Below are 206,179 nucleotides of genomic sequence, written 5' to 3' on the forward strand. Positions count from 1 at the left end.
ACGACGTGGCCGGCCTCGTGGACGCGCTGGCGGCGCACCTGGCCGGAGCCCCGGCGCCGCGCGTCCTGACCGGCGTCGCCGCGCGGTCCGCCGCGCCCGCCGCCGACCGCACCCCGCAGGAACTGGCGGCGGCCTGGGTGCGCGGCGCGCGGACCGACTGGCCCGCGGGCGGCCCCCGGGTCTCCCTGCCCGGCTACCCGTTCGCCCGGGAACGCTGCTGGCTGCCGGCCGCCGACGCGGTCCGCACGCGGCCCGCCACGGGCGCCGAACTCTCCCGGACCGCCGCGCGGGACACCGAGCCGCACGGCACCGTGCTGCTCTCCACCGACACCCCGGTCATCGCGGGACACCGGGTCCAGGGCCGCTTCCTGCTGCCCGCGGTGGCCCATGTCGACCTGATCGCCCGGGTGTTCAACGACCACGGCCACCCCGTCGAGCGGCTCACGGTCCGCGACCTCACCGCGCTGCGGCCGCTGGACGTGACCGATGGACCGGTGGCCGCGGAGATCCGCTGCGCCCCCGCCGGGCCCGGCCGCTGGCAGGTCACCGTCACCGACGGCGAGCCCTACGCCACGGCCGAGGTCCTGGTGGCCGACGCGCCCGACTTCCCCGCGCGCCTCGACAGCCTCCCGCACGGCACGCCGAGGCCGCTGGCCGAGACCTATCTGAGGGACGGCGACAACGACCAGTACTACAGCGGCGCCGCGCGCGCCGAAGGCCTGGTCCGCACCGACCAGGAGCAGCTGACCGCCGAACTCGCCGCGCCCCAGGGTGACTTCCTGGTGCATCCGGCGCTGCTGCTCGGCGGCGCGGTGGCGGCGGGATCGCTCCTCGACACCGCGGGCCAGGCGTTCCTGCCGCTGCACTTCGCCTCGTTCCGTACGACGGGACCGCTGACGGGTCCGTGCACGGCCCGCGTACGCCGTACCTCGGTGAGCCGGCGCGGCGAGGTCGTCCGGTTCTCCGTGGACTTCTTCGATCCGTCGGGCCGGCAGATCGCCGAGCTGTCCGAGCTGTCCAGCAAGGCGCTGGCGGGCCGGGCGGCACCTACGGCGAGCGCCGAGCGGCCGCTCGAAGGCGCGCCCGCGAACGGCCGTGTGGAGGACTTCCTCCGGAGCCTCATCGCCGATCGTCTCGGCCGTACGCCCCAGTCGATACCGGTGACCGCCGGCTACTACGAACTGGGCCTGGAATCGGTGCAGGTGCTCGGCCTCGTCGAGGCGCTGCGGGACATCGCCGGCCAGGAGCTCGCCCCCACGCTGCTCTTCGAATACACCACGGTCCGCGCTCTGGCGGCGCATCTGGCCGACCGGTTCCCCGGCGCGTTCGAGACGCCGGCAGAGCGCGTCGCGCTGCCGGGCGGCGGCCTCGACGGGCTCAAGCGGGACACCGCCGTGCCGCCCGCCCCCGCACCCGCGGCCCTGACCGCCGAGGAACTCGACCGGCTCATCGCGGGCCGGGTCCTGGCAAGGCTCCGCGATTGCGGTGCCTTCTCCGCGGGCCCTGCCGAGTCCGTGGCCGGTCTCGCGCGGCGCCTGTCCGTCGTGGACAAGTACCGGCGCTGGCTCGACGAAGCCGCCCGGCTGCTCACCGACACGGGCCTGACCCGGCGGGACGGCGACGTCCTCGAACTCACCGCCGGGCGAGCGCCCGTCGACGACACGGAGTGGTCGGCGGTGCGCGAGCGCTTCGCCGCCGACCCGTACTGGACCGCGCAGCTCTCCCTGGTCGGGGAGTGCGTGGACCGGCTGCCCGAGATCCTCTCCGGCGCGGTCCCCGCGACCGACGTGCTGTTCCCCGGCGGCTCCCTGGCCAAGCTCACCGCGGTCTACCAGGGCAACGCCGTCGCCGACCGGCTCAACGACGTGGTCGCGGAGGTGACCGCGACGGCCGTCCGCCGGCGCCTCGCCGAGGACGCTTCGGCCACCGTGCGCATCGCGGAGGTCGGTGCGGGGACCGGCGGCACCACCGCCGTCGTCCTGCCCCACCTCGACGCCCACGCCGACCGCGTGGAGTACTGGTACACCGACTTGTCCCCGGCCTTCCTCGACCAGGCCGAACGCCGCTTCGGACCTGGCCGCGACCACCTGCGCTACGGCCGCTGGGACGTGTCGCGACCCGGCGCGGGCGAGCGTCTCACCGGCGGTGACTGCGACGTCATCGTCGCGACCAACGTCCTGCACGCCACCCAGGACATCCGCCTCGTGCTGCGCAACCTGGCCGCGGCCCTGCGCCCCGGGGGAGTCCTCGTCGTCAACGAGGTCACCCGCAAGTCCGCGGTGCTCACCCTGACCTTCGGCCTGCTCGACGGCTGGTGGCTCTACGACGACGAGGACGTCCGCATCCCCGGCGCGCCGCTCCTCTCCGCACCCCGCTGGCAGGAGGTGCTCGGGGACTGCGGGTACGCCGAGGTGTGGCGGCCCGTCGCCGAACCGGACGCGTTCGGCGAGGTGTTCGTCGCGCAGCGGCGAGCCGCGGACGTCCCCGCGCCCGAAGGGACCCGCCTGCTGGCCAGGGAGTGGCAGCCCGCCGACGTCACCGCGGGCCACCGCCCGACCGCCGTGGCCGTCCTCGGCGCCGGTCCCGACGCACGCCGGCTCGCCGACGCCCTGCCGGGCGCGGAGCTGATCACGTCCGTCGCGGGGCTGCACGACCGGTTCGACGCGCTCGTCGACCTGGGCGGTCTCGCACTCGCCGACTGGCTGCCCGTGGTGCAGCGGATGACCGGCCGCGAGGCGCTGCTGCTCGGCGTCGGCACGGGGGACGCCCGCGCCGGGCTCTACGGCATGCTCCAGAGCGAGTACGGCCGCGTACGGTCCCGCTATCTGGAGGCCGACCCGGCCGACCCGGACCTCGCCGCTCTCGTGGCACGCGAACTGGCCGACGGCGGCGACGACGTCGAGGTCACCTACCGCGCGGGCACACGGCACCGCGCCGTCCTCGCCGAGCTGCCCGCCGCCACCGGCGCCCCGGTCCGCTTCCCGGCCGACGCGCCCCTGCTCATCACCGGCGGCACCCGCGGGATCGGCCTCGCGCTCGCCCGGCACGCCGTCGGCGCGTGGGGAGCCCGCACCCTCGTCCTGACCGGGCGCGAGCAACTGCCGCCGCGCCACGAGTGGGACCGGTACGGCACGGACACGGCCCTGGGGCGCAAGCTCGACGGGCTGCGCGCCCTGGAGCGCGACGGGGTCCGGCTGCGGGTCCTCTCGCTGCCCCTCGGCGAGGACGCCACGGCCGTCCGTACCGCGCTGACCGCGATCCGCGGGGAGTTCGGCCCGATCGGCGGTGTGCTGCACGCCGCGGGGCTCGTGGACCGGGACAACCTCGCCTTCGTCAGCAAGCCGGTCGACGCGGTACGCGCCGTGCTCGCGCCGAAGACGGCCGGGCTCGACGCCCTGGTGGAAGCACTCGCCGAGGACCCGCTGCGGTTCTGCGTGCTGTTCTCCTCGGTCGCCTCGATGGTGCCCGCCGCCGCCGTCGGACAGAGCGACTACGCGATGGCCAACGCACACCTGGACGCCGTCGCGCGCCGCGCGCCGCACGGGCTGCCCCTGGTGAGCGTGGCCTGGCCCAGCTGGCGCGGCGTCGGCATGGGCAGCGAGCGGCCGGGACCCGGCTACCAGGCCACCGGCCTCGGTGAACTCTCCGAGGCCGACGGGCTGCGGCTCCTCGACCACGTCCTGTCCACGGGGGCGGGCCCGGTGGTCCTGCCCGCCGTCGTCGCTCCCGACTGGACGCCGCGGGCGCTGCGCGCGCGCAGGCCGAAGGCGCCGGCACGCGCCGCTGCCGCCGTACCGGCCGCTGTCGTTTCGGAGGCCGTCGTCCCGGACGCCGGCGTTTCGGCGGTCGGCGCGGACGCCGGAAGCGTGGCGAGCAAGGCCGAGGAGTGGCTTCTGGGGCTGCTCGCCGAGCAGTTGGGCTTCGACCGCGCACGGCTCGCGGCCGACGTGTCCATCGCCGACTACGGCACGGACTCGATCATGATGGTGCAGATCCTGCGCAGGGTCGGCGGCGAACTGGGCGTCGAGCTCGACCCGTCGGTCCTCGTGGACCACCCCACGGTGGAGTCCTTCGTCGGCTGGCTCACGTCCCGGCACGGCGAGGAACTGGCCCGGACCTTCGGTACGGAACCGGCGGCCGCGAAGGCCGTGACGGACACGGCGAGCGGGGCGACGGTCCTGGACCCGTCCCCGGCCCTGCCCCCGGTCCCGTCCCCCGCCCCGGCCCAACAGGTCCCCGTAGACGGCCCGTTCGACATCGCCGTCATCGGCATGTCGGGCCGCTTCCCCGGCGCCACGGACCTGGACGCCTACTGGCGGCTGCTCAGCGAGGGGCGCTCGGCCATCGCCCCCGTGCCCGCGCGGCGCTGGGGGCGCGAGACCGGATACCTGGCGGGCCTCGTCGAGCTCGACGGATTCGACCCCGCCCATTTCCACCTCTCCGACGACGACGCCGCCGCGATGGACCCGCAGGCGCTGCTGCTCCTGGAGGAGACACTGTTCGCGTTCTGCGACGCGGGCTACACCCCGGACGAGCTGAAGGGGCGCGAGATCGGCGTCTACGTCGGCGGCCGCACCCGGCACGCCCCGGACGACGCGACCCTCGGCCGCAGCCGCAACCCGGTCGTCGCCATCGGCCAGAACTACCTGGCCGCCAACCTGTCGCACTACTTCGACCTGCGCGGCCCCGGCACGGTCGTCGACACCGCCTGCTCGTCGGCGCTCGTGGCGATGCACCACGCCGTCCAGGCCATGCGCTCCGGTGACGTCGAGGCGGCCGTGGTCGCCGGGATCACCCTGCTCCCCGATGCCGGCGGGCACCGCCTGTTCGACCAGCGCGGGCTGCTCAACACGGAGCCGGAGTTCCACGTCTTCGACCGGCGCGCCCGCGGCTTCACGCCCGCGGAGGGCGTCGGCGTACTCCTGCTCAAGCCGCTCGCGGCGGCCGAGGCCGACGGCGACCGGGTGCACGCGGTGATCAAGGCGGTGGCGGTCAACAACGACGGCAGGACGGCGGGCCCCGCCACGCCCAGTCCGGCCGCGCAGCAGAGCGTCATGGCCCGCGCGCTCGCCAGGTCCGGGGTCGCCGCCGACGACGTCACGTACATCGAGACCAACGCGGCGGGCTCCCAGGTCCCCGATCTGATCGAGCTCAAGGCGATCGCGGCCGTCTACCGGCAGGGCTCCGATGTGCCCTGCTCGCTCGGCTCGGTCAAGCCGAACATCGGGCACCCGCAGTGCGCCGAGGGCATCGCCGGTGTCATCAAGACCGTTCTGATGCTCCGCGAGCGCCGGATCGTTCCCTTCCGCAGTGGTCAACAGCCCCTGGAACACTTCGACTTCGGTGCGGTGCCGCTGCGGTTCGCGCGCGAGTCCGCCCCCTGGCCCGACGCGCCGCTGGTCGCCGCCGTGTCCAGCTTCGCGGACGGCGGCACCAACGCCCATGTGATCCTCGCCGGTTCGGGCGGCGAGACCGACCAGGCCCGGGGGACCCGCGGCACGCGGCAGCCCGTGGCGCGCCCGCGGCTGAAGCGACGCCGCCTGCCGACCGCCCGCACCGAGCGCTTCGCGATCGTCGGCATGGCCGGGCACTACCCCGGCGCGGCGGACCTGGCCGCCTTCTGGGCGAACCTCAAGGAGGGCAGGGACAGCGTGACCGAGGTGCCGGCCGAGCGCTGGGCGTCCGACGAGGGCACCGGATCCCGCTGGGGCGGCTTCCTCGACGACGTCGACCGGTTCGACGCCGACTTCTTCCGGATCTCCCGCCCCGAGGCGGAGATCACCGACCCGCAGGAACGCTGGTTCCTGCGCACCTGCTGGGAGGCGATCGAGGACGCCGGGTACACCCCGGCCACCCTCGCCGAGGCCAAGGGCCCCGACCTGCGGCGCGCGGTCGGCGTGTTCGCCGGAGCCATGCACAAGGACTACACGCTGGTGGCCGCGGAGGCCGCCGCGCCGGTACCGCTCAGCCTCAACCAGGGCCAGATCGCCAACCGGGTCTCCTTCGTCTGCGACTTCCACGGCCCGAGCATGACGGTCGACACCCTCTGCTCGTCCTCGCTCACCGCGCTGCACCTCGCCGTGGAGAGCCTGCGCCGCCGCGAGTGCGAGGTCGCCGTCGCGGGCGGCGTCAACCTCTCCCTGCACCCCGGCAAGTACCGCACCTACGGCCAGGTCGGCATGCACTCGTCGGACGGCCGCTGCCGTTCGTTCGGGGAGGGCGGGGACGGCTACGTCTCGGCGGAGGGCGTCGGTGCGGTGGTCCTCAAGCCGCTCGCCGCCGCCGAGGCCGCGGGCGACCACATCTACGCCGTCGTCGCCGCGACCGCCGTCAACCACGTCGGCGCGGGCAGCGGATTCAGCGTGCCGAGCCCGGTCGGCCAGGCCGCCGTCATCTCCGCCGCGCTCGCGACCGCGGACATCGACGCGCGCTCCATCGGCTACGTGGAGGCACACGGCACCGGCACCTCGCTGGGCGACCCGATCGAGGTGCGGGGCCTGAGCACCGCCTTCGCCAGGGACACCGCCGACACCGGGTTCTGCGCACTGGGCTCCGTGAAGTCCAACGTCGGCCACGCGGAGTCCGCCGCGGGCATCGCGGGCCTCACCAAGGCGGCCCTCCAGCTGCACCACCGCACGCTGGTGCCCTCGCTGCACGCGCGGACCGAGAATCCGCTGCTCGGCCTGGCCGGCACGCCGTTCAGGCTGCAGCGCGAGACCGCCGGGTGGCCCGCGCCGCCGCAGGGCCCTCGACGGGCGGGTCTGAGCTCCTTCGGAGCCACCGGAGCCAATGCGCACATCGTCCTGGAGGAGTACGTCGCGCCCGCCCCGGCGCCGTCGGCGGCCTCCCACGCGCCCTCGGCGCAGCCGGTCCTGGTGCCGCTGTCCGCCCGCACCGACGACCAGCTGCGGCGGAGCGCCGCACGGCTGTGCGACGCGCTCGCCGGGTTCACGGCGGACGGCACCGGGCCCGCGCTGCGCGACATCGCGTACACCTTGCAGGTGGGCCGGGTCGAGTGGCCCGTCCGCGTCGCCTTCGTGGTCCGCGACGCCGCCGAACTGGCCGCGCGGCTCGCGGAGTTCGCGGACCTCGGGGCGCGTCAGGGGCAGGGCTCGACGGAGCTCCACGCCACGGCGCGGCACTGGGCCGACGGCGGCACGGTGGACTGGCGGGCCCGGGTGGGTTCCGCGGGCCCCGGGGCGGAGCGGCCGCGCCGGGTGGCCCTGCCGACGTACCCCTTCGCGGGGGACCGGCACTGGGTTCCCACCGAGGACGACACCGGCCGCGCCGCGGCACGCCAGACGGCGGCTTCGGTTCCGGCGGCTTCCGTCCCGGCGGTCTCTGCTCCGGTCGCTTCCGTCCCAGCTACTCCCGCCCTGACCGCTCCCTCCCCGGCCGCTCCCATCCCACTCGCTCCCGCGCAGGCTCCCGTCGTCCCGCCGCCGGGTCTGCTGGCCGTGCCGCGCTGGGTGGAGGCGGCGCCCGCCCCGGTCCTCGCTCACGGCCGCGTGCCGCGCCGGGTGCTGATCGTCGCCGACAGGCCGGGCTCCGCGCTCGCCGGGGCACTGGCCGAGCACTACCGGCGCGGCGAGGGCGCTCCGGGGCGCGGCGAAGGCACCCCGGTGGTGACTGAGTGCCCGCTCGAAGGCCCCGTCGCCCTCGAAGGTCCTGCCCCCGACCGCGTCCACCTCGTGACCGGCGCGGCCCCGGACGCCGGGGACGGCGCTGCCGGGCCCGAACTCGCCCTGCTCCGCCTGGTCAAGGCCGTCCGGCGGCTCGACCCCGCGGGGACGACCGACCTCTGTGTCAGCACGCAGGACACCCAGTCCGTCGCGGGCGAGCCCAGCGCGGCGCGCGGCGCGGGTCTCGCGGGACTGGCCTACTTCGTGGCCCGTGACTCCCGGCGCTTCGCCGTGCGCAACCTCGACGTGGCGGGTGCCGACCTGCGCACGCCCGAGGACCGCGCGGCGGTCGCTGCCACCGTGGCCGCGGAACCCGCGTCCCCGGCCGGGGACCTCGTGGCGCTGCGCGGCGGCCGCCGCTACCGGCAGGAGGTCCGCCCGGTCGAGCCGTCCGAGGCGGCCCGCCCGGGGCAGCCCGGTATCCGGCCGGGCGGCACGTACGTGGTGGTCGGCGGCAGCGGATTCGTCGGACGCGTCGTCAGCCGCCATCTGATCGACCGGTACGACGCCAAGGTGGTGTGCGTCGGACGCAGGCCGCGGAGCGACGCAGCGGTGCGCGAGGCGCTGTACGGAGACCGCGTCGGCTACGTACAGGGCGATGTCACCGACCCGCGCCAGGCACGGCGGGCGATGGCCGAGGCGAAGGCCCTGCTCGGCGAGGTGCACGGCGTGCTCTTCGCCGGGGCCACCCGGATCACCGGGGCACCCGGCGCGCTCGCCGACCTCGGCGAGGACGAGTTCCGCGCGCACTACGAGGTGAAGGCCGCGGGCGCGCGCCATGTGTACGAGGCCGTGGCGGACGAACCGCTCGACTTCCTCTGCTACTTCTCCTCCGCGCAGGCCTTCTCCTTCGGAGGGGCCGGTACCCACGCCGCGTACGCGGCGGGCATCACCTTCGCCGACGCCTTCGCCCGGTCCGTCGGCCCCGCCGCGGCGTTCCCGGTGGGGATCGTCAACTGGGGCGCCTGGCGCGCCTCGTTCGGCGAGGCCGCCGAGGACTACCCGACGCTCGGCTTCCTGGACGACGACGAGGGCGCCGCCTGCTTCGACACGGCGGTGCGGCTGCTGCGCGCGGACCGGCACCGGCAGGTCATCGGCATGCGCGTCGCGGCACCCGCGGCGGCCCGCCCCGCCGTGCCGGTCCTGGCGGAGCAGGGACCGCGAAAGGACCCGGCGGGCCACGCCGACCGGCGCCCGGAGATCCGGCGACTGCTCGTGGAGCGGCTCGCCAGGACGCTGCGCGTGCCGCAGGGCGACCTGTCGCCGTCGACGGCCTTCGCCGATCTGGGCGTCGACTCGATCACCGGCTCGACGTTCGTCGCGCAGATCGGCGAGGAGCTGGGCGTCGAGCTGAACGCCGCCGCGCTCTACGAGTTCTCCTCCGCCGAGCGGCTGGCCGACCACCTGGTCGAGCTGCTCGGGGAGGCACCGCGGGCGACACCAGAGGCACCAGCAACACCAGAGACACCAGCAACACCAGACGCAACAGGGGCACCCGTGGCGGCCGCACCTGACGACCTGATCGCGACGTTGGAGGCACGCTTCGCGGCCGGAGAGCTCTCCGCCGCGGAAGTGCTCGACCTGCTCGACGCCGAGCTGGCCACGAGGGAGCAACGATGAGCAGCGCAGACTTCCGCGACATCCTCGACGGATACGCGAGGGGCACGGTCGGCTCGGAGCAGGCGCGCGGCCTGCTCGACGCGCGCCGCCAGGACCCGGACCGGCAGGACGACACGGACCGTTCGCGGATGCTGGACATCGCGGTGGTCGGCATGTCCGGGCAGTTCCCGGGCGCCGCGGACGTACGCGAGTTCTGGCACAACCTCACCGAGGGGCGCGTCGGCTACGGCGAGCTGCCCGACCACTACGTCGCCGCGGACGACCCCGGCGGGTACCGCTGGGGCGGCGCGCTGCCCGAACGGGACTGCTTCGACGCGGAGTTCTTCGGCATCCGCCCGCACGAGGCGGACCTGATGAGCCACAACCAGCGGCTGCTGCTCCAGGAGAGCTGGCACGCACTGGAGGACGCCGGGCTCGACCCCACGGCACTGGCCGGATCCCGCACCGGACTGTTCATCGGCGCCGAGCCCACCGGCTACCCGCACGAGTCGTTCACCGGCGCGTCCGACGCGCTGGTGGCGTCCCGCCTCTCGTACTTCCTCGACCTGCGCGGCGCCGCCCTGGTCGTCAACACGGCCTGCTCGTCCTCCCTGGCCGCCGTGCACCTGGCCTGTCAGAGCCTGCGCGCGGGCGAGTCGTCGCTCGCCCTGGTCGGCGGCGTGAACGCGGGCCTCGACGCGCGGGGCCTCGACCTCCTCGTCGAGAGCGGCGCGATGTCGCCCAGCGGACAGTGCCGCACCTTCGACGCCGAGGCGAACGGCACCGTCTACTCCGAGGCCGTGGCCGTCCTCGTGCTCAAGCGGCTGTCCGACGCGGTGGCCGACGGCGACCACATCCACGGCGTGGTGCGCGCCACCGGCATGAACCAGGACGGCGCCAGCAACGGCATCACCGCGCCGAACGGCGCCGCGCAGGAGGAGCTGGTCCTCGACACCTACCGGCGCTTCGGCATCCCCGCCGAGCGCGTCGGCTACGTCGAGGCGCACGGCACGGGGACCGCCCTGGGCGACCCGGTGGAGGCCAACGCGCTGGTGCGGGCCTTCCGGCGGCTGACCGGCGAGCGGGAGTTCTGCGCCATCGGCAGCGCCAAGTCGCACATCGGCCACACCGGCGCCCCGGCGGGCGTCGTCGGGCTGATCAAGGTCCTGCTGTCCATGCGGCACGGCCGGTTCGTCGGCATGCCGACCCTGCGCAGCCTCAACCCCCTGATCGACTTCCGGGACTCGGCGTTCGTGCCCGACGACGCGGCCAGGCCCTGGCAGCGCGCCACTGAACTCCCGCTGATGGCCGCGGTGAACTCGTTCGGGCACAGCGGGACCAACGCCCACGTGGTCGTCGAGCAGTACGTTCCCGCCGTCCCCGTGGCGGACCGTACCGACGACGGCACGCCGCGGATCGTCCCCCTCTCGGCCCGCGGTCCCGAGCGGCTGCGCGCCTACGCGAACGCACTCGCGGAGCACCTGGAGAGCGCCACCGCCGACGCGCCGCCCCGCCCGGCGCCGCGGCCGGCCGACGCCGCGCGGGTCCGCGCGGTGGTGGCGGGCATCCTGGGCGTCGCCGTGGACGAGATCGACCCGGACGAGCGCCTGGACTCCTACGGCGTACGTCCGGAACAGCTCGCCCGCATCGGTGCGGCGCTGGACGCCGAACTCGGTCCGCGCCCGGACGCGGACGCTCTCCACGAGGGCCGTACGGTCCGCGAGTTGGCGCGGCTCGCCGCCGAAGCGGACGACGTCACCGACGGTGACGTCGTCCGCTTCGGCGGGGGAGCGCGCCCTTCGCTCGCCGATGTGGCCCGCACGCTGCAACTGGGCCGGGCGGAACTCCCCGCGCGTGCCGCGCTGATCGTCCGCGACCGGGCCGAACTCCTCGCCGGACTGCGGGCCTTGGCCGCAGGTCAGGAGCTGCCCGAGAACTGCTGGGCGGGCGAGGTCGACGCGCGCGGCGACGTCGCCAGGCTCTTCGGGGACGACGACGAGCTGAGCGAGGCCGTGGGCAAGTGGCTGGAGCGCGGCAAGCTCGCCCGCGCCGCGGAGCTGTGGGTGCGCGGCGGTCCCGTCGAGTGGCGCCGACTGCACGGCGCCGGCACGCCGCACCGGGTGCCGCTGCCGGGTTACCCGTTCGCCAAGACACGCCATGGCATACCGATGACCACGGCCACGGCCACGGCCCCGGCCCCCGCCGCACCCGTGGCCGTGGCGGCTCCCGCGCCCGCGCCCACCGCGCCTGCCGCGCGGCCCGCTGCCGGTCCGCGCCCCGAGCGGCTGGTGCGGGCGGTGGAGGACCGGATCGCCCTGCTGGCCACCGAGCTGATCGGTGGCGCGGAGGGCGGTGCCGAGGTCGACCCCAAGGAGCAGCTGGACCGCTTCGGCATCGACTCGATCACGCGCACCCGGCTGAACCAGCTCCTGAGCGAGGCGTTCCCCGCGGCCTCGCGCACGCTGTTCTTCGAGTTCGCGAAGATCGAGGGGGTGGCCGGACTGCTGGCCGAGAAGTTCCCCGACGCGTGCAGGGCGTTCCTCGGGTGGGACGGCACGGCGGCTCGGGCGGTCCCGGAGGAGCGGGAAAGGGAACCGGAAGCCGAGACCGAAGCCGAAGCCGAGGCCGAAGCCGAGGCCGAGGCTGAAGAAGCCGTTCCGGAGCCTGCGCCCAAGGCCGAAGCCGAAGCCGAGTCCGAAGCCGAACTCGACGAGCTCGAAGGCGCCGTCGCCATCATCGGCATGAGCGGCACCTTCCCGGACGCCCCCGACCAGGACAGCTACTGGCAGCTCCTGATGGAGGGCCGGTCCGCCGTCACCGAGATCCCGCGTCGGCGCTGGGACTGGCGGGAGCACTACGACCCGCGGCCCGAGGGCGAGGACGTGGTGCGCAAGAGCCACTCCAAGTGGGGCGCGTTCCTGGACGGGTTCGACCAGTTCGACCCCGCCCTGTTCCACTTCACCGAGCAGGAGGCGCGCAACACCGACCCGCAGGTACGCCTGTTCCTCCAGGAGTGCTGGAAGGCGCTGGAGGACGCGGGCTACGCCCCCTCCAAGCTGCCCGCCGAAGTGCGCGGCCGCATCGGCGTCTTCGCGGGCGGCGCGAAGCACGGCTTCACCCAGCTCGGCTCCGAGGGCCGTCTAGAGATGCCCCGCACCTCCTTCGGCGACATGGTCAACCGGGTCTCCTTCCAGTTCGACCTGGGCGGTCCGAGCAAGGCGGTGGACACCGCCTGCTCCTCCGCGCACGTCGCCCTGCACGAGGCGGTCGAGAGCCTGCGCTCCGGCCGCTGCGACCTGGCCGTCGCCGGTGCGGTGAACCTCTACCTGCACCCGTCGACGTACGTCGAACTGGCCACCGTCGGACTGCTCTCCGACGGCTCCGACTGCGCGTCGTTCGGCCTGGCGGCCAACGGGATCGTGCCGGGCGAGGGTGTCGGCGCGGTGCTGCTCAAGCCGCTGCGGCAGGCGCTGCGCGACGGCGACCCGGTGCGCGCGGTCATCCGCGGCAGCGCCGTCAACCACAACGGCAGGACCATCGGGTTCACCAGCCCGAGTTCCCAGCGGCAGGCCGAGGTGATCCGGGCCGCGCTGCGGGACGGTCGCGTCGACCCGCGGACGGTCAGCTATGTGGAGGCCACCGCCAACGGCTCGGAGATCGGTGACGCCGTCGAGATGACGGCCCTCACCCAGGCCTACGAGGACAGGACGGGCACCGGCGGACGGTTCCGCATCGGTTCGCTGAAGCCGAACATCGGCCACGGCGAGGCGTCCGCGGGCATGGCGCAGCTGTTCAAGGTCGTCCTCGCCCTCCAGCACCGCACCCTGCCGCCGACCCGGCTGCCCGCCGAGTTCAACCCGGCCATCGACATCGACAGGCTCCCCTTCGAGCTCTCCGGCGCCCCCGTGACGTGGGACCAGGTGACCGTGGACGGCGTGCCCGCGCCGCGCCGCGCGGGCATCACCGGCATCGGCGGGGGCGGCACCAACGCGTACGTCGTGGTCGAGGAGGCTCCCGAGCCCGTGGCCCGCACCCGGGCGGCCACCCGTGGCCCGGTCCTCTTCGTCCTGTCCGCGCACACCGAGGAGCGGCTCGGGGCGTACGCCGACGCATGGCTCGACTTCCTCGGGCAGCGGCCGTCGGCCGGGCTCGCGGACATCGCGTACACCCTCCAGGTCGGGCGCGTGGACCTGCCGCACCGTCTCGCGGTCATCGCCTCGGGCGCCGAGGAGCTGCGCGGGCACCTCACGCGCTGGCGCCGCGGCCGTCCCGCCGATGCGGTGTTCGCGGGAACCGCGGCCCGTACGGACACGGCCGGGCTCGACGCGGCCCTGCGCGAGCGGGACCTCGGCCGGGTGGCCGAGCTGTGGGTGCGCGGCGCGGCGGTCGACTGGGCCGGCCTGTACGGCGAGGACGGGGTGCCCGCGCGCAAGCCGGGGCTGCCGACGTATCCCTTCGAGCGCAAGGTCTGCTGGGTCGACGACACCGCACCCGCACCGGCACGCGTATCCGCACCCTCACCCGCATCCGACGCCGCCCCTGTCTCCGCGCAGCCGACGACAGGGCACCCGCTGCTCACCTCGGTCGTCCAACTCGCGGACGGTGGAAGCGTGTTCAGCGGTGACGTGTCGCTCGGCACGCACCCCTGGATCGCCGACCACGCGGTGTCGGGCACCGTGCTCTTCCCCGGCACGGGCTTCGTGGAGATGGCGCTGCACGCAGGACGGGCGCTGGGCCGCGGGCGGCTCGACGAGCTCACCCTGGAGGCGCCGCTCACCCTCACCGAGCAGGGCGGAGCCCGTCTTCAGCTCGTCGTCGGGGCGCCCGACCCTACGGGCGGCAGGCCCGTTGAGGTGTACTCGCTGCCCGACAACGGAGCCGAAGGGACGGCCCAGGACGGGGAGCGGGCCGGGCCGGCCTGGACGCGGCACGCCGCGGGGCTGCTCACGGTCGCAGAAGCCGATGCCGACGCGGGATTCGACCTCGCGGTGTGGCCGCCGACCGGCGCCGAACCCCTGCCGGTCGACGACTACTACCAGGTGATGGCCGACGCCGGTTACGCCTATGGACCGGCGTTCCGCGGGCTGCGCGCCGTCTGGCGGCGCGGCGACGAGGTGTTCGCCGAGGCCGCGCTCGACGACGCGCCGGACGCGGCGCGCTACGGCGTGCACCCCGCCCTGCTCGACTCGGCCCTGCACGCCATGGGCTTCGGCGGGTTCGTCCGCGACGGCGGCGGACTGCTGCCGTTCTCCTGGTCCGGCATGCGGCTGTTCGGCGGGGGAGCCGCCACGGTGCGGGTGCGCCTCACCGGCGCCGGTTCCGACGCGGTCTCGGCCGCCGTCGCCGACACCGAGGGCAGGCCCCTCGCCGTCCTCGACTCGCTCGTGCTGCGCCCGTTCACCGGGGCGCGGCAGGCCGTCGCGCGGACGGCGCTGCCCGATGAACTCCTGCGCCTGGACTGGACCTCGCTGACCCCGGCCGACGCGCCCGCGGGGACGTGGACCGTGGCGGGCCCCGACGACCTCGGCCTCGCCGAGGCGCTGCGCGGCGCGGGCACGGCTGTCTCCGCGGACGGCGCGGGCGAGACCGCCCTCGTGTCCCTGCACGCGCGGTGTCCTGACGACCTGGCGGCCGCTGTCAGGGCCGCCACCGCACGCGCGCTCGACCTGGTGCGCGGCTGGCTCGCCGACGACACGCAGACCGCGGCGCGCCTGGTGGTCGTGACCCGGCGGGCGGTGTCCGCCCGCACCGGCGAGGACGTCGAGGACCTGGTGCACGCCCCGGTGTGGGGCCTGCTGCGGGCCGCGCAGGCGGAGAACCCCGACCGGCTCCTGCTCGTCGACGTGGACGGGGAAGAGGCATCGGCCGCCGCGCTGCCCGGGGCGGTCGCGGCCGCGACCGCCGCCGCCGAGTCGCAGCTCGTCCTGCGCGGGGGAGAGGCGACGGTGGCCAGGCTCGCCCCGCTGGCGTCGAACGGCGCCCTCGTACCCCCGGCCGACGGCGCCGCCTGGCGCCTGGACACCAGCGGCGCGGGCACCCTGGAGAACCTCGCCCTGCTGCCCTGGCCCGCGGCCGACGCCCCGCTGGCCCCCGGCCAGGTACGCGTCGAGGTGCGTGCCGCGGGGCTCAACTTCCGTGACGTGCTCGGCGCGCTGGGCATGTACCCCGGCGAGCTGACGCTCGGCGCCGAGGGCGCGGGCATCGTCACCGAGGTCGGCGCCGACGTGTCCCACCTCGCCGTCGGCGACCGCGCGATGGGCCTCTTCCCCAGCGGCCTCGGCCCGGTCTGCGTGGCCGACGCCCACACGGTGGTGCGGATGCCCGACGGATGGTCCTTCGAGCAGGCCGCGGCCGTCCCCGTCGCCTTCTCCACCGCCTACTACGGCCTGGTCGACATGGGCGGCCTGAGCTCCGGCGAATCGGTCCTCGTGCACGCCGCCGCGGGCGGCGTCGGCATGGCCGCCGTCCAGCTCGCCGGGCACCTGGGCGCCGAGGTCTTCGCCACCGCGAGCGAGGGCAAGTGGGACGCCGTCCGCGCCCTCGGCGTGCCCGACGACCACCTCGCCTCCTCGCGTGACCTGGACTTCGAGGAGAAGTTCCGCACCGTCACCGAGGGCCGTGGCGTGGACGTCGTGCTCGACTCGCTCGCCAGGGAGTTCGTCGACGCCTCGCTGCGGCTGCTGCCGCGTGGCGGCCGGTTCGTGGAGATGGGCAAGACCGACATCCGCGACGCGGGACAGGTCGCGACCGAGCACTTCGCGGTCCGCTACCGGGCGTTCGACATCGTGGACGCGGGACCGCGGCGGATCGGCGAGATCCTCCACGAGATCGTGGACCTCTTCGCCGGGGGCGTCCTCGACCACCTGCCCCGGCGCACCTGGGACCTGCGGCGCGCACCGGACGCCTTCCGGTACATGAGCCAGGCCCGCCACGTCGGGAAGATCGTCCTGACCGTGCCCCGGCGTCCCGACCCCGCGCACACCGTCCTGATCACCGGCGGCACCGGCACCCTCGGCGGGATGCTCGCCCGGCACCTGGTGACCGAGCGCGGTGCCCGGCACCTGACGCTGCTCAGCAGGCGCGGCCCGGACGCACCGGGGGCGGCCGGCCTGACCGCCGAACTCACCGCGGCCGGTGCCGAGGTGACCGTGGTCGCCTGCGACGTCGCCGACCGCGCGCGTCTCGCGGAGGTCCTCGACGCCATCCCCGCCGCGCACCCGCTCGGCACCGTCGTGCACACCGCGGGGGACCTCGACGACGGGGTCTTCGACGTGCTGACCCCCGAGCGGCTCGCCCGGGTCCTGCGGCCCAAGGCCGAGGGCGCGCTGAACCTGCACGAGCTGACGAAGGACCTGGACCTCGCCGAGTTCGTGCTCTTCTCCGGCGCGGCCGGGGTGCTCGGCAACCCGGGGCAGTCCAACTACGCGGCCGCCAGCTCCTTCCTGGACGCGTTGGCGCAGCACCGCAGGGCGCGGGGGCTGCCGGGGACCTCGCTCGCCTGGGGCTACTGGGAGCAGGCCACCGGTCTGACCAAGCACCTCAGCGAGGGGGACACCGGGCGGATGGCCCGCGGCGGCCTGCTGCCGCTGCCCTCCGCGGACGGGCTCGCGCTGTTCGACGTGGCGCGCGGCGCCGACGAACCGCTCCAGGTGCCGATGCGCCTGGATCTCGCCGCGCTGCGCACCCAGGCCGAGTCCGGTGCGGGACACCCGCTGCACCGGGGCCTCGTCAGGGCCGCGCCCCGGCCGACCGCCGCCGCGCCGGAGAGCGAGGGCCTCGACGGGCTCGCGGACCTCGCGGCGGACGAACAGCTCGCCGCGCTCCTGGAGCTGGTGTGCCGTCAGGTCGGGTCCGTGCTGGTCACCGATCCGGCGACCATCGGGTCCGACACCGGGTTCGTCGAGCTGGGCCTCGACTCCCTGACCGCCGTCGAGCTGCGCAACCGGCTCAACCGCGCCACCGGACTGCGGCTGCCCGTCACCCTGGTCTTCGACCACCCGGCGCCGGGCCCGCTCGCCGGATATCTGCGGCAGCGGCTCGCCAAGGCGCACCAGGAGCAGGGCGTCCGTACGCCGAAGGCGCGGGAGGCAGCCCTGCGGCGGCCTGCGCCGGCCGAGCCGTCCACGACCGGCGGGGCCGCCTCGACGGCGCCGGTGACCCACCCGCTGCTCGTCGACGCCGGGCTCGAACAGCACGGCGCCGTCCTGGAGTTCGGCTGCCGCGGCGGCGAACCGCTGATCGCTCTCGCGGCGGAGCACCCGGATCTCGTCGTGCACGGCGCGACCGGCGACAAGGAGCTGGCCGACGCGGCAGGACGGGAGATCGCCGGGCGCGGCCTGCGGGACCGCGTCGAGGTGTTCCACCGGAGCGGCCCGCTCGACCCGTTCCCCGGCCACTACGACCTGGCGTACGGCATCGGCGCCTGCTACCGCGTCGAGGACAAGCAGTCGCTCTTCGCCCACCTGGACGCGGCGGTCGTGGACGGCGGGCAGCTCCTGCTCGCCGACTACCTGTGCACGCTCAGCGGCGACCTGGTCGACCACGGCGCCGGCCTCAGCGTGCCCACCGCGCGGACCTGGTCCGAGGTGTTCGCACGGAACAGGTTCGTGATCGAGGAGGTCCTCGCGGGCGACGCCGCCGACCCGGAGCCCGACCCCGGCCTCGCCGAGCCGCTGCGGCACGGCTGGATCGCACAACGCACGTTCCGGCTGCGCAAGCTCGCCTCCGCCACCGAGGAGGAACGCCTGCGGACCAACCGGGCACACCTGGCCGAGACCCCCGCGCAGCCGCGCGCCCCGCGGAGCTGAAGGAGAAACAGAGTCCATGTCGCTTCACGTCAAGCAGGTGCTCACGGAGCTCGCGGCCGGTGTCCTCGACGCCGCTCCCGAGCGTGTCGCCCAGGCGTCCTTCCAGGACCTCGGCCTGGACCTGGCCACGACCGTGGCGCTGACCGAAGAGGTCAACGCCCGCTTCGGCACGGCACTTCCGACCGGCGCGGTGACCGAGGCCGGTGATCTCGACCGGCTCGCCGAGCGCGTCGCGGCCCACCTCGACCGGCAGGCACCGCCCGAGGCGATCGCGGTGATCGGGATGCACTGCCGCGCGGCGGGCGCGCGCGACCCCGACGAGCTGTGGCAGGTGATCAGCGCGGGCGAGGACCGCACCACCGAGGTCGACGACCCGGTCGCCCTCTCGCTGCTCGCCGAGCACTTCCCGGACGTCGCGGCGCCCCGCTACGGCGCCATGACCGGCAGCGAGGAGTTCGACCCGGCCTTCTTCCGGATCGCCCCGCGCGAGGCCGCCGCGATGGACGCGGCCCAGCGCGTCCTGCTCGAATCCTGCTACCACGCGCTGGAGGACGCGGGCCAGGACGCCTCGGCCCTGCGCGGCCGCGCCGTCGCCACCGTCGTCGGCAGCACGGGGCTCGCGCCCCAGGCCGAGTACTCCGCGCACGCCCTGATGGGCTCCGACACCAGCATCATGGCGGCCCGCCTCGCCTACCAGCTCGACCTCAGCGGCCCCGCGATGACCGTCGACACGGCCTGCTCGTCCTCGCTCGTCGCCGTCGACATCGCGCGCCGCCTGCTGCTCGACGGCGAGTCGGACCTCGCGCTCGCGGGCGGGGTGTACGTGGCCAACCACCCCGGCACCTTCGTCACGATGGAGGCCCTCGGCACCGTCTCACCGGGCAGGGCCTGCCGCCCCTTCGACGCCGACGCCGACGGCATGCTCGTCGGTGAGGGCGTCGGCGTCCTCGTACTGAAGCGGCTCTCCGACGCGGTCCGCGACAACGACCGGATCCTCGGCGTGATCAGGGGCAGCGGCACCAACCAGGACGGCAGGACCTCCGGCATCACCTCGCCGAGCTCCGCCGCGCAGAGCGGCCTGCTGCGGGACGTCTACCGCCGCAGCGGGGTCGACATGGGCCGGCTGCGCTACATCGAGGCGCACGGCACGGGGACCAGCCTGGGCGACCCGATCGAGGTGCACGGACTGGCCGAGGCGTTCGCCGACTTCACCGAGCGCAAGCAGTTCTGCGCGATCGGTTCGGTCAAGGCCAACATCGGCCACACGATGGGTGCGGCGGGCGTCCTCGGCGCCATCAAGGTGCTGCTGTGCATGCGGCACGGCACGCTTCCGCCCGCCGCCAACTTCCGCACCGAGAACAAGCACGCCGAGTTCGAGGAGAGCCCGGTCTACGTCAGCCGCGAGCCGGCCGACTGGGCCGCCGAAGGGGCGGAGCCGCGGGTCGCGGGCGTGAGTTCCTTCGGCTACAGCGGCACCAACGCCCATGTGATCATCGAGGAGTACGCGGCTCCGGCCGCCCGTGCGCGCTCGGTGCCCCGGCGGCGCCGGATCTTCCCGATCTCGGCCAAGACGACGGACCAACTCCGCCAGAAGGCTGCCGAGTTGGCGGCCCACCTCCGTGCCGCCGATCTTGGCGACGACGCGCTTCTCGACGTCGCGTACACGCTCCAGGTCGGCCGTGAGGCTTTCGCCGAGCGGCTCGCCGTGACCGCCGATTCGACGGCCGAACTCCTGGAGCGCCTGGACGCGTTCGCCGACGGCGCCACCGAGGTGCCCGGCACCCGCCACGGACAGGTCACGGAGCTCCGCCCGGGGGCGCCCGCCGCGACCGGCCGCGACGTCGACGAACTCGCGGCGGCCTGGACGGCGGGCGCCACGGTGGACTGGCCCCGCCTGCACACCGGCAGCGCCCCGCGCCGTATCGCGCTGCCCGGCCACCCCTTCGTACGCGATGTGTTCCCGCACGCCTGGGCGAACGGCACCGCGGCCGGAACCCCCGCCCTGGCGGCGGCCGACGCCCCGGACGCCACGGCCGTGCCCTCCGTCCTCACCGAACTCGACGCCGCCGCGGCGGAGCACCTGCGGTCCGATCCGGCGGCCGGTGACCTGGCGGCGGCGCTGCGCTCCGACGTGATGGTGCGCGAGCTGACCCAGGTCTGCCGCCGGATGCTGTTCGCCTCGCTGCGCCGGATGGACGTCTTCACGACCGCCGGGGAGCGCCACCGGGAGGCCGATCTCGTGCGGCGGCTCGGCGTCGTCGACGAGCACGCGCCGCTCTTCCACGGGCTGCTCGGCGTCCTCACCGACGGCGGCTACCTGCGCGCCGAGGGCGAGGACCTCGTCACCACCGAACTGGTCGCAGAAGCAGCCCAGTTGACGTGGAAGGAGAGCGAACTCGCAGCGCTCAAGGGTGAGGTGACGGCCGACTACCCGGAGATGGACGGATACTTCCACCTCCTGACGATCTGCCTGGAGGACTTCCCCGAGGTGCTCACCGGGCGCAAGAAGGCGCACGAAGTGCTCTTCCCCGGCGGCTCGTTCGACGCCGTGGAGGCCGTCTACCACAGCGACGGCGACACCAACGGCCTGGTCGCCGGGCTCGTCGCGCGCTATGTGCGGGCCCGCCGCGAGCGTGACCCGCAGGCCCCCGTCTCCGTCCTGGAGATCGGCGCGGGCACCGGCGGCACCACCGCGAAGGTGCTGCCCGCGCTCGACGGCGCCGACGGCCTGCTCAGCTACGTCTACACCGACATCTCCCGCGGCTTCACCCAGTACGGGCGCACCCAGTACGGCAAGGACCACCCCTTCGTGACCTTCGCCCCGCTGGACATCGAGTCCGCGCCCACGGCGCAGGGCTTCGAGGCCGGTACCCAGGACGTCGTCCTCGCCTGCAACGTGCTGCACGCGACCAGGAACATCGACGACACCCTGGCCCACGCCCGCCAGCTCCTGCGCCCCGGTGGCGTGCTCATCCTCCTGGAGACCACCCGCGCCCAGGACTTCTTCACCCTCACCTTCGGCCTGATGGGCGGCTGGTGGGCCTACGAGGACGACTGCCGCCTGCCGGGCTCCCCGCTGCTCAGCGTCTCCCTGTGGCGCCAGGCCCTGGAGCGCGGCGGCTTCCGCTCGGTGCGCAGCCTCTCCCCGGCGCCGGTGCGCGAGGACCAGGCGTACCAGGCGCTCGTCATCGCGGAGAAGGAAGGCGCCCTGGAGGGGCCCTTCGCGGGCGCGCTCGGGGACCAGGCGCAGGTTCCCGCGCGGGTTCCGGCACCGGTTCCCGCGCAGGCTCCCGCCGCGGAGGCCGCTGTCGAGGCCACGGACGCCGCGGCGCCCGAAGAGGCGGCGGGCGGCTCGCTCCAGGAACTGGTCGCCGACGCCTGGCGCGAGGTCCTCGGCGTCACCGAGGTCCGCCCGGAGGACGACTTCCAGGAGGTGGGCGGCGACTCGATCCTCGCCACCCAGATCATCTCCCGGCTCAAGAGCGGCTTCCCCATCGAGCTCGACCTCGGCGAGCTGTTCCAGGCCCGCACCCTGGCGGACATGGTGGCGCTGCTCGAAGCCGAACTGATCGAGCGCATCGACGAGTTGCCCGACGACACCATCAGCACCCTGCTTGCGTGAACCGGCGAGAGCCAGGACGCCGTCGACGACACTGAGGAGTTTCCCCGCCATGTCCCGCGAAGATCTCGCCGCCTCGCGCAAGGCGCGACTGTCCCCGCAGAAGCGGGCCCTGCTGGAGAAGCTGAGCGGCGCGGCCCGTGCGTCGGGGAGCACCGGCATTCCGCGCCGCCCGGCCGACGACCGTCCGCCGCTCTCCTACGCCCAGCGCCGGCTGTGGTTCCTCGACCAGATGGTGCCCGAAAGCCCGGCGTACAACGTCCCGATGAGCTTCCGGGTCCGCGGGCCGCTGCGCCGCGACGTCCTGGAGCGGGCCGCCGAGGAAGTGGTGCGCCGGCACGAGTCGCTGCGCACCCGGCTGCCCAGCGAGAACGGCGAACCGTGGCAGGAGATCCTGACCGACGTCCGCGTTCCCATCCGGCTGGTCGACGTCACCGAGGACCCGGCCGGGCTCGACGCGCTGATCTTCGACGAGGGGCGCAGGCCGTTCGACCTGGCCACCGGGCCGCTCCTGCGGATCACCCTCTACCGCGTCGAACCGGAACTGCACGTGGTGCTGCTCAACGCCCACCACGTCGTGGTCGACGGCTGGTCGCTCGGCCTGTTCTGGCAGGAGCTCTTCACCCTGTACGAGGCGTTCGCCGCGGGCAGGCCCTCCCCGCTCGCCGACCTCACCGTGCAGTACGCGGACTTCGCCGTCTGGCAGCGCGAGTACCTCTCCGGTGACCGTCTTGAGAACCAACTCGACTACTGGCGAGGCCAGTTGGGCGACGGTACGGAGAATCTGGAGCTGCCGCTCGACCGGCCGCGGCCGCCCGTCCAGACCTTCGAGGGCGGCGACCTCAGGGACGTCTATCCCGACTCCCTGCGCGGCGCATTGCAGGCCCTGTGCCGTCGCGAGGGCGTCAGCCTGTTCGTCGTGCTCCTCGGCGCGCTGAACGTGCTGCTGCACCGCTACACCGGCCAGCGCGGCATCCCCGTCGGCTCACCGGTGACCAACCGCACCCAGGTCGACATCGAGCCGCTCATCGGCATGTTCGTCAACACCCTCGTCTACAAGACGGACATGTCGGGGGACCCGGACTTCAGCGAGGTGCTGCGCCGGGTGCAGGAGGTCGTCAACGGCGCCCAGCAGCACCAGGAGGTGCCGTTCGAGGTCCTCGTCGACGCGCTGCGGCCCGAGCGGTACCTGTCGCAGAACCCGCTGTTCCAGGTCTGCTTCAACTTCCTGCCCGCCAGGGAGCTCAAGCCCGGCGACGAGCTGGTCATCGAGGCGATCGAAGGCGTCCGGATCGACACCTCAAAGTTCGACCTGTGGATCAGCGTCGTCGACTGCGCCGACGAGCTCCTGGTCGAGGTGGAGTACAACCGCGACGTGTTCGAACCGGACACCGTACGCCGCCTGATGGACTCCTTCCGCGTCGTCCTTGAAGCCGCCGTCGCCCGCCCCGAACTCGCCGCCTCCCGGCTCCCGGTGCTCCCGGAGCCCGCGCGCCGCAGCATCGTCGAGGAGTGGAACGACACCGCCAAGGACTTCGAGGGCGCCGACCGCTGCCTGCACGACCTGATCGCGGACCAGGCCCTGCGCACCCCCGACGCGCCCGCGCTCGTCTTCGGCGGCGAGCGGCTCGACTACGCGGAGCTCGACGCCCGCGCCAACCGGCTCGCCCACTGGCTGCGCCGCCGCGGCGCGGGCCCCGAGACCGCCGTCGCCGTCTGCGCGGAACGCTCCGTCGAACTGGTCGTCGCGCTGCTCGGCGTGCTCAAGTCGGGGGCCGCGTACGTCCCCGTCGACCCGGACCACCCCGCGCGGCGGCGCGCGTTCATGCTGGACGACACGGCTCCCGGGATCGTGCTCACCCAGGAGCACCTGGTGTCCGGAGTGCCCCCGACGGACGCCGAGGTGGTCGCCCTCGACACGCGCTGGGCGGAGATCGCCGAGGAGTCCGACGAGCCGGTCGCGCACGGTGCGGGCCCGGACTCCCTCGCGTACATGATCTACACCTCGGGCTCCACCGGGCAGCCCAAGGGCGTCCTCAACACCCACCGGGGCATCGTCAACCGGCTGCTGTGGATGCAGGACCGCTACCGCCTCGACGGCACCGACCGGGTGCTCCAGAAGACGCCGTTCAGCTTCGACGTCTCCGTGTGGGAGTTCTTCTGGCCGCTGCTGACCGGCGCGACGCTGGTCGTCGCGGGACCCGACGAGCACAAGGACCCGGCGCGGCTCGCCGAGGTGATCCGCGAGGAGCGGATCACCACCGCGCACTTCGTGCCGTCGATGCTGCAGATCTTCCTCGCCCAGGACGGCCTGGCCGCGCACTGCGCGGACCTGCGCCGCGTGGTGTGCAGCGGTGAGGCGCTGCCGTTCGCCCTCCAGGAGCGGTTCTTCGCCCGGCTGCCGGAGACCGAGCTGCACAACCTCTACGGCCCCACGGAGGCGGCCGTCGACGTCACCGCCTGGCAGTGCGTGCCGGGCGACGAGCGGGGCATCGTGCCCATCGGCCGGCCCATCGCCAACACCCGCGTCCTGATCCTCGACGAGCGGCTCAACCCGGTGCCCGTCGGTGTCGTCGGCGAACTGCACATCGGCGGCGTCCAGGTGGCCCGCGGCTACCACAACCGGCCCGAGCTCACCGAGGAGCGGTTCGTCCCCGACCCGTTCGGCGCCCCCGGCGAGCGGCTGTACGCCACGGGTGACCTGGCCAGGCTGCTGCCCGACGGGGTGATCGAGTACCGCGGCCGCGCCGACTTCCAGGTCAAGGTCCGCGGCATCCGCATCGAGCCCGGCGAGGTCGAGGCCGCCCTCACGCAGCACCCGGACGTCCTGGAGGCGGCGGTCGTCACCCGCGACGACGTCCGCGACCCCGACCACAAGCAGCTCGTCGCCTACCTCGTGCCCGGCACGGGGACCGCCGCGAAGACGCCCGACGAGGACCCGATGACCGCGTCGGTCGCCCAGTGGGCGGAGGTGTTCGACCAGGCCTACGCGCAGGACACCGACCCGCGCGACGCGGACTTCAACATCATCAGCTGGAACAGCAGTTACACCGGCGAACCGCTGCCCGCCGACGAGATGCGGGAGTGGGTCGACGGCACCGTCGAGCGCATCCTCGCCCTCAAGCCCCGGCGGGTCCTGGAGATCGGCTGCGGCACCGGCCTGCTGCTCGCCCGCATCGCCCCGCACTGCGAGAGCTACCACGGCACCGACATCTCGGCGGCCGCCCTGGACTTCGTCCGTACGCGACTGGTCGACGAGCGCCCCGAACTCGCGGGCGTCACCCTGTCGCGGCGCGCCGCCGACGAGATCGCCGGAGCCTTCGACGAGCCCTTCGACGTGGTGATCCTCAACTCCGTCGTCCAGTACTTCCCCGACGCCGACTACCTGCGCAGCGTCCTCGGCCAGGCGCTGGACAGCTTGACCGGCGACGGCGCGGTCTTCGTCGGCGACCTGCGCAACCTCGCGCTGCTCGACACCTTCCACACCGACGTCGAGCTGAGCCGCGCCACGGCGAAGCTCCCCGTCGCCCGCCTGCGCGCCCGCATCGCCCGCCAGGCCCGCCAGGAGCAGGAACTGCTCGTGCACCCCGCGTTCTTCACCGCACTCGGCACGGCACGGCCCGACCTGCGCGGCGTCGACGTACAACTGCGCCGGGGACACCACGACAACGAACTGACCCGCTACCGCTACGACGCCGTGCTCCATGTCGCGGAGCCGGCGGGCGACCCGGCCGAGGACCAGGACATCGTGACCCTCGACTGGCCGGACAGCGGGGGACTCGCCGCGGTGCGCCGCCGCCTGGCGGACGAGGAGCCCGAGGCGCTCGCGGTGCTCGGCGTGCCCAACGCCCGCCTGGCCGCCGTCAACGTCAAGCGGGACCAGCTGCGCGACAGGGACGGCGAGGAGATCGTCGGCGCACTCGTCCGCGACGCCGCACCCGACCCCGCCGCCCACCTGGACCCCGAGCAGTGGTGGCGGCTCGGCGAGGACACCGGCCGTACCGTCACCGTCGCCTGGATGCCGGACGCGACCGACGGCAGCTACGCCGTCCTGCTCAGCCGCACCGGCACCCACCGCCTCGCGGACGCCCTGCCGGAGGGGCCGCGCGAGCCGGAGGCCCTGACCAACGACCCCGCCTTCCACCGGGCCGGTGCCGAGCTGGTGCGCGAGCTGTGCCGCCACCTCAAGGACCGCGTGCCGGACTACATGATCCCCGCCGCGTTCCTGCCGCTGCGCGCCCTGCCGGTCGGCGTCAACGGCAAGCTCGACCGTGACGCGCTGCCGCCGGTGCCGGACCACGGCGACGCCGACGGCGCGTCCGCCGCACCCACCACCCCCACCGAACACACCCTCGCCGAGCTGTGGGCGGCGGTCCTCGACCTGGACGACGTGGGCGTGCACACCAACTTCTTCGAGCTCGGCGGCGACTCGATCCACACCATCCACGTCGTCGCCAAGGCCCGGCAGCGCGGCCTTGAGTTCGCACCCCAGCTGATCTTCCGGCACGGCACCGTCGCCGCCCTGGCGGCCGCCCTGGACGAGCGGGCCGCCCAGACCGGCACCACCGCGCCCGAGCGGCCCGAGGCCGCGGGACCCGACGCCGGAGCCGCACTGCGCGCGCTGTCCGACGCACCCGGAGTCGTCGACGTCTACCCGCTCTCCCCGTTCCAGCAGTGGGCGCTCGGCGTCTGGCGGGAGCGCCCCGAACCCGGGCTCTTCCTCGTGCACCGCATGCAGCTCCTGCGTGTCTCCGAGTTCAGCGAGGACGTCTTCGTCGACTGCTTCCGGCAGCTGATCGGCGAACACCCCTTGTTGCGCACCACCTTCGCCTGGGAGGGACTGGCCGAGCCGGTGCAGGTGGTGCACGAGGAGGCCGCACCCGAGACGGCCTTCGCCGACTGGCGCGGCCTGCCCGGCGCCGAGCAGGACGCCCGCCTGGAGACCTACCTCGCCGCCGACCGGGAGCGCGGCGTCGACCTCGGCAGCGCCTCCGGGCTCCGCTACCTGGTCGCGCTGCTCGACGGGGACACCGCGCTGGTCGTGGTGAGCCTCAACTACTTCTGCCTGGACGGGTGGAGCTTCGAGATCGTCACCGACCGGCTTCAGGAGCTGCTCGACGCGGCGGCCACGGGCCGCGCCCCGAGCCCCGCACCCGACAGGCTGCCGTTCAAGGAGTTCGTCGAAGGCGCCCGCGCACTGCCGACGGCGCCCGCCGAGGAGTACTGGCGGCGCGCCCTGAAGGGCCTCACCCGGCCGACCGCCCTCTCCGAAGGACTGCGCCGACAGCTGCCCGAGAGCCCCGCTGAGGACGGCTGCGCCCGCCAGATCATCACCCTGGACCGGGACACCACGCTGGGTCTGCGCCGCCTCTCCCAGCGCGCCCACCTCCCGCTCAACGCGCTGTTCCAGGGCGCCTGGGCGCTGGTGAACGCGGCGTGCGCCGACTCCGACGACGTGGTGCACGGCGTGCTCCTCGCCGGGCGGTCCTCGCCGGTCGCCGACCTCGACGCGCTCTCCACGACGGTGGGCCCCGCCTTCAACATCCTGCCGCTGCGCACCCGACTCGACCGCGGCCGCGCGGCGGGAGACTTCCTCAAGGAGGTCTTCGACGCGCTCGTCGAGCTGGGCGGCCACGAGACCACGCCGCTGGACACCGCGCTCGGCTGGAGCGACCTGCCCGCGGGCACCCTGCCCTGCGAGAGCTACATCGTGTTCCAGAACGTCGGCGTGGACACCATGGAGCGCTCGGGCACCGCGTTCTTCGTCTCCAAGATGGGCTTCCCGCTGCGCCTGGACGTGTTCCCCACCAACGTCGTCACCGTGCACCTCTCCTACCACAGGGACCAGGTCACCGACGCCGGAGCGACCCGGCTGCTGCTCGCCCTGCGGACCGTCCTCGAAGCCCTCCTCGACGGCCTCGGCACGAGCGTCGGCGAGCTCGTCCAAGGCGCCCTCGCGGACCGTCCCGCCCCGCCCGGCCTCGGCGTCTTCCACGAGGGCGGGTTCCGCGTCGCGGACATCCGCGAGCAGCAGGGTGGTGAAGGCGCTTGAGCAGGCCCGTCGTCTTCCAGTTCGCCGGACAGGGCTCGCAGTACAGCCGGATGGGCTGGTCCCTGTACGAGAAGGAGCCGGTGTTCCGCGCCGCGCTCGACCGCCTCGACGCGGCCGCGGCGTCAGAGCTCGGCGAGTCGGTGCTCGCGACCCTGTACGCCCCGGGCCGCGGCCGCGCCGAACCGTTCGACGACATCGAGTTCACCCACCCGGCGATCGTCATGGTCGAACTGGCCCTGGCGGAGACCCTGATCGCGGACGGCATCGAACCGGACCTGCTGATCGGCGCGAGCCTCGGCGAGTTCACCGCGGCCGTCCTCGCGGGCGTGCTCGACGCCGAGGACTGCCTCCGGCTCCTGGTCCGCCAGGCCAGGGCGCTGCGCGACGCACCGCGCGGCGGCATGCTCGCCGTCCTCGACGACGTGGCGCTCCACCAGGACGTCCCGCTGCTGCGCGAACGCACCGAGGTCGCCGCCCGCAACTACCCCGGCCACTTCGTGGTCTCGGGCAGCCACGACGACCTGGTCGCCGCCGAGGAACTGCTGCGGGCCCGCAAGGTGGTGTGCCACCGCGTCCCGGTCCCGTACGCCTTCCACTCGCGTCTGATGGACTCCGGCGAGCCACTGTTCCGGGCCGTCATGGCACGGGCGGAGCTGAAGCCGCCGCGCATTCCCGTCGTGTCCTGCGCCACCGCCGGTGAGGTGGACCGGATCACGGTCGACCATCTGTGGCGGGCCACCAGGCTGCCCATCGAGTACGCGGAGACCCTGGCCGGGCTCGAACGGCGCGGTCCCCACCAGTACCTGGACCTCGGACCCTCGGGCACCCTGCACAACTTCGCGCGGAACGGCCTGCCCGCGGGCTCGCGTTCACGGTCGCTGCCGCTGCTCGGGCCGCTGGGCGACGACGCCCGGTCGCTGGCCGCGGTGCGCGAGGCGGTGGCGCCGCGCGAACGGCGCACGGACCGCACCGCGGCCCCCGCATCCCCCGAGCCCAAGGACGGTGTCATGAAGGTGTACGGATTCCCGGGCCAGGGCAGCCAGGCCAAGGGAATGGGCAAGGACCTCTTCGACGAGTTCCCCGAGCGGACCGCGCTCGCGGACTCGGTGCTCGGCTACTCGATCCGTGAACTGTGCGTCGAGGACCCGCGCCGCGAGCTGAAGCTCACCCAGTTCACCCAGCCCGCGCTCTACGTGGTCGGCGCGCTCACCTGGCTGCGCGAACAGCGCGACAACCCCGAGCCGCCCGACTACCTCGTCGGCCACAGCCTCGGTGAGTACGTGGCGCTGTTCGCCGCCGGGGCCTTCGACTTCGAGACCGGGCTCCGGCTCGTGGCGCGCAGGGGCGAGCTGATGAGCCGGGCCGAGGGCGGCCGGATGGCGGCCGTCCTCGGCCGTGATCTCGCCACGGTGGAACAGGCGCTCGCCGACCACGGCCTGACGGGCCTGGACATCGCGAACCACAACGCGCCCGCGCAGTTCGTCCTGGCGGGCCCCGCCGACCAGATCGACCTGGCCAAGCCGGTGTTCGAGGGAATCGGCGCGCACTACGTGGTGCTGAACGTCAGCGCCCCCTTCCACTCGCGCTATCTGCGCGACACCGCCGAGGAGTTCGGCCGCTACCTGGACGGCTTCGCCCTGCGCGACCCGGAGATCCCCGTCATCGCCAACGCGCACGCCCGGCCGTACGGGCCCGGCGAGGCGAAGCGGCTCCTGGCCCGGCAGATCGCCTCGCCGGTGCGGTGGACCGACACGGTGCGGTACCTGATGGGCAAGGGCGACTTCGTGTTCCAGGAGCTCGGCCCCGGCGCGGTGCTGCGCAAGCTCGTCACGAAGATCAAGGCCGAGGCCGAACCGCTGACGGTGGCGGAGCCCGCGCTTCAGGAACCGGTGCTCCAGGAGCCCGCGCTCCAGGAGCCCGCGCTCCAGGAGCCCGCGCTCCAGGAGCCCGCCATCCGACAGCCCGCCCTCCAGGAACCCGCGGCCCCGGCCAGGCCCACCGCGCTCGGCGCCGACACCTTCCGCGAGCGCTACGGCCTGCGGTACGCCTACCTGGCGGGTTCGATGTACGGCGGGATCTCGGGCGCCGACCTCCTGGCACGCCTCGCCAAGGCAGGCAGCATGGGCTTCTTCGGCACCGGCGGTCTCTCCCTGCCCGAGATCGAGCGGGGCCTCGACGCGGTCCGCGCCGACCTCGGCGCCGACGGGGCGTACGGCGCGAACCTGCTCCACCAGCACGCCGACCCGCAGCGCGAGGCGGCCCTCGTCGACCTCCTGCTGCGCAAGGGCGTACGCACCGTCGAGGCGTCCGGCTTCCTGCGGATCACCCCCGCCCTCGTCAAGTACCGGCTCAGCGGCGGCCTGGTGCTCGCCAAGGTGTCGAGCACCGACATGGCGGCCGCGTTCCTCGCGCCCGCCCCGGGCGCCGTCGTCCGGGGCCTGGTCGACTCCGGCCAGGTCTCCGCGCACGACGCCGCGCGGTACGCGGACCGCCCGCTCGCCGACGACCTGTGCGTCGAGGCCGGCTCCGGCTGGTACGACGCCGTGGGGAGCCTCGCCACCCTGCTGCCCGCCGTGGTCCGCCTCCGCGACGCCGCGGCGGGTCCGGGTCCCCGGGTGCACGTCGGCGCGGCCGGCGGCATCGGCAGCCCGGAGGCCGCAGCCGCCGCGTTCCTGCTCGGCGCGGACTTCCTGCTCACCGGGTCCGTCAACCAGTGCACCCCGGAGGCGGACACCAGCACGGCCGTCAAGGACCTGCTCCAGGAGCTCGACGTGCACGACGTGGCGCTCGCGCCCGCCGCCGAGATGTTCGAACTCGGCGTCCGCGCACAGGTCGTCAAGCGCGGCGTGTTCCTGCCGGCCCGCGCGGGAAGGCTGCACGAGCTGTGGCGGCGCCACGACTCCCTCGACGAGATCGACGCGGCGACCCGCCGGCAGATCGAGGAGAAGTTCCTGCGCGGCCCGCTCGATGCGGCGGGCGCGGGCCGGAGCGCGGCCGACGACCCCAAGCGGCGGATGGCCGATGCCTTCCGTGGCTACCTCGACCGCGGCTTCGCGCTCGCGCGGCGGGGCGAACCGGGCCGGACCGTCGACTACCTCGTCTACTGCGGGCCCGCCATGGGCGCCTTCAACTCCTGGGTGCGCGGCACCGACCTCGAACCGTGGCAGGCGCGCCACGTCGACACGATCGCCGAGCAGCTGATGTCCGAGACCGCCGCACTGCTGCGCCGCCGCGCGGCCGGATTCGCCGCGCTCTGAGCCGAGCAGCAAAGGAAGAGGGAACGACCGTGAGTTCGCACGACGGCACCGAAGTGTCCGGGAACGACATCGCCATCGTCGGTATGGCCGGGCGCTTCCCGGGAGCCGACAGCGTGGCGGAATTCTGGGAGCTGCTGCGCGCGGGCCGCGAGGGCATCTCCCGGTTCGACGACGACGAGCTCGCCGAGGCCGGTGTCCCGGCGGCGCTGCGCTCCGATCCCGCGTACGTGCGGGCGCACGGCGTCCTGCCGGACGTCGACCTCTTCGACACCGGGTTCTTCGAGCTCACGCCCGTCGAGGCGGAGCTCATCGACCCCCAGCAGCGGCTGTTCCTGCAGAGCTGCCACACGGCCCTGGAGGACGCGGGATACGACCCGCGCCGCTTCGACGGGCTGATCAGCGTCTACGGCGGCGCGGCGATCAACACCTACTTGCAGCAGAACGTGCTGCCCCGCATCGACCAGACCGCCACCTCCGACCACTTCAAGGTGATGGTCGGCAACGACAAGGACTTCCTGGCCACCCGCGTCAGTTACAAACTCGACCTGCGCGGCCCGAGTTACAGCGTCCAGACGGCCTGTTCGACCTCCCTGGTCGCCATCCACCTGGCCTGCCAGGGGCTGATCAACGGCGAGTGCGACATGGCGCTCGCGGGCGGCGTGACCGTCAAGTTCCCCCAGACGCGCGGATATCTGTACGAGGAAGGCGCGATCCTCTCCAGCGACGGCCACGTACGCACCTTCGACGCGGACGCCAGCGGCACCGTACTCGGCAACGGCGTCGGGATCGTCGTCCTCAAGCTCCTGGAGGACGCCCTGGCCGACGGGGACACCGTGCACGCGGTGATCAAGGGCACCGCGACCAACAACGACGGCTCCCTGAAGGTGAGTTACGCGGCCCCCGGCAAGGAGGGGCAGGCGGCCGTCGTCGCCGAGGCGCACGCCGTGTCGGGCACGGAACCGGCGAGCGTCACCTACGTCGAGGCGCACGGCACCGCCACCCGCCTCGGCGACCCGGTGGAGGTCTCCGCGCTCACCGACGCGTTCCGGCGCGGCACCGGCGACACCGGCTTCTGCGCCATCGGCTCGCTCAAGTCCAACGTCGGCCACCTCGACGCCGCCGCCGGAGTGGCCGGGGTGATCAAGACCGCGCTGATGCTGCGCCACCGGTCCCTGGTGCCGACCCTGAACTTCGAACGGCCCAACCCGGCCATCGACTTCGCGGCGACCCCGTTCTACGTCAACACCGAGACCAGGCCGTGGACCGGGGAAGGGCCGCTGCGGGCGGGCGTGAGCTCGTTCGGCATCGGCGGCACCAACGCCCACGCGATCCTCGAAGAAGCACCGCGGCCCGAGCCCGTCGAACCTCGCGCGCGCGGCGAGCAGTTGCTCGTCCTGTCCGCCAGGACCGGCACGGCCCTTGACACCCTCACCGACGACCTGGCCGACCACCTCGAACAGCACCCCGACACCGACCTCGCCGACGCCGCGTACACCCTCGCCATGGGCCGTCGGGCCCACCGCCACCGCCGTGCCGTCATCTGCGCCGACCGTGCCGGGGCCGTACGCGCCCTGCGCGAGCGATCCGGGACGGGCTCCACGGGCGACGGTGAACCCGCCGGTGACCAGCGGACGTTCACGCCCGGCGCGGAGCTGACGGGGCGCGCGCTGCTGGACGCCGTGCGCACCGCCTGGCTGGGCGGCGCGGACGTGGACTGGGCGGCGTTCTACGGGGACGAGCGGCGCCGCCGCATCCCCCTGCCCACCTATCCCTTCGAGGGCCGCCGGATCTGGCTCGACCCCGAGGAATCCAAGGACTCCAAGGCCTCCGAGGAAACGGCCCCCGAGAACACGGCCCCCGAGACGCTGCACCCGCTGCTCGGCGCCAACGTCTCCACCCTGGCGGAGCACCGTTACGCCACCGCCCTGACCGGCGACGAGTTCTACATAGCCGAGCACCGCGTCGCGGACGAGGCGATCATGCCCGCCGTCGGCTACCTGGAGATGGCGCGGGCCGCCGGAGCCCTGGCCCTGCCCGACAGCGCGCCGGTCGGCCCGTCCCTCGGCCGGGTCTCCTTCGAGCGCCCGCTGTCCTTCGGCCAGGGGCCGCGGACGGTACACATCCGGCTCATGCCGCACGGCGACGGCGCCAGGTTCGTGATCGACAGCCCGGCAGCCGGTGCCACGGGCGATGTCCCGGACGCGCCCGAGGTCTTCGCCCGCGGTGAACTCACCGCCCCCGCGACGGCCGACGCCCCCGCGCCAGGACCCGTCGACCCGGCGGCCCTCGCCGAGCACTGCCCCGACCGGCTCGCCGCACCCGAGCTCTACGACCTGCTGCGGGACCGCGGGCTCGACTACGGCCCCGCCATGCGGTCCGTGCGCGAACTGCGCCGCGGCGATGGACAGGCACTCGGCGTCCTCGAACTGCCCGAGGCCGCGTCCGCCTCTTCGGCCGACGGCGCCTTCGTCCTGCATCCCTCGCTGCTCGACGGCGCCCTGCACGCGGTGGTCGGCCTGCTCGCCGCCGGTGCGGACGAGGACACCACGTATCTGCCGTTCGCGCTGGGCCAGTTGGAAGTCTTCGCGCCGCTGCCCCGGCACTGCCTCGCCCACGTCACGCTGCCCGCCCACGGCGCGGGGGAGAAGCAGACCAAGCAGACCAAGGCGGACGTCACCGTCCTCGACACCGAGGGCAGAACGCTCGCCCGGCTCCACGACCTGTCCGTACGCACCCTGCGCGGGGCCCGCGAGGAGGCCGGGACCGCCCTGTTCCGCGGCGTCTGGGAACCCGCCGAAGCCGCGGTACCGGCCGCCCAGGGCCCGGCGGGACCGCGCCTCCTGCTCGCGCACGACCCCGCCCGCCGCGCCGAACTGACCGAGGCTCTGCGCGCCGCGGGCGAGAGCGACCCCGACGTGGTCCTGGTGACCCCCGGCAGGCAGTTCACCGCGGTGGACAGCGGGCACTTCACCGTGGACCCGGCCAGCGGGGCCGACTTCACCGCGCTCCTCGACCGCCTGGCCGAGGCGGGGCGGACCCCGGCCGCCGTACTGCACACCTGGTGCGACGCGGGCGATCCTGCCGAGCCCCTGTCGCCCGCGCTGCTCGACCACGGCGTGCGCGCGGTCTTCGCGCTCACCAAGGCCCTCGTCGAACGCCGCGGCGGCCACCGCACGGCCCTGCTGATCGCCCACCGCACCGACGCGTACGGCGCGGGCCCCACCGCGGCCGCGCTCGCGGGCTTCGCCCGCACCGTCGCACTGGAGAACCCGCGCCTGACCCACCGCCTGGTCGGCCTGGACGCCGACGCCAGGAGCCTGCCCACCCTGGTGGCCGAACTCGCCTCCCTCGGCGACGGCGAGACCGAGACGCGGCACAGCGGCGCCGTCCGGAGCGTACGGCGCCACCGGCGCCTCGAAGCCGCTCAAGGGCCCGAGGACGACGCCGTCCTCAAGAGCGGCGGTGCCTGCCTCATCACCGGTGGTGCGGGCCGCATCGGTCTGGCCGTCGCCGAGCACCTCGCGAGCCGCTCGGACGCGCCGCTCGTGCTGATCGGCAGGACCGGTCCCGGCGCGGACGCCGAGCGGCGCGTCGCGGCGCTGCGCGCGGCCGGGCACGACGTCACCTTCCGGCGCGCGGACGTCGCCGACGAGGACGCCCTGCGCACGCTGCTGGACACCGTGCGCGCCGAGCACGGCGCGATCCGCGCGGTGGTGCACGCGGCGGGCACCCTGCACGACTCCTACCTGCTGCACAAGAGCTGGGAGGAGTTCACCGACGTCGTCCGCGCCAAGACGCACGGCACCGTCCACCTCGACCGGCTCACCGCCGACGACCCGCTGGACCTCTTCGTCTGCTTCTCGTCGATCGCCGCCGCCTTCGGCAACGCGGGACAGAGCGACTACGCGTACGCCAACGCGTTCCTCGACGCCTTCGCCGAGCGCCGCGAGGCGCAGGTCGCGGCGGGCCGGCGCGCGGGCCGCACCCTGTCCCTCGCCTGGCCGCTCTGGCTGGACGGCGGGATGCGCCAGGACGAGACCGCGGCGCGGGCCGTGCGGCAGCGCGCGGGCCTGGTCCCGATGCCCACGGCCGCGGGCATCGCGGCCTTCGACGAGGCGTTGCGCGGGCACGGCGGTGCGGTCCTCGTCGGCCACGGCGACCCGGACCGGATCGCGGCGGCCCTCACGCCCACGCCGGTGCGCTCCGTCCCTCTCCCCGCCGGCCCGGCGCCCACGGAAGCGCAGGGACAGGACCTGACCGCGTGGGCGGGGACCTTCCTGCGCGAGCTGCTCGCCGAGCGGACCAAACTCGACCCGGCCGAGCTCGACCTGAAGGTGCCGTTCGACCGGTACGGCATCGACTCGCTGCTCATCACCCAGCTCAACGCCGAGCTGGAACGCCACTTCGAAGGACTGCCCAAGACCCTGTTCTTCGAGTACGCCACCTTGGAGGAGCTGGCGGGCTACTTCGTGTCGGAGCACGCCGCACGCCTGACCGAACTGGCGGGCGCCGCGCAGTCCGCACAGGTCGCACAGTCCGCCGTGGCCGCACCCGCCGCCGTGGTCAGGGAGCCGATGCCGACGCCCGTGGACGCCGGGCCCGCCGCCGCCCCAAGCCCCGACGACGGCGCCGTCGCCGTCATCGGACTCACAGGCCGCTACCCCATGGCCGACGACATCGGCGAGTTCTGGGAGAACCTCGCCGCGGGCCGCGACTGCGTCACGGAGATCCCCGCCGACCGATGGGACCACGACCGGTACTTCGACCCCGACCCGGCGGCCCGCGGCCGCGCCTCCTCCAAGTGGGGCGGCTTCCTGCGCGACGTCGACCGCTTCGACCCGCTGTTCTTCGGCATCTCGCCCCGCGAGGCGGAGCTGATGGACCCGCAGGAGCGCCTCTTCCTCCAGAACGCCTGGCACGTCCTGGAGGACGCCGGCTACCGCAGGGACGAGCTGTCGGGGCGCGCCGTGGGCGTCTTCGTCGGCGTGATGTACGGCGAGTACCAGCTCTACGGCGCGGCCGACGCGGAGCGCGGCGGCATCAGGGTCACCGGCTCCTCGTTCGCCTCGATCGCCAACCGGGTCTCCTACACGCTGGGCCTGAACGGGCCGAGCATCGCCCTGGACACCATGTGCTCGTCGTCCCTGACCGCGATCCACCTGGCCTGCGAGAGCCTGCGCGGCGGGGAGAGCGAGGTCGCCGTCGCGGGCGGCGTGAACCTCTCCCTGCACCCGTACAAGTACGTCTTCCTCAGCCAGGGCAGGTTCGTCTCGGCCGACGGCCGGTGCCGGGCCTTCGGCGCCGGGGGCACCGGCTACGTCCCGGGCGAGGGCGTCGGCGCGGTACTGCTCAAGCCGCTGGCCGCCGCCGAGCGCGACGGCGACCACATCTACGGCGTGATCCGTGGGCACGCCGTCAACCACGGGGGCCGTACGAACGGTTACACCGTGCCCAGCCCGCACGCGCAGGCCGATTCGGTGCGCCGCGCGCTGGCCGGTGCGGGGCTGCGGCCCGCGGACATCGGATACGTGGAGGCGCACGGCACCGGCACCTCGCTCGGCGACCCGATCGAGGTGGCCGGTCTCGCCAAGGCCTTCGGAGCCCCCGACGGGGACAGCGCCCGGTGGCCCATCGGCTCGGTGAAGTCGAACATCGGACACCTCGAATCGGCCGCGGGCATCGCCGGACTCACCAAGGTGCTGCTCCAGTTCAAGCACCGCAGGCTGGTCCCCTCGCTGCACTCCGAGGAGATCAACCCGAACATCGACTTCGAGCGCGCGCCGTTCCGGGTGCAGCGCGAGACGGCCGACTGGCCCGAGCCCGCGGGGGACACCGGCCCGGCGCCCCGCAGGGCGGGACTCAGCTCCTTCGGCGCGGGCGGCTCCAACGCCCACCTGGTCATCGAGGAGTACCGGCAGGGACCCGAGCACACGGAGGAGCCCGTGGCCGGTCAGCGGTTCGCCGGACCGCTGGTCTTCCCGCTCTCCGCGCGCGACGCGGAGCGGCTCGGCGCGTACGCGGGACGCCTCGCCGACTTCGTCGAACGCGACCGCGTACGCGCCATGGACCTCGCCCACACGCTGCAGCACGGCCGTGAGGTGATGGAGCACCGGCTCGCGGTGGTCGCCGACGACGGCGCCGCGCTCGTGCGGGCGCTGCGCGCCTACCGCGACGGCACACCGTGCACGGGCCTCGTGCTGCCCGGCGAGGCCGCCGGGTCCGCGCGGCCGGGGGAGGAAGGCCCGGCCTTCGAACTAGCCGCGCGCTGGACGCGGGACGGCACGGCCGACTGGGACACCCTCGCCCCCGCGCGGGGCGAGCGCCCCCGCCGTGTCCCCGCCCCGCTCTACCCGTTCGCCAGGGAGCGCTACTGGGTCCCAGCGGCGGACCGGGGCCAGGAGCGGCCCGTCGACCGGGAGCGCGAGCAGCGGCCGGGGACGGCGGCGACCGCCCGCCTCCATCCGCTGATCGACGCCAACGAATCCACCGTCGACGAGATCCGCTTCCGCAGGACCTTCCTGCCCGACGAGCCGCTGGTGCGCGACCACACCATCGAAGGCCGGGGCCTGCTGGCCGGTGCGGCCTGCCTGGAGTTGGCGAGGGCCGCGGCCCAGCTGGCCGGGCTCGACGGCGCCCACGCCCTGCGGGACGTGCTGTGGGGCCGCCCCGTGGTGATCGGGGACGAGCCGCGCGACGTCCACGTCAGCCTGGCCCGCACCGCCGACGCCGCGGCCGGACGTGGTGACGACACCGGCGAACTGGCCTTCACCGTCTGGACGTCGGACGCCACGGACCACGCCGACCGCACCTCAGGCAGCGACCGCACCGACCGGACCGTTCACGTACGCGGCACGGTGACCGTCCCGGCCCCGGGCCCGCGCCCCGCCGGGTCCTTCGACCTCGACGCGCTGCGTGCGGACAGCCCCCGGCACCTGGCCGGTGCGGACGTCCAACGCGCCTACCGCGCGGCCCACTTCGCCTACGGGCCCTCCTTCGACGTCATCGAGGAAGTCCACTTCGGCAACGGCGCCGCACTCGTCGCACTCGCCCTGCCCGAGCAGGACACCGGCGTCGCGGAACTCCTGCCCCCCGCGCTGCTCGACGGCGCCCTGCGTGCCTGCCACTGGGCGGACCTGACGTCGCCCGAGGAGGCCGGGAGCCTCGCCGTGCCCTTCAGCCTCGGCACCCTGGAGGTCCGGGCGCCGTACGCCGGGCTGCCCCGCACCTGTTACGCGTACGCCGTCCCCGCTCGCCACACCGACCCGGCAGCGGGGCTGCGGCGGTTCGACGTGCGCGTCCTCGACGAGGCGGGGACCGAGCTGGTCCGCATCGACGACTTCGGCGGCCGCCGCCTCGACGACAACGCTCCCGCACCGGCGCCGGAACCCGCGGGCACGGAAACGCCGTTCTTCTACCAGCAGGTCTGGCAGGACAAGGACCTCGCGCCGGACGCCCCCGCGGCCGCGGACGCGGTGCTCGTCCTCGCGGACGCCGACACGACGGCCGAGGGGCTGGCCGCGCTGTCCGGCGGGCGGCGCGTCATCGACGTACGCACCGCGACGTCCTTCGCGCGCACAGGCCCCGACCGGTACGCCGTCGACCCTTCCAGGGCGGGCGACTTCGAGCGGCTCCTGACGGATCTGGAGCGGGCCGGTGTCCGTTCGCTCGACATCGTCCACCTGTGGGGCGTGACGGCCGATCCCGTCCCGAACGGCGCCGCGGGCGCGGCCGAAGCGGCGGGGGAGGCCCTCGACGCGGCCTTCGCGCGCGGTCTCGGCTCCCTGCGCTCCCTCGTCCTGGCCCTCGACGCGGTCCGCCTCACCGGACGGGTGCGCTGCGCCTACGTCCTGGCCGAGACCGAGTCGGGACCGCGCCCCGACCAGGAGGCCGTGGCGGGCTTCGCGCTCTCCACCTCCGGGGTCCTGCCGCGCCTCGAACTGTTCACCGTGACCTGCGCGGACGGTCTGGCCGACGCCCCCGAACTGCCGGGCCTGCTCGCCGCCGAGCTGGCCCAGGGCGGCCGGCTCGCCGGAGCTGAGGTGCGCCGTTCGACGGCGGGCCGCCAGATCCGCGCCCTGCGCGCGGCCGAGGTGCGGGCCCCCGCGTCCGACGGCACGAACCCGCTCAAGCAGCACGGCACCTACCTGCTCACCGGCGGCACCGGCGGCATCGGCCTGGAGCTGGCCCGTCACCTGGCGTCGGCGTATCAGGCGCGGCTCGTGCTGGTCAGCCGCTCGGCCGAGCGGCCGGCGGCGCGTGCGGCGGCCGGTGAACTCGGCGCGCTCGGCGCCGATGTGCTGCTCGTGGCCGCCGACAGCGCCGACCCGGTGGCCATGCGCGCCGCGGTGACGCGGGCCAAGGAGCGCTTCGGTCACCTCGACGGCGTCTTCCACCTCGCGGGCGCCGCCGACCAGGGCACGGTCCTCGAAGCCGGCCTCGCCCGTTTCACCGAGCTGCTCGCGGCCAAGGCGCACGGAGTCAGGCTGCTCGACGCGTTCACCGCCGACGAACCGCTCGACCTGTTCGTCGTGTTCTCCTCCATCGCCTCGGTCGTCGGCGACTTCGGCACCTGCGCCTACGCCGCGGCCAACCGCTACCTCGACTCCTACGCCGCGCGACGCGACCGCCAGGTGCGTGAGGGGCGCGCATCGGGCCGCACCCTGTCGCTCGCCTGGCCGCTGTGGCGGATCGGCGGCGTGGACGCCCTGATGGGTGAGGAGGAGCGCGCCGGGTACCAACGGCGGACCGGAATGCGGGAGTTCACCGGACCCGAGGGCATGCGGGCGATCGAACTCGCCTGGCGGACCGGGCTCGTCCGGCTGGTGCCCGCCGTCGGCGACCCCCGGGCCGTCGACCTCGCCCTGACGCCTCGCACCGAATCCGCGGCCCGCCCCGCTGCCGGGTCCTCTTCCCCCGCACCCTCCCCGGCTCTGCTCACCCGCATGAAGGATCACGTGCGGGGCCTGCTGTCGGAGGTCCTCGGTCTCGCGCGGGAGCGCATGGACGACCACACCACGCTGGACGCGTACGGACTCGACTCCGTACTGGTCATGGAGTCCAACGAACACCTCGACCGGGACTTCCCCGGCGCCCGCGGCACCCTCCTCTTCGAGTACCGCACGGTGCACGACCTCGCGCAGCACCTCCTGGCCGAACACGCGGACGCGGCACGGCGGTTGTTCCCCGACGAGGCACGGCCGGCCCCGGCCGACCAGGGGCCTGGCCCGACGGTACAGGCGGCTCCGGTGGCTCCGGCGGTCGCCGTCGAGGAGCCTCCGGCCCCGTCCCCGGCCGCCGCCAGACCCCCGCGCGCTCCTTTGGCGGCCGACGACGACATCGCCGTCATCGGCATCAGCGGCCGCTACCCGGGAGCCCGCGACCTGGCGGAGTTCTGGGAGAACCTGCGCCAGGGCAAGGACTCGGTCACCGAGGTGCCCCGTGAACGCTGGGACGCCGACGCCCACTTCGACAGCGACCGGTCGGCGCCCGGCGCCAGCTACGGCAAGTGGGGAGGCTTCCTCTCCGACGTGGCCGCCTTCGACTCGCTCTTCTTCCGGATCCCGCCGTCCCAGGCAAAGTTGATGGACCCTCAGGAGCGCCTGTTCCTGGAGGCCGCCTGGTCGGCGCTGGAGAACGCGGGCTACCCGCCGTCCCGCCTGCCGCGCCCGCGCTACGGCGGCCAAGGGCACGACGTCGGTGTCTTCGCCGGCGTCATGTGGGGCGACTACGCCCAGCTCGCCGCCGACGAGGCGGCCAAGGGCAACCACCACACGGTGCTCGCCAACCGCTCCGCGATAGCCAACCAGGTGTCGTACTTCGGCGACTTCCGAGGCCCGAGCGTGGTGGTGGACACCGCGTGCTCGGCCTCCCTCGTCGCCCTCCACCAGGCCTGCGAGAGCATCCGCGCGGGCGAGTGCCGCTACGCGCTCGCGGGCGGTGTCAACGTCTCCGCGCATCCGCTCAAGTACGCGCACCTCAGCCGCATGCGGATGCTCTCCACCGACGGCCGCTGCCGTTCCTTCGGGGCCGGGGGCAGCGGGTACGTGCCGGGTGAGGGCGTCGGCGCCGTCCTGCTCAAGCGGCTCTCCGACGCGGTCGCGGACGGCGACCACATCCACGCCGTGATCAAGGCGACGGCGGTGAACCACGGCGGCCGTACGGGCGGCTTCACCGTGCCCAACCCGCAGGCGCAGCAGGCCCTCGTCGAGGAGGCACTCGACCGGGCGGGCATCGACCCGGCCACCATCGGCTACGTCGAGGCGCACGGCACGGGCACCTCCCTGGGCGACCCGATCGAGCACACGGGCCTGTGCCAGGCCTTCGCCGGGGCCGTGCCGTCCGCCGGGAGCATCGCGCTCGGCTCGGTGAAGTCCAACATCGGCCACCTGGAGGGGGCCGCGGGCATCGCGGGCATCACCAAGGCCGTACTCCAGCTGTCCCACGGCGAGTTGGTGCCTTCGCTGCACTCCGAGGAGACCAATCCGATCATCGATTTCGCGCGGTCCCCGTTCCGGGTGCAGCGCGAACTCGCCGACTGGCCGCGGCCGGTCGTGGAGCGGGACGGCGAGTGGGTGGAGCAGCCGCGCCGGGCGAGCGTGAGTTCGTTCGGCGCGGGCGGCACCAACGCGCATGTGATCCTGGAGGAGTACCGGGCCCCCGCGGCCCGGCCCGCCGCCCCCGCGGGCGCCCCCGAGCTCCTGGTGCTCTCCGCGCGCGGCCCCGAACGGCTGCGGGCGTACGCGGCCGAGCTCGCCGCCCACCTGCGCCGCGAGCGGCCCGCGCTGGCCGACCTCGGCCACACCCTGCGGATCGGCAGGGAGGCGCTGCCCGAGCGGCTCGCGTTCCTGGCGTCCGACCCGAGCGACGCCGCCGACAAGTTCGCGGCGTTCGCCGAAGGCAACACGGGCCCCTGGGCGATCCTCGGCGACGCCGAACAGCACACCGCGCTCGCGGAGGTGTTCACCGAAGGCGCGGGTCCCGACTTCCTGCGGACCCTGGCCGTCGACGGGGACCTCGCCCGGCTGGCCAGGCTCTGGGTCTCCGGGGCCTTCACCGACTGGTCGGCCCTCGCCCCGGCGCGGCAGGGCATCGACCGTACGGTGCCGCTGCCCGGCTACCCGTTCGAACGGACGCGACACTGGCTGCCGTTGACCGGCGGCACGCCCGCCACGCATGCCGCTGATCTCGTGCACACCGCTGCCCCCGCGCACACCGAACCCGCCGCCGGCGCCACGGATCCGGCGGGCCTGCGCGCCGGTCAGGTCTCCCTCACCCTCGCACCCGCCGACCCGGTCGTACGCGACCACGTCGTCGGAGGCCGTCGCGTGCTGCCCGGCGTGGGCCATCTCGCCCTGATCGCCGGGGCCCTGGACGGCGGAGCGGTGCGCGCCTTCCGTGACGTGCGCTGGCTGTCCCCGGTCCTGGTGCCGGACGGCGGCACCGGGCTCACCCTCGGGCTCGCCCCCGCGCGGGACGCCGGGGGACACGGGGGCACGGCCCTGGACTACCGGCTGACCGGCACCGCCGACGACCGGGTGTACTCGCTCGGCCAGCTGCTCGACGCGGTCCCCGAGCGGCCCGCCGCGCTGGCGACCGACCTGCTCAGGGCGGACTGCCCCCACCAGGTGACGCACGAGGAGCTCTACGCCGCCCTGCGTCGGCGCGGCCTGCCCTACGGCCCCTACTTCCGGCGCGTGGAGCAGGCGTGGACCGGCGAGCGGACCGCGCTCGCCCGGCTGCGCCGCCCGGCGGAACAGCACCGCGCCGGAGCCCGTCCAGGACCGCTCGACCCGGGCACGCTCGACGCGGCACTGCATCCGGTGGCCCTGCTGCTCGCCGACCGGGCGGACGACGGCGCCCGCCCGCTCCTGCCGTTCGCCGCCGACCTGGTCGAACTGCACGCCCCGGTGCCCGACGACGGCTGGTCCTTCGTCCAGGACCTGGGCGCCCACCGGTTCGACGTCACGATCGCCGACGAGACGGGACGCGTCTGCGTACGGATCACCGGCCTGGCACTGCGCGAGCTGAAGGCGGCGCCCGGTATCGACTACCGGCCCCGCTGGGCGGTCGCCCCGCCGCTGCGCACGCCCGACGGCGCACCCGCTCCCCGGACGGTCCTGACCGTCGCCGCCGAGGACGCGGCCCATCTGACGACGACGCTCGAACGGGCCCACCCGGACGCCCGGCACCTGCACTTGGGCATCGGGTCCGGCGGGCTCGGCGACCGGGAGGTGGACCAGGTCCTGGCCCGCTCCCCGGAGATCGACCTGGTGTACTTCCTCGCCACCGGCGGCCCGGACGGGCTCCCGCACGACGGCCGGGAGGTGCGCGAGGCACAGGACCGCGGTGTCGTCTCGCTCTACCGCCTGGTGCGCGGCCTGGACCGGCACGGCCTGCTCGACCGGCCCCTGCGCCTGAAGGTCCTCACCGCCGACGGACTGCCGCTCGGCGAGGCGGACCGGGTGCGCCCCGCGGCCGCGGGACTCATCGGTTTCTGCGAGGCCGCGGCCAAGGAGTACCCGCGCCTGAGCGCGGCGTGCCTGGACGTCCGTGGCGACGAGATCGCCGACGGAGTACGGCAGTTGGTGACCGAACCGGTCCAGGCCAAGGTCGGCCCGGTGTCCCTGCGCGGTGGCGTACGACGTGTCCGTGCCCTGGAGCGCGTGGAGCTGCCCACCGCTCCGACGCGCTTCCGCGACCGCGGCGTGTACCTCGTCATCGGCGGCCTCGGCGTGCTCGGCCGTGACACCGCGGCGCACCTCGCCCGCACCTACCGGGCCCGCCTCGTCCTGATCGGGCGCGGCGCATTGGACGAGCGGCGCCGCGCCGAACTGGCGGCCCTGGAACGGCTGGGCGGCGAGGTCAGGTACGTGCGGTGCGACGCCGCCGACCCGGTGGCGCTGCGCGACGTCATCGACGGGGCCAAGCAGCGCTTCGGCGCGCTGCACGGTGTGATCCACTCCGCGATGGTCCTGGTGGACAAGCCGATCAGGGACCTCGGCGAGACCGAGCTGCGCAGCGCCCTCGACGCCAAGGCCGACACGGTGTGGAGCATGTTCCACGCGCTGCGCGGTGAGGATCTCGACTTCGCGCTGCTCTATTCGTCCGCCGTCACGTTCGAGGGCAACCACGGCCAGGCCGGGTACGCGGCGGGCTGCCATGTCGCCGATGCCTGGGGTCTTGCCGCCGCGCACGCCGCGCTCTACCCGGTGCGGATCGTCAACTGGGGCTACTGGCACGCCGCGGGCGACGCCCACCGGGAGGGCGTCCTGCGCCGTTTCGCCGCCGCGGGCATCCAGCCGATCGGCGCCGACGAGGGCATGGCCGCCGTCGAGCGGATCCTGGCGGGTGACCTGCCGCAGGCCCTGGTGGTCAAGGCCGAGCAGGGGATCCTCGCGGGCCTCGGCGTCGACCCGCACACCGTGCTGCGGCCGCAACCGCCTCAGCGGTCCGTCCCGGCCGCGCTCGCCGCGTACCCGGCGGCGCGCGACGTCCCGGTGGGCGCGGGTGACACCGCGTCCGCTGACACCGAAGAGCTCGCCCGGCGCCTTCTGGCCGCCACGCTGCGGACCATGGGCGTCCTGCGGAGCCCCGGCGAGCGGCACACCCGCGAGGGCCTCCGCACCCGCCTCGGTGTCACCGCGGGGCAGGAGCGGCTGCTCGATCTGCTCGTCGACGTCCTGCTGCGCGGCGGCTACCTCCGCGCGGAGGACGAAGGAGCGAACGGCGAGGGGGACGGTTCGCTGGTCGTCACGGACCGTGTCGAGGACCCGGACGTGGCACGCGCGGCAGCCCAACCCGGCGCGGAAGCCGCAGAGTTGACGCGACGTCACCCCGCGTCCGGCCCGGTGGCCACCTTGCTGCTGCGCTGCCTCGACGCGCTGCCCGACGTCCTGACCGGACGGCGCGGCCACCTGGACGTGCTCTTCCCCGACGGCTCCTTCGACCTCGTGGAGGCCGTCTACGCCGGGGATCCGGTCACCGACCGGTGCAACGCCGACGTCGCGGACACCGTGGCGCGGTACGTGTCGGAGCGGCTGCGCGGCCGCCCCGGGGACCGGATCCGGATCCTCGAAGTGGGCGCGGGCACCGGCGGCACCAGCGAGCGGGTGCTGCGCGGGCTCAAGGCCGCGGGCCACGGTGACCACGTCGAGTACGTGTACACCGACGTCTCGGACGGATTCGTACGGCACGGCCGCAGGCGGTTCGGCGCCGACCACCCCTTCGCCGGCTTCCGCGCGCTGGACATCGAACGCGACCCCCAGGAGCAGGGCTTCGGGACGGGCGAGTACGACCTGGTGCTCGGCACCAACGTGTTCCACGCGACCCGCGGGATCGACCGCACCCTGGCGCACACCAAGCGACTGCTGCGTACGAACGGCGTGCTGGTGGTCAACGAAGGCGTCGAGCTGCGCGACCAGATGTCGCTGATCTTCGGTCTGGCCACCGGCTGGTGGCTCTTCGAGGACGCGGAGTACCGGCTGCCCAGGTCCCCGCTGCTCGGCCTGACCGCCTGGCGCGACGTCCTGGCCCACAACGGCTTCCGCAAGGTCGCGGCGCACGAGGGCACCGGCGGCGGCACGTACCAGTGCGTGCTGGTCGCGGAGAGCGACGGGCTGGTACCGGCGCCCGCGTCCGACGTGACGCCCGCGTCCGACGTGCCGTCCGCGCACGCCCCGGCGCCCGTATCGGGCCCGGCGCCCACGGCGGTGCCCGCTCCCGTGCCCGCGTCTGCGGGAGCGGACCTCGTCCATGCCACGGAGCTCCGGGTCAAGGCGGTCTTCGCCCACGTCCTGGAGATGCCGGAGGAACTCCTCGATCCCAAGGCCACCTTCGAGAACTACGGCATCGACTCGCTGGTGGTCCTGAGTCTCACCAAGGAGCTGGAACAGGAGTACGGGCCGCTGCCCTCGACCCTCCTGTTCGAGCACATCACCATCGAGCGCCTGGCCCGCCACCTCGCCGGCCGGCACGTGTCGGAGGCGGCCCCCGCCGAGCCGGTGATCGCCGAGCCCGCCCCCGCCGAGCCGGCGCCGGCGACAGCGGCAAACGGCATCGAGGAGATCGTCGACGGTCTCTCCGACGCGGAGGTGGACGACCTGCTCCACCAGCTGAGAACCGTTCTTCAGGACCAGGAGGAGCAGCGATGACCACACCGTTCAGCGCCGTACTGATCGGCGAGGAGCCGCTCCTCGCCGAGTGCGGGGAGCACCTGCTGACGCGCGGCCACCGGGTCGCCGCCGTGGTGGCCGAGGCCCCGGCGCTGCGCCGTTGGGCGGCCGGGCACGGCATCGCCGTCGTCGACCCCGGCCGCGGCCTCGCGGAACGGCTGCGTCCGCTGCGGTTCGCGTACCTCTTCAGCATCACCAACCTGCGGATGCTGCCCGACGAGGTGCTCGCGCTGCCCGAGCGCATGCCCGTGAACTTCCACGACGCGCTGCTGCCCCGGCACGCCGGTCTGCACGCCACCAGCTGGGCCGTCCTGGAGGGCGCCACCGAGCACGGCGTGACCTGGCACGTGATGGAGCGCGAGGCGGACACCGGCGACGTGCTGAAGCAGCGGACGGTCCCGGTCGGGCCCGACGACACCGCGTACACGCTCAACCACACCTGCTACGAGGCCGCGGCCGCCTCCTTCGGCGAGCTGGTCGACGAACTGGCCGCGGGCACCGAGACGCGCACCCCGCAGGACCTGACCAGGCGCACCTACCACGGGGCGCACGAAGGCCCGCCCCGCGACGGCCTGTTCTCCTGGCGGCGACCGGCCGGTGAGCTGGCCGCGCTGGTGCGGGCCACCGAGTTCGGTCCGCACCGCAACGCGTTCGGCCTCGCGCTCCTCGCCCTGGACGAGCGGCTGTTCGCGGTGCGCGGCGTGGAGGTCACCGCGTCCCCCTCGACGCGTCCGCCGGGCACCGTGCTGGCCGTCGACGACACGGCCGTGGTCGTCGCCACGGCCGACCTCGACGTACGGCTCACCGAGCTGGTGGACGTGGACGGCGGGGCCAGGCCCGGGGGCGCGGGCGCCGTCCGCCCCGGCGACCGCTTCACCGAGTCCGACGATGCCGCGTGCGAGCGGTGGACGTCCGCGGCCCGTGCCGCGCGCCGTCACGAGGCCCACTGGCTGCGCCGGCTCACCGCGCAGGAACCCCTCGAAGTCCCTTGGCAGGCAGGGGAGTCGGGGGACCCCGAGGACGCTTCGGGCGAAGGCGTGGACGCGGCCCCTGTGTCCCGAGCGGCGGCACGGGCCGAGGCACCCGACCACGTCCGCGCCCTGGACGAGCAGGAGGGCACGGCCTGGCTGCTCGCCGCGCTGCTGCTCTTCCTCGGCCGCATGGCGGGGGAACACGCCGGCGGCTTCGACGTCGGGCTGCGCCCTCCCGCGGCCGGTGGCGGGCCGGGCCCGCTGATGCGCGACGTACCCTTCCGCGCCCCGGAGGTGGTGGTCGGCCGGACGCTCACCGACCTCAAGGAGGCCGTGGCGCGGCAGCTCGCCGAGGTGGCGCGGCGGGGTGCCCCGCTGCGCGGAGTACGGCTGCGCGACCCGCGGCTGCACGAGCGGTCGGCGCTGTCGGGGACCACGCCGCCGATCGTGGTGGACCTGACCGACGGCTACGAGACCGGCCGAGGCACCGGCGCCGACACCGGCCGTGACACCGGCACCGGCCCCGGCACGGAAGCGCCCGCCCTCACCGTCCGCCTGGGACTGCCCGGCGAGCGCGACCGTGCCATCGTCTTCGAGCCGGGCGATCCCCGGATGGGCACCGCCGCCCGCCGACTCGCAGCCCGCTGCGGCCAGTTCCTCCGCACCGCCGCCCAACTGAGCGACGAGGACGCCGGGTTGCTGCCGCTGCTGACCGACGCCGAAAGCCACCAGGTGCTCGAAGCGTGGAACGACACGGCGGCCGACTATCCCCGAGACCGCCGCGTGCACCAGCTCGTCGCCGAGTGGAGCCGCCGCCAACCCGAAGCGCCCGCCGTCCGGTTCGGTGAATCCGTCGTGACGTACGGAGAGCTCGACCAGCGCTCGGCGCGGCTCGCCGACCGTCTCGTCCGGCTCGGGGCCGGTCCCGGCACCGCCGTCGGAGTGTTCCTGCACCGCTCGGCGGACCTGCTCACCGGACTCCTCGCGGTCCTGCGGACGGGCGCGGCGTACGTACCGCTCGACCCGGTCTATCCGCCCGAGCGGCTCCGCCACATGCTCGACGACTCCGGCGCGCTCCTGGTCCTCACCGAGTCCGCCCTGTCCGCCGCGCTGCCGGGGGACTGCCCGTCGCAGGTCGTCGAACTGGACGTGCCGGACGCCGGTCCGCAGGACGTCGAGCCGGCGCGGGGGACGGCGGAGGGCCGTCGGGACCGGGCGTCCGCCGAGGATCCCGCGTACATCATCTACACCTCGGGCTCCACCGGGCTGCCCAAGGGCGTACGCGTGGGCCACCGGGCGCTGACCAACTTCCTCTGCTCCATGGCGAAGGAGCCCGGATTCGCCCGCACGGACACCCTGCTCGCCGTGACCACGGCCTGCTTCGACATCGCGGGCCTGGAGCTGTACCTGCCGCTGGTGACCGGCGGCCAGGTCCTGATCGCTCCGGCGTCGACGGCCGCCGACGGGTTCGAGCTGCGCGAGCTGGTCGAGGCGTGCCGGCCGACCGTCATGCAGGCGACCCCGGTCACCTGGCGCATGCTGATCGAGGCGGGCTGGCGGGGCGGCGACGAGGTGACGGTCCTGTGCGGCGGCGAGGCGCTGCCCGACGACCTGGCCGCCGATCTCGTACGGCGCGCGGGCCGGGTCTGGAACATGTACGGCCCGACCGAGACCACCATCTGGTCCTCGATCGACCGGGTGGTGGCGGGGCGGCCCGTCACCATCGGGCGGCCGCTGGCCAACACCCGGATGTACGTGCTCGACGAGCGGCTCCGCCCCGTGCCGCCCGGCGCGCAGGGCGAGCTGTACATCGGCGGCGACGGCGTGGCCGACGGGTACCACGGGCTGCCCGAGCTCACCGCGGAGAAGTTCCTCGACGACCCCTTCGCCCCCGGCCGCGTCTACCGCACGGGCGACCTCGTGCGGCAGCTGCCCGACGGCCGTCTGGAGTATCTGCGCAGGGTCGACAACCAGGTCAAACTGCACGGCTACCGCATCGAACTCGGTGAGGTGGAGACGGTGCTGCGCGAGCACCCCGCCGTCGCGGAGGCGGCCGTGGCCGTGCGCGACGACGGGCCCGGCGGCGGTCGCCTGGTGGCGTACGTCGTCGCCGCGGGTGCCCGGCTCCCCGCGGTCGCCGAGCTGCGCGACCGGGTGCGGGCGCGGCTGCCCGAGTACATGGTCCCCGGCGCCGTCGTCGTGCTGCCGGAACTGCCCCTGACCCCGAACGGCAAGGTCGACCGCAAGGCCCTGCCCGCGCCCGACGGCGCCGCGGCACACGGACGGGCCGGGACGGCAGGGGAGGCGGTGCCGGAGAGCGCCGTCGAGCGGCGGATCGCCGCGATCTGGCAAAGCGCGCTCGGCCCGGCGGACGTCGGCGTCGACGTCAACTTCTTCGACGCGGGCGGGGACTCGCTGCGGCTGACCCAGGTGGTGGCGCGGCTCAGGGCGGAGCTGAGTCCCGCGTTGAAGCGGCTCGACATGTTCCGTCATCCGACGATCCGGACGATGGCCCGCCATCTCGCCGGCGACGCTGCGGGCACGCCGCCGCCGAAGCGGGAGAGGCCCCAGCAGGGCCGGGGCCGGTCCCTGCTCGGAGCGCGCCGCCGGAGGTCCGGCGCGGAACGTTGAGCCCGGCGGCGGCCGGGCACCCGGCCCGTATTCCGTGGGCGCATTTCGTGGGCACATTTCAAGGAGGCATCGTGGAACCGACCATTGTTCGCTGCAAGATCTGCTCACTCAAGGACGGGCACCCGGGAATCGTTCTCGACGACGAGCGGGTCTGCAATCTGTGCAACCTGGATTTCGCGGGCGATCTCATCGTCAACTACAAGTACACCAACGAGGTGTTCGCCGAATTCCAGGCGGCCGCGCCCAACCCGCGCGGCGAGTTCGACTGCCTCTTCATGTACAGCGGCGGCAAGGACAGCACGTACATGCTGGACAAGTTCGTCAACGAGTACGGCAAGCGCACCCTCGCGTACACCTTCGACGTGCCCTTCGAGAGCACGCACGCGGCGCAGAACATCAAGCTCGCGCAGGAGAAGCTGCCCGCCACCTTCGTGGTGGACGCGGACGACGAGAACATCAAGAAGATGATGCGGGACGTCTTCAACCGGGCGCGCCCGAAGAAGCCCGGCCAGTATCTCGACGAGAAGCTGCCCTGCGTCTCCTGCCGCACCTTCTTCGTGATCCGGGCCATCCTGCACGCCTACCGCGAGCGCATTCCCTACATCGCCCTGTGCGCAGACCCGCAGCAGATCCTCACGATGGAGTCGAACGTACGCGAGGTCGTGCGCGGCTTCTACAAGTCCTTCGGGCCCGACCTCGCGAGCGAGCTGTTCAACGGCGAGATCGAGGAGATCCTGTTCGCCGAGGACGACGAACTCCCCAAAATCGTCTTCCCGTTCATCGCCATGCGGCACGACTACGACCCCGACCGCATGGTCGCCGAGCTCAAGGAGAAGGGGCTTTACGCCTCTTCGCCGATGGAGACGCACTGCACGCTGTTCCCGCTCCTGAACTACTACTCGTTCAAGAACTGGGACTGCATGTTCTACAAGCTGAACGCGTCGAGTTATACCCGGGCGGTGGGCCGCAACAAGGACTACGACCGTTCCACGTTCAGCATCAAGTTCCCGCGCTCCCTCGACCTGCCCGAAGTCGAGGAGAAGCTCAAGCAGGTGGTGCTGGAGATCGCCGCGGGCGAGGGCGACCGCGAGCGGCACCGGGAGGCCCTGGTGGAGCTGTTCAAGCAGATGGACACCACCGACGACGGAGCCAGGTTCATCGCGGAGACGTTCCTGGACATGCGCAAGGTCGCAGCGGACCTCGGTATCAAGGTGGGTTGAGGAGAGAGATGAACGACCAGATACAGCAGGGCACCCAGCAGGAGCAGGCGGGCCGGGGTTCCGAGGTCAGGGACTCGGACATCGCGATCGTCGGTCTCTCCTGCCGGTTCCCGGGCGCCGATACCCCCGACAAGTTCTGGCGCGTACTGAGCGAGGGCCGGGAGACCCTCACCTACTTCTCCGACGAGCAGCTGCGCGAGGCCGGTGTCAGTGAGCAACTCATCGCCGACGACCGCTATGTGAAGGCTGGTCAGATCCTGTCGGACGCCGACAAGTTCGACGCCGGGCTCTTCGGGATCACCCGGGACGAGGCGGAGCTGATCGACCCGCAGCAGCGCCAGTTGCTGGAGTGCGCGTTCGAGGCCCTGGAGGCGGCGGGCTACGACCCGCAGCGCGGCGAGGAGCAGATCGGTGTCTTCGCCGGTGTCGGCATGAACACCTATCTGCTGCACAACCTCGGCGAGCGCTACCGCACCGCGTCGTCCGTGGACCGCTACCGCATGATGATCACGAACGACAAGGACTTCGCGGCCACCCGCACCTCCTACAAGCTGAACCTCCAGGGCCCGAGCATCAGCACCAACACCGCCTGTTCCACCTCGCTGGTCGCCGTCCACCTGGCCTGCCTCAGTCTGCTCTCCGGCGACTGCACGATGGCCCTGGCCGCCGCGGCCCACGTGCAGGCCGACCAGTGGGAGGGCTACCTCCACCACGAGGGCATGATCTTCTCGCCCGACGGCCACTGCCGCGCCTTCGACGCCAAGGCGCAGGGCACCGTGATCGGCAACGGCGTCGGCGTCGTAGCCCTCAAGCGCCTGAGCGACGCGCTCGCGGACGGCGACACCGTGCACGCCGTCATCAAGGGCACCGCGGTGAACAACGACGGCTCCGACAAGACCGGTTACACCGCCCCCAGCGTGCGGGGCCAGGCCGCCGTCGTCGCGGAGGCGCAGCAGATCGCCGACTGCGGCCCGGAGACCATCTCGTACGTGGAGGCGCACGGCACCGCGACGCCGCTCGGCGACCCCATCGAGGTCGCCGCCCTGAACCAGGCGTTCGGCGACGGCCTCGCCCCCGAGTCCTGCGCGATCGGCTCGGTCAAGACCAACGTCGGGCACCTGGACACGGCCGCGGGCATGGCGGGCCTGATCAAGACGGTCCTGATGCTGAGCCACCGCACCCTGGTCCCCAGCCTCTACTTCGACTCGCCCAACCCGGAGATCGACTTCGGGGCCGGACCGTTCTACGTCGCCACCGAGACCAAGGAGTGGCCCGCGGGCTCGACCCCGCGCCGGGCCGGCGTGAGCTCCTTCGGCATCGGCGGTACGAACGCCCACCTCATCTTGGAGGAACCGCCCGCCCAGGACCCCGCTCCCGCGGCCCCGGGACCGCGCCTGCTCGTGCTCTCCGCCCGCACCCCCGAAGCGCTCGACACGACGGCCGCCGCCCTCGCCCGTCAACTGCGCAAGGACCGCGACCTCGACCTGGCCGCGGTCTCCCACACGCTGGCGGTGGGGCGGCGCGTGCACACCTATCGGCGCGCGCTCGTCGCCACCGGCGTGCGCGACGCGGCGCTCGCCCTGGCCCTCGGCGACGACACGCGCCTGCTGACGGGGGACCCCACCGCGGAGAAGCCGGTCCTCGACCTGGCAGGCACCGCGTCTGCCGTCGTGCCGGGACACGCCACGGCGTTGTACGAGGAGGTCCCGGCCTTCCGCGCGCACTTCGACCTGTGCGTCGCCGAGCTCGGCACCCCGGGGGGCGCCGCCGAACTGCTGGACGGCGAGGGCGCCTTGACGGCCTTCGCCGTGCAGTACGCCACGGCGCGGACGCTGGCGGGCTGGGGCGTCAGGACACCGGTCGTCGCCGCGGACCGCACGGGCCTGCCCGACGAGGCCCTGCGACTGCTGGAGCGAGGCGCCGTGCAGCACGCCGCCGCGGCCGGGCGACCGGCCGTGGCGCTGCTGCCGCAGGAGGCGGGGACGGCCGGTCCGGCCTTCCTCCTGGAGGTGCTCGGCCGACTGTGGACCGCGGGGGAGAGCGTCGACTGGGCGGCGTACCACGAGGGCGAGAGCGTGCGGCGGGTGCCGCTGCCCGGCCACCCCTTCGACCGCACGAGGCACTGGATCGAGCCGCACGGCGGCGCCGCGCCCGTCGCCCAGGCCGCGGGCGAGACGCTGCGGGACCGTTTCGAGGGGGTGTCGGACACCGAGAAGGCCGCGCTGATCACGGGATTCATCCGGAAGGAGATCGCCGCGATCATCGGCGCACCGGATCCGCGGACCGTGGACCTGGACGCCAACCTGTTCGACATGGGCCTGGACTCGCTGATCCTCATCGAGGTCATCGCCAATCTCGGCGACGAACTCGCCCACCCGGTGCGCTCGTCGGCGTTCGTCGAGTACCCCACGGTGCGCTCGTTCGTGGCCGACCTGAGCGGTGAGCTGGGCATCAGCTCCGAGGACGCGTCCGCGGCGCCCGCCGCGGCCTCGGACGGCCGGGTCTCGCGCCGCGCCCAGCGGGCGGCTGCCCGCCGCCCGACGGGTTCATGACCGGAGACACCGCCTGGTGAGCCCCCGTGCGGCCGAACGCCCCTTCGGCCGCACGGGGGCTCAGCCGCCCTCTGTGGGGGCGTGGGTTCCGGCCGGGCTCTCGGCGGGGCCGCGAGGCTGTGGACAACTCTTGGCGTGCCCCTGATCGCAGTTATCCACAGGCCCAACCGGAATCCCGTCGTTCGCGGGAGAGTCGGCGCATGACGAATCACAGCGAAGCCATCGGCCCGACCGGCCCCGGCGCCCCGATCGACCAGCCCGTGGTCACCCTGCGCACCCCTGCCGAACTGGCCGACGCCTTGCCGTACTTGCTCGGTTTCAAGCCGGAGAACAGCATCGTGCTCCTCGCCCTGCACGGCGATCGCGGGCGGTTCGGCGGCCGGGTGCGCCTCGGCATTCCCGGGCGCGCGGAGGACTGGGCCAGCGTCGCCGACCAACTGGCCCGGTGCCTGGTGAGCGGGTGCGAGCGAAGGGGCTCGCGGCCCGAAGGCGTCGTCGCCTTCCTCTGCAGGGAACCCGCCGTCGGGGAGTCGGGGCCGCAGGTGGTGGACCACCTGCGGCCCCTGGCGCAACTGCTGCGCACGGCGTGCGGGGGCCTCGACGTCCCCGTGGTCGAGGCCGTGTGCGTCTCGGGCGGCCGCTTCTGGACCTACTGCTGCCCGGACACCCGATGCTGCCCGCCGGAAGGCATCCCCCTGCTCAGGCCCGGCACCTCCGTGCTGGCCGCCGCGGCGACCTACATGGGAGTCCAAGTGAGCACCGAACAGGGCGAGATCAGGGCACGGCTCGCGCCTTGGGAGACCGCCGGGGCCGCGGATCAGGAGCGTGCGCTCGACGCCGCGGGCCTCGCGCTCCTCCCCAAGATGCTGGGCGAGGAGGGGAACGACGTCGCCGTCGGGATCCTCGACCTGGCCCGCCGCGTCATGGCACGCCTCGCGGCCGCGGATCCCGTCGTCGACAGGCTGGCGGCGGACGCCCGGGACGACGAGCTGCTCGCGCACGACGAGGCGGCCGCGCTGATCCTCGGCCTCCAGGTCCGCACGACGCGCGACCGGGCCGCGGCGTGGATGGAAGGCGACACCGGCCCTGCCGCGCTGCGGCTGTGGAGGGCGCTGGCCCGCCGCTGCGTCGGGGCCTATGGCGAGCACGCCGCGGCGCCGATCGCCCTCGCCGGCTGGGTGGCCTGGTCCCTCGGAGACCGCGAGGAGGGGAAATCGGCTCTGGACATGGCGTTGGACGCCGACCCCGGCTACCTCTTCGCCCAGCTTCTGCACCGCGCCTGCGACGAGGACCTCGATCCGGAACCGATCCGATGCCTTCTGCGCGAAGACCGAGAAGTCCGCGAAGACCGAGAGGCCCGAGAGGCCCGAGAAACCCGGGAGGCCCGCGACGACCAGGCGGCCGAGCTGCCGGAGGCCGCTCCGGCCCGTCGACGCCGTCGCCGCTCGCCGCGTCCGGCAGGAGGCGGCGGCCGAGCCGCGGGAGCCGGCAGCTGGCTCTCGAACGGTCCGGGAACAGGGCCGCGCAACCGCCGTCGCACGATCCGGCGCAACGCGAGGAACGGGCGATGAACGCGCCGGTCAGAGAGTGGGTGAGGTGGGCCGCGAGGCTGCTGACCGCAGTGACGCTCATACGAAATTGGCTCCACTTGGCCGCCGCGCCGCCCTGGAGTTGGCGCCATACGGTCGGCTTCTTGCCGTGCGGGCGTGACTTGGGGCGGGGTCGGTCCGTTCACCTGAGTGGCGGTACCCGTGGCCGGGTCACGCCGCCGCACCGCCTCCGACCCTCCGCAGCGCAGACGACGCAGTCGACGCAGACAACGCAGAAGAAGCCGCCCCATGTCTCTTCCCGCCCTGTCTCCTGTCTCCGGCAGAGAGGGTCCCCAACGGTCCGCGCAGACCCTCGGGCGCCCGCCCGGCGCCCCCGCCCCCGCCCCGGTGCGACCCCGTCCCGTGGAGCTCCCGCCCGCCCACGCCGCGCTGATCTGCGTCGCGCTCCCCGCCTTCGCGATCTCCACCGACCAGGGGCAGTTGACGGGCCGTGGACTGGAGGGCTTCTACCGCGCGGGACGCCGCGTCCTGTCCCGCCTCCACGTGAGGGTGGCCGGGCGCGAGCCCGTCGCGGTGCAGGCCCGGATGGTCTCGGCCGACAGCGCCCGTTTCGTGGCGACCGTGCGCCTGCCGACGGACGGCGGCCCGGACCCGGAGATCGTCGTCGAACGGATCCGCCACGCCGACGGTACGGAACGGATCACGCTGCACAGCGCGGCCGGGCGGCATCTGAGGCTCCCTCTTGAGGTGTCATTCGGCACGGATCTGGCCGAGGTGGGCATGGTGGCGTCCGGCAGGGCCGGTCCCGAACTGTCCGCCAGCGTCCACGACTCCGGCATGCGGTGGTCGTCGGCCGACGGCCACTGCGTCGTCACCGCCAGCCCGCCGCCCGAGGACGCGCTGGCCTCGGCGGGGCTGCTGCGCTGGGAGCTGGACCTGCCGCCCGGTGCGACGCGGAGCGTCGAGCTGAGGGCGCGGCCCGACGGCGCCGGGCCCATCAGAGGCGTGGGGCACGGCACGACGCGCTCCGTCGCCGGGGCACGCGCGGTCGGCGACGACTCCCGAGTCCAGCCGCTCCTGCACCGGTCCGTCGAGGACCTGCAAGCCCTGCTGCTGCGCGACTCCGCCTCCCCGACCGACATGTACCCGGCCGCGGGAGCCCCCTGGCGCTGCGGGCTCGCCCCGGCCGAGGCGCTGGTCGCCGCCCGGATGGCGCTGCCGCTCGGAACCCGGATCGCCGCCGGGACGCTGCGCACCCTCGCCCGCAGCCAGCTCGGGGGCCCCGGGCCCCGGGCAGGAATGATCCCGGGTCCGCTCCGGGACGCCGGCCCGCATCTGCCGCCCGGGTGCACGGGGACGGAGGCGACGCTGCTCTTCCCGGTGCTCCTCGCGGAGGCATGGCGCTGGGGACTGGCCGCGCAGGAAGTGGAGGACCTGCTGCCCGCAGCGGAGAAGTGCCTGCGGTGGCTGCGCACCGCGGTCGGCGACGGGGCGTTCCTGCCGGACGCACACCCGGGCGGGCCTGCGCGCTGCGAGGTTCAGGCGTACGCCCATCGGGCGGCCCTGCTGGGCGCCGACCTGCTCGACGCGCACGGCGGGCGCGCGGACACCGCCGCCCTGCGGGAGTGGGCGGCGCGGCTGCGGGCCAGGTTCCGTGCGGAGTTCTGGGTGGAGGACCGTGCGGGCGGTCGCCCCGCCGCGGCCCGGCTGGCAGACGGGCGGCCCGTGTCGCAGCTGACCGCCGGCGCCGCCCACCTCCTGGACACCGGTCTGCTCGGGGCGGGCGCGCAGGCGCCAGGGCTGCTCGACAAGGTCCAGACGGAACAGCTGGCCCGGCTGCTCGGCGGCCCCGCCATGGACTCGGGCTGGGGGCTGCGCAGCCTGGGGGCGAAGGAGGCCGCGTACAACCCGTTCGGGCACCGGGGCGGGGCCGTGCGCGTGCAGGAGACGGCGGTGGCCGTCGCGGGTCTCGCGGCGGCGGGATACGAGAAGGAGGCGACCTCGCTCCTCCAGGGCGTGCTGGCGGCGGCCGAGTCGTTCGGGCATCGGCTGCCGGAGATGTACGCGGGGGAGCAGCGCACGGACGGGGCGACGCCCCTGCCCCATCCCGCCGCCTGCCGCCCTGCCGCCACCGCGGCGGCGGCCGGGGTGCATCTGCTCGTGGGGCTGGCCGGGATCCGTCCCGACGCGCCGACGGGCACGGTGACCTTGCGGCCCGTCCGCAGTGCGCCGTTGGGGGAGCTCGGTCTGACGGGGCTGAGTGTCGCGGGTGGCCCCTTCTCGGTGCGGGTGAGCCGGCTCGGTCTGGCGATGGTCGAGGAGGCAGCCGACGGGCTGCAGTTGGGGGTGTGACCGTGTTGCGATCGGATCGTGGGCCGGGCGTGGAGTGGTCGGCCGTGCGGGGTGGACCGAGCCGGGGAGGGCTTGACCAAGGAGGTGTTTATCGTCAGGCAGACGACTATGATCGCGTCATGTCGCCCTACGACCCGTCGGCCTTCGAGCCCTTCGCTGTCACCGTCGACCTGGTCGTGCTGACCGTGCGCCGTCACGCGCTCTGTGCGCTGGCCGTGCGGCGCGGTGAGCCACCGTTCCAAGGGCGTTGGGCGCTCCCCGGCGGATTCGTACGTCCTGATGAGGACCTGTCGGCCGCGGCCGCGCGTGAACTGATCGAGGAGACCGGCCTCTGCGCCCACGACCCGGGCGCACCGGCCCAGGCCAACGGAGCACATCTCGAACAGCTCGGCACGTACGGCGACCCCAAGCGTGACCCGCGGATGCGCGTGGTCAGCGTCGCCCACCTCGCCCTCGCCCCCGATCTGCCCGCGCCCCGGGCGGGCGGTGACGCGCACAGCGCGCGCTGGGCGCCGGTCGAGGCGCTGCTCAACCAAGGCGGGTACGGCAGGGAGGGCGAACAGGCCGCGCCGCTCGCCTTCGACCACGCGCAGATCCTGGCGGACGGCGTGGAGCGTGCCCGGTCCAAGATCGAGTACTCCTCGCTGGCCACGGCCTTCTGCCCGCCGGAGTTCACCGTCGGCGAGCTGCGACGGGTGTACGAGGCCGTTTGGGGCGTGGTCCTCGACCCGCGCAACTTCCACCGCAAGGTGACGGGCACGCCGGGCTTCCTCGTGCCCACCGGCGGTACGACCACCCGACAGGGCGGCCGCCCCGCCCAGCTCTTCCGTGCGGGCGGCGCGACACTGCTCAACCCGCCGATGCTGCGCCCCGAGGTCTGAGGCCCGCGCTCGCTGTCACCTGCCGATCCTGCCGATCTGCGCGGCTCGGCGGACACCAGTCGCCCACACCCTGCCCGAAAAGCCGGAAATATCGCGTTATCTTGCTGCAGTACCCACGGGGTTCGTCCGTCCCCGATCCGGCGGACGGCTCCCGGCCGCCGAGCGGTCGCACATCCTGCGAGAGAAGCGATGATCCAGGCCATCGGACTGACCAGCAATCCCCGCCAGGAGCTCCCGCCCGCCGTCGACGACGTGTCCTTCGAGGCGCACAGCGGCCGTGTCACGGCGCTGCTCGGCGCCGAGGCCGCCGGCAAGACCACGGCGCTGCGGCTGATGCTCGAACTCCAACAGGGCCGTGGAATCACGTACTTCAGAGGGCGCCCACTCCACCGCATCGCCCATCCCACCCGTGAGGTGGGTGTCCTCCTGGGTGAAGTCCCCGGACACCCGGCCCGCTCGGTCCGCGGGCATCTGCGCATGCTCTGCGCGGCCGGCGGAGTGCCTATCCGGCGTGCCGACGACGTCCTCGAGGTCGTCGGCCTCGTCAGCCTTCGTGACCAGCGTCTCGGCACGCTCTCGCGCGGCATGGACCGTCGCCTCGGCCTGGGCTGCGCGCTGCTCACCGACCCGCACACCCTCGTCCTCGACGGTCCCGCCAACGGGCTCTCGACCCGGGAGAGTGCGTGGCTGCACGGCATTCTGCGGGCCCACGCACGCCAGGGCGGCACCGTCCTGTTCACCACCGACGACCCGAAGGAGGCTGCCCGGACCGCCGATCGCGTCGTCACGCTGGAGGCGGGACGGCTCGTCGCCGATCAGGAGGCCGCCGACTTCGCGCGGACCAGGCTGCGCCCCCGCGTCGCGGTCCGCAGCCCGCACGCGGCCCGGCTGGGCGCACTGCTGGCCAAGGAGGCACGCGCGGGACGCCGCTCCGTGGAGGTGGTCAAGGAAGACGGCAACAGGCTCTCCGTGTACGGCAGCAACTGCGCCGACGTGGGAGAGGCCGCGTACCGGCACGGCATTCTCGTCCACCAACTCGCCGATGAGATCGGCGATGCGGGCCCTTCGCTTCCCGCGGCGGACGAGGTCGCGGGGACGGCCGCAGCGGCGGGCGAGGCCACGGCGCGGCAGGAGGAACCGGCGGGGGGAGCGCCCGACGCCAGGACGCACAACCCGCCCGGCCATCAGGACGACAGTCGAACCGGCGATCGGGCTGCCGGTCGGGCCGTCGGTCGACCCGGCGTCGCCGCCGCCGACGACGACACGGCCACAGAGCCCACCGAGATCCTGCTGACTCCGCTGATCCCCCTCGAAGACGCCGATGGCACCGACCGCGCACACCTCGCCGCGGCCGCGCCCGCTCCGCACGACGCGTTGTCCTCCCTGCCGCCTCCCATCACGGTCCGTCACGGCCGGAGCCCGCTCCGGCCGCTGCGCTACGAGCTGCGGCGCATCCTGGGCGTCGGCAGCGGATATCTCACCGTGGCGGCCGTCCTCGCCGTCTCCGCCCTGCTCGCCGTCTTCCTGGCCAGGGCCGGTCATACGCCGCAGGCGCGCCTCCTCGTCGCATGGCCCGAGGAACTTCCGCTGCCGCCCGCGGCCCTGGGCGCCGGGCTGCTCGGCGCCCTCGCGTTCGGCGACGAGTTCCGCCACCCCGCCCTCGCCGCGGACCGGGGCACCGTCCCGCGCCGCCTGGGGCTGCTCGGCGCCAAGCTGCTCGTCGCCGCCGCCACGGCGCTGCTCCTGTGCCTGCTCACGGTGGTCTCCGACGCCGCGCTGCTCCACCTCGTATACGGAGACGAGCTCACGAAAGTTCCCGCCGACTGGCTTTCGCTGAGCGTGAGTTGGATGGCGCTGGTGACCGGCTGCGCGTGGGCGGGCGTGCTGGCCGCGGGCGTCTTCCGGTCCACCACCGCCGGGCTCGCCGCCGTCCTCGCGGTGCCGATCGTCGTCGTACCGCTCGTACAGAAGGCCTTGGAGGGACCGTCTGTGCGATCGGCGGCGGGGCTTCCGGCGAGGCTGCGCGACCTCGCGCTGGTGCGGTGGCCCTTCGGGGCCGAGCGGTATCTGGCCGGTGGCGTGCGCATGATCGCCCAACCCGTGGGCGGTGCGCTGATGTTGTCGCTGACCGCTCTGCTCTGCGCATATCTGCTCACGGCGATGCGTGGCAGGGTCCGTTGAGGACCGTCCTGCGCCTTCCGTTGCGGTGCTGTGCGCAACTCCCCGGATAACGCCCATTTCTTTCCGATAAGGCGTCAATTGCGGCGAGGTAAGCGATCACCCTTTCGTGTGCTTTTCACCAAAGACCTCAAGGGAGTTGGAGGCCACGCCGACAACTGATCCGTGAGTACCCTTGCGCACACCATGATGACCACCGCCCGCTCCGCCGACTCCGGTCTGGCAGGCCCGGGCGAACTCGACCGATACCCCTTCGCCGAGGCCCCCGGCGGGGATCGCGTCGTCGCCCCCGTCTGGGACGGCGCCGACCAGGACCTGGGGCGGATGGGCCGGCGCACCGCCGGCAGCCGCGGCCGTGGGCTGCACGGCCAACTCGTCCAGCAGCTCGGTCAGATGATCGTTTCGGGCGACCTGGGCGCCGACCGCCCGCTCGTCCCCGAGGAGATCGGCCAGCGCTTCGAGGTCTCCCGCACCGTCGTGCGCGAGTCCCTGCGCGTGCTGGAGGCCAAGGGCCTGGTCAGCGCCCGGCCCAACGTCGGCACGCGCGTGCGTCCCGTCAGTGACTGGAACCTCCTCGACCCGGACATCATCGAGTGGCGGGCCTTCGGGCCGCAGCGCGACGACCAGCGGCGTGAGCTCGGTGAGCTGCGCTGGATGATCGAGCCGCTCGCCGCCCGCCTCGCCGCCGGGCACGGTCGTGAGGAGGTGCAGCAGCGCCTCGCCGACATGGTCGAGATCATGGGGCACGCCCTGGCTCAGGGTGACTCGATCACCTTCTCCCGCGCCGACGCGGAGTTCCACTCGCTGCTCATCCAGCTCGCGGGCAACCGGATGCTGGAACACCTGTCCGGCATCGTCTCGGCCGCCCTCCAGGTCTCGGGAGGACCGATCACGGGCTGTGACCGTCCCACCGAGGCCTCCCTCGTGCACCACTCCCGCATCGTCGACGCCCTCGCGGCGGGCGACGGCTCCGGCGCCGAGGCGGCCATGCGGCAGCTGCTCACCGTCCACCCGGAGGTGGAGCGAGTAGTGCCTGCCCCTCGCGAGCACTGACCGCGCATCCGCGTCGACGGGACCGGCGTGCGTGCACCCGACGGCATCACCGTGCCGTTCCGTACGCCGTCGACGACTCCGTTGCCGCACCGAGTGACGACGGATCCGCGCGGGCTCCCCAGGGGCCCGCGCGGATCCGTCGACGCGATCGACGGTGCCTTACAGGGCGTCGGGGGATCATTCGTGCGGACACATCGGTCGCTTCTGACCGTGTCTAGCCGTTTTTGAGCACTTACGGGGTGTGACTCGGGCCACGTAGATTGGGCGTAACGCTCCTAGGAGCAGCGCGATGACCTAAGAGGTGATAGCCGAGGAGGGAATACAGCGGTCGTTCGCGACGCTGTGCAGCTCCCCGGCCCCGCCCGCGCCGTCGGCCCAATCCCCAGCCGTCGGTCGTCGGCTCCGGTCCACAATGGACGGGGCCGGAAGTCGTTTTCCAACGTTCCGAGAGGTTGTTCGTGTCGGCCAGCACATCCCGTACGCTCCCGCCGGAGATCGCCGAATCCGTCTCTGTCATGGCGCTCATCGAGCGGGGAAAGGCTGATGGGCAGATCGCCGGCGATGACGTGCGTCGTGCCTTCGAAGCTGACCAGATTCCGGCCACTCAGTGGAAGAACGTTCTGCGCAGCCTCAACCAGATCCTCGAGGAAGAGGGTGTGACGCTGATGGTCAGTGCCGCGGAGCCCAAGCGCCCCCGCAAGAGCGTCGCAGCAAAGAGTCCGGCCAAGCGCACCGCGACCAGGACGGTCGCGGCGAAGACCGCCACGGTGAAGCCCACCGCCACCGCCGCCACTGAGGTATCGGCCGCGGACGGCTCCGCCGAGGACGCGCCCGCGAAGAAGGTCGCTGCCAAGAAGACGACGGCCAAGAAGGCCGTCGCGAAGAAGGCCACCGCCAAGAAGGCGACGGCCAAGAAGTCCACTTCCAAGAAGGACTCCGACGAGCTCCTGGACGAAGAGGCCACCGAGGAGGCACCCGCCACCGGCAAGCCCGGTGAGGGCGAGCCCGCCGAGGAGGGCGCCCAGGGCTTCGTGCTCTCCGACGAGGACGAGGACGACGCGCCCGCGCAGCAGGTCGCTGCCGCCGGCGCCACCGCCGACCCGGTCAAGGACTACCTGAAGCAGATCGGCAAGGTCCCCCTCCTCAACGCCGAGCAGGAGGTCGAGCTCGCCAAGCGCATCGAGGCCGGCCTGTTCGCCGAGGACAAGCTCGCCAACGCCGACAAGCTCGCGCCGAAGCTCAAGCGCGAGCTGGAGATCATCGCCGAGGACGGCCGCCGGGCCAAGAACCACCTCCTGGAGGCCAACCTCCGTCTGGTGGTCTCGCTGGCCAAGCGCTACACCGGCCGCGGCATGCTCTTCCTGGACCTGATCCAGGAGGGCAACCTCGGTCTGATCCGCGCGGTCGAGAAGTTCGACTACACCAAGGGCTACAAGTTCTCCACGTACGCCACCTGGTGGATCCGTCAGGCGATCACCCGCGCCATGGCCGACCAGGCCCGCACCATCCGTATCCCGGTGCACATGGTCGAGGTCATCAACAAGCTGGCCCGTGTCCAGCGCCAGATGCTCCAGGACCTGGGCCGTGAGCCCACTCCGGAGGAGCTGGCCAAGGAACTCGACATGACCCCCGAGAAGGTCATCGAGGTCCAGAAGTACGGCCGTGAGCCGATCTCCCTCCACACCCCTCTGGGTGAGGACGGCGACAGCGAGTTCGGTGACCTCATCGAGGACTCCGAAGCGGTCGTGCCCGCCGACGCGGTCAGCTTCACGCTCCTCCAGGAGCAGCTGCACTCGGTCCTGGACACCCTGTCCGAGCGTGAGGCGGGCGTGGTCTCCATGCGCTTCGGTCTCACGGACGGCCAGCCCAAGACCCTCGACGAGATCGGCAAGGTCTACGGAGTGACGCGTGAGCGCATCCGCCAGATCGAGTCGAAGACGATGTCGAAGCTGCGTCACCCGTCGCGCTCGCAGGTGCTGCGCGACTACCTCGACTAGGCGGCGACACCAGCCGGTGCACTCCACAGAAGGCCCGAAGTCTCCAGACATGAGACTTCGGGCCTTCTGTGCGCGGGCGCGCGGTGTGCGGCACTGATTGACTCTGGGGTACGCGATGGCAACCCAGAGTGAGGAGAACGCATGCGTCGTCCCTTCGCCCGAGTGCGGACGGGGGCACTGGCCCTGATGGCCGCGGCGGCCGCGCTGCCATTGGCCTCCCCGGTCCCCGCGGCAGCCGACAGCGTGGTCATCGGGGGCGGTCCGGTCCGGGCCTCCGACAGCCCATGGGCCGTGGCGGTCTCCAGCCGTGACCGGTTCGGGGGTACGCGAGCGGGCCAGTTCTGCGGCGGTGTGGTGATCGGGCGCACGACGGTTCTGACCGCGGCCCACTGCATGAGCGAGGAAGTGCTCGGAGTGCCGCTGAGCAGGGTCGGTGACCTGAAGGTCATCGCAGGCCGCACCGACCTGCGGGCGTCCGACGGACGAGAGATTCCGGTGCGTGACGTCTGGATCAACCCGGAGTACGACAGCTACACGAACTCCGGCGACGTGGCGGCGCTGACCCTCGCCGAGCCGCTGCCCAAGAGCTCCGTGATCCCCGTGGCCGGGCAAGGGGATCCGGCGTACGAGGCGGGCACCGGTGCCGCCGTCTACGGCTGGGGAGACACCACGGGGTCAGGAAATTACGCCCGTACGCTCCACTCGGCGCGCGTCCAGGTGCTCTCCGACGCGGTCTGTGAGCAGGCGTATCCGGGCAGTGCCGACGGAACGTACACGGCCGCGAGCATGGTGTGCGCGGGTGAGCTGGACGGTCGGCGTGATGCCTGCCAGGGAGACAGCGGAGGGCCGTTGGTCGCGCACGGGCGGCTGATCGGGCTGGTGTCCTGGGGCAGCGGCTGCGGGCGGGCCGGGAGTCCCGGCGTCTACACGCGACTCTCGGACGTCGCCAGGGTGATGCGCACGCAGGACTGAGGGTTTCCGGGCCCAGGACGGTCGAGAGGCCGGACCAGGGCGCCCGAGAAGGCGTCCAGGCGCCTGTGTGACGAGAGCGGGCGGCCGCCCCTACCTGTTGGTGGGGGCGGCCGCCCGTTCGCCGGCCTGTGTGCCGGTGCTGGCTCGTCGTGGATGCGAGGTGTCAGCGTTCCTCTTCGGTGGCGCTTTCGGGAACGGCGGTCAGGCGCTCCGTCTCGTCCTGTATTTCAGCGGCGATCTTCTTGAGTTCCGGCTCGAACTTGCGGCCGTGGTGGGCGCAGAAGAGCAGTTCACCGCCGCTCAACAGGACGACGCGCAGGTATGCCTGGGCGCCGCAGCGGTCGCAGCGATCAGCGGCCGTCAGGGGGCTCGCGGGGGTCAGAACAGTAGTCACGTCGCCTCTTCTCTAGCTCGACGAGCTGTCGTACCAGGGTCAACATCCAACCAGGCCGAAAACGTTCCCGCTCGTGGCTTTTCCTCGAAGTTTCTTTTCGAGGAGGTTGTCCGTTGCCGGTTGGCGGCGAATGTGCCGTATTGCGTCTCTTACGTGTCTTACGGTTTCGCGCTGGGTGTACAGGTCGGATCGTCCCCGGCTGGGTTGCCGGTTGTTCATGAGGACGTGCCCGGAGCCTAAATGGTTCATGCCTGGAAGGGAACGTGACGTGCGCTTCACTCCATCGAGGGATCGAACATGCATGCGAGTCTGGACTAGTCTGAGTTGAGACGAGGGTGGCGTAGCAACGGCTCTACCAGGCATCGGTACCCTCTGACGGGCAACCGAAGCCGCGTCCTTACCCCAAAGGACTCCCTTTGAAATTCAGCGAGGAGCGAACCGCGTGACCGCCGAGACGTCCGTGCCGTCCACAGCGTTGCTGACCGGAGCAGACCGGGACGGTTCCAACTACACCGCGCGGCACCTGCTCGTCCTGGAGGGGCTCGAGGCGGTCCGTAAGCGTCCGGGCATGTACATCGGGTCGACGGACAGCCGCGGCCTGATGCACTGCCTCTGGGAGATCATCGACAACTCCGTCGACGAGGCCCTGGGCGGGTACTGCGACCACATCGAGGTCATCCTCCATGACGACGCCTCCGTAGAGGTCCGGGACAATGGACGAGGCATCCCCGTGGATGTCGAGCCCAAGACCGGCCTCTCCGGAGTCGAGGTCGTCATGACCAAGCTGCACGCGGGCGGAAAGTTCGGCGGTGGCTCGTACGCCGCCTCCGGCGGTCTGCACGGCGTGGGCGCCTCCGTGGTGAACGCGCTCTCCGCGCGGCTCGACGTCGAGGTGGACCGCGCCGGGCACACGCACGCGATCAGCTTCCGGCGCGGTGTCCCGGGCGCCTTCGCCAAGCCGGGGCCCGACGCGGCCTTCGACTCGTCGGCCACGCTGAGCAAGGTCAAGAAGATCCCCAAGGCGCGCTCCGGCACGCGCGTGCGCTACTGGGCCGACCGCCAGATCTTCCTCAAGGACGCCAAGCTCTCGCTGGAGCACCTGCACCAGCGGGCCCGCCAGACCGCCTTCCTGGTGCCGGGGCTCACCATCGTCGTACGCGACGAGTTCGGCCTCGGCGAGGGCGGCACGAAGGGTGAGGAATCCTTCCGCTTCGACGGCGGCATCAGCGAGTTCTGCGAGTACCTGGCCCAGGACAAGGCCGTGTGCGACGTCCTCCGCTTGTCCGGACAGGGCACCTTCAAGGAGACCGTGCCCGTCCTCGACGACCACGGCCAGATGACGCCGACCGAGGTCACCCGCGAGCTCGGCGTGGACGTGGCGCTCCGCTGGGGCACCGGGTACGACACGACGGTCAGGTCCTTCGTCAACATCATCGCCACGCCCAAGGGCGGCACCCACGTGAGCGGCTTCGAGCGGTCGCTCACCAAGACGATGAACGAGGTGCTGCGCAGCCAGAAGCTGCTGCGCGTCGCCGAGGACGACATCGTCAAGGACGACGCCATCGAGGGCCTCACGGCCGTGGTCACGGTCCGTCTCGCCGAACCGCAGTTCGAGGGGCAGACCAAGGAGGTGCTCGGCACCTCGGCGGCCAACCGCATCGTCGCCAACGTCATCGCCAAGGAGCTCAAGGCGTTCCTGACCTCCACCAAGCGGGACGCGAAGGCCCAGGCCCGTGCCGTCATGGAGAAGGCCGTCGCCGCGGCTCGTACGCGCATCGCGGCCCGCCAGCACAAGGACGCCCAGCGCCGGAAGACCGCTCTGGAGTCCTCCTCGCTGCCCGCGAAGCTCGCCGACTGCCGCAGCGACGACGTGGAGCGCAGCGAGCTCTTCATCGTCGAGGGGGACTCCGCGCTCGGCACGGCCAAGCTCGCCCGGAACTCCGAGTTCCAGGCACTGCTTCCGATCCGCGGAAAGATCCTCAACGTTCAGAAGGCATCCGTTTCGGACATGCTCAAGAACGCCGAGTGCGGCGCCATCATCCAGGTCATAGGAGCCGGGTCCGGCCGGACCTTCGACATCGACGCGGCGCGCTACGGCAAGATCATCCTGCTCGTCGACGCCGACGTCGACGGCGCGCACATCCGCATCCTGCTGCTGACGCTCTTCCAGCGGTACATGCGGCCCATGGTCGAGGCAGGCCGCGTCTTCGCCGCCGTGCCGCCGCTGCACCGCATCGAGCTCGTCCAGCCGAAGAAGGGCCAGGACAAGTACGTCTACACGTACTCCGACCGCGAGCTGCGCGAGACGCTGCTCGAGTTCCAGCGCAAGGGCGTGCGGTACAAGGACTCGATCCAGCGCTACAAGGGTCTGGGCGAGATGGACGCCGACCAGCTGGCCGAGACGACGATGGACCCGCGGTTCCGCACGCTGCGACGGATCAACATCGGTGAGCTGGACGCCGCGGAGCAGGTCTTCGATCTGCTGATGGGCAACGACGTGGCGCCGCGCAAGGAATTCATCACGAAGTCGGCGGCGACGCTGGACCGGTCGCGCATCGACGCGTGAGGGCGGGCGGAAGCCCCCTCGGATTCGGCCGTTCCGCTCGGATCCGGTCGATTCCCGCAGCTCATACCGTGTGCTCCACCCGTGGGTGGAGCACACGGATCCACCCACGATCCACCCCTGCGCCGATCTCCTGACCAGGCGATTTCCGTAGCGTCGAAGGCGTCGATCCTCCGCGGATCGGCCTCGCTCTTCCTCGTCGTGCGGAGGCTGACATGTCCGGGCTCGCCAATGCTGTGGTGATCTGCGCCGTAGTGGTGCTGGTGGTCGCGCGCCAGTTCAAGGCGCAGCAGATCGGCGCCGACCGGCGCTGGTGGGTGATACCGGCCGTGCTCGTCTTCATGGCCGTGCGCGACCCCGACCTGATCGACCACCATCACCAGGCGTCGTCCGTCGCCCTGCTCGCCGCGGAGCTGCTCGTCGCCCTGGCCATGGGCGTCGGCTGGGCACGGACCTCGCACGTCTGGACCGAGGCCGACGGCACCCAGTGGAGCAAGGGGACCAAGGCCACCGCGCTGGTCTGGGCCGTCGGGATCGGGCTGCGGGTCGGCCTGTTCGGGCTGGGCGTAGCGCTGGACGTGCACCAGGGCGGCCCCGCTCTGATGCTGGCACTGGCGGCCACGCTGCTGGTCCGCAGCGGACTGCTCATGCAGCGGGCCAATGTCGGACGCCGGACGTACGGTGTTGCGGGCGCGGCGTATGAACCCCTGCGGAAGGACCCCGTGTGAGCTGGGACCGATGGACGAGATGGCCCTCTCAGGAGGCGCTCACCCGGGCGGGGATGAGCATCGCCCGGCTGTGGTTCGTCAGGGTCCTGCGCGTGATCATCCTCGGCAGCCTGCTGTGGGAGGCGTTCCGCAAGGACCGCGGCTGGCATCTGGTGGCCGGGGTGGGCCTGGTCGTGGCGGTCGCCTTCCTCGGGCGGGCGTTCTTCCGTGTCTCGTTCGGCCATCGACTGTGGCCTTCGCTGGCGTTGATGGCGCTGCTCCTCGCCTCCGCGCTCCCCGCGGAGCTGGGCGAGTGGCGGGTCCTCGCCCTGGTGCTGTGGTGCGGCTCGGCCGTCTCCGCGCTGGAGCGTCTGCCGCTGGTCGCCGGAGTCCCCTGCGTGTTCGTGGCGATGACCGGATTCGTGGCCTACAACGACGACAGCTGGATCGTCACGTCACTCACCGTCGTGGGTCTGGTGCTGGCGGGGTTCACGCTGCGGCTCGACGCGGAGGCGCGGGGGAGCACCCAGCGGCTGCTGGCGCAGGAGCGGGCGGCGCGTGCCGCCGAGGCGGAGTCGGCCGCGCTCGCCGAGCGGGCCCGCATCGCACGCGAAATCCACGACGTGCTCGCGCACAGCCTCTCCGCGCAGCTCGTCCACCTGGAGGCGGCCCGGCTGCTGATCGAGAAGGACGCGACCAAGCAGCAGATCCTGGACCGTGTGGTGGCGGCGAGGTCCATGGCGCGCGAGGGGCTCGCCGAGACCAGACAGGCGCTCTCCGCGTTGCGCGGGGAGATGACGCCGGTCGAGGACTTCCTGCGCGAGCTGGTCACGACGGACCGCGCGTCGGTCACGGTGACGGGGGAGCAGCGCGCACTGCCGGCCGAGGCGTCCCAGGCGGTGCGCAGGGTGGCGCAGGAGGCATTGACGAACGTGCGCAAGCATGCCCCGGGCGCGAAGGTGCAGGTCTGTCTCGCGTACGGAGAGGGTGAAGTCAGGCTCGACGTGAGGGATTCGGGCGGACCTGCGGGGGAGCTCGCCGCCTCCGGAGCCGGGTACGGTCTGCTGGGAATGCGGGAGCGGGCCGAGCTGCTGGGTGGATCCCTGCACGCAGGGCCGGGCGAGGAGGGCTTCGTGGTGACGCTGAGGGTGCCGGGATGACGGAGAACGACGGTGCCGCAGGGATCGCGGACGACGGGGCGGGAAAGACTGTGGGCGAGGAGAAGGCCGCCGGGGCGAAGCCGCCCGCGCGGGTGATCGTGGTCGACGACCAGACCGTGGTGCGCGAGGGCATCGTGATGCTGCTCGGACTGCTGCCGGGCATCGAGGTGGTGGGCTCCGGCGGCGACGGCGAGGAGGCCGTGCGACTCGTGGCCGAACTCGCGCCGGACGTGGTGCTGATGGACCTGCGCATGCCCCGCTGTGACGGGGCGGAGGCCACGCGGCGCATCCGCGCGGAGTATCCGGGCACGCAGGTCGTCGTGCTCACCACGTATGCCGACGACGAATCGCTGTTCCCCGCGCTGAGGGCGGGCGCGCGGGGCTATCTCACCAAGGACGCCGGTGGGGACGAGATCGTGCGGGCCGTCGAGGACGTGCTCTCGGGGGACGCGGGGCTCTCGCCGAGCATTCAACGGCGGCTCCTGGAGCGGCTGTCGGAGCCCGAACCCACCGTCGCCGCGGAGCCGCCGGACGGGCTCACCGCCCGGGAGACCGAAGTGCTCGTGCTGATCGCGGAGGGGCTGTCGAATCACCAGATCGCCCGAGTCCTGCACGTCTCCACGGCGACGGTGAAGACACACATCAACAATCTCTTCGCGAAGACCGGTCTCAAGGACCGTGCGCAGGCCGTGCGGTACGCCTACCGGCACGGTCTGGCCAAGCCTCCGGGGAGCGTGCGTATCTGAGGACCCTTCACCTAATGGGGTGAAGAGCGCGAAGAGGGGAGTCAGGGATCTTCCCGTTCTGCCCATCCTTGGGCACGCGGCCGAACGAGGGCCGCGGACAAGGAGAGTTCGGTGGAGAAGCACGACGGGACCGATGCCGCGCCGGGTCGGGGCGGTGGGGGACGGGACCGGATCGGTGATCCGAGGGATCCCTGGTACGACGCGCTCGCCTCCGGCTGGGGAGAGTTGGACGGCACGGGGGCACCGGCTTCCGTGGCGCCGTCCTCGGCGGCCGTTGAGCGACCCGCTGCGAGTCCGGCCGACATCTACCTGGAGGTGCAGCGCAGCGAGGCCTTCCAGGAGGTGCGCAGCCGGTACCGGCGGTTCGTGATCCCGGGCTTCGCGCTCTTCTTCACCTGGTACGTCGCGTACGTCGTGACCGCGACGACGGCGCCCGGACTGATGGCGCGGCCCATCACGGGCGCGGTGAACGTGGCGATGGTCGCGGGGCTCGGGCAGTTCCTCACGACGTTCCTGCTGACGTGGGCGTACTCCCGGCATGCGCGGCTGCGCAGGGATCGTGCGGCGCTGGATCTGCGCTGGGCCGTCTTCGAGCAGAAGCGGGAACAGGAACACGAGCGGGAACAGCGGCGGGTGCGGGACGCGGCGCCGGAGCAGGGGGTCGAGCGATGACCGGTGATCACCAGACGCTCGCGCTGCTGCTGTTCGGGGCCTTCGTGGCCGTCACGCTCGCCATCACCACCTGGGTGAGCCGTAACCGGCACGGCTCGGCGGAGGAGTTCTACACGGGCGGGCGGCTTTTCACGCCGATGGAGAATGGTTTTGCCATCGCGGGGGACTACATGTCGGCCGCCTCCTTCCTCGGCATCTCCGGGCTGATCGCGCTCTTCGGGTACGACGGGATGCTCTACTCGGTGGGCTTCCTCGTGGCCTGGCTCGTGGTGTTGTTCCTGGTGGCCGAACTGGTGCGGAACTGCGGGCGGTTCACGCTCGCCGACGTCGTGGCGGCGCGGATGCGGGAGCGGCCGGTGCGGATCGCCGCGGGAACTTCCTCGGTGGCCGTGTCCGTTCTCTATCTGGTGGCGCAGATGGTGGGCGCGGGGTCGCTGGTGGCGCTGCTGCTCGGCGGGACGAGCGGGGCGGCGCAGACCTGGACGGTGATCGGCGTCGGCGCGCTCATGGTGATCTATGTGTCGGTGGGCGGGATGCGGGCCACCACCTGGATCCAGATCGTCAAGGCGGTCCTGCTGATGTGCGGCACGATCGCGCTGACCGTCCTCGTCCTGGTGCGTTTCCACGGGGACTTCGACCAGTTGCTGCGCACCGCCGCCGACCGCAGTGGACAGGGAGACCGGTTCCTCGCGCCCGGCTTGAAGTACGGCGGTGACTGGACCGCGCGGCTGGACTTCATCAGCCTCGGACTCGCGCTCGTGCTCGGCACCGCCGGGCTGCCGCACATCCTCTCGCGCTTCTACACCGTGCCGACCGCGCGGGCCGCCCGGCGCTCGGTGGTCTGGTCGATCGGGCTCATCGGGGGCTTCTACCTGATGACGATCGTGCTGGGTTTCGGTGCGGCCGCGATCGTGGGGTCCGACGCGGTGCGCGGGTCGAACGCCGCGGGGAACACGGCAGTTCCGCTGCTCGCGCTCGATCTGGGCGGCGGCGCGGACTCCACCGGTGGAACGGTTCTGTTCGCGATCGTCGCCGCGATCGCCTTCGCCACGATCCTCGCCGTGGTCGCCGGGATCACGCTCGCCTCCTCGGCGTCCGTGGCCCACGACCTGTATGCCTCCTTGCGGAGGCGGAACGCGAAGCCGCGCGGCGAGGTGGCCGTGGCGCGGGTCGCCGCGGCCGGGATCGGTGTGCTCGCGATCGGGCTCGGGCTGCTCGCCCGCGACCTCAACGTGGCGTTCCTGGTGGGCCTCGCCTTCGCGGTCGCCGCGTCCGCGAACCTGCCGGTGCTGCTCTACTCGCTGTTCTGGCGGAACTTCACCACGCGGGGCGCGGTGTGGTCGGTGTACGGGGGACTGCTGCCCGCGCTCACGCTGGTCGTGCTGTCACCGGTGGTCTCCGGGGGGCCCGACTCGCTCTTCCCCGGCCTGGACTTCCAGTACTTCCCGCTGGAGAACCCCGGTCTCGTCTCCATCCCGCTGGGCTTTCTCGCCGGGTGGCTCGGCACCCTGACCTCGCGGGAGCCCGCGGACGAGGCCAAGCACGCGGAGACCGAGGTGCGCTCGCTCACCGGCGCCGGAGCGGCGTAACGATTCCCTCTCCGGCCCGGCGTTCCTGAGTGGTGGCTGCTTCGGGAGGGCAGCCGGGGCGCCTAGACGCTCGCTGCCCACTCGTAGCGGTGCTCCGGGCGCCCGGTGTCGCCGTACTTGAGGCTCAGCCTGACCCGGCCCGCGCGCTCCAGGAGCTTCAGATAGCGCTGTGCCGTCTGACGGCTCAGCCGGGTGTGGTCCGCCAGCTCCTGGGCGGAGAGCGGCCCCTCAGCGGCCATCAGGGCCCTGCGCACCAGCTCCGCCGTGGTGGGGGAGTGCCCCTTGGGCAGGTCGGGCGCCGTGGTCGCCGAGAGGGCGCCGAAGATCCGGTCGACCTCGGCCTGCTCGGCCTCGCCGCCGCCGTCCAGGGTGCGGCGCAGCGTCGCGTACGCGTCGAGCTTGGCGCGCAGGCCCGCGTAGGAGAACGGCTTGACCAGGTACTGGAGCGCGCCGTGCCGCATCGCTGCCTGCACCGTGGCGACGTCGCGCGCGGCGGTCACCATGATCACGTCGGCCTGGTGGCCGCGCTCACGCAACGTACGTACGACCGAGAGGCCGGTCTCGTCCGGCAGGTAGTGGTCCAGCAGGACCAGGTCCACGGGGACGTCCTCGACGAGCCGGAGCGCCTCGGCGGCGTTGTGCGCCTTCGCGGCCACCCGGAAGCCGGGGATCTTCGCCACGTAGGCGGCGTTGACGTCCGCGACCCGGACGTCGTCGTCCACGACCAGGACCTCGATCATCGTGCTTCCTCCGTGGTGGCGAGCTCGGGCTCGGTGAGCGCTTCGGGCAGGACGACGGTGAACTCGGCGCCGCCCTCGGGTGCCTCGCCGACCCGGGCGCTGCCGCCCTGCCGTTCGGCGAGCCTGCGCACCAGGGCGAGGCCGATGCCGCGCTTGCCGTGTGCCGGGGGCTCCTTGGTGGTCCAGCCCTCGGTGAAGATCGTCTCGCGTTGTCCTGCGGGGACTCCGGGTCCGGTGTCCCGCACCCGTAGGACGACGGCACGGCCCTCGGTGCGCAGAGCGACCTCCACGCGTGCGTGGCGGGTGCCCGCGGCGGCATCGAGTGCGTTGTCGACCAGGTTGCCGACGATCGTGACCAGACCGCCCGGGTCGACGAGCCGGTCCGGGAGCGCGGTGTCACGCGGCACGTCGAGGGCGACGCCGCGCTCCGCGGCGACCGTGGCCTTGCCGACCAGGAGGGCCGCGAGGAGCGGATCACGGATCTTCTCGGTGATCTGCTCGGCGGTCACCCGGTGAGCGCCCGCCACCTCGCCGACGAACTCCGCGGCCTCCTCGTACATCTCCAGTTCGAGCAGGCCGAGGAGGGTGTGCATGCGGTTGGCGTGTTCGTGGTCCTGGGCGCGCAGGGCGTCGATCAGGCCGCGGGTGGAGTCGAGCTCGCGGCCGAGCTGCTCCAGTTCCGTGCGGTCGCGCAGGGTGGCGACGGCGCCTCCGTCGTCGGTGGGCATGCGGTTGGCGATCAGGACGCGCTGACCGCGCACGGTCAGAAGATCGGTGCCGGTGACCCGCCCGGCGAGCACGTCGGTCGTGCGCCCCTCGCCGAGGGCCTCGTCCAGCGGCTGCCCGATGGCCTCGCCGTCGAGGCCCAGGAGGCGCTGCGCCTCGTCGTTGAGCAGCCGGATCCTGCCCTCCCGGTCCAGGGCCACGACGCCCTCGCGGATGCCGTGCAGCATGGCCTCGCGCTCCGCGAGCAGCGCGGAGATGTCCGAGAAGGCGAGGTCACGCGTCTGCTTGTGCACCCTGCGGGAGATCAGATACGCGGCGAGCGCGCCGACCGCGAGCGCCCCGCCCGCGTAGGCGAGCAGCCCGGGGATGGAGTGCACCAGGCGAGCGCGCACGCTGTCGTATTCGATGCCTACGGAGACGGCGCCCACGATGTGTCCCTCGGCGTCCCGCAGTGGCACCTTGCCGCGTGCCGAGCGCCCCAGGGTGCCGTTGTCGATCTCCATGACCTCGTGGCCCGCGAGCGCGTCGCTGGGGTCGGTCGAGACGACCTTGCCGATCTGGGCGCGATCGGTGTGGGACCAGCGCACGCCGTCCTTGTTCATGATCACGACGTACTCGGCGCCGCTGGCCCGCCGGATCCGGTCGGCCGCGGCCTGCACGGGCCCCTCAGGCTCGGCCGTCGTGGAGCCCAGATCCTCGGCGATTCCGGGCTGGGCCGCCGTCGTCTGCGCGATGGCGAGCGCCCGACGCATCGCCTGGTCGTCGAGCTGGTCGCTGAGCGGCGCGAGGAAGAGCCCCGTGGCGAGCACCGCGACCCCGGCGGCGATCGCCAGCTGCATCAGCAGGACCTGCGAGAACACGCGCCGGGGCAGGCCGAGGCGGCGGCGTCGCGCGGGGGAGGTCGGGCTCATGATTACGAACGGTACGGCCGTGGGCGGCCTCCTCCGTAGTGACTGTGGCGGGGATCTCGTGGGGAGCCCGGTGGCGCTCGTGGCAGCCGTCCGCAGCCGCGGTCCTTCGGTCCGGCGGCCCTGCGGCCGCCCACGGCGTCCGGCCCTGCGGCCGCCCACGGCGTCCGGCGCGGCGGACGTCCCCACGGAGCCAGGCAGACGTCTACGGAGACGACCAGACGTCTACGGGAGACAGCCAGACGTCTACGGAGCGAGCGATACGCGCTCCGTCGCCTCGTCCGTGATCTCCCGCACCGCCGTCACGTCCATCCGCGCCGGAGACCCCGGCATGCCGCCGCAGCTCTCCGGGCGGGCCGGAAGGGAGGCTCCCTGGGCGACGAGGACCCGCCAGCGGCGGCCGTCCGCGTGGGCGACGGTCACCTGCCAGCGCGGGGCCGCACCGTCCGTGTGCACGACGCTCAGGGTGCCCGCGGCGGTCTCGCCCGTCGAGGTGCGCACGGCCAGCTCGGCGGCCTGTCCGGGGCGCTCCCAGGCGGAGCTGCCCCGGCACCCTTCGGTGACGACGCGGTCCGCGCGGACCGCCGCGAGGATCTCCTTGACGGCGCTCGCCCCGGTCCTGCCGTACGCGTATCCGTACGGCAGCACGAGCAGCGTGGGCGAGAAGCGGTGGCCGCCCAGGTGAGTGACCTCCCAGGCGCCTTCCTCGCCGAGCGAGGTGAGTTCGGCGGCGAGGGGCCTGCCGAGCAGGGCGCAGCAGCGGTCGCGCTTGCCGTTGGTGCAGACGAGGGCGAGCGGGGCTCCCGTGTGCGGGGTGCCGAACCCGCCGTGCTCGCCGGCGCCGAGGGCGGTGAGGTCCAGGTCCAGCAACTGCCGCGGGTCATCGATCACTTGACCGCGCAGCCAGGTGCGGCCCGGCGCGGTGTGGGCGACGTACACCTGGTGCCGGGTGGGTGCGTGGCAGTCGGCGTGCCTGCCGGGGCGGCGGATGAGCGCGACGCGCACGCCGGTGCCCTCCGCGGCCGCCTCCAGGGCGCGGCCGACCTCCGGATCGAGATGGCTGGAGGTCAGCGCCTTGGCGCCCCAGGGGCCAGGTTGTTCGAGGAGGAGCCATGTCCTGGCGGTGGCGGCGGTCCCCGCGAGCGGCTCGTTCAGGTCCCGCGATGCGGTGGCGCACGTACTCACGCAGGCGAGCCTAACCCGCGCTTCCCCCCCCAGGTCGTTCACGCCTCGTCGAAGGACGACGACGAGGTCGGCAAGGGTTGCGGCGGCCGCGCCCCCACGTACTGGCCGCTGGGGCGCATCCGCAGCGGCCGTTCGTCGTACTCCTCCAGGGCATGGGCGATCCAGCCCGCCGTACGGGCCACCGCGAAGATCGTCTCGCCTGCTTCCGCGGGCATTCCCGAGGAGGCGCTGAGGACGGCGAGGGCGAGGTCGACGTTGGCGTGCAGGTTCGTGTGGCGGGCGGTGGTGGCCACCACGTCGCGGGCCGCGGCCAGGGCGGGGCCGGCCGAAGGAAGCTCCTCCAGGAGGCCGAACAGCGCCTGTGCGCGCGGGTCTTCACCCGGGTAGAGGCGGTGGCCGAGGCCGGGGACGCGGCGTCCCGCGCGCAGCTCGTCGGCGATCACGGGTGTGGCGTTGCCCCGGTCGAGCACGTCGAGGAGCATGCGGTGGGCCATACCGCTCGCCGCGCCGTGCAAGGGGCCCTCCAGGACGCCGAGTCCGGCCGACACCGCCGCGTAGGGGTGGGCGCGCGCGGAGGCGGCGACGCGGACGGCGAGGGTCGAGGCGGCGAGGTCGTGGTCGACCAGCAGCGCGAGGGCGGTGTCCAGGGCGTGCAGGCTGGCCGCGTCGGGCTTGCGGCCCGTCAGCCGCGCCCACAGGCGCCGCGCCAGCGGGCCTTCGTCGCGGTGGCCGGACAGGACCGGCGGGAGCGCGGCGACCAGGGTGGGGATCAAGGAGCGCCCGGTGCCGATGACCGCCTCTTCGGAGAGGTCGAAGCGGAGCGGGTCGGCGGTCGCGGCGGAGATCGCGGCGACCCGCAGCCGGTCCGTCGGACCGCTGTGCTCGGGCAGGGCGTTCACGGCGCGGCGGGCCGTGGCGACGGTCTCCTTGGGGGCGGTGAAGGTGATGCCGGGGCGCAGGGCACCGGTCCACAGCCACTCGGCCACCTCTTCGTAGGAGTGGGTCAGAGCGAGCTGCGCGGCGTCGACGCCGCGGAAGTAGTAGCGGTCCTTGTCGATCAACGTGATCCGGGTGCGTACGGAGAGTTCGTTGGCGGTGGTCGGGGCGGCGGGTTCCCGTCTGTTCCTGCGGGCCAGCGCCTCGACCTCCTTGGCGTCGAAGGTGCTGCCCCGTGAGCCGGCGCCGCGGCTGCTGCTGAGCTGGCCGCGGCTCACGTACGCGTACACGGTCTCGGGCTTCACGCCGAGCAGCTCGGCGGCCTCCTTGGTGCTGAGCCGCCGACCCCCGTGCGGGGTTCCTTGATCCGTCATGGGCGTCACCGTATCCGCATCCTGACGACTGGACTTGCATATTGATTCAATCAATATTGACAGGCATTTAGTCAATCATGGACAGTCAAATCAAGTCCAGGGAGGAAGTCGAGGAAGAACATGCCGATCAATGGTTCCGCCGCCACCCCCGCCGAGCCGGTCGAGGTCCCGCGAGGACTCGCCGGTGTCGTCGTCACCGAGACGGAACTCGGAGACGTCAGGGGGTACGAAGGCTTCTACCACTACCGCCAGTACTCGGCCGTCGAGCTCGCGCAGCGCCGCAGCTTCGAGGACGTATGGCATCTGATGTTCCACGGCGAGCTGCCGGACGCCGACCAGAGCGCCGCCTTCGCCGCGCGGACCGCGCGGCTGCGGCACCTGTCCGACGAGGTGCGTGACGCGCTGCCCGCCATCGCCAGGGCCAGCGTGCTGTCGGGACCGCTCTCCGGGCTGCGCACCGCCCTGTCGCTCTTCGGGGCGTCGAAGGGCTTCCGCCCGGTGTACGACATCGACGACGACCGGCGACGTGAGGACGCCCTGGCCGCGGCCGCGGTGGTGCCGACCCTGCTCACGGCGCTCTACCGGCTCGGGCAGGGCCTCGAACCCGTCGAGCCGCGCGACGATCTGTCGTACGCCGCCAACTACCTGTACATGATGACCGGTTCGGAGCCGGATGCCGCCCGGGGCCGGGCGATCGAGCAGTACTTGATCTCGACCATTGATCACGGCTTCAACGCGTCAACGTTCACGGCGCGGGTCATCACGTCGACCGGTGCGGATGTGGCGGCGTGCCTGGTGGGTGCGGTCGGCGCGCTGTCCGGTCCTCTGCACGGCGGGGCGCCGAGCCGGGCGCTCGACACGCTCGACGCGATCGGCACGCCCGACCGCATCGACGGCTGGATCCGCGAACGGGTGCTCGCGGGCGACCGCATCATGGGCTTCGGACACCCCGTCTACCGCACCGAGGACCCGCGCTCGCGCATGCTGCGGGGCATCGCGGGGCAGTTCGGCGGCGACATGGTGGAGTTCGCGGTCGAGGTGGAGCGGCAGGTGGAGGCGATCCTGGCGGAGCTGAAGCCGGGGCGCGAACTGCACACGAACGTGGAGTTCTACGCGGGCGTCGTCATGGAGCTGTGCGGCCTGCCGCGTGAGATGTTCACGCCGACGTTCGCCGCGGCGCGGGTGGTGGGCTGGAGCGCCAACATCCTGGAACAGGCGCGGGATTCGAAGATCATTCGGCCTGCGGCGCGGTATGTGGGGGAGGCGCCGCCGGTTGCGGTACCTGAGCCCGCCGGCGGCGAGATGGCGTAGTCCGTATCGCCCGCCCTTTACGACTGGCTGGGGGAGCACTGCTCACGAGGGCGCCGGGGGAGTTCCCCGGCGTTCCTCTTCCAGTGCCTCTTCGAACACGCGAAAGACGTGCCCCTCGGCACTATCGGGCGGGAGGCCGCTCTTCGTCGCCCGCGAGGCGTTCCAGTATCTGCGGAATGCCTCGCCCGCCAGCATGTTCCGGGCGTGGACGAGCAGTGTGGCGTCCGAGTACCCGCCCCAACTGTGCATGAGTACCAGATGGTTGAACGTCAGATTCGCAAAGAGGTTCTGGCGGGCCACGGTTGCGCTGTCGCCGGGGAAGTCGTTCCACACCTCTCCGAGTGAGGGGTCCTCCATCGCCATATGGGTCAACTGCATGTGGAGCGAGCGCAGGTCCGCCTCCGACGCTCGGTGCAGCGCGGTGCGCGACGAGGCCAGTTCGGCGCGCTGGAAGGAGAGCTCCTGGCGTTGCATCCGTAGCTCTCGCTGTTGCATCACCAGCGTGACGACGAGGAGCAGCAGCGCCAGCCCGGAGAAGACAGCGCTCACTCCGCCGAAGTAGTCGCCCAGAGCGCTGCGTTCCTGCGCTGTCCGTCTGTCGTCGTTGGCTATCTCCACACCGCGAATGAGCCAGCCGCTGATGACGACGGAAAGGGCGCCCGTGAGGGCGATTCCCGCAGCGATCGCCACGGCCCACACGGCGATGGACGCCGCCGAACGCCCTCTGTCATGACGAGACATCGCTCCCCCGGCAACCTTGCTCGTGAGCTTCTGGGTCCTTGCGTGGAGCCGGGAGAGTAGCGCGGCCGGGGCGCCTCAGGCTTCTGGGATGTCTCCCCTGGCGCGGATCAGTGTCTCCCTGCTGATGACGACGATGCGTTCGTAGTCGGCTCGTGCGGCGTCGGCGGGCAGTTCGCTGTCCAGGAGGTCGGTCCTGTCTGTCCCGATTACTGCGAAGCTGCCGTCGGTGAGTTCGAAAATATCGGGGCAGGTCTGCCCCGTCTGGCTGCCTCGCTCACGCGGAGACGCACCGATGCGGCGCACGATCTTCAAGGTGATCCCGGTCCTTGGGGTCAGTAGAGGGTAAGGCGGGGCCAGGGTAGCTGTTCATTGTTGGAGGTGTTGGCTCGAAGTAGTCCAACTGGCCCTACTCGGACGGAGGTTCGCCGACGACCCACCACTCGTCGGTATCGGCGCTGTCCAGCTCCCGGGTCAGCTGATCCACCATCCGTCCCACCTTGGCCTCATCGGATGACCGGTCCAGGCTCGCGCGATGATGGCGCGTGGCATCCCAGTACTCCCGGAAGATCGGGTTCTGGCACATCACCCGAAGGTGGCCGTAGAGCTCGTGCAGACTTGAGGCTCCGATGCGGTGGGCGTGCAGTGCGTTGATGTACAACGCGTTGGCGAACAGGAACTGTCGCTGCCGCTCGGGGGACACGTTCCCCTCGTAGGTGTCCAGGACCGCCGCCAGCGACGCATCCCCCATCGCCGTGCACAACAGGTCGAAGTGGAGCCTGTGCTGTTCGGTGAGGGCCGCGTTTCTGCGTTGGGCGGCCAGGGCCAGGCGTTCGTGTTCGGCGGCGCGGCGTTCGCGTTCCTCGATGTGCGCCAGTCGGCGCCATCCCTTGCCGCGGAGCAGCAGGAACGTTCCGGTCGCGAACGAGAGTCCTGCCGTCGCGGCCGGACCCACCCCCCGTGTCCAAGATTTCCGTGTGGCCATGTCAACCCCCCGAATAGGCGACCGTCCGCCGGTCGTCGGGATGCGGGTCGACAGGGAGCGGACCGGCGAGCGATGGGCGGTGCGCTTGCCGTCTCCCAGGGTGCCGAGCGGCTCTGATCGGCGGGGAGGCGGAGAGGAGGCGCACGGAAGGAAGCAGTGGTCGCACATCCGGGCGCCGTGCCCAATGTGTGCCCCGCGAGCGCCGCTAACAATCGTTCACTCCGCGACCCCTCTACGCGCACATATCCTGGGGCGGTCTTCAATCGTCGTACGGGATTCGATGAGGTCCGACGAGGCCCGACGAGATCCGGCGCGATTCGTACGAGCGTCGACACGAGAGGCCCACGTGAACAAGCAGCAGATCCCGGTCGTCGTCCTCGCCGGTTTCCTCGGTTCGGGCAAGACGACCCTGCTGAACCATCTGCTGCACCGCAGCGGCGGCACCCGGATCGGGGCGATCGTCAACGACTTCGGCTCGATCGAGATCGACGCCATGTCGGTCGCGGGGCAGCTCGGGGACTCGACCGTCTCGCTCGGCAACGGATGCCTGTGCTGTGCGGTGGACGCGAGCGAGCTCGACGAGTACCTGGAGCGACTCGCCAGGCCCGCCGCGGGGATCGACGTCATCGTCATCGAGGCGAGCGGGCTGGCCGAGCCGCAGGAGCTCGTGAAGATGCTCCTCGCCAGCGAGAATCCGCACATCGTGTACGGCGGGCTCGTCGAGGTCGTCGACGCCGCCGAGTTCGACGCCACCCGAGGGCGCCACCCCGAGGTCGACCGGCATCTGGGCATCGCCGATCTCGTCGTGGTCAACAAGGGCGACCGGGTGGCGGGCGAGGAGCGGGAGCGCGTGCTCGGCGTGGTGCGGGGGCTCGCGGGGCGCGCGTCCGTCGTGGCCGCCTCGTACGGACGCGTCGACGTGGAGCTGTTCTTCGACCGCGCGCCCGTGGGGGAGCGGGTGGGGCAGCTCTCCTTCGACGATCTGCGGGACGATGCCGCCACGGCAGACACGGGTTCCGATGCCGCGGTCGAGTGCGAGGGGGGTCGGGACGGCGCCGACTGTCACTGCGGTCATCACGACCACCTGCACTCCGCCTACGAAAGCCTCTCCTTCACCTCCGAAGTGCCCCTGGGGCCACGCCCCTTGATGGCGCTGCTCGACAGCAGGCCCGCAGGGCTCTACCGCATCAAGGGGTACGTCGACTTCGGCCCCGCCGACCCGATGAACCGGTACGAGGTGCACGCCGTGGGCCGGTTCCTGCGCTTCTACCCCCAGCCCTGGGCTCCTGCGGAACCCCGGCTGACCCAGCTCGTACTCATCGGCTCCGGCGTCGACGTACCGGCCCTGGAGAAGGAGCTCGAGGCCTGTCGCGACTACGCCCCACAGGCCGACGAGCAGGGCATGTGGGGCGTACTGCGGTACGTCCAGGAGGCCGAGGAGACCTCCGCGGCGGAGTAGCGCCGGGGCGGGCGGACTACACCGGCCCCGCCACCGCCGCCACCGGCTTCGCGAGGGAGACGCCCGAGCCGTCACGGCGCGGGTCGACCTCCGGGAGCTCGGCCGGGGTGCCGTTGCGCTGGGCCGCGTGCGGCGGCGTGGGGCCCGCCCAGGCGAAGCTCAGACAGTCCTCGCCCTTCAGGAACCGCTGCACGCGCACACCGCCCGTGGCGCGGCCCTTGCGCGGGTACTGGTCGAACGGCGTGAGCTTCGCCGTCGTCTGCACCGAGTCGTCGAGCGTGCCGCGGGAGCCCGCGACCGTGAAGACGACCGCGTCCACCGCCGGGTCCACCGCGGTGAAGGAGATGACCTTCACGCCGTCGGCGAGCTTGATGCCCGTCATGCCGCCGGCCGGGCGGCCCTGCGGGCGGACCTGGGAGGCCTGGTAGCGCAGCAGCTGGGCGTCGTCCGTGATGAAGACCAGGTCCTCCTCGCCGGTGCGCAGCTCGGCGGCGCCGACGATCCGGTCACCGTCCCTGAGGGTGATGACCTCCAACTCCTCCTTGTTGGACGGATAGTCGGGGACCACCCGCTTGACGACGCCCTGCTCGGTGCCGAGCGCGAGGCCCGGCGACGACTCGTCGAGCGTCATCAGACAGATCAGCTTCTCGTCCCCTTCCAGGGGGAGCAGCTCGGAGACGGGCGCTCCGCCGGAGAGGTTGGGCGCGCCCGCCGTCTCCGGAAGCTGCGGGAGGTCCACCACGGCCAGGCGCAGCAGGCGTCCCTCGGAGGTGACGGCGCCCACCTCGCCGCGGGCCGTCGCGGGCACCGCGGAGACGATCGCGTCGTGCTTGACGCGCTTGGCGTCGCCGTCCGCGAAGGGCTCGCCGTTGGCCGTGCGGGCGAGCAGGCCCGTCGACGACAGGAGCACCCGGCACGGGTCGTCGGCGACCTGAAGGGAGGTCGCCGCCACGGGGGTGCCCGCCGACTCCAGGAGCACCGTGCGCCGGTCGTTGCCGAACTTCTTGGCGACGGCGGCCAGTTCCGCGGAGACCAGCTTGCGCAGCTCGGTGTCCGAGTCGAGGATGCCGGTCAGCTCGTCGATCTCGCCGTTGAGCTTGTCGCGCTCGGACTCCAGCTCGATGCGGTCGAACTTGGTGAGCCGGCGCAGCGGGGTGTCCAGGATGTACTGCGTCTGGATGTCGCTCAGCGAGAAGCGCTCCATCAGGCGCTCCTTGGCCTGCGCGGAGTTGTCGCTGGAGCGGATGAGGCGGATGACCTCGTCGATGTCCAGGAGGGCGACCAGGAGCCCCTCGACCAGGTGCAGCCGGTCGCGCTTCTTGGTGCGGCGGAACTCGCTGCGGCGGCGCACCACGTCGAAGCGGTGGTCGAGATAGACCTCCAGGAGCTCCTTGAGGCCGAGGGTGAGCGGCTGACCGTCCACCAGCGCCACGTTGTTGATGCCGAAGGACTCCTCCATCGGCGTCAGCTTGTAGAGCTGCTCCAGGACGGCCTCGGGGACGAAGCCGTTCTTGATCTCGATGACGAGGCGCAGGCCGTGCGCGCGGTCGGTGAGGTCCTTGACGTCGGCGATGCCCTGGAGCTTCTTCGAGCCGACCAGGTCCTTGATCTTGGAGATCACCTTCTCCGGGCCGACGGTGAACGGCAGTTCGGTGACGACCAGGCCCTTGCGGCGCGCCGTCACGTTCTCCACGGAGACCGTCGCGCGGGTCTTGAAGGTGCCGCGGCCCGATTCGTACGCGTCCTTGATGCCGCTCAGGCCGACGATCCGGCCGCCCGTGGGCAGGTCGGGGCCCGGCACGAACCTCATCAGCGTCTCGAGGTCGGCGCCCGGGTGCTTGATCAGGTGCCGGGCGGCGGCGATGACCTCGCCGAGGTTGTGCGGCGGCATGTTCGTCGCCATGCCGACCGCGATGCCCGACGAGCCGTTGACCAGCAGGTTCGGGTACGCGGCCGGGAGGGTGGTGGGTTCCCTCTCCTGGCCGTCGTAGTTCGGCTCGAAGTCGACCGTGTTCTCGTCGATCGACTCCGTCATCAGGGAGGTGGCGTCGGCCATCTTGCACTCGGTGTACCGCATGGCGGCCGGCGGGTCGTCGTTGCCGAGCGAGCCGAAGTTGCCGTGGCCGTCCACCAGGGGCAGGCGCATCGAGAAGGGCTGGGCCATGCGGACCAGGGCGTCGTAGATCGACGCGTCGCCATGGGGGTGCAGCTTACCCATGACCTCACCCACGACACGGGCACACTTCACATAGCCGCGGTCGGGGCGCAGGCCCATCTCGTTCATCTGGTAGACGATGCGCCGGTGCACCGGCTTCATGCCGTCGCGGGCGTCCGGCAGGGCGCGGGAGTAGATGACCGAATACGCGTACTCGAGGAAGGAGCCCTGCATCTCGTCGACGACGTCGATGTCGAGGATCTTCTCCTCGTACGAGTCGTCGGGCGGCGGGGTCTTCGTGCTGCGGCGGGCCATCGCTGCTGCGGCTCCTTCACCAAGCAAGTGCGGGATCTGACGCCGACCATTGTGGACCGTCCCACTGACAACGCCGACCACGCCCCGTGTTCCGGCGCTGTCACGCGTCGGCCGGGCCCGCTGTCACGCGTCGACTTCAGCCCGCTCCCACGCGTCCGCCACGCCCGCTGTCACGCGTCGACTACGCCGAGGGCGGACCGGGAACTTCCTCAGGTGTCGGCACGCTTGCATACAGTGTCAGGACTGGCAGAACCAGCAATGTTTCAGCGATCGAGGGGACGTACATGCCCATGGGTCACACGGCCACAGCCGAGGCCGGCTCCGGCGGCCTGACAGCGACCGAGCACCGGCTGGCCAACGGCCTGCGCGTGGTGCTCTCCGAGGACCACCTGACCCCGGTCGCCGCGGTCTGCCTCTGGTACGACGTCGGTTCCCGTCACGAGGTCAAGGGGCGAACCGGCCTCGCGCACCTCTTCGAGCACCTCATGTTCCAGGGCTCCGCGCAGGTGCACGGCAACGGCCACTTCGAGCTGGTGCAGGGGGCGGGCGGTTCGCTCAACGGCACCACCAGCTTCGAGCGCACCAACTACTTCGAGACGATGCCGGCCCACCAGCTGGAGCTGGCCCTGTGGCTGGAGGCCGACCGGATGGGCTCGCTGCTCTCCGCGCTCGACGAAGAGTCCATGGAGAACCAGCGCGACGTCGTCAAGAACGAGCGCCGCCAGCGCTACGACAACGTCCCGTACGGCACGGCGTTCGAGAAGCTGACCGCTCTCTCGTACCCGGAGGGCCACCCGTACCACCACACGCCGATCGGCTCTATGGCCGACCTGGACGCGGCCACCCTGGAAGACGCCCGCAACTTCTTCCGTACGTACTACGCGCCCAACAACGCCGTCCTCTCCGTAGTGGGCGACATCGACCCGGAGCAGACGCTCGCCTGGGTCGAGAAGTACTTCGGGTCGATCCCCTCGCACGACGGCAAGCAGCCGCCGCGCGACGGTTCGCTGCCCGAGCGCATCGGCGAGCAGCTGCGCGAGGTCGTCGAGGAAGAGGTCCCGGCCCGCGCCCTGATGGCCGCCTACCGGCTGCCGGAGGACGGCACGCGCGCGTGCGACGCGGCGGACCTGGCGCTCACCGTCCTCGGCAGCGGCGAGTCCTCGCGGCTCTACAACCGCCTGGTGCGCCGTGACCGTACGGCGGTCGCGGCCGGCTTCGGTCTGTTGCGGCTGGCCGGCGCGCCCTCGCTGGGCTGGCTCGACGTGAAGACCTCCGGTGACGTCGAGGTGCCCGTGATCGAGGCGGCCGTCGACGAGGAGCTCGCCCGCTTCGCCGCGGAGGGCCCCACTCCGGAGGAGATGGAGCGCGCCCAGGCGCAGTTGGAGCGCGAGTGGCTCGACCGGCTCGGCACGGTCGCGGGCCGCGCCGACGAACTGTGCAGGTACGCGGTCCTGTTCGGCGACCCGCAGCTCGCCCTGACCGCCGTCGGGCGCGTCCTCGACGTGACCGCCGAGGAGGTCCAGGAGGTCGCCAAGGCCCGCCTGCGCCCCGACAACCGCGCGGTGCTCGTCTACGAGCCGGTGGCCCCCGAGGCCGATGAAGACGGAGCCGACGCGGACGCGTCCGCGGCGGACGCTGACAACGAGGAGGCGGCGAAGTGACCGAGGCCGCAACGATGCAGTTCCACCCGCAGCCCCAGGCGGGCACCGCCAAGCCCTGGGCCTTCCCCGCCCCCGAGCGCGGCACCCTCGCCAACGGCCTCACGGTGCTGCGCTGCCACCGCCCCGGGCAGCAGGTCGTCGCCGTCGAGATCCACCTCGAAGCGCCCCTCGAAGCCGAGCCCGCGGGCCTCGACGGCGTCGCCACCATCATGGCGAGGGCCTTCAACGAGGGCACCGACAAGCACTCCGCCGAGGAGTTCGCCGCCGAGCTCGACCGCTGCGGCGCCACCCTCGACGCGCACGCCGACCACCCGGGCGTACGCGTGTCGCTCGAAGTCCCGGTCTCCCGGCTGCCGAAGGCGCTCGGCCTGCTCGCCGACGCGCTGCGGGCCCCGGCCTTCGCGGACAGCGAGATCGAGCGCCTGGTGGCCAACCGCCTTGACGAGATCCCGCACGAGGCGGCCAACCCGGCCCGCCGCGCCGCCAAGGAGCTCTCCCGGCAGCTGTTCCCGGCGACCGCGCGCATGTCGCGGCCGCGCCAGGGCAGCGAGGAGACGGTCGCCGCCATCGACTCCGCGGCCGTACGCGCCTTCTACGAGAAGCACGTCAGGCCCGCGACGGCCACCCTCGTCGTGGTCGGCGACCTCACGGGCACGGACCTGGACGCCGTCCTCGCGGACACCGTGGGCGCCTGGACGGGCGACACGGCACAGCCCCGCCCGGTGCCCCCGGTGACCGCCGACGACACGGGCCGGGTCGTCATCGTGCACCGCCCCGGAGCGGTGCAGACGCAGCTCCTGATCGGCCGCATCGGCGCCGACCGGCACGACCGCGTCTGGCCCGCCCAGGTGCTCGGCACGTACTGCCTGGGCGGCACCCTCACCTCGCGTCTGGACCGCGTCCTGCGCGAGGAGAAGGGATACACCTACGGCGTACGGGCGTTCGGCCAGGTGCTGCGCTCCGCGCCGGACGGCTCCGGCGCGGCGATGCTCGCGATCAGCGGTTCGGTCGACACGGCGTCCACGGGCCCCGCGCTCGACGACCTCTGGAAGGTGCTGCGCACGCTGGCCGCCGAGGGCCTCACGGACGCCGAGCGGGACGTGGCCGTGCAGAACCTGGTGGGCGTGGCCCCGCTCAAGTACGAGATGGCGGCCTCCGTGGCGGCCACCCTCGCCGACCAGGTCGAGCAGCACCTGCCGGACGACTTCCAGGCGCAGCTGTACCGGCAGCTCGCAGCCACCGGCACCGTGGAGGCCACTGCCGCCGTCGTGAACGCCTTCCCGGAGGACCGTCTGGTGACGGTCCTGGTCGGCGACGCCGAAGAGATCGAGGAGCCCGTCAGGGCGCTCGGGATCGGCGAAGTGACGGTTGTCACGAGCTGACGGACGACCGTCCCGAAGCTCCTGAAGCTGAGGGACGGTCAGGACATAGGGGGACCCCGGCGACCGAAGTGGTCACCGGGGTCCCTATATGTCCGAATTCGTATGGAGGTTGCCTGTCTGCCCTGTGGCGTGCGCTACAAAAAGCTAGTTCTGTTTGTCGATTGAAAGACGGTCCGTTTAGCTTCAATCCGGCTGTCCGTCACGCAGTACGTCGCATCCGCGGCACCGGACAGTCATCGCCGAGTCCCCGCATGGCGCGAGCCAGGGGAGCCGGGGACCCACACGTCCCTTGGGGTGAATCGGGAACCTTGCCGAGAGGTGAGGAACTCGTAGGAGACCTTCCTGCTCCGAACCCGTCAGCTAACCCGGTAGGCGAGAAGGAAGGAAAGGATCAGCCGCTTCATGGCGTTCACCCGTGCCACCGGGAAGCACCGTCGCCCGAGCCGCCTCACGCGTACCACCGCGAACGTAGCTGGCGTCGCCGCGCTCACCACCACCGGTGTCATCGGAGGCCTCGCCGCTCCGGCGCTCGCCGCCGAGGACGCCGCCGTCGAGCACACCGGCCTCACCCAGGCCATCTCCGTGGGTGACTCGCTCGCCGAGAGCGTCGACGCCCAGGCTGCCGCACAGAAGCAGGCCGCCGACGACGCCGCCGCCGCGAAGAAGGCCGAAGAGGCCGCCAAGAAGAAGGCGGCCGAGGAGAAGCGCAAGGCCGAGGCCAAGGCGAAGGCCAAGGCCAAGGAGGAGCGCGAGGCCAAGGAGCGCGCCGCCCGCGAGGCCGAGCGCAAGCGGCTGAACACCTACGTCGCCCCGATCTCCGGCTCGTACGTCTCGACGGGCTACCAGACCGGCGGCGCCATGTGGTCCTCCGGCAGCCACACCGGCATCGACTTCCACGCCGCCTCCGGCACCTCGGTCCACGCGGTCGGCTCCGGCACCGTCGTCGAGGCGGGCTGGGGCGGTGCCTACGGCAACAACGTGGTCATCAAGATGAACGACGGCACGTACACCCAGTACGGCCACATGTCGTCCCTCGGCGTCACCGTCGGCCAGACGGTCACCCCGGGCCAGCAGATAGGCCTCTCGGGCTCCACCGGCAACTCCAGTGGCCCCCACCTCCACTTCGAGGCCCGCACCGGCGCCGACTACGGCTCGGACATGGACCCCATCGCGTACCTGCGCGGGCACGGCGTCAACGTCTGACCCGCCCCCCCCAGCGACGCACCGAAAGCCCCGGCTCACCGAGCCGGGGCTTTCGCCGTTTCCGGGACACCGCCGCGCTTGGCCAAAAGAGATCCATGGATTTCGGTCCGCCGTCGGAAATTCCGGCGCCCTGCAATAGAGTCGAACGGCGAGCGTCAATCGACCGCGTTGCGCGGGGATTAAGGCGGAGGTGGGGTCATGCGCATTCCCGCGCAATCGGTCTGCACGGCCATCCGGGACGACATCGTCTCCGGCGTCCATGAACGGGGCGGCCGCCTCACCGAGGAACTCCTCGCGCGGCGCTACGGAGTCTCCCGCGTTCCCGTGCGCGAGGCGCTGCGCACCCTGGAGGCCGAGGGATTCGTGGTCACCCGCAGGCACGCGGGCGCGTGCGTGGCCGAGCCCACCGAGCGGGAGGCGGCCGATCTCCTGGAGATGCGGGCGCTGCTTGAGCCGCTCGCCGCGGCGCGCGCCGCGCAGCACCGCACCGAGGCGCACCTCAAGGTGCTGCGCGGCCTGGTCAGGCTCGGCCAGGAGCGCGCACGGCGGGACCAGGGGGAGGATCTGCGCTCCCTGGTGGGCTGGTTCCACGAGACGCTCGCCCAGGCGTCCGACGGGCCCGGTCTCGTCGCGCTGCTCGGCCAGCTCCGGCGCAAGATCGACTGGATGTACGCCATGGGGGAGGGGGCCGCCTCCACGGAGTCGTGGTCCGAACGGGCGGCGATCGTCGACGCGGTGGCCCGCGGGGACGCGGAGCGCGCCAGGTCGCTGACCGCGGCGCACGCGGAACGGGTCAGGGGCGCGCACCGGTTGCGCCCCGCGGCGCGGGGCGCAAGCGTGAGGGAAGCGCAACGTGCCGTAAACACGGTGGCGCTCCCGAATTAACACGGACGCCGTATACAGGGAAGAGTCCTTTCGGTCAGGCCTTCTCCAGCTGTTCCGGTGTTCCCGTGTTCCGGTGTTCCCGTGTTCCGGTGTTCCCGTGTTCCGGTGTTCCGGTGTTCTCGAGGCTTATCCCCGTGTGGGCTTATCTCCGTGTGCCCCGCGCGCCCGATGGTTTTCCCCTGAAATACGTCGATGGGGTCACCCGGAATTCCGGGTGACCCCATCGACGTATTTCAGGGAACGTGTCCTAGACCGTCTCCGGAAGCTCCTCGAGGCCCTCGGCGACGAGCTTCGCCAGACGGTCGAGAGCGGCGTCCGCACCCTCGGCGTCCGAGGCGAGCACGATCTCCTCGCCGCCCTGGGCGCCCAGGCCGAGCACCGCGAGCATCGAGGCGGCGTTGACCGGGTCGCCGTCGGCCTTGGCGATCGTCACGGGGACGCCGGCGGCCGTGGCCGCGCGGACGAAGATGGAGGCGGGTCGGGCGTGAAGGCCCTCGGCCCAGCCGACGTTGACGCGGCGCTCAGCCATGTGTTGCTGCCCTTCCAGGTGTCTCACACTTGTCTAGACCAGTGTCTCATGCCGTCACGGGTGCTCTGCCGGACGTACGTCCCGCTCCCGACCGCCTTTCGACCTGTCCTAGCCTGCCCCGGCCCCGGCGGGCGCGCGACCCGTACCCTGGCCCCATGCAGAGCCCGTCGGATCAGCAGGAGCGGCACGACTATCCCGCCCACTGGGAAGCCGATGTGGTGCTGCGCGACGGGGGCACCGCCCGGATCAGGCCCATCACGGCCGAGGACGCGGACCGTCTGGTCAGCTTCTACGAGCAGGTCTCCGACGAGTCGAAGTACTACCGGTTCTTCGCCCCCTACCCCCGCCTCTCCGCCAAGGACGTGCGCCGGTTCACCCACCACGACCAGGTGGACCGGGTGGGGCTCGCGGCGACGGTGGGCGGCGAGTTCATCGCCACCGTGCGCTACGACCGCATCGACGACCGCGGCATGGCCGCCAGCGCGCCCGCGGACGAGGCCGAGGTCGCCTTCCTCGTGCAGGACGCCCACCAGGGCAGGGGAGTGGCCTCCACGCTCCTCGAACACATCGCGGCCGTCGCCAGGGAGCGCGGCATCCGCCGCTTCGCGGCCGAGGTGCTGCCCGCCAACACCAAGATGATCAAGGTGTTCACCGACGCGGGCTACCAGCAGAAGCGCAGCTTCGAGGACGGCGTCGTACGCCTGGAGTTCGACCTGGAGCCGACCGACCGCTCGCTCGCCGTGCAGCGCGCCCGCGAGCACCGTGCCGAGGCGCGGTCCGTGCAGCGGCTCCTGACGCCCCGCTCGGTCGCCGTGGTCGGCGTGGGCCGGACCCCCGGCGGGGTGGGCCGCAGCGTGCTGCGCAACCTCCAGGAGGCCGGATACGCCGGGCGGCTGTACGCGGTGAACGGCGAGTTCGACGACGGCGGCACGATCGACGGGGTGCCCGCCCACCGCTCCGTGCGGGACATCGACCCGGGCGAGCCGGTCGACCTCGCGGTCGTGGCCGTGCCCGCGGAGCGGGTGCCCCAGGTCGTCGCCGAGTGCGGCGAGCGGGGCGTGCAGGGGCTCGTGGTGATCTCCGCCGGCTACGCCGAGAGCGGTGCCGAGGGGCGCGAGCGGCAGCGCGAACTGGTGCGCCAGGCGCGGTCGTACGGCATGCGCATCATCGGACCGAACGCCTTCGGAGTCATCAACACCTCTGAGGAGGTGCGGCTCAACGCCTCGCTCGCGCCCGAGGGGCCGGTGCGCGGCAGGATCGGCCTGTTCACGCAGTCCGGCGCGATCGGCATCGCACTGCTGTCCGGACTGCACCGGCGCGGCGCGGGCCTCTCCACGTTCGTCGGCTCGGGCAACCGCGCGGACGTCTCTGGCAACGATGTCCTCCAGTACTGGTACGAGGACCCGGACACCGACGTCACGCTGATGTACCTGGAGACCATCGGCAACCCCCGCAAGTTCACCCGCCTCGCGCGCCGTTCGGCGACCGCCAAGCCCCTCGTCGTCGTGCAGGGCGCCCGGCACAGCGGCATCGCGCCGACCGGGCACGCGGTGCAGCCCACGCGCCTGCCGCACGCCACCGTCTCCGCGCTGCTGCGCCAGGCGGGCGTCATCCGCGTCGACACGGTCACGGAGATGGTCGACGCGGGGCTGCTCCTCGCGGGCCAGCCGCTGCCCGAGGGCCCCCGCGTGGCCATCCTCGGCAACTCCGAGTCCCTCGGGCTCCTCACCTACGACGCGTGCGTGGCGGACGGGCTGCGGCCGCTCACCCCGCGCGACCTCACGACGGGGGCCACACCGGCCGACTTCCGTGCGGCGCTCGCCCAGGCGCTCTCGGACGACGCGTGCGACGCGGTGATCGTCAACGCGATCCCCTGGGTCAGGGAGGACGGGGGCGCCACCGACCCCGAGACGCTCGCCACGGAGTTGCGCGCCGCGACCGCCGGATGTCCCGCGAAGCCCGTCGCCGTGGTGCACGTCGAACTCGGCGGGCTCGCGTCCGCCCTGGCCGCCGCCACCAGGACCCGGCCGGACGCCACCGTTCCGGTACTCGGCGACGGGGATCACGCCCACCCGTCCCGCCCGCCGGGACAACTGCCCACGACGGACGCGGTCCCTCCGGAGGAGCACCGCATCCCCGCCTACCCCGCCGCCGAGCGCGCCGTACGGGCACTCTCCGAAGCGGTCAAGTACGCGCAGTGGCGGCGCGATGCCGCCGAACCGGGGAAGGTGCACGAGTACGAGGACATCGACGAGAGCGGGGCCGCCGAGCGGATCACCGCACTGCTCGCAGGTGAGGACGACCCCCGGGGCGCCACGCTCGCCCCCGCCGACGCCCACGAGCTGCTCGGGCGCTACGGCATCCCCGTACGCCAGGCCCTGCCCGCGCCCGACCCGGACGCGGCCGCCGAGGCCGCCCGCGCCCTCGGCTATCCCGTCGCCCTGAAGACCACCGCCCCGCACCTGCGCCACCGCGCCGACCTCGGCGGTGTCCGCCTCGACCTCGCGGACGAGGAGCAACTGCGCAGGGCCTACCAGGAGTTGACCGACCTCTTCGGGAAGCCCGCCGAGCTGCGGCCGGTCGTCCAGGGGATGGTCCCGCGCGGCGTCGACACCGTCGTGCGCGCGGTCATCGACCCGGCGGCGGGCGCCGTGCTCTCCTTCGGCCTCGCGGGCGCCGCCTCCGAACTGCTCGGCGACACCGCCCACCGACTCGTCCCCGTCACCGACAGGGAGGCGGGCTCCCTGGTCAGATCCATCCGGACCGCTCCGCTCCTGTTCGGCTGGCGCGGCTCGGCCCCCGTGGACACCCCGGCCCTCGAAGAGCTGCTCCAGCGGGTCTCGCGGCTCGTCGACGACCACCCCGAAGTGGTCGGCGTCTCCCTGGAGCCCGTGGTCGTCGCGCCGCGCGGCCTCTCCGTGCTCGGCGCCTCCGTGCGGCTCGCGCCCCCGCCCGCCCGCGACGATCTCGGGCCGCGCACCCTCCCCGGGTACTGACCGGACCGCCCGAGCGCGCCCGCGGGCCGCCGGGGCCGCCACGGGGCACCGTGCGCCCCGCGCCGGGCCGTAGGATGGAGGGCATGGCAAAGACCGGTACGACGACCCAGGGGCTGCGCGCGGCGATCGAGCGCAGCGGCTACTACCCGGCCCTCGTGGCCGAGGCGGTGGAGGCCGCGATCGGCGGCGAGGCCATCGGGTCGTATCTGGTCCACCAGGAGACCACGTTCGACGCGAACGAAGTGCGTCGGCACGTCACGGTCCTCGTCCTGACCGGCACGCGCTTCATCGTCAGCCACACCGACGAGCAGGCGGCGGACAGCACCTCCCCGACGCCGTACGCGACCACCTCCACCGAGTCGGTCAAGATCGGCCGCATCTCGTCGGTCGTCGTCAGCCGCGTCGTCGCCAACCCCGAGAAGTACGTGCCCGGCGCGCTGCCCCGCGAGGTCGTCCTGACCATCGGCTGGGGCGCCGTCTCCCGCATCGACCTGGAGCCCGCGGCCTGCGGCGACCCCAACTGCGAGGCGGACCACGGCTACACCGGCAGCTCGACCGCCGACGACCTCAGCCTGCGCGTCAGCGAGGCGGGCGACGGCCCGGACGCCGTGCGCCAGACCCTGGCCTTCGCGCAGGCCCTGTCCGAGGCGACCGCGGACACCGCCCGCTGATGTCCCTGCCCGCCTGGGACGACGTACAGCCGCTCGCCCTCGACACCGCCCCCGTGCCCGCGTACGGCACCGGATCGCTCGCCGATCTGCTGCCCACGCTCGTCGCCCACCAGGAAGTGCCCGGCTACGAGGAGCCGGTCATCCCCGAGCTCGCCCCCGCCGACCGGAACTGCGTCTTCCTGATCGACGGTCTCGGCTGGGAGCAGCTCAGGGCCCACCCGGCCGAGGCGCCCTTCCTGACCTCGCTCATCGCCAGCTCGCGCGGCGGCACCGGGCGGCCCATCACCGCAGGCTTCCCCGCCACCACCGCCACCTCGCTCGCCTCGGTCGGCACCGGCCTGCCGCCCGGCGCGCACGGCCTGCCCGGCTACACGGTCCGCAATCCGGCCACTTCGGAGCTGATGAACCAGCTCCGCTGGAACCCCTGGACCGACCCGCACAAGTGGCAGCCGTACCCCACGGTCTTCCAGCAGGCCCACGCGGCGGGCGTGCACACCGCGCAGGTGTCGTCGCCGACCTTCGAGAACACCCCGCTCACCAAGATCGCCCTGAGCGGCGGCTCCTTCCGGGGCAGGCTCTCCGGAGAGGACCGCATGGACCTCGCGGCCGCGCAACTGGCCGCGGGCGACCGCTCCTTGGTCTACACGTACTACGCGGAGGTGGACGGCAAGGGCCACCGCTTCGGCGTGGACTCCGACGCCTGGCGCGGCCAGCTCATGTACGTCGACCGGCTCGTCCAGCGGCTCGCCGAGCAGCTGCCGCCGCGCAGCGCCCTGTACGTCACCGCCGACCACGGCATGATCGACATCCCCTTCGACGACGCCTCGCGCATCGACTTCGACGAGGACTGGGAGCTGCGCGCGGGCGTGGCCCTGCTCGGCGGCGAGGGCCGCGCCCGGCACGTCTACGCGGTGCCCGGCGCCCAGAGCGACGTCCTGACCGTCTGGCGCGAGGTGCTCGGCGAGCAGTTCTGGGTGGCGAGCAGGGACGAGGCGATCGCCGCGGGCTGGTTCGGTCCACACATTGATCAACGTGTGTACGACCGCATCGGGGACATCGTCGCCGCCGCCCACGACGACGTCGCCATCATCGCCACGGAGAAGGAGCCCAAGGAGTCCGCCCTGGTGGGCATGCACGGCTCCATGACCCCCGTCGAGCAGCTCGTGCCGCTCCTCGAAGTACGCTCCTAGCCGTACGTCCCACGGCGCCCTCCCCTTACGCCCGTACCGAAAGGTCCTCAACTCCCCATGCCCGAGCTGGTGTTCTTCTCCGGAACGATGGACTGCGGAAAGAGCACCCTGGCTCTGCAGATCGAGCACAACCGCTCGGCCAGAGGACTCCAGGGGATGATCTTCACGCGGGACGACCGGGCCGGCGAGGGCAAGTTGTCCTCGCGGCTCGGGCTCGTCACCGACGCGATCGAGGCGGCCGACGACTTCGACTTCTACGCCCACCTCGTCGACCACCTCTCCCAGGGCGGCCGCGCGGACTACGTGATCGCGGACGAGGCGCAGTTCCTCGCCCCGGGGCAGATCGACCAGCTCGCCCGCGTCGTCGACGACCTCGGCCTGGACGTCTTCGCCTTCGGCATCACCACGGACTTCCGCTCCAAGCTCTTCCCCGGCTCGCAGCGCCTGGTCGAGCTGGCCGACCGGGTCGAGGTGCTCCAGGTCGAGGCGCTCTGCTGGTGCGGCGCCCGCGCCACGCACAACGCCCGCACCATAGGCGGCGAGATGGTCGTCGAAGGCGCCCAGGTGGTCGTCGGCGACGTCAACCAGCAGCCGGGCGAGGTGGGTTACGAGGTGCTGTGCCGCCGTCACCACCGGCGCAGGACGACCGCGGCGACCGCGCGCGCCGGTGCACTCTCGCCCGACGTGCTGCCGGTCGACGCGGTGGGCGCCCGCCCCTGAGTCAGCCCGCGGGGTGCGAGCGCACGACGGTGAAGACCGCGCCCTCCGGGTCGGCGACCGTCGCCATCCTGCCGTGCGTGCCGACCCTGGCGGGCTTGACGACGTGGCCGCCGAGCTCGACGACCCGGTCCACCGACTCGTCCACGTCGGCGACTTCGAAGTACGTCATCCAGTGCGGGCCCCGGTCGCGCGGCAGCGCCTGGCCCGCGCCGTGCATGGACGCCACGGGACGCCCGTCGACCTGAAGGGTCAGATAGTCGAAGTCGGCCGATACGACCGCTTCCTCGGTGTAGCCGAAGACGGTCTGGTAGAACTTCACGACGCTCGCGGTCTCCCGCGTCACCAGCTCGTTCCAGGCCGGCGTGCCCGGCCGGCCCGCCATCGCCTGGCCCAGGTGGCCCGCTGCCTGCCAGATGCCGAACACCGCTCCCGCCGGATCCGACGCGATGGCCATCCGCCCGGCCTCGCCCGCGTCGATCGGACCCACGCCGACCGTGCCGCCGCAGTGCCGCACCGCCTCGGCCGTCGCGTCCACGTCCTCGCTGGCCAGATAGGGCGTCCAGGCGATGGGCAGATGCCGCTCGGGCGGCAGCTGCCCGATGCCCGCCACCTCGTGGCCGTCGAGCAGCGCCCGCGCATAGGGGCCGAGCTGGTCGGGTCCCGGCCGGAACTCCCAGCCGAAGAGCGCTCCGTAGAACTCCTGGGTAGCGTTCAGGCCATGCGCCATCAGGCTCACCCAGCATGGTGTGCCGGGTGCGTGCCGACCGCTCGTCGCGTCGTCACGCGGAACCTGCCCCAAGGACTCCGACGAGTCCCGTCCAGGGGAGGCTCCGTCCGCCCGTGCCTCGGTCATCGTCAACCTCTCCTCGGCCCTCATGGTGGCCGCTCCGCTTCCGCTTCCGAACGCGCGTACTCTCGCCGCGCGAATGCGCGCCCTCGCAGATGCTCGCACCACCTGTCGCACCGCGCGTCCCGACCGCGCCGCGCTGTCCGGCTTCCCGCGGAGGATGCCCGAAATACGGTTTCTCACCCGTGAACATGTGATTGCGGAGCTGTGTCCATCTGCTGCACAGGGCGTGCGTGTTTCCGTACGCCCCGTGTTCGGGCGACGTCCGGCGGAGCAGGGTAGCCGGACCTTGGCGGCGCGGCCACCCCGTGCGCAAGGATGGGGCCCATGAATGCCATCATCTCCGCATCCGAACTCGCGAGCGACCTGGCGGGCGGGCAGCCGCCGGTCGTCCTCGACGTCCGCTGGCAGCACGAGGGCGCCATGCGCTCCGCGTATCTGGAAGGGCACCTCCCGTCTGCTGTTTTCGTCGACCTGGAGGCCGATGTCACGGGGGAGGCGGGTGCGCGGGGCAGGCATCCGCTGCCGGATCTCGATCACTTCGGCGCCGTGATGCGGGCGGCCGGCGTCTCTCCGGAGCGGGATGTCGTCGTGTACGACACTGGCCAGAACTGGGCGGCCGCACGCCTGTGGTGGATGCTGCGCTGGACGGGTCACACCTCGGTCCGCGTCCTGGACGGCGGCATCGCCCTGTGGACCGGATCCCTGGAGAAGGGCGAGGGCGGCGCCCCGGCCGAGGGCTCCTTCGTGCCCGCGCCGAACGGCACGGACGTCCTCGACGCCGACTCCGCGGCGGCCCTGGCCCGCTCGGGCCTGCTCCTGGACGCCCGCGCGGGCGAGCGCTACCGGGGCGAGGTCGAGCCGATCGACAGCGTCGCGGGGCACATCCCCGGCGCGGTGTCGGCGCCGACCACGGAGAACGTCACCGAGGACGGCCGCTTCAAGCCGGCCGCCGAGCTCGCGGACCGCTTCAAGGCGCTGGGCGCCTCGGGCACGTCGAGCGCTTCGGGCACGTCGGAGATCGGGGTCTACTGCGGATCCGGCGTCTCCGGCGCCCATGAGGTGCTCGCCCTCGCGGTGGCGGGGATTCCGGCCGCGCTGTACGTCGGTTCGTGGTCGGAGTGGTCGGCCGACCCCGAGCGCCCCGTGGCGACGGGCCCCGACCCGCAGTAGTCCGGCGGCCCCGGCCGCACGGAAACGGGCCCCGCACCTGTCCGGTGCGGGGCCCGTTCGGGTCCGTGTTCGCCCGCCCGCGGGCGGGCGGCCGCTACTCCTGCTTCTTGCGGCGCGTGCCGAAGACGATCTCGTCCCAGCTGGGCACCGCGGCGCGGCGCCCGGGTCGTACGCCGTCGGCCTCGGCCTGGCGGTCCGTGGAGCCGACGAGGCGGTCCCGGTGGCTGGCCACCGAGCGGGGCATGAGCACGTCCGCGTACGCGGCACCGGCGCCCGCCGCCGCGGGCGGCTCCTCCGCGTCGGGCTCCTGCTCGGGCTCCTCCTGCGGAGGCAGCTCCGCGGCGGGTGCCGCGGAGGGACGCTCGGGCACGACCATGTCGCCACGGAAGCTGGGCACCGCCTCCAGGAGGCTGGTCAGCGAGTCGCGCTCCTGCTCGGCGACCGCGGCACCCGCACCGGTGCCCTCCTCCGGCGGGTCGGCCGGGGGAGCCGGGATGCTCGGGCGGTCCAGCTGCCGGTCGAGGGCGCGGTCGAGCGGCCGGTCCAGGGGACGGTCCCTGGGCAGCCGGGCGATGCGCGGCACGAACGGGAAGCTGGGCTCGGGCGCGGCGATGTCGTCGGTCTCGCCGATCAGCGAGCGCGCCTCGTCGTCCACGGCCTGGACGAGCCGCCGGGGCGGGTCGTACGTCCAGCTCGCGGAGTGCGGCTCGGTCGCGACGCGGTAGACGAGCAGGACCTCCCAGGTCCCGTCGTCACGGCGCCAGGAGTCCCACTGGACGGTCTCCTTGTCGGCACCGCGCAGGAGCAGGCGCTCCTGGACGGCCTCGCCGAGCTGGGGTCCGGTGTTCTCGCCGGGACGGCGCACGGGGGTCTTCCTGGCACGCTCCGCCATGAACGCGCGCTCGGCGAGCACGGGTCCTTCGAAGCGGCGGACGCGATCGACGGGGATGCCGGCGAGCGAGGCGACTTCCTCCGCGCTGGCACCGGCACGTATCCGCGCCTGGATGTCTCGCGGGCGGAGGTGGCTCTCCACCTCGATCTCGATCTGGCCGAGTCGGGGCCGGTCGCCGCGGACTGCCGCACGCAGCCGCTCATCGATCGGAAGCGTGTACTCCGTGCTGTCCGCAGCCTTCAGCACCAGCCGTGTGCCGTCGTTGCTGACGGCCACGACACGCAGTTCGGGCATGGGGACCTCCCGGGTGGTGCCTGCCGACGTCACGTGCGTCGCTGCTTCCGCTAGTCGAGTGTGGCCTGCCCGGGTGCAGCCTGCCACAACCTTGCCGAGTTGCCCGGCGTGTCGGGCAGGGGCCCTGGATCGCCGTTATGGCACGGTTACCTTTTCGCAACGCTAAGTGACGACGTTCGTCACCCTGTGCAGCGAGCCCCCCACCCGGCGGTCCTGCAAGGCCCCGGGCACCCTGGCGGGAGACCGGACCCAGGGCTCGCAACAGTACTCCATTCGGGCCACGCGGGTGGACCGCCGCGCCGCCGAACTTCTCGTGGGGGAAGGGAGTTGGCGGGCCTCTGCGTTCGGCGGGCCGCACGCACGCGTGGCGCACTTCACGGAAAAGCTGGAAACGGAACTAATCCCTTCGGTCATACGTCCCTTTCTCATGTAGTCGGTAGAGAAAGGTAGGCAAGGGTCGGAGATGCGTGAAAAGCCGGATTCCGGCAAGGAGTCGAAGGACCAGGAGGAGCCGGAGCAGAAGCGGCGCCTCGATCTCAGCGTGCCGCAGGTGGCGGGCAGTGCCATCGCCGCGGTGGTGGCGGCGAAGCTCGCCTCCAACCTCGGCGTCTACGGGACGATCCTCGGCGCCGGTGTCGTGAGCGCGATCGCGACCTGTGGCGGCACCGTCTTCCAGCACTTCTTCAAGCGCACGGGCGAGCAGATACGTGACGTGACGGTCCAGGCCAAGCCGAAGGCGCGCCAGGTTCCCGTGTCCGCCGCGGCGCAGGTGCCCGAGACGTTCAGAACGGCTGCCTACAGGGGGGCGATAGGCACCACGGGTCCGGTGACCACGACGTGGGGCAGACCACAGGCCGACGACAGCGGCGCGGTCGGCGCGGCCGATCCGACGTCCGTCCTGCCCGTCGCGGGCGTTGCCGATCCGACATCCGTACTGCCCGTCGCGGGCGACGCGGATCCCACGGCCATGCTGCCCCTCGCGGACCCGGACGCCGAGCGGACCCAGCTCCTCGGCTCGGTGGACGCGACCCAGCTGGTGCCACGCGACGACGCCACGCGCGTGCTGCGCGTCGACGGACCGGTGCCGGTCCCGCTGCCCGCACCCGAAGCGCCGCTGCCTTCGGAGGAGTTCACCGACGCCACCACGCACCGGACGCAGATCCGCAGCTGGAAGCGGCCGTTGATCGCCGCGGCCGTGGTGTTCGGCGTCACCATGGCGGGGATCACCACGTACGAGCTGGTCACCGACGAGAACTTCAGCGGCAGCGGTACGGGCACGACGCTCAACAACCTCTTCAAGGGGAACAACACCCCTCCGAAGGACGAGCCGTCCACGCCGGGGACCGACCCCTCCGGGCAGCCGTCGGACGACGGCACCTCGGGGTCGGACCACCAGAAGGGCGACGGCGACAGCACACAGGACCCGAACGGCACGGGCGACCAGAACCAGGGCACCGGCGACGGCTCCGGAACCGGCTCCGGTTCCAAGGAGGGCCAGGACAACGGCACTGACACCGGCTCGGACCCCGACAAGGACAAGGACACCGGCTCCGGAGACGACGGTTCGAAGCCGACCCCGACGCCCACGCCGACCCCGACGCCCACTCCGTCGAGCGGCACCGGGGACGGCTCGGGCGGTGAACAGCAGCAAGGAGAGACCCCCAAGCCGTAGGCGGGGTCAGTCGCCGAGGACGCGCCGCAGGTAGTCGTTGCCGAAGAGGCGGTCCGGGTCGAGGCGGTCGCGCAGGTCCGTGAACTCGCCGAAGCGGGGGTACGCCTTGGCGAAGTACGCCGCGTCGCGCGTGTGCACCTTGCCCCAGTGCGGCCGCCCCTCGTGCGCGGTGAAGATCCGCTCGGCGGCGGTGAAGTACGCCTGGTAGGGCGTGCCCTTGTACATGTGGACGGCGATGTACGCGCTCTCCCGGCCCGATGCCGTGGAGAGCGCGATGTCGTCCGCGGGCGCCGTACGGACCTCCACGGGGAAGCTGATCCGCAGGTTCGAGCGCTCCACCATCGCCTTCAGCTCGCGCAGCGTGGCCACCAGGGCCTCGCGCGGAACGGCGTACTCCATCTCCATGAAACGCACCCGGCGCGGGCTGGTGAAGACCTTGTAGGGGATGTCCGTGTAAGTACGGGCGGAGAGCGCCTTGCTGGAGACCTTGGCGATGCCGGGGATCGTCGCGGGCACGGCGCGGCCGAGCGAGTTGACCACCTGGAAGAGGCCGTTGGAGAGCACCTCGTCCTCGATGAAGGCGCTCACCCTGCCGGGCGGGGCCGCGGGGCCCGCGCTGCGGTTGTTGCGCTTGGTGTTGCAGTTGCCGGTGTGCGGGAACCAGTAGAACTCGAAGTGTTCGTTCTCCGTGAAGAGCGCGTCGAATTCGTCGGTGACCTTGTCGAAGGTCATCGGCTCCTCGCGGGCCGTCAGATAGAAGACGGGCTCCACGGCGAAGGTGATCGCGGTGATGACGCCGAGCGCGCCGAGCCCGATGCGGGCGGCCGCGAAGACGTCGGGGTTCTCGTCGGGGGAGCAGGTCAGGACCGTGCCGTCCGCGGTGACCAGCTCAAGTGCCTTGATCTGGGCGGCGATCGACGCCGAGTCACGGCCCGTGCCGTGCGTCCCGGTGCTGACGGCGCCGGAGACGGTCTGCTCCATGATGTCGCCCATGTTCGTGAGCGACAGGCCCTCGCGGGCGAGCGCCGTGTTCAGGCGCTTGAGCGGGGTGCCGGCCTCCACGGTGACCGTGCCCGCCTCGCGGTCGATCCCGCGGATGCCGGTCAGCAGGTCGGGGCGTATCAGGAGGCCGTCGGTCGCGGCGGCCGCGGTGAAGGAGTGCCCCGTACCGACCGGCTTGGCCCTGAGACCGGCCTCCTTGGCCTCGCGCAGGGCCGCGGCGAGCTCGTCCACCGAGGCGGGCGTCGTCTCCCTGACCGGCCGCGCGGTGACGTTGCCCGCCCAGTTACGCCACGTCGCTGTGCTCTTGCCGCTGCTCGTGCCCGTGCGCGTGCTCATGGGTCCCTCCCCGTCGCGGAACCGGCCGCTTCAGCCGGCGATACCCCAGGAAACCGACCGCGACCGCGACGGCCCCGGATATCCCCGGCACCCCGTACCCGGCGTCCGGGCCCGCGGCGTCGATGACCCAGCCGGCCGCGGAGGAGCCGAGCGCGACGCCGACCGCGAGCCCGGTGCTCACCCAGGTCATGCCCTCGGTCAGTTTCGCGCGTGGTACGTGCTCCTCGACGAGGGCCATCGTCGTGATCATCGTCGGCGCGATGGAGAGGCCCGCGACAAAGAGCGCCACGGCCAGCAACGGAAGGTTCCCGACCAGTTGAAGCGGGATCATACTCACGGCCATCGCACAGACACCCAGCAGCCACCGGGGTGCCGGCGCCCCCTTGAAGTGGAGCAGGCCGAAGGCCGCGCCCGCAAGGCATGAACCGAGGGCATAGACCGCGAGCACGAGACTCGCCGCCGACTTGTGGCCCTGGTCCTCCGCGTACGCCACCGTCACCACGTCGATCGACCCGAAGATCGCGCCGGTCGCGACGAACGTGGCGACGAGCACCTGGAGCCCGACGGAGCGCAACGCCGAGCCGCCGGTGTGGTGTTCGCGCGCGTGCGGCACCGGTTCGGTGGCCCGCTGGGACGTCAGCCAGAAGACGCCCACGGCGAGGAACACGCCGGCGAGCAGCGGCCCGGCCTCGGGGAACCAGGCCGTGGACAGACCGATCGAGATGATCGGCCCGAAGATGAAGCAGATCTCGTCCACCACGGACTCGAAGGAGTACGCGGTGTGCAGTTGCGGGGTGTCGCGGTAGAGGACGGCCCAGCGCGACCTGATCATCGAGCCCACGCTCGGCACGCAGCCGACCAGGGCGGCGAAGACGAACAGCGTCCAGTCGGGTGCCTCGAACTTGGCGCAGAGCAGCAGTCCGGCGACCGCGGTCAGGGAGACCAGCGTCGCGGGCCGCAGCACCCGGCGCTGGCCGTGCCGGTCCACGAGGCGGGAGATCTGCGGGCCGATCGCGGCGGCGGACAGCGCGACGGTGGCGGACAGCGCGCCCGCCAGGCCGTACCGGCCGGTGAGCTGGGACACCATCGTCACGATGCCGATGCCCATCATCGACAGCGGCATCCGGCCGAGCAGGCCGGCCGCCGAGAAACCCTTGGTGCCGGGGGCGGCGAATATGGCGCGGTAGGGGCTTGGCACGTGGGACTCCGCTGAGGCGCCGGGGCGGCTCCGCGGCGGGAGGGGCTCCGGTAAGGCGTAAAGATGGCCCATACAGCTTACGGCTCCGACAGGCCGGGGCGCACCGTGATTTTTCGCAGTCAGTGGCGGGTGGCAGGATCGGATACATGTCCGATGCGCTCGATCCCACTCCCTATGACGCCCTGCTGCTGCTCTCGTTCGGCGGCCCGGAGGGCCCCGACGACGTCGTCCCGTTCCTGGAGAACGTGACGCGCGGGCGCGGCATCCCCAAGGAGCGCCTCAAGGAGGTGGGGCAGCACTACTTCCTGTTCGGCGGGGTCAGCCCGATCAACGACCAGAACCGCGCCCTGCTCGACGTCCTGCGCAAGGACTTCGTGGAGCACGGTCTCGACCTGCCGGTCTACTGGGGCAATCGCAACTGGGCGCCGTACCTGACGGACACCCTGCGCGAGATGGTCACCGACGGGCACCGCCGCATCCTGGTCCTCGCCACCAGCGCGTACGCCTCGTACTCGGGGTGCAGGCAGTACCGCGAGAACCTGGCGGACGCGCTCGCCACGCTGCGTGCCGAGGGCCTCGACCTGCCCCGGGTCGACAAGTTGCGGCACTACTTCAACCACCCCGGATTCGTCCGCCCCATGATCGACGGCGTCCTGAAGTCCCTCGCCGACCTCCCCGAGGACGTACGGGAAGGCGCGCACCTGGCCTTCACGACGCACTCGATCCCGGACTCGGCGGCGGACACCTCCGGCCGCGTCGAGGACCACGGCGACGGCGGTGCCTACGTCAAGGAGCACCTGGACGTGGCCCGCCTGATCGCCGACGCGGTCCGCGAGCAGACCGGGGTCGAGCACCCCTGGCGGCTCGTCTACCAGTCGCGCAGCGGCGCCCCGCACGTCCCGTGGCTGGAGCCGGACATCTGCGACCACCTGGAGGAGCGGCACGCCGCGGGGGCGCCCGCGGTGGTGATGGTCCCGATCGGCTTCGTCTCGGACCACATGGAGGTCCTGTACGACCTCGACACCGAGGCCGAGGCCAAGGCGGCGGAGCTGGGGCTCGCGGTGCGCCGCTCCGCGACCGTCGGCGCCGACCCGCGGTTCGCCGCGGCGATCAGGGACATGGTGCTGGAGCGGGCCGCGGCGGAGAGCGGCAGAACCGTCACGCCGTGCGCCCTCGGGGCGCTCGGGGCGAGCCACGACCTGTGCCCGGTGGGCTGCTGCCCGGCCCGCGCACCGAAGCCCGCGGCCGCGGGCGTCGACAGCCCGTACGCGTAAGGACGTTGACGTGACCGACCTCAAGGCAGAACTCCTCGACGTCGCCCTGGAGGCCGCGCGGCGCGCGGGGACCTTCCTGCGCGAAGGACGCCCCGACGACCTGGGCGTGGCCGCCACCAAGTCCAGCGCCGTCGACGTCGTCACCGAGATGGACATCGCCTCCGAGAAGCTCATCACCGACTTCCTCGCCGAGCGCAGGCCGGCCGACGGCGTGCTCGGCGAGGAGGGCGCGAGCTCCGAGGGCAGCAGCGGCATCCAGTGGGTGATCGACCCGATCGACGGCACGGTCAACTATCTGTACGGGCGGCCCGACTGGTCGGTCTCCATCGCCGCCCGCAAGGACGACGAGACGCTCGTCGGCGTCGTGCACGCGCCGATGCGCGGCGAGACGTACCGCGCGGTCCTCGGAGGTGGCGCCTTCGTCGACGACCGCCCCGCGCGCGTGCGGCCCGCGCCGCCGTTCGGCGAGGCCCTCGTCGGCACCGGCTTCGGGTACCTCACCGAGCGCCGCGCGCGCCAGGCCGAGGTGGCCGCGCACCTGATCCCGAAGGTGCGGGACATCCGCCGTGGCGGCTCCGCCGCGATCGACCTGTGCGACGTCGCGGTCGGCCGGCTCGACGCGTACTACGAGCGAGGCCTCAACCCGTGGGACTTCGCGGCCGGTGAGCTCATCGCCCGTGAGGCGGGCGCGCTGACCGGTGGCCGCCCCGGTGCGGCCCTCTCCGGGGAGCTGGCCGTCGCGGCACCGCCCGGCCTCTTCGAGACGCTCCAGGGCCTCCTGGAGGAGCTCGGCGCCTGGCACGACTGAACGGGTGCAGGACCGCATCGGGGCGGCAGGCCCCCGTGCACACACGGAAGGGCCCCGGCATCCCTCGGATGCCGGGGCCCTTCGCGCGCGTGGGTCCAGATGCCGGTCAGGCCTGCAGAGCGCCTACCTCGACTCCGTGCTCGGCGGCCAGGCGGTGGAGATCTTCCAGCTCCGCCTGCTCGACCTCGGCAAGGAAGTCGTCTCCCGTCTCACGGGCCTTCGTGAGGTCGGACTCCGTGGCCTTTATGCGCTGCAGCAGTCCTGCGGTGAAAGCGTCCATGGTTGCGCCCCCTCGGCTGGGTCGTGGGTCGATGGCACGGGGGTGTGCCCTCAAAGAAGGGGCGATCACGTCTCTCGCTGCCTGCGGAAAGCAGTTCGTGGCGTGCCACATACAAAGCGTGATCGCGGGTGTAAAGCCGTCCTCCCCTTGCTCCGTTCCGCAGAAACCTCAACCGCGGCAGAAAATCCCGCATTCCCGGGGCCCGAGGCCGCCTTACAGCCGGTTTATGGCCGAAAGGGGCAGGATGGAGGTCTCACCCCCCGTGACCAGAGACCAGCCCTGCCCGCAGGGCACAGAGGAAGGACAGCGACGTGCGTGTACTCGTCGTCGAGGACGAGCAGCTGCTCGCCGATGCGGTGGCCACCGGACTGCGCCGGGAGGCCATGGCCGTCGACGTCGTGTACGACGGAGCGGCCGCCCTGGAGCGCATCGGGGTCAACGACTACGACGTGGTGGTGCTCGACCGGGATCTCCCGCTCGTGCACGGCGACGACGTCTGCCGCAAGATCGTCGAACTCGGCATGCCGACCCGTGTCCTGATGCTCACCGCGTCGGGCGACGTCAGCGACCGGGTCGAGGGCCTGGAGATCGGCGCCGACGACTACTTGCCCAAGCCCTTCGCGTTCAGCGAGCTCACGGCACGCGTGCGTGCCCTGGGGCGGCGCACCAGCGTGCCGCTGCCGCCCGTCCTGGAGCGCGCGGGCATCAAGCTCGACCCCAACCGCCGCGAGGTCTTCCGCGACGGCAAGGAGATCCAGCTCGCGCCCAAGGAGTTCGCGGTCCTCGAGGTGCTGCTGCGCAGCGAGGGCGCCGTCGTCTCCGCCGAGCAGCTCCTGGAGAAGGCCTGGGACGAGAACACGGACCCGTTCACGAACGTCGTCCGGGTCACCGTCATGACCCTGCGCCGCAAGCTCGGTGAGCCCGCCGTCATCGTGACGGTCCCCGGCTCCGGCTACCGGATCTGATCCGCGGTGGCCGCGTCCCCGGCGCCACCAGCCGCGCCCCCGAAGCCCACGTGGGACCCGAGGAAGGCGGAACCGCCCTTCCCGTGGCTGCGCCCCACCATCCGCATACGCCTGACGCTGCTCTACGGCGGCATGTTCCTGATCGCGGGCATCCTGCTGCTCTCGATCATCTACCTGCTCGCCGCGCAGGCCCTGAACGTGGGCAGTGATCTGCCGTTCAGGATCGAGGGCGGCTCCAAGGTGAGCAGCCAGACCTGTCACAACCTGCCGACCGGGACCCCGATCCCGGCGGACCAGCTGAACTCGTCGCTGAACGACTGCGTCAACCAGATGCGCCAGGACGCGCTGGACAACCTGCTCAGCCGTTCGCTGCTCGCCCTGCTCGGCCTCGCCGTGATCGCCTTCGCGTTCGGGTACGCCATGGCGGGCCGCGTCCTGTCCCCGCTCGGCCGCATCACGCGCACCGCGCGCCGGGTGGCCGGCACGGACCTGACCCGGCGTATCGAACTGGACGGCCCCGACGACGAGTTGAAGGAGCTTTCGGACACCTTCGACGAGATGCTCGACCGGCTGGAGCGCGCCTTCACCGCCCAGCAGCGGTTCGTGGGCAACGCGTCGCACGAGTTGCGCACCCCGCTCGCGATCAACCGCACGCTCCTGGAGGTGCACCTCTCCGATCCGGGTGCGCCCCCCGAGCTCCAGCAGCTCGGCAAGACGCTGCTCGCGACCAACGAGCGCAGTGAGCAGCTCGTGGAGGGCCTGCTGCTGCTCGCCCGCAGCGACAACCAGATCGTGGAGCGCAAGCCGGTCGACCTCGCCGAGGTCGCCAACCGCGCGGTCGACCAGGTGCGGGCCGAGGCGGACGCGAAGGGCGTGGAGATCCGCGGGGAGCGCGGCCTGGCGGTCGTCCAGGGCAACGGCGTCCTCCTGGAGCGCATCGCGCTGAACCTCGTGCAGAACGCCGTCAGGTACAACGTGAAGGACGAGGGCTGGGTCGAGGTGACCACGGAGGCCCAGCACGGCCAGGCGGTCCTCGTGGTGTCGAACACGGGTCCTGTGGTGCCCGCGTACGAGATCGACAACCTCTTCGAGCCGTTCCGGCGGCTGCGGACCGAGCGGACCGGCAGCGACAAGGGCGTGGGACTCGGTCTGTCGATCGCCCGCTCGGTGGCGCGGGCCCACGGAGGCCGTATCATCGCGGAGCCGCGAGAGGGGGGCGGACTCGTGATGCGTGTCACCCTGCCCCTCTGAGATGCTGCCGCTGAGGCGCCCCGATGTTCGCTTTGCGCGGAATTTTCAGGACCCGATCCCGGAGATTTCATGTGTGATCGATCACAGGGTCGACTTTTCGGCCATCTACTCTCCGTGATCGTGAAAGTCGTCGGAAAGCCGGGAAAATCCGGGTTTTCGGGGGTCTTGATCACGGGAAGTACACGGGGTGGCGCCCGTGAAGTGCGACATTCGGACCGTGTACGGTCCCGATCGCCATCCAAACCGATCACCTCTGCAGGGGTGCGGTTGGGTGTCGATTGAGTAACAGACCTTGATGTGAGGCAAAATCTCCGCCTCAGGTCGGGCACAAGTCCGGCCTCTCACGCGTTACGTGCGCTGAGACACCGCAGACACCCAGAGGGGGAGAGCGACATGGCAACGGACTACGACACCCCACGTAAGACCGACGATGACGTCAACGAGGACAGCATCGAGGAACTCAAGGCCCGGCGGAACGACAAGTCGACGTCGGCCGTAGACGTCGACGAGTTCGAGGCCGCGGAAGGCCTCGAGCTGCCCGGCGCGGACCTTTCCAACGAGGAGCTCGCCGTCCGCGTGCTCCCGAAGCAGCAGGACGAGTTCACCTGCATGAGCTGCTTCCTGGTCCACCACCGCAGCCAGCTGGCCCGCGAGAAGAACGGCCAGCCGATCTGCCGCGACTGCGACTGAGACGGGGTCGGCCGTGACTGGCTCGACCCCGTTCAGGAAGCGCCGTTTCCGCAAGCGCGGAGCGGACCAAGCCGGCGCCCCTGGCGACGGCGTACGTGACGACGGGCGGGGCTCTACCCCCAGTGGGTCGGCCTCGCTCGAACCGACGGGCGCCCTGGAGGTGGCGCCGGACGCGACGGCGGTCGACAAGACGCTCAGGACCGAACGCAAGAACGGTTCCCTGAGCGGTCGTGTTGCCGCCGTCACGGACGGGGTGAAGGAAGGCGTGCGCAAGGGCGGGCGCGGCGCCAAGGCCGGCATCGGCTATCTCGCCGACCGGCTCATCGAGAACGCCCCGCGGATCCCGGTCCGCGATCTGGAGACCCTCCGCAAGCAGTTCCCGGGCCTCGGCCCCGAGCAGCTCGCGGACAAACTCATCGCCGGCGCGGCCAACGCGACCTCCACGGTCGGCGCGGGCGTCGGCGCCGCCGCGATGCTGCCCGTACCGCCCGCGATGCCCGCCGAGCTCGCGGCCGAGATCACCGGCGTCGCCGCCATCGAACTGAAGCTGATCGCCGAGCTGCACGAGGTCTACGGGCGACGGCCCGACGGCGGCCTGGGGCAGCGCAGTACGGCGTATCTGAACTCCTGGTCGGAGGAGCGCGGCATCGACGTCGCGAAGCCCGCGACCATAAACGCGGCTCTTGGCGGCCAGATGAAGCGGGAGCTGCGCCAGCAGATCATGAAGCGGATGGTCCGCAACCTGCCGAACCTGATGCCGTTCATGGTGGGCGCGGCGGTCGGGGCCGTCATGAACCGGCGCGACACGAAGAAGCTGGCCGGGAAGATCCGGCAGGACCTGCGCAAGGTCCAGGTGCCGTGGGACGCCTTGCCGCAGCTGCCGCCGCTGGAGAAACCCGCCGATCCGCTGCGGGTGGGGGAGATCCCCAGGGAGTTGGGGCGCTGAGCGTGGCTGACGCCCGCCCGCGCCCCCTGGCGGGCCGCTACGGAGCGCTTTGGCGTACCGCGTCCAGCGCCGCCGACAGGGCCTCGGGGTCGCGCGTCGAGACGTACACGTACGGGGTGGGGTCGTCGGGGTCGGTGATCTCGATGCGCAGCGCCGTGGGGATGTAGGCGCGCAGCAGCATGAAGGCGCGCGGGTCGGCCTTGTGGGTGCGCCAGGCGCGCGCCTCCTCGCCGTTCAGGACCTCGGCCTCGCCCAGGGCCGCCACGGGGATCTTCGCGTCTCCCGCGACCAGTGAGCCCGCCACCACCCGGATCCGCGGGGAGCCGTACGCGCTGGTGACGACCGCGGCCACGGCCGTGCCGCCGACCAGGCCGCCGAGCAGCGGCAGCGTGCCGAACGGCAGCAGGATCAGGGCCATCGCGACGCCGACCAGGACCGAGACGAGCCACCAGGTGCGGGGCGCGGTCAGGCGTTCTTCGTAAGGCTGCATGGAGCCAAGCTTGGCACGGTGAGCTGTGAGCGCTGACGCGGAGGTAAGGTCTGCGCCTGTGAGTGGTACATCTGCAGCTCTGACGCCCCCGGCCGACGCGATAGCGCCCGTCCGGCACCCCGACGCACCCGCTCCCGGCGAGCTCATCGGCGCCCACTACGAACACTGCTTCGGATGTGGCGCGGGACAGGCCCACGGACTGCATCTGGCGGCGCGGGCCGGCGAAGGCGTCTGCATCACCGCGGAGTTCACCGTGCGCGAGGCGCACCAGGGTGCTCCCGGTCTCGCACACGGCGGCGTCCTGGCCACCGCGCTCGACGAGACGCTCGGCTCGCTGAACTGGCTGCTGCGGGTGATCGCCGTGACCGGCAAGCTGGAGACCGACTTCCTGCGGCCCGTGCCCCTGGGCACCGTGCTGTTCCTGGAGGCCGAGGTCACCGCTGTCGCCGGACGGAAGATCTACTCGACCGCGACCGGACGGATCGGCGGCCCCGACGGGCCCGTCGCGGTCCGTGCCGACGCCCTCTTCATCGAGGTGAAGGTCGACCACTTCATCGACAACGGCAGGCCCGAAGAGATCAGGGCCGCCATGAACGACCCGGACCAGACCCGGCGCGCCCGCGCCTTCGAGGTGAACCCGTGACATCCCGTGCCCCGTTGGACGTACTGATCAGGCGCGTCGACCCGGAAGTGCCGCTGCCGAGTTATGCGCGGCCCGGCGACGCCGGTGCCGATCTGCGGACCACCGAATCCTGTGAACTGGCGCCGGGTGAGCGGGTCGTGCTGCCCACCGGGGTGTCCATCGCGCTCCCCGAGGGGTACGCGGCCTTCGTGCACCCCCGTTCGGGGCTCGCCGCACGCTGCGGTGTCGCTCTGGTGAATGCCCCGGGGACGGTGGATGCCGGGTACCGTGGGGAGATCAAGGTGATCGTGGTGAATCTCGACCCGCGCGAGGCCGTGCGGTTCGAGCGTTTCGACCGGATTGCCCAACTGGTCGTCCAGCAGGTCGAGAAGGTGCGCTTCCAGGAGGTCGCGGAGCTTCCCGCATCGGCGCGGGCCGAGGGGGGCTTCGGGTCCACCGGTGGCCATGCCGCCGTGGGCGCGGGCTTGGTGGAGAGCGCAGGTCCGGGCAGTGGCCCGGACGGTCAAACGGGTGGGAATCGATACGCATCGGTCGTATCCGACCGGGAAGGACAGTGACGTGTTCGGACGTCGCAAGAAGGACAGTGCCGCCGAGGACGCGGCGGGCGCGGACGAGCAGGTCGTCGACGGCGTGGACAGTGATGACTCCGCTGGCGCCGACGTCGCGCGGTCGCGGGTGAGGCTCGAGCCCGAGCCCCGTCCCGACGGGCCCTGGGACATCTCCGAGGTCCGCGAGCCCGGCGAGGGCCGGGTGGACCTGGGCGGCCTCTTCGTACCCGGTGTCGAGGGCATGGAGCTGCGCGTCGAGGTCGCGGGCGACGCGATCGTCGCGGCCACCGTCGTGCTCCAGGACAGCGCCATCCAGCTGCAGGGCTTCGCCGCCCCCAAGAAGGAGGGCATCTGGGGCGAGGTCCGCGAGGAGATCGCCTCCGGCATCACCCAGCAGGGCGGTGTCATCGACGAGGTCGAGGGCCCCCTCGGCTGGGAGCTGCGGGCCCAGGTGCCGGTGCAGCTGCCGGACGGCACGGGCGGCGTGCAGGTCGTGCGCTTCATCGGCGTCGACGGTCCCCGCTGGTTCCTGCGCGGTGTGATCTCCGGCCAGGGCGCGGTGCAGCCGCAGGCCGCCGGGCTCTTGGAGCAGATCTTCCGGGACACCGTCGTCGTGCGCGGCGACGGCCCGATGGCGCCCCGCGACCCGGTCGTCCTGAAGCTTCCCGACGACGCGCAGATGGTCGCCGAGGGCGGCGTCCAGCAGGAGCAGCAGGAGGGCTCGCGCTTCTCCGGTGGCATGGGCCAGTTGCAGCGCGGTCCCGAGATCACCGAGGTGCGTTGACCGGCGGTCCGCCGGGACGCGATTGAGCAGGGCCGATGGGCCGCACCCCTCAGGGGTGCGGCCCATCGGCGTTCTCCGGGTGCGGGTGGCCGGGTGGCGCCGATGGCCCAACTCCGTTGCGGAGCACGGTGATCCGGGTCGGCACGGGCATTGCGGGCCTTGTTTTCGTACGCCCATACTGTGCCGGTCGTTCGGGGGGAGACCGGTGCGGTGAGGGGACGGCGGATGCCCGCCGCGGTGCGGGAGAGCCGCCACCACGGGCTCGTGCTGGGGGCCGCGGGGCTCGCCGTGCTGCTCGCCGCGACCGTGCTGGCGGCCCTCGCCACGTTGTCCGAGCGGGCCGTCGAGGGCGGCATCCAGCGGCGGCTCGGCGCGGACAGGGACGCCGTCGTCGAGGTCGCGACGCCGCGGGGCGCCGATGGCGCGAGGGGCGTGGACCGGGCCGTACGCGCCGTCCTCGACCGCACCTACGGGCGCGTGCCCCATCACACCTGGGCCGCGCTGCGGGCGCCCGCGGCGCGCAACAGCGAACTCTTCGTCACCGGGGATGACGGACACCCGCGGGCGGACATGACCGTCTCCGTGGTCGCCGTGGAGGGCGTCGGGAGGCACGCGGCGCTGGTGGCGGGGCGGTGGCCGCGGGGGGCGTCGGAGCGGGCCGAGGCCGCCCTGCCCGAGGTGCTCGCCGCCGAGCTCGGCGTACGGCCAGGAGGGCGGCTCTCCGTACGCGGTGCTGATGACCGGGCCGTACGGCTCGACGTCGTCGGTCTGTACGCGACGCGGGGGCGGGCGCCCGCGGTGTGGGCGTCGCTGAGCAGTACGTCGGGGCTGCCGGACACGGTGGTCGTCGTGGCGCGGGAGGCGTTCGCCAGGGAGGACGGGCTCGGGGCGGATGCGTTGGCGCTGTGGCTGGGGGTGCCGGATGCGGGAGGGGTGCGGCTGGGGGACATCGGGGAGCTGAAGGAGCGGGTCAGGCGGTTCGGGCGGGGGGATGCGGTGTTCCCCCGAGGTGCGGGTGGCTCCGGGGGTGCGGGTTCCTTTGAGGGTGCGGCCTTCTCCGGGGGCGCCGAGGGGACTCCGGGGGCGGGGCCGCGGGGGTATGGGCGTACTCGTCATCCCGGGGACGACGGCAATGGGCTCGTCTCTGCTGTGCGGCCGGCCGCCGGTGGGGCGCATGCGCACAAGCCCCTGAGTTCGCCGGAAGTGACCGTGTCCGGTGGGCTGCGGCGGGCGCTCGGGCGGTTGGGGGCGCCCATCGCCGTGGCGCGGGCCGGGCTCTATGTGCCCGCCGCCCTGCTGGGGGCCCTGGGGTGTGCCGCCCTGGTGCTCACCGCCCGGCAGCTCGCCGAGCACCGCAGGCCCGAGCTCGCCCTGCTCGCCGCGCGCGGGGCCGGTACGCGCAGGCTCGCGCTGGCGACCGCCGCGCAGTGGGCCTGTGTGGCCGTCCCCGCGGGGTGCGCCGCGCCGTTCCTCGCCGGGCCGCTGCTCCGGGCGCTGCACGGGGCGGGGCTGCTGAGCGGAGACGTGCCCGCGTCCGCGGCGACCGGCGTGGGGTGGACGGCCGCGGCGCTCGCCGTCGTGGTGCACGGCGCGGCCGTACTGCTGCCCACGGTGCGGGCCGTGCGGGAGCGGCGGTCGGTGGCGAAGCTGCGGCTGCGCGTCGCGCGGTTCGCGGGCGCGCAGCGCTTCGGCGCGGATCTGGCGCTCGCCGCGGTCGCCGTCCTCGGCTGGCTGCAACTGCGGCAGTACCGGTCGCCGGTGACCGGCGGCGACGGCGTCGATCCCGTCCTCGTACTCGCGCCCGTCGCGATGACCGTCGCCGCCGCGCTGCTCGCGCTGCGCTTCCTGCCGCTGGCCGCCCGGCTCGTCGACCCGCTCGCCCGGCGCGGCAGGGGATTCGTCCTGCCGCTCGGCGGCTGGCAGTTGGGGCGGCGCGCCGCGCGGCACGCGGGGCCCGCCCTGGTCGTCACGCTCGCCCTCGCCGTCGCCGCGCTCAGCAGTACGGCGCTGGCGATCCTGGACCGGGGCGACCGCGACCAGGCGGCCTTCCAGGTCGGCGCGGACCTGCGGATCGAGCCGGGCGTCGGAGTGCCGCCGCAGGAACGGCGGGGGGTGTACGAGGCGTTGCCGGGGGCCGAGGCGGTGACACCGGTGGTCACCTCGGACGCGTACATCGATCAGGAAGCCGTGGCCGTCACGGCCGTCGACACCGCGCACGGGCCGCTGCCCGCGCTGCGCGGCGACCTCGCGGACCGGCCCGTGCGGGAGTTGATGGCGCCGCTCGGCGCGGGCGTGCCCGAGCACGGGATCGCGGTGGCGGGGGCCGGTGGCGGTGCGGTGCGTGAACTGCCGTTGCGGGTGCGGATGTCGGCCGACGGCGGCGGGAAGCCCGTGCCGGTGCGGCTCACCGTCTTCTTCGAGGACGGGGACGGGCTGACCCGTTCGTCGTCCGTGCTGATCGGGGAGGGCGGCGCGCGGACCGTACCGCTGAAGGTGCCGGTGCGCGACGGCGACGTACACGTCCGGATCGTGCAGCTGGAACTGAGCATGGTGGGCGAACGGGTGCGCCGGACCTACCGGTTGACGGTGGATCAGGTGCCGGGGCTCGGGCGTCAGCCCCGGTGGCGCGATCTGCGGCAGGACGCGCCCGACCGGTACGCGGCCGGGTGTCCGCGGGCCGAGCGGGACCGGCGGGGCTCGGGGAAGGCGCCGGGGCCCGTGCTGTGCGTGGACCGGCCGGGTCCGGGCAAGCTGCTCGACGCCGTGCTGCGCGGGCCGAACGGGGATCTGCTGTACCCGACGTGGGCGGTACGGCTCGGCACGGACGGGACGGGCGCGCGCCCCGCCAAGGCCGCCCCGGCGCCCGCGCTCGCCTCCGACGCGCTGCTCGCGTCCGGTGCGGTGCGCGTCGGGGACACCGTCACCGTGCGGCGCGGCGCGGGCGGCAGCGCCCGGATCAGGATCGTCGGGCGGATCGCCGCCGTGCCGGGGGAGCCGAGGGACCGGCCGCGGCTGCTCGCCGACTCCCGGGCCATGGCGGCCCAGTGGGCGCTGAGCGGGTCGCTGACGGCGGCGGAGAACGCCTGGTGGGTGGGGGTGAAGGGGGCTGATACCGGCCCCGCGATGGCGGCGCTGCGCGAGCGGCCCGAGCTCGGCAGGGCGGTCGATGTGGCCCGTGCACGGGCGGAGTTGGCGGCGGATCCGCTGCGGCGCGGGGCGCGCGGCGGGCTCATGCTCTGTCTGCTGCTCGCGCCCGCCTTCGCGGTGATCGCGTTCACCCTGCACACGGTGCTCTCGGCGCGGGCCAGGACGCGAGAGTTCGCGTTGCTGCGCGCCCTGGGCGTCCGCAAGGGGCAGCTCGCGGCGTATCTGTGGACGGAACAGCTGGGGCTCGCCGGGGTGGCCGCGCTGCTCGGCACGCTGCTCGGGGCCGGGCTCGCCGCCGTGATCATGCCGGTGGTGACGGTGGACGCCACGGGGGCGCCGGTCTTCCCCGGCCTCGTCACCTCGGTGCCGTGGGCGCGGGTGGCGCTGACGGCGGGCGCCACCGCGCTGGTGATCTGCGCCGTGGTGAGCGTGGCGGCGCGGCTCCTGGGGCGGGTGGACCTGGCGCGGGTCCTGCGGGCCGGGGAGGACGTGTGAGGGGCGTCTTCCGGATCGGGGCGGGCCGGGCGCGGCGTTGGGCGTGGTGGGGCGCCTTGCGGCGGGAAGGGCCGCTTCTCGGGTGTCTCGGCGCGCTGGTCGTCGTCCTCGTGGCCGTGGTCGCCGGTGGGCCGGGTGTGCGGGAGCGGCTCGCGGGCGAGGCGCTGGCCTCCCGGCTCGAACAGGCGCAGCGGGGCGTGCCCGGGGTGGTGCACAGCGCGCGGTTCGACCCCGAGGAGGTGCGGGCCGGTGAGGAGGGCGATTTCGCCTCCGATCTCGCCGCGTACGCGACCGCCGTCGAGAACGCGTCACCCAGCGGCCTCGGCGGCAGGATCGTGCACGACTCGACCCGGATCCAACTGCCCAGCGCCGGTGTGTCGTTGGGCCGCTGGAGCCGGATGTCGGCGGTGTACGCGTCGGACGCTCCCCGGCGGGCGGCGTACGTCGCGGGGCGGGCGCCACGCGCGCGTGGCGCGAAGGTGGAGCTGGCCGTTTCGGTGCGCACGCGCGACGAGTTGGGGCTGCGGGTCGGACAGCGCATCCCGCTGGGGCCGGGAGCGCTGCGGAACGTGGATGCCACGGGCGTCGTCGTCGGGGTCTTCCGCGCCGGGGGCGAGGCGCGGCTGTGGAGCGAGGTGCCGGCCCTCGTGCGGCCGGGGGAGGGCGAGTTCGCCGCGCTCGTCGCCGCGCGCGGCGTCGAGGTGCTCCAGGACCAGGCGGACGCCGAGCTCACGGTGGCGTGGAACATGCGGCTCGTCATCGGCGGGCCTGCGGCGGGGCGCTTCGTGGGGGAGCGCGGCGAGCGCGACTTCCAGCGCCTGATGGTCCAGTACGGACCCGCCGCGCGGGAGGCGTCCTGTGCCTCCGGCGGGTTCGGCGGCAAGGACTGCGTGATCGGCGCGCATCCGGCGACCGAACTGGACACCGACACCGAACTGCCCGGGTCCTTCGAGGAGTTCGGGCGGCAGTGGCGCGAGGGCGCCGTCGTGATCTCCTTCGCGACGGCCTCGCTGGTCGTGGTCGGCGCGGCCGCCGTACTCGTCACCGGGCTGCTCTCCGTGCGCCGCAGGGCGGACAGCGACCGGTTGCGGCGGGCCCGGGGCGCGTCGGCCGCCGGGCTCGCCCTGGAGTGCGCGGCGCGGACCTCGCCGGTCGTGCCGCTCGGCTTCGCGGGCGGTTGCGCGGTCGCGGCGGCGCTGCCGGGGGACGCGCCGGGGTACGGCGCCGGGCTCGTCGTCGCGGTGCTGTGCTGGCTGCCGGGGCCCGTCCTGACGTGGGGCGCGCTGCGGGACGGGGCGGTGCTCAGGGACCGGGCGCGGGTGGGGGCGGGGCGCAGGATCGTCGCCGAGGCCATGGTGCTCGTACTGGCGACGGGCGGTGTGTTCGCGCTGCGGGCGCGCGGCACCGAGGGGGCCGCGGGGCCCGATCCGCTGCTCGCCGCCGTGCCCGCGTTGCTCGGCCTCGCCGCCGTCGCGGTGCTGGTGCGCTGCTACCCGCCGCCGGTGCGGCTGGTGGCGCGGTGGTCGGCGCGGGGGCGCGGGGCCGTGGCGCTCATCGCGCTGTCCCGCGCCGCCAAGGAGGCGCCCGCGCGCGGCCTCGCGCTGCTCGTCCTCGTGGTGACGCTCGCGGGAGCCGTCTTCGGAGGGCTCGTCTCGGGGACGCTGGTGGCGGGCCGGAAGGCCGCGGTGGCGTGGGAGGTCGGTGCGGACGCCTCGTACCTCGGCGCCGGGCGCGACCCGAGGACGGCCCAGCGCCTGGCACGCGCGCAGGGCGTGCGGGACACGGCGACGGTGCGGCAGTTGCGGGTCGACCCGGTGAGCGGCGCGGACGGCGGCCGGTACGGGATCGCGAGCCTGATCGGCGTGGAAGGCGCCAAGTTGCGGGCGGCGCGGCCGAGTTCCGCCGCGGGCCGGGCCCTTGCGGACGCGGGCATCGGCGGGGGAGCCGCCGCACGTGCGGGCGGGCGGGAGATCCCGGTGCTCGCCGGTGCGGCGCGGCCCGGGGAGGTGCTGAGCTTCGACTGGCACGGCAAGCCGGTGCGGATGCGGGTCGTGGGCGCGCTTCCGGACGACGTGGTGCGGGATCCGGCGCTCGGGCCCGTGCGCCGTGCCGCCGAGGACAGGGACCGGCTCCTGCTCGCCGACGACCGGGACCTGACGCGCTTCGCCGCCGCCGACTTCGAGGCGTTCGCGCTGCTCCTGTACGGATCCGGCCTCGACACCGAGGAGCTGCGCTCCCTCGTGCCGCGCGCAGCTCCCGGCGCCGTCACCGGGGAGCTCCGCACCCGCGCCGAGGAGCAGGCGGAGGTCGCGGACGACGGGCTGATCGCGGCCATGACCACCGCGCACACCGCCTGCGCCGCCCTCACCGTGCTGCTCGCGCTGCTCGCCCTCGTCCTCGAACTCCTGCTCTCCGCCCCGGCGCGCGGCCGCACCACCGCACGCCTGCGCACCCTGGGCCTGGGCGGCCGCGCCACCTCCGCCCTGCAGCTGCTCCAGCTGCTGCCCCTGGTGCTCGCGGCCGTCGCGGGCGGTGTCGTGCTGGGCCTGACGCTGCCGGGACTGCTCGGACCCGCCCTGGACCTGCGGGAGTTCACCGGCGGGCCGAGCGCGCCGACGCGGCACGTCGACGTGCTGTTCACCGCGGCCCTCGGCGCGGGACTCTGCGTCCTGGTCGCCGCCGCGGTGGGCGTGGAGACCTGGCTCGGCCGGCGCCGGGGGCTCGGCGCCGTCCTGCGACTCGGGAGGACCGATGACTGAACTGGCCGATCTGGAGGCGCGGGCCCGCGCCGCGGCCCGGCCCGTGGCCGACGAGGGCCTCGTCGTCTGCGACAACCTCGTCCGCGTCTACCGCACCGACGCGGTCGAGGTGCAGGCCCTCCAGGGCCTCGACCTGGTGGTCGGCGACGGCGAGTGCGTGGCGCTCGTCGGCGCATCGGGGTCCGGCAAGTCCACGCTCCTGTCGATCCTCTCCGGCCTCGACCTGCCCACGGCGGGCCGCGCGCGGGTGGCGGGTCACGACCTGCTCGCGATGGGCCGCAGGGAGCGCCTCGGCTACCGCAGGCGCACCGTCGGCTTCGTCTGGCAGCAGACCGGGCGCAATCTGCTGCCCTATCTGACCGCCCTGGAGAACGTGGCGCTGCCGATGAAGTACGCGCGCGTGCCGCGCCGTTCGCGTCGGGAGCGGGCCGCCGAGCTGCTGGACGTGCTCGGCGTCGCGTACTGCCGCGACCGGCGCCCCGCCGAGCTCTCCGGAGGTGAACAGCAGCGCGTCGCCGTCGCGGTGGCCACCGCCAACGCGCCGCGCGTGCTGCTCGCCGACGAACCGACCGGCGAGCTGGACACGGCGAGCGGCGCGGACGTCTTCGCGGCGCTGCGCCGCGCCAACGAGGAGCTCGGCGCGACCGTCCTGGTCGTCACGCACGATCCGCTCGTCTCGGACCAGGTGCGCCGCACCGTACGCATCCGGGACGGTCGTACGTCCGCGGAGACGCTCCGCGAACAGGGCGGCGAGGGCGCCGAGTTCACGGTTCTGGACCGGGTGGGCCGGTTGCAGCTGCCCGCCGAGTACCTGGAGCGGTACGGGCTGCGCGGGCGGGTGCGGCTCACGGCGGAGCCCGACCACGTGGGCGTATGGCCCGATGAGCCGGGGCCGGGGCGGGACGCGCCCGGCGCTCCTGAGCAGGAGCTCTAACTTCACGCCTTGACGGAAGCCTGGTCCGTACCTATGGTCACGGGCCAACGCGCGTGTTCAGAAAGGCACTTGAAGTTCACATACAAGAACGGATGGTCCCCCCATGCCGGAACTCCCCGCACGCCACCGCCGCCGCGGAACCCGCCTCTCCCTGGCCGCGGCCGTCGCCTCCGTGGCGGCGGCCCTCGTCGCCGGGCTCGTGCCCTGGCCCGGAAACGGCGAGGCAGAGGCCGCCCCGGCCACCTTCGCCCACCCCGGAGTCACCGTCTCGCGCGGCCAGCTCGACCTCGCCCGCGAGAAGGTCACCGCCGGCGCCCAGCCCTGGAAGTCCGCCTACGACCAGATGATGGGCAGCAAGTACGCCTCCCTGTCCCGCACGCCCAAGCCCCGCGCGGTCGTCGAGTGCGGCTCCTACTCCGACCCCAACCACGGCTGCACCGACGAGCGCGAGGACGCCATCGCGGCGTACACCACCGCCCTCGCCTGGTACCTGACGCGCGACGAGCGCTACGCGAAGAAGTCCATCGAGCTGATGGACGCCTGGTCCGGCACGATCAAGGACCACACCAACAGCAACGCCCCGTTGCAGACCGGCTGGGCGGGCTCCAGCTGGCCGCGCGCCGCCGAGATCATCAAGCACACCTACACCGGCACCTGGGCCAACTCAGGCCGCTTCGCGACCATGTTGCGCACGGTCTATCTGCCCGAGGTCATCAACGGCTCCAAGTCCAACGGAAACTGGGAGCTGTCGATGATGGAGGCCGCCGTCGGCATCTCCGTCTTCCTGGAGGACAAGGCGTCGTACGACAAGGCGATGGCCACCTTCCGCACGCGCACGGCCGCGTACGTCTACCTCGCGTCCGACGGGCCGCTGCCGAAGACCGTGCCCAAGCAGAACCTCGACACCCGCGAGAAGATCGTCAAGTACTGGCAGGGGCAGGGGACCTTCACCACCGGGCTCACCCAGGAGACCTGCCGCGACTTCACCCACACCGGATACGGCCTCTCCGCGATCTCGCACATCGCCGAGACCAGCCGCATCCAGGGCCAGGACCTCTACGGCACGGACGTCGGCGAACGGCTGCGCCAGGGACTCGGCTTCCAGGCCAAGTACGAACTGGGCGAGGCGCCGCCCGCCTCGCTCTGCGGCGGCACGGTCCACCGTGGTCTCGGCCCGGTCACCGAGGTCGGCTACAACGCGCTCGCCGGACGCCTCGGACACCCCATGAGCAACACCCAGAAGCTCACCGAGAGGAACCGTCCGGCCGGTTCCAACAACCTCTTCGTCGCCTGGGAAACCCTCACCCACGCGGACAATCCCCGCTGATCCCGCCCTTGTCGGGCCGGTCGCCGGATGGCGATACTGGCGCCCGGCCCCTGCGCACCCAGGGGCGTACCAGGGGAGTGTGCAGTGGTCGTGGGCGCCGGGGACATGGTCGTCGTGGAGGATCTCCACCGGACGTACGGCAGCGGGGCCGCGGCCGTGCACGCACTGCGCGGCGTCTCCTTCACCGTGCCGCGCGGCGAACTCGTCGCCCTCAAGGGACGCTCGGGATCCGGCAAGACGACGCTGCTCAACCTCGTCGGCGGGCTCGACACCCCGGACGCGGGCAAGATATCCGTCGACGGCCTGGAACTCGCGGGCCTCGGCGAGAACGGTCTCCTGGAGCTGCGCAGGGACCGCGTCGGCTTCATCTTCCAGTCCTTCGGCCTGATCCCCATCCTCAGCGCGGCCGAGAACGTCGGCGTGCCGCTGCGGCTGCGCAAGACCGACCCGCGCGAGCGGGAGGAGCGCGTCGCCCTGCTGCTCGCCCTCGTCGGCCTCGCGGACCACGCCGAGCAGCGGCCCGGCGAGCTCTCCGGCGGGCAGCAGCAGCGCGTGGCCATCGCCCGCGCCCTCGCCAACAAGCCCGCCCTGCTGATCGCCGACGAGCCCACCGGGCAGCTCGACGCGGAGACCGGGCTCGCGGTGATGGAGCTGCTCCGCGCGGTCGTGCGCAGCGAGGGCGTCACCGCACTGGTCGCCACCCACGACGCGACACTGCTCGGCCTCGCCGACCGGGTCCTCGAACTGGGCGACGGGACGCTCGTCGAGCACTGAGCGGCCAGGTCCCCGGGCTGCTTCGGCCCCGCTCCGGCACGCATCAGGGTTGTGTCAAGGAGAGCGGCCCCGTACCCCCTCGTCCGTAATGCCGGAATTGTTGGCCGTAAGGTCGACGCTGCGTACACAGCAGTTTCGGGAAGACAATGGGGCCATGGCACGCGGCAAGCTTCGGATCTACCTCGGTGCGGCACCGGGCGTCGGCAAGACGTACGCGATGCTCTCCGAGGCGCACCGCCGTGTCGAGCGCGGCACCGACTGCGTGGTGGCCTTCGTGGAGCACCACGACAGGCCGCGCACCGAGGTGATGCTGCACGGCCTCGAACAGGTGATCCGCAAGGACCTGGAGTACCGGGGCACCGCGTTCACCGAGATGGACGTGGACGCGGTCCTGGCGCGCGACCCCGCCGTCGCCCTGGTCGACGAGCTGGCCCACACCAACGTCCCTGGCTCGCGCAACGCCAAGCGCTGGCAGGACGTCGAGGAACTCCTCGCCGCCGGCATCGACGTCGTCTCCACCGTGAACATCCAGCACCTGGAGTCGCTCGGGGACGTCGTGGAGTCCATCACCGGCGTACGGCAGCGCGAGACGGTGCCCGACGAGGTGGTGCGCCGCGCCGACCAGATCGAGCTGGTCGACATGTCGCCACAGGCACTGCGCCGCCGCATGGCGCACGGCAACATCTACAAGCCGGACCGCATCGACGCCTCCCTGTCCAACTACTTCCGCCCCGGCAACCTCACCGCCCTGCGCGAGCTCGCGCTGCTCTGGGTCGCCGACCGCGTCGACGAATACCTCCAGCAGTACCGGGGCGAGCACAACATCCGCTCCACCTGGCAGGCCCGCGAGCGCATCGTCGTCGGCCTGACCGGCGGGCCCGAGGGCCGCACGCTGATAAGACGCGCGTCCCGGATGGCGGCCAAGGGCTCGGGCAGCGAGATCCTCGCCGTCTACATCGCCCGCAGCGACGGGCTGACCGCAGCCTCGCCCAAGGAGCTGGCGGTCCAGCGCACCCTGGTCGAGGACCTCGGCGGCACCTTCCACCACGTCATAGGCGACGACATACCGGCCGCGCTCCTCGACTTCGCGCGCGGCGTCAACGCCACCCAGATCGTCCTCGGCTCCTCGCGCCGCAAGACCTGGCAGTACGTCTTCGGGCCCGGCGTCGGCGCGACCGTCGCCCGCGAGTCGGGGCCCGACCTCGACGTCCACATCGTCACGCACGGCGAGGTCGCCAAGGGCCGCGGCCTGCCCGTCGCGCGCGGTGCCCGGCTCGGCAGGTCCCGGATCATCTGGGGCTGGCTGGTGGGCGTCGGCGGCCCCGCGCTGCTGACCCTGCTGCTCACCAATGTCGACGCCGACCTCGGTCTCGCCAACGACATGCTGCTGTTCCTGACGCTGACCGTGGCGGCGGCGCTGCTCGGCGGACTCCTGCCCGCCCTGGCATCGGCGGCGTTCGGCTCGCTGCTCCTCAACTACTTCTTCACGCCGCCGCTGCACCTGTGGACGGTCTCCGACAACAAGAACATCGTCGCGATCGCCGTCTTCGTGGGCGTCGCCGTCTCGGTCGCCTCCGTCGTCGACCTCGCGGCCCGGCGCACCCACCAGGCGGCCAGACTGCGCGCCGAGTCGGAAATACTCTCCTTCCTCGCGGGCAGCGTGCTGCGCGGCGAGACCAGCCTGGAGGCCCTCCTGGAAAGGGTCCGCGAGACCTTCGCCATGGAGTCCGTCGCCCTCCTGGAACGCGCGGGCGACACCGACCCCTGGACCTGCGCGGGCAGCGTCGGCGACGGCCGCCCGCTGCTCCGCCCCGAGGACGCCGACGTGGACATGCCCGTCGGCGACCACATGGCGCTCGCGCTCTCCGGCCGCGTCCTGCCCGCCGAGGACCGCCGCGTCCTCGCCGCGTTCGCCGCGCAGGCCGCCGTCGTCCTGGACCGCCAGCGCCTCCAGTCCGAGGCCGACCAGGCCCGCACCCTCGCCGAGGGCAACCGCATCCGCACCGCGCTGCTCGCCGCCGTCAGCCACGATCTGCGCACCCCGCTCGCGGGCATCAAGGCGGCCGTGTCCTCGCTGCGCTCCGACGACGTCGACTGGTCCGACGAGGACGAGGCCGAGCTCCTGGAAGGCATCGAGGACGGCGCCGACCGCCTGGAACACCTGGTCGGCAACCTCCTGGACATGTCCCGCCTGCAGACCGGCACCGTCACCCCGCTCATCCGGGAGATCGACCTCGACGAGGTCGTGCCGATGGCGCTCGGCGGCGTACCCGACGGCAGCGCGGAGCTCGACATCCCCGAGACGCTGCCGATGGTCGCCGTGGACAAGGGCCTCCTGGAGCGCGCGGTCGCCAACATCGTCGAGAACGCCGTGAAGTACGCCCCCGAGGGCGAGCCCGTGAAGGTCTCCGCGAGCGCCCTGGGCGAGCGCGTGGAGGTCCGGGTGGTGGACCGCGGCCCCGGCGTGCCCGATACCGCCAAGGACCGCATCTTCGCGCCGTTCCAGCGCTACGGTGACGCTCCGCGCGGCGCCGGCGTGGGCCTCGGCCTCGCGGTCGCCCGCGGCTTCGTCGAGTCCATGGGCGGCACGCTCACCGCCGAGGACACCCCCGGCGGCGGCCTCACCATGGTCCTCACCCTGCGGGCGGCGGCCGGCAGGGCGCCGGTCCGCCCCGATCTCTCCGCCCAGGTCACCTCGTGACCCAGACCCAGTTCCAGAAGCCGGAAAGGCAGGTACGCATGACCCGGGTGCTCGTGGTCGACGACGAGCCGCAGATCGTACGCGCCCTCGTGATCAACCTGAAGGCGCGCAAGTACGAGGTGGACGCGGCCCCCGACGGCGCGACGGCGCTGCAGCTCGCCGCGGCCCGCCACCCCGACGTGATCGTGCTCGACCTCGGTCTGCCCGACATGGACGGCGTGGAGGTCATCAGGGGCCTGCGCGGCTGGACGCGCGTGCCGATCCTGGTCCTGTCCGCCCGGCACAGCTCCGACGAGAAGGTCGAGGCGCTCGACGCGGGCGCGGACGACTACGTCACCAAGCCCTTCGGCATGGACGAGCTCCTCGCCCGGCTGCGCGCCGCCGTCCGCAGGGCCGAGCCGACCGGCTCCGGCGAGGACGACGCACTGGTGGACACCGCGGACTTCACCGTCGACCTGGCCGCCAAGAAGGTCAACCGCGGCGGCCGCGACGTCCGCCTGACCCCCACGGAGTGGCACCTCCTGGAGGTCCTGGTGCGCAACACCGGCCGCCTGGTCAGCCAGAAGCAGCTGCTCCAGGAGGTCTGGGGGCCCTCCTACGGCACGGAGACGAACTATCTGCGCGTCTACATGGCACAGCTGCGCCGCAAGCTGGAGACGGACCCCGCGCACCCCCGGCACTTCATCACCGAACCGGGCATGGGCTACCGCTTCGAGAAGTGACCGGATCGGCTGCTTCAGCAGGGTGGAAAGCGGGTACTGAGCGGGCATAAGCACAGATGAGCGCACCCCGTGCCGCTGTGTTCGCGTCCCCCGGTACGCTTCTGTTATGAGTGCTGTTCCTGGTTCCGAAAAGCCGGCAGGCCGTTTCCGGCGCATGCTCGACCGGCTGTCCTCCTCGCAGGAGGACCTGGAGTCGGAGGAGCTGCGTGAGGACGCCGAGACGGCGGGATGCGTCCGCATCGGCGACTGCCACGACCGCCAGATCGTCACCGTTACTGGTACCTTGCGCACGGTCACCCTGCGGCCACGCGCCGGAGTCCCGGCCCTGGAGGCCGAGCTCTTCGACGGTTCGGCGGCGCTGGACGTGGTGTGGCTCGGCAGGCGCTCCATCGTGGGGATAGAACCGGGGCGCAAGCTGATCGCGTCCGGCCGGATCTCGATGAGCAGGGGCCGCCGGGTGCTCTTCAACCCGAAGTACGAACTCAGACCCCTCGGACGGGAGTAGCCGGTGACGTCCCTCGACAAGCCGACGGACCAGGGAAGCACGGATCAGGACGCCGATTCCAGGGCCGTGACCGAGGCAGCGCTCTTCGAGGCCTTCGGCGGCGTGCGGGGCATGGTGGAGACGGTCGTCCCCGGCCTGCTCTTCGTGACCATCTTCACGATCAACAAGGACCTGCACATGTCGGCCATCGCGGCCCTCGCGGTGTCCCTGGTGCTCGTCGTGGTCCGCCTGGTCATGAAGGACACCGTCAAGCACGCCTTCAGCGGCGTCTTCGGAGTCGCCTTCGGCGTGGTCTTCGCGATGATGACCGGCAATGCCAAGGACTTCTACCTGCCCGGCATGCTCTACACGCTGGGCCTCGCCCTCGCGTACATCGTCACGACCCTCGCGGGCGTCCCGCTGATCGGCCTGATCCTGGGCCCGGTCTTCAAGGAGAACCTCTCCTGGCGCACCCGCAACCCGGGCCGCAAGAAGGCGTACGCCAAGGCCAGCTGGGCCTGGGGCCTGATCCTCCTCGCCAAGTGCGCGATCCTCTTCCCGCTGTACTGGTGGGGGGACACGACGCAGTTCGGCTGGGTCCTGGTCGCCCTGAAGATCCCGCCGTTCCTGCTCGCGGTCTACCTGACCTGGGTCTTCCTGGCGAAGGCGCCGCCGCCGATCGACGTATTCGCTGAGATGGAAGCGGCGGAGAAGGAAGAGGAAGCGCGGAAGGCTGCGCCCCGCTAGGGGCGCGGGGAACTGCGCGGCCAGCCACGACGGCGCCGCAGGCTGAAGACAGCAAGACGAGGGGGCACCCGGACGAATCCGGGTGCCCCCTCGACGTAACCGCTCGCCGGGGCGGCCTCAGCCCACCGCGTCCTCGCGGCGCACCGAGAGCAGGTCCTCCAGCTGCTCCTCACGCGCCTGCGCGGCCACGAAGAGGAGCTCGTCACCCGCCTCCAGGGAATCGTCGGGCGTCGGCGCAAGGACCCGCGTGCCGCGGATGATCGTGACCAGGGACGTGTCCTCGGGCCACTGGACGTCGCCGACCCGCGTGCCCGCGAGGGCCGACTCCGGCGGCAGCGTCAGCTCGACGAGGTTCGCGTCGCCGTGGCTGAAGCGGAGCAGCCGGACGAGGTCGCCGACGCTCACCGCCTCCTCGACGAGCGCGGACATCAGCCGCGGCGTGGAGACCGCGACGTCGACGCCCCAGGACTCGTTGAAGAGCCACTCGTTCTTGGGGTTGTTCACGCGGGCGACGACCCGCGGCACGCCGTACTCGGTCTTGGCGAGCAGCGAGACGACGAGGTTGACCTTGTCGTCACCGGTGGCCGCGATGACCACGTTGCAGCGCTGCAGCGCCGCCTCGTCCAGCGAGGTGATCTCGCAGGCGTCGGCGAGCAGCCACTCCGCCTGCGGGACGCGCTCGACCGAGATGGCGGTCGGCGCCTTGTCGATGAGAAGGACCTCGTGGCCGTTCTCCAGGAGCTCACCGGCGATGGAACGGCCCACCGCACCGGCTCCGGCAATGGCGACCCTCATCACTGACCGCCTTCCTCGGGGCCTTCGGCGAACGCCGCCTCGACTTTGTCCACCTCGCCGGTGCGCATCATCACGTGCACCAGATCGCCTTCCTGGAGCACCGTCTGTGAGGTCGGCAGGACCGCCTCGCCCAGCCGGGTGAGGAAGGCGACGCGTACGCCGGTCTCCTCCTGGAGCCGGCTGATCTTGTGCCCGATCCACGCGGTCGACGCGTGCACCTCGGCGAGCTGCACACCGCCCGTGGGGTCCCGCCACAGCGGCTCGGCCCCGGACGGGAGCAGCCTGCGCAGCATCTGGTCGGCGGTCCAGCGGACCGTGGCGACCGTCGGGATGCCCAGGCGCTGGTAGACCTCGGCGCGGCGCGGGTCGTAGATGCGGGCCGCGACGTTCTCGATGCCGAACATCTCGCGGGCGACCCGCGCGGCGATGATGTTCGAGTTGTCGCCGCTGGAGACGGCGGCGAAGGCGCCCGCCTCCTCGATGCCCGCCTCGCGCAGGGTGTCCTGGTCGAAGCCGACACCGGTCACCCGGCGGCCGCCGAAGCCGGAGCCCAGGCGGCGGAAGGCCGTGGGGTCCTGGTCGACGACCGCGACCGTGTGCCCCTGCTGTTCAAGGTTCTGCGCGAGAGCGGATCCGACTCTCCCGCAGCCCATGATGACGATGTGCACCTGTCCGTTACCCCGCACTCCTGGTCATCCCGCTGACCTGCGAAAACATCGTGCTCACTCTTCTCTCTCACTCTGCTGGCGACAACGGGGCAACAGCGTGCGGCGTTGCCAGGAGACGAGCTTAAGCCGCAACGGGGCCCACGCACTCACCCGAGTGGACGCGAAAGGGCCCGGCGGCGGCCGACGCGGTCGTCGCGCCCGGCCGATCGCGGGCTGATAGGCGCCCGATAGTCCGGTTCCCTGCACTGGGTCGGGACAGGGCGGCTGAGGCGCCGAGGGTCGGACGAGGGCGGCGGGCATGGTGGCGAACAGGCTTGGCGGGGACTTCACCGGGGCGGTGCTCGGCCCCGGCGACCCGGAGTACGACGCGGCGCGCCGGGTGTGGAACGGCACGGTCGACCGGCGGCCCGCGCTGATCGCCCGCTGCCACCGCCCCGGTGACGTCGCCGCCGCGCTACGGCACGCGGTGGCCGAGGGGCTGCCGGTCTCGGTGCGCGGCGGCGGGCACAACGTCGCGGGAACGGCGGTCGCCGACGGTGCGCTCCTGATCGACCTGGCGCCGATGCGCGGGGTGAGCGTCGACGCGGCCGCCGGGCTCGTCACGGCCGAGGGCGGCTGCCTCCTGGGCGACCTGGACGCGGCCACCACGCCGTACGGCCTCGCGTGCCCCGCCGGAGTCGTCTCGCACACCGGGCTCGGCGGTCTCGCACTCGGCGGCGGCTACGGCTGGCTCGCCCGTAAGTGGGGCCTGACCTGCGACCACCTGGTGGCCGCCGAGGTCGTCCTGGCCGACGGGAGCGTCGTCGAGGCGACCGCCCACAGCCATCCCGAGCTGCTGTGGGCGCTGCGCGGCGGGGGCGGGAACTTCGGCGTGGTCACCCGCTTCACGCTGCGGCTGCGCCCGGTCGGCCCCGTCTACTTCCGGCGCGCGGTCTACCCCGTGGCCCTCGCGGCCCCGGTGCTCGCCGCCTACCAGGATTTCGCCGAGGTGCAGGACGCCGACCTGCACGCGGTCGGCACGCTGCGCCGCGCGGTGGCGAACGACTGGGTCCCCGCCGAGCTGCACGGGCGGCCGGCGCTCCACCTGTCCACCGCCTGGTTCGGCGACCCCGCGCACGGGCGCGCAGCCACCGAGGCGCTGCACGGCGCCGTCGCCCCCGCGGGGTCGGCGGAGCAGGTCCTGTCGTACGGGGCGCTCCAGGCGCTCGGCGACACCTCCGAGCCGCACGGGCACCGCTACTACACCAAGTCCTGCTACCTCGAAGGGATCGCGGCCGCGGCGGACGAACTGGCCGCCGCCACGGAGGAGATCCCCGGGGCCCAGGGGGAGACCTCCGTGCCGCTCTCCACCGTCGACTTCGAGTACCTGCGCGGCGCCATCGCGGCGGACGGCGCGGACTCCGCGTTCCCGAACCGCGACGCCCCCTACATCTGTACGGCCTCCGCGCACTGGACCGACCCGGCGGGCGACGCGCCGCACGCCGCGTGGTCCCGGCGCACCATCGGGCGGCTCGCCCCCTGGCGGCACGACGGCGTCTACGTCAATTACCAGGAGGACAGCGGCAATTCCCGCGCCATGGACAGCTACGGCGACGCGCGCTACCGGCAACTGGCCGAGGTGAAAAGGAAATACGACCCGCACAACCTCTTCCGAGGCAATCAGAACATCCGCCCCAGCGCATGAATTCATGAGTCAGAAGGAGTGAGGACCATGCAGAAGAGCATCATGGGGACCGCCGGGCACTTCGCGCCGCCGCGCACCTGGGGCGCGGAACCGGACGCCTTCATCCGCGCACTGCGCTCCCCTTGGTACGGCCTGGTCGCCGATCTGGAGGACCTGGTGCTCAGGGCGACCGTGGAGTACGCCCACTCCCGCGGTCTGCGGGCGATGTACCTGCCGATGACGACGCGGACCATCACCTGCCCGACGGGGCTCGGCAGCGACTCCGAGCCGGTGCCGGTGACGGTCTCCGGAGTGGACACCTATCTGCCCGACTCCATGCAGTTCCTCCTGGAGTACGGCTGCCGGCTCGCGCCCGGCGGCTGCTACAACGTCCTGCCCTCGTTCCGCGGCGAGCGGCCCGACCGCACGCACCTGGGCCAGTACGTCCACAGCGAGGCCGAAATCCCGGGCGGGCTCGACGACTTGATCGCGTACGTCGAGGGATATGTGCGCCACCTCGCGGGCAGCATGCTCGACCAGTACGGGGCCAGGCTCGCCGAACGGGCGGGCGACGTGGCCCACTTGGAGCGGATGGCCGGGCACGCGGGCGGCTTCGAGCGGCTCACCTTCGACGAGGCCGCGCACCTGCTGAGGAACGACGAGGGCACCATCCGCGACGAGGGCGACTGGCGGACGCTGACCAAGCGCGGCGAGCTGCTGCTCATGGAGCGGGTCAGCGAGTTCGTCTGGGTCACGCACTTCGACCACCTGTCCAACCCCTTCTACCAGGCCTTCTCGGACAGCAGCCAGCGCAGCGCCAACAACGCCGACCTGCTGTTCGGGATGGGCGAGGTCGTCGGTTCCGGCGAGCGGCACACCGGCAGCGGCGACGTGCGCAAGGCGCTCGCCATGCATGACGTGCCGGAGCGCGACTACGCCTGGTACGTGAACATGAAGGACGAATTCCCCATGCACACCTCGGGGTTCGGCATGGGCGTCGAGCGTTTCCTGATGTGGGTCCTCAAGCACGACGACATCCGTGACATCCCGCTGATCTCGCGGGTCGCCGAGGAGAAGTCGTGGCCCGAGAGCGTCGACCGTCCCTGAGGAATTCTCTGAGGGCGTCTTTGAGTGCGCCCCTGAGAACGTCCCCACCCCGCGTGAGCAAGGAGTTCAGGGCATGCCGAAAATCCTCTTCGCCAATCCCAACAGCCGCGCCATGGTGGCGCGTCCCGAGGACATACCCGTCGACGTGCGGCCGTTCTACGACGTCATCGGCGACCGCCTCCTCTGGTCGCTGGAGAGCGGTGACATCGCCGTCATCCCCGGCCCCGTCAACAAGGACTTCCTCGGCTATCTCGCCGGCACGCTCGGCCTGTTGCCGGAGGAATTCACCGTACTGAGCCTGCGCGACTACACCTCGTCGAGCTGGTACCCGGACGGCAACCCCGAGCTCGTCGAGGAGCTGCGCGAGCGCGTCGCGGCGAGCGGCCTGGGCGCGGACGCCTGGCACGTCACCTGCTATCTGCACGACCGCGACGTCGCCCGCTGGGAGACGCTGCTCGGGATCGACCACGTCGAGGCGCGGCCCTTCGCGCAGAACATGGTCGAACTGGTCAACACCAAGTCGGTGTTCCGCGCCCTCGCGCTCGCCGCCGGGGTGCCGGTCCCCGAGGGCCGCGTCACCGACCCCGGTCCCGAACTCATCGACGCCGTGGCCGAGTTGATGCCCCGTACCGGCTCGGTGATCGTCAAGCAGGACCAGAACTCCGGCGGCGACGGCAACGTCCTGGTGACCACCGATCCCGACGTGGTCGGCCTCGGCGCCTACCGGGTGCTGCGGATCGCGGACACCGGCCGGACCCGGGTGCGCGCCGCGCTCGCCGAGGTGGGGCTCGCCGAGCCGCCGGTCCTGCCCCGCTACACCGCGGGCGCGCGCATCGTCGTGGAGGTCTACCACCCGTACTCCAAGACGCTCTCCTCGGAGCTGTACGTGCCGCCGCGGACCGCGCCCGTGCTGCTCAACTACGGCGACATGCGCATGGAGCCGGTGTGGAAGGGCTACGTCTTCCCGCCGCAGGACCTGGCGGGCACCGACCACGCCCAACTGTGCGCCGACAGCCAGCAGATCGCGCTGCTCGCCCAGCGCATCGGCTACCACGGGCTCATCAACATCGACGCCGTACTCGACCGGGACGGGCGGATGCTCTACACCGAGTTCAACGGACGGGCGGGTGGCGCGACCAACATCGACGTCATCGCCCGCAGGCTGCTCGGCGAGGACTATCTGCGCACGCACGTCGTCGTCTCGCACAACTCGCTGCCCGCGCGGAGCCTCGGGGAACTCCTCGCCCATCTGCGCGAGAACGGGCGGCTGTTCTCCGCGGAGCGGGGCCACGGGGTGATCGTGGCCACCGACAGCACGCAGACGACCGGGACCGTCGAGCTGGTCTCCATCGGCCACGACCGGGAGCAGGCCGAAGGCCTGGAGGCGGCGGTCGAGTCGCACCTCCGGTACGTGGCGGCCGACTGACCACTTCCGCGGGCGGGGGGATGTCTGTCACGGGGCCGTCCCCCGCCTTCCACCTGATCGACCCTCAACGCGCCACCTGGAGGCGTCATGCACATCGGAATCCTCGGCTGGGACCGGGAGGAGACGGAGTCGGTCGGCCTGGCGCACGCGAGCAAGGAGCGCGGGCACGACGTCGTGCTGTTCACGCTCGACGACATCGCGCTGACCCGGACCGCCACCGGCTCCGAACCCACCGCGCTCGGCATCCCCGTACGGCACTTCGACGTCGTCGTGTCCCGCGCCGAACTGCGGCCCGCCACCTTCCAGGCCGACCACGAGCGCTACGCGCTGCTCGGCGAGGTCCCCGGCGTCACCCTGCTCGACCCGGCCGGCACCTACCTCACCACCGAGTGCAAGCTGCAGGGCCTGCACCGGCTCGCCGCGGCGGGGCTTCCCGTCGCGCCCACCCGCTCCTGCGGCTCGGTCGCGGACGTCGCCGACGCCCTGGACGAGTGGGGGCCCGTGGTCCTCAAACCGTCCTTCGGCTACGGCGGTACGGACGTCGAGCGGGTCTTCGACGTCCGGGCGGACCGGGCCGTGGTCGACCGGCTGCTCGCGGCGTACCCCGTCCTGGTCTGCCAGCCCTACCTGCCGCACCCGGAAGGCGACGTCCGCATCACCCTGGTCGGCGACGAGGCGGTGCTCAACTGCCGCCGCGTGCCGGTCGGCGGCGACCTGTGGAAGGCCAACATCATGCAGGGCGCCACGTCGGTGCCCTTCGAGGCGGACGAGGAACTGCTCGACGTCTCGCGCAGGGCGGCCCGGCTGATGGGCATCTCGATCGCGGCCCTCGACTTCCTGCCGAGCCGGGACGGCTACCGGATCGTCGAGATCAACAACACCCCTGGCTGGTACTTCGTGGACGAGGAGGAGCAGCGGCGCATCTGCCACGCCGTCCTCCGCTACGTGGAGCGGACGGTATGACGAGCGTGCAGGAACCACCCGCCTCCCAGGAGGCACGGACGGAGCCGGCGGGGCCCGGCGGCGGAGGCGGGGCGGGCCGTCTGCGGGCGCTCGCCGAGCTGCCGCGCCCGGTGAAGCTCGGCCTCGCCACGCTCTTCGTCATGAACGCCGCGACGTACGTGGCGTTCCCGCTGCTCGCCGTGAAGCTGACCACGGTCGACCACGCGTCCGCCGTGCAGATCGGCACCACGCTGACCGTCTTCCTGCTCGCGGCACGCCTGACGCCCGTCGTGGCGGGGCCGCTCGCCGACCGGTACGACCCGCGCATCGTCATGGCGGTCGGCGCGCTCGCGCGCAGCATCGGCTTCCTCGGGCTCGGGCTGGGCCACGGCACGGCGCAGCTCCTCGTCTCGGCGTTCCTCGCCGGGGTCGGGGCCATCTACGAAGCGCCGGTCAGCGCGCTGCTGGCCGCCCAGCCCGAACCGTTGAGGTCCCGCGCCTTCGCCCTGGAGAACGCGCTCCTGAACGCCGGGGTGATCGGCGGGCCCGCGCTCGCGGCGGCGCTGCTCGCGGTCGGGCCGCGCGCGCCGTTCGTCGCCAGCGGGGTGCTCTTCGTCCTGCTGCTCCTGGTGGTCCGCGGGATCACGATGCCCGGCGGCGAGGGCGGGGCAGGGGACCGACAGGAGGCGCCGCAGAGCGTGTTGCGGCACTTCAAGAACGTCCTCGGGCACCGCTGGTTCGTCGGCTTCTGGCTGCTGATGCTGCCCTGGTGGTTCCTCTTCACCCAGCTCGGGGTCGCGGTCCCGCTGCGCTCGGACGCGCTGGCCGACACCAGCTGGATCAGCGTGCTCTACCTGGCGAACGGCGTCGTCGGCATCACCAGCATCCTGTTCGTGAAGCGGCTCCACGACCGTTACGGTGCGCGGCTGATGCCCGCGCTCGGCTACCTCCTGGTGGCCGTCGGATTCGGCTCGGTCGCCTTCGGCCGCTCGCCGTGGTGGCTGCTCGCCTGCGTCGCGCTCTACTCGGTGGGCGAGACGGTCATCCTCTTCTCCTCGCAGCTCATCCTCGCCTCGTTCGCGGGCGGTTCCACCCGCGCCAGCTTCTTCGGCATCTACGCCGGGTCGTGGGCGCTCGGCGGCAGCGTGGGCAACTACGCGGGCAGCAGGCTCGCCGCCGACCCGCTCAGTCATACGCCCTGGCTGCTCTTCGGAGCCGTCGGGCTGGTCGCGGCCGTCGTCGCCGCGCTGACCTTCTCCCGCCGCGATATCTGAGGAGCTGATGGAGATGCCGACGATGGAGATGCCGACGACGGCCTTCGGGCGGCTGATGTCCGTCCTCGACGGGTCCCTCGCCGACTACCGCGTCATCGACCACGAGGCGGAGGGGCGGACGCTGCGCGCCAGCGACCTGCGCGGGCACGCACCGGAGCAGGCGGCCAAGTGCATGGTCGTCCAGGTGCGCAGGAAGGGCCCCACGGAGCACGTCACGGTCCTCGCCGTGGTGCCGGGGGACCGGCGGGTCGACTTCAAGAAGGTGCGGCGGCTGTTCGGCGGCGCCGACGCCACGCTCGCCGACCGGTCGCTCGCGGAGCGGATCACGGGCTGCGTCAGCGGCTGCGTGATCCCCTTCTCCTTCGACCCGGGGCTGCACCTGGTCGTCGATCCCGAACTGCTCGCGCACGACGAGATCTACTTCAACGCGGCGCGCCTGGACCGGTCGATCGCCCTCGGCACGGAGCACTTCGTCGCGCTGAGCGAGCCGCGGGTGGCGCCGATCGCGCGGTAGGGGGCCGGGCGGCTCCGCGGCGGGTCAGGACTCCGACGGCGTCCGGCGCGCGCGGAACGCCCGGCCCTTGGCGCGGTTGCCGCACTCGGCCATCTGGCACCAGGTGCCCGACCGGTTCTTGGAGTGGTCGTAGAACACCCACAGACAGTCCTCGGCGGGACAGACCTTCAGACGCGGCCAGGTCCCCTCGCGGGCGGCCGCGTCGACGAGCGCCAGGATGCGGCCGAGCGCCGTGCGCACCCCGGTCCGCTCGTCGGGGCCGACGAAGGAGGTGCCGTCGTCGCGGAACCTGAGCCGGATCACGGCGTCCGCGGCGAGGGCGTCCAGGGTGCGGGCCGCCGCCGGGTCCATCGCGCGCCCCGAGTGGGTGGCGGCCAGCGCGCGCAGCGCCTCACGGACCTCGACGGCGGCGTGCCGGGCGCTCTCGTCGACGGGCGTCCCCGCGCCGATCAGCTCATGCGCCGCGAGCCAGGTCCGCAGGTCGTCGGGGGAGTCGAGCCCGTCGCTCCGGGTCTCCAGGTCGCGCGTGTTGATGAACTCCCTGACCAGCTCCAGTGCGCCAGGCGCGTCCTGTCGCTTCATGCCTGCCCTCCATTGACTAACCGGTAAAACCTTTTGTAGGTTACTTCGTGGTGGTGCTCTGGGCAACCAGCCGGCCCGCCGCCCCCATACAGAGGGAGACACGGACATGGGTGCCGAGCGGAGCAGGGGTTCCGTGACACATCGGTTAGGTGCCTCGTCATGGACCCGCCATTCCGGTACGGCAGCGATGGTGCTCGCCGCGGCCCTGTGGGGTCTCGGCGGCACGACGGCGGGCCGGCTCTTCGCGCACGGCGCCGAACCGCTCGAAGTGGTGGAGGTCCGCACCTGGGTGGCGCTCGCCGGGTTCGCCGCCTTCTCCGCCGTACGACGCCGTAGGAAGCGGTCGGAGCGGTCGGAGCGGTCGGAGCGGTCGAGGGGCACGGAGAGTCCGGGGCGTTCGGCGCGGACGGCGCGGGCTGTGCCGCGCGTCGACCGGCGGGCGGTGCTCGGCTTCGGCATCGCCGTCGCGGTGTCGAACGCCGCCCTCTTCCTGGCCATCGACAAGCTGCCGGTGGCCGTGGCGCTCGTGCTGCAGAACCTCGCCCCCGCCTTCGTCGTGGGATGGGTGCTCCTGGTGACCCGCACGCTACCGAGTCCCCGCGTGGTCGTCGGCCTGGTCGTCGCGCTCCTGAGCGTGGCCCTCGTCGTGGAGCTGCCCACCACCCCGCTCGGCGACATCGACCTGGCCGGCGTCCTCCTCGGGCTGCTCGCGGGAGCGGGCGTCGCCGCCTTCTCCGTCCTGGGCGCGCGGGCCGCGCGCTCGGTCGGCACGCTCGCCGCCAACACCGGCGGCTTCACGGTCGCCGCCGTCGCCTGGCTGCTCTTCCAACTGCCGCACGGGGTGCCCGCGCTGTTCGAGCGGCCCGCGCTGCTCGCGGGCGCCGTCGCGGTCGGCGTGTTCGGCACGTTCGTGCCCTTCCTGCTGTACGCGTGGGCGGCCGCGCGGGTCGGACCGCAGGCCGGCGCCGTGAACATCTCCCTGGAGCCGCTGTTCGGCGCGGTCCTCGCCTGGGTCTGGCTCGGGCAGGCCGTCACCCCGGTGCAGATCGTCGGCGGGCTCGTCCTGCTGGTCGCCGTCGTCCACCTGCAGAGCAGCCGCAGCGCGGCCCCGCCGCCCGTACGGCCACCGACGGGCCGGGACCCGGCGGGCCCGCACGAGGGCTCCGTGCGCGCGTCCCGCTCGGACTTACTCCGGTCGGGGGCGTGATGAGCACATCGACCTGCGGCACGGACGCCGCCCCCGCGCCCGCCGACTCCCCGGCCCCCGCGGAAGCCCGGCAGAGCGGCCCCCGGCACGTCATGCAGATGCGGCTGCTCGGCCCGATGGAGGCGTCCCTCGGCGGCGAACCGATGCTCCTGGGCGGTTCGCGCCAGCAGACGGTCCTCGCCGCACTCGCCCTGGAGGCCAACCGCGTCATTCCGCTCGACCGCCTCATCAGAGCGGTCTGGGACGACGCCCCGCCGTCCACCGCCCGCTCCCAGATCCACATCTGCATCTCGGCGCTGCGCCGCATCCTCGCCGTCGGCGACGCACCGGTCATCGTCACCCGCTCGCCCGGCTACCTGCTGGCACTGCCCCAGGACAACATCGACGCCCACTGGTTCGACAGCCTGGTCACCCGGGGCCGTACGGCCGCGGGCCAGGGCCGCACCGCCGCGGCCGCCGACAGCCTGCGCGAGGCCCTGACGCTCTGGCGCGGCCCCGCGCTCTCCGGCATCCCGAGCCGCATCGTGCAGGCCGGCGCCACCAAGCTGGACGAGGCGAGGATGGCCGCCACGGAGGAGCGCATCCGGCTCGACCTGCGGCTCGGCAGGCACCACGAGATCATCGGCGAACTGCACGCGCTGACCGCGGCCGAGCCTTTCAGGGAGACCCCGCAGGCCCAGCTCATGCTCGCCCTGTACCGCTCAGGGAGGCAGGCCGAGGCGCTTGAGACGTACCAGAAGGTGCGCGCCACGTTCGCCGCCGAACTGGGCATCGAACCCGGCGAGGAACTGCGCAAGCTGCACCACGACATCCTCGCCGGGCACGCCCGCCTCGACCTCGCGGCGCAGCAGGGCGACCACGCGGGCGAACGCGCGCCCGCCCCCGTCGAGATCGTCACGACGCCCCGCCAACTGCCCGGCGGAGTACACGACTTCGTGGGCCGCACCCGTGAACTCGCGCGGATCCGGGCCGCCCTGCTGCCCGAGCCGGACGACGCGGCGGCCGCCCCCGCGCCGCGCGTCATGGCCGTCAGCGGCCGGCCGGGAGCGGGCAAGTCCACCCTCGCGGTGCGGGCCGCGCACGAGGTGTCCGACGCGTTCGGCGACGGCCAGCTCTACGCCGACCTCGGCGGATTCCGCGACCCCGCGCGCGGCGCCCACGAGGTGATGGGCGGCTTCCTGCGGGCGCTCGGCGTGGCCGCGCACGTCATCCCCGATGACGCCCGCGAACGGACCGAGCTGTACCGCAGCAGGCTCGCCGCCGCCCGCGTCCTCATCGTCATCGACAACGCGGTCAGCGAACAGCAGGTGACACGGCTCTCGCCGGGCAGCGGCAGGTGCGCCGTCATCGCCACCAGCCGCTCCCGCTTCACCGGCCTGCCCGGCGCCCACCAGCTCGACCTCTGCGTCCTGGGCCGCAAGGAGTCCGAGGAGTTCCTCACCCGGGTCCTCGGCGCCGAGCGCGCCGCGGCCGACCCGGCGGCGCTCGGCGCGCTGGCCCGCCGCTGCGGCGGCCTGCCGCTGGCCCTGCGGATCGCGGGCGCCCGCCTCGCCGCCCGCGCGCACTGGCCCGTCGGGCGCCTGGTGGAGCGGCTCGGCGACGAGGACCAGCTGCTCGGCGAGCTCGTCCACGGCGAACTCCACTTCAGGGGCTGCCTCCAGGAGTCGTACGAGGCACTCGACCCTGCCGCCCGCGGCCTCTTCCGCAGGCTGGCGCTCCTGGAGGCGCCCGACTTCTCCGGCTGGATCGCCGCCGCCCTGTGCGACCGCAGCCTCCTTGAGGCGGAGGACCTGCTCGAAGCCCTGGTGGACGCCCGGCTCATCGAGGCGGCCACCGGCGCCCGCGGCCAGGGCACCCGCTACCGCTTCCCCGACCTGGTGCGCGCCTACGCCCGCGAACGGCTGCGCCAGGAGGAACCCCAGCCCGAGCGCCGCGCGGCCCTGCTCAGGACGCTCGGCACCTGGCTGGCACTGGCCGAGGAGGCGCACCGCAAGGAGTACGGCGGCGACTTCCTGCTCGTGCACGGCGACGCGCCCCGCTGGCGGCTGCCCAAGGCGTTCACCGACCGGCTCCTGCGCAGGCCGATGGCCTGGCTGGAGAGCGAGCGGCGCTGTCTGACCGCCGCCGTGCTCCAGGCGGCCGACCACCAACTGCCCGAACACTGCTGGGACTTGGCGCTCACCTCCACCACCCTCTTCGCCGCGGGCGGCCACTTCGCCGACTGGCGCCAGACCGCGAGCGCGGCCCTCGGCGCCACCGAGCAGTACGAGATCCCGCGCGGGCGCGCCGCGAGCCACTACTCCCTCGGCTCCCTGCACACCGCCCAGGGCAGGCTCGACCAGGCGGCCGCGCACTTCGACACCGCCCTCGGCCTGTTCACCGCGCTCGGCGACGACCGGGGCGCCGGACTCGTCCTCACCGCGCTCGGCGAGGTCAGCCACGGGCTCGGCCGCGACGCCGCGGCCCACCGGCAGTGGGCGGCGGGACTGCGGGCGCTGCGCCGCGCGGGCGACCGGATCGGGCAGGCGCGGGTCCTCTGCGCCATGGCGCGGGCCCGCCTCGCCGAAGGCGACTGCCCGCGCGCCAGGCGCCATCTCGTCAAGGCGCTCGGCGCCTGCCGCAGCGCCGGATCCAGCAGGGCCGAGGCGCCCGTACGGCTGCTCTTCGGCCAACTTCATCTGCGCACCGGCAGGCTCGGATCGGCCGAGCGCGGCTTCCACTGGGCGCTGCGCGTCGCCCGCGCCGACGGCGACCGGGCCTGTGAGGTGCGGGCCCTGCACGGCCTCGGCCTGGTGCGCAGGGGCCAGGGCAGGCCGGGGCCGGCAAGGACCGCCCTCAGCCAGGCGCTGGAACTGGCCAGGCAGACCGGCGACCGGGAACTCACCGAGCGGGTCGGGCGGTCACTGGTTGCACCCTCGCAGGCAGGAGAGCGGTCATGTCCCCCTTCCCACGACTCCGTCTGACCACCGGCGAAGCGGAGAGCGCCGTGCGGGGCCTCGATGCGGTCGATGTCGTACGGGAGGCGCTCACCATGCCGTCGGGCGCCACGGGGGACGAATCGGTGATGCGCTTCGACGGCGCCGCGGACGAACTGCTCCTGTACGACCGGGTGACCCGGCAGGAGTGGCGGCTGCCCGCCTCGACCGCCGTCAGGCTCTGGCGGGCCTGCCTGTGCGCGGCGGCGGCCCGCGCGTTCGTCGCCCCCGGAGTGATCACGGCGGGCGTGATCGGCGCCGACGCCATGGACAGCGCCTCGCTCGTCCTGCTCTCCCGCGCGCTGCCGGGGCTGAGTCACGTGGCGCTCTACGACGACGGGGCACCGGGCCAGGACGGCGGGCCGCGCCCGCCGCGCACCGTGCGCGGCGGCGACGACGAGGTGGCGCTCGCCCTGATGCGCAGCGCACGGGAGGCGCTGCTCGGCGCGGACCTGGTGGTGCTCGCCTCCAACGCCACCTGTGTGGCGGGGGAGTGGCTGGCCAGGGGCACGGTCCTGGTCAACGCGACGGCGCAGGACGTCACCGACGAGCTGCACAAGGAAGTCGCGCACCTGGTCGTCGACGACCCCCGGCTGCTGTCCCTCGCGCCGGACCGGCGCGCCGCACGAATGGCCGAACCACCTACCCGGCTCGGCCAGTTGCTCGGGGTCGGCGCGGTGCTGCGCCGCCACCGCGACGACACCGTCCTCGTCGACCTCTACGGAGCCGGGCTGCACCAGCAGTGGTTCGTGACCCGGCTCTGCCGCTCGGCCCACGTGCGTGGCCTGGGCAGACGCTGCGGCCGATAGCCGCGGCACGGTCCTGGGCCCGCGCCCATCGCGGGCCGATAGCCCACGGATAGTCCTCCCTCCTGGAATCGGATGCGGCGCGGTTCTGCCGCATCCGATTTCTGCTTCACCCACCACCAGAGGGAGGTCGTGGCATGACCACGGTCAACGAGCAGCGAACAGACGAGCAGCGAACAGCGGTCTTCCGCCCCGCGGGCACCCCCGAAGGACTCGAAGACCTGCGCACCCTGGTCAACACGGCGATCGACACCCTGCGCGACGCCCATCTCGTACGCCGCGGTCCGGTGCTGCCCGGCGGACCGCCGGCCGTCGCCGACGCCGCCCGGCGCGCGCTCGCGGGCCCCCTGCTGCCCGAGCGCCCCGAGGCGCCCGACGAGGTGTTCCGCGAGCTGATCGCGGCGTACGCGAACTGGGCGGTCGACCTGACGCATCCGGCCGCCGTGGCCAGGATGCAGTGCCCGCCGGCCTCCGTGGCGATCGCCGCCGAACTGGTCACCGCCACCCTCAACCAGTCCCTGCACGCCTGGGAGAGCGGCCCCTTCGCCCTCGAACTGGAGCGTTACGTGGTGCGCGAGCTCGCCGGACTCGCGGGCTACGGGCCGCAGTCGGGCGGCACGCTCACCGCGGGCGGCTCCGTCTCCAACCTCATGGCCGTCCTCGCCGCGCGCGACGGCGTGGTGACCACCCCGGCGGGCGGCACCCCCTTCGCCGACGGGCTGGCCGGAACGGGCCGGCGCCCCGTGATCCTCTGCTCCGACGCGACGCACTTCTCGATCGGCCGTGCCGTGGGCATCACCGGCATCGGCGAGGACGCGATCCTGCGGGCGCCCGCCGATCCCACGGGGCGCCTGCTGCCCGACGAGCTCGACCGCATGATCGCCGAACTGCCCGCCGACACCGTGCCCGTGGCGATCATCGCCTGCGCGGGCTCCACCGACGAGGGCTGGGTCGACCCGCTCCCCGAACTGGTCACGGTGGCCCACAAGCACGGCGTGTGGCTGCACGTCGACGCGGCGTACGGCGGCGGCATGCTGCTCTCGCCCCGGCTGCGCGGGCGCCTCGACGGCATCGCGGACGCCGACTCGATCACCATGGACCTGCACAAGTTCGGCTGGACCCCGGCGTCCGCCGGTGTGTTCCTGGTGCGCGAGGCCCGCTCCCTGGACGCGCTCTCCCAGCAGACCACCACGCTCAACGCCACGGACGACAAGGACGCGGGCTACTACGGCCTGTACGCCGACTCCGTCCAGGCCACCCGCAGGGTCGACGCCCTCAAGGTCGCGGTGACGCTGCGCACCCACGGCAGGGACGGCATGGCTGAGCTGGTCGACCGCTGTCACGCACTCGCCGGTCACGCGGCGGGTCGGGTCGCCGCCGAGCCGCGCCTGGAACTCGCGGCGGCACCCGCGCTCAGCACGGTGCTGCTGCGCTGGCTGCCGGGCACGGACACGGGCGCTCCGGGCGACGCCAAGGTCACGCGGGATACCGGCATGGTCGCGCCGGGCGTCGGCATGATCGCTCCGGATACCGACCCCGCCACGCCGGATACCGACCCCGCCACGCCGGACCCCCGCACCGAGCGCGCCGACGCCTTCAACGGAGCGTTGCGGCGTCGTCTGATGTCCGACGGCACCGCCCTGCTCGCCCGTACCCGCGTACCGCGTCACGACGGCACGAACCCGGTCTTCCTCAAGCTGATGCTGCTCAATCCGGCCACCACCACCGAGCAGTTGGACCTCGTGGTCGCCGGGATCGTCGCCACGGCCGAGGCGATGGAGGCGGAGTCCACGCCGTGCGGAGGGGCGTGACCGTGTACGTCGCCGAATCCGGCCCCTTTCCCGCCTCCCCGGGCAGCGTGCCCTCCGTCGACCGAGGCGTCCGGGACTCCATGCGGGTGCGGCCCGCCCTCCTCGCCCTGCCCCTGACCTTCCTGACCGGCAAACCCCACACGGGACAGCGCTCGGTGCGGATCCCGCCCACCGTCCACCTCACCAACGCCCTGTGCTCCATGGCCTGCGGGCTCGCCCTCAGCGGCGCCGCGCTCGCCGTCGGCGGCTGGCTGCTCGCCCTGCTGCTGCCCGGCTGGGCGATGACCCTGCACGGCATGCGCAATCTCCGGATGATGATCTTCCACCAGTGCGCGCACCGGAACATGTGGGCCCGCAGGGTCCCCGACCGCGCCGTCGGCCGGATCATCTGCGCCCTGCTCCTGGTCCAGCACTTCGAGGAGTACAGCACCGAACACGTCAGGGACCACCACGCCGTCCACCACATGACGCTGCGCGACCCCACCGTGCAGGCCTTCCTGCTCAGCCTCGAACTGCGGCCCGGCATGAGCCGCCGCCGGATGTGGCGCGTGCTGCTCGGCAAGCTGGTCTCGCCGCTGTTCCATCTGCGCTTCCTGCGCTCGCGCCTGCGGTCGTACGCGGCCACCGCGTCGGCGGGCGAGCGCGTCGTGGCGGGCCTGTGCCTCGCGCTGGCCGCGGCGCTCGCGACCTGGCTGCACCTGTGGACGTACGTCCTGGTCGCCTGGGTGCTGCCGCTGACCTTCTTCTACCAGGTGAGCAACACCCTCCGGCTCTGCGTCAAGCACACCTTCCCGGCGCGCGGCGGCGCCGACCGGCGCGGCAAGGCGTACTTCGCGAGCCTGACCAACGCGATCTTCCTCGGGGAGCGGGCGCCCGCACGGGAGTTGACCGGACGTGCCGCGCTCGCCGCCTGGGCGCGCTGGTGGACGCGGATGCTCCTGGTGCACTTCCCGGCCCGCTATCTGGTCCTGACCGGCGACACCGTCTGCCACGACTTCCACCACCGGCATCCGATGAGCCGCCGCTGGGGCGACTACGTCTTCGCGCGCGCCGCCGACGAACGCGCGGGCCACCCCGGCTGGCCGCCCTACCGCGAGGTGTGGGGCCTGGTGCCCGCCGTCGACGCCGTCTTCGACTCGCTCCGCGCGGCGGACGCGGCGGAGTTCGACGTGGCGCGGCTCGCGGACGTCAGCAAGCGCAAGCTCTATGCCGCGTTCGACGACTGAGATGCCGCGTCCGACGGCTTTCGACGACTGAGGGGACCATCATGGAAGACGCCGCAGCACCGCCCGCCCGCACCGTGATCCTCGGCGTGGCCGAGAGCGACGCCCACGCCGTGGCCAACCGGCTCATCGAGATGCAACTGCGCCGGCACGGCATCGACGTGGTCAACCTCGGCGTGTGCACACCGCTGCGCGAGTTCGCCGACGCGTACGCCGCCCATCCGGACGCCGAGGCCGTCATCATCGGCAGCCTCAACGGCCATGTTCACGAAGACCTGCGCGGCCTGCCGGAGCTGCGCGCCGCCGGGCACATCGGCTGCCCGGTCGTCGTGGGCGGCAACCTCTCCGTCGGCAGCCACAAGAGCGAGGACGACGACGAACGGCGGCTGCGGGCCATCGGCGTGGACCACGTACTGAGCGACGCCACCCAACTGCCGCTGCTGCTCGATCTGTTGGCCGGGGCGAGGCTGTCGGCCGGTCTCGGCGGTCCGGCGAGCCTCGGCGGACCAGGCGGCCCCGGCGAGCCCGGCGGGGGAGCCGACCGTGTCCTGGCTCGATGAACTCGGCATGGCGCGCGTCGAGTTGGAGATGGCGTGCGGTGGCACCGCGCTGCCGCACGCCGCCGAGTCCGTCGCGTATCTGCGCGCCAGCCGCAAGCCCGCTGTCGCGCAGGTGCTGCGCGCCGCGGACCGCGCCGCGCGCACGGTCGTCCAGCCGCGCTGCGGCGTGGGCGGCCACGGGCCGATGCTCGGGTTGCTGCGCACCTTGCGTGGGCCCGGCCCCGGCGTCCTCTCGGTGACCATCGACGCCTATACGAGACTGGGGCGGTTCGGCACCGCGCGGCGGGTCCTCGACACCGATCCGGCGGGCCTCAACGGCTATCCGCTGGTCGCCCACGGCTGGCGGCGCGGCCGCGAGCTGAACGAGGCGGTGGACGTGCCGCTCGAGGTCAGACACGGCTCCCCGGACGCCCGGGTGCTGTTCGCCGTGGCGGTCTCCTCCGGCATCTCCTCCTTCGAGGGCGGCGGCATCGCCTACAACCTGCCGTACTCCAAGGACGTGCCGCTGGCCCGCTCGCTGCGCGCCTGGCAGCGGGTCGACGCGGCCTGCGGGCGCCTCGCCGAGGACGGGGTGATCGTCGACCGCGAGCTGTTCGGGACGCTCACCGCGGTGCTCGTGCCGCCCTCCATCAGCCTCGCCGTCACCCTCCTCGAAGCCGTCGCCGCGGCCCGCGAGGGCGTGCGCTGCCTCTCCATCGCGTACCCGCAGGGCGGCGACGCCCACCAGGACGTCGCCGCGCTGCGCTCGATCAGGGCGCTCGCGCGGCGTCATCTGCCGCCGTCGGTGGAGGTCTATCCGGTCCTGCACGAGTTCATGGGCGTCTTCCCGAAGGACCGCGGGACCGCCGACGCGCTGGTCCGCTACGGCGGTCTGGTGGCCAGGCTCGGCGGCGCCGCCAAGGTCATCAACAAGACCAACCAGGAGGCAATCGGCGTCCCGGACGGCCCCGCCAACGCGCACGGCATCCGCACCGCGGCGCGCGGCGTCGCGGACGCGGCCGCCTGCGCCGCCCTCGACGAGGCCCGCGTCCAGGAGGAGATGTACTGGATCCAGCGCGAGGTGACCGAGCTGGTCGCCCCGGTCCTCCAGGGCGAAAGCCTGCTCGACGACATCGCGGCCGCCTTCCGCGCGGGCACCCTCGACATCCCGTTCAGCGCCAGCAGACACGCGCACGCGGCGGTGCTGCCCGCACGCGAACCCGGCGGCGCGGTCCGCTACTTGGACCCGGGGGCGCTGCCCTTCTCGCCGGGCACCCGCAGGTTCCACGCCGGACGGTTGCGCGGCCACCGGGACACCCGGAACCTGACCGAGGGCGTCACCGCCGACATCAACTACTTCCTCACCGAGGAAGGCCGCGCGACCACCAGGTCCCTTCGTGCCACCGGAGCCACAGGAGTGAGGACACCGTGACCACACAGCCTTCGCACGTCCGCGACGCGGCGCGCGCCGCCGAGTCACCGCAGCGCGCCGAGGAGATCAGGGCGGCGGACCGCGCGCACGTCTTCCACTCCTGGTCGGCGCAGCGGCACATCGATCCGCTGCCCGTCGCGGGCGGCAAGGGATCGTACTTCTGGGACTACGAGGGCCGCGGCTACCTCGATCTGGCCTCGCAGTTCGTCAACCTCAACATCGGGCACGGCCACCCCGCCGTGCTCGCCGCCATCGAGCGGCAGGCCAGGCAGCTGTGCACCGTCGCGCCCACCTTCGCCAGCGAGCCGCGCGGCGAGGCGGCCCGGCTGATCGTCGACCTCGCACCCCCCAACCTGAACCGTGTCTTCTTCACCAACGGCGGCGCGGAGTCCAACGAACACGCCGTCCGCATGGCCCGGTTGACCACGGGACGCCCGAAGATCCTGGCCGCCTACCGCTCCTACCACGGGGCCACCGCCACGACCATCAACCTGACCGGCGACCCCCGCCGCTGGCCCAGCGACAACGGCAGCGCGGGCGTCGCCCACTTCTTCGGGCCCTTCCTCTACCGCTCGCCCTTCCACGCCACCACCGAGCGAGAGGAGTGCGAACGGGCCCTGGACCACCTGGAGTCGACGATCCTGATGGAGGGCCCCGCCACGATCGCCGCGCTGATCATCGAGCCGGTGGTGGGCACCGGGGGAGTCATCGTGCCGCCCGAGGGCTATCTCGCGGGTGTCCGCGAACTCTGCGACCGGCACGGCATCTTGCTGATCGCCGACGAGGTGATGACCGGGTTCGGGCGCACGGGCAGCTGGTTCGCCGTGGACAACTGGGGTGTGAAACCCGACCTGTTGACCTTCGCCAAGGGCGTCAACTCCGGGTACGTCCCGCTGGGCGGCGTGCTCATCTCCGAGCACGTGGCCGAGCAGTTCGACGACCGGCCCTATCCGGGCGGTCTGACGTACTCGGGCCATCCGCTGGCCTGCGCGGCCGCCGTCGCGACCATCGGGGCCATGACGGCGGAGGACATGGTCGGGCACGCGGCGTGGCTCGGCGAGCACGTCCTCGGCCCCGGTCTGCGCGAACTCGCCGAGCGGCATCCGTCGGTGGGCGAGGTCCGCGGTCTCGGCGCCATGTGGGCCCTTGAGCTGGTGCGCGACCGGGGCACCCGCGAGATGCTCGTGCCGTACGCCGCCGCGCCCGCCGACACCGAGCCGATGAACCAGGTCATGGCCGCCTGTCGCAAGCGCGGCGTGTGGCCGTTCGTGACGGCCAACCGCGTCCACGTGGTCCCGCCGTGCAACCTCGGCGAGGCGGAGGCGCGCGAAGGGCTCGCGGTGCTCGACGAGGCGCTGTCCGTGGCGGACGCGTACACGGCCTGACGGCCTCCGGGCGCCGGGGAGTTCAGCCGGAAGGAGCGAGCCGGCGCGCTATCCCCGGATAGCTGACGACCAGTCCCGCGTCGTCGAACTCCAGGTCGGAGACGTACGTCCCGGAGGCGTACCGCACCGCGGCCCCGCCGTCCCCGGCGGGCCCGAGGTGGGTGTACGTCTGCCGGGACGGGCGGACCGTGAGGTCGGGCACGGACACCCAGGCCATCAGGAAGTCCCGCTGCCCCGCGCCCCGGTGGAGCCCGTGGCGGAGCACCGGCATGGTGTTGGTCAGCGGGCAGAGGCCGAGATCGCAGTCGAGCGCGCCCTCGACGAGCGGCAGCGGCTCGCCGTTCGCGGTCCAGCCGCCGTCCGTCCTGCGCAGGTCCAGGCGCCGGGTGCCCGCGGCGTCCTCGGCGGTGACCTGGAGCCGCCGGGTGACGAACTCCCCGTCGGTGTCGAGCTCGTAGTCGAGCCAGTAGGGGTGCGGTACGACGCCGACCGCCCGGCCCCGGGCCCGCAGCCCGCTCGGCGCGAGGTCGACCCAGGCGGTCTCGAACCCGCCGCTCTCCTCGTTCTGCCAGGTCAGCACGGACTGCGGCACTGCCATCTGTCTCTCCCTCTTCAGTCCACGCTGCGGAGCAGGCCCTCGACCTTTTCGAGGCGGTGGCCGAGCTCGACGAGCTGCAGACGGTTCGCTTCCTGCTCGGACCTGGCGCGTTCCACGGACTCGCGGTAGCCGTGCATGGCCTCGGCGTACTGACGGTCGCGCTCGCGGTTGCGCTGCGACTGGAAGTAGGCGACCGCGACGACCGCGCCGGCGAGTATCAGGAAAAAGGCGACCGGAATGATCACGTCTTCCACTAGGAAGTCCCCCTCGATGAGTGCTGTCCGTCGTCGCCCGCCTGGTCCTGCCGGAGGGCGGCGATGATCGTATCCACATTCAACCGCACGTCGAACGGCGCCAGTTCGAAGTACTTGAGCGCCTTGCCGTCCTCGGAGAGCTCCAGCCGTCCGACGACGAGACCGGCCTTCTCCATGCGTTCGAGATGCATGTAGAGCAGGGGGCGGGACACTCCGAGCCGCCGGGCCAGTTCGCTGACGTACAGCTGCCCCGAGGCGAGCTCGTTGATGATCCGGATGCGCTGCGCGTGGCCGACCGCCGCGAGGAAGGCCAGCAGCTCCTCGCTGTCCATGGTCCGCCTTTGCGCTGGTCCCGAAACCTGTCAGTCAAGGCTTACGCATGGCGGGATCCACTGTCAATCCGCCGCTCCTCCGGTTCCCCACAGCCCTCAATGACAGTTGACGGCTCGTTCCTTCACCTGTCAGTCTCCACTTACACATGAAGGATGTGTACGTACGAAGGGGTGGGACGGACATGAGGAAGCGATCGGTCACGGTGCGCGTGGCCCGCTGGAGCGCGCTGCATCCGTGGCGGGCGGTCATCGGCTGGCTGGTCTTCGTGGTGCTCTGCCTCGGCGGCGGCATCGCCGCCGGGATGAACAGCGCCACCGGGGAGGACTTCCGGGTCGGCGAGGCGGGCCGGGCGGAGGCCCTGGCCACCGAGGGCGGCATCCCGCCGCGCTCCACGGAACACGTGCTGATCCGCGCGGAGTCGGGCCCCCTGGACAGAGCCGCGGCCGACGCCGCCGTCAAGGACGTCACCGCCCGGATGAAGGCGCTGCCCGAGGTCGCGGGGGTCGCGCCCCCGGTGCGCTCCGCCGACGGCCGCGTGCTGCGCGTCCAGGTGGAGCTGAACGGCTCCGAGCAGGACGACCAGAAGAAGGTCCCCGCGCTCCAGGCCCAGACCGAGCAGGTCGCGAAGGCCCACCCGGACCTGGTCGTCGAGGAGACCGGCGACGCCTCCGTGAGCAAGGGCGTCGACGACCAGCGCAACGAGGACCTGAAGTTCTCCGAGGCGATCACGCTGCCCGTCACGCTGATCACGCTCGCCGTGGTCTTCGGCTCCGTGATCATGGTCGGCGTACCGCTGCTGCTCGCCGTCACCTCGATCATGGCGACCATGGGCCTGGCGATGCTGGCCTCGCACCTGCTGCCCGACACCGGCGTCGGGATGAGCATGATCCTGCTGATCGGCATGGCCGTCGGCGTCGACTACACGCTCTTCTACCTCAAGCGCGAACGCGAGGAGCGGGCCCGCGCGGGCGGCCGCCTCACCTCGGAGGCGCTCGTCGAGGCCGCCGCCGCGACGGCGGGCCGCGCGATCGTGGTCTCCGGGCTCGCCGTGATCGTCTCCACCACCGCGCTCTTCCTGGCCCGTGACGTCATCTTCGACTCGCTCGCCTCCGGCACCATCCTGGTCGTCGCGGTGGCCGTGGTCAGCTCCGTGACGGTGCTGCCCGCGCTCCTGGTCAAGCTCGGCCACCGGGCCGAACGCCGGGCGGCCAGGCGCGTCGCCAAGGGCAGGCCCGTGCGGCCGTACGCCGAGAAGAAGCCGGGACGCGCCTGGAACGTGCTGCTCGCGCCCGCCCGCAAGCGGCCCGCGCTCACCCTGTGCCTCGCGGTCGCCGCCATGCTGGGGCTCGCGCTGCCCGCGCTGGACATGCACCTCAAGAACCCGGCGCGGGACAGCTTCTCGCGCGAGATCGACGCGATGAAGGGGTACGACAGGCTGCTGGCGGCCTTCCCGGAGCTGCGCGTGCGGCACCTGGTCGTGGTGCGCGCCGAGGCCGCGCAGGCCGGCGACGTGCGCGAGGCGCTCACGGCACTGGACCGCGCGGCGCAGGCCGACCCGCTCTTCGCGCACCGCTCCGAGGGGGCGCGGGGCGGCACTTCAGCCACCTCCGACACGTCAGGTGGTCCGCTCCTGCGCTCCTCGAAGGACCGCAGGACCACCGTCCTGGAGCTGAACACGCCGGACCCGACGTACTCGCAGCGCGCCGAGGACTCGCTCGCCCACCTGCGCGACGACTACCTCCCCGCCACCGTCGGCAAGCTGCCCGGCGTCGAGACGGCCGTCACCGGCGAGGTGCCGCGCGGCATGGACTACGTGGAGCACCAGAACCAGAAGCTGCCGCTCGTCCTCGGCTTCCTGCTCCTGATGACCTTCGCCATGACGGTCTACGCCTTCCGCTCCGTCGTACTCGGCGTGCTCAGCGCCCTGCTCAACCTGCTGTCCGCCGCCTCCGCGCTCGGACTGCTCGTGCTCGTCTTCCAGGGCGACTGGGCCGAGGGCATGCTCTCCTTCGTCTCGCTCGACGGCATCTCCTCGCGCGTCCCGCTCTTCCTCTTCGTGATCCTCTTCGGGCTCTCGATGGACTACCAGGTCTTCGTGGTCAGCCGGATCCGCGAGGCGGCCCTGAACGGTGTGCCCACGCGGCAGGCGGTGCTCGACGGCATCGCGTCCTCCGCCAAGGTCGTCACCAGCGCGGCGGTCGTGATGGTCACCGTCTTCGCCAGCTTCGTGATGCTGCACATCCTGGAGATGAAGCAGATGGGCTTCGTCCTCGCGGCGGCCGTCCTGCTCGACGCGTTCGTGATCCGCGTCATGATCCTGCCCGCCGCGCTGCTGCTGCTCGGCCGCGCCACCTGGTGGCCGTCCGGCGCGATCCGCCGCGCGGAGGCCCGTGCCGCCGCAGGGCACACGGCCCCGCCGCCGCCCGCGGAGCGTCCGTTTTCCGGTCACCCGGCGGCGCGCGGGGCCGCACGGAACGGATAACCGGAGCAGTTGGGGGGTGGTGGGTGGGCGGGCACCCATTCGAACGCTTACGATCCTCTGCGTGTCCAAACTGACCGACGTGCCCAAACGGATCCTCATCGGGCGCGCACTGCGCAGTGACCGGCTCGGAGAAACGCTCCTGCCGAAGCGCATCGCACTCCCCGTCTTCGCGTCCGACCCGCTCTCCTCTGTGGCGTACGCGCCAGGAGAGGTCCTTCTCGTCCTCTCCATCGCGGGTGTGTCGGCCTACCACTTCAGCCCCTGGATCGCCGTCGCGGTCGTCGTGCTGATGTTCACGGTCGTGGCGTCGTACCGACAGAACGTGCACGCGTATCCGAGCGGTGGTGGCGACTACGAGGTCGCCACCACCAACCTCGGCCCCAAGGCCGGACTCACCGTCGCCAGCGCCCTGCTGGTCGACTACGTCCTGACCGTGGCCGTGTCGATCTCCTCGGGCATCGAGAACCTCGGCTCCGCGGTCCCCTTCGTGGTCGAGCACAAGGTGCTCTGCGCGGTGGCCGTCATCATCCTGCTCACCGTGATGAACCTGCGCGGCGTGAAGGAGTCGGGCAAGCTCTTCGCCATCCCGACGTACGTCTTCGTGGCCGGCGTCTTCATCATGATCGCGTGGGGCGCCTTCCGGGGCCTGGTCCTCGACGACACCATGCGGGCCCCGACCGCCGACTACGAGATCAAGCCCGAGCACCAGGGCCTCGCGGGCTTCGCCCTCGTCTTCCTGCTGCTGCGCGCCTTCTCCTCCGGCTGTGCCGCACTCACCGGCGTCGAGGCGATCAGCAACGGCGTGCCCGCCTTCCGCAAGCCCAAGTCCAAGAACGCCGCGACGACGCTGGCGCTCATGGGCGGCCTCGCCGTCACGATGTTCTGCGGCATCATCGCGCTCGCCATGGTGACCAAGGTGCGGATGGCGGAGGCGCCGGGCAAGGACCTGTTCCACAACGGCGTCCCGGTCGGCTCGGACTACGTCCAGAACCCGGTGATCTCCCAGGTCGCCGAGGCGGTCTTCGGCCACGGCAGCTTCCTCTTCATGATCCTCGCCGCCGCCACCGCGCTGGTCCTCTTCCTCGCGGCCAACACGGCGTACAACGGCTTCCCGCTGCTCGGCTCGATCCTCGCCCAGGACCGCTACCTGCCGCGCCAGCTGCACACCCGCGGCGACCGCCTGGCGTTCTCCAACGGCATCGTGCTGCTCGCGGGCGCGGCCGCGCTCCTCGTCGTCATCTACGGCGCGGACTCCACCCGCCTGATCCAGCTCTACATCGTCGGCGTCTTCGTCTCCTTCACGCTCAGCCAGATCGGCATGGTCCGGCACTGGAACCGCCACCTGGCCAAGGAGAAGGACCCGGACAAGCGCCGCCACATGGTCCGCTCCCGCGCGATCAACACCTTCGGCGCCTTCTTCACCGGCCTCGTCCTGGTCGTCGTCCTGGTCACCAAGTTCACCCATGGTGCCTGGGTCGCGCTGCTCGGCATGTGCATCTTCTACGCGACGATGACGGCCATCCGCCGCCACTACGACCGCGTGGCCGAGGAGATCGCCGCCCCGGAGACCCCGAACGACGACACCGTGCGCCCCTCCCGGGTCCACTCCATCGTCCTGGTCTCCAAGATCCACCGCCCCACGCTGCGCGCCCTGGCCTACGCCAAGCTGATGCGCTCCCACACGCTGGAAGCCCTCAGCATCAACGTCGACCCGGCGGAGACCAAGGCACTCAAGGAGGAGTGGGAGCGCCGCGGCATCACGGTCCCGCTCAAGGTCCTCGATTCGCCCTACCGCGAGATCACGCGCCCGATCATCGAGTACGTGAAGAACCTGCGCCGCGAGAGCCCGCGCGACGTGGTCAGCGTGATCATCCCCGAGTACGTGGTGGGCCACTGGTACGAGCACCTGCTGCACAACCAGAGCGCGCTGCGCCTCAAGGGCCGCCTGCTCTTCACGCCCGGCGTGATGGTCACCTCCGTCCCCTACCAGCTGGACTCCTCCGAGGCCGCCAAGAAGCGGGCCCGCAGGCGCTCCGAGTGGAACGCGCCGGGCTCGGTGCGGCGGGGACCGGTGGAGAAGCCCAGGCGCGCCAAGGAGCCGAGCAAGAAGGGCTGACCCTTCGGCCCGACGGCAGGTGGCTGGCGGCCGGACGACACCCACGTAGACTGGTGGGCTGTTGTCCGGCCGTTCCCCTTTTACGTTGTGGAGTCACCCCGCCATGCAGGCAGAACCGAAGAAAACGCAGGCGGGGAACGCAGGGTCGACCGCCGCCGAGGAGAGCGTCTCGCTGGTCGGCGAGGAGTACGAGGTCGAGGTCGGCCCCGTCGCCCACGGCGGCCACTGCATCGCGCGTACGGCCGAGGGCCAGGTCCTCTTCGTACGGCACGCGCTGCCCGGCGAGAAGGTCGTCGCCCGCGTGACCGACGGCGAGGAGGGCGCACGCTTCCTCCGGGCCGACGCGGTGAAGGTGCTGGAGGCGTCCAAGGACCGCGTCGAGGCCCCCTGCCCCTACGCAGGCCCCGGCCGCTGCGGCGGCTGCGACTGGCAGCACGCCAAGCCGGGCGCGCAGCGCCGCCTCAAGGGCGAGGTCATCGCCGAGCAGCTCCAGCGCCTCGCCGGGCTCACCCCCGAGGAAGCGGGCTGGGACGGCACGGTCATGCCCGCCGAGGGCGACAAGCTCCCCTCCGGCGAGGTCCCGGCCTGGCGCACCCGCGTCCAGTACGCGGTGGACGCCGACGGCAACGCGGGCCTGCGCCGCCACCGCTCGCACGAGATCGAGCCGATCGAGCACTGCATGATCGCCGCGCCCGGCATCTCCGAGCTCGGCATCGAGGAGCGCGACTGGTCGGGGATGGCCTCCGTCGACGCGATCGCGGCGAGCGGCTCCCAGGACCGCCAGGTGATCCTGGCCCCCCGTCCCGGCGCCCGCCTGCCCATCGTCGAGCTGGACAAGCCGGTCTCGGTCATGCGCGTCGGCGAGAAGGACGGCGGGATCCACCGCGTCCACGGCCGCCCCTTCGTCCGCGAGCGCGCCGACGGCCGCACCTACCGCGTCGGCAGCGGCGGCTTCTGGCAGGTCCACCCGAAGGCGGCCGAGACGCTGATGCTCGCCGTCATGCAGGGCCTCACCCCGCGCAAGGGCGACACGGCCCTCGACCTCTACTGCGGCGTCGGCCTCTTCGCCGGCGCCCTCGCCGACCGCGTCGGCGACAAGGGCGCGGTCCTCGGCATCGAATCCGGCAAGCGCGCGGTGGAGGACGCCCGCCACAACCTCGCCGCCTTCGACCGCGTCCGCATCGAACAGGGCAAGGTCGAATCGATCCTCCCGCGCACGGGCATCACGGAAGCGGACCTAATCGTCCTGGACCCGCCGCGCGCGGGGGCGGGCAAGGCGACGGTGAAGCACCTGGTGGGCCTGGGCGCACGGCGGATCGCCTACGTGGCCTGCGATCCGGCGGCGTTGGCTCGGGACATCGGGTACTTCAGGGAGGGTGGGTACAAGGTGCGGACGTTGCGGGCGTTCGATCTTTTCCCGATGACGCATCATGTGGAGTGCGTGGCGATCCTCGAGCCCGCTGAGAAGGGTCGCTGACCTGCTGGTCCGTTGACAGGGTCGCGTACTGCCGCGACCTACTCGGTCAGGCGCTTGGCCTCGTGCCAAGCGCCTTTCTGTTTTCCGAGGCGTTCGACGCGACAGGCGTGGGCGACCATCCCTCTCCCTGGCGTAGGAAAATCTATGGTGGCTGAGGTAGACATTGGTGGGTGGCGTGGCTATGGTTTCTCTTGTAGCCGAGATCGAGCAGGGCCCGGCAGACACGACTGCCGGGCAGCGGTACAGGAAGTAAGAGCAGTTCGTACGTCGGTACGGTGGTGGAGTCTCGAAGCCAGAGCGGTTGCAGGACGGCGACGGGGCTGGCGACCGGACCGGGTGGCCCGCAGTGATCAGGGGCCGCCGCGAGCAGGACCAGCAGTACGCAGTACCAGCAGTACGTAGTGCCGGCTCAGCAAGATCAGAGGGAAAGAACGGAGGAGCAGGCGCCATCAGGATCGCCCGGGCGGACGTCTTGAACCCGGGTACCGCAGGACATCGATAGTGAGGTGGTCTCCGGTCAAGCAACCGCGATCCCCGTATCCCCGGCAGCTTCTCGGCCGGGTCGGCGGAAACAGAAGGCCGACGCGTTATCAAGGTCGGCAGATGGTGTAGTAGTTCCTTCGGGGCCCGGGTGCCACATGGCGCTCGGGCCCCTCCACGCGTTCCACAGAGAGGTGCAATGACAGCAGACGACTCGTTCGGACGTCTCGATGACGACGACTACCCCGCCTACACCATGGGCCGGGCCGCCGCGATGCTCAACACCACCCAGGGCTTCCTCCGCGCCATCGGCGAGGCCCGCCTCATCACCCCGCTGCGCTCCGAGGGTGGCCACCGCCGCTACTCCCGCTACCAACTGCGCATCGCCGCCCGCGCCCGCGAGCTCGTCGACCAGGGCACCCCCATCGAGGCGGCCTGCCGGATCGTCATCCTCGAAGACCAGCTCGAAGAAGCCCGGCGCATCAACGAGGAATACCGCCGCGCCGCCGAATCGGCGGGACCGCCCGTCGCCTGAGGCAGTGGCCCGCCCGGCACCTTCGAAGCCCCTTTTTGCCCACGTCCTGGACGTGGGCAAACTGCTGTGCCGCCGACCGCTCTCGCGGAAACGCTGCGCCCCGAGCGGGGCAATATCTATGACCGCGCGGTGAGAGTTTAACGCGCCACGCAAGAAGTGTTTTTACCGCAACTGGCAGCGCGGAATTATTTGCCGTCAGTGGTCCGTTACCTCGTGCTACTGTCGATCCCAGTTGCAGTCGTGGTTCCTGGAACTGCAAGCGCCTTCGCGTTTTTCGTATCGCCGGTCACTTTCCGGACGGGACATCATCGCGGCGACCCTATATCCGCACATTGCGGGTCCCGGCGTGCTGCCCTAAGGAGATGTTACGTGGCATCAGGCACTGTGAAGTGGTTCAACGCAGCCAGAGGTTTCGGTTTCATCGAGCAGGACGGCGGGGGCGATGACGTCTTCGCCCACTTCTCGAACATCGCCGCCCAGGGCCTCAGCGAGTTGACCGAGGGTCAGAAGGTCACCTTCGACATCGCGCCGACCCAGAAGGGCCCGACGGCCGAGAACATCGTTCTTGCCTGACGTCGACGCGTACTTCGCAGCTGGGGCCCGCATCCCTTCCCCGAATGCGCACTCTTCGGGACTGCCGGCCGGCATCCAGGATTTCACGTCCACATGGCGTTACTGATTCATTCCTGCGCCCGCGCTGAATTCGCTGCAATACAGATTCTTTTTCGCGTTCCATTCCGGCTCGTTCTCGCGATTCCCCGCGCTGCTCTTCCGCTGCGGGAATTCCTTGATGCGTGCCGTATCAAGGAAGGGTTTCAATGAACCCCGCACGTACGAACGGCCGTTCCTCCTACTCCCGCCGGACCGGCGGCACGGAATTCGGCTCCGGTGCCGGTGCCGGTTCGCGGCGAGGTGCCCGCTCCGGCTCGTCCGCCTCCGCCCCGAGCCGTTCCGGAGGGCCGCGCCGCTCGGGTGGCCCCGGCCGGCGGCCCGCCGCGGTCCAGGGCGAGTTCGCCCTGCCGAAGACGATCACTCCCGCGCTGCCCGCGGTCGAGACGTTCACGGCCCTCGACATGCCCGAGCAGCTGCTGGCGGCGCTGTCCGCGCAAGGCGTGAGTGTCCCCTTCCCGATCCAGGGCGCGACCCTGCCCAACACGCTCGCGGGCCGCGACGTACTGGGCCGCGGGCGCACCGGCTCCGGCAAGACCCTGGCCTTCGGCCTGGCCCTGCTGGCCCGTACCGCCGGACGGCGCGCCGAGCCCCGTCAGCCGCTGGCCCTGGTCCTCGTGCCGACGCGCGAGCTGGCCCAGCAGGTGACCGACGCACTCGCCCCCTACGCCCGCGCGGTGAAGCTGCGCCTGGCCACCGTCGTCGGCGGGATGTCGATCGGCAGGCAGGCGAATGCGCTGCGCGGTGGCGCCGAGGTCGTCATCGCCACGCCGGGCCGGCTCAAGGACCTCATCGACCGGGGTGACTGCCGGCTGAACGAGGTCGCGATCACGGTCCTGGACGAGGCCGATCAGATGGCCGACATGGGCTTCATGCCCCAGGTCACCGCGCTCCTGGACCAGGTTCGCCCCGAGGGCCAGCGGATGTTGTTCTCCGCCACGCTCGACCGCAACGTCGACCGCCTGGTCCGCGGTTACCTCACCGACCCTGTCGTCCACTCCGTGGACCCGTCCGCGGGTGCGGTCACCACGATGGAGCATCACGTGCTGCACGTCCACGGCGCCGACAAGCACCGGACGACGACGCAGATCGCGGCGCGCGAAGGCCGGGTGATCATGTTCCTGGACACCAAGCACGCCGTCGACCGGCTGACGCAGGACCTGCTGAACAGCGGTGTCCGGGCCGCCGCCCTGCACGGTGGCAAGTCGCAGCCGCAGCGCACCCGGACCCTGGCCCAGTTCAAGACCGGTCACGTCACCGTGCTCGTGGCCACGAACGTCGCCGCCCGCGGCATCCACGTGGACAACCTCGATCTCGTCGTGAACGTCGACCCGCCGACCGACCACAAGGACTACCTGCACCGTGGCGGCCGTACCGCACGCGCCGGGGAGTCGGGCAGCGTCGTCACCCTGGTCACCCCCCAGCAGCGCCGTGGCATGACCCGCCTCATGGCCGACGCGGGCATCGTGCCCCAGACCACCCAGGTCCGCTCGGGCGAAGAGGCACTCAGCCGGATCACCGGCGCCCAGGATCCCTCCGGTATCCCCGTGACGATCACCGCGCCGGTGGCCGAGCGGCGCAAGCGCAGCTCGCCCTCACGCGGGCGGCGCAGCGCCGCTTCGGCTGCCCGGCGGGCGACCGGCCGGCACTCCTCCGTCGACGCCGCGGCCTAGGGACTTCGCGATCAGGAAGCTGACCCACCACTTCAGGAGGCACCTTTTGACGCTGGTCCAGACGCATCCCCGCTCGGCGCATTCCGCCCCCGTGCACAGCACGGTGGCCGATGCCATGGACACCGCGGGACCGCGGGTCTGTGACGACATGACCATCGAGGTCGCGCTGTCCGTCATGGCGGGCGCCCGGGTCGGGCACCTGCTGGTCTGTGACGCCGACGGCCTGTGCACCGGGCTGGTCACGCAGGCTCGGCTCGCGGCGGTCCGCGACAGCTCCGCGTACACGGACCGGGTCCAGTTGCGGGACATACTCGGCGATCGAGGGCCCTTCACCTCCCAGGCGACCCCCCTGGCCGAAGCCGAGGACGCGATCCGCTGCCACCGGCTCGACGCCCTGCCGGTGGTCGACGAACACGGCAGCGCCCTGGGCATCCTCGCCCTCGCCCGCTGACCCGCCCCACCGTTGCAGGACCATCCCCCTTCGTTCTTCTCCCTGTGAGGCATCATGCGCTGTGTCATTGCCCGGTTCCCGTTCGACCTCACCAAGAACGGCGTCGTGGAATCGATGAGGGGCATCAAGCCTGAGGAAGTCGTCGGGGCGTCCGTGATCGTCGGCCGTCGCACCTACCCCGTCAAACAGGTCGGGCAGGTCATCACACGGCAGGACCGCCGCGACTTCACCGCCGCCGAAGTCCTCCGAGCCTTGACCAAGCTCGGCTTCACCTGTCGCGACCTTCCGCAGGCCGCAGCGCCCACGCGCGTTCCCGACCCGCTCGAACAGGCTTCCGCGATGCTCGGTACCCCGGCGACGGTCTGACTGACGCGAGAGCGAGAGCGCGAGCGCGGGCGGGAACAGGGCCGGGCAACTCAGCGCCGCCGCTCCTCGATCCTCATGTCCCCGCGGGTCATCGGGAGGGTCGTGGGGCGGGCGTAGACCGAGTGGGGGAAGGCCGGGGTGAAGGCGCTGGCCTCGTCGAGGCGAGTCAGTTGGGCGGGGGTGAAGTCGACGTCCAGGGCGCCGAGGTTGTCCTCCAACTGCTCCGGGGTGCGGGCGCCGATGATCGGGGACGTCACGGCCGGGTTCTGAAGGGTCCAGGCGAGGGCGATCTGCGCCGGGGTGCGGCCCAGTTCCGTCGCGATGTCCTTCACCACGTCCACGATCTTCAGGTTGTGTTCGGTGAGTGCGCCGCCGGCCAGGGTGAGGGCCCGGCGGGTGCCGTCGGCGGGTGCGGTGTCGGACGGGGTCAGGTCGGTGCGGTCGTACTTGCCCGAGAGGATGCCGCCTGCCAGCGGTGACCACGGGATCACGCCGAGGCCCATCTCGCGGGCCATCGGGATCAGGTCGCTCTCAACGGTGCGTTCGATCAGGTTGTACTCGATCTGGAGCGCGATGAGAGGGGACCAGCCGCGCAGGTCGGCGATCGCCTGCATGCGGGAGATCTGCCAGGCGGGGGCGTTGGAGATCGCCACGTAGAGGACCTTGCCCTGGCGGACCAGGTCGTCGAGGCCGCGCAGGATTTCCTCCACCGGCGTCGTGAAGTCCCACAGGTGCAGGTAGAGCAGGTCGATGTAGTCCGTGTTCAGCCGGCGCAGGCTGGTCTCCACCGAGTCGAAGAGCGTCTTGCGGTGATTGCCGCCGGAGTTGGGGTCGCCGGGCCTGCGCAGCGTCGAGAACTTCGTGGCGAGCACCAGGCTGTCGCGGTTGTCGCGGGTGAATTCGCCGAGCAGGCGCTCGGAACTGCCCTCGGTGTAGGTGCTCGCGGTGTCGATGAAGTTCCCGCCGCGCTCGACGTAGGCGTCGAACAGCTTGCGTGCGTCGTCCTGTTCGGCGCCCCAGCCCCATTCGGTGCCGAAGGTCGCCGCGCCGAGGGCGAGCGGTGAGACGCGCAGTCCGGACCGGCCGAGGAGTCGGTAGGTGTCGAGGGTGAGTGGCATGGTGTGGCCTCCTGGCCTTGTTCCCCGTCGTTGTTCTCCGTCGCCGGGATTCCCGGGGACGTCGTGGCTGTCGAGAACAAGACTGTGGCCGTCGCGGGCCGGGGATAAGGGAAGGAACTTCCTGGGAATGCGAGTCCTACCCTGCTCGTTGGAGCGCGTGTGACGACTCATGCCGTGGACGCGACTCAGGAGCTGGCGGCGTTCCTGCGGACCCGCCGCGAACGCCTGGACCCGGACGACTTCGACCTGCCCTCGCGGCGCCGGTCCCGGCGGACGCCAGGGCTGCGCCGCGAGGAGGTCGCCGAGCTGGCCGGGGTCAGCATCGACTACGTCGTACGTCTGGAACAGGGGCGCGGGCTGCGGCCCTCGGTGGACGTGGTGGAGGCGTTGTCGCGGGCGCTGCGTCTGGACGGGGACGAGCGCGCCTACCTCTTCGGCCTGACCCGGCAGCGCCCCCGCCACACCGACGAGCCCGCCACCGCCCCGGCCCCGTCGCTGGCCCGCCTCGTCACCGACCTGTCACCGCTGCCGGCCATGCTCCTGAACCACCGCTACGACATCCTGACCTGGAACCCCGAAATGGCCAGGCTGCTCCTGGACTTCGACACCCTGCCGCCCGCGAAGCGCAACGCGATGTGGCTCTGCCTGCTGCATCCGGAGATGCGCGACGTCTACCTCGACCGCGAAAGCGTCGTACGAGAAGGAGTGGCCCATCTGCGCGCCGCGTGGGCCGCGTATCCGGAGGACCGTGCGCTGACCGACCTGATCGCCGAATTCACCGCGAGGGACGCGGAGTTCGCCCGCCTGTGGAACGAACGCGACGTCAAGGTCAACGGCCGCGGGCGCAAGGAGATGCGGCATCCGGAGGTGGGTGTGGTCGCGCTGGATTTCGAGGTGCTGGCGCCTCTTCAGGACTCGGACCAGCGGTTGGTGATCTTCCGCGCGGCGGACGGGGAGAGTCGGGGGGCGTTGGGGCGGCTGGGGGTGGGGTGAGGTGGGTCTCCAAAGGCTCCCTGCACTTCTCACTCACTCGCCCGCTGAGGCGCGCCGCCCGCCCGCCCTCGACGATGCGCCGCCACTCTCTCCCGTGTGGCGCAGCGGCGGGAGCAGTAGCGGCGTTCCTGGCCGCTGCCCTGGGTGATGAAGACGTTTCGGCAGGTGGGGGACGCGCAGGTGCGGCCGGGTGGGCGTTGGTGGTCCCAGAGGAGGACCGTCAGGGCCATGCAGGACGAGGCGAGGAGCCAGGATGCCCAGGGGGCGTCGTCCGTTGCGTCCAGGTGGGGGTGCCAGGGGGCCGTGCCGTTGTGTGAGGTGAGGCGGAGGGGGCCCGTGTGGTCACGGAGGAGGGCGTTGAGCGTCGTTGCCGCGGCGTCCGCGTCCGGTGCCGTGAAGACCTGGCGTACGTGGGTGGCGGCCGTGCGCATCGACGTGACGTCGGCGGGCGTGAGGTCGACGGGGTCACTCTCGCCGTAGGCGCGTAGGACGTCGGCGATGTCGGACGGGGTGGAGCCTTCGTCCGTGAGGGCGTTGATCAGGGCCGCGGTGCGCCTGGCCATGGTCAGCACGGAGTGCCGGGTCGACCAGTCGTGGGTGTCGGAGTGGGAGGGCACGGGGCGAATGTAACGCATCTTGTGGGGTTTTGAGTTACGTGCGTAACGTCCCGTAGATGCCTACGCGCTACTCGATCCGCCGCTATCTCGCCGGGGCCGTCGCCGCTCGTTCCGGGGACGAGATGTCCGGGCCCGCGCTGATGCTGGCCGGGTTCGCCCTCACCGGCTCGGCCGCCTCCGCGTCGTCGCTGCTCGCGAGCGTCACGGTCGCCGCCGCGGTGGGCGGGCCCGTGCTCGGGGTGCTTCTCGACCGGGCCGGGCGGCCGGGGCGGCTGCTGGCCGTGGCGCTCGCCTTGTACGCCGTGGGGCTCGGCGTGATCCTCTTGGGGCTCGGGCGGTTTCCGTTCGGTGTCATCCTTCTGGTCGCCGTGCTGGCGGGGTTGTTGGGGCCCGCTCTTTCGGGTGGGTGGACGGCCCAACTGCCCCGTGTGGTCGCTCCGCGCGATGGTCGCGGACTGGACCGGGCCAACGCGCTCGACGCCATGACCTTCGGTGTGGCCAGCCTTGCCGGGCCCGCGCTCGCGGGGGTCGTGGCGGAGGTGGCGGGAGCGCCGGCCGCGGTGGTCGTGTCCCTGGTACTGATCGCCCTCGCGGTGCCGGTGGCGTGGCTGCTGCCGGTGGCGGGGCTGGCGCCCGCGACTTCACCGATACCGGTGACTTCATCGCTGCCTGTCGTGTCGCCGGGGCCCGTCACGACGACGGCGCCCGCGGCGTCGCCGTTGCCCACCGCCCTTCCGCAGGGCGTCACTTCACTGCCACCCGCCGCGTCGTCGGGCTCCGCCACTGCACTGCTGCCTGCCGCGTTACCGGGCTCCGTGCCGTCCCCGGCGCCCGCGGACCGTCCGCAGCCCACCACTCCACCGCGCCCCGCCGCGTCGCCAGTGCCCGCCGCACCACCGACGCCCACCGACCGGCCCCTCCCCACCCGTCCCCACCCCCGCGCCCCCCACCGCACACACGGCCACCCCCTCTCGCTGATCAGCGAACTGACCGCCGGAGCGCGGGTCATCGTCGGGCGGCCCGCCCTGGCCAGGGCGACCCTCACCTCCGTGTTGGCCTGCGTCGCCCAAGGGCTGCTCGTGGCCTGCGTGCCGCTCTTGGGGGAGCGGGTGCTCGGTGGGGCGGGGCGGGGTGCGTTGCTTCTGACCTGCGCTGCCGTCTCCGCTCTCGCGGCCAACGCCTTGCTCGCCCGCTATCCGCGTGCCGTCGGCCCCGACGCGGTCGTCCGGGTCAGTGCCCTCGTCCAGTGCGCCGGTCTCGCCCTGCTCCTCGTCGGGTGCCGGGGGCAGCCCGGCGTGCTCCTCGTGGGCGCCTGCGTCGTCGGCGTCGGTGAAGGGCCACAGCTCACCGCCTTGTTCGCCGTCCGCCACCGGGAGGCGCCGGAGCATCTGCGCGGGCAGATCTTCACCACCGGTGCCAGTCTGAAGGTCACCGGGTTCGCCGTGGGGGCGGCGGTCGCGGGGCCGGTGGCGGCCCGGTCCCTGCCGGGTGCGCTGGCGCTCGCGGTGGGTGTGGCGGGGGTGGGTTTTCTTGTCTGCTTCGTTCGCCTTCGGTCGAGTGTCGGGCGGCCCCTGTCGTCCGCGTCCCCCTCGTCGCCCTCCTCGGCGTCCGGAGTCAGGGAGTCCTAGGTCAGGGAGCCCCAGGTCAGGGCGTCCGGTCCGGCGCGGTGAAGGCCTCCGTCAGCTGCTGCGCCATGGGGTCGTCGAACGCGTCCCCGTGCGCCTCTGCGCCCTCGAAGGTGACGACCTCGGCGCTGCGCGGGAACATGGCCTGCTCGTACGTCGCCAGGGCGGTCTCGATGTCGTCCGGGTGGGCCGCGACGGCCTTGGCCAGTTCGGCGCCGTCGAGCATGGCGAGGTTGGCGCCCTCGCCGTTCGGGGCCGAGAGGTGGGCGGCGTCGCCGAGGAGGGTGACGCCGGGGATCCGCTCCCAGCGAAGGCCGGTCGGCAGCGCGTGCAGGGAGCGCAGGATCGGTGCGGTGTCACTGTGGCTGATCAGCGCGGTGAGCGCCGGTGCCCAGCCGTCGAACTCGGCCGCGATCCGTGCCGCGGACGCCGCCGTGTCGGTGAAGTCGATGCCGTCGAACCAGTCCTGCTCCACCGGCAGTCCGACGTACGCGTGCAGCGTGTCGCCCTTCTCCCGGTGGGCGAAGATCTCCTTGTCGGGCGAGGGCGTGATCATCGATCCGCTGCCGACCGCCGCGGAGGTGGCCGGGTGGCGGGTGTCGGCCTCGAAGAGGTACGTCTCGACGACCGACTTGCCGGTGTACTCGGGCACGGCATCGGTGAGCAGCGGGCGGACCCGGGACCAGGCGCCGTCCGCGCCGACCAGCAGGTCCGTGGTGACGGTCCCGCCGTCGGCGAACGTCACCTCGTGGCGGCCGCCGCCGAGGGCGCGGGCGGCGCTGACCTTGTGGCCCCAGCGGACCGTGCCTTCCGGGAGCGAGTCGAGCAGGATCTGCCGAAGATCGCCGCGCGGCGCCTCGGGACGGCCGCCCGTACCGTCGTCGGGCTTGTCGAGCACGAGGGTCCCGTCCGGGTCGAAGACGCGCAGCGCCTGCTTGCCCTCCAGGACTATGGCGTGGAACTCGTCCATCAAGTCCGCTGCCTGAAGGGCCAGTTGACCGTTGTAGTCGTGGATGTCGAGCAGGCCGCCCTGCGTGCGTGCCGACGGGGACGACTCGGCCTCGTAGACCGTGGACTCGATGCCGTGGACGTGCAGGACGCGGGCGAGCGTCAGACCGCCGAGTCCGGCGCCGATGATCGTGACGGGGCTGTTCATCGTGGTAGCTCCTCAAGGGGTACGGGGGGGCGGTGAGTTCCGGCCCCGCGCTGTCCTTGAAAGCTGTCAGCCCGCGCCGACAGGCCACCTACAGCCCACCGACAGGCCACCGTCCACGCCGACAGGCCACCGTCAGCGCCGGCACGCCACTAGTCGCCCGCGCCCCGGCCCCGCCCGCCCCCTCACCCCGCCGCCCCCAGATGAATCCGCGTGATCCCACTGATGTAACGCGCCCCGCAGTGATCGGTCGGCACCACCAACTGGCTGCCCAGGTCGTCCAGTTCGGCGCCGTCCAGTTCCGTGGCGAGGAGTACGGGAGCGTTGCCGAAGTCCTCGTCTATCTCGGCCCAGGACAGCACCGTGGTGTGGCCGTCCTCGCCGGTGATCTCCAGGAGGAAGCGGGAGCGGTCCTTGCGTCGGGCGGGGTGGAAGCCCGGACCCGCCGCGAGGATCACGTCGCGCAGCAGCGGGCCCTGGAACAGGTGGTGCCGGGGGCCGCTGGTGGCGCAGTGGAACGTCACGTCGGCCCGCCGGGCCGGCCAGCGCTTGCGCAGATCGGCGACGCTGAGCGGGAACGGCCGGGCGACCGCGCCCACCACCACGAGTTCGTTCATGTCCCCCACCCGTTCCCGGTGCCTCCGGCCCGGCTGCCGGGCGGCACGACTCCCTTGAGGATGCCCGCCGCGGAGGGCTTGGAACATGGTGACAGGGCTTCAAGCATGGTGATTATGAGGGGAGTTCGAGATCAGGCATCGCAGATGCCGCTTCGTGCGGTGCGGCCGACGCGCGCCCCCGGGCGCCGGCCGCTTCGTGCAGCGCCGCCCACACCCGGTCCCGCGTGACGGGCAGCTCCGTGAACCGCAGCCCCGTCGCGTCCCGCAGGGCGTTCGCGAAGGCGGGGGCCACCGGGTTGAACGGGCTCTCGCTCATCGACTTGGTGCCCAGCGGTCCGATCGCGTCCGCCGTCTCCATGAAGTGCACCTCGGTGCGCGGGACGTCGGCGTACTGCGGAAGGCGGTAGCGCCGGAAGGCGGCCGTGGTGACCTCGCCGCGTTCGTCGATCCGGACGTTCTCGAAGAGCGTGGCGCCGAGTGCCTGGGCGACGCCCCCCTCCACCTGGCCCCTGCACTGCATGGGGTTCATGACCTTGCCCGCGTCGGCCGCGTGGACGCTGCGCAGGATGCGCGTCTCGCCGGTGTCCGGGTCGACGGCGAGCTTGAACCACTGGGCGTTGAACGCGACCGAGCGCGGGCTGCCGCCCCAGTGGCCGTCCGCCGCGAGTTCGTCGGCGGCGCCGCGCGCGTGCGCCGCCTCGTACAGCTCCTTGAGCGTGACGACACGGCCCGCGCAGTCCAACTCCTCGGCGCCCAGGACGCATTGGTGCCGGGGGACGCCGGTGTACCGGGCGGCGAACGTCCGCAGCCGCTCGGCGAGCGATCCGGCCGCGAGCAGCACCGCCTTGCCCGCCACCACCGTGCCCGCCGAGCCGAAGGCGCCCGTGTCGTGGCGTACGACGTCCGTGTCGGACTGGCGGATGGCGATCCTGTCCGGTGTCGTGTTCAGCGCGCCCGCGGTGATCTGCTTGTGCACGGTGGTCGTGCCGTTGCCGAACTCGGCCGTGCCGACCGCGATGTCGTAGGTGCCCTCGGAGAGCAGGCTGACGGTCGCGTCGGCGTAGTGACCGCCGGGCGGACCCGTCGCGATCATGGCGAGGGCCGTGCCCTGTCCGGCCAGCCAGCCCTCGGGCACCTCGCTGGTGTCCTCCTCGATCGCCTTGCGCACCACGGACAGGCACTGGTCGAGCCCGTACGACGCGATGTGCAGGTCCTCCTCCTCGCCGATCGGGCTGAGCATGGGCTCGCCGGCGCCGATGATGTTGCGCTCGCGGAAGACCAGCGGGTCCAGGCCGAGGCGGCGGGCGACCTCGTCCATGGCGGACTCGACGGCGAAGGTGACCTGGCCGAGGCCGTAGCCGCGGAAGGCGCCCGCCGGGACGCAGTTGGTGTACACCGAGTACGCGTCGACCTTCTTGTGCGCGGCCCGGTAGACCGCGAAGGACTCGCCGACGCTGTGGAACATCACCGCGGGACCGTGGTTGCCGTACGCGCCCGTGTTGGAGACCACCCGCATCTGAATGGCGGTCAGGGTGCCGTCGGCGCGCGCCCCGACCTTGACGGTGATGGTGAACGGGTGCCGCGTGGTGGCCCCGTAGAACTGCTCGGGGCGGGTGAACTCCAGCTTCACCGGGCGGCGCAGCCTGAGCGCGGCGAGCGTGACGATGTCCTCGGTGAGCATCTCCTGCTTGCCGCCGAAGCCGCCGCCGACCCGCCCCGCGACCACCCGTACCTCGTCCTCGGGCAGGCCGTGCAGTGCGCACAGGGCGCGCCGGGTCAGGAACGGCGTCTGGGTGGAGGACCGGACGGTGAGCCGCTCGCCCGTGCCGTCCTCCTTCGGTTCGAAGTAGGCGACGCAGCCGTGCGTCTCCAGGCTGGCGTGCTGGACGCGTTGGGTACGGTATGTCTCCTCGTGGATCACGGCGGCCTCGGCGAAGCCCGCAGCGACGTCGCCGATCTCGCCGTGCACCTCGCCCGCCACGTTGTCGTCGGCCCGCGCGATCCGTGCCTCGGGCCCCTTGTCGCCGTGCAGTGCGGGCGCGCCGTCGCGCATCGCCGCCTCGGGGTCGGTGACGTGCGGCAGTTGCTCGTACGCCACCTCGATGCGGCGGCAGCCCTCCTCCGCCGCCTGTTCGCTGTCGGCGACGACGGCGGCGACCCGCTGGCCCACGTAGCGGACGACGCTGTCCAGGATGCGGGTGTCGTCGGGGTCCTCGGTGGGGTGCTCGTGCCGGGCCGACGAGTACAGCACGTCGGGGGAGTCCTCGTGCGTGAACACCGCTTGTACGCCGGGCACTTGGAGTGCCTCACGGGTGTCGATGGAGGCGATGCGGGCGTGCGGGTGCGGGGAGCGCAGGAGCTTCATGTGCAGCAGCCCCGGCACCTCGATGTCGAAGGTGTAGCGGGCCGTGCCGGTCACCACCTGCGGTCCCGCGGGAGCGCCGAGGCTCGACCCGACCGCCTTGCCCGCGCAGGGGAGTTCGGTGTGGCGCACCCCGCGTACGGCGTCCTCGATGGCGCGATAGCCGGTGCAGCGGCACAGGTTGCCCTTGAACGCCCGGGGCAGATCGGTCAGTTGGTCCTCGTCGAGGGCGGCCGTGGTCATCAGGAACCCGGCCGTGCAGAAGCCGCACTGGAAGCCCTGCGCGTCCAGGAACTTCCGCTGGACGGGGTGGAGTTCACCCTCCGGTGACGCGAGTCCCTCGACCGTGGTGACGCTGCGCCCTGCGGCCCGCACCGCCGGGTACAGACAACTGTGCACCGGCTCCCCGTCGACGTGCACCGTGCACGCCCCGCAGTCGCCCGCGTCGCACCCCTTCTTCACGCCGAACCAGCCGCGCTCGCGCAGATAGGTGCGCAGGCACTGGCCGGGGCGGGGTTCGGTGGTGCAGTGCTGCCGGTTGATGTCGATCTCGTACGTCATCGGATGTCCCCCTGTTCGAGCCGTCCAGCGTGTCCGTCCTGCCCGTCCTGCGCGTCCTGTCCGGGCGGCCGCTCTTCGTCGAGTTCGCGGCGGATCTCCTCGGCGAGCCGGTACGCCATGTGCCGGCGCCACGCGGGCAGCCCGTGGATGTCGTCGAACCAGTCGGTGTCCCGTACGGCCCCCGCGATCGCCGCCCGCAGCTCGGCCGCGCCCGGCGGCAGCGGGAACCAGAGCCGGAACGGACGTACGGTCGCCGCGGTGACCGTCAGCGCGAACGAGCCGTCGTCCGGGTCGAGCGCGCCGATGACCAGGGCGCCGGAGCGCCCGAGGCCGTACAGGGACACCTGGCGGAAGGCCGTGCGGCAGCCCAGGGAGCGCGCGGGCAGCGTGACCGAGCGCAGCAACTCGCCCTCGCGGAGCACCTTTCGGCCCGCGCCCGTCACGAAGGCGGTCACCGGGACCCGGCGCGTCGAACCGTCCTGGGCGAGCAGCAGGCAGCTGCCGTCAAGCGCCGCCGTGAGGGAGATCATCGGCCCCGCGGGCAGCGCGTTGCAGAGGTTGCCGCCGACCGTGGCCATGTTCCAGATCTTGAACGAGGCGAGGAAGGCCCGGCAGCACTGCTCGAAGAGCGGGGCCGCGGTGACGGTCATCTCCCGCGCGTGGCGCGACAGTTGGGCGATGGTGCAGGTGGCCGCGATCTCCAGGGAGCCGTCCGGCGGCACGGTGAGCGGGGGCCAGCCCATCCGGCTGAGGTCGAGCAGGCGGCGCAGGTGCGGCTGCGGCTCGGAGAAGAGGTACGTGCCGCCGCCGAGCCAGCCGTCGCCGGGGCGCCAGGGCGTGCGCCGCCGCGCGTCCCGCACCTCCATGACCGTGGTGAGATCCATCGCTTGACCGCCTCCAGTCGCCGGGCAGCCGGTTTCGGGCTGACATCGCGGGGTGTGACGACGCCAGTGAAGCAACGCGGGGGCGGCGGGCACGACTGGTGCCCAGCACGGAAAAGCCGAGGCCGCCGGGCCCGGTACTGGTGAATCATCCAAGAGGGATACCGGCCATCTGACCTGGCACTTACGATGCTGGAACTCACTTTCCTCTGGTGAATGTGAGATGCCGCGTCCGCAGCGCGGCGACCGCACCAAGGAGCAACCACCCATGCACGTCGAAGACCTCCTGCACGACACCGCCCTCGATCTCGACCTGCTCTGGGGCGACGGCGCCCTGCTGACCCGGGAGATCAGCGGCGTCACCGCCACCGACCTGGAGGACCCGACGCGCTTCCTGCGGGCCGGCGAGGTCGTGCTCAGCGGCCTGGTCTGGTGGAGCCCCGAGCAGGGGCAGGAGAAGACGGACCGGTTCGTCGCGGCCCTCGCCGCCGCCGGGGCCGCCGCCCTGCTCGCCGGCGAGGAGACGCACGGCACCGTGCCCCAGGCCCTGGTCGACGCCTGCCGCACGCACGGCATCGCGCTGGTCGCGGTGCCCCCGCACACCAACTTCCGCGCCATCATCGACGCGGTCTATCTGCGGCAGTGGGGCGATCTGAGCCGGCGCCCCTCGGGCCACCACGCGCTCCCCGAGAACGTACGCATCGAGCTGAGCCGGCTCCTCGAATCGGGCGCGGACGCGGCGACGCTGCTCGACCGGGCGCTCGCCCATCTCGGCACACCGGCCTGCCACCTGCTGACCGCGACCGGCCGTACCGTGGCGCGCACCGCGACCGCCCCGCCGCTCGCCCCCGCCGAGGCCATCCGGCGGCTGACCCGCCCCGCGGGGATCAGCCTGCGCATCGAGACCGACGCGACGGCGTACGACAGCAGGCACCTGTATCTGCACGACCCCGACGAGGCCCCGCCGCGCCTCCTGCACGAGATAGCCGACGTCCTCGCCCAGCACCAGGAGCGACGCATCCGCGAGGAGGCGGGGGCGAGGGAGCGGGCGGCCGCCCTCCTCGGGCTCATCGACGCGGCCGCGCAGGAGCCGGCGGGTTCCGCGCTGCGGGCGGCGCTGCGCGCCTGCGCGCTGCCGGAGGACGGGCCGTACCAGGTGGTCGCGGCCGCCGTGGGCGGCGCGGGCAGGCAGACCGCGGCGGCGCTCGGCGCGCTGTCCGAGGCGCTGCGGCATCTGCCGGGCCGCCCGGCCTTCGCGGTCGGGGCGCTGCCGGACGGCACGGCCGCGGCGGTGGTCCGGGTGACCGCACCGCGCGAAGAGCCCCGAGAGACTTCAGAGAGCGCGGCGGACGGTCTCCAACTGGACGGCGTCTGGCCCCTGTTGACCGCCCGTACCCCGCGTACGCCGCTGCACGGCGGGATCGGTGGCACGGCGGGGACGCCGGAGCGGCTGCGGCGCAGTCTGACCCAGGCCCGCTACGCGCTGGCCGCCGCCCGCTCGGCGGCGCCCCGGCGCAGCGAGCTGACGCACACCCGGGACATGACCACGCTGCCCGCGCTGCTCGCCGGGGTCCCCGACGACGTGCGCTCGGCGTTCCTCGCGCGCACGCTCGGCGCGCTGACCGACGACAACGACGCGTCCCAGCGCACCCTGCTGCACACCCTGGAGACCTATCTCGCGCACAACGGCTCCTGGGCGCGCACCGCGGAGGCGCTGCATCTGCACGTGAACACCGTGCACTACCGGATCCAGCGCATCGAGACCCTCACGGGACGCGATCTGTCCCGCCTCGACCACAAGCTCGATCTGTACGCCGCGCTGCGGTGCCGCTGATCAGCCGGCCGTGCCGGGCCGGTCGATGTGCACGTTGGTCGACTTCACCCGCGCGGTCACGGTGACGCCGACCTCGATGCCCAGCTCCTCCACGGCCTCCCTGCTCACCACCGACACCACGCGGTGCGGCCCGGACTGGACCTCGACCTGGGCCAGGACGTCGTCGACGGTGACCGCGGTGACGATCCCGGCCAGCGCGTTGCGCACCGAGGTCCGCACCTCGCCGGGGACCGGGTGCAGCCCCTCGCCCCGCTCCTTGGCGAACGCGGCGAGGCTCACCCCGTCGACCACCCGGTTCCCGGTCCCCGCTGCGGCCCCTTCGCCCTCCCGCTCCATCCGCAGCTGACCGGAGTCGGCCCAGCGGCGTACGGTCTCGGGGCTCACGCCGAGCAGTCGCGCTGCCCGGCCAATGCTGTACGACGGCATGCGGGGACCTTACGACGTACCGGCTACTCGATGACGAGCTCGACCGGGATGTTGCCGCGCGTGGCCTTGGAGTAGGGGCAGTAGGCGTGGGTCTTCTCCAGGAGCTCGCGGCCCGCTTCGCCCTCCAGGTGCTCGGGCAGCTCGGCCCGCATCACCACGGCGAGGCCGAAGCCGCCGTCGGTGTCCTTGCCGATGCTGACCTCGGCGGTCACCGAGACGTCGCTGACGTCGATCTTCTCCTGGCGTGCGATGGCGCCCATCGCGCTGGCGAAGCACGCCGCGTACCCGGCGGCGAAGAGCTGCTCGGGGTTGGTGCCCTGGCCGTTGCCGCCCATCGAGACGGGGAAGCCGAGGGGCAGGTCGAGCTGGCCGTCGGAGCTGACCGCGCGGCCCTCGCGGCCGTTGGCGGTCGCGACCGCTGTGTAGAGCGCGTCCATGGGGTCCACCTTTTCTCTTCGTCTCGTCCGTTCCTGCGGGCTGTGTCGCCCTGAAGAGAAGTAGAGCACGCAATTCAGTTGTGCACAACTCAATGGCGCGCGGTACTCTGCTCGCATGTCAGTAGTTCACACGGCAGACGGCGACGTACGGGACGAGGACTTCCTCCGCCTCGACCACCAGATCTGCTTCTCCCTGCACGCCGCGACGCGTGCGTTCAACGGCGTCTACCGCACGGCGCTGAAGGACCTCGGCCTGACCTACCCCCAGTACCTGGTGATGCTGGTGCTCTGGGAGGACGGCGAGCTGCCCGTCAAGCGGATCGGCGAGCGCCTGCGGCTCGACTCCGGCACGCTGTCGCCGCTGCTCAAGCGCCTTGAGGCGACGGGGTACGTGGAGCGTCGGCGCAGCGCCGACGACGAGCGTTCGGTGACCGTCCGGCCGACCGCGGAGGGCGCCGCGCTGCGCGAGCGGGCCGTCGCGGTGCCGCGCGCGATCGCGGGGGCGACGGGCCTGAGCCTCGACGAGGTCAGGGACCTGCGGGCCCGCCTGATCTCTTTGACGGAGGCGCTGGACGGCGCGCAGCCGGACCTGGCGGCGTCGGCGGGCGTGTGCGGGGTGACCGAATGACGTTCCCGGACGCCGTGTCCCCCGACACGCACCGGGCGGCGATCGCCGCCGAGACCGCCGCGTTCGCCACGCTCCTCAAGGGCGCGGACCTGACGACACCGGTCCCCGGCTGCCCCGGCTGGACGCTCCTCGACCTGGTCAGGCACGCGGGCAGCGTGCAGCGCTGGTTCGCCGTACTGCTGCGGCAGCGCGTCCAGGAACCGCCGCGCTCCCGCGAGGTGGACCTGCGGCTTCCGGCGACGGACGACGGCTGGCCCGACTGGCTCCTGGCGGGCGCGGCCGAGGCGGCGGACGTCTTCGACGCCATCGACCCGGACGCCCCGATGTGGACGTGGGGCGCCGACGGGCACGCCGGGTTCTGGGTGCGGCGCATGCTGTTCGAGACGCTGGTGCACCGGGTCGACGCGGAGACCGCGCTGGGCCTGCCGTCCACGGTGGACCCGGCCCTCGCGGCCGACGGTGTGGACGAGTTCCTGGTCAACCTGCCCTTCGCCACACCGTTCGCGCCGGGTGTGGCCCGCCTGCGCGGCACGGGCGAGACGATCCGCTTCCGCTGTACGGACACGGCGGGGGAGTGGCTGGTGCGCCTGGACCCCGAAGGCTTCGGAGTCGTACGAGCCGAAACCGCGACGCCACACGTGACGCTCTCCGCCCCCGCGGCGGACTTGCTGCTGTTCCTGTACGGCAGGACGGAGTGGGCGGCGCCGGCGTACGAGGTGACGGGGGACGAGGAACTCCTCACCCGTTGGTCCGACAACTCCCGCTTCTGAGGCGGAAGTCGCCGTCCCACCCTGCGGCTCTCCCCTCTCTCAGTCGGTGAGCGTCACACAGGGCAGCCCCACGCTGTCCCCGCCCCGGAACCCCTCGGCGCAGAGCCGGGTGCCCGCGGGGAAGTGCCGCTGGGGGTAGGCCTGGTCGCGATAGGTCCGGAACGCGTCGACGTCCTCGACCTTGGTGTTCGCGCTCCACCCGTTGGTGGTCCACACGCGCGCGGAGATGCGGTGCGGCTGGTTGGTGTTGATGACGGACACCTCGACGCGGCCGAGGTAGGTTCCCGAGTCGTACGTCTCGATGCAGACGGAGTTGTTGCACCACTTGCCGTCGGCGGCGGCGGGCGGCCCCGCGGCGAGGACGAGCCCGAGACCGGCGGCGGTCGCGCCGATCCCGGCGATGATCTTCCGAAGGTTGGTCATGGCGTGCCCAACGAAGGGGGCGGGGGCTTGTTACGCGGAGTTGTTCCGCGGGCAAGGCCCCGCCCTCTTCGTCGCTCCTGGACGTGGGCCGATCAGCTCAACGCACGGAGATCGTGCCAGCCGGTGGTACCGACCGTCGTCGCGCCACCCAGGCCCGCGGCGGTGAGCCGGGGATGGAACCTGAGGCCCGCGGCCGTGCCCGGGGCGGTCGCCCACAGATCGGGCCGGCCGTCGTTGTCGGCGTCGCCTCCGGAGGCCAGCAGGGGTGCGGCCGCAGGGCTGAAGCCCGTGGCCACGCGAGTACGCGCCGCGGTGTCGCCGAGCCCTTCACCGCCGGGCCCCGTGCCCTGGGCCAGGAAGAGCTCGCCCGTGGACCGCTTGCGGGCCAGCAGGTCGACGTGGCCGTTCCCGGTGACGTCGCCGAGGGCGGCCAGGTCGTGGTCCGTCCAGTCGGCGTCGCCGATGAGGACGGGCTCGGCGTACCGAGTACGGCTCCAAGGGACGCCACGTGTGGGACGCCAAGGAGTACGACGAGCCGCGGTCGTCCGCGGCGCGGGCCAGGCCATCACGCGCCGCAAGAGCCACATTCTCGGTCGACCCGATCATGGACACGTCCGACCCGCAGCAGATGCACGGCTACACGTACGGGAACAACAACCCGGTCATCCACGCGGACTCCGGCGGCAAGTTCTTCGCGAGCTTCGTCAAGCGGACGCGGCCGCGCGTGAGACGCAGAAGAAGCGGAACGCGGATCGAAAGCGCAGGTACGGAGTTCTTGGCGGGTTGAGATCCGAATGGGACAGCGGCGTGAAAAAGTTCAAGAAGGACACCAGCTATGTGCTGAGTCACAACAATACGGCCGGCGCATGCGTGAGTGTCGGTGGAACCATTGCAGCAGGGTTCGACGGCGGGAGCGGGGGGCTCGGCCTTGCCGCCGACGTTGAAGGCAACTTCGGTTCCGGGACGGCCGGCGTCCATGAACTCTTCACTTGGTAAGCTCGCTCGTGAAGTATCGATCGGAGCGTCGGCTGGAGTACTGAGGAACGAATGATTAATTCGATCGGTGCGCTCGCGGGGGCAGTCATTGGATTGGCGATCCTTTTCGACTTCCGAAACGTCGCCATTCGGGCCTACGACCTGATGGCTCGACACACGCCAGGGGGCGAACCGGACCCCAGATTCTTCACTCATAATACGGTGCGTTTCATTGGGGGAGTTGTGGGCCTTGCGGGATTGGGTGTGTTCGTAACTCGACTCGTAAACAACTGACGCGTAAGGAATGATCAGTACGTGGAAGGCGATTCCGCGGCGTGCGGGGAAGCCGTTGGTGGTCGCTCGGCGCAAGAGCGGTCCCATCGGTGGCATCCCCGTGATCCTCGCTGTCGGGGCCTGCGGTGTCTGGGTCGTGGTCGCGGGGTGGGAGGGGAACGACCCCGGGGACATGCCTCTGCTGGGGGCCTTCGTGCTCGCGGTCATGCGGTTCATCTGGCGTGCGGTCGTCCGGCCCCGGGTTGATGTGTATGCGGACGGGCTGCAGATCATCGGCTTCTGGGACCGGCACTGGATTCCTGGCGCGGCCATCCGCCGCATCGACACCGAGGACGGCATGGCGGTCACCACCACCGAAGGCGATGTCGTCGAGGTGTTCGCGTTCTCGCGGTCTCTCCTCGATCGTGGGCGGACGGCCGCCGCTGCCCAGCAGATGCGCCGCGCCAAGCCCGCCCGGCCGGGGCGTGCGGGTGAGGCGCCTGCCGTCCTCCGGGCTCCCGACTGGACCTGGGTCGATCTCCTGTTCGTCCCGATGCCGGTTTTCATGCTGCTGTTCGTGACCGGCGCCTACGGAAGTTAGAGCTGATCCAGCATGAAATGGCGCGTAGCCTTGCCCGTCCGAGTGGTCGCCTGCTGCCTGGCATTGGGGTTCCTCGTGATCGGAGGAAGCACCACCTGGTCGTGGTTCACGGGCTCCTCCGAGGCCGACATGCTGCTCTGCTCCGCGTTCTTTCTCGTCGGAGCGGTCCTCGGACTCCTGTATTCCTTCGCGACGTCGCTCGCGATAACGGAAGACAGGCTGGTCGTCCGCAATCTGGGTCTTCTCGACTGGATTCCGCTTCAGGAGATCAAGTCCGTCGAGGCCGGATACGGCGGGCTGACGATCACGGCGCACGACGGGCGCGTGCTGCGTGCCCGTGCCGTGGAGAAGCCGAACTACGCGCGGTGGCTGGGGCGGCGGACGCGCGCGGACCGGGTCGTGGAGGAGATTCGCTTCGCGGCCGGTCTCACCACGGGCAGGCGCCTGCACGGTCGTGCCAAGGGATGATCATTACGTGGAAGTCGATTCCGCGGCGGCCCGGGAAACCGGTGGTGGTCGCTCGGCGTAGGAGCGGGCCCGTCGGGGGCATTCCCCTGATCCTGGCCGTCTCGGTGTTCGGCGTCTGGGCCATGGTCAAGGGGTGGGACGGGAACGATCCCGGAGAGATGCCCTTCTTGGGGGCCGCCCTGCTCGCGCTCACGCGGTTCATGTGGCGCGCTGTCGTCCGGCCTCGGGTCGATGTGTACGCGGACGGATTGCGAGTTATCGGGTTCTTTTCCCGTTACTGGATTCCCGGCGTGGCCATACGTCGTATCGAACCCGCGGACGGCATGCGGGTCACCAGCGTCGAGGGCGATGTCGTCGAGGTGTTCGCGTTCTCGCGGTCGCTCCTCGACCGCGGGCAGGCCGCCGCCGGTGCGCGGCAGATGCGCCGCGCCAAGCCCGCCCGGCCGGGGCGTGCCGGCGAGGCGCCCGCCGTTCTTCGCGCTCCTGACTGGACCTGGGCCGATCTCCTCTTCGTGCCGATGCCGGTCATGACTCTTCTGGCCATGACCGGTGTTTATGGGACCTGGAACTGACCGGTCGGCCGGGCCTGTCGGGGTCAGAAGCTCACCGTGTGTGGTCTGCGCGGGCGGGGCAGGGAGTGGGTCGGGTGGAGAGGGGCGGGGGACGTCGTCGGGTAGTCGGGGACCGTGGGCTCGACGTGTTCGCCGTTCGCCATCGGGAGGGCCGCCAGGTACTCCTGGGGCAGGTCGAACGCCTCGACCAGGGGCAGCAGGTGCGGGGCGAGCGCCGCGGTCGTCTCGTCGATGGTGAGCGGCAGCGCGCGGACGTGGTCCGCGGCGAGATGACCGTCGGCCAGCAGGTCACCCGTGTGTTCGCCGAGTCGGCTGAGCAGGAAGAGGCGGCACAGGTCCGTGAGGAGCGCGCGTGCCTCGGGGGACTCGGCGTCCGCGATCGCCCCGAGGAAGGCGTCGGCCGCCCGCAGCACCGCGTGCGCCGCGACCATCCGCAGGGCGGACGAGGACGCGGCGTTCCAGCGGCCCACCGGGTCGCCCGCGGGGGCCCGGCGCAGCGCGGCGCGGGTCCTCTCCTGCCACAGCGCCTCGGCCTTCGCGAACAGCCCGCGTAGGAAGGGGAGGTTCGTCAACTCCAGATCCGCCACAGGGGTTTGGGCGGGATCGGCTCGCTCCGACTCGTGGTGGAAGACCATCTCGGCCGCCGCCTTCACCCAGATGACCAGGTTGTCGCCCTCGGCGGTGATCGCCCCCTCCAGGTTGAGCGGGAAGTCGGCGATGCCGTTGACGGGGAAGAGGCCCTGGGCGCCGCACCGTTCGCGGCACTCCACCGTGATGTCCCGCGCCTGCCAGGTGATCCAGCCCTTGGCGACGGCCACGAGGCGCTCGGTCGCGGCCCGGTCCTCGTCGGTGTGGCCGACCCACGCGGCGGTCACCGTCCGGTGCAGGAAGGTCATCGCGTACGACGTGGCGAGCGCCTCGGCGAGCCTGCCGTGGTGGCTGCGGTGGGCGTTCAGGGGGATGCGTTCGCCGGCCTTCGGGCCGCTGATGTGGCGCTGTTCCGCGTACCGCACGGCGATGGCCAGCGCGGCGCGGCTGACGCCGACGGCGGCGCCGCTCATGCAGAGCTTGCCGACGGTGACGCGGCTGATGGAGTGCAGGAACCGCTTGCGCGGATTGCCGAGGGCGCCGGTGACCGTGCCGTCCGCGCCGAGCCGACCGTGTGGCCCTTCGAGCAGCGCCTCCCTGGGCAGCCTGACCCGGTCGAAGGAGGTCAGGCAGTGGTCGACGGGGCTGCCGGTGCGCTCGGGCAGCCTGCGCGCCCGGATGCCGGGCAGCAGGCCCGTCTCGTCGCTCAGCGGGGTCAGGAAGAGGAAGACGCCCTGATCCTCGCCGTGGACCAGGAGCCGCGCCGCCACCACGGCGCTCTTGGGTCCGCCGGTGGTGCTGGTGTTGGGCATGAACTTCCGCGCCCCCGGAGTGGGGGTGTGCAGGAGGAAGCCGCCCGTCGCCGGGTCGAGTTCGGCGGTGGTCTGCAGGGCGGCCACGTCGTTCCCGTGGGCCAGCTCGGTGCAGAGGAACGTGCCCGTGCGGCGCATCGACGTGAACTCGGAGAGATCGCGCTCCGCGCCGGGATCGTGGTCGATGAGGCTGCCGAGGAAGAGGTTGTAGTGGATGCCCGCGAGCGTGCCGAGCCCGCCGTCCACGACGCCGGTCCACTCGTGCATGGCCGCGAGGCGCCGGGGATCGCGGGCCAGCGCCGTGGAGTCGACCGCGCCGTCCAGCAGCCGCAGCCTCGCGTAGGACAGGGCGGTCCGCTCGGCGGGCGAGAGGCCGGTGCGGTGGCGGAACTCCTGTCTCGATATGAGCCGTTGCCACGGTTCGTGGACCACGGTCCGCTCGGCGCCCTCGAAGAGGAGACGGATCAGGTCATCCGCGGCGGTGGGGGTGGTGGTGGCGGATTCCTGAGGGCGCGTCAACAAGGTCACGGATCTCTCCACATGGTGTCGAACGTGGTGGATGAAGAGGTGCTCTGTGCGGTGCCTGACTAAAGTTAAGGGACCAGTCGGTTTCTTTGTAAAGGCCCTTCAACGGTCGCGGACGTCATGCATCGCGTGACTGAAGTGGCCGGTGGTGACTGACTGTTCCTGTGTCCTGTCGGTCCGCAGTGGTTCGCGGACCGAATGGGCCGCCTGGCCCGCACGGTACCTGCCCGAGCATTGAGGAAACCAGGCAGTAGGTTTTATTCTCTCGGGGAGTCGCCATGCGTCACCGGGGCACGGGGGAGGGGCTCGGTGATGGGTTCGCGGGCCGTACGGTCCGCACGACGTGGCGCGGAGGTGCCCCATGGCTCGGCAGGAACGGGCGATCAGAACGCGACAGGCGATCCTGGTCGCGGCGGCCCAGGTGTTCGACGAGGTGGGGTACGAGGCCGCGACCATCTCGCAGATCCTGCGGAAGTCAGGAGTGACCAAGGGCGCCCTCTACTTCCACTTCGCGTCCAAGGAGGAGCTCGCCCAGGGCGTGCTCGCCCAGCAGGTCGAGGCGCTGCCCGTCGCACCGCCGCAGGAGCTGAAGCTCCAGGACGCCGTGGACCAGGCGCTGTTGCTCGCGCATCTGCTGAAGAAGGACACCGGCGACCCGATCGTGCAGGGCAGCGTCCGGCTCACCGTGGAACAGGGATCCGCCAAGGACGGCCTGGACCGGCGGGTGCCGATGAAGCAGTGGACCGAGCACACCCTGGAGATCTTCGAGCAGGCGAGGCAGGCGGGAGAGCTTCCGGCGCACGTCGACGTGGCACGCATCGCGGAGCTCTCCGTGGGCGCGTTCACCGGGGTCCAGCTGCTCTCGAACATCATGAACGACCGCGAGGACCTGGTCGAAAGGGTCGCCGACCTCTATCTGTACCTCCTGTCGGCCGTCGCGACCCCCGCGGTCCTCGCCCGCCTCGACTTCGCCCCGGAGCGCGGAGCACGCGTCTACGCGGCGGCCATGGAACTCGCCGCCGAGCGGGACGAGCGGGACGAGCGGGACGAGCGGGACGAGCAGCGCGGGCAGCGCGAGCAGGAGGACGACGACCCCGAGCCGGGCTGAGCCGGGGCGCGGGACGCCCGCCCGGCCGGTCGACAGGGGGCGACCGGCGCACCGACCCTCACCCGAGGAGGCGGTCCACCCCCGTCCATCCGTGCGGTGCCGAGGAGCACCGCGCGGCCGACTGATCGGAGTACACGATGGCGGGGACCGTATGCCCCTACGCGCTGGACGTCTCGGGGAGCGATCTCGCGGGTGAGGCCGCGCGGCTGCGGACCGCGGAGCCGGCGGTCCGGGTGGAGCTGCCCGGCGGGGTGATCGCCTGGGCGGTCGTCCGTCACGAGTACGTCAAGCGGCTGCTCACGGACCCGCGGGTGTCCAAGGACGCCCGGCAGCACTGGCCCGCTTTCATCGAGGGACGGATCAACCAGGAGTGGCCGCTCTACCCGTGGGTGGCCAACGAGAACATGCTGTTCTCGTACGGCGAGGACCACGCGCGGCTGCGCAGGCTCGTCGCGGGGGCGTTCACCGCGCGGCGCAGCGAGGCCCTCAGGCCCCGCGTCGAGGAGATCGTCGCCGAACTCCTCGACGACCTCGCGGCGCTGCCCGAGGGACGGCCGGTCGATGTGCGCTCGACGTTCGCCAAGCAGCTGCCGATGCGGGTGATCTGCGAGCTGTTCGGGGTGCCCGAGGAGACCAAGGGCCCGCTGTGCACGCTGATGGACACGCTGTTCAGCACCTCGGTGTCGGCCGTGGAGATGCACACGGCGCAGCTCGCGATCCACGGGCTGCTCGCCGAGATCGTGGCCGCCAAGCGGGCCGTGCCCGGCGACGACCTGACGTCCGCGCTGATATCCGCGCGCGACCACGGCGACGGCCTCACCGAGCAGGAACTCGTCGGCTCCCTGAACCTCCTGATCGCGGCGGGCGTGGAGACGACGAACACGCTGATCACCAATGCCGTCGGCGCGCTGCTCACCGACCGCCGCCAACTGGCGCACGTCCGCGAGGGCCGCGCCGCCTGGACCGACGTCATCGCCGAGACCATGGGGACACGCGGCCCCGGCGGCTACTCGCCGATGCGCTTCGCCGTCGAGGACATCGAGCTCGACGGGGTCCTCATCGAGCGGGGCGACCCGATCCTCGTCTCCTTCACCGGCGCCGTCCTCGATCCGGCGGAACACGGCGAGGACGCGGCCGTGTTCGACGTCCTGACGGCGCAGCGGCGCGACAACATCGGCTTCGGGCACGGCGCGCACTTCTGCATGGGCGCCCCGCTGGCCCGCATCGAGGCGGCGGTCGCGCTCGCCGGGTTCTTCGCCCGGTTCCCCGACGTCGACCTCGCCGTACCGGTCCAGGAGCTCGCGCCCCTGCCGTCGTTCATCGTCAACGGCTACCGCGAGCTGCCCGTGCTGCTGCGGCCCGCCACGTACCGGAGCGAGGAGTAGGCGGCCCATGAAGACGATCCGGATCGGGGTCCTCGGCTGCGCGGACATCGCGCGCCGCCGGATGCTGCCCGCGATGGCGGCGCGGGACGGCGTGCGGGTCGCGGCGGTCGCCAGCAGGGACGCCGCGCGGGCGCGGCAACTCGCGGCGCCGTACGACGCCAGGCCCGTGACCGGCTACGCCGAACTCGTCGAGCGGGACGACATCGACGCCGTGTACGTCCCGCTGCCCGCGGCCCTGCACGAGCGGTGGACGGAGGCGGCGCTGCGCGCGGGCAAGCACGTGCTCGCCGAGAAGCCGCTGACCACGGCGTCGGCGGCGACCGGGCGGCTGGTCGAGCTGGCCGCGGCTTCGGGCCTCGCCCTGATGGAGAACGTCATGTTCGTCCATCACTCCCAGCACGCCGCCGTGGCGAAGCTGGTCGCGGAGGGGGCCATCGGTGAACTCCGCGCCTTCCGCGCCGAGTTCGCCATCCCCCGGCTGCCGGACGACGACATCCGTCACCGCCCCGAGCTCGGCGGCGGCGCCCTGTGGGACGTCGGCGTCTATCCGGTGCGGGCCGCCCTGCACTTCCTGGGGGACGGGCTCGACGTCCTCGGTGCCACGCTCACCGAGGGGCCGGGGCGCGCCGTGGACACCGCGGGCGCCGCCCTGTTGAGCACGCCCGACGGGGTGAGCGCCCAGCTGACCTTCGGGCTCGATCACGCCTACCGTTCCGCGTACGAGATCGGGGGCAGCCTCGGCCGCCTCACGGTCGAGCGTGCCTTCACGCCGCCCGCCGGGCACCGCCCGTGCGTCCGGATCGAGCGGCGCACCGGCACCGAGGAGATCGTGCTGCCCCCGGACGACCAAGTGGCCGCCACCGTTGGGGCGTTCGCGGCGGCGGTGCGGTCGGGTGCGGCGCCGGACCCGGTGCTCGTCGAACAGGCGCGGCTGCTGGACGAGGTGCGCGAGCGGGCGGCCCGCCGCTGACCGGACCCCGGCAGGAGCGGCCTCAGTCGTACGGGCGCAGTTCCGGCGGGAAGCCGGTCCAGCGCAATTCCGCGGGCAGGTGCCGCATGTCGTTCTGGAAGAGCAGCGCGGCGGGCCTGCCGGGGGCGTAACGGATGGCGGTCAGGGCCGCGTTGGCGTGGTGGAGGCCGAGCCAGCGGCACGGCGGGGCGTCGAGGGCGGCCCTGACGAGCCAGGCGATCAGGAAGTTGTGGGTGACGACCAGTTCGTGGACGGGCTCGCCGCCGGGCACGGGACCGGTGAACAGGTCCAGGGCCCGCCGGGCGAGCGCGGGCCCCTCCTCGCGCTCGCGGGCGGGGAACCCGGCGAGGCGCTCCAGTGTCTCGTCGGCACTCTCCGGCGGCAGTTCGGCGCGCGTCGGCAGATACGGCAGGTAGTCCCCGGCGGGCTCACTGCGGTGCGCGGGGACGCCGTCGAGTTGCTCGCCGATCAGCCGGGCGGTCTCCTCGGCGCGGGGGAGCGGGCCGTGGTGGATCGCCGTGAGGGGGACGCCGCGCAGCCGTTCGCCGGTGAGGACGGCCTGGCGTCGGCCGGCGTCGGTCAGACCGCTCTCGTCCGGCGTGGCCTCGCCGTGCCGGACGAGGTAGAGGTGGCGGGTGGCGGAAGCGGTCATGCGGGGTGTCTCTCCCTCTGGAGCGATGCGGCCTGACGGAACGTGGCCTGACGGAGTGCGGCCTGGCGGAGTGCGAAGGAACGCGTGCGGTGCGGAGAGGGACGCCCCGTGTTCCCCGCCGGTTCCCCCGCCCGACCTGTACGTACAGTGGCGGAGCAGCACGAGCAGAGGAGAGCGCGACATGACCGCAAGCGAACCGACCTCCGCCGTCCTCGGCGGCCTCGACGCCGTCAAGGACGACCTCGCCGATCTGTACCGCGATCTGCACGCCCACCCGGAGCTGTCCTTCGAGGAGCACCGCACCGCCGCCGAGATCGCCCGCCGCGCCGCGTCGTACGGCTGCGAGGTCACGCCGGGCGTCGGCCGCACGGGTGTGGTGGCCGTCCTGGAGAACGGCGCGGGCCCCACCGTCCTGCTCCGCGCCGACATCGACGCGCTCCCGGTGACCGAGCGCACCGGACTGCCGTACGCCTCCCGCACCGAGGGCGTGATGCACGCCTGCGGCCACGACATGCATGCCACGTGCCTGCTCGGCGCGCTGCGGCTGCTGGCCGGCGCGCGGACTCAGTGGTCGGGGCGGGTCCTCGGTGTCTTCCAGCCCGCCGAGGAGACCGCGGGCGGCGCGCAGGGGATGCTCGCCGACGGTCTCTACAAGCGGTTCGGCACCCCGGACGTGGTGCTCGGCCAGCACGTCGCGCCGATGCCCGCGGGGATGATCGGCGCGCACGCGGGCCCGGCGTTCGCGGCGGCGGACGCGCTGCGGGTGCGGATGTTCGGCAAGGGCGGGCACGGCTCGCGCCCCGAGACGACGATCGACCCGGTGGTGATGGCCGCGTCGACCGTGCTGCGGTTGCAGACGATCGTGTCCCGGGAGATCGCGGGCGGTGAGACGGCCGTGGTGACCGTCGGTTCGATCCACGCGGGCACGACGGACAACGTCATCCCGGACGAGGCCGAGCTGCGGATCAACATCCGTTCCTACACGCCCCAGACGCGGGACAGGGTCGTCGCCGCCGTCGAGCGGATCGTCAAGGGCGAGGCGGCCACCGCGGGCGCCGAACGCGAGCCGGAGATCACGGAGATCGACTCCTTCCCCGTCCTCGACAACGACGCCGCCGCCGTCGAGCGGACCATGGCGGCGATCGGCGATGTCATCGGACCCGGCCTGATCATGGACCCGGGCCCGGTCACCGGCAGCGAGGACGTCGGATACTTCGCCACCGCCACGGACCCCGAAATCCCGCTCTGCTACTGGCTGTTCGGCGGCGCGGACCCGGCCGAGGTGATCGCCGCGCAGAAGGCGGGCACCTTCGAGCGGGACATTCCCTCCAACCACTCGCCGTTCTTCGCGCCGCTGATCGAGCCGACCCTGACCACCGGGGTCACGGCCCTGACGACGGCCGCGCTGGCCTGGCTCGGCGGCCGCCCTTCGTAGCAGGCCGGCCGCCGGGGAGGACCGGGTCTCAGCCCTTGTCCTCCAGGTCGCCCTCGGTCTCCAGGTAGGCCTGGCGGAGCGCTTCGAGCACCGCCGGGTCCGGCTTGGCCCACATGCCGCGCGACTCCGCCTCCAGGAGGCGTTCGGCGATGCCGTGCAGGGCCCAGGGGTTGTTCTCCTGGAGGAACTGACGGTTCGTCGGGTCCAGGACGTACGTCTCCGTGAGCTTGTCGTACATCCAGTCCGCGACCACGCCGGTCGTCGCGTCGTACCCGAACAAGTAGTCCACGGTGGCGGCGAGTTCGAAGGCGCCCTTGTAGCCGTGGCGGCGCATCGCCTCGATCCACTTGGGGTTCACCACGCGGGCGCGGAAGACGCGGGACGTCTCCTCGACCAGGGTGCGGGTGCGGACCGTCTCGGGCCGCGTCGAGTCGCCGATGTACGCCTCGGGCGCGGTGCCCTTGAGCGCGCGGACCGTGGCGACCATGCCGCCGTGGTACTGGAAGTAGTCGTCGGAGTCCGCGATGTCGTGCTCGCGGGTGTCGGTGTTCTTGGCGGCGACCGCGATGCGCTTGTAGGCCGTCTCCATCTCGTCGCGCGCCGCGCGGCCTTCGAGACCGCGGCCGTACGCGTAGCCGCCCCACACCGTGTACACCTCGGCGAGGTCGGCGTCGGTGCGCCAGTCGCGGGAGTCGATGAGCTGGAGCAGACCCGCGCCGTAGGTGCCGGGACGCGAGCCGAAGATGCGGGTGGTGGCGCGCCGTTCGTCACCGTGCTCGGCGAGGTCGGCCTGCGTGTGGGCGCGCACGTGGTTCTGCTCGGCGGGCTCGTCGAGGGACGCGGCGAGCCGGACCGCGTCGTCGAGCAGCCCGATGGTGTGCGGGAACGCGTCGCGGAAGAAGCCGGAGATGCGCAGCGTCACATCGATGCGCGGGCGGCCCAACTCCGCGTACTCGATGGCCTCCAGGCCCGTGACGCGGCGCGACGCGTCGTCCCAGACGGGGCGCACGCCGAGCAGCGCGAGCGCCTCGGCGACGTCGTCGCCCGCGGTGCGCATGGCGCTGGTGCCCCACAGGGAGAGGCCCACGGAGGTGGGGTACGCGCCGTTGTCGGACTTGTACCGCTCGATCAGCGAGTCGGCCAGGGCCTGGCCCGTCTCCCACGCGAGGCGGGAGGGGACGGCCTTGGGGTCGACCGAGTAGAAGTTGCGCCCGGTCGGCAGGACGTTGACGAGGCCGCGCAGCGGGGAGCCGCTGGGGCCTGCGGGGACGAAGCCGCCGTTCAGGGCGTGCACCGCGTGGTCGAGCTCGTCGGTGGTCGCGGCGAGGCGCGGGACCACCTCGCGGGCTGCGAACTCCAGGATGGCGGCGACCTGTTCGCCCTGGTCGGTGGGGACGGCGGACAGGTCCCAGTCCGCGTCGTCCATCGCCTGGACCAGGGCGCGGGCCTTGTCCTCCGCCTCGTCGGCGCTCACGCGCGTGGCGGCCGACTCGTCCAGGCCGAGGGCTTCGCGCAGACCGGGCAGGGCCGTCGTGCCGCCCCAGATCTGGCGGGCGCGCAGCACCGCGAGGACGAGGTTGACGCGGTCGGCGCCCGCGGGCGCGCTGCCCAGGACGTGCAGTCCGTCGCGGATCTGCATGTCCTTGATCTCGCAGAGCCAGCCGTCGACGTGCAGCAGGAAGTCGTCGAAGCCGTCGTCCCCGGGGCGCTCCTCCAGACCGAGGTCGTGGTCGAGCTTCGCGGCCTGGATCAGCGTCCAGATCTGGGCGCGGATCGCGGGCAGCTTGGCCGGGTCCATGGAGCTGATCTGGGCGTACTCGTCCAGGAGTTGCTCCAGGCGCGCGATGTCGCCGTAGGAGTCGGCGCGGGCCATCGGCGGCACCAGGTGGTCGATGAGCGTGGCGTGCACGCGGCGCTTGGCCTGGGTGCCCTCGCCCGGGTCGTTGACCAGGAAGGGGTAGATAAGCGGCAGATCGCCGAGCGCGGCGTCGGGACCGCAGGCGGCCGACAGGCCCGCGTTCTTGCCCGGCAGCCACTCCAGGTTGCCGTGCTTGCCGAGGTGGATCATCGCGTCGGCGCCGAAACCGCCGTCCGTCGCGGACGCGGCGATCCAGCGGTACGCCGCCAAGTAGTGGTGCGAGGGCGGCAGATCGGGGTCGTGGTAGATCGCGATCGGGTTCTCGCCGAAGCCGCGCGGCGGCTGGATGAGGATCAGCAGGTTGCCGCGGCGCAGGGCGGCCAGCACGATGTCGCCCTCGGGGTCGCCGCCGTTGCCCACCCGGGACTTGTCGAGGAACATCTCGCCCGGCGGCGGACCCCAGTGCCGCTCGACCGACTCGCGCAGCTCGGCGGGGAGCGTCGCGTACCAGCGCTTGTAGTCGGCGGCCGGGATGCGGACCGGGTTGGCGGCCAGCTGCTCCTCGGTGAGCCACTCCTGGTCGTGCCCGCCCGCGTCGATCAGCGCGCGGATCAGCTCGTCGCCGTCGCCGGACACGAGACCGGGGATCTCTTCGGTGGCCCCGAAGTCGTAGCCCTCGCCGATGAGCCTGCGCAGCAGCGCGACGGCGGACGCGGGGGTGTCCAGACCCACCGCGTTGCCGATCCGGGAGTGCTTGGTCGGGTAGGCGGAGAGCACCAGGGCGAGGCGCTTGTCGGCGGCCGGGATGTGCTTCAGACGGGCGTGCCGTACGGCGATTCCGGCGACCCGGGCCGCGCGCTCGGCGTCGGCCACATAGGCCGGGAGCCCGTCCTCGTCGATCTCCTTGAACGAGAACGGCACGGTGATCAGGCGGCCGTCGAACTCCGGCACCGCGATCTGGCTCGCGGCGTCCAGCGGCGACACGCCCTCGTCGTTCTCCTCCCAGGCCGCGCGGGACCCGGTCAGGCAGAGCGCCTGGAGGATCGGCACGTCGAGGCCGGTGAGCGCGCCCGCGTCCCAGGACTCGTCGTCACCGCCCGCCGACGCCTCCGCGGGCTTGGTGCCGCCCGCGGCGAGCACGGTGGTCACGATGGTGTCGGCGGCGCGCAGCTCCTCGATGAGCTCCGGCTCGGGGGCGCGCAGCGAGGCCACGTACAGCGGCAGCGGGCGGGCGCCCGCGTCTTCGATGGCGCCGCACAGGGCGTCCACGAACGCGGTGTTGCCGCTCATGTGGTGGGCGCGGTAGTAGAGCACCGCGACGGTCGGGCCCTCGACGGCGCGGGCGGTGCGCTCGAGCGGGCCCCAGGAGGGGGCGGGCGCGGGCGGCTCGAAGCCGTGGCCCGTGAGCAGCACGGTGTCGGAGAGGAAGCGGGCCAGCTGCTCCAGGTTGGCTGGGCCGCCGTGCGCCAGGTAGGCGTGGGCCTCCGCGGCGATGCCGACCGGCACGGTGGAGGAGGCCATCAGCTGGGCGTCGGGGGCCTGTTCACCGGTGAGCACGACGACGGGCAGGCCGCTCGCGGTCAGCTGGTCGAGGCCGTCCTGCCAGGCGCGGACACCGCCGAGGAGGCGTACGACGACGAGGTCGGCGCCGTCCAGGAGCGCGGGAAGCTCGGCCAGGTCGAGGCGCGATGGGTTGGCGAACCGGTAGTCGACGGGACCCCCCGCAGCACGGGCGCTGAGCAGGTCGGTGTCGGAGGTCGACAGCAGCAGAAGCATGCGGGCGCAGGCCTTCCTCGGGGTGTCCGCGCCCCGGGTGGTCGTGTTGGACGGCAGGAGTTCCTGGCTCACCCCACGTCGGTGGGGCTCACAGTGGCGGGACCGCGCCGGATTCGCACCGGGCTTCCTCCATCGGGTCCTGGTGGACCCACGCCGTCGCTGGCGTCGACGGACCTGGCGGTCCGCCGCCTGCATAGTAAGTCCTGCCCAGGTCGCGGTGGGCGGCCACCTGCCAGGACGGCCGGTATCGGGAGGCGCCCCGCCGGATCCGCGTGGGTATGCTCGCCGCCATGCCGCCCACCCGAGCAACCTCCACACAACAGGGCGAATCCCTCATACGCGACCGGGGCGACGCCTGCCCCGGAGCCCTCCGCCTGCACCGCGCCGACGACGGCGGCCTGGCCCGACTCCGGCTGCCCGGCGGCCTCTTGACGTCCCGTCAGGTCGACGTCCTGGCCACCGCCGCCGAGCGGCTCGCGGACGGTCACCTCAGCATCACCTCACGCGGCAACGTCGAGCTGCGCGGCCTCGGCGAGACCTGCGGCGGCGCACTCTCGGCGCTCCTCTCGGACGCGGGCCTGCTCCCCTCCGAACGGCACGAGCGCGTCCGCAACGTGGTGGCGTCGCCGCTGGCCGGAATCGACGGACTCGGCCACGCCGACGTGCAGTTGTGGGCCCGTGAGCTGGACGGACTCCTCTGCGCCGAGGAGTGGACCGCGGAGCTCTCCGGCCGCTTCCTGTTCGCCGCCGACGACGGGCGCGGGGACGTGGCGGGGCTCGGCGCCGATGTGACCTTGATCGCAGAATCGGCGGGCACGGCGCTGCTTCGGCTCGGCGCCGCCACGTTCCGGGTGCCGGGCGCCGAGGCTCCCCGTGCCGCGCTGGCCGCGGCCGGGGCGTTCCGCACGGCCGCGCTGGCGGCGGGCAACGGCGCCTGGCGGGTGGCCGAGCTGCCGGCCGGGCGGGCCGTCGAGGTGGCGCGGGCGCTGGCGGACGCGGGCGTTCCTGCGACGGCGGCCGCGGCCCCGGCACCGGTCGCGGGGACGACGGTTCAGGGCCCGCCGCCTCCCGGCGTCCTCGGCGGTGCCGTGCTGGTCACGGCCCCGCTGGGACGGGTGAGCGCGGCCCAGCTGCGCGCGCTGCTGCCCGCGCCCGGCGACGAGGTACGGGTCACGCCCTGGCGCGGATTCGTCGTGCCCGGGTTCACCGACGAGGCCGCGCGGGAGCGCCTTCGGGTCCTCGCCGACGCCGGGTTCGTGACCGAGCCCGCGTCGCCCTGGCTCGGCGTCGGCGCCTGCACCGGGCGGCCCGGCTGCGCCAAGTCGCTCGCCGACGTCCGCGCGGACGCCGTGCCCGGCCGCGCCGGACTCCCCGTCCACTGGTCGGGCTGCGAGCGCCGGTGCGGGCATCCGCACGGCGACTGGGTGGACGTCCTCGCCACGGCGGACGGCCGCTACGAGGTGACCCTGCGCACCGGCGGCTCGGTCGTGCCCGTGGCGGGCGCCACCGTGACGGAGGCGGTCACCACCGCCCGTACGCCCCCGCACCCGACCTGACCACGCACATGACGACGCCCCACGACCACGACGACCACGACGGCCGGAACGGCCACGAGATGAGCGAGAGCACAGTGTTCGACTACGAGAAGGACGGCGCGGCGATCTACCGCGAGTCCTTTGCCACCATCCGCGCGGAGGCGGACCTCGCGGGCCTGCCCGCCGACGTCAGCCAGGTCGCGGTGCGGATGATCCACGCCTGCGGGATGGTCGACCTCGTGCGCGACCTCGCCTTCAGCCCCCGGGTGGTGGCCGACGCCCGCGCGGCGCTGCGCGGCGGCGCGCCGATCCTCTGCGACGCGAACATGGTCGCGAGCGGCGTCACGCGCAAGCGGCTGCCCGCGGACAACGAGGTCATCTGCACGCTCGCCGACCCGTCCGTGCCGGACCTCGCGGCGCGCCTCGGCACCACCCGCAGCGCCGCCGCGCTCGAACTCTGGCGCGACCGCCTGGAGGGCTCCGTCGTCGCCATCGGCAACGCGCCCACCGCGCTCTTCCGCCTCCTGGAGATGATCGAGGAGGGCGCCCCGCGCCCGGCCGCCGTGCTCGGCATCCCGGTCGGCTTCGTCGGCGCCGCCGAGTCCAAGGACGCGCTGGCCGGACACGCGTCGGGGATCGAGTACCTGGTCGTACGGGGACGGCGCGGCGGCAGCGCGATGGCCGCGGCGGCGATCAACGCGATTGCGAGCGAGGCGGAGTGAACACCGAAACCACCCAAGACGCCCTGCGGGGACGGCTCTACGGCGTCGGCCTCGGGCCCGGCGACCCGTCGCTGATGACGCTGCGCGCCGTCGAGGTCATCGCCGCCGCCGACGTGGTCGCCTACCACTCGGCACGGCACGGCCGCTCCATCGCCCGCTCGATCGCGGCCGCGCACATCCGCGCCGACCACATCGAGGAGGCGCTGGTCTACCCCGTCACCACGGAGGGCACGGACCACCCCGGCGGCTACCGGGGCGCGCTCGACGACTTCTACGAGGCGGCGGCGGCCCGGCTCGCCGCACACCTCGACGCGGGCCGCACGGTCGCCGTGCTCGCCGAGGGCGACCCGCTCTTCTACGGCTCCTACCAGCACATGCACAAGCGCCTGGCCGACCGCTACCCGACCGAGGTGATCCCCGGCGTGACCTCGGTCAGCGCGGCGGCCGCCCGGCTCGGTGAGCCCCTGGTGGAGGCCGAGGAGGTCCTCACGATCCTGCCGGGCACGCTCCCCGAGGAGGAACTCGCGGCGCGCCTCGCGGCGACGGACTCGGCGGTCGTGATGAAGCTCGGCCGCACCTTCGGCAAGGTGCGCGGCGCCCTGGAGCGCACGGGCCGGCTCGACGAGGCACGGTACGTCGAGCGCGCCACCATGGCGGGCGAGCGCACAGGGCGGCTGGCCGACGTGGACCCGGAGTCCGTGCCGTACTTCTCGGTGGCGGTGCTGCCGAGCAGGGTGGCCCCGCTGACCGGCGGGCCCGCCGCGCGCAGCGCCCCGGAGGACCGCGGCGAGACGGGCGACGTGGTCGTCGTCGGCACCGGACCCGCGGGCCCGCTGTGGCTGACCCCCGAGACGCGCGGCGCGCTCGCGGACGCCGACGACCTGGTCGGCTACACCACCTACCTGGACCGGGTGCCGCACCGCCCCGGCCAGCGGCGGCACGGCTCCGACAACCGCGTCGAGTCCGAACGCGCCGCGTTCGCCCTGGAGCTGGCGCAGCGCGGGCGGCGCGTCGCGGTCGTCTCCGGCGGCGACCCCGGCGTCTTCGCGATGGCCACGGCCGTCCTGGAGGTCGCCTCGCGACAGGAGTACGCGGACGTCCCCGTGCGGGTGCTCCCCGGGGTGACCGCGGCCAACGCGGCGGCCGCCCGCGCGGGCGCCCCGCTCGGCCACGACTACGCCACGCTCTCCCTCTCCGACCGGCTCAAGCCCTGGGAGGTCATCGCGGAGCGGCTCGCGGCGGCGGCTTCGGCGGATCTGGTCCTCGCCCTCTACAACCCCGGCTCGCGCAGCCGCACTTGGCAGGTCGGCAAGGCGAGGGAGCTGCTCCTCGGCCACCGGGCGCCGGACACCCCCGTCGTTCTCGCCCGTGACGTCGGCGGGCCCGAGGAGAGCATCCGCATCGTCCGCCTGGCCGATCTGGACCCCGCCGACGTCGACATGCGCACGCTGCTCATCGTCGGCTCCTCCCAGACGGTGGTTACGCGGCGGCGCGGGGGCGGGGAACAGGTCGTCTGGACGCCGCGGCGCTATCCGGAGGGCTGAGGGTCTGGGCGTACGGCTGTCCCTGCGGGCACGTGGGGGCTGGCCGCGCGGTTCCCCGCGCCCCCTTACGGGGCACCCCCGCGCCGCTCAGGGGCACGGGGTGCCTGCTTCTAGGTGCGCGGGGAACCGCGCGACCAGCCACGAACAACCCGCACCTATCCACGCAGCAGACGAACCCAGTCAACCGCCGCCTCGGGCCGGCCGACCACCGCGACCCCGCCGGGGTGGGCGGGCCGCCGGACCACCACGACAGGAACCCCCGCCTCACGCGCGGCGACCAGCTTGGGCGAGGTGGCCGCACCCCCACTGTCCTTCGTCACCACCACATCGATCCGGTGCCGACGCAACAGCTCCCGCTCCCCGTCGAGGGAGAAGGGCCCCCGGTCGAGCAGCACCTCCATGCGCGCCGGGCACGGCGGCTCGGGCGCGTCGACGGAGCGTACGAGAAACCACAACCGGTCAAGCCCGCGGCCCGCGAACGCCGCGAGCCCCATCCGCCCCGTCGTGAGGAACACCCGCTCGCCCAGCGCGGGCAGGACCCGCGCCGCCTGGTCCAGGGAATCGACCATGTGCCAGTCGTCGCCCGGCTCCGCGACCCAGCCGGACCTGCGCAGCGCGAGCAGGGGAACATGGGTCGCGGCGGCGGCCGCCGCCGCGTTGAAGGAGATCGTCCCCGCGAAAGGATGGGTGGCGTCGATGAGCGCGTCCACGCGGTGCTCGCGCAGCCAATCGGCGAGCCCTCCTGCCCCGCCGAAGCCGCCGACGCGGACCTCGCCGGGCGGCAGCCGGGGCGCGGCGACCCGCCCCGCGAGGGAGCTGGTCACCCGCGTCCCCGCGACACCCGCGAGCAGTTCCGCCAGGCGGCGCGCCTCGGTCGTTCCCCCCAGAATCAGTACGTGCACGGAGTTCGTTTTCCCTCATGAGTGAGCCACAGGAGCAAGGCCGGCCCGGCGAGGCCAAGGGCGGGCGCGGTGCCCAACTCAAGCACACCGGTCTGCGGCCGGGATGGACGACCGGCGCCTGCGCGACGGCGGCCACCACCGCCGCCTACACCGCGCTGCTGACCGGCGACTTCCCCGACCCGGTGACCATCACGCTGCCCAAGGGCCAGACACCGGCCTTCGCGCTCGCCGCCGAGGAACTCACCGCGTCGTACGCCATGGCGGGCATCGTCAAGGACGCGGGCGACGACCCCGACGTCACGCACGGCGCGCTCGTGCGCGCCACGGTGCGGCGGCTGCCGCCGGGCTCCGGCGTGGTCTTCAAGGCGGGTCCTGGCGTGGGCACGGTCACCCGTCCCGGGCTGCCCCTCGACGTCGGGGAACCGGCGATCAACCCCGTGCCGCGGCAGCTGATGCGCGAGCACGTGGCGCGGGTGGCGGAGCGCGCGGGGGCCGCTCCCGACGTCGAGATCACCGTCTCCGTCGACCACGGCGCGGAGATCGCCCGCTCCACCTGGAACCCGCGCCTCGGCATCCTCGGCGGCCTGTCGATCCTCGGCACCACCGGGATCGTCGTGCCCTACTCGTGCTCGGCGTGGATCGACTCGATCCGGCGCGGCGTGGACGTGGCACGGGCGGCGGGCCGCACCCATGTCGCCGGGTGTACGGGGTCCACGTCGGAGAAGACGGTGATCGCCGAGTACGGCCTGCCCGAGGACGCCCTCCTGGACATGGGGGACTTCGCGGGCGCGGTCCTGAAGTACGTGCGCCGGCACCCCGTGGACCGCCTCACCGTCTGCGGCGGCTTCGCCAAACTCTCCAAGCTGGCGGTCGGCCACCTCGACCTGCACTCGGCCCGCTCCCAGGTGGACAAGCCCTTCCTCGCGGAGCTGGCCCGTACGGGAGGCGCGTCCGAGGCCCTCGCCGAGCGGATCGCCGCCGCGAACACGGGCCTGGAGGCGCTGCGCCTGTGCGAGGCGGCGGGGGTCCCGCTGGGCGATCTGGTGGCGACGAAGGCCCGCGACGAGGCCCTCGCGGTGCTGCGCGGCGCCCCGGTCGCGGTCGACGTGATCTGCATCGACAGGGCGGGCACGGTGGTGGGCAGAAGCACCCCGTAAGGGGCGCGGGGAACTGCGCGCCCAGCGCACGACGGCCCGCAGGACAGCACCGAGCCGCGGCAGCTCAACAAACGTGCCGATCCCTGTCGGCCGAATACAGATGACTGTCCCGGAACTGCTCCGCCCCCAACGTGCGACCGACCATGATCACAGCGGTACGCACGATCCCCGCCGACTTCACCTGCTCCGCGATGGACCCGAGCGCACCCCGAAGGATCACCTCATCGGGACGGCTCGCAAGAGCGACGACGGCGACAGGACACTCCGCCCCGTAATGAGGCAGCAGCTCCTCAACGACCCGGTCCACGTAGCCCGCGGCAAGGTGCAGCACGAGCAGCGCCCCACTGCGCCCGAGCGTGGCGAGGTCCTCGCCGGGCGGCATCGCCGTGGCCCGCTGCGCGATCCGCGTGAGGATCACCGTCTGCCCGACGGTCGGCACCGTCAGCTCCCGCTTGAGCGCGGCGGCGGCCGCGGCGAACGCGGGGACGCCGGGCACCACTTCGTACGGCACGCCCGCCGCGTCGAGCCGCCGCATCTGCTCGGCGACGGCGCTGAACACCGACGGGTCGCCGGAGTGCAGCCTGGCCACGTCGAGGCCCTGCTCGTGCGCGCGCGTCAACTCCCCGGTGATCTCGTCCAGGTTGAGCTGCGCGGTGTCCACCAGGCGTGCCCCGTCCGGGCATTCGTCGAGGAGCTCGACCGGCACCAGGCTGCCCGCGTACAGGCAGACCTGGCAGGCGGCGAGCGTGCGGGCGCCGCGCACCGTGATCAGGTCGGCGGCGCCGGGTCCCGCGCCGATGAAGTACACGGTCATCTCGTCAACTCCTGCTTTCCTGTGCCTTGGTGACAGACCATTGGGTGACCGGCATGGCCTGCCGCCAGCCGGTGAAGCCGCCGACGGGGACGGCCTGGGCGACCGCGATCCTGACCAGCTCGCCGCCGTGCCGCCGGTACCACTGGGCGAGCAGGGCCTCGGACTCCATCGTGACGGTGTTGGCGACGAGCCGGCCGCCCGTCGGGAGCGCGGCCCAGCACGCGTCGAGCAGGCCGGGCGCGGTCAGGCCGCCGCCGATGAACACGGCGTCGGGCGTGGGGAGTTCGGCCAGGGCTTCGGGCGCGGTGCCCGTGACGACGCGCAGCCCGGGAACGCCGAGCCGGTCGGCGTTGCGGGTGATCCGTGCGGCCCGTACGGCGTTCTTCTCGACGGTGACGGCGCGGCAGGACGGATGGGTGCGCAGCCACTCCACGGCGATCGAGCCGGAGCCGCCGCCCACGTCCCACAGCAACTCGCCGGGCGCGGGCGCGAGCGCGGCGAGGGTGGCGGCCCTGACGTGGCGCTTGGTGAGCTGCCCGTCGGATTCGTACGCCGCGTCGGGCAGGCCGGGCACGGCGCCGAGCCGGAGCGCCCCGGGGTCGCGGCGGCACTCGACGGCGACCACGTTCAGCGGATCGCCGGGCGCGTGCGACCAGGTGTCGGCGGTCCCCTCGTGCGCCGACTCCCGCTCGGAGCCCAGCTGTTCGAGTACGCGCAGGCGGCTCGGCCCGAAGCCGTGCTCGCGCAGCAGGGCGGCGATCTCACCGGGAGCGGCGGCGTTCGGGGCGAGGACGAGGACGCGGCGCCCGTCGTGCAGGGCGGCTGCGAGCCGCGCGGCGGGGCGGCCGACGAGCGTGACGACCTCGGTGTCCTCGACGGGCCAGCCCAGGCGCGCGCACGCCAGGGAGACGGCGGACGGGTGCGGAAGGACGTGCAGCGCGTCCGGGCCGAGCACCTCGGACAGGGCGCGGCCGATGCCGTAGAACATCGGGTCGCCGCTGGCGAGGACCGCGACGCGGCGACCGGCGTGGGCGGCGAGCAGCCCCGGCACGGCGGGTCGCAGCGGCGACGGCCAGGCGACGCGTTCGCCGGGGCAGTCGGCGGCGGGCAGCAGGTCGAGCTGGCGCGGGCCGCCGATCAGGACGTCGGCGCCGGCGAGGGCCGCGCGGGACGCGGCGGGAAGCCCGGCCCAGCCTTCGGCCCCGATCCCGACGACGGCGACGGGTATGCCGGAGGGGGCGGCCGGTGGTGCGGGGGTCACTTGCGGGTACCTCGGAATCGCTGTTCGGGAGGGGGCTGCGCAGCCGCACTCTACTGGTGACCAGGCGGCGTACCCTTATTGCACATTACTTGCAATAAGCCGCGCGGGCCGTTCCGCGCGGACCCCTGGGCAGAAAGGCCAATCCGCGATGGGCTCTGTGGTGGTGCTCGGCATCGAGTCGTCCTGCGACGAGACGGGCGCGGGACTCGTCCGCGACGGGCGGCTCCTGGGCCATGCCGTCGCGTCGAGCATGGACGAGCACGCCCGGTACGGCGGCGTCGTCCCGGAGATCGCCGCCCGCGCCCACGTCCACGCGCTCACGCCCGTGGTCCGCCGCGCCCTGGACGAGGCGGGCCTGCGGATGTCCGACATCGGCGCGGTCGCGGTGACCACGGGCCCCGGGCTCTCCGGCGCCCTCCAGGTCGGTCTCGCGGGCGCGAAGAGCCTCGCGTACGCCCTCGACGTGCCGCTGCACGGCGTGCACCACCTCGCCGGGCACGTCGCCGCCGACACCCTGGAGCACGGCCCGCTGCCCGACCCCTGCATGGTCCTGATCGTCTCCGGCGGCCACACCTCGCTCCTGCTCGTACGCGACCTGGCGCGCGACCCGATCCTCCACCTCGGGGACACCCTGGACGACGCGGCGGGGGAGTGCTTCGACAAGGTCGCACGGGTCTTCGGGCTGCCCTACCCCGGCGGTCCCGCGATCGACCGGGCGGCCAGGGACGGCGACCCCGCGGCGGTGGCGTTCCCGCGCCCGCTCACCGGTCCGCGCGACGACCCGTACGCGTTCTCCTTCTCCGGCCTGAAGACGGCCGCCGCGCGCTGGGCGGAGGGCCACGCGGGGCGCGCCCTGCCGGTCGCCGACGGGGCGGCGGCGCTCCAGGAGGCCGTCGCCGACGTGCTGACCCGCAAGGCGGTCGCGGCCTGCCGCGCGTACGACGTGGGCACGCTGGTGGTGGTCGGCGGCGTCGCGGCGAACTCGCGCGTGCGGGCGCTCGCGGGGGAGCGGTGCGCGGCGGCGGGCATCGAGCTGCGGGTGCCGCCGCTGCGGCTGTGCACGGACAACGGCGCGATGATCGCCGCGGTCGGCGACCTGCTGGTGCGCGCGGGGGCGGACCCGGCCCCGCTGGACGTGTCCATCGACCCGTCGGCGCCGCTGGAGTACGCGGCGCTTCAGCCGGTGGGGCGGGGGCGTTGAGCGGGGGCGTTCATCTTGCGCGGGCGCGTCGTGGCTGGGCGCGCGGTTCCCCGCGCCCCTTAGGGGGCGCCCCCCTTACGGGGCACGGCCCCGTCGTCTCTCGTGGAGCAGGAGCCAGGACAGGTACGCGCCGCCCGCCACCCCCGTCACCACCCCCACCGGCAGGATCGTCGAGCCCGAGATGCGTTGGGTCGTCCAGTCCGCGCAGGTCACCAGGGTCGCGCCCATCAGCGCCGCGGGCAGCGCGTTCGGGCCGGGGGCGCGGGTCACGCGGCGGGCCAGTTGGGGGGCGGCCAGGGCGACGAAGGGGATGGGGCCCGCGGCCGCGACCGCCATCGCGGTCAGGCCCGTGCCCGCGGCGAGCAGGACGAGCCGCGTGCGCTCGGGCGCCACGCCGAGCGCCGCCGCCGTGTCGTCGCCCATCTCCAGGAGTCTGAGTCTGCGCCCGTACGCGAGGACGACGGGCGCCAGCGCGGCGAGCCCCGCCGCCGCGATCCACACGTCGCTCCAGCCGCGCCCGTTGAGCGACCCGATCATCCAGGCCGCGGCCTGCGCCGCCTTGCCGATCTCCGCGCGTACGTAGAGGAAGCTCGTGAGGGAGCCGAGGACCGCCGAAGCGCCGATGCCCACCAGGACCAGGCGGTGCCCGTGCACGCCCCGTTTCCACGCGAGCGCGCAGACGGCGGCGGCGGTCGCGAAGCCGCCGAGGATCGCGCCCGCCGCGGTCTGCGGGGCGCCCGCGTCGAGCACGATGATCGCGACGAGCGCCCCCGCGGACGCGCCGTTGCCGAAGCCGATGATGTCCGGGCTGCCCAGCGGATTGCGCGAGAGGGACTGGAAGACCGCGCCCGCCATGCCCATCGCGCAGCCCACGAGCAGGCCGTCGAGCGCGCGCGGCAGCCGCAGGTCGAGGACGATGAACTCCGCGCCGGGCGGCCCGTCGCCGACGAGCGTGCGCAGCACCTCGGCGGGGCCGAGCTCGTAGCGTCCCGTACCGATCGCGCACACAGTCACCGCCGCCGCGACGAGCAGCAGGACCAGACCGGTCAGCAGCGCGCGGGGCGCGACGCGCAGCGAGAGCCCGCCCGCCCGGATGTGCCGTCGGCTCACAGCCGGACCGCCTTCCGCCGCCGCACCAGCTGGATGAAGAGCAGGCCGCCCAGGAACGTGGTGACGATCCCCACCTCGATCTCGGACGGGGGTACGAGGATCCGTCCGACGACGTCGGAGCCGAGCATCAGGACCGGGGCGTACAGCGCGCTCAGCGGGAAGAGCCGCCGCGGCTCGCTGCCGCCGAACGCGCGTACGGCGTGCGGGACCATCAGGCCGACGAAGCCGATCGGACCGCACAGGGCCGTCGCGCCGCCGCACAGCAGCGTGACGGCGACGACGGACAGGACCCGGGTGCGGCCGGTGTGCGCGCCGAGCGCCCGCGCCGAGTCGTCGCCGAGGGCGAGCGCGCCGAGCGGCCGGGCCAGCGCGAGGGCCAGCAGGGTGCCCGCGACGAGCAGCGGCAGGACGGCGACGAGCAGGCCGGGGTCGCGGCCCGCGAGGGTGCCGACCGACCAGTGCCGCATGGTGTCGAGGGTTTCCGGGTCGGCGAGTTGGAGCCCGTTCACGTAGCCGAACAGGGCGGCGTTGACGGCGGTCCCCGCGAGGGCGAGCCGGACGGGCGTCGCGGAGCGGCTGCCGCCGAGCGCGTTGACCAGGACGGCGGCGAGCGCGGCGCCGCCGAGCGCGAACCAGAGGTAGCCGGTGAAGGAGCCGATGCCGAGGACGCCGATCGCGGTGACGACGGCGGTGGCCGCGCCCGCGTTCACGCCGAGCAGGCCGGGGTCGGCGAGCGGATTGCGGGTCAGCGTCTGCATCACCGCTCCGGCGAGGCCGAGCGCGGCGCCCGCGGCGATGCCGATCAGGGTGCGGGGGAGCCGGAGTTGGCGCACGATCCCGTCGTACGCGCTGCCCGTCGGGTGGAACAGGGCGTCCCACACCTGGCCGAGCGGGATCCGCTGGGTGCCGACGGCGAGGCTCGCGGCCGTGGCGACGGCCAGCAGGACGACGCCGATGACCACTCCTGCCGTCAGCCCGCGGCGCGAGCCGGCCGACGCGGGGGTCCGGGCCGCTTCCTGGCTCGCGGTGGCCGGTGGGGAGGAATCGTCGACGAGCATGTAGGTTAGCTTAGGCTAAGCTAAGTTGATGTTGTCACCTCGTGGATCGGAGGAGACGGTGGTCATGTGTGCCGCACCGGGCGCCGAGGCCGCGCCGGATGTCGTCGAGGCCCCGCCTGACGTAGGGGCCACACGCGTGGCGAGCCCGCGCGTCGAACGCCTCGCCCGACTGCTCTCCGGCGCCTCGGAATCCGAACGGGCCGTCCTGGTGGAGGAGTTCTGGACGGAGGTCGGGCGTAGGGGCGCGCCGCTCGTCGAGGATATCGAGGGCGAGGGCGAGGGCGATCGTACGGGTGACGGGGGCCATGCCGCGGGCGTCGCCGACCGGGACCGTACCGCCGACCTGGGCAGCCCGGCCCGTACCGACGGCCCGCCCCGTACCTGCGGCGAACCCGCCCACCGCGCCGTCACGTTCCTGTGGCGGGGACACCGCGCCACCCGCCAAGTCCTGCTCCTCGTCAACCGCGTGGTGGACCGCGAGCGACTCTCCGACGCCCTGCTCGACCGGCTGCCCGGCACGGACGTCTGGCACCTCACCTACCGGCTGCGCGCCGACCACCGTGCCTCGTACCGCATGGCCGCCGACATCTCACCCGGCGAACTCCCCGCCGACCCCGCACTTCTCCAGCGCAGACTCCGCTCCCTCTCCGCGTACGCCGCGCACGATCCGCTCAACCCGGCCCGCCTGTCCTCCCGTTGGGGCCAGTCCGACAGCTCCGTCTTCGCGCTGCCCGACGCGCCCGCGCAGCCGTGGGCGGAACATCGCGGCACGGTTCCGCGCGGCCGCGTCGAGCGGCACCGGCTGCCCGCGGGCGCGCTCGGCGCCGAACGGGACGTCTGGGCGTACCTGCCACCGGGCAGGCGGCACCCCGACATGCCCACCGTGGTGCTGTGCGACGGCGACGTGTGGTTCGGCCAACTCGCCTTCCAGGACACGCTGGACGCCCTGATCGCGGACGGCGTCGTACCGCCCCTGGCCGTGCTCGCCCCGGACGCCGTCGACCTCGGCACCCGCTGGCGCGACCTCACCGCGCGCGACACCTATGTCCACTTCCTCGCCGACGAGTTGCTCCCGTGGGCCGCCGGTCGCTGGCCCCTCACCACCGATCCGGCGCGCACGCTCGTCGCGGGCCAGAGCCTCGGCGGGCTCACCGCGCTGTACGCGGGGCTGCTGCGGCCCGACCGGTTCGGCGCGGTCCTCGCCCAGTCCGCCTCGCTGTGGTGGAGACCCGGACTCCCTTATGGCGTACCGGAGTTGAAGCGTTCCGACGAACTGCCCTGGCTCGTCTCACGCTTCGTCGAGCGGCCCCGCCCGCCCCTGAGGATCCACCTCGACGCCGGTCTGCACGAGGGCGCGATGGTCGACCACAGCCGTGCCCTGTACGAGCAACTGGCAGCGCGAGGTCACCCGGTGACGTTCTCCACCTACAACGGAGGCCATGACTACGCCTGTTGGCGCGGCTGTCTCGCCGACGGCCTGGCCGCGCTCCTGTGACCACCTTCGCGTAACCACCCGGCTCCGCTTCCCCCTCAACTCCCTTCCCTCTCAGCCGCGTTCCCCCCACTCACCAAGGAGTCGCACCGCCATGCCCCGCCCCGCCCGCCGCCTCACACCGACCGCGGCCGCCCTCGCCGGAGCCCTCGTCCTCACCCTCACGGGGTGCGGCGGCGGCAAGGACGACGCCTCGGACAAGGCCGATGCGGCGGACACCCGCACCGTGACGGACGCCAACGGCAAGTCCGTGGACGTACCGAGGCATCCGAAGAAGGTCGTCACTCTCAGCGAACCCACCCTGGACGCCGCGCTCGCCCTCGGCGTGCACCCGATCGGCACCACGGCGGGCCGCGGCCAGAAGGGCGTGTCCAGTTATCTCGCCGACCGGGCGGGCAGCGCGGAGACCGTCGCGACCGTCGCGGAGCCCGACCTGGAGAAGCTCGCGGCCCTGGAGCCCGATCTGATCCTGCTCGACGAGACGGTCGGCGCGAAGCGCGTCCTGGACAAGCTGTCCGCCATCGCCCCGACCGTCCTGACCGCCAAGCTCAACGAGGACTGGCGCACGTCCTTCACCGCCACCGCCGACATCCTCGGCAAGAAGACCGACGCGGCGGGCTGGCTCGACGACTTCGACGGCGAAGTGGCCGCGGCCAAGAAGCGGCTCGGGGCGAACGAGAACGCCGTGACCAGCGTCGTCCGCTGGCAGAACGGCGCGCCGTCGGTCGTCGGCAAGGGCCGGGGGCACGTCGGTTCGACCCTCGCCGCGCTCGGCCTGAAGCGCCCCGCCGGCCAGCGGGGCGAGAGCGCGGGACACAGCGAGCCGGTCAGCCTGGAGAAGCTCCCGACCATCGACGGCGACTGGCTCTTCCTCGGCGCGCTCGGCGACCGGACGGCCGGCGACAAGGCGTACGCCGAGGCGAAGAAGGTGGCGAACTTCACGAAACTGAGCGCCGAGAAGAAGGGGCACGTGGTCGTCGTCGACGGCTCGGCGTGGAACAGTTCGGGCGGGCCCAGCGCGGCGCGCACGGTCCTCGACGACGTGCGGGACGCGCTCGCGAAGTGACCGGAACCGTCCGCCACGAGACTCCTGACGAGGGCGCCGTCCGTGTCGCTGTTGGGCTGAACGGGTGACTTGGCGTAAGAATTGCCCGGTGCAGACAACGAGTGCGAGCCAGGACGGGGTGGGTCAGTGAGTAGTAGTCAGCGCCACGACGTCACCGATGAACAGTGGGAAGGGCTCGCCCAGGTCGTACCGCTGCGCAGCCGCAACGAGTGGCCTTCCTGGCCCGGACACCGCGCGCTGCCCGACGCGGAGACCGAGACGCGCAGGCGTTTCGTGGTGATGCGGGTCAACGTCTTCGCGGACGCCCGTGAGGTCGCCGAGACGGTGATGGCCCAGATCCCCGTGCTGCTCGACCTGACGGGCGCGGAGACCGAAGTCGCCAAGCGCGTCCTGGACTTCAGCAGCGGCGTGGTCCTCGGCCTGGGCTGCGGCATGCACCGGGTCGACAAGAACGTCTTCCTCCTCGCGCCGCCGGGCACGGAGGTCCAGGGCCTGGTGGAGGCGGTCGGGCAGCCCTGATCCGGCCTGATCCAACCGGCAGGCCCTAGTAGTGCTTCGTTAGGTGTACTGATCTTGCCTGGTCAGGGGCATGGTGTCGGTATGAGGGCGGGTGAAGTGGAGCGACTCCGCATTGATGTGGCGGAGTTCGTTGGCGAGGTGTTTGGCTCACTGCCGCGGCGCGATCAGCGCCGGTGGGGCGAGTGTTGCCTGCGGGGCGGACGGGCGCCGTACGTCGATCCAGCCGATACCGTCCGGCGCCGCACGCCGACGTCCCGCACGAGGTCGCCTTTGCGGCCAAGACCCGGCTCTCGCTGGCCTTGCTGGCCAGCTGGCCGCCTGGGACCTGACAGCCGGTGGTGGCCGCCGGCTGCGCATATGGCCGTTCGGTGGGCTTTCGCCTCGCCTTCGAAGACTGCGGGCTGGACTATGTGGTGGCCGTCGAGGCCAAGGAAGTGGCCCATGCGGCCAGTGCCCAGCCGTACTGGCCGACCTATGGCGGACTGGGCCCTCCGACCCTGCCCCGCTACCGCACCCGCCCCCTGACGCTGCCCGAACTGACCGCCGGACACGGCGTGTTCAGCGAGGCCTCCTGGCGCCAGGGCAGTAAGGGAACCATGCGCTCACGCTTCACGGTCCTGAAGATCCGACCGGCGGGCAAACAGTCCCTGCGTCACGCCCAGGAACACGGTGGCGGCCATCACGTCGGGGACGGAGTGCTGCCGCTGTGGACCCTGCTGGTCGAACAGGCTGAGCAGGCGACGGAACCAACCGGCTACTGGACTCCAACCTGCCCGCCAACACTGTCCGCGAGTTCGGCGCAGTCGGCCTGACCATCGTCGGGATGGTCCTGGACGCCGTGATGGTCCTCGGTGGCTGGCGCGGCTTCCGCCCGCGTACTGGCATTTCGCGTAGGCAGACGCCATCCAGACGTGTCACGAGTAGAGCGGCATGATGCTGTTCGCTCAGGACTTCCGGGGGTTCACACAACAGGACATAGTCAGCTGAGACGGCTCCTCATGACTATCAAGCTGCTGAAGACTTCTCGTTGAGGGCAAAGACTGTGTCGCACCGGTCGCGAACGTGACCGCTGTGGGTGGCGATGACTACAGCGCATCCGGCTGCGCGCATCTCACGAAGGACGTCGATAACCATTGTTGTGTTCACGTGATCGAGGGCGCCAGTTGGTTCATCAGCGAGCACGAGGGCCGGCCGTTTGACGATGAGCCGGGCGAGTGCCACTCGCTGCTGTTCTCCGCCGCTGAGTTGGTGGACCTGATCCCCCTCCCGGCCTGCCAGGCCAACGCGTTCAAGAGCTTCACTGACAGTCGTGTCGAACTCGCCCCTCCTGGACCGCTGCGGCTTGAGGGCGATCTCCAGGTTTGCGGCGACAGTCGTGTTCTCAATCAGAGCGTAGTTCTGGAAGAGGTAGCCGAGAACATCACGGCGGAATCGGCGTACTCCATTCCGAGTGAACCTAGTTACGTCTTTACCCTCATATAGAACAGCTCCAGCGCTTGGCTTTTCAAGAAGCCCTATACAGTTGAGGAGTGTGGACTTTCCTGATCCACTGGGCCCGACCAAGGCAACCATCTCGCCTCGGTTGACGGTGGTGTCGATACCGGACCACAGAGTCCGGGAACCGAAATTCTTCGAGAGATTCTGTATTTCAATCACGGCAGCACTCTGTTCTGTGCGTAACGACTAAGCGATCTCAATTGTCGGCTGTCCCTTCCTTGATGATGCGCCGGTGGAACATCCCAAGAGCGCAAAGCACTATGCATACTTCGACGACGGCCAGACCAGCGATGACGGAGATGTCCGCTGCCGTAACCTGCACAGGCGGGAAGGGGGGAGGGACGCCACGGGAGGTGAACTCCGCAAGATCCCGGTTCTGCTGCCACACCTGGACGGGAACCCACCAGGCCAGAAGGGCCGCGAGCAGCATCTCTGTGGCGAGAATGAAGCGATGGATTCTAGCAAACCTCCAGCCGCTGATGTGCTGTGCAAAAATGGCCTGGGCATGCTTGCGTGTGTGTATGTAACAGACGCCGATACCTGTAATGAGGAGCGCGGTCACTGCAGCGATCAGGTTGAAGAGCGAAAGACGGAATCTATTGACGGCTTCCCTCAGCTCAAGGGAGGCACTCTGCCCCACTGGGCGCACGGCCGTGACATAGGTCTGCAGCTCGTTCTTGTCGGCTGCTATGGCTGCCAGAGCATTATTGGGGTCGGGGAAAATGATTCCTTCCTGGGACGCGAATGCGGTGTACGCGTCATTGGTGAGTATCTTCGAACCGTTGGGAACTACGACAAGGACTGGATCGTCCACCAGGGACCGGTCATCGTCCGGGCTGTGGGCAGCGTTGGGGGATTGGGATCCGGAGTTATAGGCAAAGACACGCTGGCCGTTCTTCGAGCTGAGTGTCTCTACCTTGAGGTGGCGCCTCAGGTCCGGGGCCATTCGGCCGAACAGGTCGGGAACCGCTGCTCTGATGTCGGATGCGCGGCCAGTGAGGGACTCGGGAACGATGAGCCATGCTTTGTGGGCGTCGGCGACCTTACCGGGCCGCGCCGCCGGGGAGTACCGCTGTCCTGCCGGGTCTAGGACCGGCTGTTCGGCGAGGAACGTCTCATTGACAATGAGCATCTCGCCCTGCGGCAGGGGCTGTTTACTGGGGAGGCCCTGGAGATCCCGGCGCCCGGCGACGATGATCTGGTTCGCCCCGTCGGCCTGGCGCAGCCACTGGCCCACATGGGCAATCGCCGGCTTCGCCTTGCCACCCAAGCTGCCATTGAGGCGGATGGTGACGGCGTCGCCTGCTTTGGCGTAGGTGTCCTGACTGTCCTGACGTGTCAGTACGTTCTGGCCTGCTAGGGCGACGTCCAAGGCGATGCCGACGGCGAGCAGAAGGGCGGGGATACGCACCAGGTAGATGGCAAGGATTGCAGCACGGGTCGGCAGCTCTCCCTTGAGCGCGCGAAGCACCTCGAGCTTGAAGGTCAGGGCAAGCGCCACTGCATGGGCAGCCAGTGCCAGCACGATGAGCAGTCCGGCCAGGATGGCGGCAGTAGACGCGAACAGCGCCAACCAGGCCAGACCGTTGTAGAAGCCGAGGAAAAGCAGCACGGCGGCTGTCACGGTGCCGACGGCTGCGAGCCAGAAAGTCGCCAACTGCCGCAGATCACGGGTGAGGAGGGCCAGGAAGGATTTTCCCTGCAGGCGCAGCACTCCGTAGGATTTAGCACCCAGCAGCACGCTGGCGCCGACCAGTGTCACTATGGCGAGCGCCACCACCCACATCGATCGGAACAAGTCGTCGCCCGAGAACCGGAGTGCCAGTTCGCTCGCCGACAGCGGGTGTTGCACAGTTGCGTGCAGGCCTAGGCCGGTAAATTCGGCTACCAGCGCTTCTGCTGATTCCGAGGGACCAAAGACGTAGTAGAAGCCGCGTGGGTCACGCTGGCCGATGTCGGCGATGGGATGTACGTCCGTGTCGTACTGTCTGCTGAACCCGGGGTAGCCGTCGTGTAGCCATGACGCCGGATCCGACTGCGCGTCGCCGCCCGGGGCCAGATAGAGGTGTCGGCGGCCGTCCGGGTTCCTCGCATCAGGGACCTCCCGAGCCACCGAGACCTCATGGTCCTTCGCAAATGAAGCGATGGTGCGGGCGACCCGTACGCCGCTCGCCGAGTCATCGGAGTGCACCCAGATCTGGGCCGAGTTGCCGAGTGCCATCTCTTCGTCCAGCCCTCGCACGAACAGAAAGGCCGCTATCGCGGAGAACACCAGCACGGCAGCATGGGCGAACTTGATACCTCGATGGAGCATCGGTTACCTAATTTCGGGGCGCACAGGGAATGCGCAGCTCGTCAAGAATCGGCCGGGGTAGCACCTGGCTGCGGGGGAAAAGTCCCCCGCAGCCAGGCCGGTCGCTGCAGTGTCAGCACCGAGTCCGAGACGTCGTCAGCAGGCCGGGTTGTAGTACGCCTTGCTGGTGAGCTTCGCCTTCTTCGCCGAGGCCTTCGACCACACGCCGTCCTTGGTGCAGCCGCTGTACGCCCAGTACGCCCCTTCGACGGAGGACGAGTGGTACGTCTTCTTGTGGAAGTAGTTCGAGTACACGTAGTTGCCGCCCACGTTGTAGCTCCACCGGCCGCCGCTCACGTCGGTCGATGCGGCCACGGCGGGGGCCGCGACGGCGATGGCGATGACACCGGCTGCAGCAGCGGCCTTCAGACTGTTCTTGATCATTACTTACTCGCCTTCACTTGGATGTGTCAACTGGGTAGCGGGAAGGGTGGAATGGCACGGCCCGAATCAGTCCGCCAACGTGCGCCTGCGCCGTTCCGTTGAACAGGCCGGATAGCCCAGTGAGTTGACTTAGTGGGCTGGGAGGTCAGGGCTTCTTGCCCTTCTTGATGGTCTTCTCCGTGCAGTGAACCGTGCGGTAGCCCTTGGGCATCTGACTGGAGGCGTTCTTCTTGGCTGCCTTCCATGCGTTGTCCTTCGTCAGAGCCCAACCGTGCCCCTGTACGAACCCATGTGCAGAGTCATCCGAGATGCGCTTCTTGGTGCACTGCACGTGTGCGGACCACCCGGACGACGCCGCGTCAGCAGGGATGGCCAAACCCAGCGAGATAAAACCCGCGGTAGCGGTGGTGATGAGTGCACTGAAAGTGCGCGACTTGCGCATGAGGAAACCCTCCCGAGGGCCGTTGTTCCTAAACCATGGGGGCCGGTCGTCGGGCGATGCCATCCGCACTTGTCAAGTCACTTCCGCAAGGCACCAGTTCCCTTTGGCTATGGATGCCAAAGGGAACTGGCCGTCGAACCTTGCCCCCCCCTGAGATTCACCCGTCTCGGTGGTCGGCCGATCGGATGAGCACGCCAGAACTTACGTGATCGGACGCATTTGTTCCACTTCAGTAAGAGTGATCACAGTCACCGGAAAGCCCCCGCAAGGGCAACTGCGTTCCTGGTGAGCGAGCTGACTGGCCGTCGGCGCTGACGGTTTGCGCAAGCAAGACGCGGTTCCCTCTTGTCATAATCAAGGCAGCCGGTGTGCGGCCATGCCGACGGTTCGGGATTGCAGCGTCGCCAACGCGACCGTTAGCCTCAATGTCCATGAACCAGCGGAAAAGAAAGAAGCTCTCCCGTCAACTCTTGGACGCCTCAAGGGCAGGTGACGTTGCCCGTGTAAGAGCCGCCCTGCGCACCGGAGTTGGCCCAGATATCCCGGACATCGAAGGACCCACTCCGTTGTACCTAGCATCCGTGAACGGAGAGGCAGAAGTCGTCCGCCTGCTTCTTAAAGCGGGCGCCTCGCCTGACACTGAGAGCGCCGGAATCGGCTCGGAGGGAACTCCACTGTGCGCAGCCGCATGCTGGGGACACACCGAAACGGTCCGCGTGTTGTTGGCGCACGGTGCCGATCCCAACCGCCGCGAAGAACGCGGTACCGGCTGCTCTCCCCTGGACTGGGCCCGCCAAGGCCCCCACCCTGAGACCGTCGAACTTCTTTCCGCAGCAGGAGCAACTTCGCGCTACAAGATCTCCCCGGCCCGCGGCGCCTAGTCGCATCACGAGTCTTCCGCAACGTCTACGGGGGCATTTCAGGCCCTCTTCGCGTCACTGATAGGCATACCGACGACTCAGAAGAACCACGAGGCCGCCACGATCTACCTGGCCGGACGCCACCTCGCCGACATCTTCATCTGGTCAGCGAGATGATCCGAAGGACAGGCCCTAGTAGTGCTTCGTTAGGTGTGCCGATCTTGCCTGCTCGGGAGCATGCTGCGGGGTATGAGGCTCGGGGAAGTGGAACGGCTCCGGGGTGATTTGGCGGAGTTCGTCGCCGAGGTGTTCGGATCGCTGCCGCGGCGGGATCAGCGGCGGTGGGGCGAGTGTTATCTGCGGGGTCTGATGCTGGATGGGCGGCGTAAGTCGATCCAGCCGATGGCGGC

At 72.4% G+C, this 206,179-nt stretch carries 142 protein-coding genes, 1 pseudogene and 2 riboswitches (1 of these 145 running past the window's edge); of the genes and pseudogenes, 98 read left to right on the plus strand and 45 right to left on the minus strand.

Going from position 1 to position 206,179, the window contains the following annotated elements; translation table 11 throughout:
• The 16 genes from ACIO9J_RS35150 to ACIO9J_RS35225 form a co-directional block, all read left to right on the plus strand.
• Window positions 1-9,302, plus strand: the 3' portion of a protein-coding gene (locus tag ACIO9J_RS35150; RefSeq protein WP_402008499.1) for an amino acid adenylation domain-containing protein. 14,377 nt of this gene lie to the left of the window's left edge; 9,302 of the gene's 23,679 nt are visible here — the last part of the coding sequence; the start codon falls outside the window, past its left edge; it ends in the stop codon at window positions 9,300-9,302.
• A complete protein-coding gene (locus tag ACIO9J_RS35155; protein ID WP_402008501.1) occupies window positions 9,299-18,088 on the plus strand; it encodes an SDR family NAD(P)-dependent oxidoreductase in 8,790 nt (2,929 codons plus the stop codon). Before ACIO9J_RS35150 ends, ACIO9J_RS35155 begins: the two co-directional genes overlap by 4 nt.
• Before the next feature lie 16 nt (window positions 18,089-18,104).
• On the plus strand, window positions 18,105-21,710 hold the full coding sequence (locus ACIO9J_RS35160) for a beta-ketoacyl synthase N-terminal-like domain-containing protein (RefSeq protein ID WP_402008503.1): 3,606 nt from the start codon (window positions 18,105-18,107) through the stop codon (window positions 21,708-21,710).
• A gap of 49 nt (window positions 21,711-21,759) precedes the next feature.
• Window positions 21,760-27,759 carry an amino acid adenylation domain-containing protein gene (locus ACIO9J_RS35165; protein ID WP_402008505.1) on the plus strand — a complete coding sequence of 2,000 codons (6,000 nt, stop codon included), beginning with the start codon at window positions 21,760-21,762 and terminating at the stop codon, window positions 27,757-27,759.
• A complete protein-coding gene (gene fabD, locus ACIO9J_RS35170; RefSeq protein ID WP_402008507.1) occupies window positions 27,756-31,016 on the plus strand; it encodes an ACP S-malonyltransferase in 3,261 nt (1,086 codons plus the stop codon). Before ACIO9J_RS35165 ends, fabD begins: the two co-directional genes overlap by 4 nt.
• 29 nt (window positions 31,017-31,045) lie before the next feature.
• Entirely contained in the window at window positions 31,046-46,165 is a 15,120-nt protein-coding gene (locus ACIO9J_RS35175; RefSeq protein ID WP_402008509.1) for an SDR family NAD(P)-dependent oxidoreductase, read from the plus strand.
• A complete protein-coding gene (locus ACIO9J_RS35180) occupies window positions 46,162-49,788 on the plus strand; it encodes an amino acid adenylation domain-containing protein (RefSeq protein ID WP_402008511.1) in 3,627 nt (1,208 codons plus the stop codon). The genes ACIO9J_RS35175 and ACIO9J_RS35180 overlap by 4 nt, the downstream gene beginning before the upstream one ends.
• A gap of 71 nt (window positions 49,789-49,859) precedes the next feature.
• Window positions 49,860-51,008 carry an OzmP gene (locus ACIO9J_RS35185; RefSeq protein WP_402008513.1) on the plus strand — a complete coding sequence of 383 codons (1,149 nt, stop codon included), beginning with the start codon at window positions 49,860-49,862 and terminating at the stop codon, window positions 51,006-51,008.
• Window positions 51,009-51,016: 8 nt separating this feature from the next.
• Window positions 51,017-53,560: a type I polyketide synthase gene (locus tag ACIO9J_RS35190; RefSeq protein ID WP_402008515.1), complete on the plus strand. Its 2,544-nt coding sequence runs from the start codon at window positions 51,017-51,019 to the stop codon at window positions 53,558-53,560.
• A gap of 200 nt (window positions 53,561-53,760) precedes the next feature.
• The gene (locus ACIO9J_RS35195) at window positions 53,761-55,131 is read left to right on the plus strand and encodes a DUF4192 domain-containing protein (protein ID WP_402008517.1); all 1,371 of its coding nucleotides are present in this window, start codon (window positions 53,761-53,763) and stop codon (window positions 55,129-55,131) included.
• A 267-nt stretch (window positions 55,132-55,398) separates the two neighbouring features.
• Window positions 55,399-57,462 carry a glycogen debranching N-terminal domain-containing protein gene (locus ACIO9J_RS35200; RefSeq protein ID WP_402008519.1) on the plus strand — a complete coding sequence of 688 codons (2,064 nt, stop codon included), beginning with the start codon at window positions 55,399-55,401 and terminating at the stop codon, window positions 57,460-57,462.
• A gap of 119 nt (window positions 57,463-57,581) precedes the next feature.
• Entirely contained in the window at window positions 57,582-58,343 is a 762-nt protein-coding gene (locus ACIO9J_RS35205; RefSeq protein ID WP_402008521.1) for an NUDIX domain-containing protein, read from the plus strand.
• Window positions 58,344-58,532: 189 nt separating this feature from the next.
• The gene (locus tag ACIO9J_RS35210) at window positions 58,533-60,524 is read left to right on the plus strand and encodes an ATP-binding cassette domain-containing protein (protein WP_402008523.1); all 1,992 of its coding nucleotides are present in this window, start codon (window positions 58,533-58,535) and stop codon (window positions 60,522-60,524) included.
• Window positions 60,525-60,686: 162 nt separating this feature from the next.
• On the plus strand, window positions 60,687-61,574 hold the full coding sequence (locus ACIO9J_RS35215) for a FadR/GntR family transcriptional regulator (protein WP_402008525.1): 888 nt from the start codon (window positions 60,687-60,689) through the stop codon (window positions 61,572-61,574).
• Between the two features lie 452 nt (window positions 61,575-62,026).
• Window positions 62,027-63,571 carry an RNA polymerase sigma factor gene (locus tag ACIO9J_RS35220; RefSeq protein ID WP_402008527.1) on the plus strand — a complete coding sequence of 515 codons (1,545 nt, stop codon included), beginning with the start codon at window positions 62,027-62,029 and terminating at the stop codon, window positions 63,569-63,571.
• 141 nt (window positions 63,572-63,712) lie between these two features.
• Window positions 63,713-64,543, plus strand: a complete 831-nt coding sequence (locus ACIO9J_RS35225; protein ID WP_402008529.1) for a S1 family peptidase — start codon at window positions 63,713-63,715, stop codon at window positions 64,541-64,543.
• A 163-nt stretch (window positions 64,544-64,706) separates the two neighbouring features.
• Here ACIO9J_RS35225 and ACIO9J_RS35230 read toward each other — a convergent pair whose 3' ends face one another.
• Complete coding sequence (locus ACIO9J_RS35230) at window positions 64,707-64,937, minus strand: hypothetical protein (RefSeq protein WP_055544920.1); 231 nt, start codon at window positions 64,935-64,937, stop codon at window positions 64,707-64,709.
• 442 nt (window positions 64,938-65,379) lie between these two features.
• On the opposite strand from ACIO9J_RS35230, the gene ACIO9J_RS35235 reads away from it, so the two are divergent.
• The 6 genes from ACIO9J_RS35235 to ACIO9J_RS35260 all read left to right on the plus strand — a co-directional run bounded on the left by ACIO9J_RS35235 (window position 65,380) and on the right by ACIO9J_RS35260 (window position 72,374).
• On the plus strand, window positions 65,380-67,503 hold the full coding sequence (locus tag ACIO9J_RS35235; protein ID WP_402008531.1) for a type IIA DNA topoisomerase subunit B: 2,124 nt from the start codon (window positions 65,380-65,382) through the stop codon (window positions 67,501-67,503).
• Window positions 67,504-67,715: 212 nt separating this feature from the next.
• Window positions 67,716-68,228 carry a DUF1453 domain-containing protein gene (locus tag ACIO9J_RS35240; RefSeq protein WP_402008533.1) on the plus strand — a complete coding sequence of 171 codons (513 nt, stop codon included), beginning with the start codon at window positions 67,716-67,718 and terminating at the stop codon, window positions 68,226-68,228.
• A gap of 53 nt (window positions 68,229-68,281) precedes the next feature.
• Window positions 68,282-69,367 (plus strand): sensor histidine kinase, encoded by a 1,086-nt coding sequence (locus ACIO9J_RS35245; RefSeq protein WP_402008535.1) that lies wholly within the window; start codon window positions 68,282-68,284, stop codon window positions 69,365-69,367.
• On the plus strand, window positions 69,364-70,113 hold the full coding sequence (locus tag ACIO9J_RS35250; RefSeq protein ID WP_402008537.1) for a response regulator: 750 nt from the start codon (window positions 69,364-69,366) through the stop codon (window positions 70,111-70,113). The genes ACIO9J_RS35245 and ACIO9J_RS35250 overlap by 4 nt, the downstream gene beginning before the upstream one ends.
• Before the next feature lie 111 nt (window positions 70,114-70,224).
• Window positions 70,225-70,785 carry a DUF485 domain-containing protein gene (locus ACIO9J_RS35255; RefSeq protein ID WP_402008539.1) on the plus strand — a complete coding sequence of 187 codons (561 nt, stop codon included), beginning with the start codon at window positions 70,225-70,227 and terminating at the stop codon, window positions 70,783-70,785.
• Window positions 70,782-72,374, plus strand: coding sequence for a cation acetate symporter (locus ACIO9J_RS35260; RefSeq protein ID WP_402008541.1), 1,593 nt, complete (start codon window positions 70,782-70,784; stop codon window positions 72,372-72,374). The genes ACIO9J_RS35255 and ACIO9J_RS35260 overlap by 4 nt, the downstream gene beginning before the upstream one ends.
• Window positions 72,375-72,436: 62 nt before the next feature.
• On the opposite strand, the gene ACIO9J_RS35265 is transcribed toward ACIO9J_RS35260, so the two are convergent.
• From ACIO9J_RS35265 to ACIO9J_RS35280, 4 genes are all read right to left on the minus strand, one after another.
• Window positions 72,437-73,114 (minus strand): response regulator, encoded by a 678-nt coding sequence (locus ACIO9J_RS35265; protein ID WP_402008543.1) that lies wholly within the window; start codon window positions 73,112-73,114, stop codon window positions 72,437-72,439.
• Window positions 73,111-74,751: an ATP-binding protein gene (locus ACIO9J_RS35270; RefSeq protein ID WP_402008545.1), complete on the minus strand. Its 1,641-nt coding sequence runs from the start codon at window positions 74,749-74,751 to the stop codon at window positions 73,111-73,113. The genes ACIO9J_RS35265 and ACIO9J_RS35270 overlap by 4 nt, the downstream gene beginning before the upstream one ends.
• Before the next feature lie 243 nt (window positions 74,752-74,994).
• The gene (locus ACIO9J_RS35275) at window positions 74,995-75,933 is read right to left on the minus strand and encodes a sucrase ferredoxin (RefSeq protein WP_402008547.1); all 939 of its coding nucleotides are present in this window, start codon (window positions 75,931-75,933) and stop codon (window positions 74,995-74,997) included.
• A 38-nt stretch (window positions 75,934-75,971) separates the two neighbouring features.
• The gene (locus ACIO9J_RS35280) at window positions 75,972-77,243 is read right to left on the minus strand and encodes a citrate synthase family protein (protein WP_402008549.1); all 1,272 of its coding nucleotides are present in this window, start codon (window positions 77,241-77,243) and stop codon (window positions 75,972-75,974) included.
• Between the two features lie 120 nt (window positions 77,244-77,363).
• Between ACIO9J_RS35280 and ACIO9J_RS35285 the strand changes: the two genes are divergently transcribed.
• Window positions 77,364-78,554 (plus strand): citrate synthase/methylcitrate synthase, encoded by a 1,191-nt coding sequence (locus tag ACIO9J_RS35285; protein WP_402008551.1) that lies wholly within the window; start codon window positions 77,364-77,366, stop codon window positions 78,552-78,554.
• Window positions 78,555-78,596: 42 nt separating this feature from the next.
• Here ACIO9J_RS35285 and ACIO9J_RS35290 read toward each other — a convergent pair whose 3' ends face one another.
• From ACIO9J_RS35290 to ACIO9J_RS35300, 3 genes are all read right to left on the minus strand, one after another.
• Window positions 78,597-79,244, minus strand: coding sequence for a DUF6082 family protein (locus ACIO9J_RS35290; RefSeq protein WP_402008553.1), 648 nt, complete (start codon window positions 79,242-79,244; stop codon window positions 78,597-78,599).
• A 126-nt stretch (window positions 79,245-79,370) separates the two neighbouring features.
• A complete protein-coding gene (locus ACIO9J_RS35295) occupies window positions 79,371-79,607 on the minus strand; it encodes a hypothetical protein (protein WP_402008555.1) in 237 nt (78 codons plus the stop codon).
• Between the two features lie 94 nt (window positions 79,608-79,701).
• Entirely contained in the window at window positions 79,702-80,277 is a 576-nt protein-coding gene (locus ACIO9J_RS35300; protein ID WP_402008557.1) for a DUF6082 family protein, read from the minus strand.
• 346 nt (window positions 80,278-80,623) lie between these two features.
• Between ACIO9J_RS35300 and ACIO9J_RS35305 the strand changes: the two genes are divergently transcribed.
• Complete coding sequence (locus tag ACIO9J_RS35305) at window positions 80,624-81,736, plus strand: CobW family GTP-binding protein (protein ID WP_402008559.1); 1,113 nt, start codon at window positions 80,624-80,626, stop codon at window positions 81,734-81,736.
• 16 nt (window positions 81,737-81,752) lie between these two features.
• Here the strand turns inward: ACIO9J_RS35305 and ACIO9J_RS35310 are convergent, their stop codons facing one another.
• Window positions 81,753-84,206, minus strand: a complete 2,454-nt coding sequence (locus tag ACIO9J_RS35310; RefSeq protein WP_402008561.1) for a DNA topoisomerase (ATP-hydrolyzing) subunit A — start codon at window positions 84,204-84,206, stop codon at window positions 81,753-81,755.
• Between the two features lie 284 nt (window positions 84,207-84,490).
• Here ACIO9J_RS35310 and ACIO9J_RS35315 point away from each other — a divergent pair, with 284 nt between their 5' ends.
• The 4 genes from ACIO9J_RS35315 to ACIO9J_RS35330 all read left to right on the plus strand — a co-directional run bounded on the left by ACIO9J_RS35315 (window position 84,491) and on the right by ACIO9J_RS35330 (window position 89,337).
• The gene (locus tag ACIO9J_RS35315; RefSeq protein WP_402008563.1) at window positions 84,491-85,867 is read left to right on the plus strand and encodes a M16 family metallopeptidase; all 1,377 of its coding nucleotides are present in this window, start codon (window positions 84,491-84,493) and stop codon (window positions 85,865-85,867) included.
• Complete coding sequence (locus tag ACIO9J_RS35320; RefSeq protein WP_402008565.1) at window positions 85,864-87,249, plus strand: M16 family metallopeptidase; 1,386 nt, start codon at window positions 85,864-85,866, stop codon at window positions 87,247-87,249. Before ACIO9J_RS35315 ends, ACIO9J_RS35320 begins: the two co-directional genes overlap by 4 nt.
• A 227-nt stretch (window positions 87,250-87,476) precedes the next feature.
• A riboswitch (cyclic di-AMP (ydaO/yuaA leader) is annotated at window positions 87,477-87,639 on the plus strand.
• Window positions 87,640-87,651: 12 nt separating this feature from the next.
• Window positions 87,652-88,452 (plus strand): M23 family metallopeptidase, encoded by an 801-nt coding sequence (locus tag ACIO9J_RS35325; RefSeq protein ID WP_402008567.1) that lies wholly within the window; start codon window positions 87,652-87,654, stop codon window positions 88,450-88,452.
• A gap of 198 nt (window positions 88,453-88,650) precedes the next feature.
• Window positions 88,651-89,337 carry a GntR family transcriptional regulator gene (locus tag ACIO9J_RS35330; RefSeq protein WP_402008569.1) on the plus strand — a complete coding sequence of 229 codons (687 nt, stop codon included), beginning with the start codon at window positions 88,651-88,653 and terminating at the stop codon, window positions 89,335-89,337.
• A gap of 247 nt (window positions 89,338-89,584) precedes the next feature.
• Here ACIO9J_RS35330 and ACIO9J_RS35335 read toward each other — a convergent pair whose 3' ends face one another.
• Window positions 89,585-89,866 (minus strand): HPr family phosphocarrier protein, encoded by a 282-nt coding sequence (locus tag ACIO9J_RS35335; RefSeq protein WP_402008571.1) that lies wholly within the window; start codon window positions 89,864-89,866, stop codon window positions 89,585-89,587.
• Window positions 89,867-90,021: 155 nt separating this feature from the next.
• Here ACIO9J_RS35335 and ACIO9J_RS35340 point away from each other — a divergent pair, with 155 nt between their 5' ends.
• From ACIO9J_RS35340 to ACIO9J_RS35355, 4 genes are all read left to right on the plus strand, one after another.
• Entirely contained in the window at window positions 90,022-92,862 is a 2,841-nt protein-coding gene (locus ACIO9J_RS35340; RefSeq protein ID WP_402008573.1) for a GNAT family N-acetyltransferase, read from the plus strand.
• Between the two features lie 83 nt (window positions 92,863-92,945).
• Window positions 92,946-93,533: a DUF5998 family protein gene (locus ACIO9J_RS35345; protein ID WP_402008575.1), complete on the plus strand. Its 588-nt coding sequence runs from the start codon at window positions 92,946-92,948 to the stop codon at window positions 93,531-93,533.
• On the plus strand, window positions 93,533-94,723 hold the full coding sequence (locus ACIO9J_RS35350) for an alkaline phosphatase family protein (RefSeq protein ID WP_402008577.1): 1,191 nt from the start codon (window positions 93,533-93,535) through the stop codon (window positions 94,721-94,723). The genes ACIO9J_RS35345 and ACIO9J_RS35350 overlap by 1 nt, the downstream gene beginning before the upstream one ends.
• A gap of 57 nt (window positions 94,724-94,780) precedes the next feature.
• A complete protein-coding gene (locus tag ACIO9J_RS35355; RefSeq protein WP_402008579.1) occupies window positions 94,781-95,443 on the plus strand; it encodes a thymidine kinase in 663 nt (220 codons plus the stop codon).
• Between the two features lies 1 nt (window position 95,444).
• On the opposite strand, the gene ACIO9J_RS35360 is transcribed toward ACIO9J_RS35355, so the two are convergent.
• Entirely contained in the window at window positions 95,445-96,170 is a 726-nt protein-coding gene (locus tag ACIO9J_RS35360; RefSeq protein WP_402008581.1) for a VOC family protein, read from the minus strand.
• Between the two features lie 447 nt (window positions 96,171-96,617).
• Between ACIO9J_RS35360 and ACIO9J_RS35365 the strand changes: the two genes are divergently transcribed.
• On the plus strand, window positions 96,618-97,463 hold the full coding sequence (locus ACIO9J_RS35365; protein WP_402008583.1) for a sulfurtransferase: 846 nt from the start codon (window positions 96,618-96,620) through the stop codon (window positions 97,461-97,463).
• A 94-nt stretch (window positions 97,464-97,557) separates the two neighbouring features.
• Here ACIO9J_RS35365 and sepH read toward each other — a convergent pair whose 3' ends face one another.
• Window positions 97,558-98,682: a septation protein SepH gene (gene sepH, locus ACIO9J_RS35370; RefSeq protein ID WP_402008585.1), complete on the minus strand. Its 1,125-nt coding sequence runs from the start codon at window positions 98,680-98,682 to the stop codon at window positions 97,558-97,560.
• 430 nt (window positions 98,683-99,112) lie between these two features.
• Here sepH and ACIO9J_RS35375 point away from each other — a divergent pair, with 430 nt between their 5' ends.
• The gene (locus ACIO9J_RS35375; protein ID WP_402008587.1) at window positions 99,113-100,321 is read left to right on the plus strand and encodes a hypothetical protein; all 1,209 of its coding nucleotides are present in this window, start codon (window positions 99,113-99,115) and stop codon (window positions 100,319-100,321) included.
• A 6-nt stretch (window positions 100,322-100,327) separates the two neighbouring features.
• On the opposite strand, the gene ACIO9J_RS35380 is transcribed toward ACIO9J_RS35375, so the two are convergent.
• Window positions 100,328-101,659, minus strand: coding sequence for a D-arabinono-1,4-lactone oxidase (locus ACIO9J_RS35380; protein WP_402008589.1), 1,332 nt, complete (start codon window positions 101,657-101,659; stop codon window positions 100,328-100,330).
• The gene (locus ACIO9J_RS35385) at window positions 101,607-102,857 is read right to left on the minus strand and encodes an MFS transporter (protein WP_402008591.1); all 1,251 of its coding nucleotides are present in this window, start codon (window positions 102,855-102,857) and stop codon (window positions 101,607-101,609) included. Before ACIO9J_RS35385 ends, ACIO9J_RS35380 begins: the two co-directional genes overlap by 53 nt.
• A gap of 146 nt (window positions 102,858-103,003) precedes the next feature.
• Between ACIO9J_RS35385 and ACIO9J_RS35390 the strand changes: the two genes are divergently transcribed.
• Both ACIO9J_RS35390 and ACIO9J_RS35395 read left to right on the plus strand, forming a co-directional pair.
• Window positions 103,004-104,131 carry a ferrochelatase gene (locus tag ACIO9J_RS35390; protein ID WP_402008593.1) on the plus strand — a complete coding sequence of 376 codons (1,128 nt, stop codon included), beginning with the start codon at window positions 103,004-103,006 and terminating at the stop codon, window positions 104,129-104,131.
• A 10-nt stretch (window positions 104,132-104,141) separates the two neighbouring features.
• Window positions 104,142-104,939, plus strand: a complete 798-nt coding sequence (locus ACIO9J_RS35395) for an inositol monophosphatase family protein (RefSeq protein ID WP_402008595.1) — start codon at window positions 104,142-104,144, stop codon at window positions 104,937-104,939.
• Between the two features lie 106 nt (window positions 104,940-105,045).
• Here the strand turns inward: ACIO9J_RS35395 and ACIO9J_RS35400 are convergent, their stop codons facing one another.
• The gene (locus ACIO9J_RS35400) at window positions 105,046-105,219 is read right to left on the minus strand and encodes a hypothetical protein (RefSeq protein WP_169801200.1); all 174 of its coding nucleotides are present in this window, start codon (window positions 105,217-105,219) and stop codon (window positions 105,046-105,048) included.
• Between the two features lie 311 nt (window positions 105,220-105,530).
• Here ACIO9J_RS35400 and ACIO9J_RS35405 point away from each other — a divergent pair, with 311 nt between their 5' ends.
• The 4 genes from ACIO9J_RS35405 to ACIO9J_RS35420 all read left to right on the plus strand — a co-directional run bounded on the left by ACIO9J_RS35405 (window position 105,531) and on the right by ACIO9J_RS35420 (window position 109,071).
• Entirely contained in the window at window positions 105,531-106,184 is a 654-nt protein-coding gene (locus ACIO9J_RS35405) for a response regulator transcription factor (RefSeq protein WP_055544891.1), read from the plus strand.
• Window positions 106,185-106,190: 6 nt separating this feature from the next.
• Window positions 106,191-107,435, plus strand: a complete 1,245-nt coding sequence (locus ACIO9J_RS35410; RefSeq protein WP_402008598.1) for a sensor histidine kinase — start codon at window positions 106,191-106,193, stop codon at window positions 107,433-107,435.
• 393 nt (window positions 107,436-107,828) lie between these two features.
• A complete protein-coding gene (locus tag ACIO9J_RS35415; protein ID WP_055544889.1) occupies window positions 107,829-108,125 on the plus strand; it encodes a DUF4193 domain-containing protein in 297 nt (98 codons plus the stop codon).
• Between the two features lie 13 nt (window positions 108,126-108,138).
• Entirely contained in the window at window positions 108,139-109,071 is a 933-nt protein-coding gene (locus tag ACIO9J_RS35420) for a hypothetical protein (protein ID WP_402008601.1), read from the plus strand.
• 37 nt (window positions 109,072-109,108) lie between these two features.
• Here the strand turns inward: ACIO9J_RS35420 and ACIO9J_RS35425 are convergent, their stop codons facing one another.
• Window positions 109,109-109,561, minus strand: a complete 453-nt coding sequence (locus ACIO9J_RS35425; protein ID WP_402008603.1) for a DUF3093 domain-containing protein — start codon at window positions 109,559-109,561, stop codon at window positions 109,109-109,111.
• Between the two features lie 58 nt (window positions 109,562-109,619).
• Between ACIO9J_RS35425 and ACIO9J_RS35430 the strand changes: the two genes are divergently transcribed.
• The 12 genes from ACIO9J_RS35430 (at window position 109,620) to ACIO9J_RS35485 (ending at window position 125,626) form a co-directional block, all read left to right on the plus strand.
• Entirely contained in the window at window positions 109,620-110,204 is a 585-nt protein-coding gene (locus tag ACIO9J_RS35430) for a PaaI family thioesterase (RefSeq protein WP_402008605.1), read from the plus strand.
• The gene (dut, locus tag ACIO9J_RS35435; RefSeq protein WP_402008607.1) at window positions 110,201-110,761 is read left to right on the plus strand and encodes a dUTP diphosphatase; all 561 of its coding nucleotides are present in this window, start codon (window positions 110,201-110,203) and stop codon (window positions 110,759-110,761) included. Before ACIO9J_RS35430 ends, dut begins: the two co-directional genes overlap by 4 nt.
• Before the next feature lies 1 nt (window position 110,762).
• On the plus strand, window positions 110,763-111,536 hold the full coding sequence (locus tag ACIO9J_RS35440) for a DUF3710 domain-containing protein (protein ID WP_402008609.1): 774 nt from the start codon (window positions 110,763-110,765) through the stop codon (window positions 111,534-111,536).
• Between the two features lie 225 nt (window positions 111,537-111,761).
• On the plus strand, window positions 111,762-115,178 hold the full coding sequence (locus ACIO9J_RS35445; RefSeq protein WP_402008611.1) for an FtsX-like permease family protein: 3,417 nt from the start codon (window positions 111,762-111,764) through the stop codon (window positions 115,176-115,178).
• Window positions 115,175-117,937 (plus strand): hypothetical protein, encoded by a 2,763-nt coding sequence (locus tag ACIO9J_RS35450; RefSeq protein WP_402008613.1) that lies wholly within the window; start codon window positions 115,175-115,177, stop codon window positions 117,935-117,937. Before ACIO9J_RS35445 ends, ACIO9J_RS35450 begins: the two co-directional genes overlap by 4 nt.
• On the plus strand, window positions 117,930-118,871 hold the full coding sequence (locus tag ACIO9J_RS35455; RefSeq protein WP_402008615.1) for an ABC transporter ATP-binding protein: 942 nt from the start codon (window positions 117,930-117,932) through the stop codon (window positions 118,869-118,871). Before ACIO9J_RS35450 ends, ACIO9J_RS35455 begins: the two co-directional genes overlap by 8 nt.
• A 103-nt stretch (window positions 118,872-118,974) precedes the next feature.
• Window positions 118,975-120,198 (plus strand): alginate lyase family protein, encoded by a 1,224-nt coding sequence (locus ACIO9J_RS35460; RefSeq protein ID WP_402008617.1) that lies wholly within the window; start codon window positions 118,975-118,977, stop codon window positions 120,196-120,198.
• Between the two features lie 105 nt (window positions 120,199-120,303).
• A complete protein-coding gene (locus ACIO9J_RS35465; RefSeq protein WP_402008774.1) occupies window positions 120,304-120,972 on the plus strand; it encodes an ABC transporter ATP-binding protein in 669 nt (222 codons plus the stop codon).
• A 154-nt stretch (window positions 120,973-121,126) separates the two neighbouring features.
• A complete protein-coding gene (locus ACIO9J_RS35470; RefSeq protein ID WP_402008619.1) occupies window positions 121,127-123,673 on the plus strand; it encodes an ATP-binding protein in 2,547 nt (848 codons plus the stop codon).
• A gap of 38 nt (window positions 123,674-123,711) precedes the next feature.
• On the plus strand, window positions 123,712-124,395 hold the full coding sequence (locus ACIO9J_RS35475; protein WP_402008776.1) for a response regulator: 684 nt from the start codon (window positions 123,712-123,714) through the stop codon (window positions 124,393-124,395).
• A gap of 106 nt (window positions 124,396-124,501) precedes the next feature.
• Entirely contained in the window at window positions 124,502-124,900 is a 399-nt protein-coding gene (locus tag ACIO9J_RS35480) for an OB-fold nucleic acid binding domain-containing protein (RefSeq protein ID WP_079043742.1), read from the plus strand.
• Window positions 124,901-124,903: 3 nt separating this feature from the next.
• Window positions 124,904-125,626: a DUF3159 domain-containing protein gene (locus tag ACIO9J_RS35485; protein WP_402008622.1), complete on the plus strand. Its 723-nt coding sequence runs from the start codon at window positions 124,904-124,906 to the stop codon at window positions 125,624-125,626.
• Window positions 125,627-125,743: 117 nt separating this feature from the next.
• On the opposite strand, the gene ACIO9J_RS35490 is transcribed toward ACIO9J_RS35485, so the two are convergent.
• Together ACIO9J_RS35490 and ACIO9J_RS35495 are read right to left on the minus strand one after the other, a co-directional pair.
• Complete coding sequence (locus tag ACIO9J_RS35490; protein ID WP_098245230.1) at window positions 125,744-126,421, minus strand: TrkA family potassium uptake protein; 678 nt, start codon at window positions 126,419-126,421, stop codon at window positions 125,744-125,746.
• Window positions 126,421-127,089 carry a potassium channel family protein gene (locus ACIO9J_RS35495; protein WP_402008624.1) on the minus strand — a complete coding sequence of 223 codons (669 nt, stop codon included), beginning with the start codon at window positions 127,087-127,089 and terminating at the stop codon, window positions 126,421-126,423. The genes ACIO9J_RS35490 and ACIO9J_RS35495 overlap by 1 nt, the downstream gene beginning before the upstream one ends.
• Before the next feature lie 298 nt (window positions 127,090-127,387).
• Between ACIO9J_RS35495 and ACIO9J_RS35500 the strand changes: the two genes are divergently transcribed.
• The 6 genes from ACIO9J_RS35500 (at window position 127,388) to ACIO9J_RS35525 (ending at window position 134,015) form a co-directional block, all read left to right on the plus strand.
• Entirely contained in the window at window positions 127,388-128,773 is a 1,386-nt protein-coding gene (locus ACIO9J_RS35500; protein WP_402008626.1) for an FAD-binding oxidoreductase, read from the plus strand.
• A gap of 27 nt (window positions 128,774-128,800) precedes the next feature.
• On the plus strand, window positions 128,801-129,859 hold the full coding sequence (locus tag ACIO9J_RS35505; protein ID WP_402008628.1) for an amino acid--tRNA ligase-related protein: 1,059 nt from the start codon (window positions 128,801-128,803) through the stop codon (window positions 129,857-129,859).
• Between the two features lie 73 nt (window positions 129,860-129,932).
• Window positions 129,933-131,285 carry a peptide ligase PGM1-related protein gene (locus tag ACIO9J_RS35510; RefSeq protein ID WP_402008630.1) on the plus strand — a complete coding sequence of 451 codons (1,353 nt, stop codon included), beginning with the start codon at window positions 129,933-129,935 and terminating at the stop codon, window positions 131,283-131,285.
• 87 nt (window positions 131,286-131,372) lie between these two features.
• Window positions 131,373-132,248, plus strand: a complete 876-nt coding sequence (locus tag ACIO9J_RS35515) for a RimK family alpha-L-glutamate ligase (RefSeq protein WP_402008632.1) — start codon at window positions 131,373-131,375, stop codon at window positions 132,246-132,248.
• Window positions 132,245-133,501 carry an MFS transporter gene (locus ACIO9J_RS35520; RefSeq protein WP_402008634.1) on the plus strand — a complete coding sequence of 419 codons (1,257 nt, stop codon included), beginning with the start codon at window positions 132,245-132,247 and terminating at the stop codon, window positions 133,499-133,501. The genes ACIO9J_RS35515 and ACIO9J_RS35520 overlap by 4 nt, the downstream gene beginning before the upstream one ends.
• Window positions 133,502-133,514: 13 nt before the next feature.
• Window positions 133,515-134,015, plus strand: a complete 501-nt coding sequence (locus ACIO9J_RS35525; RefSeq protein ID WP_402008636.1) for a YbaK/EbsC family protein — start codon at window positions 133,515-133,517, stop codon at window positions 134,013-134,015.
• Between the two features lie 24 nt (window positions 134,016-134,039).
• Here the strand turns inward: ACIO9J_RS35525 and ACIO9J_RS35530 are convergent, their stop codons facing one another.
• Window positions 134,040-134,597: a CGNR zinc finger domain-containing protein gene (locus ACIO9J_RS35530; RefSeq protein WP_402008638.1), complete on the minus strand. Its 558-nt coding sequence runs from the start codon at window positions 134,595-134,597 to the stop codon at window positions 134,040-134,042.
• A gap of 187 nt (window positions 134,598-134,784) precedes the next feature.
• On the opposite strand from ACIO9J_RS35530, the gene ACIO9J_RS35535 reads away from it, so the two are divergent.
• From ACIO9J_RS35535 to ACIO9J_RS35570, 8 genes are all read left to right on the plus strand, one after another.
• Window positions 134,785-135,804 carry an EamA family transporter gene (locus ACIO9J_RS35535; protein ID WP_402008640.1) on the plus strand — a complete coding sequence of 340 codons (1,020 nt, stop codon included), beginning with the start codon at window positions 134,785-134,787 and terminating at the stop codon, window positions 135,802-135,804.
• Window positions 135,804-138,767 carry a BTAD domain-containing putative transcriptional regulator gene (locus tag ACIO9J_RS35540; RefSeq protein ID WP_402008642.1) on the plus strand — a complete coding sequence of 988 codons (2,964 nt, stop codon included), beginning with the start codon at window positions 135,804-135,806 and terminating at the stop codon, window positions 138,765-138,767. Before ACIO9J_RS35535 ends, ACIO9J_RS35540 begins: the two co-directional genes overlap by 1 nt.
• Window positions 138,740-139,588, plus strand: coding sequence for a hypothetical protein (locus ACIO9J_RS35545; RefSeq protein ID WP_402008644.1), 849 nt, complete (start codon window positions 138,740-138,742; stop codon window positions 139,586-139,588). The genes ACIO9J_RS35540 and ACIO9J_RS35545 overlap by 28 nt, the downstream gene beginning before the upstream one ends.
• Before the next feature lie 134 nt (window positions 139,589-139,722).
• The gene (locus ACIO9J_RS35550; protein WP_402008646.1) at window positions 139,723-141,396 is read left to right on the plus strand and encodes a pyridoxal phosphate-dependent decarboxylase family protein; all 1,674 of its coding nucleotides are present in this window, start codon (window positions 139,723-139,725) and stop codon (window positions 141,394-141,396) included.
• The gene (locus tag ACIO9J_RS35555) at window positions 141,393-142,622 is read left to right on the plus strand and encodes a fatty acid desaturase (protein WP_402008648.1); all 1,230 of its coding nucleotides are present in this window, start codon (window positions 141,393-141,395) and stop codon (window positions 142,620-142,622) included. Before ACIO9J_RS35550 ends, ACIO9J_RS35555 begins: the two co-directional genes overlap by 4 nt.
• 41 nt (window positions 142,623-142,663) lie before the next feature.
• Window positions 142,664-143,179, plus strand: a complete 516-nt coding sequence (locus ACIO9J_RS35560; RefSeq protein ID WP_402008650.1) for a cobalamin-dependent protein — start codon at window positions 142,664-142,666, stop codon at window positions 143,177-143,179.
• Window positions 143,163-144,590 (plus strand): methylaspartate mutase, encoded by a 1,428-nt coding sequence (locus ACIO9J_RS35565; protein ID WP_402008652.1) that lies wholly within the window; start codon window positions 143,163-143,165, stop codon window positions 144,588-144,590. The genes ACIO9J_RS35560 and ACIO9J_RS35565 overlap by 17 nt, the downstream gene beginning before the upstream one ends.
• Entirely contained in the window at window positions 144,587-145,975 is a 1,389-nt protein-coding gene (locus tag ACIO9J_RS35570; RefSeq protein WP_402008654.1) for an aspartate aminotransferase family protein, read from the plus strand. Before ACIO9J_RS35565 ends, ACIO9J_RS35570 begins: the two co-directional genes overlap by 4 nt.
• Before the next feature lie 22 nt (window positions 145,976-145,997).
• On the opposite strand, the gene ACIO9J_RS35575 is transcribed toward ACIO9J_RS35570, so the two are convergent.
• The 3 genes from ACIO9J_RS35575 to ACIO9J_RS35585 are packed head-to-tail and all read right to left on the minus strand — an operon-like array spanning window position 145,998 to window position 147,159.
• Window positions 145,998-146,573, minus strand: a complete 576-nt coding sequence (locus ACIO9J_RS35575; RefSeq protein WP_402008656.1) for a putative glycolipid-binding domain-containing protein — start codon at window positions 146,571-146,573, stop codon at window positions 145,998-146,000.
• Between the two features lie 14 nt (window positions 146,574-146,587).
• The gene (locus ACIO9J_RS35580) at window positions 146,588-146,827 is read right to left on the minus strand and encodes a hypothetical protein (protein ID WP_402008658.1); all 240 of its coding nucleotides are present in this window, start codon (window positions 146,825-146,827) and stop codon (window positions 146,588-146,590) included.
• Window positions 146,827-147,159, minus strand: a complete 333-nt coding sequence (locus ACIO9J_RS35585; protein WP_402008660.1) for an ArsR/SmtB family transcription factor — start codon at window positions 147,157-147,159, stop codon at window positions 146,827-146,829. Before ACIO9J_RS35585 ends, ACIO9J_RS35580 begins: the two co-directional genes overlap by 1 nt.
• Window positions 147,160-147,341: 182 nt before the next feature.
• Here ACIO9J_RS35585 and ACIO9J_RS35590 point away from each other — a divergent pair, with 182 nt between their 5' ends.
• The 8 genes from ACIO9J_RS35590 (at window position 147,342) to ACIO9J_RS35625 (ending at window position 157,409) form a co-directional block, all read left to right on the plus strand.
• Window positions 147,342-149,642, plus strand: a complete 2,301-nt coding sequence (locus tag ACIO9J_RS35590) for an MMPL family transporter (RefSeq protein ID WP_402008663.1) — start codon at window positions 147,342-147,344, stop codon at window positions 149,640-149,642.
• A 61-nt stretch (window positions 149,643-149,703) separates the two neighbouring features.
• Entirely contained in the window at window positions 149,704-151,758 is a 2,055-nt protein-coding gene (locus tag ACIO9J_RS35595; RefSeq protein ID WP_402008665.1) for an APC family permease, read from the plus strand.
• A gap of 103 nt (window positions 151,759-151,861) precedes the next feature.
• Window positions 151,862-153,235 carry a class I SAM-dependent RNA methyltransferase gene (locus tag ACIO9J_RS35600; protein WP_402008667.1) on the plus strand — a complete coding sequence of 458 codons (1,374 nt, stop codon included), beginning with the start codon at window positions 151,862-151,864 and terminating at the stop codon, window positions 153,233-153,235.
• A gap of 679 nt (window positions 153,236-153,914) precedes the next feature.
• Entirely contained in the window at window positions 153,915-154,250 is a 336-nt protein-coding gene (locus ACIO9J_RS35605) for a MerR family transcriptional regulator (RefSeq protein WP_402008669.1), read from the plus strand.
• A 369-nt stretch (window positions 154,251-154,619) separates the two neighbouring features.
• Window positions 154,620-154,823, plus strand: coding sequence for a cold-shock protein (locus ACIO9J_RS35610; RefSeq protein ID WP_402008671.1), 204 nt, complete (start codon window positions 154,620-154,622; stop codon window positions 154,821-154,823).
• Window positions 154,824-155,068: 245 nt separating this feature from the next.
• The gene (locus tag ACIO9J_RS35615; protein ID WP_402008673.1) at window positions 155,069-156,592 is read left to right on the plus strand and encodes a DEAD/DEAH box helicase; all 1,524 of its coding nucleotides are present in this window, start codon (window positions 155,069-155,071) and stop codon (window positions 156,590-156,592) included.
• 46 nt (window positions 156,593-156,638) lie between these two features.
• Window positions 156,639-157,043: a CBS domain-containing protein gene (locus tag ACIO9J_RS35620; RefSeq protein ID WP_402008675.1), complete on the plus strand. Its 405-nt coding sequence runs from the start codon at window positions 156,639-156,641 to the stop codon at window positions 157,041-157,043.
• Window positions 157,044-157,097: 54 nt separating this feature from the next.
• Entirely contained in the window at window positions 157,098-157,409 is a 312-nt protein-coding gene (locus ACIO9J_RS35625) for an SCO5918 family protein (protein WP_402008677.1), read from the plus strand.
• Window positions 157,410-157,459: 50 nt separating this feature from the next.
• Here ACIO9J_RS35625 and ACIO9J_RS35630 read toward each other — a convergent pair whose 3' ends face one another.
• Window positions 157,460-158,527 carry an aldo/keto reductase gene (locus tag ACIO9J_RS35630; protein ID WP_402008679.1) on the minus strand — a complete coding sequence of 356 codons (1,068 nt, stop codon included), beginning with the start codon at window positions 158,525-158,527 and terminating at the stop codon, window positions 157,460-157,462.
• Between the two features lie 159 nt (window positions 158,528-158,686).
• On the opposite strand from ACIO9J_RS35630, the gene ACIO9J_RS35635 reads away from it, so the two are divergent.
• Window positions 158,687-159,520 carry a helix-turn-helix transcriptional regulator gene (locus tag ACIO9J_RS35635; RefSeq protein ID WP_402008681.1) on the plus strand — a complete coding sequence of 278 codons (834 nt, stop codon included), beginning with the start codon at window positions 158,687-158,689 and terminating at the stop codon, window positions 159,518-159,520.
• Between the two features lie 29 nt (window positions 159,521-159,549).
• Here ACIO9J_RS35635 and ACIO9J_RS35640 read toward each other — a convergent pair whose 3' ends face one another.
• Window positions 159,550-160,155 carry a CGNR zinc finger domain-containing protein gene (locus ACIO9J_RS35640; protein ID WP_402008683.1) on the minus strand — a complete coding sequence of 202 codons (606 nt, stop codon included), beginning with the start codon at window positions 160,153-160,155 and terminating at the stop codon, window positions 159,550-159,552.
• A gap of 38 nt (window positions 160,156-160,193) precedes the next feature.
• Here ACIO9J_RS35640 and ACIO9J_RS35645 point away from each other — a divergent pair, with 38 nt between their 5' ends.
• Window positions 160,194-161,765 carry an MFS transporter gene (locus ACIO9J_RS35645; protein WP_402008685.1) on the plus strand — a complete coding sequence of 524 codons (1,572 nt, stop codon included), beginning with the start codon at window positions 160,194-160,196 and terminating at the stop codon, window positions 161,763-161,765.
• A gap of 16 nt (window positions 161,766-161,781) precedes the next feature.
• Here the strand turns inward: ACIO9J_RS35645 and ACIO9J_RS35650 are convergent, their stop codons facing one another.
• The 4 genes from ACIO9J_RS35650 to ACIO9J_RS35665 form a co-directional block, all read right to left on the minus strand.
• Complete coding sequence (locus ACIO9J_RS35650; RefSeq protein ID WP_402008687.1) at window positions 161,782-162,918, minus strand: FAD-dependent oxidoreductase; 1,137 nt, start codon at window positions 162,916-162,918, stop codon at window positions 161,782-161,784.
• A gap of 182 nt (window positions 162,919-163,100) precedes the next feature.
• On the minus strand, window positions 163,101-163,532 hold the full coding sequence (locus tag ACIO9J_RS35655; RefSeq protein WP_402008689.1) for a molybdopterin-dependent oxidoreductase: 432 nt from the start codon (window positions 163,530-163,532) through the stop codon (window positions 163,101-163,103).
• Window positions 163,533-163,644: 112 nt separating this feature from the next.
• Complete coding sequence (locus ACIO9J_RS35660; protein ID WP_402008691.1) at window positions 163,645-166,455, minus strand: molybdopterin-dependent oxidoreductase; 2,811 nt, start codon at window positions 166,453-166,455, stop codon at window positions 163,645-163,647.
• Window positions 166,452-167,339, minus strand: coding sequence for an FAD binding domain-containing protein (locus ACIO9J_RS35665; RefSeq protein WP_402008693.1), 888 nt, complete (start codon window positions 167,337-167,339; stop codon window positions 166,452-166,454). The genes ACIO9J_RS35660 and ACIO9J_RS35665 overlap by 4 nt, the downstream gene beginning before the upstream one ends.
• A 265-nt stretch (window positions 167,340-167,604) precedes the next feature.
• Here ACIO9J_RS35665 and ACIO9J_RS35670 point away from each other — a divergent pair, with 265 nt between their 5' ends.
• Entirely contained in the window at window positions 167,605-169,170 is a 1,566-nt protein-coding gene (locus ACIO9J_RS35670) for a helix-turn-helix domain-containing protein (protein WP_402008695.1), read from the plus strand.
• On the opposite strand, the gene ACIO9J_RS35675 is transcribed toward ACIO9J_RS35670, so the two are convergent.
• On the minus strand, window positions 169,171-169,596 hold the full coding sequence (locus tag ACIO9J_RS35675) for a molybdopterin-binding protein (RefSeq protein WP_402008697.1): 426 nt from the start codon (window positions 169,594-169,596) through the stop codon (window positions 169,171-169,173).
• A 23-nt stretch (window positions 169,597-169,619) separates the two neighbouring features.
• Entirely contained in the window at window positions 169,620-170,033 is a 414-nt protein-coding gene (locus ACIO9J_RS35680) for an organic hydroperoxide resistance protein (RefSeq protein WP_402008699.1), read from the minus strand.
• A gap of 115 nt (window positions 170,034-170,148) precedes the next feature.
• On the opposite strand from ACIO9J_RS35680, the gene ACIO9J_RS35685 reads away from it, so the two are divergent.
• Window positions 170,149-170,661, plus strand: a complete 513-nt coding sequence (locus ACIO9J_RS35685; RefSeq protein WP_402008701.1) for a MarR family winged helix-turn-helix transcriptional regulator — start codon at window positions 170,149-170,151, stop codon at window positions 170,659-170,661.
• Window positions 170,658-171,431, plus strand: coding sequence for a maleylpyruvate isomerase family mycothiol-dependent enzyme (locus tag ACIO9J_RS35690; protein WP_402008703.1), 774 nt, complete (start codon window positions 170,658-170,660; stop codon window positions 171,429-171,431). The genes ACIO9J_RS35685 and ACIO9J_RS35690 overlap by 4 nt, the downstream gene beginning before the upstream one ends.
• Before the next feature lie 39 nt (window positions 171,432-171,470).
• On the opposite strand, the gene ACIO9J_RS35695 is transcribed toward ACIO9J_RS35690, so the two are convergent.
• The 3 genes from ACIO9J_RS35695 to ACIO9J_RS35705 form a co-directional block, all read right to left on the minus strand.
• Window positions 171,471-171,854 (minus strand): hypothetical protein, encoded by a 384-nt coding sequence (locus ACIO9J_RS35695; protein ID WP_402008705.1) that lies wholly within the window; start codon window positions 171,852-171,854, stop codon window positions 171,471-171,473.
• A 92-nt stretch (window positions 171,855-171,946) separates the two neighbouring features.
• The gene (locus ACIO9J_RS35700; protein WP_402008707.1) at window positions 171,947-172,432 is read right to left on the minus strand and encodes a hypothetical protein; all 486 of its coding nucleotides are present in this window, start codon (window positions 172,430-172,432) and stop codon (window positions 171,947-171,949) included.
• Window positions 172,433-172,490: 58 nt separating this feature from the next.
• Complete coding sequence (locus ACIO9J_RS35705) at window positions 172,491-173,210, minus strand: hypothetical protein (protein ID WP_402008709.1); 720 nt, start codon at window positions 173,208-173,210, stop codon at window positions 172,491-172,493.
• Between the two features lie 85 nt (window positions 173,211-173,295).
• On the opposite strand from ACIO9J_RS35705, the gene ACIO9J_RS35710 reads away from it, so the two are divergent.
• From ACIO9J_RS35710 to ACIO9J_RS35720, 3 genes are all read left to right on the plus strand, one after another.
• The gene (locus ACIO9J_RS35710; RefSeq protein WP_402008711.1) at window positions 173,296-173,703 is read left to right on the plus strand and encodes a hypothetical protein; all 408 of its coding nucleotides are present in this window, start codon (window positions 173,296-173,298) and stop codon (window positions 173,701-173,703) included.
• A 75-nt stretch (window positions 173,704-173,778) separates the two neighbouring features.
• Window positions 173,779-174,171, plus strand: a complete 393-nt coding sequence (locus tag ACIO9J_RS35715; protein WP_402008713.1) for a hypothetical protein — start codon at window positions 173,779-173,781, stop codon at window positions 174,169-174,171.
• The gene (locus tag ACIO9J_RS35720) at window positions 174,168-174,743 is read left to right on the plus strand and encodes a hypothetical protein (RefSeq protein WP_402008715.1); all 576 of its coding nucleotides are present in this window, start codon (window positions 174,168-174,170) and stop codon (window positions 174,741-174,743) included. Before ACIO9J_RS35715 ends, ACIO9J_RS35720 begins: the two co-directional genes overlap by 4 nt.
• Before the next feature lie 23 nt (window positions 174,744-174,766).
• Here ACIO9J_RS35720 and ACIO9J_RS35725 read toward each other — a convergent pair whose 3' ends face one another.
• Window positions 174,767-176,671 carry an acyl-CoA dehydrogenase gene (locus tag ACIO9J_RS35725; RefSeq protein WP_402008718.1) on the minus strand — a complete coding sequence of 635 codons (1,905 nt, stop codon included), beginning with the start codon at window positions 176,669-176,671 and terminating at the stop codon, window positions 174,767-174,769.
• 358 nt (window positions 176,672-177,029) lie between these two features.
• Between ACIO9J_RS35725 and ACIO9J_RS35730 the strand changes: the two genes are divergently transcribed.
• The 3 genes from ACIO9J_RS35730 (at window position 177,030) to ACIO9J_RS35740 (ending at window position 180,131) form a co-directional block, all read left to right on the plus strand.
• Window positions 177,030-177,776, plus strand: a complete 747-nt coding sequence (locus ACIO9J_RS35730) for a ScbR family autoregulator-binding transcription factor (protein WP_402008720.1) — start codon at window positions 177,030-177,032, stop codon at window positions 177,774-177,776.
• A gap of 137 nt (window positions 177,777-177,913) precedes the next feature.
• The gene (locus tag ACIO9J_RS35735) at window positions 177,914-179,161 is read left to right on the plus strand and encodes a cytochrome P450 (RefSeq protein ID WP_402008722.1); all 1,248 of its coding nucleotides are present in this window, start codon (window positions 177,914-177,916) and stop codon (window positions 179,159-179,161) included.
• Window positions 179,162-179,168: 7 nt separating this feature from the next.
• On the plus strand, window positions 179,169-180,131 hold the full coding sequence (locus ACIO9J_RS35740) for a Gfo/Idh/MocA family protein (RefSeq protein WP_402008724.1): 963 nt from the start codon (window positions 179,169-179,171) through the stop codon (window positions 180,129-180,131).
• Between the two features lie 22 nt (window positions 180,132-180,153).
• On the opposite strand, the gene ACIO9J_RS35745 is transcribed toward ACIO9J_RS35740, so the two are convergent.
• A complete protein-coding gene (locus tag ACIO9J_RS35745; protein WP_402008726.1) occupies window positions 180,154-180,783 on the minus strand; it encodes a histidine phosphatase family protein in 630 nt (209 codons plus the stop codon).
• 181 nt (window positions 180,784-180,964) lie between these two features.
• Here ACIO9J_RS35745 and ACIO9J_RS35750 point away from each other — a divergent pair, with 181 nt between their 5' ends.
• The gene (locus ACIO9J_RS35750; protein WP_402008728.1) at window positions 180,965-182,218 is read left to right on the plus strand and encodes an amidohydrolase; all 1,254 of its coding nucleotides are present in this window, start codon (window positions 180,965-180,967) and stop codon (window positions 182,216-182,218) included.
• A 28-nt stretch (window positions 182,219-182,246) separates the two neighbouring features.
• On the opposite strand, the gene cobN is transcribed toward ACIO9J_RS35750, so the two are convergent.
• Window positions 182,247-185,852 carry a cobaltochelatase subunit CobN gene (cobN, locus tag ACIO9J_RS35755; RefSeq protein ID WP_402008778.1) on the minus strand — a complete coding sequence of 1,202 codons (3,606 nt, stop codon included), beginning with the start codon at window positions 185,850-185,852 and terminating at the stop codon, window positions 182,247-182,249.
• Between the two features lie 34 nt (window positions 185,853-185,886).
• Window positions 185,887-186,025, minus strand: a riboswitch (cobalamin riboswitch).
• A gap of 105 nt (window positions 186,026-186,130) precedes the next feature.
• Between cobN and ACIO9J_RS35760 the strand changes: the two genes are divergently transcribed.
• The 3 genes from ACIO9J_RS35760 (at window position 186,131) to ACIO9J_RS35770 (ending at window position 189,653) form a co-directional block, all read left to right on the plus strand.
• Complete coding sequence (locus ACIO9J_RS35760; RefSeq protein ID WP_402008730.1) at window positions 186,131-187,408, plus strand: cobalamin biosynthesis protein CobG; 1,278 nt, start codon at window positions 186,131-186,133, stop codon at window positions 187,406-187,408.
• A 74-nt stretch (window positions 187,409-187,482) separates the two neighbouring features.
• Window positions 187,483-188,109 (plus strand): precorrin-8X methylmutase, encoded by a 627-nt coding sequence (locus ACIO9J_RS35765; protein ID WP_402008780.1) that lies wholly within the window; start codon window positions 187,483-187,485, stop codon window positions 188,107-188,109.
• Between the two features lie 23 nt (window positions 188,110-188,132).
• The gene (locus tag ACIO9J_RS35770) at window positions 188,133-189,653 is read left to right on the plus strand and encodes a precorrin-2 C(20)-methyltransferase (RefSeq protein ID WP_402008782.1); all 1,521 of its coding nucleotides are present in this window, start codon (window positions 188,133-188,135) and stop codon (window positions 189,651-189,653) included.
• Between the two features lie 155 nt (window positions 189,654-189,808).
• On the opposite strand, the gene ACIO9J_RS35775 is transcribed toward ACIO9J_RS35770, so the two are convergent.
• Window positions 189,809-190,555, minus strand: a complete 747-nt coding sequence (locus ACIO9J_RS35775; RefSeq protein ID WP_402008732.1) for a cobalt-precorrin-6A reductase — start codon at window positions 190,553-190,555, stop codon at window positions 189,809-189,811.
• Window positions 190,556-190,572: 17 nt separating this feature from the next.
• On the opposite strand from ACIO9J_RS35775, the gene ACIO9J_RS35780 reads away from it, so the two are divergent.
• Window positions 190,573-191,712 carry a cobalt-precorrin-5B (C(1))-methyltransferase gene (locus ACIO9J_RS35780; RefSeq protein WP_402008734.1) on the plus strand — a complete coding sequence of 380 codons (1,140 nt, stop codon included), beginning with the start codon at window positions 190,573-190,575 and terminating at the stop codon, window positions 191,710-191,712.
• 64 nt (window positions 191,713-191,776) lie between these two features.
• Here ACIO9J_RS35780 and cobM read toward each other — a convergent pair whose 3' ends face one another.
• Both cobM and cbiE read right to left on the minus strand, forming a co-directional pair.
• Window positions 191,777-192,526, minus strand: a complete 750-nt coding sequence (cobM, locus tag ACIO9J_RS35785) for a precorrin-4 C(11)-methyltransferase (RefSeq protein WP_402008736.1) — start codon at window positions 192,524-192,526, stop codon at window positions 191,777-191,779.
• Between the two features lie 4 nt (window positions 192,527-192,530).
• The gene (gene cbiE / locus ACIO9J_RS35790; RefSeq protein ID WP_402008738.1) at window positions 192,531-193,787 is read right to left on the minus strand and encodes a precorrin-6y C5,15-methyltransferase (decarboxylating) subunit CbiE; all 1,257 of its coding nucleotides are present in this window, start codon (window positions 193,785-193,787) and stop codon (window positions 192,531-192,533) included.
• 148 nt (window positions 193,788-193,935) lie between these two features.
• Between cbiE and tsaD the strand changes: the two genes are divergently transcribed.
• Window positions 193,936-194,988 carry a tRNA (adenosine(37)-N6)-threonylcarbamoyltransferase complex transferase subunit TsaD gene (tsaD, locus tag ACIO9J_RS35795; protein ID WP_402008740.1) on the plus strand — a complete coding sequence of 351 codons (1,053 nt, stop codon included), beginning with the start codon at window positions 193,936-193,938 and terminating at the stop codon, window positions 194,986-194,988.
• A 75-nt stretch (window positions 194,989-195,063) separates the two neighbouring features.
• On the opposite strand, the gene ACIO9J_RS35800 is transcribed toward tsaD, so the two are convergent.
• Window positions 195,064-196,098 carry a FecCD family ABC transporter permease gene (locus tag ACIO9J_RS35800; protein WP_402008742.1) on the minus strand — a complete coding sequence of 345 codons (1,035 nt, stop codon included), beginning with the start codon at window positions 196,096-196,098 and terminating at the stop codon, window positions 195,064-195,066.
• Entirely contained in the window at window positions 196,095-197,156 is a 1,062-nt protein-coding gene (locus ACIO9J_RS35805) for a FecCD family ABC transporter permease (protein ID WP_402008744.1), read from the minus strand. The genes ACIO9J_RS35800 and ACIO9J_RS35805 overlap by 4 nt, the downstream gene beginning before the upstream one ends.
• 64 nt (window positions 197,157-197,220) lie before the next feature.
• On the opposite strand from ACIO9J_RS35805, the gene fes reads away from it, so the two are divergent.
• The 5 genes and pseudogenes from fes to ACIO9J_RS35830 all read left to right on the plus strand — a co-directional run.
• Complete coding sequence (gene fes / locus ACIO9J_RS35810; protein WP_402008746.1) at window positions 197,221-198,651, plus strand: enterochelin esterase; 1,431 nt, start codon at window positions 197,221-197,223, stop codon at window positions 198,649-198,651.
• A gap of 91 nt (window positions 198,652-198,742) precedes the next feature.
• A complete protein-coding gene (locus tag ACIO9J_RS35815) occupies window positions 198,743-199,714 on the plus strand; it encodes an ABC transporter substrate-binding protein (RefSeq protein WP_402008748.1) in 972 nt (323 codons plus the stop codon).
• Window positions 199,715-199,840: 126 nt separating this feature from the next.
• Entirely contained in the window at window positions 199,841-200,233 is a 393-nt protein-coding gene (locus ACIO9J_RS35820; RefSeq protein ID WP_402008750.1) for a cell division protein SepF, read from the plus strand.
• A 338-nt stretch (window positions 200,234-200,571) separates the two neighbouring features.
• On the plus strand, window positions 200,572-201,045 hold the full coding sequence (locus ACIO9J_RS35825; protein ID WP_402008784.1) for a transposase: 474 nt from the start codon (window positions 200,572-200,574) through the stop codon (window positions 201,043-201,045).
• A pseudogene (locus ACIO9J_RS35830) lies at window positions 201,030-201,220 on the plus strand (ABC transporter permease); the annotation flags it as partial. The gene ACIO9J_RS35825 and the pseudogene ACIO9J_RS35830, both read left to right, overlap by 16 nt.
• Before the next feature lie 18 nt (window positions 201,221-201,238).
• On the opposite strand, the gene ACIO9J_RS35835 reads toward ACIO9J_RS35830, so the two are convergent.
• From ACIO9J_RS35835 to ACIO9J_RS35850, 4 genes are all read right to left on the minus strand, one after another.
• Entirely contained in the window at window positions 201,239-201,889 is a 651-nt protein-coding gene (locus ACIO9J_RS35835) for an ABC transporter ATP-binding protein (RefSeq protein ID WP_402008752.1), read from the minus strand.
• Between the two features lie 37 nt (window positions 201,890-201,926).
• Window positions 201,927-204,008 carry a hypothetical protein gene (locus tag ACIO9J_RS35840; RefSeq protein ID WP_402008754.1) on the minus strand — a complete coding sequence of 694 codons (2,082 nt, stop codon included), beginning with the start codon at window positions 204,006-204,008 and terminating at the stop codon, window positions 201,927-201,929.
• Between the two features lie 171 nt (window positions 204,009-204,179).
• The gene (locus tag ACIO9J_RS35845) at window positions 204,180-204,467 is read right to left on the minus strand and encodes a lactococcin 972 family bacteriocin (RefSeq protein ID WP_402008756.1); all 288 of its coding nucleotides are present in this window, start codon (window positions 204,465-204,467) and stop codon (window positions 204,180-204,182) included.
• Between the two features lie 145 nt (window positions 204,468-204,612).
• Window positions 204,613-204,909, minus strand: coding sequence for a hypothetical protein (locus ACIO9J_RS35850; RefSeq protein ID WP_402008758.1), 297 nt, complete (start codon window positions 204,907-204,909; stop codon window positions 204,613-204,615).
• Between the two features lie 431 nt (window positions 204,910-205,340).
• Here ACIO9J_RS35850 and ACIO9J_RS35855 point away from each other — a divergent pair, with 431 nt between their 5' ends.
• Both ACIO9J_RS35855 and ACIO9J_RS35860 read left to right on the plus strand, forming a co-directional pair.
• Complete coding sequence (locus ACIO9J_RS35855; protein WP_402008759.1) at window positions 205,341-205,790, plus strand: ankyrin repeat domain-containing protein; 450 nt, start codon at window positions 205,341-205,343, stop codon at window positions 205,788-205,790.
• A 228-nt stretch (window positions 205,791-206,018) separates the two neighbouring features.
• Window positions 206,019-206,179, plus strand: a 161-nt coding sequence (locus ACIO9J_RS35860; RefSeq protein WP_402008787.1) for a transposase, incomplete at its 3' end; no start/stop codon positions are given.

It is taken from the genome of Streptomyces sp. NPDC087300 (genome assembly GCF_044744425.1).
GTDB lineage: Bacteria > Actinomycetota > Actinomycetes > Streptomycetales > Streptomycetaceae > Streptomyces.

Bases quoted from the DNA above. Each gene is read 5' to 3' on its own strand.
- ACIO9J_RS35155 (WP_402008501.1), top strand. From the start codon at position 9,299: ATGAGCAGCGCAGACTTCCGCGACATCCTCGACGGATACGCGAGGGGC.
- ACIO9J_RS35160 (WP_402008503.1), top strand. From the start codon at position 18,105: ATGTCGCTTCACGTCAAGCAGGTGCTCACGGAGCTCGCGGCCGGTGTC.
- ACIO9J_RS35165 (WP_402008505.1), top strand. From the start codon at position 21,760: ATGTCCCGCGAAGATCTCGCCGCCTCGCGCAAGGCGCGACTGTCCCCG.
- ACIO9J_RS35180 (WP_402008511.1), top strand. From the start codon at position 46,162: ATGACCACACCGTTCAGCGCCGTACTGATCGGCGAGGAGCCGCTCCTC.
- ACIO9J_RS35190 (WP_402008515.1), top strand. From the start codon at position 51,017: ATGAACGACCAGATACAGCAGGGCACCCAGCAGGAGCAGGCGGGCCGG.
- ACIO9J_RS35195 (WP_402008517.1), top strand. From the start codon at position 53,761: ATGACGAATCACAGCGAAGCCATCGGCCCGACCGGCCCCGGCGCCCCG.
- ACIO9J_RS35200 (WP_402008519.1), top strand. From the start codon at position 55,399: ATGTCTCTTCCCGCCCTGTCTCCTGTCTCCGGCAGAGAGGGTCCCCAA.
- ACIO9J_RS35205 (WP_402008521.1), top strand. From the start codon at position 57,582: ATGTCGCCCTACGACCCGTCGGCCTTCGAGCCCTTCGCTGTCACCGTC.
- ACIO9J_RS35210 (WP_402008523.1), top strand. From the start codon at position 58,533: ATGATCCAGGCCATCGGACTGACCAGCAATCCCCGCCAGGAGCTCCCG.
- ACIO9J_RS35225 (WP_402008529.1), top strand. From the start codon at position 63,713: ATGCGTCGTCCCTTCGCCCGAGTGCGGACGGGGGCACTGGCCCTGATG.
- ACIO9J_RS35240 (WP_402008533.1), top strand. From the start codon at position 67,716: ATGTCCGGGCTCGCCAATGCTGTGGTGATCTGCGCCGTAGTGGTGCTG.
- ACIO9J_RS35245 (WP_402008535.1), top strand. From the start codon at position 68,282: ATGAGCATCGCCCGGCTGTGGTTCGTCAGGGTCCTGCGCGTGATCATC.
- ACIO9J_RS35250 (WP_402008537.1), top strand. From the start codon at position 69,364: ATGACGGAGAACGACGGTGCCGCAGGGATCGCGGACGACGGGGCGGGA.
- ACIO9J_RS35260 (WP_402008541.1), top strand. From the start codon at position 70,782: ATGACCGGTGATCACCAGACGCTCGCGCTGCTGCTGTTCGGGGCCTTC.
- ACIO9J_RS35265 (WP_402008543.1), bottom strand. From the start codon at position 73,114: ATGATCGAGGTCCTGGTCGTGGACGACGACGTCCGGGTCGCGGACGTC.
- ACIO9J_RS35270 (WP_402008545.1), bottom strand. From the start codon at position 74,751: ATGAGCCCGACCTCCCCCGCGCGACGCCGCCGCCTCGGCCTGCCCCGG.
- ACIO9J_RS35280 (WP_402008549.1), bottom strand. From the start codon at position 77,243: ATGACGGATCAAGGAACCCCGCACGGGGGTCGGCGGCTCAGCACCAAG.
- ACIO9J_RS35285 (WP_402008551.1), top strand. From the start codon at position 77,364: ATGCCGATCAATGGTTCCGCCGCCACCCCCGCCGAGCCGGTCGAGGTC.
- ACIO9J_RS35300 (WP_402008557.1), bottom strand. From the start codon at position 80,277: ATGGCCACACGGAAATCTTGGACACGGGGGGTGGGTCCGGCCGCGACG.
- ACIO9J_RS35310 (WP_402008561.1), bottom strand. From the start codon at position 84,206: ATGGCCCGCCGCAGCACGAAGACCCCGCCGCCCGACGACTCGTACGAG.
- ACIO9J_RS35315 (WP_402008563.1), top strand. From the start codon at position 84,491: ATGCCCATGGGTCACACGGCCACAGCCGAGGCCGGCTCCGGCGGCCTG.
- ACIO9J_RS35325 (WP_402008567.1), top strand. From the start codon at position 87,652: ATGGCGTTCACCCGTGCCACCGGGAAGCACCGTCGCCCGAGCCGCCTC.
- ACIO9J_RS35330 (WP_402008569.1), top strand. From the start codon at position 88,651: ATGCGCATTCCCGCGCAATCGGTCTGCACGGCCATCCGGGACGACATC.
- ACIO9J_RS35335 (WP_402008571.1), bottom strand. From the start codon at position 89,866: ATGGCTGAGCGCCGCGTCAACGTCGGCTGGGCCGAGGGCCTTCACGCC.
- ACIO9J_RS35340 (WP_402008573.1), top strand. From the start codon at position 90,022: ATGCAGAGCCCGTCGGATCAGCAGGAGCGGCACGACTATCCCGCCCAC.
- ACIO9J_RS35345 (WP_402008575.1), top strand. From the start codon at position 92,946: ATGGCAAAGACCGGTACGACGACCCAGGGGCTGCGCGCGGCGATCGAG.
- ACIO9J_RS35350 (WP_402008577.1), top strand. From the start codon at position 93,533: ATGTCCCTGCCCGCCTGGGACGACGTACAGCCGCTCGCCCTCGACACC.
- ACIO9J_RS35355 (WP_402008579.1), top strand. From the start codon at position 94,781: ATGCCCGAGCTGGTGTTCTTCTCCGGAACGATGGACTGCGGAAAGAGC.
- ACIO9J_RS35360 (WP_402008581.1), bottom strand. From the start codon at position 96,170: ATGGCGCATGGCCTGAACGCTACCCAGGAGTTCTACGGAGCGCTCTTC.
- ACIO9J_RS35365 (WP_402008583.1), top strand. From the start codon at position 96,618: ATGAATGCCATCATCTCCGCATCCGAACTCGCGAGCGACCTGGCGGGC.
- ACIO9J_RS35375 (WP_402008587.1), top strand. From the start codon at position 99,113: ATGCGTGAAAAGCCGGATTCCGGCAAGGAGTCGAAGGACCAGGAGGAG.
- ACIO9J_RS35380 (WP_402008589.1), bottom strand. From the start codon at position 101,659: ATGAGCACGCGCACGGGCACGAGCAGCGGCAAGAGCACAGCGACGTGG.
- ACIO9J_RS35390 (WP_402008593.1), top strand. From the start codon at position 103,004: ATGTCCGATGCGCTCGATCCCACTCCCTATGACGCCCTGCTGCTGCTC.
- ACIO9J_RS35400 (WP_169801200.1), bottom strand. From the start codon at position 105,219: ATGGACGCTTTCACCGCAGGACTGCTGCAGCGCATAAAGGCCACGGAG.
- ACIO9J_RS35415 (WP_055544889.1), top strand. From the start codon at position 107,829: ATGGCAACGGACTACGACACCCCACGTAAGACCGACGATGACGTCAAC.
- ACIO9J_RS35425 (WP_402008603.1), bottom strand. From the start codon at position 109,561: ATGCAGCCTTACGAAGAACGCCTGACCGCGCCCCGCACCTGGTGGCTC.
- ACIO9J_RS35445 (WP_402008611.1), top strand. From the start codon at position 111,762: ATGCCCGCCGCGGTGCGGGAGAGCCGCCACCACGGGCTCGTGCTGGGG.
- ACIO9J_RS35455 (WP_402008615.1), top strand. From the start codon at position 117,930: ATGACTGAACTGGCCGATCTGGAGGCGCGGGCCCGCGCCGCGGCCCGG.
- ACIO9J_RS35460 (WP_402008617.1), top strand. From the start codon at position 118,975: ATGCCGGAACTCCCCGCACGCCACCGCCGCCGCGGAACCCGCCTCTCC.
- ACIO9J_RS35465 (WP_402008774.1), top strand. From the start codon at position 120,304: ATGGTCGTCGTGGAGGATCTCCACCGGACGTACGGCAGCGGGGCCGCG.
- ACIO9J_RS35470 (WP_402008619.1), top strand. From the start codon at position 121,127: ATGGCACGCGGCAAGCTTCGGATCTACCTCGGTGCGGCACCGGGCGTC.
- ACIO9J_RS35475 (WP_402008776.1), top strand. From the start codon at position 123,712: ATGACCCGGGTGCTCGTGGTCGACGACGAGCCGCAGATCGTACGCGCC.
- ACIO9J_RS35480 (WP_079043742.1), top strand. From the start codon at position 124,502: ATGAGTGCTGTTCCTGGTTCCGAAAAGCCGGCAGGCCGTTTCCGGCGC.
- ACIO9J_RS35490 (WP_098245230.1), bottom strand. From the start codon at position 126,421: ATGAGGGTCGCCATTGCCGGAGCCGGTGCGGTGGGCCGTTCCATCGCC.
- ACIO9J_RS35500 (WP_402008626.1), top strand. From the start codon at position 127,388: ATGGTGGCGAACAGGCTTGGCGGGGACTTCACCGGGGCGGTGCTCGGC.
- ACIO9J_RS35505 (WP_402008628.1), top strand. From the start codon at position 128,801: ATGCAGAAGAGCATCATGGGGACCGCCGGGCACTTCGCGCCGCCGCGC.
- ACIO9J_RS35510 (WP_402008630.1), top strand. From the start codon at position 129,933: ATGCCGAAAATCCTCTTCGCCAATCCCAACAGCCGCGCCATGGTGGCG.
- ACIO9J_RS35515 (WP_402008632.1), top strand. From the start codon at position 131,373: ATGCACATCGGAATCCTCGGCTGGGACCGGGAGGAGACGGAGTCGGTC.
- ACIO9J_RS35520 (WP_402008634.1), top strand. From the start codon at position 132,245: ATGACGAGCGTGCAGGAACCACCCGCCTCCCAGGAGGCACGGACGGAG.
- ACIO9J_RS35525 (WP_402008636.1), top strand. From the start codon at position 133,515: ATGCCGACGATGGAGATGCCGACGACGGCCTTCGGGCGGCTGATGTCC.
- ACIO9J_RS35530 (WP_402008638.1), bottom strand. From the start codon at position 134,597: ATGAAGCGACAGGACGCGCCTGGCGCACTGGAGCTGGTCAGGGAGTTC.
- ACIO9J_RS35535 (WP_402008640.1), top strand. From the start codon at position 134,785: ATGGTGCTCGCCGCGGCCCTGTGGGGTCTCGGCGGCACGACGGCGGGC.
- ACIO9J_RS35540 (WP_402008642.1), top strand. From the start codon at position 135,804: ATGAGCACATCGACCTGCGGCACGGACGCCGCCCCCGCGCCCGCCGAC.
- ACIO9J_RS35545 (WP_402008644.1), top strand. From the start codon at position 138,740: ATGTCCCCCTTCCCACGACTCCGTCTGACCACCGGCGAAGCGGAGAGC.
- ACIO9J_RS35550 (WP_402008646.1), top strand. From the start codon at position 139,723: ATGACCACGGTCAACGAGCAGCGAACAGACGAGCAGCGAACAGCGGTC.
- ACIO9J_RS35560 (WP_402008650.1), top strand. From the start codon at position 142,664: ATGGAAGACGCCGCAGCACCGCCCGCCCGCACCGTGATCCTCGGCGTG.
- ACIO9J_RS35575 (WP_402008656.1), bottom strand. From the start codon at position 146,573: ATGGCAGTGCCGCAGTCCGTGCTGACCTGGCAGAACGAGGAGAGCGGC.
- ACIO9J_RS35585 (WP_402008660.1), bottom strand. From the start codon at position 147,159: ATGGACAGCGAGGAGCTGCTGGCCTTCCTCGCGGCGGTCGGCCACGCG.
- ACIO9J_RS35590 (WP_402008663.1), top strand. From the start codon at position 147,342: ATGAGGAAGCGATCGGTCACGGTGCGCGTGGCCCGCTGGAGCGCGCTG.
- ACIO9J_RS35600 (WP_402008667.1), top strand. From the start codon at position 151,862: ATGCAGGCAGAACCGAAGAAAACGCAGGCGGGGAACGCAGGGTCGACC.
- ACIO9J_RS35605 (WP_402008669.1), top strand. From the start codon at position 153,915: ATGACAGCAGACGACTCGTTCGGACGTCTCGATGACGACGACTACCCC.
- ACIO9J_RS35615 (WP_402008673.1), top strand. From the start codon at position 155,069: ATGAACCCCGCACGTACGAACGGCCGTTCCTCCTACTCCCGCCGGACC.
- ACIO9J_RS35625 (WP_402008677.1), top strand. From the start codon at position 157,098: ATGCGCTGTGTCATTGCCCGGTTCCCGTTCGACCTCACCAAGAACGGC.
- ACIO9J_RS35630 (WP_402008679.1), bottom strand. From the start codon at position 158,527: ATGCCACTCACCCTCGACACCTACCGACTCCTCGGCCGGTCCGGACTG.
- ACIO9J_RS35640 (WP_402008683.1), bottom strand. From the start codon at position 160,155: ATGCGTTACATTCGCCCCGTGCCCTCCCACTCCGACACCCACGACTGG.
- ACIO9J_RS35645 (WP_402008685.1), top strand. From the start codon at position 160,194: ATGCCTACGCGCTACTCGATCCGCCGCTATCTCGCCGGGGCCGTCGCC.
- ACIO9J_RS35650 (WP_402008687.1), bottom strand. From the start codon at position 162,918: ATGAACAGCCCCGTCACGATCATCGGCGCCGGACTCGGCGGTCTGACG.
- ACIO9J_RS35655 (WP_402008689.1), bottom strand. From the start codon at position 163,532: ATGAACGAACTCGTGGTGGTGGGCGCGGTCGCCCGGCCGTTCCCGCTC.
- ACIO9J_RS35660 (WP_402008691.1), bottom strand. From the start codon at position 166,455: ATGACGTACGAGATCGACATCAACCGGCAGCACTGCACCACCGAACCC.
- ACIO9J_RS35665 (WP_402008693.1), bottom strand. From the start codon at position 167,339: ATGGATCTCACCACGGTCATGGAGGTGCGGGACGCGCGGCGGCGCACG.
- ACIO9J_RS35670 (WP_402008695.1), top strand. From the start codon at position 167,605: ATGCACGTCGAAGACCTCCTGCACGACACCGCCCTCGATCTCGACCTG.
- ACIO9J_RS35675 (WP_402008697.1), bottom strand. From the start codon at position 169,596: ATGCCGTCGTACAGCATTGGCCGGGCAGCGCGACTGCTCGGCGTGAGC.
- ACIO9J_RS35680 (WP_402008699.1), bottom strand. From the start codon at position 170,033: ATGGACGCGCTCTACACAGCGGTCGCGACCGCCAACGGCCGCGAGGGC.
- ACIO9J_RS35685 (WP_402008701.1), top strand. From the start codon at position 170,149: ATGTCAGTAGTTCACACGGCAGACGGCGACGTACGGGACGAGGACTTC.
- ACIO9J_RS35690 (WP_402008703.1), top strand. From the start codon at position 170,658: ATGACGTTCCCGGACGCCGTGTCCCCCGACACGCACCGGGCGGCGATC.
- ACIO9J_RS35695 (WP_402008705.1), bottom strand. From the start codon at position 171,854: ATGACCAACCTTCGGAAGATCATCGCCGGGATCGGCGCGACCGCCGCC.
- ACIO9J_RS35705 (WP_402008709.1), bottom strand. From the start codon at position 173,210: ATGGGACCGCTCTTGCGCCGAGCGACCACCAACGGCTTCCCCGCACGC.
- ACIO9J_RS35710 (WP_402008711.1), top strand. From the start codon at position 173,296: ATGCCTCTGCTGGGGGCCTTCGTGCTCGCGGTCATGCGGTTCATCTGG.
- ACIO9J_RS35720 (WP_402008715.1), top strand. From the start codon at position 174,168: ATGATCATTACGTGGAAGTCGATTCCGCGGCGGCCCGGGAAACCGGTG.
- ACIO9J_RS35730 (WP_402008720.1), top strand. From the start codon at position 177,030: ATGGCTCGGCAGGAACGGGCGATCAGAACGCGACAGGCGATCCTGGTC.
- ACIO9J_RS35735 (WP_402008722.1), top strand. From the start codon at position 177,914: ATGGCGGGGACCGTATGCCCCTACGCGCTGGACGTCTCGGGGAGCGAT.
- ACIO9J_RS35740 (WP_402008724.1), top strand. From the start codon at position 179,169: ATGAAGACGATCCGGATCGGGGTCCTCGGCTGCGCGGACATCGCGCGC.
- ACIO9J_RS35745 (WP_402008726.1), bottom strand. From the start codon at position 180,783: ATGACCGCTTCCGCCACCCGCCACCTCTACCTCGTCCGGCACGGCGAG.
- ACIO9J_RS35750 (WP_402008728.1), top strand. From the start codon at position 180,965: ATGACCGCAAGCGAACCGACCTCCGCCGTCCTCGGCGGCCTCGACGCC.
- cobN (WP_402008778.1), bottom strand. From the start codon at position 185,852: ATGCTTCTGCTGCTGTCGACCTCCGACACCGACCTGCTCAGCGCCCGT.
- ACIO9J_RS35760 (WP_402008730.1), top strand. From the start codon at position 186,131: ATGCTCGCCGCCATGCCGCCCACCCGAGCAACCTCCACACAACAGGGC.
- ACIO9J_RS35780 (WP_402008734.1), top strand. From the start codon at position 190,573: ATGAGTGAGCCACAGGAGCAAGGCCGGCCCGGCGAGGCCAAGGGCGGG.
- cobM (WP_402008736.1), bottom strand. From the start codon at position 192,526: ATGACCGTGTACTTCATCGGCGCGGGACCCGGCGCCGCCGACCTGATC.
- tsaD (WP_402008740.1), top strand. From the start codon at position 193,936: ATGGGCTCTGTGGTGGTGCTCGGCATCGAGTCGTCCTGCGACGAGACG.
- ACIO9J_RS35805 (WP_402008744.1), bottom strand. From the start codon at position 197,156: ATGCTCGTCGACGATTCCTCCCCACCGGCCACCGCGAGCCAGGAAGCG.
- fes (WP_402008746.1), top strand. From the start codon at position 197,221: ATGTGTGCCGCACCGGGCGCCGAGGCCGCGCCGGATGTCGTCGAGGCC.
- ACIO9J_RS35815 (WP_402008748.1), top strand. From the start codon at position 198,743: ATGCCCCGCCCCGCCCGCCGCCTCACACCGACCGCGGCCGCCCTCGCC.
- ACIO9J_RS35845 (WP_402008756.1), bottom strand. From the start codon at position 204,467: ATGATCAAGAACAGTCTGAAGGCCGCTGCTGCAGCCGGTGTCATCGCC.
- ACIO9J_RS35850 (WP_402008758.1), bottom strand. From the start codon at position 204,909: ATGCGCAAGTCGCGCACTTTCAGTGCACTCATCACCACCGCTACCGCG.
- ACIO9J_RS35855 (WP_402008759.1), top strand. From the start codon at position 205,341: ATGAACCAGCGGAAAAGAAAGAAGCTCTCCCGTCAACTCTTGGACGCC.